This window comes from Paenibacillus sp. EKM206P (genome assembly GCF_011066155.1).
In the GTDB taxonomy this organism is placed as follows: domain Bacteria; phylum Bacillota; class Bacilli; order Paenibacillales; family Paenibacillaceae; genus Paenibacillus; species Paenibacillus polymyxa_D.
The window spans coordinates 57,327-288,012 of the sequence record NZ_JAAMNQ010000006.1; the positions used below are offsets into that span (position 1 = coordinate 57,327).

The following is a 230,686-nucleotide window of genomic DNA, read 5'->3' on the forward strand; positions in this document are numbered from 1 at the left end:
TGGACAAGAATTGAAAGACAAGGTATGTATAAGACCTAAGCTGACAGGACATTGCGTAATCATGTATAATTACAGAGACAATTTTGCAATTCGAATCATGTAGTTGAAAACGGGAGTGTAGCGAAATGGATAAGGGCGTCTGGAGAGAGTTTTTGGAACATAATTGGCAGATTGTTCAAGATAATTGGCTGTATATATTAATTGGGCTTGTCCTATTGTTAGTCATATTGAAGGTTGTAAGAACTCTCATAAAATGGCTGATTGTCATCGTCGTAATTGCAGGCTTGCTTATCTACAGTGGCATTTCCTTTGAACAGGTCGGCAAGGTCGTTACTCAGGCAAAGGATGATGCGATTAACAAGGTTCAGAGCGAGGCCTTGAACATGATGATCAAAGAGGGACGGGATGCCCAATACACATCCAACGCGGATGGTACGTTTTCTGTAACCAGCTCCAACTTGGAAGTGAAAGGTCCATTTGATGGTGACAAGGTCAAGGTATGGTTTCAGGGGATGTCGCTGGGCGAGTGGAGTATGGGCGATACCGTCAAGAAATATATCGAAGGTGCAAAAGGCTCGGCTGTAACACAGTCGCCACAGTCGCCGTAGAGACAGGAGGAACACAATGAAACCATCCTGGCTGGAGCCTATTCTTCATTGGAATGGCGTGACGGTGTTTTTAATTGTCATTGTACTGCTGTCGTTGATTCAGGGCTGGAGACGAGGAGCTTCCAGATCTGTAGGGGCGCTGTTTAGTCTTATTGTGGATGGCATACTGACTGTAGCGGGTATTTTGTGCTCGCTCGGATTAGCCATGTGGCTTTCACCGAAGGTGCAACAATGGCTGGCAGCTTACATGGAGCATTTGCCACAGCGAAAACTAAGTGGGATTGAGCAATTTTATTATACGATTGTGGCGGGGATAGAGGGTTTTCCGCTGCTGCGATTCGCCGTATTGTTCATGCTCAGTTATGCTATTGCCCAGTTTATACTGCGTGCCATTTATGTGTTGATGGTAGGTGGCAAATCAGATTCCTCCCTCCATGAGCATCCAAAAAAATCGGGCTTTTTCAGCAGGGTGGCAGGGGCCGGAATAGGTACTCTTATTGGTGGAGCTCGCGCCATGATGATCATAGCCCTGCTGTTCATAGGCGTTAGTCTGTACCCAAACAGCGGGTTTAGCAGCTACGTACAAGCTTCACCGATTTATAAGCAAGGTGCGCAATCGGTTATTGAACCGTTGTCCGGGACTCTGATTAAGGATAAGCTGCCCGTATTTACGCAGGCTGTTACCAAGGAACTGAATGGCATCATGCAGCGCAAATATGAAATAATCGACCGGGACATTCCAAGCGATATCGTTCAGGCAGCGGCCAAGATTACAGAAGGGGCTAGCGGTGACGAGCAAAAAGCTAGAGCGTTGTATGAATGGGTAGGCACCCGTATTAGCTATGATTACAGTAAGGTGGAAGCCTATGAGCAACGTGGTGACTGGCATGAACAGACTCCTAGAGATACGTTTGATACACGTAAAGGAGTGTGCATTGATTATGCCCGCCTGTACTCAATGATGGCTCGTTCGCAGGGGCTACAGGTCAAGGTGGTGACAGGCCTTGGGTACAACGGACAGGGAGGATACGGGTCCCATGCCTGGAATGAGGTATATTTGAGCGGACAGAATCAGTGGGTACCGCTAGACCCGACCTGGGCGCAAAGTGGGGACTGGTTTAATCCGCCTGGTTTTGCCCAAACACATATCAAGGATAAAGTGATTTAATAAGGAGTGGAAAAGGGCACATGAGAAAGATAGACAACGAGCAGGGAACAGACAATGGGACGTCTGATCGAAAAAGATTCAGCTTTCGGATCAATCTGTTCTTTTTCAGCTCGTTCATTATATTTACAGTCATCATTGTAAGATTGGCGATACTTCAATTCGTGGATGGACCTCAGCTCAAGCAGCAGGAGGCCAGTAATGTTACCAAAAATGTACCACTTACGCCGATTCGCGGAACGATTTATGATTCCACCGGGCAGAACAGACTAGCGTATTCTACACCTGTACAATCGCTGTATATCACGCTCTCCAAGAACTACAGTGATGGTATGGAAGAAAAGCGTGATAATGACAAAAAGCTATTGCCTGAGCTGGAGAAAATGACACAGAAGCTGGCGAATCGCTTTGCTGAATATGGGAATAAAGATGAGCCGAAAATGACGGCAGAGCAAATTATGGACGCTATGGACCGTAACTATCAGCGATTTAGCGGTTTTACGCCGCGTCTGATTAAAACGAATCTTAACAAAGATGAAGTGGCCTATTTTATGCAGCATAAGAGTGAGTTCCCGGGCATAGATGTCGTAGAGGAAACGGTACGTCATTACGATCCAGATACGGTAGCTGTCCAAACGGTTGGCTACATTAAAAGCTATAAAAGTGCGCGTGAAACGTTGGATAAATATAAGAATATTCAAAAATCCATGTCAGCTGAAAATGATCCGGGCCTCATTTATATGGATAACGAATCTGTTGGCTTTGATGGACTGGAATATCAATATCAGGAACAGTTACGAGGGAAAAATGGCTATAAAACGGTTCCGATTGATCCACGCAATATGCCGGAAGGTGTAGATTCTGTTACTCCTCCGCAAAAAGGAAATAATGTATATTCTACGATTAACAAAGAAATTCAGGTTAAAACGGAAGATGCTATTATGGATCAATTGAGATGGCTCCATTCACACGCTGTATCTGGCAAGACTCATCCTTATGCTAAAACAGGCTTTGCTGTGGCTATGGAAGTGGATACAGGAAATGTGGTGGCGATGGCTAGTATGCCGGATTATGATGCTAATTACTGGCAGACCGGAAATATATCTAGCGATAATTATAAGAAAATACAAAATGTATACTTGAATGGTACTATTCGCTCCTTTGGATCGGGCCAATCAGGTCAACATCCAGAGTCGGTTGTCCTACTTGGCTCCACCATTAAGCCGCTTTCTGTGTTAGTAGGACTGGAGGAAAATCTATTCAGTACCTCATCGTATTACCAGGATACAGGAGCGGCTTACTTTGGGCGTAATAATTCGTCACGAGTTCGGAATTCCTCGGGTCATGTGTACGGCGGGTTGGACCCAGCTTCTGCCATTCGGCATTCCTCCAATGCATTTATGGTCGATATGGTGGGCAAAAGATTGTACAACAAATACATTAATAATGCCAAGGAAGATCAAGGTGTGAATGTATGGGACCGCTACATGAAGGAATTTGGACTAGGTGTTTCTACGGGTGTAGATTTACCAAGTGAATGGTCTGGACGCAGAGAGTATGCTCATAATTCGAAAGAGTCTTCATTATCTAAACTTGCATATGCTTCTTTTGGTCAGCAGGGTAAATATACAACGCTTCAGCTTGCACAATATACAGCAGTATTGGCTACCAAGGGCAAACGGATGGAGCCACATTTGGTCAGTCAAATTAAAGATACCAACGGCAATGTAGTTCAAACAATTAAGCCGAAGGTGCTGAATGAAGTGAAATTTCCGGATGCATACTGGAATGAAGTCATACGCGGGATGGCAACAGATGTCAGCGCATTTAAAGGTTTCCCTTATGACTTTGCTCGCAAAACAGGGACATCGCAGCAAAGTGTGGGCAGAGAACTAAAAGATAACGGGGTATTTATTGCCTTTGCTCCACGTCAAAATCCCAAACTTGCAGTAGCGGTTGTTATTCCTGAAGGGGGCTTCGGGGCCTGGAGCGCCGGACCTGTGGCACGTAAAATCTTTGATGCCTACGACGAAGTTTATGGATTGGACGGGGTACCTAAGAAAAAGGATGCCACAGCAACCGATCCTAACGCAACCCAACAGCCATAATCATTTTATATGATATCATTTCATGAAAGCTTCTCTTAGCCTTTGGGCTGAGGGAAGCTTTTTTATGTTTTTTCTACGTTTTCTTACAAAATTGTCATCTCGGAATTCATCGTTTATGGCTTTGGATATGGTAGGATCAGGAATATGCCCTATTGGAAGGAGTAATGACAAGCTAATATGGACAGAGGAAGTTTGGATAAAAAGTTTTCATTCAAAAAGAAAAATGATGAAGAGAATGAAGAGTCACGAAAAAAACAGACGGTTTTACGAACCAACCTACTGTTTTTTGGTGCTTTTGTGCTGTTTGCCCTGATCATTACCAGACTGGCTGTATTGCAGTTTGTACAATCGGAGGAGCTGAAAGGGCAGCAGCAATCTGTAAATACGAAAAATGTCCCGTTAGCCCCGAGTCGCGGCACGATTTATGACTCCACAGGTACGGTTAAGCTGGCGTATTCGACTTCAGTACAGTCCTTGTATGTAACTTTATCTAAGGATTATAGCAAACGTACGGAGAAAGATCGGAAGCCGGGGGAAAAACTGCTCCCTGAGCTCAATGCATTTGCTGCCAAGCTTGCTGCCAAATTAAACGAACTGGGTCGTACCGAAGGAGAGCAGCTTAATGCAGAGGAAATAAAAAAGAGACTGGACCCGGACTATAATCAATATAGGGGATTTACCCCACGTTTGGTCAAATCCGACCTGAGTCGGGAGGAAATCGCTTATTTTCTGGAACATCGGACAGAGTTCCCTGGTGTAGAGGTTGTAGAAGAAAGTGTACGCCATTATGACCCGGATCGGGTGGCGGTACAAACGATTGGATATATGTACAAGTTCAAAGGAGCTCGAACGAACCGGCCCAAATATAAAGAGCTCTATGAAGCGAATTCGGAGGTTTTAAAACCGGCACAGGTTTATTCGGAAAGTGAAACGGTCGGATATGATGGCTTGGAGCTTCAGTACCAGGACGAGCTGAGAGGGAAAAACGGATATAAAACGGTAGAGGTCAATCCTCGCAGCATGCCGGAGGGCATTGAATCCATTACTCCTCCTGAAAAAGGACATCATTTATATTCCACCATCAACAAAGAAATTCAGCAGAAAACCGAACAAGCCATTATGGATCAGCTTGGCTGGCTTCATACTCATGCCGTATCGGGGAAGCTTCATCAAGACGCAACCACTGGCTTCGCTGTAGCGATGGAGGTAGAGACCGGAAATATCGTGGCAATGGCCAGTATGCCGGATTATGACTCTAATGTATGGAAAAGTGGAAGTACCTCACCTTCGGTATATGACGAAATTCAGCATAAAATGGGAAATGGAACCATTAAATCCGTGCCTAGCGGAAAAGCGGGTCCACATCCAGAATCCTCAGTGCTTCTGGGTTCAACCATTAAACCACTGACCGTGCTGATCGGGTTGAAGGAAAACTTTTTTTCTCCCGGACAAACTTATCTGGATACGGGAAGTGCGTACTACGGCAAAAATCGCTCCAGCCGGGTTGGAAATTCTAGCGGGCATGTGTATGGTTCTTTGACACCTAGCAGGGCAATTGAGGTCTCGTCAAATACGTTTATGGTGGATATGATCGGCAAGCCGCTGTATGCCAAATACGGAAGTAATGCAGGGATGCATCAGGGAATTGACGTATGGGACAAATATATGAAGGAATTTGGATTAGGCGTACCGACAGAAGTAGATCTGCCGGGCGAGTGGGCAGGCAGACTTGAGTATACGAGCAAGCATGAAAGTGCACTGACACGTTTGGTACAGGCATCCTTTGGTCAGCAGGGAAAGTATACGGCCATGCAATTGGCCCAGTATACGACTGTGCTGGCAACAAAGGGCAAGCGTATGCAGCCTCATTTGGTCAGCAAAATTGTAGATGATCAGGGGAATCTTGTACGTGAATTTAAGCCGAAGGTACTGAATGAGGTCGCTTTTTCAGATACGTACTGGAATACAGTGATTCGGGGTATGGCTACCGATGTTAAAGCCTTTAACGGATTTCCTTATGACTATGCCCGTAAAACAGGGACTTCTGAGCAGGTGGTGGGACGTACGGTTAAAGATAATGGGGTGTTCATCGCTTTTGCTCCACGTCAAAATCCGAAGCTGGCGGTAGCGGTCATCATTCCTGAAGGGGGCTTTGGTGCGACGAGTGCGGGACCGGTTGCGCGTAAAATATTTGATGCGTATGACGAAGTATATGGGCTAGATGGTACTCCTAAAAAGCCTCTGGCAGCAAAGTGAGGACTTGAATTTTTTTGTGGGCTTCTCTTTTTCATGGTAAAATGTCGTTGGACATAAGGGACATACAGGAGGAAGAGACACTATGGGAGAGAACCAATATAAATACAAACTGCTTGCGCTCGACATGGATGGAACTTTACTGAATGATAATCATGAAATTTCCTTGGAAACGATTAACTGGATTAACAAGGCGATACAGGAAGGGATCCATGTATGCTTGTCCACCGGACGTGCAGCGATGCATGCTCTGCCTTACGGTCAGCAACTCGGCCTGGAGACGCCAATGGTAACCGTAAACGGCAGTGAGGTGTGGAAATCACCCCACGAGTTGTGGCGTCGTTATTTACTTGATAAGGAGCTCGTTCGTAAGATGCACCAGATTGCTGTAGAAACAGGCTCCTGGTTCTGGGCTTACTCAACGGAGGAATTATATAACAGAGATCGTTGGCCGAATACATTGGACACACAGGAATGGCTTAAATTCGGTTATAATACGGAAAATGACGAAATTCGCCACCAAATTTTGCTGAAGCTTCAGGACATGGGTGGACTTGAAATCTCCAATTCTTCAATGACGAATCTGGAAATTAACCCAGCTGGTATATCCAAGGCCAGTGGAATCGCTGAAGTGTGCGACCTGCTTGGCATTACTCTGGAGCAGGTGGTTGCCGTTGGCGACAGTCTGAATGACCTGGCTGTGATTCAAGCGGTTGGACTGGGCGTAGCCATGGGGAATGCTCAGGATACGGTTAAAGAAGCCGCTGATGTGGTCGTGGCTTCGAACAATGACGACGGCATTGTAGAAGTGATCCGTGATTATGTGCTTGTGTAATAAAACGAATGATGCAGCTAGCAGGATGAATGGACGAGAAGGAGGAGGCCCATGGACGTTGTAGGCTGGATTGTTGTTATTGTGCTATTCATTGTGGGCATGGCCGGGGCGGTATATCCCGTATTGCCGGGGGCGCTCGCCATCTATTTTGCATTTTTTGTATACGGCTGGTTTTTCTCGTTTGCTCCATACAATGCACTGTTTTGGATTATACAAACACTAATCGTCGTTGCCCTTTTTGTTGCGGATTATGCTGTGAATGCGTGGGGAGTTAAGCGATTTGGTGGCTCGCGCCTGTCAGCGATACTGAGTACTATCGGGATTATTATTGGCCCCTTTGTTATTCCGGCATTTGGCCTGATTTTGGGACCATTTATTGGCGCTGTGCTAGGTGAGCTGATAAGCAAAGCCCCGCTGGACCGAGCTATTAAAGTGGGCTTTGGCTCTGTGTTAGGCCTTTTTACCAGCACCGTGATGAAAGTGATTTTGCAGCTTGCCATGATTATTGTATTCTTAATTTGGGTGTTATAACCCGAGATTCATTTTCGTTTATTATGATTTGCAGAGACAGAATCGACATGCGGCTCCGCACCGGTGATGGCTCAGGCCATGACAGTTTGTGCGGGGCTTTTGCATGCGTGTGAACAGCAAGAAAGAAGGGAACGCATTTTGTCCAATAAAGAAACATTCCTTAAAGGTACGCTTATTTTAGCCGCTGCCGCCTTGGTGGCCAGAGTGCTTGGTCTGGTACAGCGTGTTCCACTGGAGCATCTGCTCGGTTCCGTCGGGAACGCCTCGTTTACCATTGCGAACAACGCTTACTTGATGCTGCTCACGGTGGCTACGGCCGGCATTCCAAGCACATTGAGCAAAATGGTTTCAGAACGTTATGCACTGGACCGACCTTCGGAAGCGCGACGTGTGTATCGTGCGGCTTTGATATTCGCGGCTGCGGCAGGCATTATCATTACAGCGCTGCTGTATTTTGGAGCGCCTTATTTTGCCGAGCATGTAGCAGGGGTTCCGCAATCCGCTTTGGCCATTCAGGCTTTGGCGCCAGCATTACTGCTGTTCCCTGCCATTGCTATGATGCGTGGATACTTCCAAGGGCGCGGTAATATGACCGCAGGCGGTATTTCACAAATTGTGGAGCAGGTTGCACGGGTAGCGACCGCTATTATACTCGCTTTTATTATTTTGAAGCTGGGTTATGGAGATCGCGAGGTTGCAGCTGGGGCCTCCTTTGGGGGTGTCATGGGAAGTCTTGGCGCTCTGGCGGTCATGTTGTACTACACGGTAAAATTGCGTCGTCAGGATCGACAGGATCGTCAAGATCAATTCCAAGAGGAAAGCTCCGCGCTACCGATGATGCGCATTTACAAAGATATTTTCAAGCTTTCCATTCCAATTGTATTGTCGTCTCTGACGGTTCCGGCGGTCAACTTTATTGATACGTCGATTGTGGTGAGACTGCTATCTGGTCAAGTGGGATTGGATCAGGCGACTACTCAGTTGGGTTATCTAGGCTCTCGGGCACAGAGTGTGGCGGGAATTCCGCCGATTTTGGCCATTGCGCTCAGTCAATCGCTTATTCCGATCATTTCAGCGGCATTTGCCCGTAAGGATGAGCAGCATTTACAAAATCAGATGACGCTGGCTTTGCGTATCTCTATTTTGACTGGAATGCCGATTGTGCTGGCTTTATGTGTGACCGCTTATTCTATTAATGGTTTACTGTTCAGCTCGCTTGGAGGCAGTGGTATCATCGCTGTTCTGACACTCGGAACGATATTCCAGATTACGATGATGACTTCTAATTCAATACTGATCGGTATGGGCAAGCCGCGTATTTCAATGGTTAATGTCATGGTCGGTATCGTCGTTAAGTTTGCAGCGAGCTGGCTGCTGGCTGGTTGGCTTGGGATTTACGGGATCATTGCCGCAACCGGATTATGTTTCCTCGTGATCACGTTGCTGAATTTGCGTGTGCTTAAAGGGATCGTCTCCTTTTCCATCATGGGCCGTCGCTGGGCAGGGTTCTTAACCGCAGTCGTCGTCTCGGGAGCTATCGGATACGGTGTAAATGAAGCCTGTATTCTGCTGGTGCATCTGATGCCTGCGCGTGTAGCCTTCTTCATCGCATGCTGCATTGCCGGAGCGACTGTACTGGTATGCTACTTGGTGTTGCTGGTTGTATTGCGCGTATTGCGCAGGGACGAGCTGGGCAACTACCCACGTATGTTGCAAAAGGTACTACGTCCGTTAATGCGCCTACAGCGTGAGTCCACAGGACAGCGAGGCTAAAAGAGCTCTCCAGTCTTTCAGTGGAAAGGTTGCAAGCTGTTATGGGCAACGTGGGCCATTGCTGTTTTTTGTATGCCATGGCGATGCTCGTGGCGCATGGCAAATAACAGCGGTCGCCTTGGTTCGCTTAGATGCCCAAGTGTGGAGCCGTCCTGAAACCAGTCATACCGGGGGATTGGATCATAAGTTGTATCGGACCAGACGGCGTTCAGCTCCGGGCTGTACAGACGTTGTCCTGGCGGTAGCCATTCATGTGCTAAAAGCGTTGCACTTTCATCTGGAGAGTGCAACGCTTTTTGTTCATTCGGGGTGAATAGTCCAGGCCAATAGTCGCTGCGTGAACCCGTATGCGGCACACTGTTAGCGAATGCTGATGCCTGGTCCAGCACCTGCTGATGGCCGAAGAGCATAGCATAGAGACTTTTGCCAAAGCCGATCCGCTCGTCCAAATGGCCGAAACGCTCCATCACTAGTCCAGCAAGCCCACCGTTTAGCCCAAGTGGAAATATAACCTGATTAAGCTGGAGCCAGTCATGCAAATAAAAGCCCGGCTTGTGTGTCACAAATTTTTGAAAATACGGATCTTTTACCACACGTCCTTCAATATAGTTTTGTTCATTAATGATGAGCGCCACAGTCAACAGAGAGCTATCACGCCATGCCCAGAAACGTTCCCAAAAGGGCTTCATGAATGGCGAAACGTGAAAATAAGGCAACAAATGAAAGCAACTCCGACCTAAATGACGGCTGTGCATGTAAAGTTGCAACTGCGGATAAGCGTCTTGAAAAATAAGGGCGTTACAGCGCTCCAGTAGCCGATACAGCCATTCCTTTTCCTGCTCGCCGAATAGGTTGTCAATCAGTCCCCCTTTCAGATCGGTCATATGATAGCCGCCATTACGAGAAACCAGGTGAGCCAGTAATGCCCAGTGTAACTCCGGGTAGCCACGATAGCATTCAAGGTAAGCAGCAGTGCGGGTAACGTTGCTGCGATTCTCCTGTGCTGTATCGTTCTTGATCCGCTCCAGCAGCTCACAGTCTGTTTCGCATAAGGGCATATTCAGAGAAGAGGGACGCGTAGCGGGTCCGTTCACCAACATTAACGCTTCAGCTTCATTCATAGCGGCCTGTGCCGTATGATAATCCCACGCTAGTTCACGCAAGGGGTAGCGTAATTTGCGGGATTCGGTCCAGGCTGCCCGTTTGCCTTCCCAAGCTTCCTCAGCAACACGGGGAACGGAACCCAGTAACTTTAGCCCTCCCTGAAGCTGTCGAGATGCCGTATGGAGCCATTCGGTAAGAGACATGACTAAATAACCTCCTTTCCAACTGCAAGCATCCCCGTATCCTGCCAAGTAAGTTGGGTATGCTGTTAGGATGTCGTCGTTTATGTGGTGGATTCTTAAGTATATCTTTAGTATGCCTCAATGAGAGGGCTTCCAATCGGCATGTGAGCAGAATGGGGGAGTGTGCAAAAGCTTCACTTGGCGTTACAATAGAAAGTGCAATCTTTTCAGTATAAAAAGAATTTAAGGAGGAATCATCCATGCAAAAAATCGTCTCTCATGAAGACTTTAATAAGGCAATATCCACTCCGGGCGTAACGGTGGCTGTATTTAAGGCGGACTGGTGTGGGGATTGTCATTTCATTGATCCGTTCATGCCTGATGTGGAACAACAATATGCAGATAAGCTTACATTAATTGAGATTGATGTAGAACAGGCCGAAAGCGTCAGTCAAGAGCAGAATGTATTGGGGATTCCTAGCTTTATCGCTTACAGTGAAGGGCGAGAACTGGTACGTCTGGTGAACAGACTGCGCAAATCCCGCGAGGAGATTGAGCAATTTTTGGATCGGGCTGTTGAAGTCCATGCGAGCTTGGCAAAATAATGAATGCTGTACATGCATACATGAAGGTTCCAAATTGAATTTTAAACATCAAGACATTCAGAAAGCCGCTTCCTTTCAAGGGGGCGGCTTTCTCACGAACACGTTCACATTTTGTCAACAAAGCTCGTATGTCAAGGAACGATATATCAGTTATAATTACTATAAGTGATCATTTCACAACATATAAAGTGAATAAATATTATATTTGGAAGGATACGGGTGAATTTGAATAACAAAATTAGAATATTAAAATGGCTGGCACTCGTAACATGTATTGTCATGTTTTTGGCTACCTTCGGTGGAGGTGTTGTGACGCGGACGGATTCGGGTCTGGGCTGTGGCCGGGAATTCCCGCTATGCAATGGTAAGCTGGTTCCGGCACATACGATCGCATCCCTTATTGAGTTCTCTCACCGCTCCGTCAGTGCCATGGCCGGGATTCTTTCTATCGCCTCATTTGTTGGCTTTTTGCTGTTTATGAAGCATCGAAAGGATTTACAGCTATTCTCGCTGCTCACGCTCTTGTTTGTGATCATACAAGGTGCAATGGGGGCGTTGGCTGTCATATTCTCCCAATCAGCTGCGGTCATGGGACTGCATTTTGGCTTTGCGCTTATCGCTTTTGCCAGTGCGACTATGATGACGCTGGGGGCCTGGCAGGAGCATGCGGACTCACGCCACACTCCGCGTCTGATTCCTGGGCCTGTCAGTCGGGGCTTTCGTAATTTTATATGGCTATCGACGATCTATACCTATATTGCTGTCTATTCAGGGGCGTTGCTTAGTCACTCGGTCATCCAGAAGGTTGTAAATATTGGAGGCTTCATATCTCCACTGTTGCTTCATCAGATTTCAGCCGGTCTGCTGTTCGTCATTATCTTGGCTGTGGGTCACTACGCATACCGTTATCACCCGAATCACCGGGACATCCGTATATTGGGTGTTGTATCGGTCTTGTTAATCCTGCTTCAAGTGGTGATTGGAATTATCTTGCTGTACGTCAACAGACCTGAAATCTACATGTTTATCGTGCTGGGGCATATGCTGGTGATTGCATCGTTGTTCTCCATCTTGGCTTATCTGAGCTATCGTGTATGGCAATTGTCACCGGATCGCAAGCTTGTTCCGACCCAAGCACAACGTACCTAAGCATTTCATAGATCATAGTGAAGCGGATTTTTGCCCAAGTGGCGTTTAAACACGTATAATAGCATATAAGAAACAAACCAGGCCCACGAGTTTCTCGAGGGCTTGATTTGCTTAGGAGGAATCGTCCAGTTGATCTACCAGAATTTGCGCCAATTTATTGAAGCACTGCGTAAAGAAAATCATCTTAAAATTATAGAGGCACCTGTCGATCCTTACTTGGAGCTGGCTGAGATTCATCGAAGAGTCATTGAGGAAGAAGGGCCGGCACTGCTGTTCACGAATGTAAAAGGAACTCCGTTTCCTGTAGCCAGTAATCTGTTTGGCACGAATCGCCGTGTGGACATGGCTTTTGGCCCGCGCCCAGAGCAACTGATGGATGCGATTGTAGGAGCAACCAAAACATTGTTTCCACCTACACCCAAAGCATTGTGGAATGAACGTGGCCTGATTAAGGACATGCTAAAAGTAGGCCTAAAAACAGTATCTCATAGCGAGGCTCCTGTATTGGGAGTTCGCCGTACAGAGGCTCCGCTGGCACCACTGCCTAAAGTGACCAGTTGGCATGAGGATGGAGGACCGTTTATTACCCTTCCACTCGTGTATACCGAGAAGCCAGGTCAGCCCAAGGATCATAATCTGGGGATGTACCGCATTCAGATTTATGATGATCAGACGACGGGCATTCACTGGCAAATTCATAAAGGCGGCGGTTTCCATTATCATGAAGCGGAGCTGCGTAATGAGCCGTTGCCTACGACGATTATCATCGGTGGCCCGCCTGCTCTGATTGCGTCTGCCATTGCTCCAGCACCGGAAAACTTGCCTGAGCTGTTGCTGGCTTCGCTTATTATGGGAGGCAAGCTGCCCATGACAGAGGACCCGCTTGGGGGTCATCGGATTCCAGCAGAAGCAGAATTTGCAATCAGCGGTTATGTGCCACCTCATGAACGCCGTCCGGAAGGCCCGTTTGGCGATCATTTTGGATATTATTCATTACAGCATGATTTCCCTGTATTTCATGTCAAACATATGCATCACCGCAAGGATGCCATTTATCCGGCAACCATTGTAGGTAAGCCTCGGCAAGAAGACTACTACCTCGGTGAGTTTTTGCAACGTCTGCTGTCGCCTGCCTATCCGCTTGTGATGCCTTCCGTCAAGTCCCTGTGGGCGTATGCGGAAACGGGCGTACATGCGCTGGCAGCGGCAGTCGTACGTGAAAGCTACTCCCGTGAAGCGCTTGTATCCGGTTTTACCATTTTGGGTCAAGGTCAATTGTCATTGACCAAGTTCCTGATGCTGACAGATCGAGTCATTGATTTATCTGACTTTAACCTGCTGCTGGAAACCATTCTGGAGCGATTTAATCCAGCAAGGGATTTATTTATTTTCAATCACACGTCACACGATACACTCGATTACACAGGCCGCAAGCTGAATCATGGCAGTAAGGCGATCCTGATGGGAATAGGTGAGCCTGTACGTGAATTGCCTCGTGCTTATGAGGGAAGCGATCTGCCGGGGATTCGTGAAATTGAACCCTATTGCGGAGGTTGCCTCGTCGTATCGGGTGCGTCTTTTGAGCAAGATCCTGAGCTGGCGGCACGTGTTTTGGAGCGATTAGCTGCGGGTGAGCAAGAGTGGCCGCTCGTTTTCATTGTGGACGATGCCAAAGAAGTCGTTCGCTCTCAAGCCTCGTTCCTATGGACGGTATTCACTCGCTTTAACCCGGCTACGGATATGTACGCGGACAGCGAAGTGCGTTTGCATCATCTGAACTATAAGCTGCCGATTGTAGTGGATGCGCGTATGAAGCCTGGGTATCCGAATGAGGTGTTACCGCGTGAGGATATTGTTAAGCTTGTAGATCAACGATGGACGAGTTATTTCGCTTGACGCCCTAATTAAACCTACAGCCGGATTTTACATTTATAAGGAGGCGTAAGCATGATACGCAAGCTACTGGGTGAGCCGCCACGTGTGAACAAGGGCATCTTGCTGGATGCCATGAATAGCATGTCAGATATGTTAAACCTGCTGGAGCGGGAAATTCAGGCTGGTGGAGATCCGACCCACGACTTTCGGAAGGCGGATATTTTGACACGTGGTCTAATGTCATCTCTGGATGAACTGGAGCAGAGCCATCATGCTACCGCCTTTTTCCGTATGAAAGTGAAAGCCGGATATGCTGAAGATATGAGTGAGGATGAAAAATCCGATTATGCATTGTATGTTTTCTTTTATAAAGATGGGTTTGTGAGGGTATTTTCCATTTTGGATAAGCTGGGCAACTGGCTGAATGATCTGTATGATTTAAAAACAGGGCAGTATAAGGCTCATTATTCGTATTTTACCGTGTTGCGACAGCTCAAGTATCTCAAAATGCATCCTGTATTGACCGATAATTTAAATGATATCAAGGACACATACAACGATGCCATCAATCGGCTGCGTAAGCGGCGTAATACGGAGATACACTATATGAATACGGAAATGCAGGATGATCTCTGGCAACGGCACCGAGCTTTGTATGGAAAAATCCAACTGGAGGATCTCGATCACCATTTGGAAGATTTGCAGCAGGGCTTGGAAATGGTATGTCGGTCGCTGTCAAAGGCCTTTACTTATACTGCGAAACAATGGGAGAACCGGGCAGTACGCCCAAAAATATGATAGAAAATATCCTTTGACAAAGCAATGTAAACTATCTATACTGAAACCTAGTTTCAGAAAAATGCCTGAATTATATTTTTTATATAAACTTAACGGACAGCTAAAGCTGGAGTTTAACATATTTTTCTTATCCAGAGAGGTGGAGGGACTGGCCCGATGAAGCCCGGCAACCCGTTTTTTCCCGGTGTAATACACTGGGAGGGAACATGATGGTGCTAATTCCTACAAAACCGCTAGAGTTATAGCGATTTTGGCAGATGAGAAAAGGTTCGCAAGGTGGGGCCCTTTTCATTCTGTGAAAGGGGCTCTTTTTTGTATAAATAAATAGCGATTTTATACAATCCTGAGAGATGACAACTGGTTAAAAGGGTAAGGAAGAGTGAAGGGGGTCGCAGCACGTTGATAGAGCTTAAGCAGTTAACCAAGCATTATGGCAAAGGCAACCGACGCGTTAATGCGCTGTCTGGGTTGAATCTTTCTATAAAGCGTGGAGAAATATTCGGAGTGATTGGTCACTCCGGGGCAGGGAAAAGTACATTGATCCGCTGTATTAATTTATTGGAACGCCCTACTTCAGGTGAAGTATGGGTAGACGGGGTAAACCTCACTACTGTGAGTCAATCCCAGTTACAAATGCAGCGCCGAAAAATCGGAATGATTTTTCAGCATTTTAATTTGTTGTCTTCGGCGACGGTATATGACAATATTGCATTTCCGTTGCGGCTGGTAAACACGCCCAAGCAGAAGTTGGACAAGAAGGTTCGTGAACTGTTGGAATTGGTGGGTCTCGAAGAACACAGTGGAAAGTATCCGTCACAGCTCTCAGGTGGACAGAAACAGCGAGTAGGAATTGCGCGGGCGTTGGCTAGTGATCCTCATGTATTGCTGTGTGACGAAGCGACTTCTGCGCTTGATCCACAGACGACGGGGTCTATCCTGAAATTGCTGCTGGATATTAATCAGCGCTTTAATTTGACTATCGTGCTGATTACACATGAAATGCATGTCATTCAAAGCATCTGTGATAAAGTTGGCGTCATTCATCAGGGTGACATCGTGGAGCAAGGTCCGGTGGCGGAAGTATTTTTGAAGCCGCAGCACCAGGTAACCAAGGACTTTATCCAGCGGGAGTCAGAACATCCCGAGGAGTTGCAAGCAGCGATTGCGGCAGCAGGTGGCGGCGAGTCGGCGCAGGTGGTACGTATCTCCTTCTTGGGCAGCAAAACATATGATGCGATTCTGTCGCGTACGGCTCGAAGCACTGGGGTTGATTTTGCGATCTTGCAGGGAACCATATCTACGATTAAAAATGTACCCTATGGTCAGCTAATCGTTCGTTTTGAAGGGAATCATGAGGATATAGAGCATACGCTGCGCGAAGTGTCTGGGCAAGGACTTGATGTGGAGGTGATCGGACAATGAGCGAACTTGATTTTTCACAAGTGAGTTGGGAAGAGCTAGGGAATTCTACGCTGGAAACCCTTCAGATGCTCGGTGCATCCGCATTGTTCACCCTCATTATTGGTTTGCCGCTCGGCATATTATTGTTTCTGGCGAGCCGCTCCTCGTTGACTCTGATGAAGGTGATATACATTGTATTATCATTCATCGTTAACATTTTACGTTCCGTGCCATTTATCATTTTGATCGTTGCACTTATTCCTTTTACACGATCGCTGGTAGGTACCTCGACCGGGGTGTTGGGAACCATCCCACCATTGGTTATCGGGGCTGCCCCATTCTTCGCACGTCTTGTCGAAACGTCTCTGCGTGAAGTGGACAAGGGTGTCATTGAAGCCGCACAAGCAATGGGGGCCTCGACAGGACAAATTATCCGGCGTGTGCTGTTACGTGAGGCACTTCCGGGACTGCTAGCCGCATTAACCATTACCGTCGTTACACTCGTATCCTACACGGCAATGTCCGGGATGATCGGGGGCGGTGGACTGGGTACACTGGCTATCAACTACGGCTATTATCGTTATGAAACGGCTGTAATGATCGTTGCGGTCGTGCTGATGGTCGTATTGGTTCAATTGCTGCAAATGGCGGGAGACCGTCTCGTGCGGCATTATACTCGAAAATAGGGAAAACATATAGATATCCTTATTGATCAGGACGTCTGCTCCTGAATATTACAAATTATTGGAGGGGTAATAACATGAAGAAATGGGTATTGGCTGTATTAAGCTTGACATTAATTGCGGTGCTGGCTGCTTGCGGCACAAAGAGCACAACATCGGATACAAACAATGCGGCCGAAAATACAGGCGGATCACCACGTGAAGTGGAGCTGAAAGTTGGAGCTTCTCCTGTGCCGCATGCGGAAATTTTGGAAGCAATCAAACCTCAGTTGGAAAAAGAAGGGGTTCGTCTCCAAGTCGTTCAGTTTAACGACTATGTACAGCCGAACGTTCAATTGTTTGACAAGCAGTTGGATGCTAACTTCTATCAACATGTACCTTACTTGAATGTTATGAACAAAGAGCGCAAAATGAATTTGGTTTCTGTGGGCGCGGTTCACCTGGAGCCTTTCGGCATCTACTCCCAAAAATATAAAAAGCTTGATGAACTCCCAGATGGCGCAACGGTAGCCATTCCGAACGATGCAACAAACGGAGGCCGTGCATTGTTGTTGTTGGAAAAACAAGGTCTGATCAAGCTGAAAGACGCAAGCAACATTGAAGCTACGGTAAAAGATATTACTGAAAATAAGAAAAACCTGAAATTCAAGGAGCTGGAAGCGGCTATGCTGCCACGTCAGTTGCCTGAAGTGGACATTGCGTTGATCAACACGAACTACGCTCTGGAAGCTAAGCTGAACCCGACGAAGGATGCACTGGCACTGGAAGATAAAGATTCTCCATATGCTAACGTTCTGGTAGCTCGTCCTGATAATAAAGATTCTGAAGCGATTCAGAAGCTGCTTAAAGCTTTGCAATCCCCAGAAACTAAAAAATTCATTGAAGATAAATACCAAGGCGCAATTATCCCGGCATTTTAAGTAGGGAACGAGAACACATTGCACGCAAACCCCAGATTCTCTTGAACAAGAGGACTGGGGTTTCTTTTGGATAGAGTTGTAGGGGAAGCTTAAATATTTTATACTTGGGGGTGACCGTTCTCTGTGAACAGGAGGAAAATTGTTGAGAGATAAAGTCGCATTCATAACGGGTAGTGCCAAAGGTTTAGGTAAAACGACCGCTCTGCGTCTGGCGAATGAAGGCTGTAATATTGCGCTGAATTATGTGCATAGCCAAGCAGAAGCCGAAGCGCTTAAGCGGGTGATTGAGTCTAAGGGAGTACGCTGCCTGTCTTTACAAGGGGATATCACTGTTCAGAAAGATATCACGAGGCTGATTGGTGAAGTCCAGGATCGGCTAGGCGGAGTCGATATTATGGTGAACAATGCTGGACCGTTCATCCGGGAACGCCGCCTGTTTGCGGATTACAGTGTAGCTGAGATTCATACCATGATACAAGGGAATCTGGTCGGTACCATGTTGCTGGATCATTTGGTATTGCCTCACATGCGTAGCCAGCAATGGGGACGTATTATTCATTTTGGCTTTGGTCATGCTGGAGAAGCGAGAGCTTGGCCGCATCGCGCCGTCTACGCAGCCGCCAAGGTGGGGCTGGTGTCTTTTACGAAGTCACTGGCTGTGGAGGAGGCTCCTTATGGCATCACGGTCAATATGATCTGTCCAGGGGATATTCGAGGAGCAAATAAGGAAATGTCAATCGCCGATGTCATCGGCATGCAGGATAAAGAGACACCGCGTGGGCGTCCGGGGAGCGGAGAGGACATTGCGCGAGTGATCGCCTATTTGTGTGAGGAGCATTCGGATTTTATAACAGGCAATATTATGGATGTATCGGGAGGATTGGACCCCATTCGGCCAACCATATAAGCTTGAGTGATCCCTCAGACGCTGTAACACAAAAAAGAGTCTTGAGCTTCGTTACCGAAGTCAAGACTCTCATGATCTTATGCATCAAGCATTAGAATACTTGTACCACTTCTTGGACGCCGTCGACTTCTTCGAGAAGAGCGCGTTCAATCCCTGCTTTCAGCGTGATTGTGGAACTTGGGCAACTGCCGCAAGCGCCTACCAGCTTCAGCTTAACGATGCCGTCTTCAACGTCAACCAGCTCAACGTCGCCGCCATCGCGTTGCAGGAACGGACGGAGCTTATCCAGTACATCTGCTACTTCATCATACATTTGAACGCTTTGTGTTTCGCTCATTAGAATTCAACTCCTTTCCTATACCTTTATTATTATATTACAAAGCGGGCCAAATTAAAATGCCCGTCATCCAAAGCAGGTGAAAAAATGTTAAGACCTATTATTGAGTTTTGCACCAGTAATATGCATTGGGGCACTGATGAAATCATGTCCAAGCTGGAACAGAATCCAGATTATGATGTGATTGAATACGGCTGCCTAAGTAATTGCGGTCAGTGTAACGCGGAACCCTATGCGATGGTCAATGGTGAGATTGTATCCGCAGATTCAGCAGAGCTTCTGTACGAAGTGATTATGAACAAAATTAAGGAAGCTGAAGCATGGGATAACATAGACTTGGATTGAAATATAATGCTCTGTTAGCCCATACACGCAATATACAAAGAAGACCTGCTTTGGGAGCGGGTCTTCTTTGTTTGTTTAGCATGATCAGCCAAAATGGCGTTTGGACTTCCAGAGCACACCGCTTTTAAGCAGGCGTGGTACACGGCCGCGCAATGAAGTGCTGCCCATAAAGCCATAGCCGAACCCGGCCTTCTTGCCAAGTGCGCCTAATGTACCGCGCAGCTTTAAAGGATGCGGGTGAGGCGTTTGACCTTTCCATAGATCACGTACAATATGTGCGATTTGTTCCCCTTGCACCTCTGCCGCCTGAGCGCTTGGAGAGTAGGGAAGGCTGGCACAGTCTCCGACCACATATACCTCTGGATGATCTGGTATTTGGTAGTAATCGTTGAGCACGATGCGACCCTGAGGGTCTTTAGGGACGGCTAAATCCTGCACAATTTTTACCGGCTGAATCCCGGCCGTCCATACCACTGCATCCGTTACAATTTGCTCGTCACGGTTATAAATAGCCCCCGGCTCAATACGAGAAACCGCAACATGGTTCAGGGCATTAACCTGATGTTCCTTGAACCAAGCATGTACATAGGCAGACAAACGTTGCGGGAATGCTGACAGCACCCGCTCGCCCCGATCCATAATGGTAATATTCAAATCCGTACGGCTTTCACGTAACTCCGCTGCAATCTCAACACCGCTAAGACCGCCGCCTACAATATGGACATGTCCATATGGCTTGATTTCGTTCAAGCGCAGATAGGTTTGGCGGGTATGGTTAAACGACTGGATCGTACAGCTGTGTTCTTCAGCCCCCGGTGTATTGTGAAAGCGGTCGGTACAACCCAACGCAATGACAAGCTGATCATAGGGCAAGGGTTCACCGTCTTGAAAATGGACCATTTTATTCTCCAGATCCATCGAGGTGACCTCTCCGTATTTGCGAATAAGACGTTGCTCATCTGGAAAATGCACCCGCAAATCAAAATCAGAAACCGTACCTGCTGCGAGGGCATAGTACTCTGTTTTCAAGCCCTGAAAGGGCATTCGATCCACTAAAATAACTTGAACATCGTCGGGAATGTGTTTATCCAGCAATTCTTTGGCAATGGTAAGGCCGCCATAGCCGCCCCCCAGAATAACGAAATTTTTCATCAAAATCCGCCTTCCTTTCGCTACCGTGTCCCCGGCAAATGGTCTGGTGTCTCGTCGATCTAACACAAGTTTTTGTTGTTATAAAACCCGAGAATCGGGCCTGCCTGTGGCAGACAGACCAGCGTATTCCGGGGCAGCATGATGCTGCATGATGTGAGTAATGGGGATGATATGCTCGCGGGAAATCTGAATCCGATATTACATTTATTCGAAAACTTCGATTTCGTTATAGAAGGTGTCTCGTTCTACAGGTATGCGTCCTGCACCTTTGACCAGCCAGATCAGCTCTTTACGGGTCAATCCGGCAGGGGTCAACGCACCTGCGGCATGGCTGATCTGCTCGCGCACAATCGTGCCATGGACGTCTGATGCGCCAAAGGTGAGAGCGACCTGCGTCAATTGCGGGCCAATATTAATGAAGTAAGCTTTGACATGGTCGATATTGTCCAGCATCAGGCGGCTGATCGCAATGGTTTTGAGATCTTCGTAAGCGGAGTTACGACGCATAATGTTGGCGTTTTTGCTTTTCGGCTGCATGGACAGTGGAATAAATACCATAAATCCGTTCGTTTCGTCCTGCAATTCGCGAATTTGCAGCATATGTTCAATACGATCCTGATACGATTCGACCGAACCGTACAGCATAGTCGTATGAGTTTTCATGCCGAGATTGTGGGCCGTGCGATGTACTTCGAGATAGCGGTCCACGTTGGCTTTCGTAACACGCATCTTCTTGCGATATTCGTCGGACAAGATTTCTGCGCCACCACCAGTCAGGGATTGAAGTCCAGCCTTTTGCAGCTCCTCAAGCACTTCTTTAATACTCAAGCCGCTTATGCGTGTGAAAAAGTCAATTTCCGCTGCTGTGTAGGCTTTCAGTGTAACGTGGGGATATTTTTCATTCAGCGCCTTCAATGAGTCTACATAGTATTGGAAAGGCACATGATTATTATGACCACCGACGATATGAAATTCTCTTACCCCCGGATGGATGTGTTGCTCTACATAATCAATCATTTCCTGCCCGGACAACGTATAAGAGCCGTCCTCCCCCTGATCCTTGCGGAAATTGCAGAACGCGCAGCGCGCTTCGCATACATTGGTGAAGTACAGGCTCATGTTTTCGATAAAATAAACCTTTTTTCCGTTCTTGCGTAAATTAGCTTCGTTAGCCAACTGACCCAGTGTGAGGATATCGTCAGTTTCATACAAATATATACCATCTTCGAGGTTCAAACGAATCCCGTTCTGTACCTTTTCTACAATTTCCGCCATTCTGCGGTCTGTAAAAGGTGTAACTAATGTGGACATGCCTATTCCTCCTTCAAGTTGCTCTGTGCGAGGCTGTCCGCCAAATCAGCGGTACAAGCGCTTGATGCGCACAGGATGTCCCGTTCCGTCGGTAAAATCCGGCAGCGCGGATATACGATATGTGAAAAATGTTACAATGCCAGGCTACAATGATGAATATCTCAAAATATCGCCTTTGAAATGACAAATTTCCGACAGTTTCTTTTACACACTCTTCACCTATTATAAACCTCACACCACCGGTGTTCAATACAAACGAATAGAAAAACAGGTCTTGAAGCCTGTAAGGGAAGGACATTCCATGACTTGAGCACCTGCAAATAGTGGAGTATACTGAAGGAGAACATGAAGTAAAAGAGGAGGATGGAGCTATGATTAACATCACCGATTCCGCTGCTGAGCGTTTGAAGGATATGCTGGAGCAGCAGGAAACGCCGAATATGTTTTTACGTCTGGGTGTTACGCCAGGTGGTTGCACCGGATTCTCGTATGCAATGGGCTTTGACGACAACGAGACGGATCAGGATATATATATGAACGTACAGGATATGAAGATTGTAGTGGAAAAGGAAAGCATCCGCTACCTGGACGGTCTGGAAATCGACTTTGAAGAGTCTGGAATGTCAGGCGGCTTCACGATTCATAACCCGAATGCCGTAGCTACATGCGGCTGCGGTTCAAGCTTCCGTACAGCTACAGATGCCGGGAAACCGAACGAAGAGCCTTGTTAAGGTAGTTTAAAAGGGTACAATGAAATGAATTGTCTGCAAACCTGCATGATGGGGTGTTAACAATTCGAAAATGTAAATCAAGACCTCCAGAACGGTATAGTCACGTACTATATTCGTCCTGGAGGTCTTTTTTAATATGTAGAGATTACTTACTTAGGATCATTATCACTACGTGTGGATTGGACAAATTTACTCAGGGCATTAAAAAAGGCAAATGCAACTGTAAAAAGCAAAAGAGCTACGGGTTTAATTTCAATCTTAGAAAAAACACTATATAAAACTAAAAATGCAAAAAAGAGTACTGAGCTATTTACGTTTTGTTTTGTATAAATAGATTTTATAAAATTCATTGTATCACTCTCCAATTTGATTATAAGAATTCAAAACATATAGTATAAGTACCTCATTAACAAAATAGAAGTTAACTTGGTATATATACCATATTGCGAATGTATTCAATTAACGACTTCTTATACATAAATTACAGTATTGCATACAAACATTCAGGACTTATCAAATAAAAAATTCACATTATTTTAATTAGAGTTTTACTTCACTAGAATTTCAGTATAGGAACTTACAATTTGAATTCTGAGGGAGTGAAAGAATATATGAGCAATCCAGTTAGTTTAAAAATGGCTACCATGACATATGGACTTGATGATGATCCTCATATGTATGAATTATTTGAGGGAGTTCTGTATGATCGTAGTTATTTCTTTTATCTTGAACATGGGATACTGTGTCTGCGACATGTAAGAAAGGTAGAACAACCGGACCATCCACATCTTTATGTGGATGGGGAAAGTGGGGGCCTCCAACTAGCGAAGAATGTACAGCGTGGGATTATGGAAGTCGTTACAGAACTGATCGAGCGTTTGCGTAGTAAGGATGGATTGACGTTTTTACTGGACGAACTGCTATGGCTACATGGTCGAAGTCATATTGAACTTAACCTCGTAAAAAATAAAGGATGATATATTTCTGTTGAGAAACTAGCTGATTTGTAACCTTCCTCCACGGAGTTGGCACTTAAGACTAAGAACACGAGAGAAAAGAGGCTAGGGATGTATGAAGGAGTGGGTTGAAAAGGCACGGCAGGGGGATGAAGAAGCGTTCGGGCAGCTAATGCTGCATTTTCGCGGGATGGCCTATGCGGTGTCCTATGACATGCTGAAGGATGTTCATCTCGCGGAAGATGCCGTGCAGGATGCGCTCATAGAAGCTTATCAGAATCTGGAGAAGCTGCAGAACGCGTCCGCTTTTCCAGGCTGGTTCAAGACCATTGTCGTAAGACAGTGCCAGCGAATGCTGCGGCGCAAGCATCATTCGATGCTTCCTCTGGATGAGGCTATGCAGATATCGGGAGGAGTACCGGGTGTAGCAGAAATTGCGGAGCGTAGGGAGGAGAGCCAAGTTCTGCAACAATCGGTGAAGGCACTGTCTGCCAAGCTGCGCGTGCCTCTGCGGCTGTTTTATTTTTACGGCTATTCTCTTCAGGAAATTTCCGATTATCTGGGCACTCCGGTCCCGACGCTTAAGAAGCGGCTGCACGATGCTCGCCGAAAGCTGAAAGGTACACTCCCGGTAGCTGATCTCGTTTCTGTGTTCAATCATTTGTATGAGGGAGGGCAAAACATGCTACATATTGTTAACGGTGATGTTGTAGGCGAGATGTTGAAGCAGGGTGTTGTACAGGGTGATGTGCTTGTATGGAGAGAGGTATATCCGGCAGGACCGATATTTTTAAATCCAGCGGGGGCGGAAGAACGGGCATTGCGGGCCAGGGTCCTAGAAGAATCGATGGGTATTCCGACCAGCGAATATATTACGGGTTGTGAGGAACAGGAGCAGAAACTTCGTGAGTTTATTAAGTATGATGAAGTCGTATTGTGGTTTGAGCATGACCTGTTTGATCAGAGCATGCTCGCCTATCTGCTCCACTGGTTCAAAAGACAGAAACTGGGCCGCACGAAGCTGAGCCTGCTCTGCATTGGGGAGTTTCCGGGAATCGAACGCTTTCATGGCTTGGGACAGCTCACTCCGGCACAGCTTCAGACATTATCCGGTACCTGGCGGACTATTGGGCGGCAAGAAATGGAACTCGGAAGCGAGCTTTGGCAGGCCTATGCTTCTCCTGATCCTGTACAAATGGCTAATCTGCTGGAAAACAAGAAGACAGAATTGGCAGCATCCGGCCTGACTTTTGCCTATGAAGCCTTCACAGCGCATCTCAAGCGGTTGCCCTCGGAACGGAATGGTCTTGGCGTTGTGGAACAGACCACGCTTCAGGCTGTTCATCATGGAGTGGATACGTCATTGGAATTGTTTCGTCAGGTAACTGACGTTCTGCATGTGCTTGGCATGGGTGATCTTGAATACTGGAAATTTATTCGTGCTTTGGCGCAAGGCGAACATCCTTTGCTGATCATTGACGGGATTGAGGCGGGCTTGGGTTTTAGACAAATTCCGGATTTTCTGAACCGAAAGGTAATTCTGACAGAGTTGGGTAAAGAGGTACTGAATGGATCAGCGGACCGCATTGCAGTTCAAGGGATCGATGAGTGGTTTGGGGGGCTGCATCTCCATGGACATGAGGTTTCTTGGCGCTGGGATGATGTAGCTGGAGGTTTGATCCGACATTGAAGGATAGCTATCATCAGTATATTCTCCTAATGTTAGGAACCGACATGGGCAGATGCGCATATACTTTCTAAAAACTAACATTAGGAGGAATAAACTTGTATCAAGTACCTTCTTACTGGGGAAATTCATACTATATGCGGGCCGATTTTGTACCGATCTGGAACACAGGATTTCCGAAAGCAGTACAAATGATAAAGGAAGCGGTACAAGGGGAGCGTAACGATGAGTTGTTCTACGATGAATTGATCAATTTGGCACCCTCACAAGAGCAGGTGGCTATTATTGAAAGCATCCGTAATGATGAGCGCGGTCACAATAAAATGTTCAGAGAGATGTATCGGGCTTTGACAGGACAGGAAATTGCAGGCATCAGTAGTGAGCAATATGAGAGGGTGCAATCTTATACAGAAGGTCTACAGCGCGCCTTGATGGGAGAGTTGGGTGCGGTGGAACGATATCGCAACATCTGGTTTGGTTTGCCTGCCGGTATCTATAAGGACACGGTGTACGGTATCATTTTGGATGAGCTTAAGCACGCTGCCAAATACAATTATCTGATTACGTTGAATCTCAGGTAACTATTGACCGAAAGTCAATACTACTCCACATCAATTGGATGCTGGATTTTATCCTTATATTCATCCACATAGAGTTGGCCGTTGCTGCCTTTAACGGCATAGAATACGTCCTCTAACTTTTTGTCGCGGGCCTTCAGTTGAGACAGCAGCCATGATTCGGGAATATGATTGGAGTTTAAATTGCCATGCAAAAGCTGTCCGTCGATTACAAGCTCAATTGGGAACTGTGTGGCATTACCTGCATTCAACTGCAGGTCTTTTAATGTCACGGCTTGCAGTTCCTTTTTCTTTTGAACAGATAGTTTTCCGTTAATCTCAAGGAGGGCGTACTGCACTTCTTCTATATTAAAAATTTCTTTCTGGCGAAGTTGTTGGTTTAAAGAATCCAATGTCATATTATTTTTTTTTAGGTTATCTTCGAGAATGAACCCTCCTTCTATGAGAACGGTGGGTGCTCCCTCTGTCCACATCTTAAAGTTTCTGAATTTCAAAAAAAACTTGGATAAAACATAAGAAGTAATTGTAAAAACAGACAGGGCTATTAATAGGTGGACAACTTCTATTTTTTGGTTAAATGCAAAATTAGCAGCCATAGCTCCTAATATAACTGCCGTTACGAATTCGTGAAAGTTCATATTGGAAAGGGTTTGCTTCCCCAATATTCTCCCAATTAGCATGAGGATAACGAATGCAGAAAAACTTCTGATCAAAATAACGAGATGATCCATGCAAAACCCTCCTAGTTTGAAAATTGCAGGTATTCAGCATATAGGTTACCCGCTGGGATGGGATAATATACCAATGTAATTAATGCATTATATGTGATGTATAAGCTTATAGGTTAGAAATTTAGCTATTTGGTCGAATGATTTGATTTCTCTGCATATGAATAGACCTCCTTATGTTCATAATCCAATGCTTCTACTGCTTCATATCCGTAAACAGCTCCTGCGCAGTACGCACAAATAACTGTACAGCCAGAGAAGCATTGTGCAGGGATGGTACAGCGATACCGATTTGACGTGTGATCAGAGGTGAAGTCTCCTTGACGGTCAGATCATGGGGGAACGTGGACAAGGCGAGTGAAGAAACAATGCCCATACCCAGTCCTTGTCGAACCATGCTGACCAAGGTGCTGACATTGTGAGTAATGAATTGTGCCTGCAACTGACTTTGTTCGCGTTCAAAACCTTCCATAATGGCGACCTCATGTCCACCTTTACAAAAGATCATATCCTGCTCATTCAAGTCACGGATGGCAATTTTATTGTGCGATTGTAGAGGGTGACCGTCTGGCAGGAGAATAACCATGTCATCCTGACATAATGGGATGATATCTACCTGAGGGTCTGGTAACAGGATGATACCGACTTCGATTTCTCTGGTATGCACCCACTCCTTGACTTCATTCGTGGAGCCTTCATGTAGATCGAAAACAAGGTTCGGATAATGCTGACGAATATGATGAATAATCGGGGGCAGAAAATAGGCTGAGGCAGAAGGAAAGGCACCGATCGTGATCGTGCCCACGTCTAGACCTTTTTCAGCAGCCACCTGCTGCTGTACCTTTTCCATGCTTTGCAGCATCATACGGAATTGCAGCAGTACCTTGTGCCCGATATTTGTCAGCAGCACTCCTTTTTTTCGGTCGCGCAGCAATAGCTGGACACCCAGCTCGTTTTCGATGCTGGCGATGGCATGGCTGACCGCGGGCTGCGTCATATGCAGCTCATGGGCAGTTTGGGTGAAGTTTAGCGTTTCAGCTACACGAACGAAGATCATAATCTGAGTAATGGTCATAAGTGAAAAGTTATCTCCCTTATTGAAAACATTCATTTTATTTATTAGTGGCCACAGTATACGCTAGTAAAGCAAAACTTTGCAAACGGCTATTCAGATTTTAGTCGGTAGCAATGAGCGATGAAAAATCTAAGGGAGAGAAGACATCTATGAAAAAATTAACACCTAAAGCTACGTTGTGGCTTGTCTTGATATTAGTGATGGTATGGGGGATCAACTGGCCGTTGACCAAGCTGGCTTTGCCAGATACGCCGCCGATATTTTTTTCAGGAATCCGTACCCTGCTGGGTGGTGTGATTCTGCTATTGTTCGCTATACGTCACCGGGAAACCTTGCGTTTTAGACAAAATGCGTGGACTTATCTTGTGCTGTCCATATTTAATATTGCAGGCTACTATGGCTTGCAGACGGTAGGGCTGCGTTATTTGCCTGCTGGGTTATTTTCCACTTTAGTATTCCTTCAGCCGATCCTGTTGGGATTATTCTCCTGGATGTGGTTAGGGGAGCGCATGTTTCCCCTGAAGGTCATTGGACTGGTACTGGGTTTTGGCGGGGTGATCGTGATTAGCTCTGGTGGAATGGCAGGGCATTTATCGGTACTGGGTATTGTGTTGGGGCTAGCTTCAGGATTGTGCTGGGCGCTCGGAACGATTTATATGAAGAAAAAAAGTCAGCAGCTGGACTCCATTTGGGCGGTGACGATGCAGCTCGTATTGGGAGGGATTATACTCAATGGGATTGGATTTACGACCGAGAAATGGAGCGATATTCACTGGACGACCTCCTTTATCGCAATTCTATTGTTTATTTCGATATTCGTGATTGCGATGGGCTGGATAATTTATTTTAAACTGATCGACAATGGAGATGCAGGAACCGTCGGCTCATATACGTTTATGATTCCGGTGTTGTCCACAGTCTTTAGTATGGTAATGCTCAAGGAATCGCTTACTTTGACGTTTGTTGTGGGGCTGGTGCTGATTGCAGGCAGTGTGTATCTGGTAAATACAGCATCTCCTAGAAAACGAAAGAACCGAAACTCCGGGGCTGATGAAACGAATTCCTGTACAAATGCATAGAAATATGGAATTAGGAAAAATATACTAGATTATCAGAGGAGGGAATAGTAAAATATGACTATATAAGTAGAGAGGAAGTTTGGTATGGGAGAATTAAGCAGTCATGCTCAGTCTGTGGAGCCGCAAGCACATTCTGTTCGTAAGCTCGCAGTTGTAGCAACAGTCATTTCAGGAGTAGCTGTACTAGGATGTATAGCCTTGGCGGTGTGGAATTATAATCTGAATACGAAGGTCAATACTTTAACTAGTGCGAACGCTTCACTAAATAAAACAACACAAGCGTTAACGAAGCAACACAACGATACAGAGGCGCTACTGGGACGAGTTAGATTAACAGCTAACCTGTCAGCCATAACGCATATGTTAGAGCAGACATCTGTCGTTACCGATGATTTTGTATTGGAAAAAGTGACTTTTGATGTAACAGAGGATGGCACGTTGAAGGGTGTGCTACTGAATGTGAACAATCAACCTAATCTTGGTTTTGGCGGTGCTTATCAAGGTTATGGTAAATATAATATGTCCTCAGCTGCATTGACGAAGAAGGCGGAGGAAGTCATAAACATAGCTATGAAAGAGTACGGTACATCTGACAAGCTTCCGGTATGGGATAAGAATACGAGGGTGGAAATGACGGTTCAAAATTATCCGCTTGGGAAGCGGGAAGGCGGCACTTTTAAACTCACCGGTCAGCAGTAGGAGGAACCTAATGTATTGATTTTTATGATTTTTTTTACGCAAGGTTTTGTAGAGGGTCTGAGAGAAGGGTATAATGAGCATTATTAGGTCAGGGAGGTAACAGCATTGAGCGTCATTATTTCACAGCAAATCTCGGCAACGGGCGTGAAGGAATATACGAAGGTGATGAAAACATTTGATTCTCCGTTTACACCTTTAGTTGGACAGAAGATCAGGGACACGGCATTTGGCGATATGCAATATTACGATGTCGAGGACGTATTTATTGATCTAGCGGAGAATGAATATTGGGTTATTCTACCTGCCGTTTTGCTGCATACTGATGATATTGAGGATATACGAGACGCTGTGCGTGAGTATCGTTCACATGGTTGGGAATGTACGAAACCTCTGTAAATGCATACCACTTAGGCATCTATACGGAAACGTCTTTCTTTTGCGAGATAGGCGTTTTTTTGTGTATTTGTGTAGGGGATATTCCTAATGATTGGCATGAAAAGAAAGAATTTATGCTGAAAATGCGCAAATTTTATCATTTTTTATCATAAAACGACAAGTTGGGAAATGAAAACGGCCTTAATGTGTTATACTTAGTATATCAAAGGACAAGAGTCTAAAACGACCGGTAAGGCCCTTTCTTTGAAGAGCCTCTGAAAGGTTCAACGTTTATCCAAAATAAATGGTCAAAAGGAAAAGGGGAAATGCTAACGTGAGAGTGAATTTGAAATTTACCAACAAAGGGCAAGTTGCAGTTGAGAAGTTCAACAATGAGGAGCTTATCGAAATCTTTACCCGCTACATTAAAACGTTAAGCAAGAAGTATGATATCTCGGTTACCGTACCGGAGGATCTGAATGAGCAGATCTTGGAGGAGGGTACCGTGAAGGTCGTGTTGGATAAGATTAATTGTGACATGGACGCTTTTTTCAAGGAGCTGAGCCGGGATATCAAGGTGCCGCTGGTCAAAAGATTGGGTACCAAACTGGATAACGTATTTAAGACCGAGGTTGTGGAGCAGGAACAGAACTAAGTATAGGGATCAAGCGAGTCGAATGAAGATTCGCCATATGAAATGATAAAACCTCCCGAATGGGGCGCATGGCTAGGCCATGTGCTCGTTCGGGAGGTTTTATATGTTTAAACTACTCTATTCAGTAGGAAAACATGCAAGGCATGTCTCTCCCTTTTAACGTATTGTTGTGGATGTAGGGCGCAGTTGGGCTAAATCAAACGAAGGTACCAGCCCTTCCTGCGCGGCACGACCGAGCAAAGCTTCGATGGCGGCATATCCACTGTCGCCCAGATTGGCGGTAAAATCGTTAACGTACAGGTCGATATGCGATTGGGCGACATCAGGTGAAAGCTCCTGCGCATGAGACAATACATATTCACGCGAAGCTTCGGGATGCTGCCAAGCGTATTCGACAGAGGCGCGTATCCAGTTTGTGATCGCATCCAGATCCAGCGTACGGCGGGCAATAATAGCTCCGAGCGGGATCGGCAGTCCTGTATCTTCTTCCCACCAGTTCCCCAGATCGACTTGCTTACTAAGCCCGTAGGACGGATACGTGAACCGTGCTTCATGAATAACTAGTCCGGCATCTATCTTCCCGTCACGGACAGCAGGCATAATTTGGTCGAACGGCATCACGACGATCTCGCCGACACCCCCAGGCACATGCTTGGCCGCCCACAGGCGGAACAGCAGATAGGCAGTGGAACGTTCACTCGGAACGGCTACACGCTTGCCGGACAGGGCTTCCGGGCCTTTGACGGTGGAACCTTCCTTGGTCAGCACGAGTGGCCCACAACCCCGGCCCAGTGCGCCCCCACAAGGCAGCAGGGCATATTCATCCAGTACCCAAGGGAGTGCAGCATACGAAATTTTCATGATATCCAGTCCGTCTGGTGTGATCGCCAGATTGTTGGTGATGTCGATATCGGCGAATGTAATGTCCAGCGCGGGTGCGCCCGGAATCAAACCATGCGCCAGGGCATGGAAGACAAAAGTGTCGTTGGGACAAGGTGAAAAAGCAATTTGCATCTATATAACCTCCGTTAATGTAGAAAATGCGGCTTCCAATGCTTGCAAAGCCTCTTTGATTCGCCAGGCTGCACGGTCACGTGGACCGACAGCATTGGAAATCGTGCGGATTTCCATCGTCGGCAGTTCTAGCCTATTTGCCGCCACGGCCACGCCGTAGCCTTCCATCGCTTCGGCAGCAGCTCCAGGAACGCGTTTGGCCAGCCGTTCCGCTGTTGCCGCCGTACCGGTGGCCGTAGAGACGGTCAGGATCGGCCCCGCGACAGCCGTCTGTCCGGCGGCACGCAACGTCTGAACCAATCGCTGCGCGGTGGCAACGTTCACGGCAATTTTGCTTGAGCCGAACCCTAGCTCGTCCACGCTGCTGAAGCCCTCTGCCGTCTCGGCCCCCAGGTCGGCGGCAATGATCGCGTCAGCAACAACGACGCTCTCCAATGCAGCGACCTCCGCGAAGCCGCCACCAATTCCGGCGCTGATGACCAGACGGTAGTCACCAGCCGCCGCCAGTGCTAGCGCGGTTGAAGCCGCCGCGGACGGTGCGCCCACGCCAGCTAGCTCGACCACAAAACGGGTGTCGCCTTTCAGGCCCCGCAGTACAGCTTCCCGTTCGCCTTCAACCGCGGTCATAACCAGGATGCGCTCATCTGATGTTGTATGCTCCATCGGTTGATTCCCCTTTAAATTTAGGTAATATGCTCCCTTATCATACTGCTTTTCGAAACGATGTTCAAAAAAGGTCGACAAAAAAAGCGCTCTGGGGCGCTTTTTGAAAAAACTGCAAGATTCAGCAGATATGAAAATCGGTAGTTGTAAACATAAAGCAATTCTAATCTGGAAGAACAGCGCAGGCATAGCATATAATAATTATATCGGCTGATCCTTTGTGATTAGCTGAAACATGGTAATATTGCGGTCATAATGGCTTGGGGTTCCATCTTGATTGCGCACCCGAATCATCTCGCTACTGAATAACTCGATATATCCACAGCCAATCTCACAGTATACACCTGTAGGGTCCTCTTGCCAGACCGTAACGAGGTGTTGAGACAGCGCTGCGGTGAAAAATTCGATGTTTTTTTGCAGTACGCGTGGCGTTTTCTTGGGTTCCATAACGTAAATCCTCCCTATATCATGCCATTTGAAAATCAGCAATTGAATGTGGCTTCTAAGTGGTTACTACACATCATAACGAACATAAACAACTGAAAAAGAAACGGTTCTTCAATCTACTCTATGAAACAGACGTAAACACTGTACCGCTTAATGCTATTTTTGTAAAGCATCCGAATGACCTTTTCAAATATCCAGTTTGTGTTTACACACATTTTACATTGCGTTTACACTACTGTGATGCTAGTGCGTTTCATCTAATAGTACAATAAAGGGTAACTATACTGCATGAATTGATGGAGGCCATATGTTGATAGAGAGTCAGAATAAGGATAAAGCCGGGTCAGAACGTTACTTTAACCGAGATTTAAGCTGGATTGAATTTAATCGCCGTGTGCTTCAGGAAGCTCAGGATGCAGATACACCGTTGCTGGAGAGAGCCAAATTTTTGGCGATTGTATCTAGCAATTTGGATGAGTTTATGGCTGTTCGTGTTGCAGAGACGCGCGAGAAAATCAAGGCGGGTTTTATGCAAAAGGATTTTACGGGATATACCCCCTCCGGTTTGTACAAACGCCTGATCAAGCGTACTGTCTCGATGGTATCGGAACAATACCGGACCTATCGTGATATTTCTCGCCTCTTGACGAAAAAAGGTCTTTTACTGCTCGAATATGAAGACTTAAATACGACACAGCGCAAGTCGCTGGATGCATATTTTCATGAAATTATATTTCCGGTGCTCACGCCGATGGCGGTCGATCAGAGCCGTCCTTTTCCACTCGTTCACAATAAATACGTATATTTAGCGGTCGTTTTGAGACGTCCGGGGGATACGGAGGAGGATAAACCGCTTTTTGCCATTGTGCAGGTGCCTTCGAATATTCCACGTGTGGTTACAGTGCCGTTACGTTCCAATAGCAAGAAGAAATCATTTATTTTAATTGAGGAACTGATCAAGCATCATATCCAAACGCTGTTCACTGGGTATATCCCAGAGGCCGTTCATGCTTTTCGTGTGACACGTAACTCCGATTTATCCATTAATGAAGAAGAAATCGAAGATTTGCTCGAAGAGATTGAAAAAGAGCTGCGTCGAAGACGACGGGGCGCGCCAGTAAGACTGGAAGTAGAAAAAGGGATTCATCCCTATGCCCTGATGGAGCTTCAACGCGAATTCAAGCTGTTCGACCATGTGTTTGAGGTGGACGGGCCGTTGGATCTGACATTTTTATCGTCTTTTGCCGATCATTTGGAGGGGTATTCACATTTGAAATTTCCGGCAATCAAACCACTGTATCCGGAAGAACTGCCCCCGCAAGAGGATATTTTCAACGTACTTCGCAAACGGGACGTGCTCGTGTACCACCCGTATGAATCATTCGATGCGGTAACTGATTTTATCATTGAGGCATCAGAGGACCCAGATGTGATGGCAATCAAAATGACCCTGTACCGTGTCAACGGGGAATCGAAGCTGATTCCGGCATTGGCACGTGCGGCCGAATCGGGCAAGCAGGTAACAGTGGTGGTGGAGCTGAAAGCCCGTTTTGACGAGGAACGTAATATTGCCTGGGCGCGTACGCTTGAAAAAGCAGGCTGTCACGTAGTGTATGGGTTGGTTGGCTTGAAGACGCACGCCAAAATCATTCTTGTCATACGCCATGAGCGCAACGCACTCAAACGATATGTGCATGTAGGTACAGGCAATTATAATGAAAGCACGGCGCGTGTGTATACGGATATCGGATTGTTTACGTCGGATCCAGTACTTGGTGAGGATGCCTCCGAACTGTTTAATGAAATCACGGGATTCTCTGCGCTCAAGACTTTGCAAGCTTTTACGGTGGCTCCAACGGGAATGAAGAACAAGCTGTTTGAACTCATCCGTAGGGAAGCAGAGCAAGCATTGGCAGGTAAGCCCGCCCGGATTATTGCCAAGATCAACTCCTTATCCAATCAGGAGATGATCGATGAACTATATGCGGCTTCCCAAGCAGGTGTGAAGATTGATCTTATCATCAGAGGGGTCTGCTGTTTGCGTCCCGGTGTGGAAGGATTCAGCGAGAATATACGTGTCATCAGTATTGTAGACCGCTTTCTGGAGCATTCCAGATTGTTTTATTTTGAAAATGGAGGGAAATCCGAGTTATTTCTGTCCAGTGCGGATTGGATGACGCGCAATTTGACCCGCCGAATTGAACTGATGTGCCCGATTTATGATGACGGGATCAAAGAAATGCTGGCAGATATTCTGCATTTATCGTTAAGGGATAATGTGAAGGCGCGCCAGCTTTTGCCTAATGGCAGCTATCAATTTGTGTCCAGAAACGACAAAGAGGCTCCCATCAGGAGCCAATCTGAAGCGATGAAGGTTAGAAATTGGAAGAAGGTAGAATGGACCACGACAATGTGAGGTTCCACGCCTTTTGGAAATCTTTCGCAACGGATTCTAGTTCTCGTTGTTCTAATATGGGTTCACTCTTGCTTTCCAAACGAAGATGCATTGCGTCATCCCCTGTAGTAGGATTGATGCTGGTAATCATTCCGGACTCACTCCGATCCATGCCAATCGCGAGCTGGAGCAGCGAGCCGAGCCGATGTACACGTTCCTCGTCGGAAGGCTCCAAAATATCCGCATGTGTGCGTAGCAAACGGGGGGTCCGGTTCTTGGGATGGTAATCCGCGATCAACGCGGCTAGTACCGTTTCCCTATGGGATAGACCGCCAATGCCTGCATGTAAGATCCAGAACACGGAATTCTGGCGAAAATGATAGTAATTCAAGGCAGCTCCCGTTTTGTAAAGAGTTGCTGCGGTCAGTAACAAACGTTTGTCCATAGCAGCTGAGGTTCCGCTAGCTAATGTGTCATAGAGCCGGACGGCGTACTCGTTAACCCGCTTGACATGCGCTTCGCTAACCGGGACAGCAAACGAAAGGATATTGCGAATGGATGTGATAAGCGGATTAGCTACCACGGGCTGTTCAGCGTTGACCAGCTCATGAAATAGGCCGTCTCGCAGACCCGCTCCACTGACCAGATACGCGGAGCCTTGAGCAGCTTCAAATATCGTTTTCAATATAATAAGACCCGGTACAATGATGTCGGCTCTGTCCTTGGACAGGCCGGCTGTTTTTTTGCGTTTTTCATAGGGAAGATGGGGCAGACTGCCATAGAAGTAATCGACATCTTCTATCGTCATTTCGTAATGGTGCGTCACAGGAAGTGAGTAATCCTGCCGCTTCTGATTGATTTTAGCCAAAGTACGCAGGGTCCCACCTAGCCCGATGAATGGCAGATCCGGATTGGAGAGGATCCAATCATGATTTTGCAGTGAAGAACGGACAAAGCTCTCCATTTCCTCAATCTGCTGAGGAGACCATTCGCCATTCTTGACCTCACGTCCAAAGCGCCAGTTCATATTGACGGCGCCAAAGGGAAATGACACCGTATGCAGTCGCTTTCGATCGCGGAACAGCGTAATTTCGGTACTGCCACCCCCGATGTCAATGATGATTCCATCACTCACATTCATAGTGTTCACTACACCCAGAAAACCGGCATAGCCTTCTTGCTCTCCGCTCAGTATTTCCAGTGTTAAATTTGTCTCCTCCGCAATCCATTGGACGATTTCGTCCGAATTCGTGGCATTGCGGATGGCTGCTGTTGCTGCTGCACGCATACGGACAACCCCGTGCATATGGCATACCGCCATAAATTGGCGCAACAATGGAGCGATGCTTCGAATCGCCTCCCGTTCCATACGGCCGTTGGCCCCAACCTTTTCGCTCAGTCGGGCAGCTTCTTTGCATTCCTGCACAATGCGATAGGCTCCTGTCTCTGTCATTTCATAGATCACCAGACGTATGGAGTTTGAGCCAATGTCCATGATGCCAATTTTGCTATTCATGAGTTGACCTCCTTGTTGAAAAACGATTTGGCGGTAATTTCCGCTGTTCCGTGCAAATGGTAGTAGATTATTGTCATTGTACCAGTGATATTCGGTGCATGCTACCGTTCGCCATGATCTTGTCGAAATAGACACATGCCGCGGACAATCATCCAAGAATAGAACATTCCTGTTGAGTATGTATAAGTATACCTGACGGCGAAAGGAGAGGGTTAGATGAGACAACTTGCAAGCAAATGGCTAAAGACGAAGGCGCTGCTCCACCATCCACATACCGCCGTTTATATACCGGAAACCTGTCTATATAGTGAAGATCAATTGCGCATGATGCTGCGGCGGCATGCTTTTGTGTTTATAAAACCTGTAAAAGGAGGCGGAGGAATCGGAGTCATGCGTGTGGCAAAGGAGCGTAGGGGATACACCTGCACGCGTATGGAGCACACGCACCGGTTCAGTCATTTTAGAGCACTTGTAATCGGAATCCATAAGCTCCGAATCCAACGCCCATATCTCATTCAACAAGGGATCCAACTGGCAAGTATTCAAGGTAGACCTGTCGACTATCGAGTCAAAGTTGTGAAGGAAGGGCAGAGATGGGATTTTCGTGCGGTAGTTGCACGTCATGCTCGTCCCGGACTGGTCATTACGAATCTGTGCAGAGGGGGAACTTTGCTGAAGGGAACAGATGCGCTTCGAATGATATATCCCCGGCGGCTTGCTACGCGAAAGCGGCGAGAGATCATTGAACTTACACAGCGCTGTATTCCTGTGCTGGAAAAAAGGTTTCCTGGGATTGGACAACTAGGATTTGATTACGGGCTTGATCAGAATGGAAGGGTATGGATTTTAGAGGTTAATACAAGACCTCAATAAATTTCTGTTTTCTTCAATAAAATCCCAATTTAATCTATTAACAAGACGCTAAATATAATATATTTGTATAAATAATAAAAATATTTTTTTTGTGTTCAAGCTTCAAAATTCTGTGTATAAATATTGTCCACATTATCCCCTGTCACATATAAGGGTTAACGACACTTACCAACAATTTATACACAGGATTTCCACAATTGGCTGTGGATAACAGAACGCTTGTTCCGTTTTTGGTATTTTGATAGAATAGATTTTGAAATAAAAGGAAAGGTTGTGTCGAGGATGGCTATGCTGACGGATGAGATGCTTTTGGATTCCTATCAGATGGCAATCGAGCTTAAACTTGAATGTGACTTCATTGCACTGTTGCTGGCTGAAATTCACAAAAGAAATCTAGAGATGAATACAGCCGTAGTCCTTCATTAGACCGGACAAGCTCTCGTACTGCGACTGTAAAGTCATTCAGGGTTCGAATGGCTTTACGGACAATCACTGCAACGAATAGGCACACCGTAAAAAAGGGTATTTCACTCCAAACATTCAAATTTGGAGTAAAATACCCTTTTTTGTCATAGTCTAAACTAAACTACATTTTCATGTTACTGCTGTGACCAGGAGACAACTTGGCATCTGGATCTACATAGACCTTGGCGTTGTTGACTGCCGTAGGGGCTTCACCAAAGCCGACCGCAATCAGCTTGAGCTTGCCTGGATAGGTTGTAATATCTCCTGCGGCGAAAATGCCGGGAATATTGGTTTCCTGGCGAGAATCGACCACGATGGAATTACTTTCGATTTCAATTCCCCATTCAGCAATCGGGCCAAGTGTGGATACAAATCCAAAGTTAACGATCACATCGTCCACTTCGATTTCCTGTGTTTCTTTGGTTTTTACATGAGCAAGAGTGACTTTCGTAATCGTGTCTTCTCCATGCAATTCTGTAATTTCCGTTGGTGTAATAACATTTACTTTGGATGCGAGGAGGTTTTCGACACTGTGTTCATGCGCACGGAATTTGTCGCGGCGGTGAATCAATGTAACCTGTTCTGCAATTGGTTCCAGCATGAGTGCCCAGTCTACGGCAGAGTCACCGCCACCACTGATTAGCACTTTTCGGCCTGCAAATTTGCTCAGGTCGCTAACAAAGTAATGCAGGTTCGTTTTTTCAAAATGTTCGGCACCTGGAAGCTCCAGTCTGCGCGGCTCGAAAGCACCAACACCAGCGGTAATAATAACCGCCTTACCATGATACTCGCCACCTTTGTCTGTTTTTACGATGAAGTGGCGTTCTTCTTTTTTCTCTAACGATACGACTTTCTCTTCTAGCTGCACTTCTGGATTAAAGTGGTTCATTTGTTGAACCAAATTGTTGACCAGTTCCTGTGCAGTTACTTTAGGAAAGCCAGCAACGTCATAAATATATTTTTCAGGATAAAGGGCTGCAAGCTGGCCGCCCAGTTGGGGCATACTTTCAATTAAGGTGACGGATGCCTGACGCATTCCTCCGTAAAAAGCGGCGAAAATACCGGCTGGACCGCCTCCAATAATGATCAGATCGCGGATCTCCGCGCCTGTGGATTGAGTTGTCACTCTAAAAACACCTCCGAAAGGGATAGTATGGAATTTGTAATTATTGAATCAGCCGCATAGAGGTTCAGATAGCCGCCGAACGCATGATTCACTGTTTATCATTATAAACTGCCAGGTTCCGCTTGCAAAGTTAAAGCTATTAATATTTGATGAAGACTTTTTTGTGAGTGTAAATTAACCGTTTTGAGAGAACAGCTTTGAATAATTATGTATATCGGAAGGGGTAGAAGCATGAGCAGTATTCCCAAAATTGTCATTGTGGGCGCCGGATATGGCGGTATATTGACGGCTCAGCAATTGCAAAAGGAGCTCAAGCACAATGAGGCGGATGTCACGCTGATCAACCGTCATGATTACCACTATATTACGACACATCTTCATATGCCTGCGGCAGGTACGGATACGATTGAGCATTCAAGGATTCCGATTGCCCAACTGATCGATGAGTTCAAGGTGGATTTAGTCAAAGGAACGGTTAAGGAAATCATACCGAAGGAGAAAAGAATCGTGCTGGAGGATGGCTCGCTCTCCTATGATTATTTGGTCATTGGACTAGGCGGGGAGCCAGAAACATTCGGTATTCCGGGAATGGATAAGTTCGCGCTGACGATTCGCAGTATTAACTCGGTTCGCCTGATTCGTGAGCATATTGAATACCAGCTGGCCCTGTATAAAAACGACGGTAAACCAGGTCGCCTCAATTTCGTCGTAGGGGGCGCTGGTTTTAGCGGTATTGAGTTTGTAGCGGAGTTGGCGGATCGTTTGCCACAGCTGGCTAGAGCGTATGACATCGATTTTAACCGAATTCAAATCATTAACGTCGAGGCGGCTCCTACGGCACTGCCAGGGTTCGATCCTGAGCTGGTGGAGTATGCGATGGATGTCCTTAAGCGAAAAGGGGTCACCTTCCGCATTGGAATTCCGATTAAGGAATGCTTACAGGATGGTGTAATCGTTGGTGAGGGTGAGAAAATCGAAGCCTGCACCGTGGTCTGGACGGGAGGAATCCGTGGGAACGGATTAATCGAGAAAGCTGGATTCGAAGTGATGCGCGGAAGGGTGAAAATCGACGATTTTCTGCGTGCACCGGAACATGATGACATTTTTATTATCGGGGACAGCTCCTTGATGTTTAATCCCGAAGGACGCCCTTATCCACCGACGGCCCAAATTGCGATGCAGCAAGGGGTCCTTTGTGCCAAGAATCTGGCCGCTACTCTTCGCAAAAAGGAGTTGCACAAGTTCGTATTTTCCAACAAAGGGACGGTTGCTTCTCTTGGAAAAGGCGAAGCCGTCGCCGTGGTGGGCAAGCGCAAAATAAAAGGTTGGGTGGCCGCACAATTGAAAAAAATTGTGGATCTTCGCTATCTGTTCATCATTGGCGGCATTCCACTGGTATTGAAAAAAGGACGGTTTTTCTAAGGCCAGAAGGTTTCCATGACTCCTTGAAAAGAGCTTGGAGACCTTTTTTATTTAGGTGGACAAAAAAAGATATTGACCCATAACTATTTGACGTCGTATAGTATGATTACTAATTACAGAGGGGGAGCTTCACATTGAATTCTGATTTTAAAATCAATGCCGATCCCAGTAGAATACATTTATTGACTGAAAAGTTTCCAAATGTGGACTCCCAATCGTTGAATACGTGGGTACTTTTCGTGCAGGCAGCACATGAAGTGTACAATGGAGTGTCTTCCAGACTCTCGGAATATGGGCTATCTGTAGGCAACCTGAAAATTTTAATGCCATTGTTTTTACATGAACGTGCATTGACTCCATCAGAGCTAGCTGAATATTCAGGGGTTACTCGTTCAACAGTAACCAGCGTAATTGATAAGCTGGAACGGGACGGCATCATCCGAAGAAGTACGCTGACGGATCGACGTATGACCGCGATCTCCTTGACTGGTGAAGGAAAACAGTTAATGACGGAAAAAATTCCGATGTTCATCCAGCTTTTTTCGGATTTAATGAATGAATTTACAAAGGAAGATCATATTCTATTTGCTACGTTATTAAATAAGTTTTCTTCAGGACTTGAACGGATAAAACGGGAATAATCAAATTTCCCGGCTTAAATAGTTAGACGTCGTACTATCAGGTTCCTTATTTGTTTTGACTATTATTTTTTAACTATCATTGGCTAAATCATCATGAAGGAGAGTTTATTGCAATGAATAAAAAGATCATTGTGTACGTGCTACTTGTTGTTGCATTAGGTACCGGAGGTACGCTGATGGCAATGAGCGGCAAGGATGCTGTGAGTATGGCAGCCCAACAAAAAAACACACTGCTTACGGCAGATACCGTAAATGTTGCTTTTCAGGGCGTAGGGGGAAGAGTAAACACGATTGAGGTGAAGGAAGAACAACAGGTGAAAAAAGGGGATGTGCTCATGACCCTCGATCCTGTAGACCTTGATTTGCAAATTGAGAAATTAAAAACGGATATCGCACAGGCTGATGTGAAAATAAAACAGGCTAAAGACGGGCTGCAAAATCAGTCGGAGAAAATTTCAACTTCAGAAAAACAGGGACAATTGGACATTCAAGCCGCGCAAGCAGGAGAGTCCTTATTAAATCAAGGAACACGTGCGGAGGATATTCTAAGACAAAAGCTGGCTATTGAAGCAGCACAGCAATCGTTGGACGCAGCTCTGACAGGAGTAGAGACAGCCAAAAGGAATGCGGAAATCGCGCAAAAAACAGTATCATCCAGACAACAGGCTCTGGACTTGGCTAATGTGAATTACAACCGTATCAAAGCGTTATATGATGGTGGAGCTGGAACCAAAGCAGAACTGGATAACGCCAAAAACCAACTGGATAATGCCCAAATCGCGTTAGATACAGCTACAGATCAGGTTGAAATTGCCAAAAACCAGATTATAGCGGCTAGCAAACAATCAGACATTGCTAAAAATGGGATCGCTCAGCAGCAAACCGCTTTGGATAAAATGGAGGCAGGCGCAACTGCTGAGGAACGCCAGCAGGCTCGTATCAAAACAGAAAAAGCAAAGGAAGCCTTGACTCAAACCTCGCAAACACGAAAAGATGTTAAAAATAGCGAATACAATGTGGATCTTCTGGCTCAACAAAAGCAGGCATTAAGTGTTCAACTCAAAACTTTGGAATTGCAGCGCGGACGTATGGTGCTGAAGGCATCCGCAGATGGTAAGGTGTCGCGTATTGTACCTAAAATGGGAGAGATCGTTTCTACGGGGGCAACGGGCGTCGTTATTGAAACCAATCAGCTATACTACGATATTTATGTGGGCGAGGATTCCATGTCACAGTTTAAAGCTGGGGGAAATGTGAATACGCACGTCGTAGCTTTAGATAAAGATGTCCAAGGCAAGGTGAGGTACATTACTTCTGCCCCTCAGTATACCAACATGAGAATGAGTCGGGACAAAGGTCTGTCGGATATAAGCTCCTTCCAAGTGCGGGTGGATGTCCAGCGAACATCTGAATTATTACCTGGAATGACGGTAGAGGTTGTGACGAAATGAAGGCGTTTATAGAAGAATGGAAGCTGATGATCAGTGGTAAGATGGTTTTTATCATGCTGCTCGTTCCTATCGTAGTAGCTGTAGCCTTTGGATTTGTTTTTAAAAATAATCAGCTTAACGATGCCTCTGTAGCTGTAGTCGATTTAGATCATAGCAGTTATAGCCGACAGCTTATTAATAAATTGGATGCATCGCAGTATATTGATGTACGCCATGTGCAAGAGAATGAAGCCGATCCGAATTTACTTTTATATAATGAAAAGTTTTTTGCGGTGATTTACCTTCCAGCTGGGTTGGAGGAAAATAGGATCAAAGGAGTTCAGAGCAACATCGGTTTTTATGTAGATAATACGGTAGGTCAGGCTACTGGAAATCTACGCTCGGCAGTCACAGAGATCATGGCGACGGAAAATGCGATGCTGGCTGGTGGTGGATTAAAGGGTATGGGAATGAGTGACAGCCAGGTTACAGGGCTTACTTCCAATATGCTGCTTCAGCAGCGCCTGTTATATAATCCTACCAATGCTACTTTGATGACCTCAGTTATGGGGTTCATTAATACGGTCATGATTTCACTGATGGGTGCTACTGTACTGACAATTGTCCCGCGATTGCGGGAGCAAGGTAGATTAAAAGAAGAACTCCAACATTCGTATGGTTTGATTCTTAGGGTGTTGCCGTATGCGTTAGTAGGATGTGTTTCCTTTTACCTGTCCATTGGTTTACTTAAGCAAATTGGCGGACTGCGCTTTGAAGCGAATGTATGGCAGCTCAGTATCCCATTTCTCCTGTACACGATTACGTTGAGTTTGTTTGCGATGGCTTTAGGGTGGAATGCGGCGAATCCGGGAAAAGCTTCCCCACGCCTCATGCTAATTATACTGCCTTCGTTTTTACTGAGCGGCGCTCAATTGCCAGTAGCTATGCTGCCCACATCGCTGCAATATATTAGTAATATTCTTCCATTGACCTGGCATTTCAAGTTTTTGAGAGGGATGGGCTTCAAAGGTGGGAGCCTGAAGTATTTTATTCCTGAGCTTGGCGGCTTTTTGATCCTATTAAGTGGTCTGCTGCTTGTTATCTTTATTCAGATCGCTTTGGAGAAAAGAAAGCTGGCGAAAAGTGAGGATTCGTCCGTCGTGGTGGAGCCTGTGATGCAATAAAAAAAGGATTCTGCCGTCCCGAAAGTGGGAGTTCGCGGAATCCTTAATTGTATGCTGCGATATGGTACTGACGGTTGTGCTTTACAGCTTCAACATGTCTTCAAATGATTCCTCATTCAACACGCTGCCGACATAGAAGGAGCCAAATTCACCGTAACGGGCACTGACTTCATCAAAACGCATTTCGTAGATTAGCTTCTTGAACTGAAGTGCGTCATCGGAGAACAGTGTTACGCCCCACTCCCAATCGTCAAAGCCGACAGAACCGGAAATGATTTGCTTTACTTTGCCAGCATAGCTGCGTCCAATTAAACCGTGGCTGCGCATCAAGGTGCGACGCTCGTCCATTGAAAGCATGTACCAGTTGTCATCTAGATCACGTTTTTTGTTCATTGGATAGAAACAAATATAACGGGCCTTGTTTAATACAGGCTTCAAGCGTGCGACAATTTGTGGATTTTGCATAGGATCTTCATCTTTGCTCAAATAATTGCTCAGTTCCACCACACTCACATAAGAGTAGGTTTTAGTTGTATATTTGGCGAAGGTTGTTTTGTTAAAATCATTTTCCAGTTTATTGAGGTCTTCCAGCGTTTCGCGCAGGTGCATCATGACAAAATCAGCCTTTTGTCCGACTACAGTATAGACAGCTGAGCTGCCCAGACCCGCTTCCTCGGTAACGTTCCATTCCTTCATAAACTCTTGAAGCTCGTCCAGTGCTCCGGCGCGCTCTTCATCGTCTGCGGTCTTCCATGCTGTCCAGTTGATGGACCGAAAATCGTGAAGCGCATACCAGCCTTCCAGTGTGGAGGCTACTTCGTTAGGTGTTGCTGGGGTTTGTTGAGGTTGATGTTGACTCACGATCTACACTCCTTTACGATCTGTAAATGGTAATCGGCTTAGCCGAAATATGTGTACTTCCTAATATCATTCCTGTATCCAATACGTGATACTTAACCATTATATTGTAGCTCAAAGTAAAGCTTTTCACCAATGAAAGAAGTGTGAAGAATTTTATTTTTACCATGATGCAGGTCACAAAGTCATAAAATAGTTAGTATTCTCGAAAAAAGTAGAACTCAGACGAATACGGCTGCCAAAAAGGAGAACAATTGCCCTTATTTTGTTGGTCCCACCAGAAGGCAAGTATGATAGAATAGAAAAACATCTTGGAGACCGTTATGTCAGGAAAGGAAGAATGTTGGAATGCGGATGAAAAACCTGCTGCACTATACTGAGAACCACCGCTACTGCGTTTATCGGGAATTTGGCTTGAGCGCACTGGATGAATTGATGCTGGGAAGCGTCTATCAGCCGATGGTAGGCGCATTTGCGGTCAGTCTGTATCGACTGTTGTTCCAGCATGTGCCAGTCGGACAAATCGGTTATTCGCCGTTGGAACAGCAGCGTCGCCTTTTTCTGACACTGGGACTGGAGCCGAGTGAGAAGGGACGCAAGTATTTGATTGAACAGACCTCCAAACTGGAGGCCGTCGGTCTGTTACAGACGTCCAGGCTGTATGCACCCGAAACGGACGACTATATGTATGAATATGAGATGCAGCCGCCGCTCGCACCTGCTGAATTTTTCAGAACACAGCATCTCACCCTTTTGTTGAGAGACAAAATCGGTAAGTTTGCAGTGCTTTCTCTGAGAGAATCATTGTGGAGCAGAGAATCTAGCGAATGGTCGCAATCTTCCTATAATAAAGAGAATATTTCGATTCCATTTTATGAGTTATTTGAACTGAATACCCATGTTATAGATTATGAATTGGAGCAGGCGTTGTCCGAGGTGTCTACTAGCCGTCAGACTGGACCACTTGCGTCAGAATCGGAGGAAGCATTGAATTATGCAGATATTATTCTCCGTTTTCCGCGTGAATCTGCCAATCGTAAGCACGTGGAGCGTCTTCGGTTTGAGCACGAGCAGTTAGGCATGGTCAATTACGTTGTTCGCAAATTTGATCTTTCTGTACAGGATATTAGCCGCTTGCTGGATGAGGACGGTATTTTTACCGAAGCAGGCGACTTGTTGCTCGACGAGCTTCAGCTTCGGGCTAGCCAGCACTCCAGACAGGATCGCAAGCGTCAGGAGGAGCAGCAGGTTCAAGCCGCCAAGGTAGTTGCTTTGCGCCAAAGGGAAGCTTCCACATCTGAAGAGCCGCCTGCAGAGCAAGCTGTGGAAATGGAATTTTATGTGGAGGTTCCCCCACAATTCACAGCCAAGTGTGACATTCACCAATATAATATGATGTTGCGCAACGAGCCTTATCGCCGTTTGCTGCAAACCTTTTTCCCCGGCACGGTTCCCGGTAACCTGCTGGATATATTCGAGAAAATTGATATCAGCTATAAGCTGCCAGGCGAAGTCATCAACGTGCTGATCCATTATTTGATGTCACTGCTCGTATCCGGGAGCGATCAGCGGATTAACCGCAACTTTGTCGAGGCCGTTGCTTCCAATATGCTGCTTAAGCAGGTAAACACTTACGAGAAAGCCGTTCAATATATAAGGGATCAAGCTAAGGTAAAAGGAAAACAGTCCTCTGCTTCTCCTTCCGGCGGTCGATCCCGCGCGTATGCCAAAAATAACGGGCCAGCCAAGCCATCCATTCCAATCGTTCAAGATCAACCTTCCGAGGAGTCTGTATCTGAGGAAGAATTGGATGAACTGCTGCGTCTGGCCGAACGAATGCAATCCGGTAAACAGAAAAAGGTGTAGGTAGATTTTAAGGTATCCATAACTCTGCACTTTTTAAGAAAGGAGGAGCGTTCTTGGAATCACTGGGCGATTTGCTGCAGCAGATGCAGAACCCTTCGTTTCGCCAGCGCACTCGCAATGTAGCCGATCAGGTTCTAAATGATCCGCTCGTGCAGGAGTTTTGTGCTGCGCATCCTGATGTGGACGAAACACAATTGCGACTCAACATGAGCATGCTCTTTCAGTATGCCCGAGATCGTCGAAATTGCGACAATTGTCCGGGACTGGAACGGTGTCCTAACGATTTTCAGGGCCACTTTTGCAAGCTGGGCGTGGAATATCCGAATGGAACTGCTGAAATTGTAGACATTCGGACCCCATGTGCGAAGCAGATTGCTTCCCAACATGAGCAACGGGTGCGTGAGCGAATTAAAAGCTTCTATGTGGATGAACGCGCACTTCTGGAGGGATATAACGCCCTTGAAATTGCGCGTAAAGATTCACAACGCATGCCTGCCGTCACACAGCTATTCCGTTACATTGAAGAAACGAAAAGTCAGGGTCTATCCAAAAAAGGACTGTATCTGGAAGGTACGTTTGGTACGGGTAAAACTTTTTTGATGGGCTATTTATTGCACGAGTTGGCCCTGTCGGGTCTGAACGGTGTGATCGTGTATATGCCTGATTTTGTGGAGGACTTAAAGTCCATGATCCAGGATGGGCAGAAGCTTAAGGAAACGACCGAAATGCTCAAAAATTGTGATCTGCTTGTATTTGACGATATTGGTGCCGAAAATTTAAGCCCGTGGGTACGGGACCACGTGATGGGCTCTATTTTGAATTACCGAATGAACCGCAAACCTACTTTTTATACTTCCAATTATTCTTTGCAGGGACTGGAGAAGCATCTCAGCTTTACGAGCAAGGATGGAGAGGAAATGTATAAAGGACAACGCTTGATGGACCGGATTCGTCCTTTTGTAGATGTCATTACCGTAAAGGGAAAAAATCAGCGGGGGTAAGCGTTTATCCGTCTGCTATTTCGATATCTTACAATTAAAAGACTATTGTGATATAATTAAAAGGTGTCGAAATAGACATTACAGGTTATAATAATCTTGACTTTTCTATAAAGGAGGAACATACAATGGCAATTGTTAACGTGTCCGATCAATCCTTCAACGCAGAAGTCGAAGGCACAGGAACCGTTTTGGTTGATTTTTGGGCGCCATGGTGCGGTCCTTGCAAAATGATCGCTCCTATTCTGGAGGATCTGTCCACAGAAGTTGGCGACAGCGTCAAAATCGCGAAGGTGAACGTGGATGAAAATCCAGAGTCTGCTTCCCGTTTCGGCGTGATGAGTATTCCGACCCTGATCGTTTTCAAAGACGGACAGCCTGTTGATAAAGTGGTAGGTCTGAACTCCAAAGAAGCGCTGAAAAGCATGCTTACTAAGCACCAATAATCATCGCATGTGACCCATGCTCCCGCGGGGGCTTGGTGGAGCGGCCATGAAAGGTCAATGCCTCCGGTTGTAAATACCGGGGGCGTTTTTGTGTATTATTCCTATATATTATAAGTAGTTAGTTGAGTAGTCATTAAGAATGGAAGGAGGAACCGGGCAAATGAAACCTTATGCGGAGGACTTGCAGAATCAGGAAAAGGCGCTGGAGAACATACGGCACAAATTAGCGTTACTGCCGGATGCATCAGGCTGTTATCTGATGAAGAATAGCGAAGGCACCATTATTTATGTCGGCAAGGCCAAAGTGTTGAAAAACCGGGTCCGTTCCTATTTTACAGGTAGCCATAACGGCAAGACGCAGCGACTGGTTTCCGATATTCGTGATTTTGAATATATCGTTACAGGCAGTAATATGGAGGCACTCATTTTGGAGTGCAACCTCATTAAAAAGTACCAGCCACGCTATAACGTGCTATTGAAGGATGATAAAACCTTTCCGTATTTGAAAATTACGAACGAGGCACACCCCAAGCTCGAGGTGACCCGTCGCGTTCTGAAAGATAAAGCAAAATATTTTGGACCGTACCCCAATTCCTACGCGGCACATCAGACGAAGAAGTTGCTGGACCGTATGTATCCGTTACGCAAGTGTGGTGTGATGCCCAAGGAAGTGTGTCTGTATTATCACATGCATCAATGTTTGGGGCCTTGTGTGAAAGAGGTCGAGAAGGAAACGTATGACCAGATTGGTCAGGAAATTGGTTCCTTTTTGAGCGGGGGACATGAGGAAATTAAAAAGGATCTTCAGCGTAAAATGCAGGAGGCCGCAGAGGAATTGTACTTTGAGCGGGCCAAGGAGTTGCGAGATCAGATTATCAGCATCGACGCGATGATGGAAAAGCAGAAAATCACCACATCGGATGCGAAAGATCGGGATGTATTCGGTTTTTCAGTAGATAAGGGCTGGATGTGTGTACAGATCCTATATGTCCGCAAAGGTAAAATGATCGAGCGCCATATGTCGACTTTTCCTTTCTACGGTGAGGCTTACAGTGATTTTATGTCCTATGTGACGCAGTATTATAGTGACAACCCGGCAGTGCCGCAGGAAATATTGCTGCCGGATTCTCCTAAGCTGATGCAGGCGGAACAGGCTAATGTCGATCAACCGGTTGCGGCAGAAACTGCACTCTACAGTGCAGCTACAGCCGATGTTACCGGACAGACAGATGAGAAAGCGATACAAACGGAGACAGAGCGTTCTGCTGACTCACTACTGGTGGCTGAAGAACAGGCAACTTATGCAGCGGCAACGAATCAAGATCAAGCTGGTGACCAAGATGCCGAGATAAAGGAAACAGAAACTCAACTATCCGGTGGACTGGAGGACCCAAGTACGGCGGCTCTCGCTCTGGCTGAATGGTTGGATGTAAAGGTACTTGTACCGCAGCGTGGACTGAAAAAGCAAATGACAGGCATGGCGACGGAAAATGCACGTGTAGCTTTGGATGAGAAGTTTAAGCTGATCGAGCGGGATGAGGAACGAACATCCAAAGCTGCAAGCAATCTCGGACGTGCCATTGGGCTGGATAGCTTGCACCGGGTGGAGGCGTTTGATAACTCCAACATCCAGGGTTCCGATCCAGTCTCAGCCATGATCGTGTTTATTGATGGCAAACCTGCCAAGAAGGAGTATCGAAAATATAAAATCCGTTCTGTGCAGGGACCCGATGATTATGAAACAATGCGTGAGGTTATCCGGCGTCGATATGAACGTGTGCTTAAGGAAAATTTGGAACGTCCCGACTTGATCGTTGTCGATGGTGGACGTGGACAAATTAAGGCGGCGACCGATGTATTGCAAAATGAGCTGGGTTTGTTCATTCCTGTATGTGGTTTGGTGAAGGATGCCAAACATAGAACATCCCAACTATTGGTGGGAGAATCCTCTGAGGCCGTGACACTTGCACGTAATAGCGAAGAATTTTACCTGCTGCAACGGATTCAGGACGAGGTTCACCGTTTCGCCATCACGTTCCACCGCGAGCAACGCGGCAAATCTATGGTAACTTCCCGGCTGGACTCTATTCCAGGCATTGGCGAGAAACGGCGTAAGTTAATGCTTAAGCATTTTGGATCGCTCAAAAAAATAAGAGAGGCCAGTGTCGAAGACTTCCGGCCTCTCTCTATTGGGGATAAGCTTGCGCGTCAGATTATAGCTGCCCTTCGGGAGGAGGAGTCGTAGAATGCGACTCCTCTTTTTGTATAGGTTCAAACATCATTCGATTCGGCTTTTTAGGACTAAACCAATAAATGATGTAACCCACAATGGCTGGAAGTAAGATCCAGAATAGGCCCGCGCTCACGTTCACAGTATCTCCCAGACTCATCACACTAAGTCCCATTAGAATGCTGTCAAAAATAACGTGGCTGAACATGGCGGCAATAAAGCCGTAACGCAGGAACACAAAACTGAACAGCAAACCAAGAAAAGTCAGCTCAATAGGTCTGGAAATCACTGGATAGATCGGATAAAGTGTATGTCCCAGTGCCCAAATCAGCGTGGTGATCAGACAAGCAACAAAAGTATTTTTCACTATTTTTTTGACCATCGGAATACCAAACAGACGGTAGACAGTCTCTTCACCAATACCTGCCATCCAGGCCATAATCGGCAGTAGCCATGGATAAGCCATATTGTAAGGGGATTGCGTGGCATCTGTGGTGGAGAATGTATTAAATGTGCGCTCCAGTATAAAGAATAAAATGGATTGTACCCCGAGCAAAATAAAGGCCCACAAGTAGCCAACATACATACTGCGAAGCACATACAGCCCGTAGCCCGGCTCTTTCGCACGTGGCCATGCATTCAGTCCAACCTGACGCATAAGTCCGTCACCGCCGACCAAGGAGAAGTAGAGCGCTACAGCCATGACGAAGGTAACACCAATCTGGAAAACCATAAGAAATATAAGCATGCCCTTACCGCCTGCTTCTGCTTGCAATAAAGGCAGCATGTTCATGGTCCCAGCTATACTAGCAATAAAGTATATAACGGATAGAACAATGCCGCGTACAAATGAAGTATGTCGTCGGGTGAGTGACGCATACACAATGGCAAGTACACCCAGCACAAAGCTAAATAGGGCATAACCCGCATAGGTCATCCAATTCGCCCAAAATGTTTGCTTTTCGATATAATCGGTATAGGATGACGGGGCCGAAAAGCTTTGAGTGAAGGAGCGAACATCACCGTCTTCAAAAGTAAAAGCCAGTGTAAGTACCGAGGCGCCAATTTTTTTATCGTCTACGGTATACTTTAATCCGCCTTCTTGTTCAGTGGTCGCGAGCTTCAAGTCCGACGGCTTAAAGCCAAAGCGCTTCACCCATACAGCGGCCGCCTGCTCCTTGGCTTCAAGCGTCATGCCGTCCTCAGCCACACGTACAAGCCTGTTACGTGCTTGTTCATCCGTAGAAATATCAGCCTGCGTGTAATTGGTGCTGGAGGTGATCCGTTTAAAACTAACGACCTTCCCAGTGGATAAATCTACATGAATTTGCAGCTTGCTCTTCGCTGAGGATTCAGGCAGATCGACCCGAAAGGTTTCGTAAGGGTAATTTTTCTTCCATGTACGGTCGTACTGTTGAAGCAGTTTTTCTCTAGATAAATAACCGTACAAATCTGTTTCGGCCTGATAGGTCACCAGAGGCTTCTCTGGCTGTGATTCAGTATATCCCAGCTCGGAGCGGGCGAAGTCCAATGCGTGTATGACCGCTTCTTGTTTGCTGATGACCTTTGCATTCATTACTGATTCTGGACTCGGATTGCTAAGCGAGGGAATAAGCAATTGAAAGATAAAAAAGCAAATCAGGCCAATCCCGCCCAGCAAGCCTAATTTTTTGAAGTTGGCCGTGAGCACGACCGGTTTCCCGATAGGATTCATGAGTTTCCTCCTTAATCTGTAAATAAGAACATCCATTAAAGATATCATACTGCACAGGTTCCCGCCAACAGACCAGCGATATTCATGAAAATAGAGTGAAAGCACTTTAAAGTTCCAATAAAATAAGATAAGCTGCGATTAAACGATGCCCATTCGCAAAATAAAGCCAATTTCACGTTTTTTCGACGAAATCGGTTTTGTGATCTGGATATAGAAGGATTATAATCTTGAGGCAATGCCTATAAAATACATAGGTAATGATATACAGTTGAGCCGAATTTCTATGGGAAAACGGGGGAACCATGTTACTGGGGTGAATTTTACAGCCGATCACTGGTGGATCGGAAGTGTAAATAGGGCATACTGTGCTGCCCGAATCCGTCAGCTAACCTCGTAGGCTATGAGCAGGAACCAAGTCAGGCACTCGGTTTTCCGGTGTCTTTTTTTGTGCGTATAAAAGTGTTTGGATTGGTTAGATAGACCGCTGCGGGTGCAGATTATTCTTCCGATTGCTGTTATCCCCGGATTTTTTGATTGTATACCCCCTTTAATGGTTAAAATCCGGAGATAAAGGCAAACGCTTCGCTTCTTCAGAACAATTCTGCCCCCTTCGCTACTGCCCGCCAATAGCACAGGGGACCGAGTAGTGCTTGACATGCATTCTTCCTGTATTCAGGGAATGCTAATTATAGTTAACTAAGGTTTGGAAAAATCAAAAAATTCAGGGGCAACGACGATCGGAAGATCAAATGGAACGCGTAGCGAGCTTACACCGTATTAAATCACTGTTTTTATAGTTTTAAGGATTAGGAGAGAAGTGATGAATAGATGAATCCCAATGCAAGCTGGCTCCGGCTTTCTCCACCGCAGATATTCGTTGCGGGCTTTGCCATTATCATTCTAATAGGTAGTTTATTGTTAATGCTGCCGATCTCCAATACAACAGGAAAGCCACTTGCGTTTGTAGACGCTTTGTTTACTGCCGCTTCCGCGACCTGTGTTACAGGGCTTGTCGTAAAGGATACGGGGACCTTTTTTACAACCTTTGGTCAAGTTGTTATCGTGGCGCTCATTCAGATCGGCGGCCTAGGCTTTATGACCATGGCTACCTTGATTGCACTGGTGTTCAAGCGTCGGATTTCCCTGCGGGAGCGTCTCATTTTGCAGGAAGCGATGAATCAGACTTCTGTAGAGGGAATTGTCGGGTTAATCCGTAAGGTATTACTGTACTCACTGGTTATTGAAGGCGTATGCGCTACGATATTCTCGGTTCGCTGGTCCTTTGATATGCCCGTAGGCAGGGCGATTTATTTTGGAATCTGGCATGCCATCTCCATGTTTAACAATGCTGGTTTTGATTTATTCGGTGAATTTCGCAGCTTGACAGGTTATGTATATGATCCGATTGTTAATTTTACAGCCATGTTTTTGATTATTTCAGGCGGCATTGGTTTTGTAGTGATGTCAGACCTGGCAGAATATCGCAAGCGCAAGAGACTGTCCTTGCATACCAAGGTGGTACTCAGCATGACGGGCGCTATGATTGTAGTCGGCACGCTCGTGATTTTTGTGTTTGAGTTTACGAATCCAAAGACTCTTGGCTCGCTTGATTGGGGTGGTAAACTGCTGGGATCTTTATTCCAGTCTGTTACTCCCCGTACCGCAGGTGCCAATACACTGGACATTGCAGGCTTGCGGCAGGCTACGCAGTTTTTTATCATCATACTCATGTTTATCGGGGCTTCTCCTGGCTCCACTGGAGGCGGGATTAAGACCACAACATTCGCGCTGCTCATTGGAGCAGTGATTTCGATGCTGCGGGGGCGGGAAGATATTGTGCTGTTCAGGTATCGACTTGCGCAGGGACGAATTTACAAGGCTTTGACCATTACACTGCTGGGGCTGCTGTTCGTGATCGGGGTGACGATGATTTTGTCAGCAACCGAAGATCATCATTTTCTGATGATCTTGTTCGAGACGGTGTCTGCGTTTGGTACGGTGGGGCTGTCGATGGGGCTTACACCTGATTTGACAGTCATAGGCAAGCTGGTGATTACCCTGACGATGTTTGCAGGTAGACTGGGGCCACTCACGCTAGCTTATGCACTGGGGCCGAAAAAGGGTAAAGAATTATATCGTCATCCGGAAGGTAAAATGATTATAGGATAAGGGAGTTTTCGAGTAGACATGAAAACGCAGCAGTTTGTAGTTATTGGCTTGGGGCGGTTTGGCTCAAGCCTAGCTTTGCAATTGGTGGATATGGGGTGCGAGGTGCTAGGCATTGACCGGAATGAGGATGTTGTGGACAGTATGAGTGAGATGTTGACACATACTGTCGTGGCGGACGCTACCGATGAAGACTCATTGCGATCACTGGGCATCCGTAATTTCGATTGCGGCATTGTTGCTATTGGTGATGACATCCAGGTAAGCATCCTGACCGCCATTTTGCTGAAGGAGCTGGGTGTGAAAAAGGTCGTAGCCAAAGCCATATCTGTGCTGCACGGGCGTGCGTTAGAAAAGCTCGGTGTGGATCGGATTATTTATCCAGAACGGGACATGGGTATCCGTGTGGCTCACCAGCTAGTCACGCCTAATTTGCTCGATTATTTGGAGTTGTCTAAGGAATACAGTATTGTGGAACTCAATGTACCTGCATGTCTGAACGGCAAAACGCTTGCAGAACTAAATGCTCGCACCCGCTTTGGCTGTAGTGTCGTGGCGCTTCATACGGCGAACGGTATCTTGATCGCACCGACGGCTATGGATCGGCTAAAAGCAGACGATATTATGGTCATCATCGGCTCAAATGACAATATCGGCCGCTTTGAGGATGAGGTTGTTAATGTCAATGAAGAGGGCTAAACTCTCTACACCATACGATAGCCTGCAAACGACGCACGTGTCTCGCTAATCCAGCGTCGTGCTGTCGGACCGAGATCGGTCGTCTCCGAGTAAATGAGGGAGGTCGTTCGGCGTGTCTCCTTCAAATCGGGCAAGTACAATGCAGTGAGTCCATTATCCCTCAGCAGTTCGCTACGCAAATAGGATTTGGGTAGCAAGGCGGAAGCCTTACAGGTTGGAAGCAGGCGTACAATCGCCTCGAAGGAGTCGATTTCCATGCGGATATCCGGCATGATGCCGCTGCGCTGGAACAAGTCATCCGTCAGACTGCGGTACCAGGTTCCTTTGGAGAAAATAATCATCGGCAATCCTTGCAGATCTTTCATCGAGGCCGTTCCTGTCTTAACGGTTAATTCATGTCCAATGGGAACAACGAGCTCCAAATGATCGTCAAATAGCGGAATGCAACGCAGTCCGACTTCATGAATGGCAGACCCGACAATACCGGCGTCTGCTTTTTTGTCACGTACAAAGGCGACGATTTCATGGGTTTTACCGGTGAGCAGCTTCAGCTCGGTTTGAGGATGCTTGCTCATAAAAGCTTCGACAAGGGTAGGCAGCGTTGTCTGGAGTGTCGTGAGACTTGCGCCGAGTGTAAGCATACTCTGGGCTTCATTTTTGTGCTGGGAGAGCTTTTGTAAGAAGCGAAGCTGTCGTTGCCGTTGCTCTAGTGCGAATGTATAAACAAATCGGCCAGTGGACGTAATTTCGAGCCGTTTGCCCCGACGATCAAAGAGATTCACACCCAGCTCGTCCTCCAGCTTGGCAATTTTGCGGGACAGGGCGGGTTGGGACAGATTCAGCAGTTTGGAGGCTTTATTCAGGCTGGACTGCTCGACAATGACGGCAAAAGCGTTCAAATCCTCAAACAAATCATCCACTTCCTCTCTATATGCAAAAAAGACATAATAATTAATACGTATATTGCAATTCCATTATAAGCCGAAAAGGAGTAACATGAAAGCGACACAAGATGTTCACACTTTTGTTTTTCCTTATAAGGGACACCTTGTTGGACATTTCCTGTCGGGAACTGTCAATTTATATGTTATATTACTATTGAAAACGCTATTATTGGGAGAAGGGAGCATGACCTAGATGAGAGGATTTTATTCCAGAAAGCTGCATTCGCTTCTTGGCGTCATTCCGTTGGCTCTATTTTTTGTTGAGCATTTGGTGACGAACTTCACAGCGGTGGAGGGCGGCAAGGAAGGATTTAACCGCAGCGTGGCCTTCCTGAATGGTTTGCCGCTGGTTATTGTACTAGAAACGTTATTCATCTACTTGCCATTACTGTTCCACGGAATTTATGGCTTGTATATCGCTTATCAAGCTGATCCGAATGTCAAAAGGTTCGGCTATTCACGTAACTGGCGCTTTCTGTTCCAGCGTATTTCCGGCGTCATTACGTTTGTATTTATTATCTGGCACGTATACGACACACGCTTTCAGGTGGCTCTGGGTAATGTAACTCATGAGGAGCTAGGCGGGGTCATGCATGGCATCGTGACGAACCCGGTTTATTTCATTTTGTATCTAATCAGTGTCGTTTCGGCATCCTTTCACTTTGCTAACGGACTGTGGGCATTTATGGTCAGTTGGGGGATTACCGTGGGACCACGTGCGCAAAAAGTATCTTCTTATATCTGTATGACCCTGTTCGTGGTGGTGTCTATCGGCTTCATCGCTTCCCTGCTTGCATTCCGCAGCGCGGAATTTCAGGAAATAGCAACTGCCTTGGTGCAATGCAGTACTTTTAAACAACTACTGTAAATGAGTCATATCCATTATACATTGTGTTGAAATTCTATTTTCAAACGTAAAAGGGGATTTGGTTAAAAATCCTGAAAAAAAGGAGTGAGCAGAAATGGCAGCATCCAACATTATTGTCGTGGGCGGCGGTCTGGCAGGTCTAATGGCTACGATCAAGGCGGCAGAGGCGGGAGTTCACGTTCATTTATTTTCTTTGGTTCCGGTCAAAAGGTCCCACTCCGTCTGTGCTCAAGGTGGCATCAATGGTGCGGTAAATACCAAGGGTGAGGGAGACTCCCCCTGGATTCACTTTGATGATTCGGTCTATGGCGGGGATTTTCTGGCCAACCAGCCTCCGGTAAAAGCGATGTGCGAAGCGGCGCCGGGGATCATTCATCTCATGGACCGCATGGGCGTCATGTTTAACCGGACACCGGAAGGACTGCTGGACTTCCGCCGCTTCGGCGGTACCCAGCATCATCGGACCGCCTTTGCTGGTGCGACGACAGGACAGCAGCTTCTGTACGCTCTCGATGAGCAGGTACGGCGCTGGGAATCTGCGGGTTTGGTGACCAAGTATGAAAACTGGGAGTTTTTACAGGCTGTACTGGATGATGAAGGCATCTGTCGAGGGATTTGCGGGCAGGATTTGCGTACGATGGAAGTGAAGACTTTTGCGGCGGATGCAGTTATTTTGGCATCTGGTGGGCCCGGGATTATTTTCGGTAAAACCACGAATTCCGTCATTAATACGGGCACAGCTGCCGGTGCGGTGTATCAGCAAGGCGTACGCTATGCGAACGGTGAGTTTATCCAGATTCATCCGACGGCTATACCAGGTGATGACAAGCTGCGTCTCATGTCCGAGTCGGCACGGGGAGAGGGCGGTCGTATTTGGACGTATAAGGACGGTAAGCCATGGTATTTCCTTGAAGAAAAGTATCCGGCTTACGGGAATCTGGTTCCTCGCGATATTGCGACACGTGAAATATTCAGTGTATGCGTTGATGATGGACTGGGTATTAATGGCGAGAACATGGTCTACCTCGATCTGTCCCACAAGGACCCGAAAGAGCTGGATGTAAAGCTGGGCGGCATTATTGAAATTTATGAAAAATTCGTCGGTGACGATCCGCGCAAAATCCCGATGAAAATATTCCCGGCTGTTCATTATTCAATGGGCGGCATGTGGGTCGATTACAATCAGATGACGAATATACCGGGCCTGTTCGCGGCTGGTGAATGTGAATTCCAGTATCATGGAGCGAACCGTTTGGGCGCGAACTCGTTGCTGTCAGCCATTTACGGTGGGATGGTGGCTGGACCTAAGGCTGTGGAATATATCAAAGGCTTGAAAAAATCTGCACAGGATGTAGCTTCCTCTGTATTCGATGCGGCAGTTCATCAGCAGACGGAGAAGTATGAGCGTATTTTGCATATGGATGGAAAAGAAAATGCTTATGTTCTTCATAAAGAGCTGGGCGAGTGGATGACGAACAACATGACTGTGGTTCGTTATAATGACAAGCTGGAAGCTACGATCCACAAGATCAAGGAGCTGAAGGAGCGTTACTCTAACATTAACATCAATGACGCTTCGCGCTGGAACAATGCGGGTGCGGCGTTTACACGGCAACTGTGGAATATGATGGAGCTGGCTGAAGCGATGACCAAAGGTGCGCTACTGCGCAACGAAAGCCGCGGGGCCCATTACAAACCAGACTTCCCGGATCGCAACGATGAGGATTTCCTGAAAACGACGATTGCGGACTGGACACCGGAAGGACCACAAATCTCGTATGAAGCGGTGGATGTTTCGCTGATCAAGCCGCGTATTCGGGATTATTCCAAGAACAAATAACGGAAGGGAGTGTATTTAGATGTCGGAGCAAGCAGTGAAGTCGAATAAAACAGTGAAGTTCGTTGTGACCCGTCAAGCTGATCCTAAAGCCAGTCCCTATACGGAAGAATTCGAATTGGCTTATCGTCCGGGGATGAATGTGATTAGCGCGCTGATGGAAATTCAGCGTAATCCGGTGGACAGCCACGGTAAAGAGACGGCCCCGGTATGCTGGGAGTCGAATTGCCTGGAGGAAGTATGCGGAGCATGCTCCATGGTGATTAACGGCAAGCCGCGTCAGGCTTGTGCGGCGCTCGTCGATAAGCTGGAGCAGCCGATTACGATTGCACCGATGAGCACGTTCCCGGTAGTACGGGATTTGGTCATTGACCGCAGCCGGATGTTTAATGCGCTCAAGAAGGTCAAAGCGTGGATTCCGATTGACGGTACTTATGATCTGGGCCCTGGTCCTAGGATGGCAGAGAAGAAGCGTCAGTGGGCGTATGAGCTGTCCAAGTGCATGACCTGCGGTGTCTGTCTGGAAGCTTGCCCGAACGTCAACGAGAAGACGACGTTCATCGGACCTGCGGCGATATCTCAGGTTCGCCTGTTTAACAGCCATCCGACAGGGGAAATGAATCAGGAAGAGCGGCTGGAGGCGTTGATGACGGACGATGGGCTGGAAGGATGCGGGAACTCGCAAAACTGTGTACGCTCTTGCCCGAAAGGCATTCCGTTGACCACTTCTATTGCCGAAATGAACAAGGAAACGACCAAGCATATGTTCAAGCGCTGGCTGACTGTATAGCACCAGACAGCAAATAGGTTATGCCCAAACAGGCTTTTTCTCAAACTGGAGAAAGCCTGTTTTTTGCGCTCAGGAATGATGGAGGGTAACATGGAGGAAGGAGCGTGAGATAGCAGTTATGGTATAATTAAGGTATTGTGTATCGTTTTTGGAGAAAAGGAGGCTGGACAGGTGACTGTGCAACCGATAACGAATCGACCTGTCACTAGGTCGGATGTAATGAAGGGATTAAAGGATCTGGGAGTTCGGAGCGGCATGACATTGCTTGTTCACTCGTCGATGCGCAGCTTTGGACGCTTTGTTCCAGGCGGGGCCTCGGCCATTCTTGCCGCACTAACCGAAGCAGTTGGCCCGGAAGGGACGCTGGTGATGCCGACACAGTCTCATGACTTGACTGATCCCTCGACTTGGATGAACCCACCTCTGGATAAGTCATGGTGGGAACTGGTACGCGAGGAAATGCCCGCTTATGATCCAGCCTGGGCGCTGACCGGAGGGATGGGCGTCATTGTAGAAACGTTCCGTGGTCTGCCAGGAACCAAGCGCAGCGGGCATCCGCATGTTTCTCTGGCGGCACGTGGACCTGCTGCTTCAGACTTGCTGGAAACGCATGGGCTTGATTTTGGGCTGGGTGAGCATTCGCCCTTGGCAAAGCTGTATGAGGCAGATGCCTATGTACTGCTGTTGGGCTGCGGACATGACAGCAACACGTCCTTGCATTTGGCGGAATATCGAACAGCCTATAATGGACGAGAAGTGATCACGCATCAAGCTCCTATGATGGTGGATGGAGAAAAAGTGTGGGTAACTTTTCAGGATTTTAATATTACCTCAGATGACTTTGAGAAGCTGGGACTTGATTTTGAACGGGACTGTCCCTCAGCCTTTACGCGAGTGAACATTGGAGAGGCTTCATGTTTTTTCGCGAGGCAACGTGATTTGGTAGACTATGCGGAGCAGTGGTTGTCCATCCATCGCTAAAGCTTCTGAACAGTAAGAATTTCTAAAAAGTGAGATCAAGAAATAGATCGCAAGGGGGAACGCATATGGAGAAGACGCCGCACACCCGCCGCGAGAGTCAGGATGGCCCGCATCAGGGGACCGCTATCCCTCCCGGTTCTTCGCGGCGTTCCATTTCAAATGAACCAGCCAATCCTTCGCGCCGCCATTTTTTGAAAAAAGCGGCTTTAGCCACAGCCGGAACCGCGCTTCTGGCTGGAGGATATGCTTCCTTATGGGAGCCTAATCATTTGGAAATTACACGCTTCAACTTGTCTCTCCCTCGTCTTCCGTCTGCTTTTGACGGAATCAGGGTCGTACATTTCAGTGATGTGCACTTGGGCTTTCACATGGATGAGCAGGATCTGCGTGAGCTTGCGGACCGGATAGCAGGTCTGAAGCCAGATTTGCTCTGTTTTACAGGCGATATTGTAGATGACTATGCCGTATCCATGAAGGCTGCTGTTCCAGTTATGGCTTCGATGTACGCCACACTTGGCAAATTTGCTATTCTGGGCAATCATGATTATAGAGGCTTACCAGCCGGAGTTCAGGAATTATATCCGAAAACCGGATTTACGTTGCTGAGAAACGAGCATGCGATTATAGAGCGCGCGGGGCAGCGTGTAGCCATGGTCGGTTTAGAGGATAACATTATGGGCAAGCCCAATCCGCAGCGTGCCATCCACGGGCTACCTGATGAGATGTGCAAGTTGCTGCTGATGCATGAGCCGGACTATGCAGATGTAGCGGCGCAAATGTCCTTTGATCTTCAACTGTCGGGGCATACGCATGGAGGACAGGTACGCTTGCCGGTCATTGGAGCACCAATGCCGCCTCCGGGTGGACGCAAGTACATCCAGGGATTATTTCATGTGGGAACAGAGAGAATGCCGCTGTATGTCAGCCGAGGCATTGGCATGACACATCTGCCGATTCGCGTACTGTGCAGACCGGAGCTTAGCGTCATTACGCTAAAGTCCGGCCAATAGGCCATGATCTTTTTTTCATCTTTATCATATATGTTGGAACTACATAAAGATGGCTTGAATGTAGTGTAGAGATGTAGCCGTTTCGGACAAAGGAGTGAGGTTCAGATGGATCGTATTGCTGTCATTTCAGATATTCATGGCAATTGGCCTGCCTGTGAGGCGGTGCTGGAGGATATTGCTTCCCGAGGCATTAGCCGTGTGTTTTGTTTGGGGGATCTGATCGGCAAAGGGCCTAGCCCGTGCGAGGTTCTGGATGCTGTCCGTCAACGTTGTGAAGTGGTCGTGCGGGGGAATTGGGATGAGCTGGTTAGTATTACGGATGATCTCAATTTTAGCTGGCAAGCCGAACGCTTGGGGGCAGAACGAGTGCAGTATTTGGCACAGTTACCGTTTTATTATGATTTCAGAATGAGCGGACGCCGTATCCGTCTGGTGCATGCCTCGCCGCAAAGTGTATATCACCGTGTGCAGCCATGGGATGAGCCGGAAAAACGGCTTGCCATGTTCGATCCGTTAGCAGAAGAAAATGGAAAAGTTGCTTTTGCTCCAGATGTTGTGGGATATGGTGATGTGCACAATGCTTTTATCCAGCATTTTCAGGGAAAAACACTTTTTAACGTCGGCAGTGTCGGGAATCCGTTGGATGTTACACAGGCTTCCTACTGCATTTTAGAGGGGGAGATGGGAGAGGAGCAGCCTACGTCCTTCTCCATTCATTTTGTACGTGTACCTTATGATATAGAACTGGCGGTAAAACAAGCGGAGGAAGCTGCTGTTCCTTCTTTGCCGTATTATATTCGAGAGCTGCGTACAGGAATTTACCGCGGGATTCAGGACCTGGATTAAGTATGGAAACATTCATTTCTAAAAGCCAATCCATCCGCAGGAGGGAACATTGTGCTGACCAGAGAAATGCTTCGTCTTGGGCTACCGGAGCTTTACACCCGCCGAGTCCGATTGCGCCAGCTAAGAACGGAGGATTATCCCGCGCTGGAACGGATCCTATCCGATCCATTGGTGATCCAATATGTGAATCGAATTCGCAAACCAGTCTATACACGAATGCGGCGTCTGGTTGCGCAAATTAAAATATCTTCTGATTCACTAGATTCCCTGCATTTTGCGGTGGAATGGCATCCGAGAAATACAGGAGAAAGCAATCTACTTAGTGAATCCAATGAGCTTACTTCTTCACCGTTGCTCGGTATCGTCTCTTTTCAGCAATGGAATGAAAGAACGGGTGAGGCACAACTGGGCTATATTCTGGATCGTCCTTTTTGGGGACAGGGGCTGGCTACAGAAGTGGTAGGAGAAATGCTGAATTTTGGTTTCGGATCTTTGAAGCTCAAGCGGATCGAAAGTCATTGCCAAGAGGATAATCAGGCTTCCATGCGCGTGCTTATTAAAAATAAGATGCGCCTGCTACGTACAATTGGTGCTTATGATCCCTCAGGAGAGGTGCCGAGTGTATTGGTATTTTCGATGACCCAAGGGGATTATGCGTAGAAATGGCAGTGGAATATTTTGTTACAAAGATGAAATATAACTGCAAAGCAACTCTAACACAGGACGGGTACAATACAGACATGACCCCCTTTTGAATAATATATGTTGCTGGGCCCGACGATTCGGGTCCTCTTTTTTTGTTATCCTATAGTAGGGCCTTCTCTATTTCTGCGGAAGCGAGTAGCCTTCTTGCCTTGGCTGTGCTCAGTTATATTTCAATTTGTTACAAAAATGAAATATAACTGCAAAGTTACTTTAACATAGAGTGGGTACAACATAAACATGACCCCCTTTGAATCATATATATATATTGCTGGGACCCGGAGCTTCGGGTCCCCTTTTTTTTATGATTTTTAGGAACGGGTCAGGCTGGTTATCAGCTCTGGAAGCCATTCATTTAGGGAGAGAAATGAGTACCCCTCTGACTGGGCTTTGGACGTATCCATGTACCACGATTGTGTAATACCAAATGGAGACATGTGCTCGTCTGCTGTTTTTTCTTTCATCACAGCTTGTTTTCCAGTTACCTGCTCAATGATCGAAATGATATCCCCAATCCTCACTGTACCGTCGGAGCAAGCATTTACAGGCCCTGTTAAAGGAGTGTGACCAAGCCAAAACAGAAAATCTGCGGCTTCATCGGAACGAATAAATGAGATTTGTGCTGCGGCATTAGGTACTCCGATTTCTGTTCCTTCACGAACATGCTCGATATGAAAATGAAGTCTTTTCGTATAATCGTCTGTCCCCAATACAATTGGAAAACGAACAGCAACTACAGGAAATGTAGCTTGCTGCATAAAAACTGCTTCTGCCTGCCGTTTAGCCTCCTGATATGTAAAATCGTCCTTCCCGCCCTTGCGAACCGGGTAAGCCTGAGGGTCAAAGATGCTCTCTGTCAGCACTTCCGGGCTCGAATCATAGACGGATAGGCTGGAGATCACAATATACCTCTTGGCTATAGCATCAAAAATGCGGCAGGCTTCGCTTGCTTCATCTGGGGAAAAGCAAATATTATCATAAACAACGTCCCACACTTGCTCACCTACGGCCTCAGCGAGCGCTTGCGGGTCGGTACGGTCTGCACAAATCCGCTGAACGCGGTCAACAAACGAATCGCTTGCTTGGCCCCGTGTGAGGATGGTAACGGAGTTCTCGGAACTCTCTAGCAGACGTTCCACCAGTCTCTTGCCAAAAAAGCGCGTTCCACCCAGTACAAGTATCTTTTTCATACTTACATCACTCCTCCTAGAATGGTTTTCATTTATATTAAGATAGACGGACTAATGAATGTAAAAGATACAGGACGCAATGAAAAAAAGGAGGATCATATGCCATACGTAGAGATTCAGGATTTAGAAATGTATTACGAAAAAATGGGTACAGCTGCGAGGCAATGTGGCTTTATATTGTGCGGTGAAGCACCCTCAAATGTTTGCGACCGTTACGACCATAGGCTGTAGTGGAGTCGCATGTCCTGAGGGGGCAGATGAATTTGATTATGCGTCAGAGCGCACAGGATTGGCGCCAATATCCGCAATTGACACGTAGTGAGTTAAGTAGCATTACGTGCCCTGCATTATTTATCGCGGGTGAACATGACGATTTCGCCACAGAAGAGCAACTCCTGGAATTATGCTCAGGGGCCCAAGACTCACGTTATCTAATTGTTCCGGGTTGTAGTCATCGACCGCACATGCTTAGAGAGAAGCCGATCTTAATCAATGATTCTATTCTTTCATTTTTGAACAAACATGCGATTCGTTGAACCAATCATTCGCATAGCGGTGGAGCACCGCCTAATCTTACTCTCCTAGAAGCTTCAAGAAATTGGCCGGCACCGTAATTTGCTGATTATTAATCATAATCTTCCGAAGCTCCTCCATGGAGTCCTCTTCACCTCTAGCGTCTTTAATCTCCTTAATCTCACGATGCAGTCGCTCCATTTGGAGATCTAGCGCATTAGCGGAGTCTGCTGCGTTCTTTAATTCACGTGTCAGACTTTCGGGAACGGACTGGTTGTACTTATAAAATATTTTATGCTCCAGGCTGGCCCAGAAATCCATCGCAATGGTTCGAATTTGCACCTCTACGCAGACTAGCTCCTCACAATCCGACATGAATACAGGAACTTGAACCAGCAAATGCAGGCTCTGGTAACCGTTCGGCTTGGGGTTCTTGATGTAATCCTTAATTTCCAGCACCTTCAAGTCACTTTGTCTCTGAAGCATGTTACTGACATCATAAATATCAGAAATAAAAGAGCAAGTAATACGCAAGCCGGCGATATCCTTGATATGATCTTTGATAGCATCCAGCGATAACTCACTATGTTTACGAATCATTTTATTCATGATGCTCTCAGGAGATTTAAGGCGTGATTTGGTATGCTCAATAGGGCTGTAATCGTGTAATGCCTGAAATTCCTGCTTTAATATTTCAATCTTGGTTTCCATTTCGTCGAGCGCAAATTTATAGATTAGCATAAATCGCGTGATGTCATGCTTTAGCTTTTTAAATTTGTCCATAGGATCTTCCAAGTGCATATGTAATTCTCCTCACACATAGATGTCATAATCTTGCTAAGCATTCGCCTTTGCAATGGAATTATTACCTTATAAATTACAATCCCCAACAATTCCATTGCAGCAGCGTTCGTAAGATCAAATGATTTGCGGAGAGGCAATTCCCACCTTGAATTTTAAAGCGCCACAGAAATTTTACGTTTTTCTTTAAAATAGACCCATTCCCGGAAGCCGATATCCTTCAGCATTGCCTTTACTTCTTCCCAGTCATCGCCTACCCGCGAAGGTTTATGGGCATCCGAACCAAAAGTAACCTCCACACCAAAATGGTGCGCTCTTTCTAAAATAGAAGCAGACGGGTACCATCCGCCACTCAGTTTGGTTTTACCCGAAGTGTTAATTTCAATCGCCACATTGGATTCCGCAATTACCTGCAAGGTTTCATCAATGGCTTCATCAGCAGGAATGTCTGAAAAGGCTGGAAAGTTCCCCTTCATTGCGTCAATATGGCCTAAAATCTGAAACATGCCGCTTCGCGCAGATTCCTGAATGAGCGCATAGTAGGCTTGTTTGACCTCGATTTTACGAGCGTCGCTTAATTTGTTCCAACGGTTACGGTTAAAAATGCTGTCCCCTTCGACATTGTGAATCGACCCAATGAGATAATCAAATGGATAAGGAGCCAGAGTGGAACGATATAATTCAGCAAAATCAGGAAAATAATCCGTTTCCAATCCGAGGAGCACGTCAATACGGCCTTCGTATTCTTTTTTAAGCTGTTGTACCTCTTCTACGTATTCAGCAAGCTGTGATTTGGCCATATAAATTTTAGGAAAAGCCTGATCCTGTTCGCTGCCCAGGAAAGGGGAATGGTCCGAAATACCAATCGCTTGTAAGCCCGACTGAATGCCTGCTTCAATGTAATCTCGAATGTTTCCGTCTGCATGACCGCAGCGGAAATGATGGGTGTGCAGATCAAATTTCATAGCCTGTCTTCCTTTCGTAATCAGGGTTTATATTGCGTATGTTGTTCATAGCGAATTACGTTATTCAGAACTGGTGAAATTCGTCTCCGGCATCCCCTTCAGATCACTTAAAAATTGCTGCATGGCTGAGTTTAGATATCGGCCGGATTTATAAATCACTCCTACCGGATGACTAACTTCCAGCTCAGGAATATGGATCATTTTTAATGTGCCTGCACGCAGTTCAGAAGTGACCGATAGTCTGGAAATAATGGCCGCACCGAGATTAATTTCGACCATCCGTTTGACTTCCTCACTGCTGGACAACTCAATCACGACATGAGGCACGATTTGGTGCTTTTTAAATACATCGTCTACGAATTTTCGTCCCACCGTATCAGGAGAGAGCAGAATCAGCGGAATTTCCCGAAGGGCTTCAATGGTAGCATGTGGTTGTGAAGCCAGCGGATGAGTAGGAGACACGACTAGCTCAAAGGAATCGTAATACAGAACCGAAGTGCTTAAATTAGGATTACGTTCGATCAGATAGCCGATGCCAACATCAATAAGTCCGTTCTCCACCTGCTGATAAATCATGGAGGAAGCCATGGATTGAATGGAGGTTTTGATGAGAGGGAACTGATCCTGAAAGTAGGAAAGCACGCGCGGTAAAATTTGAATAGCGATGGATGTTGTGGTACCCAGCGCAATGTGACCCTGTGGTGTTTCGTTTAGATCGTACAATTTTTGTCTTAATTCCTCAACAACCTCTAATATGCGCTCGGCATGTTCCAAAAAAACAGCTCCCCGGTCGGTCAGGGTGACAGGCTGGTTGCGGTCAATCAGGATGGTTTTGAACTCATCCTCTAGACTTTTAATTTGGGCGGACACCGCCGGCTGCGTCAAATTGAGAAGTTCTCCGGCTTTGCGGAAGCTCATCGTTTTGGAAATCATGATAAGTGTTTCGAGTTGACTGATGTTCATGAAGTTCCTCCTCTCTTTTCTTAATCTTATCGCAGCTGTATAGAATGAATATTTTTAGCCAATCCATAGGTTCATATGTAAAACCGTCGTTATGCTTTATTTCATTAAATTATAGGTTATTCGAGCAGGAAGGGCAATGAATCGAAGCAGAGCACCTTAAAGTGTGGTATATTGGGAAATAAAGACTAAAGTCCTGATATCCTTCAAAAATAATCAATCTAAAACCGGTAAGAAGTAAAGATATAGGACATTATTCACATTTTTTGTGGTTTAGCTATAAAAAATTACCGGGTAGCTGTCGATAAGTGATATAGAGAGCATTTTAATGAGGATCGATTCGTTTTACAGTAATATTTAATTAAAAAATTCTAATTTAAATGGGACTTTTGTTGTGTGTCTAAAAGCCCATCGTAAAGGGGCGCTTTGATCGTGAAGGCAGAAGTGATAAATCCTTTTTTGGAGTCGGCGCGACGGGTCATTGAACAATTGATCCAAGTATCTCCTTCATCCGGAAATCTTGGTGTGAAAAATGTCGAGCTGGTGGACGACCACATCTGGATTATGATCGGGATGACCGGACAGCTTAGCGGAAATATTGTGTTCGGCCTGAATGAACAGGTGGCGCTACGTATGGTATCAGCGATGATGGGCGGATTTGTGTTGACTGAAATTGATGAGATGGGAAAAAGCGCAATTTCAGAATTGGGCAATATGATTAGTGGTAATGCCAGTACGATTTTGTCCAGTCAGGGAATTGTCGTGGATATTACGCCTCCGCAGGTCATGAAATCAGAAAACTTGACCACTTTTGTGCCTCAGCGTGCCCTTTATATTCCGCTCACGGTGGAAGGAATCGGTGAGCTGGATATTCAGGTGATGATCTCTTAATATTAAAGGAGCAAGTTTCTTTAATGTGGAGGGATGAGCGTGAGTATACTACAGGACAAGATAGTTGTGATTACAGGTGCATCTAGTGGGATTGGCGCCCTTTGCGCTCAGTTGTTAAGCGAAAAGGGCGCGATTCCTATTTTAACAGCACGCTCGCAGGAGCGACTGAAGCAAGTATCTGCGGGAATCAGCGGCAGACATGAGCTTATCCAACTGGACGTCACCCGCCAGGAGCAGGTAGAGGCTGTTGCAGCACGAGTATTGGGACAGTACGGACGGGTCGATATATTACTTAACAATGCAGGCTACGGAAAGTTTGAGTATTTTAATGAAACCGACCTGACGGAGTTTGAACAAATGATGGACGTGAACTACATGGGTGTTGTTCGCTGCATCAAGGCGTTTCTGCCACAAATGACAGAGCGGGGCCTTGGACAGATTGTCAATGTAGCATCAATGGCCGGGAAAATCGGGACAGCCAAATCGTCTTCTTACACGGCGACGAAGCATGCTTTGCTCGGTTTCAGCAATGCGCTCCGGCAAGAGCTGCGCGGGAGTGGAGTGACTGTAACGACGATTAATCCGGGGCCGATCGACACACCGTTTTTTGAGTTGGCAGATCCTTCAGGAGGATATGTTCGAAATGTAAGCTGGTTTATGCTACAACCAGATAAGGTAGCACGGCATATCGTAAGAGCGATGGAGCTTCGCAAGGAGGAGGTTAATCTGCCACGGTGGGTATCTCCTTTTCTCAAGCTGTATCAGTTAGCTCCCAGACTGACCGACAGGCTGGGTCATGGGGTGATGAATAAGAAATAAAAGATGTCCCGTAAGCCATTAGCTATGGTGAGGGACATCTTTTATTTTTGTGATTTGGTAACAGGGCTATTTTCGCATATAATGGAGAGTAACGAATTTACGTATAGGGGTTGGACCTTTTCATGACATTGAATTTTGAATCGCTCGGCGTTGAACAAGATCTGTTGGACAAACTGACTGAGCATGAAATTACACAGCCTTCGCCAGTTCAGGCAGAGGCTATACCGGAAATAATGAAGGGAAAGCATGTATTGGCGCGCTCACAAACTGGCACAGGCAAGACACTGGCTTATTTGCTGCCGCTGTTGCAAGCGATTGATCCGCAGAAAAAGGCTACGCAAAAGCTGATACTAGCTCCAAGCCAGGAACTGGCCATGCAAATTGTACGTGAGGGTCAGCGCTACGGTGAGCATCGCGGAATCCGTGTACTCGGTCTGATTGGTGGGGCGGCTATCAAACGTCAAATCGAAAAGCTCAAGGATCATCCACAGCTTGTCGTGGGCACACCAGGACGTGTACGGGAACTCATCGCTTCAAAAAAGTTGAAAATGCACAATATTACAGCCATTGTTATCGATGAGGTGGATCAGATGTTCCAGCTCGGCGGAGCAGGCGATGTAACCAATATATTGGGCACCGCCCAACGCGATCGTCAATTGGTATTCTTGTCCGCAACGCTGAACGACGAGATTCAGTCGCTGGCGAAACGGGAGATGCGTGAATACGTAGAAATTGGGATTGATCCCGACCAGAAGACGGCCAGTGGACTGGAACACTATTACTTTGTATCTGAAGAACGGGATAAGGTGGATATGCTGCGCCGTCTGGTACGTCATTTTAATCCGAGAAAAGCGCTGGTGTTCGTGAATACAACCAATGCCATCGGGGAGATTGAGGCCAAGCTCAAGCATATGGGGCTGACTACGGCATCCTTGTATGGAGATGCGGATAAAGTCACGCGTAGCAATGTGTTGGCCCGATTCCGTGAGGACAAGCTCAAAGTGCTGGTCGCTTCGGATGTGGCAGCCCGTGGTCTGGATATTGAGGGCCTTGAAATGGTTATTCATTTTGATCCGGCTACGGATAGTCAAGCTTATGTTCACCGTGCAGGACGGACAGGACGGATGGGACGCAAAGGATTGGTGGCATCGGTTGTCACTGACCGTGAAACGTTCATCATGCGTAAGTTCTCCCGTGAACTGGGCATTGACATCGCAGAGCGTGCGTTGCATGGAGGTCGAGTAGTTGTGCCGCGTCCGGCGGATGCCAAGCGTGCACCTGTAAGACCCTCCGAGGCTAGATCCTTATCTAACGGAGCATCGGCGGAGGACCGAAAGGCACCTGTTCGTGCCGAAAACGGACGTCCTGGCAGGAATTCCGCGAACGGTTCAGCTCCAGGCAAGAGCAAAGGTGCAGCCTTGTCCAAAGCAGGAAAAGCACAGCGCGAGCGTGATCGCAAAAACAAGGGTGCACCAAGATGGCTGAAGGAAAAAGGATCAAAACCGAACGAGTAAGGGAGAAGAGGGGGAGCCATGGAACAACAGCCTGTGTTGCAAATTAACGGACTGACCGGCGGATATAGCGCCAAGCGCCCGGTGTTGCATCAGATTTCGCTGGATGTGAAACCGGGCGAAATGGTAGGACTGATTGGTCTGAACGGGGCCGGGAAAAGTACGACCATGAAGCATATTTTGGGCCTGATGACACCGCAGGCCGGAGAAATTCGTGTGCAGGGGCATAAGCAGGATGAAAATCCCGAGGAATATCAGGGAGCCATTGCTTTTGTACCTGAATCTCCAGAGCTGTATCCTGAAATGACGGTGATGGAGCATATGGAATTCACGGCCAGAGCGTACGGAGTTAGCGAAGCAGATTTCCGCACACGCAGTGATCAAATGCTGGACTTGTTCCGTATGCGGGATAAAAGTGGAAGTATGTCGATGCACCTGTCTAAAGGGATGCGCCAGAAAGTGATGATTATGTGTGCATTTTTAGCGGGACCGCCGTTGTATGTCATAGATGAACCTTTTTTGGGTTTGGACCCGCTTGGTATTCGTTCCCTGCTTGACTTTATGTTAGAGATGAAGCGTTCGGGTTCGTCCATTCTACTCAGTTCTCATATTTTGTCCACGATTGAAAATTATTGCGATCGTTTCATTGTACTTCATCAGGGTGCCATCATTGCGCAGGGTACGCTGGACGAAGTGACAGCACAGGCGGGTAAGCCGGGCATGCCGCTGGAAGATGCATTTTATGAGCTGGTACAGGGCAGGGAATGAGCATGGATTTGCAACGTCTGCATAAAGAAAGACGTGTAGCGTTCTGGGGACAGGTGTTGCCTTATCTGGGCTATGTCATTCAGAGCGGTCTGGCGGTGGTGTTCGGCTTTGCACTGATTGCCTTTGCCGCATGGTACACGTCGCTACTAATGCATACTCCACCGGATTTGCCCATCCGCTGGATCATGCTTATTGTGGCTATTCCGATTGCTCATGCGAGCTTTCGTACGTATTTAAACGCAGCGGATATTGTTTTTCTCCGTCCACAGGAGCACGCAATGCACTATTATTTTAAGGCCAGCCGGATTCGGGGTGTGGTGTATAAAATATTCGGTTTGCTATTGCTGTCTATTATAGTGTGGCCGCTGTATATTCGCAGTGATTCCGCGCCTAAGCCGTTGCTACTGACCCTGCTACTGTTCGTGCTATTAAAGCTGCTATTCAGCTACGGCGGCTGGCAAGAGCTTCGTATGGTATCGATTGGCGGGAGTATAGGCTATCGTCTGCTTCGGTGGGTGTTGGCTGTGCTGATGGTAGCCGCATGGCTATGGCAGCCTCCACTACACAGCGTACCATTTATCATATTGGTCGGTGTGGTGTACGTGCTTGTTCTGCGTTTTCCGGTCAAGCTGCTAGTGGCTTGGGAAAAGCTGATTCGTACAGAGGGTATGCAGGCTGCTCGGGTGATGCGCACTTTGGGCTGGTTTGTCGATGTGCCCGCCCTTACGCAGAGAGTGACGCCGCGCCGTTGGCTATCCTGGTTGGGAGGTAACATACCTTGGAACAGAAGGGGAGCGTATCGTTATCTGCTGTTTAAGACGTTCCTGCGCACAGAGCCAGCAGGTATTGTCATTCGGCTCGGGATTCTGGGGTTGTTAATTATATATATCACCCATGCTAGTTGGATTGGTATTGCAGTATATTTATTTTTCATATTCCTCATTGGTGTACAGGTCACTTCACTAAGGCAGTATCACAAGGATTCGTTATGGCTTCAGTTGTATCCGATTCCTGCGCATAGTCGTCGTGCGTCTTTTCTCGACTTTGTTGTTCGGTTGACGTTGCCGGCTGCTGTGGTTCTGTGGCTTCCTTTTCTGGCAAAGGGAACGGAAGATCTACTGTCTACACTGCTCACGTTGCTTGGGGGAGTTGCAGTAGTGTTCCTGCTACGAGGCGCTCAAGCCAAAAAATGGCGTTTGGACGGTCAGGATGAAGAAGAAGTGTGATTTGTATCTATGTGAATAAAGTAAAGGCTAATTCGCAGGCAGCACTTGCTGCTTGCGAATTAGCCTTTTTTTGTACTGCTATCATAGCCGTGGGTGCAGATATCCGTCAGCTTATATAAAGATCGTTTTGCTGATGATAACTAATAAAATGAACAGTACCAGAATTGTTCCTGTGCTTGTGAATGCGCCGTAACCACCGTAACCGCCTCTTGTTTCTTCTGCTCCCATGCTCATTCTCCTCTCGGTCATTGTGATAAAGGATACATCGTATCTTATGAAGTGGATTTTCAGATTGCGTGGGCCATTGCTCAGGTATGTTGCTGAATCGCCTTATATTTTTCATCAGATGTAGGGGAGGAGAGAGGAAAAGACACGTATTGTCGAGAATAGAAGAAGTACGTAATCATTATCACTTGGAAAGTGGGAAAGACGAGATGCTGATAGATAAGCTGCTCGTGAACATATTTCTTGTGTTTGTACCGTTATTGGTATATAGCGCTTTGTCAGATCATCGGCATATGAAACATACCCCGTTGCTTATGGGAGGGGTGCTGGGTGTGTCTTCTGTGCTTTGCCTTATGTTTTCGTATATTTGGTATGGACTATTTTGGGATCTTCGATATGTTCCTCTGATCCTTTCTGTTTTATATTTTGGTCCTAAGGCAGGGCTTCTGAATATAACGTTGATGGTGATGGCTCGTATGTATATAGATCCTGAGTCTATAGTGGTGAGTTTTCCCAGCATGATGTTGTGTTATTTGGGGCCTCTCTTGGTGAGAAAAAAGTTTATGCAGCTCAATAGTATATTGCTTCGGGTGGGCATGAATATGCTAATGAGTATATGGACCAGTATTGCCATGTTTATATTTCTGTTAATACATTCCTGGGTCAATGGAAGGCTAGATAAGGATGAGATCGAGCTGATCCGGGCAATACTCTGGTTCGGTATGATTCAATTCCTAAGCATTGGAGCCTCCTCTTTCTGGATGGAGTTTAGTTTGGAACGGGAAGAAATGAGAAGAAAGATTAAATATGCTGAGCATCTGAATACGTTAGGTGAACTGGCTGCCTCTATGGCTCATGAAGTACGGAATCCATTGACCGTTATTAAAGGGTTCTTGCAAATGGTTCAGTCAGGGCTAGAAGGGAAAAATCGCAGATATATTGCTTTGGCACTAGCAGAGGTCGATCGGGCTGAAAGAATTATTAGCGACTATCTGAACTTATCCAGACCGCAGATTGGGAACACAGAGCTGATGGATCTGTCTGGCATGGTTCAACAGATTGTTTTGCTTTTGAAACCGATGGCGACCAAGCAAGGCGTAAGACTGTATACTGAGCTAAGGAATGAAATATACGTACATATGGATCGTAATCAGCTGTTACAGGCGTTAATACATGTGACGAAAAATGCGATCGAAGCTGCGGATGATGGAGGCAGGGTATACATAAAGCTGGCGATTCAGGAAGAGAAGGCATGTCTGCATATTAGGGATACAGGAAAAGGCATGAGTCAGGAGCATCTGGAGCGAGTGGGTACTTTGTTTTTTTCAACCAAAGAGGTAGGAACGGGACTGGGAACGGTCGTCTCCTTTCGAATCATTGAAGCCATGAACGGAAGTATACACTATGAGAGTGAGCCCGGAGTCGGAACGGAGGTAGTCATCCTGCTGCCACTCGCACAAGAATCAATGCTCGCTGCTGAAGGATAGTTTGTTTCGAAGTGTGACTTACAATGGTTCAGCCCATTAAAAAGCGGTATGCCACAACATCCGGCATACCGCTAATGATGCTATATTGAATCTGTTACATATTATGCGTTCAACAAATCTTGTGCGCCACGGTAAACAATGTCATACAGGTCTTCCAGATACTCTTCCTCGATACATGAGAATGCGATTCGGAGATCATATTCACCCAGCGCAATTGTTCCTACCCCATATTGTTCCAGCAAATGTGTGCGCAGTCGTTCAGCGGACAAGCCGTTCAGCTTAAGGCACATAAAATAACCCGAATTGAAAGGATAGTAGCTCCATACATCTCCGTATTTTCCACTATCGAGCAACGCTTTGACTTTATTAGCCCGCCCCTTCATAATTTGGAACTTTTCATTTTTCTGTTGTGCAAAATCGGGTGATTTGAGGGCATCCAGGACGAAGGTTTGAGATGGGTGAGGACCGCTCGAAATCGTTGCCCGAATAATCCCTAATGTTTTTTGTTCCAGTGCGCTCAGTACATCCTGATGTTCCGAAGCAAAGGTAATAAATCCGACACGGAAGCCCCAAACGAATTCTTCTTTGGTAGCTCCGTCAATTTTGACGGGTAGAATTCTCGGATGAAGTCCAGCTAACTGACCGAATAGTGATTCATGCAGGGAGTCCTCGAAGAACAGACCAAAATAAGCGTCATCCGTCACAACTACGACATTGATGCCTGCTTCTGCGGCTTCCTGAATGGCAGCAACAATCGCTTTACCCTCTTCGACTCCCGGTGTGTAGCCCGTCGGGTTATTCGGGAAGTTCAGCACAACGATTGCTTTGCCGTATTCTTTCTGTGCCAGTAGCGCCTCGCGTAATCCTTCACTATTAAAACGTTGATCCTCTGTGAACAACGGGAAATTCACCAAACGTCCATGACGGCGAATACCGAAAGTCAGCTCATAGTTTTCCCAGTTTTTGTCTGGGTAAATGACAGCGTCCCCTTCATCCGTGAACAGGTCGGCAACGATGCTCAAACCATGGGTCAGCGCGTTCGTAACTACGGGAAGGCCATAACCTTTTCCAGCCAATGAAGGGTTTTCCTTCAGCATTTTGTCACGCCATACACTACGAAGTTCAGGTTTGCCCGCAGGGGGTGCGTAAGGGTATAAATCCTTGGGATTGTAAGCGGACAGCTTCTCCTGAATGACCTCCAAATGCATAGGACCGTTACCTTCCGTAGCAATACCAATCGTGGCGTTGTACTTTTTAGCAAGCTTCCCGGCTTCTGCGGATTGACTCAAAATCCCCTCTTTTGGGAAATAAATTTCTTTCCCTAAAAGAGAAAGCATTTGATATACATGCTCGTTGCCTGTCTGAATGTTTTGGTTTAACTGCGCTGCCAGTGGATTCATTCCCGTTTCATCCTTCCAAGTCATTTTGATTACATATTATAGCATCACACACGGTAAGCGTCACGCAAAAGCATCTGGGAGCATAAAAACGCATTTTTTTGCTTAATGAAGGCGCTGAGCTTATATTATAAATTAACGGGATAGAGGACAACCAAAGATTAACAAGAGGAGGTGCAGATTTTGCTGGATACATCTGCGTCATCGTTTATCCTGTTGTCGGCCTTCGCCAAAATTGTGTGCGAGCCGGGCTGGAAATGGCAGGTACGCGAGAAGCCGATGCCAAACTATGATTTATTCTATGTATGGAGCGGAGAAGGAACAGTGGTCTTAAACGGAACATCGTATCCGGTGAGCAAGGGGAGTTGCTTCCTGTTCAAGCCGGGGGATGATACCCGTGCCACACATAACCCGCAAAAGCCGCTCATACTTACCTATATTCATTTTGATCTCATCGAACAACCAGAGCTAGTCCCTGCAAGCTACCGTATGCTGGAGGAAACGTTCGAGGTAGAGCATATGCTTGCCAGGTACGTTCGACTGCGCCTGGAGCGTGCTTACGGAGCTGACGAGGAAGGCAAGCTGATTCTAAAACAACTGATGATTCATCTGCTGCGTGCGGACCGTAAGGAGCCGCAGGAGCAACAGGCCAGTAACCAGCTCACCGAGGTCATTCGGGAAACGGCCAACTACGTGCGTCAGCATCCGGGACTTCCTCATCGCGTCGAGGATTTAGCTGCACGGGCAGGGCTGTCACCGCGTTATTTTTCGATTAAATTCAAGGAGCTGCTAGGTGTTTCCGCGCAATCTCATATTATCAGCATGCGGATTGAGCGTGCACAGCATCTACTGCTGCATGCGGGAATGAATGTGACCGAGGTGGCAGAGGCTTTGGGGTATCGTGACATCTTTTTTTTCAGCCGCCAATTCAAGCAATACACGGGGAAAAGTCCGTCTGAGATCCGGTAATGTTATAGACGGTGGACAAGCTGTTTCGGATTTAGGCATAATGGGAGTAACGCATGACAAATATAAAGGATAAATTCCAAAAAAAGGACCCAAGCCATTACGCCGGGTCCTTTTTTATATGAGCAATTTATATCATTCGATCCCAATGCTCATATGTGTAGCTATAATCCTGTTATGATATATTCACTTATGCTTTGGGATCATGTCGAAAGCAACCCAGACGTTGTCCCATTTTCACCACATCCCCCAGCTTCAATGCGGGGTCTGGCTCAAACGTACCGTTCTCAGTTAGCAAAACGACGGTTGACCCAAATTCGAAATAGGCGAGATCGTCTCCTTTTGTCCATGAGACGGCTTTATCATCCGTATATTTGATGCTACTCACATTCATTGCGCCAACCTTAACGACCGCCACCTCACCGTATTCGTGGGCGATGTACGTAATCTGTCGTTCATTGCGGCTAAGAACTGCTCGCATATGCTGCAAGCCGAAGTCATTCACTGGGTATACCTTGCCGCGCAGATGCTCTTTTTCTACCAGCGTACCGGATACTGGTGCATGAATGCGATGATAATCCGTCGGGCTGAGATAGAGTACAAAAGCATAGCCGTGTGTGTATTTTTCAAGACGCGGAGAGCGGTTAAGAAGCTCTTCCAGCGTATAGTCCTGCCCTTTGACATTCAAAAGAGTGCCGGACGTAATTGGGCCAGTGAAAGTAATCCGTGCATCCACCGGACTGGTCATCACCTCGGCGTTCGTATCAATCGGGCGCATGCCCGCTTTTAATTTGCGTGTAAAATAGGCGTTCAGAGAACGGTATTCCTTCCATTCCTGTTCAGCCTCATGCGTCTGGATCTGGTACGTACGTATAAAGGTGGGGATAAAAAGTCGGCTTGCACCGCTTTGCGCGAAGGAGCCCACAATCCGGCACACCCACTTGCGCGATGATAGCTCCGTCATGAGCCGCAGCCACTGTTTTGCCATTACAGATCCCCCTTGTTCATTTCCGAGCCGTCTTGGCCGGAACCTGTCCGGCCGCTCTGAACTATATTGACACAGAATGTGACGTAAATCAATACAGTGGACGGCCTGGTGAACGTTCGGTATCTGACGAAGGCATCCGTTCGAGAAGCCAACGAGCGTAAGCCATCGGCTGAGTGTATGTTTCTTTCCAGACATTGTGCATGCCAGCCTGGCTGAAGCCATAGCGCTGGTCACGACCGTTGCATTCGATAAAAACAATCTTGCCTTCACGGGTAATTCCCAGATCCAGACCGACATCGGCGAGACGGGGAAGGGTTTGTGCCAGTCGGTGCACGATTTGTAACGAGAGCCGCTCCAGTTCATTCATCAGCCGGACTGCGTTCGAAGTCTGAACCGTCTCTGTTTGTGATAACACCTCCAGTAAGGAACGGGCCGTACCCCCCTGTGCCACATTGGAGACAAAGGTGTGGGAAGGAGCAATTTTAGCGAACATGCCTGTCACACCCCAGATACCGCCATATCCGCGCTGAACCGTCACACGGATATCAAACGGACGATTGTTGTACAAAGCAAGCGGTATGGTTTCCTGTACGATATGAGGCACATGCAGCAGTCGTTTGTGTAGAAATAACGGGAGTTCTCCGACATGCAAACGTAGTGTGGACCAACGCTCAGGTATAGAAGGATGTGCACATTGCAAAGTCCAGCCTCCGCGGGAATGCCGCAGACGCATAATTCCTCTACCCACGCTACCGCTACTGGGTTTAATGACAACATCTCCGGTTTCCTCCATTAAGGTATGGATGGAGGAAAGGTTGCCTTGCAAGGTTTTGGGGAGGTGGATGCGTAGCAGAGGGTCTTCCTGCAGAATTGCATGTATATGGTCTTTGGGGAAACGGTTTTGTTCATTAAAAATATAGTATCCCTTTTGTACAAGCTTGTTGATATCTCTAGCATTTTCATTTTGCCGATAGAGAGTCCGATTGTGGATGACCGGCGGCAACGGAAGAGTCATTTGCCGATACTCGTTGCCGTGTTTAACAAAAGCCCGGCATGTTCCGGTCGCTATATGAATATCCTCCAGACGAAGAAAGCAGGGGATGAGCTCGTAGCTTAACCCGGCGTCCTCGTAATTGGCGATGGATTCATATCGCGTCCTCATGGCGGGAATGCCCCGGTAGGTTGCCGGGTTGAGCATGACGCCGACATGCAACATGAGTATGTCCGCCCTCCTTGTAGCACTCCAACTGATCATACTGTGATTGTAGTCCATCATATGTATCAAAGATCGGCCAGGCATGGACGCTAGCCTTGCGGTAAGCCCAAAGTTAGAAGCGAGGCACCTTTCAGGGAGGCAGACGATATGATACAAGATGAGTGTTGCAGAGTGTTGGAATAAGGTCAGAAAGTAGGTGTGGTGATGCAGAGGCCGAAGGTAGCAGTTGTTACACCGGGCTCCTTTGTTATACCTTCGCCCCGCAGCAGTTCTGTGGAGCGGGTAATTGCCCGCATGGTACCGCTGGCTAGTCATGAGCTTCAGGCGCAGATCTATGGCATAAAGGGAGCAGAGGCATCGGATCATGGCGATGTCGACGGAATTCCCTGTATGCGTTTTACGCGGGGAGCAGGTTATATTTCTGAGGTGATTGCCGATTTAAAGAGATGGTCACCAGCGGTAGTAGATGTACACAACCGCCCGGCAGTTGCGTATGCCATTCGCGAGGCTTTGCCCAATAGCCGAGTTGTGCTGACTTTGCATTCGACCACGTTCATCCGGGAGCCTCACCTTGAACGGAAGGACATGGGTAGGCTACTGGCATCAATGGATCGCATTATTGTGAACAGTGCGTATTTGGGAGCAATCGTAGCTTCTGACTGTTCCGAAGCAGTCAGGAAACGCATCGTCGTAAACAAGCTGGGTATCCATCCTGGCGATTTCCTGCCACGGTGGACTCCAGCAGCAGAAGCGGCCAGGTCGGCGCGATTGGACGATTTCGGCTGGTCAGGCCGCCAAATCGTATTATTTGCGGGCAGACTGATGCCAGGGAAGGGCGTTCACCGGCTGCTCAAGGCCCTGCGGCATGTCGTCCGCGCCTGCCCGGGCGTACTGCTGCTCATTGCAGGTAGTGCCTATTACGGGCATGACCGCCTCACGCCGTATACGGCGTCGTTGCATCGGCAGGTGCGTAAACTAAGGTTGGGGAAGCATGTGCAATTCCTAGACTATGTTCCGCATCCAGCATTGGCCTCGCTATATCAGCTAGCCGATGTGACTGTTGTTCCTTCAGTGAAGGATGAGGCCTTCGGGCTGGTCAATCTGGAAGCTATGGCAGCAGGAGTGCCGGTGGTCGCTTCACGAATCGGCGGTATTCCAGAGGTAGTACAACACGGCGAGACAGGCTGGCTTGTGTATCCGTCTCACGGTGAGCAGGAAATGGCCGATGCCATCATCAGGCTGCTCCAGCAACCTGACTTGCGACGACGGATGGGAGAAGCCGGACTTGGCGAGGTACGGAGACGATTTTTGTGGCAGCACTCAGCACAACGCTGGGCACAAATCATAACGGACTGCGCAACGGAGTGACGCAGGCGCTGTTACGCGCATAGGTTATCTTATAGGCATTAGCCATGATACCCAGCCGGGTGAATGAAGCGGAGCGACCGCTGGTTCACTCCTGTGCCAAAGGAGCGGTCACCATGAACCATCGTACGAACCATAGCCCTAAGGATAAAAGAACAGCGCGACGTAACCCTTCCAATGCGGTTCCCTCCCGCCGTGTTAACAAGGAAAAAGCGGCTTCGACTTCCGGCAGTCCTAGACCGAGCCAGCGCGGGACGGCAACGGTTCCTGCCCCTGTAGAGAAGGATACCTCCGTTCAAGCTGTAGAGGAAGCGGCGTGGAAGAAGCATAAGCTTCCCAAAACGCTAGAGGAAGCGATGCAGATGAATCGAGCATCTGTACTGCTGTTGTCTGTGCCTGAGTCAGATACGGAATGCAGGATGGATAACGATAAACCGTCTATTACGACGGAAGATCAGGCAGAGCAAGATTCATTACTGGATTGTTCCATAACCAGTATTCACATTGCGGAAGGAAGACACCGCCCAAAGCAGCGTGTGATCTTGCCTGAGCAAGATATCGATCTAGCCTTCGATACGGAGAAAGAAGAATTAGACTTGAATGCCATTCACGATGGATCAGCGACCAGTGACGAGGCTTCTGACGACCATATAGCTTCACCACAATATGGGAGCATTTCTTTTCACCTACCCGCACGGGCAGATAGGGGCGAAGTGAGCGTTGTATTTGAGAAGCCATTTATAGATACACAATATGTAATCACTGCCAATGCGAGTATACCGGGAGTGATGGTATCCGTCACACAACGTCAGAGGCATTCGGCAGTACTTACTGTGGAACGCATACACTCGGGTCCGATATGTGAAGGGTTGGTCCTTTGGATTGCGATGGGGCAATAATAAGAAGCCAGGAATATAAGTGTCCATAATCAACTTTATAGTAGAAAAAAGGCGTCCCCTAGTGGGACGCCGTATACATAAAAGGGAAGGGGGTAGACTTGTAATATCGGGGAAGTTTGTATTATTTCACTTATCTCACACCTACAGCGTCAAAAGACTTCATAGCAGAGGTTACGGCTATTGAATTTTCACCATAACTATCTTTGGCCGCTTGGATAACAGCGGCACGCGCGGTGGAGAAGTTAGACGTAGAAGTCAGATAATTGGTGAAGGCATTATAATAAATATATACGGCTGCATCACGTCCGATTCCATCTACCTTGACACCATGGAAGGTGCCTCCTTGTGCCAGTAGATAGTAGGCTTTATTAATAATGCCACTATTAATATGGGCTCCACCATAATCCTCGTTGTTAGGATCAGGATAGAGATTGCTGTAGTGATCGACTTGACCGTATTTGACAGGATCGGAGAGGGAGCGAATGGCGTCGCCCTTAATATTAGGAGTATAAGCGACTTTGCCGAAATCCCAATTGGTACGCTCAATGTCGTTGCCTATAATATCTGAGATGGCTTCACTTAATGCACCAGATTCAGCGAAATACACGAGCCCTGATGAATGCTCGGTTACACCGTGTGTCAGCTCATGGGCAACAATTTCAAGATCGCTGCTAAAAGGGGCAAATAACGTGCCGTCTCCGTCTCCGTAAAGCATGTGAGTGCCACCCCAGTGGGCATTATTGTAGTTTTTTGCGCCGTAATGGACTGCCGAAGCGATGGCCATGCCATGCCCGTCAATGCTGTCGCGTCCAAATCTATCCTTGTAATAATCGTAAGTGCGGATAGCGTAAGCGTGGGCATCCACCGCAGCCGGATCTTCCCATACATTATCGGAATCTGTATACAGGGTGCCGGGGAGCGTCTCGGTGTTGTGGACGTTATAAGTTAGGATTCCTTTACCACGAGTCGTATCTTTTAGTTGATACTTCTTGCCCGAGGCTGTGGTTTCAAATGTTTTGGTATCGCCGAATACACCGCGCCCTGTGCCGATCACTTCGTTAAGAATGTCATACTTGAATACGATTTTTCCGTCATTAGCGTCAATAAAGTAACGTGTGCGCAGCAGAGTGGGCTGTAGAGTATTAACTTCGGTTACATAGACGAGACGTGTGGAGTCTCCATCGGGATAGATGTACAGTTCTGCTGTAGGGTCCACGCTTGGTTCCAGATTGGCAATCTTGGGAATAGAGGATGCAGGCTCTACCACTTCCAATGTACTGTTCTCCAGTTCAGCTGCTTTATCCAAATCCAAGGAGTCCTTATCAACAGAGATTGAAAATTCATTGTTAGATGCTGTTCCGTAAGTGTCTTTACTTACACTACTTGTACCCTCGTAAGGTTCAGGAACGATTGGGGCGGAGGAAGGGAGAGACTGAACCCGTATAGCTGCATCTTTATAAGCGGTATATACAGCCTCAGTAGCACTGATTTTTGGAGTTGTATTTTCTTTGGCATTGGCTTGTTGATTTTCTGAAATGACAGCTCCCAAATAAGAGGTGATTTGACCAGACTTGTTCACATGGATGGTCTGTTCGGCTCCAAATACGGGAATTCCGTCTACATATTGTTTTAACCGATAATGCTTTGTACCAAATTTGTCACTGGTGCGATCCACGATACGAAATTGCTCGCGCACATGGGAACCGATGTGGGTATCGTCCAGACTCAATAATGTTTTTTGTTGTCGATTTAAAAAGCCCCAGACCAGATTGTCGCCTGTTACCGTTGAAGGAGACTTCCAGTTCACCGTTTGGAATGTTGGCGTAAACTGAGTCGGATCGGGAACAGAATTTTCAGCTGCGGAGGCTCCAGGCGCAATGGCTCCTAATAACATAGCTCCTCCTAGAAGTGAAACCCATACTTTTTTCAATTCATACTCACTCTCCTTAATTAATGTTGGGGTAAAAAACACCCTGTTTGCAGAAGCCTAGCGTCATATATGTAAGTCTTGTTGCTCCTTTGAAACGTGAAGAGGCTGGATAAAAATGACCTTATGTAAAATATTAAGGTTTATTTTTTTTGCAATTTCATCGTCTCGGCTCTGATATTAGCACAGAGGTTGTCGAACGAGAAGATTAATTTTACAAAATACCCCAAAATGAATCTTTAGTCCCTGATTTACGGTTTATTTGTCTTATTTAGTCGAAAATGATCGTAGGGACTCTATGAATATGAAAAGGGCGCCCCTTTGAGGGGACGCCATAAATAAGGGGGGAAGGGGCGCAGACTTGTACACTGCACCCCTATTTTTTCGTCCATTGTATGAGTAGGGCCACATGACAGTTGCACAACGGCAACGGTCTATGGACGAGAATATGAGGATTATAGCGTATATGATTTAGTTTACACCTACAGCATCAAAAGATTTGGCAGCTGCAGTTGCTTGTGCCGAGTTCGCACCGTACAGATCTTTTGCCGCTTGGATCACAGCAGCGCGTGCGTTGGAGAAGTCAGAAGAAGAAGTCAGGTAGTTCGTAAAGGCACTATAGTAAATTTGGACCGCTGCATCGCGGCCAATTCCATTTACAGCTACCCCATGGAAAGTACCACCTTGTGCCAATAAATAGTAGGCTTTATTAATAATGCCGCTGTTCGTATGAACGCCACCGTTATCGGAGCTGCCTTTATACAAGTCGGAATAGTGATCTGGTTGATCATACAGCGTAGGATTTGACATAGAGCGAAGGGCATCGCCTGCAATGTTTGGCGTATAAATATCATCGCCTACAAGCCAGTTTTTACGCTGAATGTCATTGCCGATAACGTCCGAGAAAGCTTCATTTAATGCACCAGACTCTCCGTAATATTCCAAATTCGAAGTATACTCTGTGACACCGTGCGTAAGTTCATGTCCCACTACATCGGGGTCCCCGCTGAAGGCGATAAATGTGCTACCATCCCCGTCTCCATAAGTCATTTGGGAGCCATTCCAGAAGGCATTGTTGTAGCGGCTACCGTAATGGACTGTCGAACGGAGTTGCAGCCCGCGTCCGTCAATGCTGTTGCGTCCAAATTTAGACTTATAGTAATCATATGTTTTGGCAGCATATGCATGGGCATCCACGCCGGCTGGATCATTCCATACATTATCGGCATCGGTCAGAAGGGTACCTGGGATGCTTTGGCGGTTGGAGGCCGTGTAAGTCACGATACCATTACCGCGTGTTGTATCTTTTAACTGGTAGCTACTACCGGAAGCCGTCGTGTTGAATGATTTGCTATCACCAAGCACACCTTTACCTGTGCCTGTCGCTTCATTAATGATGTCATACTGGAATACGATGCTGCCATCATTGGCATCAATAATGTAGCGAGTACGCAGTGGGGCAGGTTCTAAAACATTGACTTCTGTTACATAAACCAGCTGCAGGTCATCCCCTTTAGGATAGAAGTACAGATCGGCTTTAGGATCTACTTCTGGCTGCAGATTAGCGATTTTGGCAATGGAACTTTTTTCTGTCTCCACCGCTTCAATTTTGCTATCTTTCAAGGCAGACGCTTTATCAAGACTCAGCTCGTCTTTATCAATGGATAGCGTTTTTTCGTTGTTAGCTGCTTCGGCGTAAGTGTCTTTGCTTACACTGCTTTGTTCCTCAGCATCTTTAGAAATCGTATCGTCGGAGGTAGGGAGGGCTTCAATCCGTGCAGATGCTTCTTTATATGCAGTGTAGACCGCTTCAGAAGCGCTGATTTTTGGAGTTGTACCTTGCGTAGCTTCAGCTTGCTGATCCTCAGTAACCACCGCTCCTAAGTAAGAGGTGACCTCACCAGATTTGCCCACATGAATAGTCTGTTCAGCTCCATATACGGGAATCCCGTTTACATACTGTTTCAGCCGATAATGGCTCACACCGGACTTGTCGCTTGTGCGATCAACGATTCGGAATTGTTCACGTACACTAGAGTCGTCCGCACCCAATAACGATTTCTTTTGCCGATTCAAATAGCTCCATACAATGTCGTCACCCGATACCGAGGAAGGGGCTTTCCATTGCTCGGCGTGAAAGGTCGGTGTAAGCTGAGTCGGCCCCGAAACGGAACTCTCCGCTGATGCACCAGACGCGACAGACCCTAACAACATAGCTCCTCCAAGAAGCGAAACCCATACTTTTTTCATTAAAAATTCACTCTCCTCGATTAATGTCAGGATGAATCATCCTGTCTTGAATAAGGCATTGCGCCATTTATGTAGGTCGTGTTGTCGTCTGGAATAGAAGAAAATGGAACATGAAGAGAAATACCGAAGTGTTTTTCATGAAGCGTACGTGAAAAGAGGGTACTGCAGTATGAAGCATGTGGCCTAAAAAGGTGACAAACTCCTCCTTTCCTGTCGTATATAAAGAAAATAGAATAATGGTGGATAATGGAAAAGAATGACTTATGCAAAAAAAACTAATGTTGATTTTTTGAACTCCCATCATCTGGCTCTGATATTAGCACAGAGAATGACAGACGAGAAGATCTATGTCACAAATTTATCCAAAATGAATCTTTAGACCCTAATAACTCACTTATTTAATAGGATTAATAAGTTATGTAAAATAAAGTCGAAAATTGCTATGTCGAAAAGACTCCACGCTTGCCGTTACACACGGCTTTTGGACCGCATAGGTTATGTTGAACTGTCCTAATCATGCTGTCCATCTATACAGCAGGAAGGGAGGTGAGACGGGAGCATGAAGAAGCAGGGAAGAGCTGGATACAAGATCAAACGGAGGCGGCATTCCGGCGCATACTATCATTCTAAGATGTGGCTGCCGTTACGAATGCCGAACATGCATAAGACCCCTGCCATGAGGGAGGTACTCGACACGGAGAGAGGGGCACAGATCGGCGAAGAGCGACCATCTGGACCGTCATCAGTGGGAAAGTTTTTCGTATCTGTCATTATTCCGGCCATGAATGAGCAAAAAACAATCGGAGCTGTGATTCGCGAGGCGCGCCGTGTCCATCCACATACAGAGGTTATCGTCGTTGAGAACGGATCACACGATAGAACGGCGAAGGTGGCAGCAGCGGCGGGAGCTCGTGTACTTTCTTTCCCGGAACCGCTCGGACATGATGTTGGCCGTCGTGTTGGAGCGGAGGCGGCATCCGGACAGATCCTGCTTTTCCTGGATGGGGATATCGTCATTCCCTGCGTTAGACTCCGACCGTTTATACACGCCATATGTGCAGGAGCGGATGTGGTGCTGAATGATTACCATGGACCTGTGAATCGTACGCCCGTACATCCTGTAGTGGAGGCAAAGCATGTATTGAATATCTTGTCGAATCGTGCTGATTTAGGGGGAGCGTCTATGACTGGCATTCCACACGCCATTAGTCAAAAGGCTCTAAATAAAATAGGTCCAAAGCCCTTGGAGAAACCTCCCTTATTTCAAGCTATGTCCATCGCTTCCGGGTTACGAGTGGTGACTGTATATGGAATAGCTGTCGGTAAAATAAATGCGACACGTAAAAAACAGAACGGCAAGGACCCGCTGGCAGGTGTAATTGTTCAGGATCATCTGGATGCCATTGCCTGGCTTACATCGCATCTGGGAACGCGTGCGGGCTTTACGGATTTGGAGCGCAAACGGATCAGAGACGAGGTGAAACTGTGAGTAGACCGTATCGCAGAGGGAAGCGTGAAGAACCGAGCTGGGGGATCAGACGTGTTCAGCGAAAACGAGGAACGACGACTTCAATGCATAGCCGTAGGGTGAGAAAGCCCACACCTCGGGCAACAGGAATGACCGAAGTGACTCCACCTGTGGAACGCGAAGTTCCGGGAGATATTGTATTACAGGGAACCGCAGCGGCCGTGGTCAGCGCCTGTAATGAAGAGGCTACGATTGAACGGGTGCTGAGCGAGCTGGAAAAACTCCCGCTTACGGATATCATTGTCGTATTGAACGGCTGCACGGACGGCACGCGCTCCACCGTAGCCAAACATCATCCTAATGTGACTCTCGTCAACGTGCCCGATCGACTGGGGCATGATGTTGGCCGTGCAGTAGGCGCGCGTATGACGCAGGCTGATATTGTGCTGTTCGTGGACGGAGATTTGCCGATTCCAGCATCTGATTTGCTGCCTTTTCTCCACGCGGTGGATCAGGGAACGGATGTCGCGCTTAATGATCTGGGCAGACATTTGCCCCCCTATGCCCAGCAAGACAGCGTGACACGGTGCAAAGCATTCCTGAATCGCGTACTGCGCAGACCGGATTTGGGAGCAAGCTCATTGACCGCGGTACCGCATGCATTATCTCGGCGTTTACTGGATCAGCTTGGCTCAGCCGTGCTTGCCGTACCGCCAAAAGCCCACGCCATGGCAATTCTGTATGGCATGATCGTGGCGGCAGTACATGCTGTTGATGTCATTAAAACGAACCGTAAGCGGACCTTCAATGTTGGCAAAGGGAACGCTATGGAACAGTTGATCGTCGGTGACCATGCAGAGGCACTGACGGCGGTGTTTCAGGTAGCCGGGTACTCCCCGCTCGGGCCTGTTCCAACACGGGTAGACGTTGCCAAAGGGAGGAATAAGCTATGAGTCTGACGAGCATCATTATTCCGACTTATAACGGCCTGCATCTGTTAAAGCCGTGCATTGAGGCGATTCGGACACATACGATAGATGTACCGTATGAAATCATTGTTGTGGACAACGCTTCGAATGACGGAACGGATGATTTTTGTGCATCCGAGCGGCTGATCAGTATACGTCTTCCTGAAAACAAAGGCTTTCCAGCAGCATGTAACACGGGGCTCCGGCTGGCTTCAGGTGACCAGTTCGTTATTTTAAACAATGATGTGACGGTTACGCGGCGATGGCTATCGAATATGTTAGCTGCATTGCAGAGCGAAAGCATCGTGGGATTGGTGGGACCGGTGACGAATTGCGTCAGCGGTATTCAGCAGATACACGGCTTGGAAGGAGATTTGGCCAGCTGTCTGAGATATGCGGAGCAGAATAATGTAAGTAATCCCTCCAGGTGGCAGGAGGTTAAGCGGTTGGTCGGATTTTGTTTGTTATTCCGGCGTGATCTGATGGAACGGATCGGATTGCTGGATGAACGGTTCAGTCCCGGACATTATGAGGATGACGATTATTGTCTGCGCGCACGTGTGCATGGCTACAAGCTGCTCATGTGCAACGACTGTTTTGTCTATCACGAGGGGAATGCGAGCTTCTCACGCTCGGAAACTTCCTGGATCGAAGAGCTGATCGAGCGGAACTATCGTTTGTTTATAGAGAAATGGAGCATAGATCCCAGAATGTTCATCGAAACTGGAAACGCTGGGGTTGTATGCACTGAACATGCTGTCGAAGGAGGAAGGAAGATATGAAAGGGGTTATTCTCGCAGGAGGAACCGGATCGCGCCTTCATCCGTTGACTACATTACTCAACAAGCATCTGCTTCCGGTCGGCAAGTATCCCATGATCGTATATGGTATCGAGAGGCTGCGACAGGCCGGGATCACGGATATGCTTATTATTATTGGTAAACAATCGGCCGGACTGTATACCGATTTTTTGGGCAGTGGCAGTGATTATGGTGTCCAACTGACATACCGGATTCAAGAAAAGGCGGGCGGCATTGCGGAAGCACTCGAACTGGCAAGAAGCTATATGCAGGCAGAAGAGAAATTCACTGTTTTGTTAGGTGATAATTTGTTCAAGGAAGACTTGGGACCTGTGATCGAACGATTCAAGCAACAGCCCCCGGGGAGCGCCAGAGTGTTGTTGAAAAAGGTGGCAGATGCCCGTCGTTACGGGGTACCCGTGTTTGATCCTGAGCGCCCGGAGAGCATTACGCGGATTGAAGAAAAGCCGCAGCATCCCCAATCCAAATATTGCGTTACGGGTATCTATATGTACGATACTGCCGTGTTCGATAAAATCCGGCAAATTACACCTTCGGCACGTGGTGAGCTTGAGATCACGGATGTTAACAACTGTTATGCTGCTGAAGGCAAGCTGGAATATGATATTTTACGGCGTTATTGGAGCGACGCAGGAACCTTCGATTCCCTTCAGGAAGCTGGATTGAAAATGAAAGGACTTCTACCTTGATCTCAATGAAACACCATCCTACCGGGCCAGGCATATAGTATAGGCATAATGCCACCCGGAGGAGTGAACGGCATGAAACGCCTGAATATGCAAAGGAAACACAGCAAGCGGCTCGGAAAGAAAGGCTATTGGTCAGGATATAAAAGGGGCCAGGAGCAAGGTAACAGGTTGGGTCAGGCTTCGTTCGGCAAAGTATTTGAAGGCGTCAGTATTATCATTCCGTCCTGCAATCAGCTTCAACAGCTCCGTGCATGCATTCACCGTATTGAGGAGAATACGAGCCATCCTCACGAAATTATTGTAGTGGACTGCGGCTCGACGGACGGGACATCCACCTATTTGCTCCGTAAAAGCATCGCTGTGCGTTATGCGCTGTTAAAAAAGGATGTGCAAATGATAGGTAGCCTGAATCAGGGGCTGATGATGGCAAAAGGCACTACTATTGTGGTACTGGATCAAAACTCCATGGTGACCCCCGGCTGGTTGGATCGGTTGTTAGGGTGTTTACACAGCGATCCGTGTATGGGTGTTGTTGGGCCTGTAACGAATGGTCCATTCAAAGAACAGCAGATTGAGGTTCCTGATATGAACGAAAATGGAGCACGTCAATTTGCCATGACCTTCAATGTTCCCAAACCGGATGCATGGCGAGAGACCGAAAGCTTGGCTGGATTTTGTTTATTGCTGCGCAGAGAGACACTGAAAAAAACGGGCTACTGGGACGAAGGCTGCCACAGTATTGAGGAGGCCCATGCAGATTGGCTACTGCGTGTGCGTTTGTTGGGGATACGTATGGCAATTGCCGGAGATGCTTTTATCCATTATGAAGAAAGAGATCGGGATACGGTGTATGGTTTTCCTCTAACGACCGAAACAAGCGGTTCAATGGAGGAAAGCAGCCGGAACCGATCCTTTTTTGTACAAAAGTGGGGGGATGCGGATAAGCTGTTTCACACCCTGAAATTCAGTACAGCGGAGACGGACGGCCAGATCTCAACAGATAAGGAAACACACGTATCAGCGGCAAGCTTTTACCCCATCGGAGCGGTTGTTCAGGGACCGTCCGGTGTAGTATTTCGGTTAGAGCCGGGAAGAAGGCGGTATCTGCATGGAGTCAGTGCTGCGGGAGGTGAAAACGTGCGCCCTGTCAGATTGTCTCAGCTGGACTTGTTGGCACTTCCCTTGGTAGGGAAGCCGGAGGTCACAGTTTCCGGCAGCACTGATGCACCTGTAGCTGAGTCGCCAGAGGAACCCTTGCCTGTGCTGGCGGCTCCTGAGCTGGGGAACATGTCCATGTTGCCCACACTTCATATCCCCGCTCAACGTAAGCGCTGGATCGAGTTACTGTATGCTGAAGGTGGGCAACTGTACCAAATCGGCAACGGCTGGAAAAGACCATTCCTTACCCTCTACGCTGTGATGAGCTGGCGGGCTGAGGACTATCCAATTCAATTTTTGTCCTCCGAAGAATTGTCGGCATTGACGGAGAAGCAGCCTATTATTGCTCCACCAGTGTTGCGAGGGCATTTGTGATGATCGAATAGGCGCTTTTAGGCGGAACCGACTACTCGCTGCGGCATACGCTGTAGTAGCGGAAAGCCCGTAGGTAATTCGTGCGTTCCGCACGGCGGAGCACATAAAGGAGGGGCTTATGCATAACGAGTTAGATGATTTGCTGATCCACATTTCGCACTCGCAGCAGCAGATGTCGAGGTTGTTGGATGCGGAACGGCAGGTGGTTGTGCGCATGGCGCAGATCATACATGAACTGCCAGATGAGGAGCCGCGTTTTGACGGAATTCCGGGCATTCTCGACAGCTCGGGACAAGTAAACAAAAGCATTGTGGCCTATCTGAACGGCATTGCCGATCTTCAGGAAGCAATGGCTGAAATGCTCGTTCGTGTCGTGAAGGAAACGGCATACCCGGAAGAGGAGTAACGTAACAACCGAGGGCAGGGAGTGAACACATGAGTAGGGAACAAGCAATGATTCACATGCTGGATGCGGCCTCCAAAATGCAGCGGAATGTGTCTATGATCCTGGAGGCCAAGGCGGTCGAAGCAGAAAAAGTGCGTAATTGGGCGCTGAACCATCTGGCGCCCCACGCCTTTGACACCGATGAAGAACAGCTGGGGCGACCTTTGGAGATTCACGAGCAAATGGTGGAAATGCTGGAGGGATTAACGCGGCTTCAGACTGGTCTTTGCAGCAATCTCAAAGCATTGCTGGATCAGGATGAGCAGCAGGGTGGCGGCATGGAAGGGATGATGGGAGGCATGGGCTCGGGGGATATGAACTAATGAGCATGAGGCGTGAACGTGAGATCAAGCTGGATATAATGGAGTCTATTGCTGCCAGCCAGCACGCCGTTGCCCGGATGCTGACCAGTCTTGCGGACTTGACGCCCCATGCGGATATGTCGGCTACCCGTCTGGAAGAAACCATTCGTATACTCAGCAACTACCAGGGCGAAATCACGCAAATGTTGGCGGGTATTCCATTAAGACGACAGGTATATGGAAAACCGACGAAACCGTGGCTCCATGTGCCTGTTCAGAAAAATGAAACCACCACGAGAAAGCAAAGGAGGAATGAAAATGAGCACAAGGTGGGAACGCGCCACTCGGGAAAAAGCCCGCAAAAGACGTAAAGATGCCCGGCGTTCCAGCATTCGCAGATTAAAACGGAGAAGAAGACGTCTGCTTGCTCTAAGACGCCGTAAAAGAGGACATCATTCTGCACGTAGAAGACATCCTCTTTTGCGGCGGCGAAAAAAACCTCAAGCTAACCCGGTGGCAGTCCCTTCTGCGGAGAATCCACAGCCCGGGACTGTTGCATTGGAGCATGATCCGCAGGCATTTCAGCAGGGGTATGATGCAGCTTACAACGAGGGTTTCAATTCAGGCTTTGCCAAAGGTTATGAAGATGGACACCAGGTCGCTTACAAGGCTCAGTAAACTATGCAGAACATCCATGACAGCTAACCCCCCGAAGCTACACAGCTTCGGGGTTATTTGCGGTTCGGCAGTTGGACGGGCAAACGCCAATTTTGTCCGGGCAGTGGCAGTCGTCCATGATGCGTTTGACCCCTCCGCATATAGTTTAGGAGTGACAGAAGTTTATCCTACAACAGGACAGGGTGAAGGATGTGAACGATCAACAAAGCGGAAATGAACGCGAAGCGTACCGATGCGGCTATCGGGAAGGACGCAGAATGGGCGGTTGCACGGCTGCTCTGTCACAGGTCGTGGCCATACAGCCTGCTGTTCGTCATTTGAAAGTGTTGTATATTCCGCAAGGTTTCGCAGCTATAGACACAGGTGTGCAAGAAGCATTAGGCCAAATATGCAGCTCATGCGCCATCGGTTCGCCTGCTACGATGCTAGCTGACGCCGAGGCTCAACGTCCAGACCTCGTGCTGGTCATGAACGGGCTGCATGTTTTTCCGGCGGATCATCTGGAGCAGGTACAGCAAATACGAGCCCTAGGCATTCGGACGGCCATATGGTTTGTAGATGATCCTTACTTTACGGAGGATACGGCGTTGATCTGTCAATCCTACGATGTCGTATTTACGCACGAAATTTCTTGCCTGCCGTTTTATCGCGATCAGGGAGTAACGAGGGTTCACTATTTGCCGCTGGCTGCGTCAGCTCGTATCTTTTATCCTCGGCGGGTAGAGCGGGAGCATCAGCATGATATTTGCTTCATTGGAAATGCCTTCTGGAACCGTGTGAAGCTATTCGACCACCTAGCTCCCTTCTTGGCGGACAAAAGAGTGCTGATCGTAGGTGGGCACTGGGATCGGCTGACCCGGCGGGATGTGCTGGAACGCTTTATCCGTCCGGGTTTTATGGAACCGGAAGAGACCGCTCAATATTATAACGGCTCTAAAATTGTCATCAATATGCACCGCCCGACAGACCCCGGACTGGATAATCGGAATACACACCAGCTTTCAGCGGAGTCCATCAATCCTCGGACATATGAAATTTCTGCTTGCGGCACGCTTCAAATGACGGATGTTCGGAAGGATTTGAGCCGTTATTACCGACCAGGCTATGACATTGAAACTTTCTCTGGAGCAGATGAATTGAAAGTGAAGCTGGACTACTATCTCAAGCATGATTGGGAACGCGAACGCATGGCCTGGCGCGCATTGTACACGACTATGCAAAAGCATATGTACTCCAATCGCATGGAAGAACTGCTGGACAAGGCGATGGCCTAAAGTAAACACCATAAACAGTGAGGAGTGAAAGTGATGACGATATCTACGACAGGACCGTATGACCCGGCTGTTCACCAGACGGCGGCAGCCTCCTGGGAAAAGGGGAGAACTGCGGGATTGCATGACGGATACGACGAAGGATATCTGCGCGGCCGTGCTAACGCAATTGTTGCGCGGATGAAAGCAGTTTTCCCTTTTCGACAGATCCATGTACTGTATGTCGTCTCAGGCAAAGGCCTTCCGTATTCTCCGCTGGATGAGGCGGTCATTACCACATTGCAGAGCATGACGGCTCAGGTTACCGTAACAGACCCACGTCAGCCGGTAGGAGATATTGCCGCTCAGCTCCGTCCGAATCTGATGCTGGCACTGGATGGAATGGATCTTCCGTTGGAGCAGGTTACTGCGGTACGCCAGTTGGGCATCCCCACCGCCATCTGGCTAACGGACGATCCATATTACACCGACACGACGACCAAAATCGTTACGAATTATGATTATGTGTTCACGTTAGAAATGAACTGCATGGAGCTGTACCGTCAGTTGGGTTGCACGTCTGTGCACTATTTGCCCTTTGGAGCATTTCTGACTCACTATTTCCCCCTCAGCTCGCCCGCTTCGGTACGACGTGAGATTGGGTTTACAGGCTCAGCCTACTGGAACCGCATCTATTTCTTTAATCCGATTATGCCGCAGCTCATGGCTCGTAACATTAAAATCAACGGAATCTGGTGGGATCGTCTCCCAGATTATCAGTCGTATGGCGACAAAATTGAGCTGGGTCGCTGGATGTCTCCGGGCGAGACCAATGATTCGTACAACGGCAGCAAAATCGTAATTAATCTTCATCGTTCCCATCAGGATGATTCGGTGAACAACAACTCACTGAAAATTCCGGGGGCTTCGCCCAATCCGCGTACGTTTGAAATTTCTGCCAGTGGCACGTTGCAACTGACAGATACAAGAGATGATCTGGCTCGTTTTTACAAGCCAGGGGAAGAGATAGAGACCTACAGCTCTCAGCAGGAACTGCTGGAGAAGGTTGAGTTTTATTTGACGCATGAAAAGGAGCGTCGTGAGATTGCTCTGCGTGCTCTGGAACGAACCCTGCGGGAGCACACGTATGGTCACCGGATTGACCAACTGTTGTCGGTCATATTTCCATAAGGTGATTCACACGTCCGGTGGTTGCTATTTTAAAGGAGGTGAACTCCGATCAAGCCGAAAATGATGTTATTCAGCCATGTTAGCAACGTCCGCAGTATTACGGGGGCCGAGAAGCTGCTATTGCAATTTTGTCTAGATATGCGTACGTACTTCGATTGTATTCTCGTAACGCCTGGTGAAGGGCGGCTGACCTCAATGGCCCGCAAGCGCGGAATCACCGTTCTGACACAGAATCTGTTCATGCTGCATGGCATGTATACCCCATATGAGGGATTGGCGCAGGATGCGGAGAATTTGCGGACCCATGTGGCGTATGCACCGTTGTTCCAGATGCTTCGGCATGCTCGACCTGATGTGGTGCTGGTCAATACCTGTGTGAACGTCATGCCTGCAATGGCTGCCCATGAGCTTAATATTCCGGTGATCTGGAAAATTACCGAAGTCATTAACCAGAATGCGCATACGCCAGTTTCTGTTTCTATCATTGAGCGCTATAGCCAATGGGTCATCGGCATTTCTCAAGCTGTAATGCGTCCTTTGCATGGTGGGGGACTGACACGTCCGCATACGGTGTTGTCTCCCTGCCGGGATATGGATATGCCGTCTCCCAGAGAGCATGTGCTGGAACGGAAAAGGAAACGTGAAAAACTGGGGCTGCGGGATTTTCATATTTGCATTGGTTATATTTCTTCCTTTATCTACGAAGCCAAAGGGCTGTTACCTTTTGTCCAAATGGCTCTAAAGCTGTGCGAAACCAATTCGCGGTGTCGTTTCTGGATCATCGGCAGCTCGGTGGACTCGGAATATTACGTAAAATGTGTCTCTTTAATCCGCCAATCTCGTTATAGCCGCCGCTTCCAGTTCAATTCATTCGAGGAATCCGTGTCAACGGCCTATAGCGCAATGGATATTGTTGTGATCCCAAGTATGGTGGAAGAAGGCTTTGGTCTGACCGCCCTGGAAGGGCTAGTTTACGGTAAGCCCGTGGTAGCCTTTGCGCAGGGTGGACTTGTGGAATTGATGGAGGCTACCGGAAATACAGATTTTTTGGTAGAGCCGGGCAACAGCGACATGCTGGCGCAAAAAGTGGGCTATCTGCTCGATCATCCCGAGGAAGTGGAACGGATTGGTGTCCGTAACAACAGTGCAGCTACACGTGTATACGGACCTGATTCCTACCGAAGCAGTATGCACCTCATGGTCAGTCAATGGGTATGTCATCATCCGCATTGGTTCCCGTTGATTCAGCAGCCGGGTGGACCTGTATGGACGAGGGAAGGCGAAGGGCTGCGTCAGGTCACCGCTATACCGGAGGGTTATACCAGCACGATTCGAGAATTTCCTGAATCGGTGGTGTGTCAGCTGCCTGTGCTGGGTCTGCCGCCAATCGAATATGCAGCCATTCAGGGCTTGCCACAACCAGCACCCCCTTTACCTGAGTCACCACCCGAATTGCCCCGCGGCAAGCGTAGTATTCGGGCGAGATGGCCAAAGGGCCGCAAGCGTACCAGACTTCGGAATCGCAGGTATAAGAGAAGCGGCGGCAAGAGTCGCCTTAAGAAAATTCACGGGTTCCCGTTGTCGAAGGGACTTTATCCGAAAACCAAGTCCAGACAGAAGCTCAAGCGGAAAATCAAGCACCGGTCACGGCGACACAACGCGCACAAACCGAAGCGAGTCACACTCAAGGCTGGACAGCATACAAAACAACGGTCCGGGTGAACCTACGCCGGACCTTTGAGATGAACGTTAAGCTGGAGCACAGCCAGTCTGCTGGATGGCTATCCTTCATTGAACGCCACAATTCAATGAAACAACGACAGCAAAGGTGGGTTCCAAAACCATGAAAATATTGACCGTGCTCGGCACAAGACCGGAGATTATACGGCTCAGCCTGATCATTCCGAAGCTAGACCGCCATGCAGATGAACATGTGCTTGTGCATACGGGCCAAAATTACACCGAAAGCCTGAGCGGGCAGTTCTTTCGCGAGCTGGGACTGCGTGCCCCGGATTATGTACTTCAGGAGAAAGCGGGGACACTGGGCAAACAGTTGTCCGCCATGTACTCGCAGATGGAGGATATTTTAAACAAGGAACGCCCCGATCATGTGCTATTGCTCGGTGATACGAACAGCGCTTTATGTGCCTTACTTGCGGAACGTATGAGTTATCCGGTCGTGCATATGGAGGCGGGGAACCGCTGTTATGATCTGGATGTGCCGGAGGAGAAGAACCGGCGTGTCATTGATGCGATATCTACCATTAATATGCCTTATACGGAGCAAAGCAAGCAGCACCTACTACGCGAAGGCTTCCCAAGCCAACGAATCATACTGACTGGAAATCCGATCTACGAAGTAATGCAGCACTATGAGAAAGAGGTAACCGGTAGTGGGATTTTGAAAAAGTTGGGACTGTCGCCGGGAGAATATTTCCTGGTCACTGCCCACAGAGCCGAAAATGTCGACCATCCACCGCATTTGCTGGCTATTTTAGATGGTCTTAACCGGGTAGCCCAGCAGTTCGGGCAGCGGGTCATTTGCAGTATTCATCCCCGGACTGCCGCCCGGATCGCAAGCCATCCGCCGATCCAGCTTGATCCGCTAGTGGAATTTCACGAACCGTTCGGTTTTTTTGACTTCGTTCTGCTGGAGCGGCATGCCCGCTGCGCTTTGACAGACAGTGGTACCGTACAGGAAGAATGCTGTGTCATGGGGGTGCCGACGGTTACGATGCGCCGGACGACTGAACGGCCGGAAACGGTAGATTGCGGCAGCAATATCGTGTCCGGCCTTGATGGCGAGGTTATAGCAAACGCGGTAGCCATAATGACCGGGATGACCCATAAGTGGCAATGTCCCGCGGGCTATCTGGTGGAAGATGTGTCGGATAAGGTAGTTAAATTTCTGCTTGGAGGGAAACGGCATGTTTGAAAACCAACGTATCTTGGTTACCGGCGGTACCGGCTCCTGGGGGCATGAGCTGGTTGCCCAGTTACTGCCGCGTAACCCCAAAGAGGTCATTATCTTTTCACGCGGAGAATCCAGTCAGGTTGCCATGAACAGGCAGTTTGAGGATGAACGACTCAGCTTCTGTATTGGAGATATTCGGGATAAGGATGCGCTGACTACCGCTTGTCAAGGAGTGGACTATGTATTTCATTTGGCAGCGCTCAAGCACGTACCCGTCTGTGAGGATCAGCCCTACGAGGCACTCAAAACCAATGTCGTAGGCACTCAAAACGTAATCGAGGCCGCTGTCGTTAATCAGGTCAAGAAAGTCATTTATATATCGACCGACAAGGCCGCGAATCCGTCCAATTTTTACGGCATGACGAAGGCAATAGGAGAAAAACTGATTGTTTACGCCAATCTGCTGAATAGCGATACACGTTTCGTGACAGTGCGCGGCGGTAATGTTTTGGGCACAAACGGAAGTGTGGTGCATCTGTTCCAAAGCCAGATTCGCCAAAAGGGCAAGGTTTCGATCACAGATATGAACATGACCCGCTTCTTCCTAACCTTGCGTGATGCGATCAGTCTCCTGTTCAAAGCCTCGGTGGAAAGTGTCGGCGGGGAAATTTTTATCATGACCATGCCAACCTGCCGTATTTTGGACTTGGCTGAGGTGCTCATTGAGGATTCAGGTGTGGAAAACGTAGAAATTGTAGAAAAAGGTGTGCGTCCCGGTGAGAAAATTCATGAGATTTTGATGAGCGATTTTGAAAGCCTGACGACGGTAGTCTATGACGAGCAATATTTGGTCATTCTCCCAACGCTGAATATTCCTCAATTAAAGGACCGCTATAATCAGTGCCCTCCCGTGTCATTCAGCAGCTTTAGTTCGGAGTTTAATTTGATGTCGAAAGAGGAGATTCGCAGCATTCTCCAAAGCGGGGGGTTCATCAAATGAAGCTGCTTATTTTGGGTGGTAACGGCATGGCGGGCCATGTTCTGGTGAAGTATTTCCAAAACCAGAGCGGGTATAACGTGTTCTACACCACCCGTGATCCCGAAAATAAAGGTGGTCTGCTGCTGGATGTAAAGGACAGCTTTATGGTGGAGCAGCTGGTACGGAGTGTACGGCCAGACGTTATTATTAACGCGGTAGGTGTACTGAATCAGCATGCCGGGGAGGATCAAATTGCAGCATACCAAATTAATGGGTTGCTGCCACATCTTCTCCGGCGGACTGCGGACAGTATCGGTGCCCGATTGGTTCATATCAGCACGGATTGCGTATTCGAGGGAAATCGGGTACCTGGTTTATATAAGGAGACGGATCAACCCGATGGGACAAGTGCCTATGCTTTGACGAAAATACTCGGAGAAGTAAAGGCCGCAGGGCATCTGACTATCCGTACCTCCATTATCGGGCCGGAAATTCGGCCCAGTGGCATTGGTCTGCTGCACTGGTTCTTGCAGCAGAGCGGAGACGTTAACGGGTATCGCCGGGTCTTTTGGAACGGGGTTACGACGCTGGAATTAGCAAAGGCGATACAGGTGCAGATGAATGAGCCGCTGGACGGACTCATTCATCTGGTTCACCCTGAACCGATCAGCAAGCACGATTTGCTGCTGCTGTTCAAAGACATCTGGAATAGGGAGGATATTCGGATCGTGCCGAAAGATGAGCCGGTGCAGGACCGGACGCTTCGTTCTACCCGGGCCGATCTGCTCTACGATGTTCCTCACTACAGCATCATGCTGAAGGAGCTGCTGGAATGGACGGAAGCACAGCGGAACAACGTCGGCCTGTCATAGTCATTACCGGAGCGGCGGGCTATACCGGGATGCATGCCTGCCGCCATTTTGCAAAGCTCGGCTGGGAGGTAGCGGCGCTGACTCGCACTGCCGCTTCCGTCTCAGAACTGATCTTACTGGCTCGCGATGATGAAAATAACAGCCCAGAGGCGGAGACTCGCAACTGTATTACGCCTTATGTGTGTGACTTGCTCGACAAGAAACGTCTGGGCGAAGTAATTAGACAGATTGCTCCGGATTATGTGCTTCACCTGGGTGGTAAAAATTCCGTCCCTGAATCTTGGGAGAGTCCCCTGCTATACATGGAATCCAATGTACTGTCCACCCTGTATCTGCTCGATGTACTGCGACCTTTCCCCAAAGCCAGAATTGTCGTGGCGGGTTCTCGGCTAAAGACGGCTTTGCAGGCTCCGTATCATCCAACACATCCATACAGCCTTAGCAAAAGCCTTCAAGAGGCAGTCGCGCTCTCGTGGGGCGCGCTGTTCGAACAATCCGTCATGCTGGCAGAGCCTTGCAACTTGATCGGTCCGGGTCCATCTACCGGATTTTGTGCATTACTCGCGGGGTATATCGTTCAGACGGAACGTAGGGAGGGGCAGTCCGCAACTGAAACTGTCCCGTTCCGGGTATCTTCCCGACATGCGCAACGTGATTTTCTCGACGTTCGTGATGCCGTTCGCGCATACGGTGTGCTATTGGAACAGGGTGTGCCAGGCCGAGTGTACTCGGTCTGCACAGGCCGCATTGTGGAACTGGGCAATATCGTGGAACGTATGGTTGCGCTGGCCAAAACATCTATTCCCATACAATGGGGGGATGTGGCAGAGTCAGCATCTACCGAGGCATACCGTGCGAAAGAGCTGGAGGACATGGGCTGGAAGCCGACCATACAGCTGAGGCAATCTCTGGAGGATATGATTCAATACCGCCGAGCCGGAAAGGAAGGAACGATATGAGACCGAAAGTAACGATCGTCATTCCCTTTTATAACTGTGCATATGTGGATCAGGCTTTGCAAAGTGCACTAGAGCAAACTTATGGCCCACTCGAGATTATTGTCGTCGATGACGGCTCCACGGAACATGTTGATATGCTTCATGCCTATCTTCCTTATATACATTATTTAGGTAAATCCAATGGTGGAACAGCCAGCGCTCTGAATCATGGTATCCGACATGCCAGTGGCGATTATATTGCGTGGCTCAGTTCCGACGATACCTATCATAGGGATAAAATTAACAATCAGGTTTCTTTTATGGTGGAAAACGGTGCGTACATCTCCCATACCAACTTCAATTTCATCAATCAATATAGCCAAGTCACAAGCTACCAGGCAGCCGCCGTGTTTCCGTCTATGACGGAGTTTTACCGTTTTTTTCAACAAGGAAATCCGGTCAATGGATGCACGGTTATGTTTAAAAAGGAGCTGTTTGCACATATCGGTTTGTTTGATGAATTGCTGCCGTACACACATGATCTGGATATGTGGTACCGCGTGATGCTGGCGGGATATCCATTTCCTTTTCTGAACGAGTCCTTGGTTAACTACCGTTGGCATGATGAAATGGGAACCAAAAAATATTGGCCCGCTGTGGAGCGGGAGTACAACATCACCCAAGCACGTTATCGAGATCGCTTCAGTCAGGTATTGAGTGGTTTATCCTCATGAAGCCGGAAGTCTGTCAGGGGGGATTGATATGGTAGATACGGGGATTGTTATGCCACTGTACAAACAGGATATCGGCTATCTGCAAGCTGCAATCTCATCCGTACTAGCCCAGAGCTACAGGGGATTTCGCTTCATCATTGTTATTGACGGAGCGCCGGAAATGGTGGGGCCAGCGCTCTATGCAGCAATGGGAGACCCGCGCGTTCAGTTGGTTACACTCCCTCAGAACCAAGGAGTATCCCACGCCCTAAACCGGGGATTCGATGAGTTGTTTAAAGATCCTGGGATCAAGTATGTGACCTGGGTCTCCAGCGACAATGTTTATAATGCTTCCTTTATTGAACGATTGCGGCAAGAGCTGAAGCAGGGGCCAGACTCACTCGGTCTTGTGTTTTCTACCTTCCGCCAGGTTGACGCATATGGGAACCCGTTGTATGACGAGCAGCATCAACAGGCGTTGATCCGGTACCAAAGTCAGCCACATCACGAATTGCTGAACGCCAGCATTGTTGGGGTTTCATTTATGTACAAAAGCAAATATGCCCTCCAGATTGGCGGCTATCGGCTGCAACCCGTTGAGGATTATGATTACTGGCTGCGGCTGACCGAGACGTGCAATATGAAATTCATCCCGGAGATCCTGATGGATTACCGGGTGAATTCCACATTTAGTGTATCGGCCGGCCTACACAGCCAAAAGGAGCACCGACGCTGGCGGCGCGCATTCCAAATCGCCAAGTATGAGGCGAGAGCACGCCGGGGCATCCCACTTGAAATGACGATTTTAATGCCTGTCACGGATATGGCTCAAGCTGAATCATTGCTGGATAATCTGCTGGAGCAGCACTACAGCAATTGCGTGGTACGGCTGCTGGATTTAACGCCAGAACAGGAAGCTAGCGCTTTCCTGTCGATGATGCTCGACCCTCGGTTAATCGTAACATCACGGCAGCATTATTCGATCCAGGAAGCACTGGTTCAGGCTATTGGTGAAACCACGACTCGCTTTGTTGTATGCTTCGGTGTCAAACCTTATATTGCCGTGACGGATCTACTGTATCTCACGGATTTGTTGCGCCCATTACAGGATACACATGCCTTTTCCTACTATACAGATGACCATTCCACCATCGGCAGCGGACGAGGGGTTCAGTCCGTACCGCCAGAATGGAATTACGTGTATTACACCCACAGATTGCATCAGGCACTGGAACAGGGTGGCTTTTAAATAACAGGGGACAGTGCAGGGATTGTGGTCAGCTCGGACTGGAGAACACGGTGCTCCTGTACAACATTACCAAACTGATCCAGTCCAAAGTTGGAGAGCACGACATTCGCTGGAGCAGCGGAGGCCACGTTGTATTGTACCTCATAGGCAAGAACCCCTTGTATAAAGAAGGTACGGCGGGCAATGGAGTTTGCAGGCAAGTTAACCGATGTCACATACAGTGGTGTCTTGGTATCCGGTACCAGCGAGAAAAAAATTTGGATGGTCACGGTTGCCGCATTTACTGTGTCCTCATTGACCAAGTTCACAACAACATTGGAGCAGGCAGTACCAAAATCTCTAGTGTTCGTCATATAACCGGTTGTAAAAGCCAATCGAATCATCCTCTCAAAAAACAGAATATTGGATAACCCTTGAAGGGATGCTTTTATACTATGAATCTATTGAAAAGAAAGCTTGTATGGTTGTCTCTAGGCTGTGCTGAAAAAAGTACATTTTGATAGAAATACTTCAGGCGTATCTATTTATATAATGAAGGGAATGCTCGCGATGCCTTTGAATTTTCAGGTGACACCCAGCGGCCTGCCCAAATTTGAGCCTAGTGTTGCTGTTAATTTACTGAATCCGAATATTGTTATAGCTGTAGCTGTTGATTTTAGCAGTGGGCCTCCCTTGATTGGACTGTATCGCTCATTGGATGCCGGAGCGAACTGGACGGATACTTTATTGCCGATTCCGCCGGGTTATACAGGAGCCGAGGCAGGAATGGTAGCCTATCTGTTCCCCAATATTTTTATCGTATCCGCGCATGTATTTCCGGGCAATGAAAACGGGGCTATCGTGATCTATCGCTCTACGGACGATGGAGCCTCTTTTGCTCCTCCCGTGGTCATTAACCCGGGCTATGGAGATTACATTAATAATGACTGGACTAATATTACGACGGATAATGCGGGGGCAAGTCCCTATCTCGGGCACGTCTATGTCACGTATAACCGCCAATATAATGTGGATTTTAATGCTCAATCTGCGGCCTTCTACCAGCGTTCCACCGATGGAGGACTAACTTGGGACCGACCGTTAATGCTCTCCAATATCCAATCCTCAACGGAGCGGCCTGAGCCTGCGGTCGACAAATATGGAAGCGTATATGTCAGTTGGATTCGTACGGGACCGCAAACACCAGCTTTTTTTATCCGACGCTCCTTTGATGGCGGGGCAACCTTCAGCGGGGATATTCTCGTATCCAATATAACGCTTGTGCCCAATCCTTTGCCCGTTCCTGGTTATGACTTTCGGATATTGAATTTCCCCAGCTTGGCCGCGGACTGCTCGGGTGTGCCTTCCACAACAAATACGCTATATGCCGTGTGGCAGGACTTTGGTCAGGGATACAGCAATATTTTGTTGTCCAAATCAAGCGATTTTGGCGGTACCTGGAGTGCTCCGGTCATTGTGACAGACAGCCCGCCCGGCTCGCAAAATTTTTTCCCTGCAATTTCAGTGTCGCCCAAGACGGGACTGGTCGTTGTCGTGTACTATACCAATCGCGTGGACGGCTTTAATCTGGATGTGTTCGCCGCAGAGTCGTCCGATGGAGGTAACACCTTTACGAACAGTCGTCTCACGACGACCTCCTTTAACCCGAATGTCGGTGGAGGCGAATCAGAGCTGATCGGTGATTATATTGATGTCGCCATTGTACCGCCGAACAGCTATATTTCCGTCTGGACAGATACGCGCACAGGCAGTTTGACGATATTTGCGGGTGTACCGGGGGGTGGAGCCTGATGCCGAACGTACAGCTTACGCCTAACGGAAGGCTGGCCCAGGAGCCGAGTGTAGCTTTCAACCTGCTCGACGGTACCATTGTGTCTGCGGCTATCGATTTTACGACAGGGCCGCCGTTGACGGCGGTATACCGTTCAGGTAACGGCGGTGCCTCTTTCACACAGCAGATTTTACCGCTACCAGCCGGCTATGTAGGGGCGGAATCCCATAGCGTCAGCTACGGTTTTCCCAACTTGTTTGTCATAGCCTGTCACGTATTTACCGCCGACGGTTTGAGCGGTACCATCGCCACTTATGTGTCGAGAGACAACGGCAATACATTTGATCCGCCTGTGATTGCCCAGCGAGGGTATGGGACATTTGTCAATAATGTTGAGGTCAGCGTGAAATTCGATACTTCTCAGGTCAGCTCCTATACCGGAAATATCTATTTATGTTATACGCATCAGTACAATCCTGACTTTTTCGGCGGATCAGTCATGTTCTTCCAACGTTCGCAGGATGGAGGGATCACATGGGGGACACCCGTGGTGCTCACCGCTGGCTCCAATCAGATTACGCGGGGGGAAATCACTGTGAGCATTACAGGGGTGATTTATGTCGGGTACATTGTCACAAATCCGGTTAACCAATATCAGGTCATTGTGTCCTTCAATGGAGGGACAGCATTTAGTTCCTCGCTACCTGTATCTTCTGTGGTCCCGGTTCCGAGTCCGTTGCCCGTGGCCGGCTTTGGTTTCAATGTGCTGCCGGCAGCTAACATTGCCGTGGATCGCTCTACGAGCCCGAATCAGGGAACACTTTATGCGGTCTGGCAGGATAATCGGGCAGGGTATGCGGATGTGCTGCTTGCCAGGTCGGTGAATGGTGGATTAAGCTGGACTGCACCGCAATCGGTGACAGGGGCCAGTGCAGGGGCACAGCATTTTTTCCCGGCTATTGATGTTTCGCCTGTGACCGGCGTGATCAAGATCGTATATTATACCAATCAAATAACGACCTCTTTATTAGACGTATTTGTGGCCGAATCAACGGACGGAGGAAGTACATTTACGAACCTCAGAGTAACAGACAGCTCCTTTAATCCTAACGGGATTAGTCCGGTTCCAGTCGTTACAATCGGTAATTTTATTGATGTAACGATCGTGCCGAATAATGGGTTTTTTGCGGTCTGGACAGATGCGTTATCGGGTTTCCAGCAAATTTACGGAAGCAACGGAATGTAGCTCAGCGTACGAGACAGAGGAGGTGAGGCTGTTTTGAAAATTTTGTTGGCTACGTACTGGCCGATTCCTCATTTGGGTGGCGTATGGCCCTTTATGATGCAAATTAAACGGAGACTGGAGCTACTGGGTCACACGGTAGACTTGATGGGAAACGGACCGGATACACCTAAATACCATATTGTTTTTGAAGATAGGGAGCTACTGAAGGATCAACTGCTGCCCCTGCTGGATACGAAGCTGAATGAATCGGCTGTCCCTGTATTACATCTGGATTCATGGGTGCAGACGGTGGAAAAGGATCGATACTGTATGGAGCTGGCAGCGGCGTATTTCGGGGTCGAGCAGTATGATGTGATTCACACGCAAGATGTCATTGCGACGCGTGCGCTAAGTCGGGTCAAACGCAAAGATAGCGCGTTGGTAGCGAATATTCATGGCTCGCTGGCTCGTGAAGTTATGATGGCTTTGGAGCGGGATCATGAGGAGGGTTACCGTGAGACGCTGATGTGGAAGTATTATTGGGCACTAGAGCACTATGGCGCTCTATCCGCGGATATTACCATTACGTCTACAGAATGGATGAAACAGACGCTTGTGCGTGAGTTCGAAGTGCCTGAGCAGCAGATTGCTACTTTCCAATACGGATTGGATACCGAGCACTTCTGGGAAGTCCACGCCCGGGGAACGGACATGATACGACCTGAGGGGAAAAAAGTTATCATTTGTCCTTCACGGCTGGTCTATATCAAAGGACTGCATTATTTAATGAGCGCTCTTGGCTTGCTGAAAGCAAGTCGTACGGATTGGGTTTGCTGGATTGTCGGGGAGGGAGATAAAAGGGAAGAGCTTCAAACACAGGCGAAGGAGCTAGGGCTGGAAGAAGACGTGGTTTTTCTGGGGCATCGTGAAGATGTACCTTCTCTTTTACAACTGGCGGACCTTTTTGTTCATCCAAGCATACAGGACAATCAGCCGTTTTCGGTCATGGAGGCGCAGATTATGGGGCTTCCGGCAGTGGTATCGGATGCAGGCGGACTGCCGGAAATGGTGAAGCATGAATACACCGGACTGGTCTCCCCGGTTGGCGATGTGGAGGCACTGGCAGCTCATTTGCAGCATTTGCTGGCTCAGGATAAAGTGCGGATAGTCATGGGGAATCGTGCCAAAGCATGGGGGACCGCGCATTGGTCTCTGGATGTTATGATTGAACGACTCGTGAATATTTATGGTCAAGCGCTGAATCAAGTACGTTGAATACGTTGATTCAATAGTTAGGAGGGAGAGCATGACTTTTCCTGTCGTTGGAGACTTGTACAACCGTATTTTTGAAATCCAGCAGTCACACCCGGATCTGAAGGTCGATTACGCAATATGGAACCGAATTAACACTTCGTTGCCAGAAGATTATACGCTGCCGGACGCTGACATTTTAGAATGTCTGAAGCAATCCGCGCCATGAGAATACAGACCCTATAAAAAGGCAGGTTGGGCTTAAAACTCCCACCTGCCTTTAGTTATTTCAGCTCATTGTCCATCCGGGTTTTCGTCCATCGAATCTACATACACAGAGCCTCGAACCATGAGTGGTCCTGTAACAACAGCACGGCGGTCGGCTGATTGTACGGTCAGGCAGTATACATAAGGCTCTCCCTGTGTTCCCGTTTCCTCATAGATTAACTCGGCAAATCCCTCCTGATAACAGGAATCCTGCAACCAGTCCAGCATAGGTCCCCGCTCATCGTTGCGACGCAATCGAATATCCAGCTCCCCGATATCCCAGTTGAGCAGCGGATTTTCCCATGCCAAAGAGACTTCAATGACAATACGTCCTTCAGCTTCACTTGCAGGAATGATCAATGTAGAGAGCACGCTCTCCTGATCTGTAACCTGAAAAGGCAGTGCATATGTGCCTGGCTCAGCTTTGTTTTGAACTGAATATTTCAACATACCTTCTTCCTCCTCTGCCCGTTCATTAGGGTGTCACGGTAAAATGACTGGCTGTACGCTTAGCGACAACGTTCCCGTTTTCCAAAAATTCAGCCAGGATAAACAGCGTTTCTGGATTGTAAATATTCGTGATCACTCGCAGATAAAACGGATTTTGGGCGGTCTCCATATCCTTGAGTTCTAGCACGGAGCCAGCTTCGGGAGAAGGGTTCAATCGAAGGAGCTGCCGTCGGAAAACGCCACTGTCATTTCCCATTTCCAGCAACACATCGACGGCCCTCTTTTCACGATTGAAAAAGGTCACATGGCAGCTTTGTATATGGGCGCTGGGGTAAGCGAGATGGTGATCGATGGTTAAAAGAAACACGGACATATGATGATGCCTCCTTGAATTCCGTTAGGTTACCAGCCTTAATATGATATGAAAAATAACCGGGATTGGACTGGATAGTTGTACGCCTCTTTGACAAAAAGCGCATCGGTGTCCAACCCTTTTCGCCGTGCTGTGCATGTAATGTAGAGTGGAACAAACTACGGCCTGAAGTCCCTTTTTCGACTACAGAAGAAGGATAGAGTAGGAACTGAGAGAAGGGTCGTATTAAAAAAGGAGGCACGGCTATGAGACTCGCACAGCTGGCAGGGGAATATGAAGCGGTCTTCAGTCTGGGGCAAAACTGTACACCTGCCATTCAATTGGAAAAGAACCGTTTGCGGCCGTTTGCCGGGGTACTGGATTGGATGATGTCTGACACGCTGTCCGATGTGAACCGCTTGCTTGAAAATCGGTTTGCCGGATTTATGGAATTGCCCAATTTGAGTGTCGTTGGTACGAGCCAACTGAATTATATGGTCAGAGATATCGCTTATAATGTGATCTCGGTACATGATTTTCCGCAGGAGCGCAATACGTCCTCAGATCTGGTGACCTATCCCGAGTTCAAGGAAAAGATAGACCGTCGTATTGAACGTTTTTTTGCAAAAACACAGATGGCGAAGCGCAGCTTGTTCGTCCGTATGCTGGGAACCTATGAAGAAGTAGAGGAACTGGAACGTATTTTGTCAGGCATGGTAGCGAATGAATTTTGTTTGTTGGTAGTGAATTGTTCCGGCGTAACGGAGTTGACGGAGGTGGATTGGCAGCTTCCGCATGTATGCGCGGTGGAAATGCCTTTTGCCGATGTATGGAATTACAAGAGTGATCCGCATTGGCGTACTCTTTTTAAAGGGATGACCTTGTCTTCGGAAAGGGGAGGGCGTCGTGCTTGAACGGTTGCAGGGGGATTATGATGCTGTATTCAGTCTGGGTGGACATTGCTTGCCTTCCATTCAGCTGGATAAAAACGGACTGCGTCCCTATGCGGGTCCGCTGGACTGGATGATTTCCGGTAACTTGTCACAGATCAGTCGCTTGCTGGACGCCCGTTTTGCCGGTTTTATGGATGTTGATAGTCTGCGTGTCACGGGGCACGATTACGGCGAGCATAACTTCATGGTCGAGGATGCAAACTATGAGATTACGGCGGCACACCATTTTCCGGTTAGCGAGAATACATCGGAGCAGCTGACTTCCTATCCTGCATTCAAAACGACGCTTGATCGCCGCATCGCACGTCTACTGGATCAATTCACGCTTGCGTCCCGTCTGCTACTGATTCGTCTCGGGGGCAGTCGGGAGCAAGCGGTGGAACTACATGATGTGTTATTACAGAGGATTACACATGATTTTCGCTTGTTATACGTGGATTATACAGGGACTGATGGTGTGACGGAGCTGGATTGGGGATTGGAGCGGCTGGTTTCAGTGGAGCTGCCGCCTGAGGATATATGGAACGGTCAGGATGGGATGTGGCGTTATATGCTGGAAAATGTGAGACTGTATGTCTGAGGTGCTGAGATTCTAGAGACACACTATAGATTGTCTTCGGACTGTGCGTGTGCCTGCGCCAAGCTATAGGGAGTCGCATAACATGATGCGAAGGGAAGTCATATGCTTCGGTTCAAAAGGAGGGTGAGCTAGTGAAGGCTTTGGTCACCGGGGGAGCTGGATTTATTGGTTCTCAGCTGGTACGTGCGCTTGCTGATTCGGACATCAGAGTACATGTGCTGGATAATCTGACGACCGGAAATATGGCAAATGTGGACCCGCGCGCGGTCATGCATATTGCGGATATTCGCAGCTCTGAAGCTAGGACGTTGCTGATTCGGGAAAGCCCGGATATTGTGTTTCACTTGGCCGCACAGGCTGATGTGCAGCAATCCATCCATCAACCCGATGAGGACGCGGATGTGAACGTGCTGGGGACGATTCATTTGTTGCAGGCTTGTCATGAAGCCGGTGTGTCAAAATTCATATTTGCTTCCACATCTGGCGTATACGGAGAGCTGCAAAAGCAATGTATACAGGAAGACGATCCCGTGGAGCCCATTTCAGGCTACGGACTGTCCAAGCTGACCGCAGAATCGTATATTCGACTTTTTTATCGGCTGTACGGGTTGAACTACACGATTTTGCGTTATGGAAATGTGTACGGTCCCGGTCAGGCCGCGAAGGGAGAGGGTGGTGTTGTCGCTCTTTTTATGGAGCGGCTGAAAAAAGGAAGCCCCTTGCTCATTCACGGTGATGGGACACAAACTCGTGACTTTGTGTACGTCAAGGATGTAGTCCGAGCGAATATGGCGGCTATCCATGCAGCGGACCAACGCACAGTACATGTAAGTACGGGACGAACGACGTCCATCAATCGACTGGCCTACGATTTACTAAAGCTGCATGGTTCGTCTGTCCGCCCTGTGTATTCACCAGCGCGAGCTGGAGACATTCACCATAGCTGTCTTAGTAACGCAGTCGCCAGACATTGGCTTCGTTGGGAACCGCTATATGGCATTTCTGCCGGTTTACAGGAAACGTATGTGAGTAGTATGGGCTCAGGCAAAGAAGATATGTCGTGATAAAGAGCGCGCAACTCAAGAAAGAGACTGAGGGAATTCTCAGCCTCTTTTTCATTTGAATAGCAATTAGATGTTCTCGCCAGCCAGCTTCAAGGCTTGATCTAGGACAGCTGCACCGTTTCCTCTACCATAAGCCAACGTGTCAATGACATCTACAGGAATGCTATAGGGAGCAGCAATTTCGGTGACTGCCTTTTTACGCATCCGTACTTGAGGTCCGAGCAAAATAGCAATCACAGAATCTGTAATACCTTCCAGTTCTTCCTTAATGGTGCTTTCGGGGATGGCTTCGATGTTCAGCTCTATGGATCTTGCTGCTGCTTCTTTTTTCATTTTAGAAACCAAAATAGATGTGGACATACCTGCAGCACATGCCAGAATAATTTTTTTCATCGTTGAGCGCCTCCAGAAATTCATTTTTAACTACTTATACTCTTCATCCAGATCAGCAACAAACGAGCGTTCCTTGATAGCGGCTTGATACCAGTAGCCGGATTTCTTCAAATGCCGACTTCGATCATTGTCTAGGTTAATTTCCACCAGTCCGTAGCGATTTTTAAAAGCATTCATGGGAGAAACGTTGTCTGTAAAGGCCCACAGCATATAACCTGTACAGTTGGAGCCTGCTTCTACAGCTTGTAATGTGTAGTATAAATGCTCAGTTATAAAGTCAATACGATAGTCGTCCTGAATAATGTGTTCCTCATTTTTGAAAGCAACTTCATTCTCAATGCCCATACCATTTTCTGCGACAAACCACTCGATATTGTGATATTCGTTCTTAATGCGCATTCCCATATCGTAAATGATTTTAGGATAAATTTCCCAGCCCCGTGACTTGTTCATTCTTTTACCCGGAAGATCAAAATGCTCATAGTAGTAAGAGGGGTGGAAGGGGGTGTTTTCGTTCCACGCTTTACTCTGCGCTTTGACCCGATGGGGATAATAGAGATTGATTCCGACGTAGTCAACGGTATTTTCCTTAATTACGGTCAGTTCTTCCGTTGTAGCTTCAAATGCAATATCATGCTTGCCCATGAGATCGAACAATTCTTGCGGGTATTCGCCTTTAATAAGCGGGTCCAGAAATACTCGATTGTAAAATAAATCATACACATGTGCCGCATACTGGTCATGAGGGGCGCTTGATCGGGCATAAGTGACTTCAGGATTCAGAATAACGCCTATTTTAGCCCCGTGCTGACTATAGTTTTTTGCTTTGAAAAGCTGTACGCACTTTGCGGTAGCCAGCGTTTTGTTATAGTTCCATTGCATCCACTTCCGCGTATTTTGTTCATAGGGATAGCGAAGGGCATCCAGATAGACGCGAGTCTGTACAACAATGGGCTCATTAAACGTAAACCAGTGCTTGACCCGATCGCCGTACCGTTCAAACACTTTTTCCGCATATTTTACAAATAACTCCACTACATGCTTGGAAGACCAGCCCTCATATTTATCCAGCAGATAGGCAGGGACCTCATAGTGTTCCAGACAAATCATCGGCTCGACTCCACTCGCAATCAGCTCATCAATGACCCGGTCCATATAATCCGCATACGTTTCATCCACCACTACATTCTCATAATCCGTTAAGAAGCGGGACCAATTAATAGAAGTACGATAATGGGTTAAGCCAATCTGCTTCATCAGCGCAATATCTTCGGTATAGCGATTATAAAAGTCGGTTGCAACCGCGGGTCCATATCCATTGTGCCAGACATAGCGGTCATTTTTGTACCATTGGTCCAGGAATGAGTCCTGACCTTCTTTTTTACCGCTCCATCCCTCTGTCTGCCAGGCGGAAGCCGCTGCACCCATGATGAAATTCGATGGAATTTGTATCGTATGTTTAGCCATGACATGTTTCTCCTTTTCATTGTATAAAGAATGCGTTTTCAATTAATTAGTGTATTTCTATAGTAGCGCATTATTCAGTCGTTCGCTTGTTGGCAATTTTGACGAACGGGAAATAAATGATAATCGCTACCACAATGCAAACGATCTGAGTGACGACGGCTCCAATGCTTCCACCTGTAGACAGGTAGGCATTAATAATAGGCGGAGTAGTCCATGGAACCATGACGACGGCTTTACCTGCAAATCCAAGTAATGTCGAGAAGTAACCAATCGTTCCTGTGATGAGCGGAGTAATAATGAAAGGGATAGCCATCAATGGATTCAACATAATCGGAAGTCCGAAAATGACAGGCTCATTAATATTAAACAGACCTGGGCCGAGCGAAAGCTTTGTTATTTCCTTCATATCTTCACGCTTGGAAGCGATCATAATACAAATCAAGAGGGCCAGCGTAATCCCTGAACCACCAATACTCATGTATACGTCCCAGAAAGGCATCGTAATAATGTTCGGAATGGGCAGTCCTTGCTCATAAGCAGTCATGTTGACAGTAATCGCGCCAAGCAGCAGGGGTTCACGAATGGGCTTTACCATTTGGTTTCCGTGAATACCGATCACCCAGAAGATTTGCGCAACCAGCATCAGCACCAGTATACCTGGCAGTCCCTGTACTACGGCCTCCAGAGGTTTTTGCACCACATTATAGACAGCATCGTACAGATAGAGTCCCGTAAACTTATGAAAAAAGAATCCAAACATGGAGAAGACAGTCACCGTAATAATGGTAGGAATGAGTGCGGAGAATGAAACGGCCACATTGCTGGGAACACTTTCAGGCATTTTGATTTTTAGCTTGTCGGACTTACCCAGTTTGCTGTATAGCTCGACGGACAGGATGCTTATGAAAATCCCTAAAAACAAGCTCTTGGTATCCGTAAATTGACGGGCTATGACGTCTGTTACTTTTTGCATGTCACCGTTAACCATCAACTCTATCGTGGTTGGTGTCACAGAGATAAAACAGATTAAAGCAAGCAAACCGGGGAAAAGATTTTTCTCACCATTAATTTTTCCTAGCTCCAGACCAATCATGAAAACAGCCAGAATGGTAAGGATATTCAAGCTGGCATAGTTAATGCCTGAGAAAATCGGTTTGTACTCAGCCAGGAATGAGAATGGCCTAAAATGGGCCAAACCATTGACTGGGTCCATGACCATATTGGAAATCAGTACAGCAAAGGCACCGACAATAATAACGGGCATCAATGTGATAAAAGCTGATTTGATCGCTATAATATATTTAAAATTGTTGATTGCATTTGCTACCGATGTGAGGCCGTCAACCAGTTTGTCTTTGAATGCCATGGGATAGCGTCCCTCCCTCTACGATTTCGGTACGAATTGATCCATGCGTTCATACAGGTCTACAAACTCTGAGGCCATATCGCGAATGGTGAGTGCATTCATCAAATGATCTTGAGCATGTACCATCATGACAGACATCTCTGTTTTTTCACCCGCTGCTTCCTTACGGATGATTCTGGTTTGAATCTTGTGGGAGGACACCAGTTCTTTTTTTGCTGAGGCTAATTCTTCTTTGGCTTCACGAAATTTCCCCGCCTTTGCAAGCTCAATCGCCTCCATGGCGGAGCTGCGTGCATTCCCTGCGTATAATATAATTTGGAATACAATCTCTGTATCATCCATGTCCTCCATGTTCACGTCGTGTTCTGTAGATTCATCATGATTCACGTGATCCTCTCTCCTTTCAATCATCTCGTTCGTATGGCTATTATAATTTGGAATCGCTTTCAACATAACACACATTATTTCCTCTTCTTAACGGAAATCAATCGTTCTTCATACTCCTTATGTTCAACTATTTTTATGCAACACTTCTATGAATTCTGTATACGTTTTGCAGCGAATAAGCTGCTGGACGAGCTGTTCATTATTTAAAATTTCAAGCAAAATATGATACATAGTCTGTAAATCTTCTGATTTGGTGCGCTGTACACAGAGCATACAAATAAACTGTACCGGCTTACCATCCCAATCGATTGCTTTTTGTAATGTACAGATGGCCCAGAACGTAGAATCTGCGAAAGGTTCCATCGGATGCGGGATCGCGACCAAGTTGCCAAATGAAGTGGGGGAAACGGCTTCACGCTCTATCACCGATTGCAGCAGGGGGCCTTTTACAAGATCTGCTTCGTGTATTTTTTCGGCTATAAATTCAAGCACTTGGAGTTTGTTCTCAAACTTCTGCTGAAGGAAGACCAATTTTTTTCGTACATACTGCACAGCAGGAAGTCTGACCTCAGAAATGGCTTGTTCAATTTTAGTAATATCAGAACTGCCCAAAAATGTATTCACATGGATCATAGGGATAGAAAGCGGTTCTGAAATGGGGATCGTGCTAATGACAAAGTCCAGTGTATCCAACGGCATTTGTTTCAGCTTATAAAGTTCAGTGGTTCCCACGATATCCAACCTTGAACCGAAGACCGATTGAAGCTTATAATACAGCAGCTTAGCACTGCCGAGTCCAGAAGCACATACGATCATACATCTTTTGGGTGCATCCTCCATTTTCTTTCTTTCCATCGCGACTCCGATATGAATGGCTAAATATCCAATTTCATTTTCCTCGATGTGTATATGAAGCCGCTGCTTGATGACCTCCGCAGCAATGATACCTGCTTCAAAGGCAAGCGGGTAATTGGCTTTGATTTCATCCAGCATAGGATTACGCAAATTCATTCCGTATTGATAACGGTTGATCACTGGTTTGAGGTGAAGGCAAAATGCAATCAGCAATTCTTGATCGTGTTGAATGTTCATCTTCAACTGCTGATCAATTTGGTCTAGTATTTCGATAGTCAGTTCGTAGATATCTTTATCAATGATCTTTTTAATCTCCACTTCATCCATACGTGCACTAACGACGGTCCTTACACCCAACAGGTGAACAGCAATGTACGCAACTTCAACAAGTGGAAAGGAGGGCTTCATGTTTTGTTCCAAGGCGGATACGATCTCAGTCGCCACCCTAAACTCTTTTTGCGCTTCGATTTTTTTCATCTCTTGCGGATAATACGACACATACCTTTCTTCACGAATTCGCTTACATGCTATAGCAATATGAATGACCAGATTGTTCAGGGCAATGTCCGATAACTGAATATCATGGATCTCAATACGATCCAGAATCACTTCTCTTATGAATTCCATCTCTTCGTTAGAGATCAGAGAAGGGTGGGACATCTGCTGCTCGCCTATTTCATCTGTCCTACTGAATATATAGTCGGAAATGCAATAACGCAGCTTGGCCTCATTCCCTTTGACTCGAATACCATGATAGGGTTTATTCTCCAGAGATAGTCCGTAAGTTGCCAGCAGCGTGCGAAGTTCTTTGAGGTCATTCTGTAAAGTGGATCGACTAACATACAGGATCTCGGCTAAATCATCAAGTTTGACATATGCATTGGTAAGCAATAGCTTTTTCATTAAAAAACGATTTCTAGCTTCAGAAGAACTCGCTAATGGATAGGGCCCATTATTTTCATCATCCTTTAATTGCTTCAGCAGATGATGAAATGCTTGTTCGTCCCGAATCTCTAACTTGTAGCCTGTTCCTTTAAGGGGTTTAACTGCTGCTCCATGCTTTGACAACAGCGCACCCAATTCCTTTAAATCCGTTCGTATCGTTCGAGAAGATACCTTCAATGCATTTGCCAAGTGTGCTCCTTTGACCATCTGTTCAGCAACCAATATACGAAGAATATCAAAAATACGCACAACGAGCCCCCTCTCTTAGCTGTTTCTGATGAACAGTATACAACGGTTAGAGCGTAACCAAAAGAAGGGTTGACAACAGCGTGAATCCTAGATGATCTTGACACACTCGCAGATTCGGCGATATAGTAGATACAATAAGTCTTTGATTGAGGTGTAGTTATGAAATTTACAAAAGCAACGAATTATGCTCTGCACACTATGCTCATGCTCGTTACTGATTCGTCGGTTAAGCCGGTAGGTGTTCAGCAACTGGCTGAATCCCAAAATGTTTCACCAACTTATCTTTCAAAAATTTTGACGAGGCTTGTGAAGGCTGGAATGATCGAATCCGTTTCTGGAGCCAATGGAGGTTATCGCCTATCCCGTCATAAAGATGATATTACTTTTTTGGATATTATCCATGCCATTGAAGGTACGAATTCTTTGTTTGAATGTGATTTCGTCCACGGTTCTGAGTGCCTGATTCAAGCTGTAATGAGGGAAGCAGAGGAGAAAATGGAACGACATCTAAAAAATACGAAATTGGTCGATTTGGCGCAAAAGCAAGCACAAGTGTAAAGTGAGCGATTTTATATAGAAAGAGGGTGGTTGCCAGTTATGTAAAACGGTGTTTTTTTGGTTCTATCGCAGACATAAAGAGTCTTTAATATCTTTTAAAAGGAGTTGGGTGTTATGCTATACGATTGCGCTATTATTGGCGGAGGGCCTGCTGGGTTGAATGCAGCCCTCGTGCTGGGCAGGGCAAGGAGAAGTGTGGCCTTGATTGATAATAATCGGCCCAGAAATGCGGTTACGCATGCGTCGCACGGTTTTATTACAAGAGATGACGTAACGCCATCTGAGTTCCGCCGTGTAGCTTATGAGGAAGTGCTGCGTTATCCGTCTGTTCATCATTTGCAAACCGAGGTTGTTTCGATTATGAAAAACGTATCCGGATTTGAGGGGTTTGATTCGTCAGGCCTTCGCGTTCAAGCGCGAAAATTGATATTAGCGACGGGCGTGAAGGAGATATTCCCCAAGATCGAAGGTTTTTATCCGTTATACGGGAAAAGTTTGTTTAATTGCCCTTATTGCGACGGTTGGGAGCTGCGGGATCAACCGCTTGTCCTTGTCTCTGAATCGGCGGCTATATTTCATACAGCCAAACTACTCCTTAATTGGAGCAAGGATTTGATCGTCTGTACGAACGGTCATGCATCCCTGTCGGACGAGCAAAAAGAACGGCTTCAATCCAAGGGGATAGTAGTAATAGAGCAACCTGTTGCGGCGTTCATCGGCCACAATGGAAAGCTTGAGCACGTGCGCTTTACGGATGGCACTCAAGTCCCGAGGATCGGCGGCTTCGTGACTCCCCAGTTTGTACAAAGTGCACCGTTTGGAGAACATTTGGGCTGTGAAAGAACGGAGTCGGGCGGGATCAAGACGGATGAAGCGGGGAGAACCTCCATACCTGGTGTATATGCTGCTGGGGATTCATCGTACTTCATGCCTTCTCAGTTGATTTTTGCCGCGGCCGACGGCAGTCGAACTGCTGCGAGCGTAAATATGGATTTGACAGAGGAAGATTTCAACGAATGACGAGAAATTGGAAATGTCCAATATGGAATCCGATAATAGAAAAGGCCGCCAATATGGCGGCTTTATTCTAAAATCATAGAGAGAGCAAGCAATAATAAACCAATGATCATAGATCATTTTAAGGCTACACAAGACCTTCTTTCAATAACCTCTGTATTCACAAGAACCTGAGTATGATGCCCCTGATGATGGTTAAGCCTCTCCATAAGCAAGTTTACAGCCGTTCGGGCCAAAATATCCTTTTTCACATGAATGGTTGTGAGTTCCGGGCTAATGACCTTCGCTTCATGTATATTATCAAAGCCCATGATGGAAATTTGTTCAGGCACTCGAATGTTCATTTCCTGAAACGTTTTAATGGCACTGATCGCCATATAATCATTTTCGCAAAATAGGGCCGAAGGTAGCTCGTCCAATTCATGAATAGCTGTTCTAAATGCGTCCTGTGACATCACAAGCATGGGATGCATATCAAATGTAAGCCCATTTTCTATGGAAAGATTGTGCTCCTCTAAAGCCGCCATAAACCCTTCCTTTCGTTTTTTAAAGTTCAGAATTCTGGTACTGGATTGTACGTATCCTATCTTTCTGTGTCCTGACTGAATTAAATATTGGCCTGCCTGATACCCACCGAGATAGTTATTAATAGATACGAAACTGGCATCGACGTGTTCAAAGCAAGTATCCAAAATAACAATATTGGAATGAATGGATTGTATGGAATGAATAATCTCGGAAGTTAAATTGGTGCCAAGTAGAAGTATGCCTGAAGAGGGCTGATCTTTTTCCAAAGCAGATAATTCTTCTTCGAGGCTATGGCTATCAAAAGACGAAAAAATCAAGGTGTTTCCATGTTCTCTCACCTGATTGGTAATATGATGAATTAATTCGTTAAAAAATGGAAGTGAATCATAGTGCTCTGTTACGATGTCTGTATTTTTACAGGCCACAAAACGAATCACATGATGATTTTTAATGGCTTCCTTGTTTGTCTTCATGGTGCGTGGTTTATATCCATGCTCTTGGGCTATTTTTAGAATGTGCTCCTTGGTTTCTTCACTGACTCCGGGTTTGTTATTAAAAGCAAGAGAAACAGCAGATTTAGAAACACCTGCAAGCCTTGCAATATCATCAATTTTCAATGTGGAACCCCCTATTGAACTAAACTACATAAATTATATCATTACTCAGCAAGAAAGTTTAGCTCATAAACTAAACTAAACTAAATAACTAAAAGTAAAAATTCGTTGACCTTTTATAATTTATAATGTTAATATTCAAGTGTAAAGCGCTCTAATTTAGTTTATTTCACGTAAAAAACACATAAGTTTAGTTTCTTATTTAGTTTTGTTTAGAGAATTTTGCGCATACAGCAAGAGAGGAACGGTGATTCATTTGAGTTTAAACATGGCTGAAAATCAAAGAAGTTTTACCAAAGAGGAAAAACCTTTTTTTTATTTGGCAGATACGGTGTGGAGTGTATTTACCAACGCGACGATAGAGGAGTGGAGCGATTATCTTGACTATCGGAAGATGCAAGGTTTCAATGTGTTGCAAATCAACATGCTCCGACAATGGGACGCAAGTGAATCGGATCTGAATCTACAGCCGTTTGCATTAATGGAAAATGGGGATTTCGACTACCATATATTAAACGAAGCTTATTTTGACCGGGCAGAAATCATGTTGAAGATGGCTACAGAGCGTGGATTTGTTCCAGCACTGGTTCTGTTGTGGTGTAACTATGTGCCGGATACATGGGCTGAGATGTTCCAAAAAGGTAATAAAATGCCGTTTGAATGCGTTGAACCCTATGTAACGTACGTGGTAAACCGTTTTTCTCCATTTGATCCTATTTTTCTGATTAGCGGGGATAGTGATTTTCCGACCGAACGTGCCAATTCCTATTATTTAAAAGCACTGGATATTGTACAACAATTAAGCCCTGCAAGCTTAACTACGCTGCATATTCAAGGAAGATTGAGAGAAATTCCTCCAGCCTTTGAGAAACACCAGGGTCTTGGATTCTATATGTATCAATCAGGACATAATTCCGAGTTCCAACATGTAGCCCATGAGATTGCTCAACATTTCTATTATAAGCCGGATATACGGCCTGTCATTAATGGAGAGCCATGTTATGAACAAATTAGTTACAGCCGCAATGTGTATGGCAGATACACAGCACTGGATGCCAGAAAAGCGGCATGGCAAAGCCTCCTTGCAGGCGGGGGTGCGGGCATTACCTACGGAGCGCATGGCATTTGGAGCTGGCACAAGAAAGGAAAGAAATTCGGCATTGTAGAAGGGGAAGGATTCGATAGTCCCTATGATTGGAGAACTGCATTGCAATTTGAGGGCGCATGGGATTATTCCTTTATTAAATATCTGTTTGAAATGTACAACCTGATTGGCGTAAAGCCGTTGGATATTGTTTTAAACAAGACAGAGGAAATCAGAGCTGCGGGGAACGAGAATACCATTGTGTTGTATGTCCCGGTTAACACAAAGGTACGACTAAGTATCAACGTGCAGGAATACAAGTTTACAACGATTGATTTAGCCGGGAAGCGGTTTGCTCAAACCGACGTGTCCGTCCAAAAGGATCAATCGGTGCTAGACATGCACAGCTTTGAAAGTGATGTTGTAATCATCGGAACGAAATAAAAACAGAGAAGAATGTGGATGGAGTGAAGCAACATGTGGAAAATCGGCGTTATTGGAACGGGATATTGGTCGGAGAAACATATCAAAGCATGGCAGTTTATCTCGGATGCAGAAATCAAAGGATTTTGTGATCGAAATAAAGGCTTACTTTTTGAAAAAGCAGATCAATTCCATGTCCCTACTGAATATTGTTATACCAGCCTGGAGGAGATGCTAAGCGAAGCGGATATTGATGTCGTGGACATCATTACACCTCCTGAGACACATCTGGAACTGGTTCGACTGGCGGCCGCAGCCGGAAAACATATTATGTGCCAAAAACCTTTTGCCCGTTCTGTTGAGGAAGCTGAGCAGATAGTAAGTATTGCTGAAGCAGCAGGAGTCAGACTTATGGTGACAGAAAATTGGCGTTGGCTTGAACCTTTTCAAATTATAAAAAAATTGCTGGCAGAGAATATCGTTGGAAATATGAATGTTATACGTTATACGCATACCGATTTTTATTCACCGAGGTTTGCTCCGGAAAAAGAGCTGCCGCAGCCATTTTTCAGAGATATGCCCAAGCTTTTGTTTTATGAAATGGGAGTTCATTGGCTGGATACTTGGCGTTTCTTATTCGGTGAACCTCGGCGTTTGTATGCGGAAACCAAGCGGGTCAGTCCATACACACAAGGAGAAGACACGGGCATTATCATGTTAGGTTATGAACATTATTTCGGTCTTATGGACATGAGCTGGGCGACTCGCAGGGAACTGGATGGGCAGCTGTCGGAACAGGTTCTTCCCGATCATAAAGAACAACTGGTGATTGAAGGCGATGAGGCTACCCTAAAACTGTACAACACAGGTAAATTATGTATCATTAATAATCAGGGAGTCGAAAAAGTATTGGTTGAAAAGACTGAATTAAACTATGAGGAAAGCCATAAAAAGCTACAGGCTCATTTTATAGATTGCCTCAACACGGGAAAAGAATTTCAAACGAGTGGTCACGACAATATCAAGACCCTTCAGCTTGTATTCGACATCTATGACAGCGCAGAAAATCATAAAGTTCATGTGTATTAAGAGGCAACAGGATGTCCATTAACGATATTGTGATGTATGTTATCGCTCTTTTTTTAGTGTTGGGTGCATTGGATCAATGTTTGGGAAATCGCTGGGGTTTGGGACAAGCCTTCAACAATGGGTTTATGACCATGGGCTCTCTTGCTCTGGTCATGATAGGGATTGTTTCCTTGGCCCCTGTACTGGCCGCGTGGTTGATCCCCATTGTTTCACCGTTATATGTGGCAATGGGTGCCGATCCGGCATCCTTTGCTAATACGATATTGGCGGTAGATATGGGGGGATACGCACTTGCGGCAGAAATGGCGCACAGCCAGCAAGCGGGCGTGTTTTCATGGGTTTTTCTAGGGACCATGTTTGGCCCAACGCTCGTATTTACGATTCCGGTTGCCCTCGGCATTTTGGAAAAAGGAGATCATCCATATTTTGCAAAAGGTATCTTGATCGGTATTAGTACCATTCCCGTTGGCTGTTTCATAGGGGGAATGATCGCCGGATTTGACGTGATTATGACTTTAAAAAATCTGATCATTCCCATGCTTCTTTCAATAATCATTATGCTGGGTTTACGTCTATTTACGGAGTATACGATCCGATGGTTCAAGTGGTTTGGTAACGGCATTAGGCTTCTATCCCTTGTCGGTTTGGCAGCGATTGGGGTCGAAACCTTAACTGGATTTGTGATTATTCCCAATATGGCTCCGTTGTCTGTCGGTGTGCAAACGGTTGGAACGATTGCTATTGTATTGGCTGGTGCGTTTCCGTTGGTTGCTTGGATTACAAAAATATTTAAAAATCCGCTTCAACGGGCAGGACGTTTGCTAAACATAGATCCATCGGCTACTGCGGGTCTTGTGGCTAGTCTTGCTCATAATATTCCTACCTTCACTTTAGTTAAAGAGATGGAGCCCAGAGGAAAAGTGATCAGTATTGCCTTTGCTGTCAGTGGATCTTTCGTTCTCGGAGGACATCTTGGCTTTGTAGCTGGAATGGACAAGAATATGGTGATTGCCATGATCGTGGGAAAACTTACAGGCGGGATCAGTGCCGTAATTGTCGCAGTTATTGCACATCCAGCTACTACGAATAGAAAAATAGAAAGCGCATCCAAGAAGGAGTGAACATGATGGATCATAAAAAAACAGCCAAAGAAGTGTTGAGAGCCGTGGGCGGAAATGAAAATGTGAACAGTGTCATTCACTGTGTCACTCGATTGAGATTCAAACTGAAGGATAATCAATTGCCAGATAAAGAAAAGATCAAGCAGATTGACGGTGTCATTACCGTTGTAGAAAGTGGTGGCCAATTTCAGGTGGTCATCGGGAATGAGGTTCCCAAAGTATACGAAGCTCTTTTGGACACCATGGGAGTAAAGCATGGAGATCAGATGGTTGAAGACGATCAAAAAAATGAAAAAGCGAGCCTATTCAGTCGATTTGTCGATGTCATTTCAGGTGTGTTCATGCCCGTTGTGGGTGTGCTCGCTGCTGTGGGGATTCTAAAAGGACTATTGGCCTTATGCACATCCCTGGGCTGGATGACGGATCAGATGGGCACGTATAAAATTTTATATGCGACAGCGGACGCTATGTTTTATTTCTTTCCGGTTATTCTAGGGTTTTCAGCAGGTAAAAAGTTTGGAGGAAACCCGTACCTGTCCGCTGTTTTGGGGGCCGCCTTGGTGTATCCGACCATTACTTCGGCCTTTACGGATAAAACGGCGCTGTCCTTTTTGACCATACCTGTCGTTCTAATTAATTATACTTCTTCTGTTATACCTATCATTATTGGGGCGTTCTTGGCAGCTAAGGTCGAAAAAATGATAAGCAAGTTTGCACCTGCTTCCATTAAAATGTTCATTGTTCCTTTTCTGACCTTGGTCATCATATCACCGATTGTTTTTCTGGTTGTCGGACCGATCGCAACTATTATCAGCGATGGGTTAGCCAAAGGCTCTATGTGGATTTACCAGTTAAGTCCGGCTGTAGCTGGTCTCGTTCTGGCCGGATTCTGGCAGGCTATTATTATCTTTGGTCTCCATTGGGCGTTTATTCCAATTCTCTTGAATAATGTAGTTACGAACGGGTTTGATCCGATTAACGGTATGTTGTTCTGTACTACGTTTGCCCAAACAGGTGCAGCTTTTGCCATTGCTTTGAAATCACGGGACCCTAAATTAAAACCCATCGCCACTTCTGCCACAATTGCGGGTTTGATGGGGGTTACTGAACCAGCTATTTACGGGGTTACGCTCCCCACCAAAAAACCGTTTATTTTAGCCTCGATTGCTGGAGGTATAGGAGGAGCTGCAGCAGGCTTACTCGGCTCAACGGCATATGGATTTGCCTCAGGCGGTATTTTTGGTATACCTCTATTCATTAATCCAAAAGGCATGGATGCAGGCTTCATCGGCTTTATTATATCTTTGGTTGTAGCTTTTGTAGTCGCATTTATTCTGACCTATCTTATCGGTTATAAAAATGCACAATCTGCGTCTGAAATTAAGGTTGCAGATGAAAACAAAGAAGAAAAAACGATATTCAGTCCTCTACATGGTCAATTGATTCCTTTAACCACAGTGAAAGATGAAGCTTTCTCCAGTGGTGCGATGGGTCAGGGAGCCGCAATTATCCCCCGAGAAGGAGTAGCTTACGCACCTTTTAACGGAACTGTTGTTACCGTTTTCAAAACAAAACATGCGATTGGACTGATCTCTGAGGATGGAGTTGAACTGCTCATTCACATTGGAATTAATACGGTCAGCTTGAAGGGAAAACATTTCACTTCCTTTGTGTCTGAAGGAGATACGATTCAAAAAGGGGACAAGCTGGTTGAATTCGATCCTAAAGCTATAGAGGATGACGGATATGATATTACCACATCCGTCATTGTAACCAATACAGCCGTGTACACGGATATTTTAGTTGAAGATTCCAAGGATATTCATGCAGGAGACCGCTTACTAAAGATTAGATAGATTCCAATTCCAATATTCAATAATAAAAAAGGCAAGATAAAGCTGACGATGCCCCGTATATAAAAAGGGTTGTCGTCAGCTTTTTTTTTAATTACCTCACACCTAGCGTGTTCATCATCTGTCTGAAGGAACGCACATATTTATCCGGTGCCAACAGGTTAACGATTCGCGCCAGTCCTTTCTTGCGGATAGATTCGCGTTGAGGTACGTTGTTCATCAGGTCTAGTCCTTGCAGTATCGCCTGCAAGATGTCCCCCTGCTGATAAAATTTACCGGTTTCGTTGTGGTCAATGAATGCTCGTACTCCGTCTGAATCAGAGCTTAATACCGGGCAACGACAGGCCATCGCCTCAGCAACTGCATAGCCGAATCCCTCCACCAATGAGGTCGATAGCAAGTAGCCGCCTGAGTCGCCAATCATGGAGTAATACAGGGGCATATTGGCATGAGGTACGCTTTTAAAACGCTCGATAATGGAGGACATGCCAAGCTGAGTAAGCATTTTTTCGAATTGTATTTTATCCTCCGGCTGTGACAATGTTTCATCATAAAACATCCAGATTCGAAGATCCGCACGGTTTTGCAGCATCCAGTAAGAAATATCGACAAAATGCCTCCAGTTCTTGTTGGGCTCTAGCCGTCCAACCCAGGCAATAACCGGATTAGTTGGAGGAGTGTTAGGTACATAATTAAATACGCTGGTATCCAGCACGTTTGGAAACACATAGCGATTAAGCCATGGACACATGGTGGAGAAAAGATTCACTAAATGAGTCGTATCTGGTAGGAGCACTGCATCGGCGTAATTTTGAAGATACGGAACTGCATCTGCAACAACCCAAGCCGCTTCTTCGTGAGGGCCAAAGCCCTGCGATTCATAGATCAATATCCCCTGATAGCCCAACATTCGCAATCTGGGGAGCATAGGGTAGTCCGAAGAGACGATAATTGCATCGTAGCGATGAGTCTCCACCAGCTTTCGAATTTCTTCTTCAGAGGAAGTCGTGAACACTGGAATATCGCCGTGCAGGTTTTGCATCCCTGTACCCTGCTGATAATAGAGAAGATGACATTCGATCCCGTCCTGAATGAGCGCTTTACAACGCTGGCGGTTCAAGGTTTCTACGCCGCCGCTGGGTATATAAAAAGTAAATAGAACTTTGATCTCAATAACCTCCTTTGCCAACCACAAGCTCTAATACCAAGTTATTCAACCAACAGGACGGGGTGTGGGTTTCTATGGAAGCCTGGATTGAATTAGCGCATAATTATGACTGAGGCGAGAATCTTCCGGGGAGCGTTCTGTTGCTTCTTTCGCAAATTCACATGCTTTGTGTAAAAGGCCTAACTCGTAGCAAGCGAGGGCACCAAGATCATACAGCGTGGCGTCCCAGCAAAAATCCTCTTGCATGTACGTATCCGGTCGTGTAGAAATTTGCAGCGCTTCTTCAACCATATGATAGACGGCGGGCCAGTTCCGCGTATGATAGGCCAGCTGAGCCATTTCCGTGTAAGGTTCACGTAAATACGGTGCTTCCGCAATAGCCCGGTATAACCAACGTGTTGCCTCTTGCCATTGTTCACTTGCTTTATAGGCTCTAGAAATAAAGCGCATCGAAGCACTGCGTTCATCTGCCCAGCGTGCCTGCGGCATGGCAAGATGTTGTTGCAGCGTAGCAATGCACTCGTCCCAACGGCCATGATACATATATTCCCGCCCCAAGTAATGCATGTTGCGGTCATCCTCGGGAAACTCGCGCACAGACTGCTCCAGCAGTGGAAGGTATTGGCTGCGGGACTTGTGCGGATCGGGATCATGATACAAGCGGAGCTGGTCTGATCGGATGTTGCGTTCTTTACCCTCTCCGATATATTCAAGCACCTCGTGAACTGGGCGTACCCAGCGGTACCCGTGACGAGTGTGTATTTTTTCTTTCCAGAACCATGTATAAACGGTATCTTGCCCAGGCTGTCCATGTGTAAAGGCATATAGCATCCGGGTAGTTCCTTCCTTCCAGTTGCGTTCCAGCCGCGACCGCCAACCCTCCTCCCAGACTTCGTCCAGATCCGTACAGACACAAATATCTATATCATCAGGGACCAGCCGTAGGGACTCATTGCGAGCTTTGTCAAAACGCCAAGGAGTTACCTCTATACGATGCACCTCTGCACCCGCTTCGTGTAGCAGGGAAACAGTATCGTCTGTAGAGCCGGTGTCCGCTACAATGACAACATCGGCTTCACGCATGGTGTGCATCCAGCGTTTGGCGAATCGGGCTTCATTTTTGCTAATGGCATAGACAGCTATTTTGTACCGATTCGATTGTTGCATTCCGCTTGCTCCTCCTTTGACTTACTTAAAGATTAAGGGGTGAGTGTGGGGGACATTTTTATTGGGGAGGATTCAGGATTGAGCTGAAGAACTGTCGATTATGCAGGACGTACGGGTCGTTGGGAATGTAAATGGCAGCTTGCTCGTTGTGCCAATTCGCACGTGTGTAATCCTTCATCCGAAAATGGCAAATGCATAGCTGGATATGAGGAAACCACGTTTGGTACGCGTCTTGTACCGGGCCCATCGTGTCGGGAGGATTCAGAGTGGTAGCCATGTCGTACCAGTAAATAGCTTTGGAGATCTCATTTTTATGCAAAAAATAATGACCCATCCGACAGCACAGATCAGCCCTGGGCGTATCGAAGGTCAAACTATGGAGAGCCGCCGTAATGCTTTGCTCCAGCTTGCCAAGCTGTTGTAGACAATCAGCCATTTTGCTACATGCACTAATCGCGTCCTCTGCCCAGCATTGTCCAGTATCCAGAAAATCCTGGTAAACCTGCACAGCCTGCTCATATCTTTTATTGTCTCTTAACTCGTTAGCGTAATAGTAGAGGTCACGAGGAGAGAAGGCATGACCTTGGGCGAGCAATTTCTCATAGATTCGCAGGTTTCGTCCTGGAGAGACCGTGTGTGTTCTAGTGTGAGTTATGGCGATATCGGCATGTTGAATATTCCCGTTTACGGCGAGGTACTCATGCACGGCTCCGTGCCAACGGAACCCGGCTGACCTTCTAACTAAGCGGTTTCGACGAAAATGTAGGGTGACATTGCCATGATCATCAAAGGCATAATGATAATTCATAGACACGGAATCCACGATTGGTGTGGCTGAGGAATCAAGGGTTTGCTTCAGCTCAAGCAGCTTGACGGCGTCCTGTTCCTTCAAAATATCATCGGCATCCAGCCAGAGAATGTATTCCTGCGTAGCTTGTTCAAACGAATAGTTACGTGCAAGGGCAAAATGATCTACCCATTCAAATGGAAAAATTCGATCTGTAAAGTTGCGACATATGTCAATGGTCTGATCCTGTGAACCCGTGTCCACGATGTTGATTTCATCCACAATAGGATGGATCGATTCCAGGCAACTGCCAATAGTATTTTGGTCATTTTTGACGATCATGCACAGGCTGATACTGATCAATTGAGTACCACTCCTTTGGGAACCTTCTAAGGATTCAGGTCGAACATAAAGCTTTATTTATCAAGAGGTCTGATTATAGAAGCCCTGCCGCAATCGCGGCAGGGCAAGGATGACAAAGCCTAAACGGGCTGTGCGGCTTTGTCGATAAGGTATGGTACGTCGCTTAAATATAATGTGGTAGAAAAAAGAACGTTAGAGTCCGGTAGGCCCTGTAGGTCCAGTCGGCCCCGTAGGTCCGGTAGGTCCAATCGGTCCTTGTGGACCAGTGTCTCCTGTTGGTCCAATCGGGCCAGTAAATCCAAGGCCAAACGGTCCGGTAGGTCCAGTCGGCCCTGTTGGTCCAGCGGGTCCCGTAGCGCCTGTGTCGCCAATAGGTCCGACAGGCCCGATAGGTCCAGCAGGTCCGGTAAAGCCAGTGGCACCCGTAGACCCGACAGGTCCGGTAACACCAGTGTCACCCGTGGCGCCTGTAGGTCCGACAGGTCCAGTAGCACCTGTATCACCCGTGGCACCCGTAGGCCCGACAGGTCCAGTAGCACCTGTATCACCCGTGGCGCCTGTAGGTCCGACAGGTCCAGTAGCACCTGTATCACCCGTGGCGCCTGTAGGTCCGACAGGTCCAGTAGCACCTGTATCGCCCGTGGCACCCGTAGGCCCAACAGGTCCGGTAACACCGGTGTCGCCCGTGGCGCCCGTAGGCCCAACAGGTCCGGTAACACCGGTGTCGCCCGTGGCGCCCGTAGGCCCAACAGGTCCGGTAACACCAGTGTCACCCGTGGCACCCGTAGGCCCAACAGGTCCGGTAACACCAGTGTCACCCGTGGCACCCGTAGGTCCGACAGGTCCGCTAACGCCTGTAGCGCCTGTGGCACCCGCAGCCCCTGTAGCACCCGTAGGCCCGGCAGGTCCGGCTGGGCCCACAGCTCCAGCTGCACTTGCTTTAACAAGAGCAATAGAATCAATGGCTACATCAGCAGTGTTAGCCAAGGCATTTTTACTAATAACCAAAAAGGCAAAGGCTGCGTTGGCTGGAACAGGAGCTGTTACTTCATACAGGCTTTGCCATGTTCCGTTCACAGCGTCTGGCAATGTGCCTGCGCTCAAATAGGTAGTCAGCCCCGTGCTAAGGAAGCTAAAGGTTGCGTCATAGTAATACAGAAAAATGTTAACTTGAGGACTGGACAGGCTTCCTATTTTTGCAGCTGAGAGGCTTAATGTATAGCTTTCGCCTGGTGCAGCAAAAACGACCTGGGAAAGAGATGCATCTACTGCGCCTCCTGTCAGGATCGCACTATAAAAGTTTGTCTTTTTTACGGATAAGTTAGTGACGGTCACATTTGCAGCGTTCCAAAAAAGGGTAGATCCAGTCTCGAAGTCGCCGTTATTAACTAGATTGGTAAATAGTACGGTCATCGTTTTTTATACACTCCCTTCACACGTTGTAATGATAGTAGATGCGAATCCACGCCGTGGCGAACCGTACAAGTTTACGAGGGCAGATGCGCATTTCCGTGTTCACATTTTAGACACATTATTTTAAGCTTCTATTTAAGTGACGTTAAGCTGGAGTTATATGTGGGGGGGTATCATTAGAGTTTAAAAGTGTAGCATGAGGCGAGGAGAGACCGTTTCGCGAAGGCTTTGGGCTTCCGATCGCTGGTGCTTCTCCAGCTCCAAACCCTCCGCTCCACTGCTACCCGCTACTCATGCAACATTTTAGGTGGGAGAGTAGTAGGATGAGAGCGCTCGCCCAAAGATTGATTTGGTCGTCCAAATCTATCGCTATGGAGTTTTTTTGATATGTGTGTGTAGTTCGATATGATTTGACAATACGATAAAGGAAAGGGTGGAACATGTGCTCAAAGTACAGCAGGTGAGCAAGTGGTATGAGGGCAACCGGGGTGTACATAAGCTGGATTTTGAAATGCAGCGCGGTGAAATTGTTGGTTTCCTGGGGCCGAATGGTGCGGGTAAAACGACAACCATGCGCATGATTACAGGGTATCTTCAACCCAACGAGGGAGTGATTACGATTGATGGTATCCCGATTCAGGATAAGGGCAGACAAGCTCGTTCCAAAATCGGTTATCTGCCGGAGACGCCCCCTTTGTATGAGGATATGTCCGTAAGATCCTATTTAAAGTTTGTAGCTAGTATTCGTGACGTGCCTGCGAGAGAGCAGAAGCTGCGTATTTCGGAGATGATTTCCAGGCTAGGACTGAATGGGCGGGAAAAACAATTAGTCCGCAGTTTGTCCAAAGGGTATAAACAGCGCTTGGGACTGGCAGGTGCGATTATTCATAACCCGGATTTACTGGTGCTCGATGAACCGACCTCGGGTTTGGACCCCAATCAGATTTTGGAGATTCGTCAGCTCATTCAGGAGATTGGCGAAAATCATACGGTATTGCTTAGCACACATATATTGCCTGAGGTGGATGCGTTATGCAATCGTGTTCTCATCATTCATGAAGGGAAACTGGTCATGGATGGGCGCCCTGACACGCTCGGCGGTTCGATGGAAGATGGATTCAAGGTGAAGGTAGAGGTTAAAGGCAAGCGTGAGCAGGTGATGGATGTCCTTCGTACTTGGGGAAAAGTAGAGGTTGAATCTATGGCGACCACGCTGCCTTCAGCGAACACGGAGCTAAGTGCCGCAGAGTCAGATATGACTGGATTGCTACTCACAGGAGCCTCCGGTGAGGATTTTCGCGAAGAACTATTTTATGTGCTGTCTGATGCGAAGCTTCCGATTTTGGAGATGAAAAAAGAAAGCCTTAGCTTGGAAAATATCTTCCAGCAGTTAACGACACGCGAGACGGAAGAAGGTCAGGTCGACGATCCAGCAGTACAAGACCTACATTCCTCGAAGAATGCAGCCCCTACGGCTATCACGGTGGAGCATGGAGATGCTGCGTCCGGGGACGATAAGGCCGAAGAAGATAAGGATACAGGAGGTAATCGGTCATGAGGCGTTTGTTCGCGGTTTGTCAAAAAGAGCTGCAAGCCTATCTGTGGACACCAACGACCTATTTTGCGCTTGCAGTGTACATGCTGCTGACGGGGTTACTTTTTTATACCAATTTTGTTATGTATCAGCCAAGCATTCTGGACTATCGGCTGGTACTCGGTGACACCTTGTCCATGCTGGTGTTCGTCGTCCCATTGCTCACGATGAGGCTGGTTGCGGAGGAATTCAGGCAAGGTACGGATGAACTGCTGCTTACCTCACCTGTGAGTGTGACGGAAATGATCGTGGGTAAATTTTTAGCGTCGTTGGGCATGTTGCTCATATTAGTGCTGTGCAGTCTAGCGTATCCGGTCGTGATGTCCTTTTATGGGTCGCTGGATTGGACGCTGGTATTAACATCTGTGATCGGTCTGTTTATGCTTGGCGCAGCCATGATGGCGATCGGCTTATTCGCTTCGACGCTTTCACAGCATCAGATGATGTCAGCGGTCGTCAGTTTTATTATTTTACTTGTGTTCTGGATGCTGGATTCGTTTGGTGGACAGACGGGTGCATCTGCGGCGGTACAGCAATGGCTGGAACCTTTTTCACTAACCGCACGGTTTGACAGTTTCACCAAAGGATTGCTGAATGGAGCCGATGTGATGTACTACGTGACGGTGGCGGTACTCTTTTTGCTATTCAGCATCCAAGTGGTTGAACGGAAACGGTGGAGGTAATGAATATGAAAAAATGGCTGGGTCATACCAATAGTGTGGTACTATCGATTGCTGCTGTAGGGATTTTTATTTTATTGACGTTATTTCTGCGTTCGCTGGGTGGCTTTCAACTGGATCTGACGGCAGGGAAGCAGTATACGCTGTCTGACCAAACGTTGACGACCATCCAGGATGTAAAGGAAGACGTACGATTGATTGCCTTTACCGTATCCACCTCGCAAAATCAGAAGCTGAACCGGGATGTTACGGATATGCTGAATGAATACGCCAAGCGTAACAGCAAGCTCAAGGTCGAGCAATACGATCTGAATCAGGAACCGATACTGGCCAAGCAATATGGTGTTACTGCAGCGTCTATTGTGTTGGTGCAGGGGGAGAAGAAACGGGTTATAGATATTGGGAGTCTATTTACGCAAGCTCAGGGGAGTGGTGAAGGGGCATACCAATTTACGGGGGAAGAAAAGCTGACGAGTGGATTGTTGGGATTATCATCTACCCGTCAAGGAAAAGTGGCCTTTCTAACTGGACATGAGGAAATCCCATTGTCCCAAATGACTGAATTAAGTAGCTCACTGTCACAAGATAATGTGAAAACAGAGGAAGTTCAGCTCAATCAGGCGGGTAGTGTACCCAAAGATGCGTCTGTATTGGCTATTGTTGGACCAGAACGTGATATCAGTGCAACAGAACTGAAGAGTATTCGTACGTATCTGAATGGTGGCGGAAAGCTTTTTATGGCACTAGGCTTTCACCCGAACATGGGGTCCGATTGGAAAAACCTTGATGCATTAGCGGCTGATTATGGAGTGAAGGACACTCATGCCATCGTGGTGGATCAAGAACAGACGAATACACTTGGACCGCTATGGACGGTTCCTACCTTCGGCAGTCATGCGATCACCGATAAGTTGGCGGCTTCCAATCTGTACCCTGTTCTTTCATTGTCTATTGCTTTGCAGGCAGGAGAGCAGAAGGATTGGAAGACGACGCTTTTGATGAAATCTTCTGGAGCTAGCTATGGTGAAACGAATATCCAAGGTCTGCTGAACAACGAAACACAGAAGGATGACAAGGACCCGCAGGGGCCGCTGGATCTCGGTTATGCGGTAGAAGGGAAAGACGGCAAGCCCAAAGCCGTTATTCTCGGAACGTCTGCCCTCTTAAGCGACACTGAGATCGGCACAGGAGGCAATCGAGACTTTGTGCTGAACAGTCTGAATTATGTGCAGGAGCATTCTGATGGGCTCACTATTCGTCCTCGTCAGGAGCAGGATTATAAGGTAGCTTACTTGACTCCTGCACAAGCGAAAACGATATTGACCATATCTGTCATCGGATTGCCGTTGCTGTTCGCGGTCATCGGAATCTTATTATGGTGGAGGCGAAGAAGAGCATGAGAAAATGGATACCCACAGTGCTGCTGTTAGTTGTATTGGGAGCGGGTATAATCTATGCAAAGAGCCAAAACTTTTTTCATGAACAAGCGCCGGCTGCTCGTCAGCTGATTCAGCTTACGCAAGAGAATATTACGTCTTTCGCAATCACTGGAAAGGACGGCAAGTCGGTGGAACTTGAACAACATGATGGCCAATGGAGTATGAGCAAGCCACGGACTTACCCGCTAAACCAATATACAATAGACCATTGGCTAGCGGCGATTCAAAATGTAAAGTTGGGTGAAGTGGTGGAATCTTCCCCTACAGACGTAGCCAAATATGGGATCTCCGCTACCCATGATCAGATTGAGATTAAGACCAAGCAGGGTGACGTTCGTACCTTTGCTTTCGGTGAAACGTTGCCTTCCGGAGATGCTGTTTATGTATTATCAGACAAAAAAGAGATAGCTTCTGTACCTATAGATACTCTTTCAGGGTTATTGCTGGGTGCTGAAGATTTTATAGATACAACGCCGTTCGATTGGGACGATACCAAGCTGAGCGGAATAGAGTGGGAAGGCCAAAATGCTTCATGGATGCTCAAATCCTCCGGTAACAGCGGGACCGGAGACAGTGCCTCCACATCTTGGACGCTGAACGGAAAGTCAGTAGCCAGCGACACGGCGACTTCCCTCTCGCAGCAGATCAAAAACCTGGCCAGCAGTCAGGCCTTGCGCAAAGCCTCTGAGCTGAGCAAGCCTGTCCACCGCTTTACGCTAAGTGTATCGCTGGGTAAGGATGATTCCCAGCTGGTCTATCAGGGCTGGACGCTTAAAGATGATCCAGATACCGTATGGGTTGTACCGCCACAAAGTAACTGGGCTTATGGTCTGTCAGTATCTGACGTGAACCGTACTGAACAGAATGCCCACGACCAAGCTCAGGCTGGAAAATAACCATTAGTAATTAAATTAGCTGCACAAAGAGGCTCCAACGGCGGATGATCGTCGTCTGGAGCTTCTTTGTGTTTGTTATTCGTCAGGTTTGCTGCTTTTGGAAGAAGAGTTGTTAGTGTCGTTTAAATCTTGGATTACTTGAATCAGCTCATGAAGTGAGACGTCCAGCTTATCCAGCTTTTCCTCCATCGTGTGCAGGATGTGCCGCAACAAAATAAAACAAAGTCCAGCCGGAAAGCCTACGTTGGTAACCAGAGAAAGAGCATCATCCATTTGCAATGTATTCCCTCCTTTTTAGCCATATATAAAGGAAGGTAAATTAAACGAACCATATACAACCGATTGTAAAAATAGTATAATAAATAAGAACAAATGTTCTGTTTTTGGTTGTAAAATAGGTTTGGAAATTACCCTATAGTATGAGGATTAGAAAAAGTCAAATCCAAAGAGAAAGGGTGATTTACAATGGATCAGTCTCAGCTAACATTGGTAGAACAATATCGAAAGAAGCTGTACCGCATTGCCTGGAGAATCCAGTATCGTGCTCGGGTACAAACCAATCATGAATTTGTAATGGAAAAGAACGAATCCGTCAGTGCCCCATCTTTTACAGAATCTTCAAACTCTCATATGTACACATTACAGCTTATCAACTCTCTATCTTCTGAGATCGGAAAAATGATCATCTTTGACCTTTACATACTAGATAAAACCGAAGCACAGATTGCAAAAGAGTTAAAGCTATCCCAACAGGCGGTGAATAAATGGAAAAAGAAAATGCTGAAAGAGTTATTTCGGATGCTGAGTTCGTCCAATTGCTAAAATTAGTACAAAGTGGAGATCAGGAGGCCATGTATAGGATACTTCAATTGTTCGAGGAAGACATTCAAAAGACCAGTCGATATATTCGTATGTCCCGTGAAGATGCTGTCCAAAGCATTGTGACTGATTTTATAGAAGAACTGCGACAAGAGTTAAAGACAGTGAAAAGTGGACAATGGATATAGCCTTGGCTATCCTTATCCGTAGGTTTACTTATTTAACGGAGGGCTTATAAGTTTATGATTGATAACAGGGCTTCTTTTGAGAAAAGTATGAAGATGTACCCAGTCAACAGTATTCGTTCCAATGTCATCATTCTTGTTTTATTACTGTTAGATCTGTTTCTGGTTATCCCCTTAGTGGGAAATCCATACATTGCAGTTTACGTGTATGTACTGTTGCCACCGATTGTTTTGATAAACATTTGGGCTCTAGTACTGGTCATCATGCCACGCAAATTGCAATTGAATTACATTTTATTCCGTGGTGTATTTGGTTTAATTTGTTCTATGGGCTTCATGATCATGACACAAAAGTTTGCTTATGGCATGTTGGGTCTGGATACTTCATGGTATTTTATAGGTTCTTTTGCCCTTTATGGAGTCGCTTTGTATTACTTTATAAAATATAATTTGGCGAAATTCAAAGATCCTTCAAAACATAAGAAGAAACCAAAAGTTAAGAAAAAAAACAAGAGAGCGCCTGTAGTGACGATCACCACATTTACTGGGGCTGGTTATCTGATAGCGAATGTTTCCCTCGGATTTGCTACACAACAATTAGTTGCCACAGTATTGATCAGTGTATACTCCATGCTGGCATTTGTTCTTTTTCATTTTATTATGGATTTACACCGCTACTATTGGCTTCATAAGCTGAGGAATCAGACAACAGATTGAACACAATGAAAAAAAGCCTGCAAATGCCCCAACTTAATAGGAATTCGCAGGCTTTTTAGGCTGTAGATTTATTTAGTCGGCATACTTGTTGCCGTCTGCATCAATATAAATGGATTGAACAGCTGTACGGCGGTACGGATAACCTGCCTCTGTGGTGCCGCTAATTTCATAGGTTACAGAATAGATGCCGGGCTTGTCCGCTTTGGATAGCTCAATTTGCCCGTTAGGTTTAACCGTTTTTTGCTGTGCCGTCAAACCTTTAGGTGCAGAAGTGACTCCTTGCTGCGGATCACCATAATATTGAACTTGGTAGGTGACTTGTGTCACGCTGTCCGGGGAATCCTGTGTTTTCAGGTTTAGCTTCGGACCCACTGCATTCAGATTGTATTTCAGTTCAGGAACTTGAACAGCCTGGTAACGTGCAATCAGGAGATACGCTCCTTGATCAGGAACTGTGACGTTCAGTTTATAGGTGCCCGGTTTTGGATTTTGAATGACGGCGTTATGATGCCAGGCACCAGCAAAAATATCGTCATCATAGCCTGCTTTCAGATTAATAATTTCACTAGTACCGTCAGGCTTGGTTAGTTCCAGCTGACTCACACGTTTATCGCTGATCCAGTCCAGATCAATGGATTTGACACCATTTTCAACAGTGAGGGTTTCTGAGGCTTGTCCATTATAATCGCCGCCTCGAATAAAGTATGAATTGTCGATCTCGCTATAGGTGGCTTGTACAGCAGAAGCAGTCAGGGAAGATGCTGAAAGTGATTCAGTTTCCTGATTCAATGCTGGAGTGTTTGCTTGGAGGTAGGGTTGGATCAGGGAGAAAACGTAGGAGCCAGTACGAACCTTGGCATGATCCCAAGATCCGACTTTAACTACACGTCCGCCGGGAAGCTTAGCGTTGTCGACTGTGACCACTCCATCATTCTTACCAAAGGATGAGAGGTAAAGTCCGCCCATTATGTAGGAAGCAGTGCCGCCAGACCAGTTATCACCAGCAAACGTGAAGAATGGAATTGTAGTCGCATTACTGAGTGCATCGGTCTTGGATCGGAAATACTTCATATAAGATGTTTGTAAAGTGGAGGTACCGGGATTTTGTGAGCCGACGATATCTGCCAGCCATCCGGCCCAGCTACTGTAGGCGAGATCTGCAAGTTGTGAGCCATGATGAGGACTGCTGAGGGTGATGACACGTTGTACATAGGGAGCGGCTCCGTTATATACGAGAGCGGTTTGAGTATCCACTCCACCTTTGCTGTGGGCGATAACGATAAGTTTTTTTCCAAAGTGATTACTGATGACCTTAATTTTGTCGGCCAGAAGCTTACCATTGTCCCACATATCTTGGGAGGTGCCATTTGTATCGTACAGATTAATGGTGGCTGTCTGGTATCCGGCGTCACGTGCACGCTGAAGCATATCGTTATTATTCTTGGTCCAGACTTCAGCACTACTGTTCAAACCATGTACGAACAAAAGTGCTGGCTTGGTAGGATCAACGCGATTAGGTGGTGGGCCTTCTACCCAGCTTCCAGCGGGATCTTTCGGGGGTTGGGGGGTAGTGGAACCTGCAAAAGCGCCGACGGGGACAAGAGTTATTGATAACAAAAAAATGAGCATTAAAACAGTGATCTTTTTCAAACTGAAAATCCTCCTTTGTAAAATAAAGTATTTTTCAAGCTTATTATACATGCCATCTTGTGGTAAATCATCAATTGTATTTCATATTTACATTAAAATTTTATTTTTTTAGTCATTTTTTAGTCAGGATATCCCCATGATCCATGGCGCATGATAATCTCGTCACACATTTTATATGTATGGAGGATGAGTTCATGCCAGGAACTAAGAAGGTCATTAGTTTGACGATTTCTGCTGCTTTACTTGCAAGCATGGCTACTTTGACAGGATGTGGGACTGCGAATCATAACGTCCGCACGAACGCTACCCGCTATAACGCACAAAGCACGCACCATATGGATGGAGTGAATCGTTATGGCTTGGATGGTGTGAACCGTAATGGTATGGATGGTGTGAATCGTTATGGGGTTAAGTCGAATGGTATGGACGGGATGTCATTGAATGAAAATGGCAACCGAACCGGACATCCAGTCCGTAATCTGCAAGTCGATCGCAATTTGTCCAAACGTATATCCGAGATGCCGGATGTAAAGTCTGCGACAGTGCTGGTCGGTGAACGACATGCCTATGTAGCCGTTTCCTTGAAAGACCAAGCCAACGGAACAGGTGTCGGTGCTCCAAGTATTGACGGTACTCCAAGTGCAAACAGTACTGGACGTAACGGGAATGTACCGAGTGTGAATGGCGTTAATGGCACTAGAGGAAACCGTACTACGGATACTACAACGCCTGGAATGACAGACAATGGAGTTACCGGGAATGGAACACCTGCGCGTCGTGATGACGGTTTATTTGGTACGATGGGTACAGGATCGTACGGTATGTTGCGTGGCTTAACGGACAACAACAATCGCACAGATAACGGAAACACCACAATCGAGGGAGCAAGAACTGCATATGAACCAAGTGATGCAGTCAAGAGCCGTATCGCGAATAAAGTGAAGCAATTTGCACCTTCGATTGAACAGGTACATGTATCCGCTAACCCGGACTTTGTCAAACAAGCCACTGACTTTACACACAGTGTGCAAAATGGTCATCCGATTAGAGGCTTGAGCAATGGTATGATGGATGTAATTGAACGTGTATTCCCGACCTCGGCGGCTGATACAAACCGTCCAATGAATAATACAGCACCCACACGTCCACAAAATCATACCCCTGCCCCGATGAATCATCGCTAATTCAAACCCTATAATTGTGCAATGCCAAAGAAAGAGCTATCCATCTCAGCGAATACGCTGGTGGATAGCTCTTTAGTTTTGGGAGAATGATAACTATAACTGAATTATTTGCGCAATCCTTTAATCCATACGCCTTGCAGCTTTAAGTCTCCATCCAGTAACAGGATATCTGCTTGTTTACCTGCTTCAAGCGAACCTGTACGATCAGCAATGTGCAAGGATCGAGCCGGATTCAGGCTGGCCATTTGTGATGCCGCAGGAATACTCATACCCACGTGTTGAACCAAATAGCGGAAGCCTTCAATCATCGTTAGTGTGCTTCCGGCCAATGTGACGCCATCCTCCAGTCGTGCTACATCGCCCTGCACAATCACTGGCAAATCGCCGAGTGTATATTTCCCGTCTTCGAGACCAGTAGCAGACATGGCATCGGTGATGAGAATGAGATTATGATCCTGTTTTAACCTAGCGAGCAGGGAAATGGCGGCGGGATGCACATGAATGCCGTCCGCGATGATTTCTGCTTCAATGCGCGGATCAGCAAGTACGGCTCCGGCGGCTCCCGGCTTGCGATGATGCAACGGAGTCATCGCATTAAACGCATGCACCGCATGGTTCAGCCCTGCCGTCGCTGCCTGTTCAACCTCTTCATACGTAGCATCCGTATGACCGAGAGCTGCGGTAATGCCATGGCTGCGCAGCCATGCAATCAGTTCCAGCGCTCCTTCCCGTTCGGGCGCAAGCGTGAGCTGGCGAACAAGGCCCGGGTAGCGCTGCTCCCATTCTGCTACCCATGAGAGATTCGGTGGCACGATATGTTCCGGGTTTTGCGCTCCCGGCCACTTCGGACTGATGAACGGTCCTTCCAAATGTACGCCCTCCAGTTGCGCATAGGGCATAGGTAGTGCCATGTATGCGTGAACTTCACTCAATACCCGGTCAATCTGTTCCTTGGGCGCGGTCATCGTGGTAGCCAGCATAGCTGTCGTACCTTGTGAACCGTGAAAGGAGGTGATCGTATCCAGCACCCTCGGATCGGAGTCCATAAAGTCCTCACCGTTCCCGCCGTGAACATGAATATCAATAAAGCCTGGCAGCAGATAGCCTCCTTCCAAACGCACAATTTTGGCGGTTTTCGCTGCGCTTTCTTCCTGATTTGCGAAGACTAACGCTGTCCAATCGGCGGGCAAATTCGTTTCTGAACCAGCGTATACAATGGATTGCCCCTCAATGACGACAACCCCTTTTTCAATGATGTCATTCCCAACGACAACTTGCCCATACAGTAGCTGGGGTACGGTACCACTCATTTCATCTGACTTCAATTGAACCATTCTCCTGCCTCCTGATCTAATAAAATAAGTACGTTGGGATGGCATTGCAGCAGGGAAGCCGGACACGCTGTCGTGACGGGTCCAGTTAAAGCCTGCTTTATAATGTCAGCCTTATCCGCACCAAAAGCCACCAGTATAATTTGCTTCGCCTTAAGAATCGTGCCTACTCCCATCGTAACTGCTTGCCTGGGTACAGCATCTATTTCGCCAAAAAATCGAGCATTCGCCGAGCGCGTACTTTCTTTTAAATCTACAACATGTGTAGCTCCAGCCAAGCTGTGACCAGGTTCGTTAAAGCCGATATGTCCATTATGACCAATGCCAAGCAATTGCAGATCCACGGGGCCATGATCCAGAATAGCCTGCTCGTGCGCTGCACATTCTGCTGCCAGATTCAGTGCATTCCCGTCAGGGACACGTGTGTGGGATATCGGAATATCGATATGTTGGAACAAGTGCTCATTCATAAAGCTTCGATAGCTCTGCGGATGTTCTGGGGGAAGACCAACATACTCATCAAGATTCACGGAATAGGCGCGTGCAAAACTGACCTGTCCCTTGCGGTACATATCTGCAAGATGTCGGTAAATGCCAATCGGCGTACTACCGGTGGCCAGGCCAAGCATGGCCTGTGGTTTGGATTGCAGCAAGCTAGCGATCACAGCGGCGGCAGTAGCGTTCAGGTCTTCACGGCTGTTCAAAATGCGTATGTTCATCTTAGTGACCTCCCGGTTGTTTTTTGAGCTTGCTCACTTGTTGATATGAACCTTCCAATCTCGGAATATATTTGTCAAAATCCGCGCTCACCATACCTGTAAACAGAATATCTATGATATGAAGCTGGGCGATGCGGGAGGCCATATCCCCACGTCGCATTCCTTCCTCCAATGAGGAGGAAAATAGCGCAATATCCGCAAGGCCTGCCAGCGTGTTGTTTCCGAAGGAGGTCAGGGATAGTGTCTTGGCCCCTTGTTCCTTGGCGCAGCGTAGAGCCGCAATGGTCTCCTGGGTTTCTCCTGAATAAGAGACGGCAAAGGCGACATCTCCCACTCCGAGCGAGGAGGCAGAGGTAATCTGCATATGTGAATCTGCAAAGGCAGTGCTGTTCTTGCCAATACGGATGAGCTTCTGGTAAAAATCCTGCGCCACAATCGACGATGTCGCCATCCCATAGAGATCAATGCGGCTCGTGGCTGACAGCCATGCAATAGCCTGCTCCAGCTTGTCGTAATCCAGCAGTCGGGTCGTGTCTGCAATGGATGCGGTGTGGTTCGCCTGAATAGCTTGCACGATTCGGGGAAGTGAATTTCCGGCGACAATATCCTGATAGGATTCTTCACCATTACGGTTGGAATGGGACAACTCGGCGGCCAGCTTCATTTTGAAATCGGGATAGCCTTTAAAATGTAGTGATTTGCAAAACCGCGTAACGGTCGCTGCACTCACACCACAACGCTCTGACAGCTCCCGAATACCCAGATGCAACACATCTTCCGGGGATTGCAGGATGCATTCCGCCAGCTTGCGCTCCTGTACGGGAAGCAGCTCCAGTCTTTGGGCTAATGTATGAAGAATGGGGGACATGAGCTGTGCTCCTTTGGCTGTAGAGTATTTGCGTGAAAATAAATATCGTTTATAAGAATGATATTAAGAAAAACATTTTCACGTGTATTGTAAAATAATTCTGTCGCTCATGCAAGAGATGTGAGAAGAATTTTTATTAAATTTTGCGAAAAAATAGCCAGCGAAAATTGTAGAAGTTATCATACATTAATTTACATATTGCGAGTTTTACTTACAAAACAACCTATTGACTTGTCTCTTCATTGGAGGAGTATAATTGAATAAAGTTCCAGTGAAGGAATTTTTCTAGGAGCTTTCTTTGCAGAGGGCATCGTTGGGTGGAACGAACAGAATCTCATTCACAAGGAGGAGTTTGCTATGCAGAGCCAAGTGATTGAAATGATCAGCGCAGTCAAGGAAGATCCTGAACTGGTCGCAAAGCTGGATGGACATTCGGACATTATTCATGATGCGGGACTGGATTCGTTGCAGTTGGTCCATTTCATGCTGCAAGTGGAGGATGCATTTGATGTGGAGATTGATTTTGATTCCTTTGAGTTGGAGCATTTGAGCTCGGTAGATGCGTTTTGCAGCTACATTCAGGGGATCAGCGATGCGGAACAAGCGCCGCATCTGGAGGGAATGGAGACGGTCTGACGTACAGCTAGGTACATGTGCCTGAAAATCCATTAAACGAGGTGTTAGCATGCAGCCCAAAAGCAATGTGCTGATTGATGAGAAAGCGTTCAAGCTCATCAAGCGTAACCTGAAAAACGCTTCTGTATCTTACCGTAACGCCACACAGGACCCTGCTTTCAAAACGGACATGCCCCAGACGATCGGCATTAAGCTGACTAACCGCTGCAACCTGAGATGTACCCACTGCTTTGAATGGAACGAGGAAGGCTACCATCACCAAATGGATAAAGAAGAACAAAACATGGATCTTGCTCCAGACATGCTCCGGCAAATTTTGAGCGAAACCAAGGAAGCCAAGTCCAGACTGTACATGTGGGGCGGCGAACCAATGTTTCATCGGCGTTTTGATGAAATTTTGGACGTGCTGGCGGAAGATCGGCGCGAAATGACCTTTTGTACAAATGGATTACTTATTGATAAATATTTGGACCGGATTTTGGATTTGTCCGAAAATCTGGAGTTATTAATAGCGATTGAAGGTTTTGAAAGAGAACACGACCTAATTCGCGGTAAAGGCACCTTTCAAAAAACAATGCGGCAGATGGATAAGCTGATTGAACTGCGCGACCAGGGATTGTACAAGGGACGGGTAACTGTCCATGCGGTCATTAACGATAACATGATCGGACGGATGTACGAATTTCTGCAAATGCTGGAGGACAAAAGGCTGGATCTGGTGCTGCTGACGTTCCCCTGGTACATTTCCAAAGAAACCTCCCTCAAAATGGATGAATATTTTACACGTAATTTTTCTTGGCTCCGACAACTCGAAGAAAAAAATATTAGTAGCTGGCATGCTTTCAAATATAAAATCAACCCGGATAACATCGATCCTCTGATGCAGGAACTACAGCGGATCAATGAGCGAGTATGGAACATTCGCGTGCGCTATCAGCCCGGTTTGGATTATGAGGAAATTGATAAATTTATACATGGTGAGGAAATGGTCAGCCGTTGTTCCAATCATTGTTTGGCGCTCACCTCCAGAACAGATATTTTACCAGACGGGAAGGTCATGCCTTGCAAATTTTTCAGTGAGTTCACGATTGGAAGCATGCGTGAGCACAGTCTGAAGGAGATATGGAACTCGGAAGCGTATGAGAAAACCCGTCAAAAGATTAATCATGAAGGATTGACTCCGGTGTGCTCCAAATGCAGCGTATTGTATCTGCACGGGGCAGGCTCTCTGAAATACATTTAGCTTTCTATGAATGTTGTTTGTTACTGGATGGAAGAGAGAGGGATGATGATAAGTCGTGACGACTAAAACAATTAACCTTGTGGAAGCGCTTGCGCATGAACGGGACCATGGAGTCCTGATTTGGCTGTTTAATATCGGTGCAGAGCAAGTATGGCATCCATCCCCCCGCAAGGGGGGCATGGTAGACCGGGATGAACAGCAGGTCGTAAACCGGATGGAGGAAATGAACCTTCTGCTATGTCGAAGTCAGGATGTCATTGTACTTCGGGAATATCCGGATGAGGCGTTTCTGGACATGCTTCAACGGTTGGGCTTTAGCCTGCCGCGTATTGAGGTGCCAGAGCCTTCTGATCCGCTAACGCCGATTTCAGAGCTGGTGCTGGCGGATGAGGCGCTTTTGGCACGACTGCGTACGGTTGCAGATGCAGGCCACAGCAGCAGTGGAGCCAAAGCGTGGCTCGTCCCCTATGCGGTCACACCGCAGGAGGAAGCGATTGCGGAGCTTTGCGGGCTGGAGTTGATCGGCGCTCCATCCGCGGTCAGTGCTCAGGTGAATGATAAAATATTCAGCCGCCTGACCGCGCAAAAGCTTGGTTTTGCTGTCAGCGAAGGCGCTGTATGTACAGACGAATCGGCGATCCGCAGGGAGTGTGCCAGACTGGCTGACTTATCGGATGGACCTGTGAAGCTGATTATCAAGCAGCCGCACGGTGCCTCGGGACAAGGCATGTATATGCTGGACGAGCTGTCCAAGCTGGACACGCTGCTGAGTGTGATGAGGCGCTTTGGCGGCTCGTCGCCATCATCCGGCGGCTGGCTGGTGGAGCGCTGGCACAATAAGCAGATGGATCTGAACTACCAGCTCTGTATTGACGAGGGCGGTGGTGTGACGATGTTTTCGCTAAAAAGGCAAAACGTGGATGGCACCGTGTATATCGGATCTCAAGTGCCGGCTGAGATTGGCGATGCGCTGGAGGAAGAAGTGAGACGCTGCGCCTATCAGCTGGGTACGTATCTCTATTCCATTGGGTATACGGGAATGGCCTCTATTGACGGTTTTGTTGACGAAGAAGGTTTGCTGGTTCCAGTCATTGAGATAAATGGTAGATTTACGTTGTCTACCTATATTTCGTTTTTGTCATCCGTCCTGGGAGAGCAGCACAAAACATTATCCCGTTATTATCGCAACGTTACCGCCACACCTCTCACCTACAGCCGCTTGTGCGGGCTGCTCGCGGAGGAGGGCTTGCTCTATACGCCCGAACGTCCAGAAGGGGTGTTTGTGTATACAGCGGGTACATTGTCTGGTATCCCTGTGAAGCGGGGCTATGTGAACCGGATTTTCACACTTATTTTGGCAGACAGCTGGCAGGAAGCTGATGCGTATGCGCACAAATTGGAAGGTATCATTGCTGGATTAGGATGCTCATAAATGGGAGGGAATCAAAAATGAAAACAGATGTATACCATGTAGTACCCTTGCTGGAAAAGATTTTGAAGCTGGCTCCGGGCGAGCTGGAACAGTTGACTCCGGATCAGGATTTGCGAACCTTGGGGCTGAATTCCTTATCCGCTGTGGAATTAATTGTAGAGTTGGAAAATGAGCTTGATATTACGATGGAGGACGACGATCTAGTGCTGGAGCATCTATCTACACTGCAAGGCATTGAGCGTCTGCTGAGCAAATATGCATAAGGGCGCCGAAAAGACAAGGTTGATGCAGGGATCCGATATGGAGACTCGTCAAAATTCCGTTGTGGACTATGGTACAGAAGAAGTGGCAAACGCTCTTCCAGGGAAGCATTGTGTATATTCTTCCCTGCGTACCTCATTGCGGAGGTACGGGGTGACCATGGCCGAATCCGAGCTATTCATGCTGTGTGGGAGTATGTGCGCAGAGTATGGTGGAGATTTGAAGCGCTTCGGGCCTGAGAAATATCCGGAGCAGCTTCAAGAAATGGCAGCCAGTGGTGGACCTGTTATTCGGGTGGAACCGTGGGTCGCTGGTGTCAGTGATGAAACCGACTTGTTGCGGGTACTTACATCGGGCTACGGTACCATGCTGCATACGTCAAGCACCGCTTTAACCTATCACGATGTATATGTGAAAAATTACCCAAGGGGCCACGTGATTGAGTTGTGCGGGTTGGACTTGCAAGAACGGACAGCACAGGTGAATGATAGCTTCCTGCTCGATTCCTCGGGACATGCCATGACTTATGTGGGCTCAGCCCGGCTCGACGATCTGATGCAGGGCATTATTGAGTATGCATGGCTGGTGGAGCAGCCTGCCCCGCTTTCGCCAAGTGAGATGCATGCTGCGTGTGCTCACCATATACGACAGTATTTGACTGGACACGAAGCCATCTGGAGAGGCGTACCTACGTCTAATGAGTCGGTCAGTCAAACGGGGAAAGCTGTAACAGGCAAGCAGGTCAAGCGGGGAGATGAGGGGTACCGGGCATTTGTTGATGACTTCCGTCTGTTGGCAGACATGGAGGATCAGGATTTTCGGACGTACTGTCATGAAATCTATTACAATCTGCGATTGGGCAGTGCTCTTCATTTGACGGATTATACAGCTGATTATTGCCTGCTGCACCAAGCCACGCTGGGGCCACAAACACAGCATGTAATTGAATTGGCACAGGAGCTGTACGCGGATTGGCACAAGCTTAATCTGCATATTTACAAAACAGGGCTTCAACTGCGCAAGCATCGGATGCCTGAGATTACGGAACGAGCTTTGCATTTAATTGAAAGACAGCGGCATATGCTGGAGGAACTGATGATTTTAGCAGAGCAAGCAGCCGAGTAGTCCAAGCATTCGGTCGTATCAGACCGTTCATCCAGGTGTCCTGCACAGAGGAAAGAGGAGGGGAAATAATTGCCGTCCATTACATTAAACCAATTGTCGAAAACATTTACGTACTACAAAAAGGAGCCGGGCGTGCGCAAATCGTTGCAAAACTTGTTCAGGCGTGAGCAGCTGACCAAAGAGGCTGTGCAAAATGTCAGCTTTAGCATTGAGGAAGGGGAAATTGTCGGATTTCTCGGTCCAAACGGGGCAGGCAAAACAACGACGCTCAAAATGCTGTCTGGCATTCTCCATCCCACGGACGGGGAGGCATCGGTACTCGGCTTTACCCCGTGGAAACGACAAAAAGAGTTTAAACGTCAATTTTCCATTGTAATGGGACAGAAAAACCAGCTCTGGTGGGATTTGCCTGCAAGCGAGTCATTCGAGCTGAACAAGCTTATCTATGAAATCGATGAAAACCGTTATAAAGAGGCACTGGATGAACTGGTCACTTTGCTTGGGGTGGAGGAGCAGCTTCATGTGCAGGTTCGGCGGCTGTCTCTCGGTGAGCGTATGAAAATGGAACTGATCGCTGCGCTGCTGCATCGTCCACGGGTCATTTTGCTGGATGAGCCGACCATCGGACTGGACCTTGTTTCTCAGCGGCGGATTCGAGAGTTTTTCAAAGCCTATAACCGCACGCACCGGACGACCATCCTGCTGACAAGCCACTATATGAAGGATATTGAGGATTTGTGCAGTAGATCCATCATTATCAGCGGGGGCAGATTGGTCTATGACGGAGACTTACACAAGGTGAACGAGGTCATCGGTGCCCGTAAATTGCTCAAGGTTCGACTGGAGACCCTTGTATCCAACCTAACGTTGGCGAGCCTCGGCAAACTTCGCTCCAACTCGGAGCTGGAGGCGGTATTCGAGCTGGATGCAGAAGATACCTTGGCTTGGTCCAAAAAGATTTTGGACGCACTGCCTGTCGTTGATTTTACGATTGAGGACGTCCCGCTGGAAGAGGGGATAGCCAATTTGTACGATGGGGGCAGGCTGGCCGATGCGAAATAACAAATATGTGAAGGTACTCCAGCTCGGCATGCAAAACGAAATGGAGTATCGGGCTAATTATTGGCTCCAAATGGCGGGATTTATGCTGCCCATCATGACGCAAATTTTTCTCTGGCTAGCTGTATTTGGTTCTTCGGGACAAGCAAGAGTGCTGGGTTATTCTCTGCCAGAAATGCTAGTGTATGTGGTCATGGCGGGAGTCACTGGAAAACTGATTGCTACGGGCTTTGAATACGAAATTGCTACAGATATCAAGGAAGGTGGACTGGCAAAATTCATGGTACAGCCTGTGCATTATTTCGCTTACCGTTTTTGCCGGTTTATCGGAGGCAAAGTCATACAGTCCGCGGTCGTGCTGCTGGCGGCTGCTATTTTGCTGTTATGTCTTAGCCTGGAAGGACAAATCAGCTTCGGGCTATCGTACATCTTGCTTTACATATTGGCGTTGCCGGGAGCGCTTGTGCTTAATTTTGTGGTCTATTATGCGTTGAGCGGCATAGCCTTTTGGGTGACGGAATCGGCGGGACTATTTTATACGCTGTCGCTTGTCATTTACGTAGCTAGCGGTACCGTGTTTCCGCTGACGATTTTTGGAGATGTTTTGGCCCGTCTGTTCAGTCTGCTACCGTTCAGCTACACCGTATTTTTTCCGGTGAATGCGTTGACGGGCAAGCTGACTGTACTGGAAGCCGCTAAAGGCATTGGCGTACAATGGCTCTGGATTGTAGCGCTGGCGGCCCTATCACGCTGGGTGTGGCAAGCCGGGGTCAAACGCTTTGTCTCGGTGGGGGGGTAACATGAAAAATGTTTTCCGAAACGTTAGGCGCTACATCAGACTGTACTGGAAGTTTGTCCAGTTTTCCGTCATGTCGCAGATGGAATACCGCATTAATTTTATAACTGCATTTCTGGTTGAAACGGCTTATTTACTCATCAAGCTGCTGTACGCATCGGTACCATACCGCGCCGGGACGGACATTAACGGCTGGTCTCCTGACGCCATATTGTTATATATCGGCGTGTTTACGATGATGAGCGGATTTTATAGTGGATTGTTCTACAGTAATTTTACAAGCCTGCCTGACAAAATTCGTACCGGCTCACTGGATGTGCTCATGACCAAACCCGTATCGCTGCAATTTATGGTGACACTGCGTCAATTTGAACTGGGCTATACCGTGCCAAATGTAATTGGCGGCGGAATTATGACGGGGATCGGCTGGTATCGACTCGGATTGCCGTTTAATTTTGAAACCGCAGGAGGGTTCTCTGTGCTGCTCGGATGCGGAGTGCTTACGGCATACTCCGTATTTTTGCTCCCCCAACTGCTGGCCTTCTGGATTATCCGCACGAACGGCGTTACGGAGCTGTCCAACAGCATTTTCGAGACAAACTATGTGCCGATGGCCGTGTACAGTAATCTGATTCAGCGTATCGGTTTGTTCGTGCTTCCGGTGTTTGTCATTTGTAATTTTCCGCCCATGTTCATTCTCGGCAAAATGGAACCCGGGTTGGTGGTATGGGCATTTCTCGCACCTCTCTGGCTGCTGGCGATCATCCGCCTGATATGGCAGTTTGCTCTACGTGATTATACGAGCGCGAGTCAGTAGCGCTACCGTGTAGTGGGCCAATAATGAAGCAGGAAAGGAAGCGAATCATATGAATGCGATACCGAATCAGCGTCATTTGTATATGGGAACATTCGAAGCGGAGGCTTACTGGCGGGATGCCCAGTTAGCTTCCCTGCCAGCCCTGCCTGACCGGGCTTCTTCAGCGATTGTAGCAGCCATGGATGAACTGCTGTTCAGCTTTTGCCAGCCGGGAGATGCGTTATTGACCCGTTATGCCATTTCGCCCGTACATCGTCAGTATATCGCGCAGTTGGGCTTTCATCCGGCTGTCAACGAACGGGATTTGACCGATGGCATGGAGCGTGCAGGCAATGTATCGACCGCTTCCGTATTTGAACTGCTGGGTAGTCGCAAGGCCGATGCCGGAGAGGGATTTCCTCAACTGGAAGGCTGTGTGCTTAGCCCGTTTGCGGGTTTACCGCATGTGGAGGAGGCTGCACGTGCTTGGGGAATAACACTACATCAGCCACCGCTGGAAACGATTCGCAAGGTAAATGCCAAAACGTATTCCTCTGATCTGAAACGCAGCCTTGGTCTGCGCAACCCGGGTTATATTGTGACTTCGTTTGCAGATGTCGCTGAGGCGGGGCGTAAGCTGCTGCGGGATGGAAGCTTTTTAATCAAGGATGATTTTGGCGTATCGGGCAAAGGAAACCTGCACATTACCTCGACACAAATGCTGGACCGGATCGTGTCGTATTTACGTGGACAGGAGCGCAAAGGCAAACAGGTGCTTTTCCTTTTGGAGCCTTTCCAGGAGAAAGAGCAGGATTTTTCATGCCAATTTACGATTGGTGATAATGGAAGTGTCGATATCATATCTGTACAATGGCTGGCTAACACACAATTCTCCTATCGGGAATCCTTGTCGCCGGACGGGGCTTTTTTGGAGCGGCTGGAGCGCGAGGGCTATTTTAGCTTAATGCAGGACGTGGGGCGGCAATTGTATCAGGATGGTTATTACGGCGATGTTTGCATTGATTCCATGACACTTCGTGGTGGGAAGCTGGAGCCTATTATCGAAATTAATGCCAGAAAGTCGATGAGCTTGATCAAGCATCAGCTTGATACTTTTCTGGCCGGAAAAAATATGCGTGGCACGCTGACGAATTATTCACTGTCCCATGATGGCAGTCTATCCTATGAAGAACTGCTGGAGGGGCTGAAAGGTGAAGGATTGCTGTTCACAGGTGAACGTGAAGAAGGTGTCATGCCTCTGGGTGCCAATACGTTATATGTGAACACAGGTGGACGAGATGGCGAGAACAAGATTGTGGGCCATACAAGCACGCCAAGCAGAAATGCAACCGGGCGCGGAGGCAGATCGCCTGCCAAGCAGGTTCGTGTGAGCGGAATTGGGGCCAGCGGTGGCGGATCGGAAGGGAATGGCACGGCTAAGCCGGACTTGAATGGTGAAAAAGAAACCGCTGGAAGCGAACGGGCACGAGGCAAGGGGCGCCTTTATTTGGAACTGGTTGCCGCGAGCGATGAGGAAAAAATGCGATTGACTACAAAGCTGGAGCGTTTTTTGGCAGAGCATCATTTTACAGTGCTGAATTAAACGGGAGGCGTATGAGCATGCGTAGGAGTACCGATAAGCTTATGAAGGTAACGATTTTATGTTCCGGTTTCGGATTGGGCTTTTATACCCCTGGCTTGTTGTTGCAAGCGGGTCTTCGCAGGCTGGGCATGGATACGGCGATTCATGTATTTGAAAATGTACTGCCGGAATCGGCTCGTCTTAAGGTCGACAAAAGCCGCAAAGCTTACCATGACAATTTTGCGGTGGCCTTAATGTCGCAGAAGGTTCCGCAGGATATGCGTAATTCACTGGATCTCGCTGCGATGGAAGTGCTGTTGAACCAATGGATGGAGGAGGATCGGCGGTATTTTATATGCTTATCCGGTCATTGGATGTATGTGTTGGAGGAGTATCGCAAGCGCAGAGAACCTGAGTCGGTGCATGTGGACATCGTGTACATGGATTCGACGCCTTCCCCATCTTGGAAGAATCTAGCCAAGCATAATCCGCATTTTGCAGATGGCTGTGGAGAAACGACCTTTTTTGAAAATGATAACAATAGAGTCAGCTACTATATTGATATTCCGGCTGTGGAGTATGTTCCGTTTGAAGAACGGCAATCCCGCTTATTCGTACATGGCGGCGGTTGGGGGATGGGCACCTACCGTGACAAGGTTGGACGGTTAGAAGAAGCGGGCTGGGAGCTGGATCTGCTGCTGTATGATCAGGATCAACCGGATGAACAGCGGGACAGTATACGCTATTTTCAGATGGATCCGCAGTGGAGGACATGGCAGCGAAATGAAGCCGGGGAGCATACATTTCCACCTTTCGGAGAGGTGAAAAAGGGCGAGAAGACCGTGTATCAGGTCGGACCGGATTACCATAGCATGCTGGACCAAGCCTGTCATGTCCAGGCCATTGTCAGCAAGCCAGGAGGTGGCAGCCTAACCGATTCGTTCGCTACAGCCACTCCACTCATCATGCTGGAGCCATTTGGTGTGCATGAAAAGCATAATGCAGATCTATGGGAACGGCTGGGACTTGGTATGCGGTACGATACGTGGATACAAACCTATGACGGCAGTGCTCAGATACTGGAGGATATGCATCGCAGGATCGTAGAGCTGCGCAGTCGAACGCCGCGTTATATAGAGTCCTATGTGAATAGCATCCAAATGTTAGCAGGCTCACCGGGAATGGAGCAGGGGTCATGAACGCTGCGGCGGCTGCGCAAGAGCCTGCGATGCGAGATATTCGCTTTGGGATCATTGGCTGTTCTGCCATTGCTCCCCGTGCGTTGCTGGAACCGATCCGACATGTTGCAGGGGCACGCGTGACCGCGCTTGCGAACCGCACGGTTGCCAAGGCAGGAGAAATGGCAGATCGTTTTGGCGTCAGTGTCGTTTATCGGCATGCTGAGGATATGCTAAAGGACCCGGAGATCGACGCTGTATATATTGCACTCAGCAACGACTTGCATGCCGAGTGGATTGGCAAAGCACTACGGGCCCATAAGCATGTGCTGGTAGAAAAGCCGTTATGCCTGAATACGGCTGATCTGGCACCCTTGGCAGCTATAGTCGAGCAGAGTAACGTTCACCTGCTGGAGGGTGTCATGGTGCAGCACCATCCGTGGCAGCGTGAGCTGCGGAGGATCGTAGAATCGGGGCGTTATGGTCGTTTATGCTCCATAGAGACGAGTTTATGTATTCCGGCAAAAGAAGGGCATGCGGACAATTACAGATCCCGTCCGGAGCAGGGTGGGGGATGTTTTTGGGATTTAGGCGTGTACTGGCTCCAATTGCTCCAGGCCGTCGTTGGATTAGATCAGGCGGAATTCCACAGTCAATCGGATTTCAATGGTCCTCATGGCTGTGACTGGACATTTCGTGCGCAAGCCCGTTATCCGAGTGGATTGGAGGCATCTGCCCTCTTTTCATTCGAGCGCCCTTATCGCTGTGCTCATGTACTGACCTTTGATTCGGCAGTAGTCACTTTAAAGGACTGCTTTCGAGCAAATTTAGGCTTTTATAAAATGACACTCAAGACGGAGATCAAAAAGAATATCGCGTCAAATATAGCGGATGCGGACGCACTGCCTGTGTTATCACAGACATCTTCGTATACCAAAACGGTTTTCGAGCCTATGAACTATTATGTCAATCAGTTGAATACCTTTTGCGGTATCATCCGGGGAGAAGCGGAGCCCATACCATTTCGCGAGGCTGCGGAACGCGTCAGACTGCTGGCAGCCATTCATGAAGCAGCACGCTCGGGCGAGACGATCTATGCAGTATGAGCATGATTGTGTTTTCGAGCGGTGGGAAGCGAATGATGCAAAATACGGAGTATCAAGGCAAAGAGAGGAGGGGAATTCAGTAGATGGATAAAAAGGACGAAGCCTTACTGGAACGATTCGGCGAGCATCCGACGCCATTTTACTATTATGACGGGGACGCGCTGCATGCTCATGTCAGCTCGTTGCTGTCCCGATTGCACCCGGCTGTGCGTGTACATTACGCGCTCAAGGCTAATGGTAACGTAGCCTTGGCTGGGTTGCTGCGCTCGTTAGGTTGTGGTGTTGAGATTGCTTCGGCCGGAGAAATGTTCGTCGCTATGGAGGCCGGGTATGCTGCGGAAGACGTGCTGTACGCCGGACCGGGAAAAACAGTAGCCGAGCTGAACGAGGCGATAGCCTATGGAATCGGCTGTATTCATGTCGAATCGGTGAGGGAGCTGCGTCTGCTGGAGGACATTGCGGCCCAAGCGGGCCAGCTTGTCAGGGCAGCGGTTCGCATCAATCCTGATAACGATCTGTCTGGAGCAACGATTAAGATGGGCGGCGTTCCGCGCCCCTTTGGAGTAGATGAAGGACAGCTGGATCACTTTTTTAAGGTGCTGGAAGATTGCCCACACGTCCATTTTCAAGGTATTCAGGTATATACAGGTACGCAAATGTTGAAATCGGATCAGATTTTAGCTTCATTTGCGAATACGCTGCAGTTGGCAGAACGGGTACAGGCTCAGTATGGTGTGGCAATGCATACGGTCAATTTGGGCGGCGGGTTTGGCGTACCTTATTTTGCTCATGAGGAGCCGCTCGATATGGATCACGTCATTGACGGACTGAACGCACTCGCGGAGCAGACCCGAACCCGCATGCCCGGGGTTAAGCTAATCATCGAAAGCGGCAGGTATCTGGTTGCTCAATCGGGCATGTATGTCTGCCGAGCATTGTATACAAAGGAATCCAAGGGAGAGAAGTTTGTCGTGGCTGATGGTGGCATGAATCACTACGCCGCAGCTACTTTTCGAGGACGCCGCATTAGGGACAACTACCCGGTACGAATTATGCGCAGGCAAGTGGGAGAATCGAAAGAACCCAAAGAACGAGAGTTGGAAGCAACCCTACGGATGGGGCAGAGAGACGTTTCTGCTCAAACGGCTGTTGCTGTCGAACAATCATTAGAAGAGATTGCAAGCCGAACAGGAGGGCCTTTGGAAGAAGCATCCATGGAGCTGGAGACGGTAAGCATTGTCGGTCCACTTTGTACACCCGAGGATTGTATTGTGAAAAAAGCGCAGCTTCCTCCGATTCACGAGGGCGATTATATTGCTTTTCCGAATGCAGGAGCCTATGGATTAAGCTATAGTCCACTACAATTTCTGGGACATGCTACCCCGGCGGAGCTGCTCGATTTTCGTGGGGAGGTACATGTCATTCGTGAACACGGTGACCGCACGGACCTGCTGCGTCATCAGCGCATGATTCCGTTGCCTGAGGATGTGATATAAGTGGGCATTTTGCATAAATCCCAAGAGCGTTTTTAAATCAGCAATATATAGATCGAAACGCTTTAGTTCGTCTATATATTGTACTTACGAGCGTTGGGAATCGAATGATGCAAAATGCTGAAGTATATAAAAAAAACGCCAAACTCATGGGAACCGATACAAATCGGACCTGTGATTTGGCGTTTTTTTACATGATGAGTAGGGTAGTATCGACTTAATGTTGCTTGGAGCTGCGCATTTCCTGACGCACAAGCTGCCATACCATAAAGATCAGTACAGCGATTTGTGGGACAAATGTTTCCCAAGTTGGATACATTCCCAGCCAGCTAATGGACGGAAGCGAGGAGGCAGTGTGCCCCGAAAGCTTGCCAGCCACCTGAAGCGAATGAATACTTTCGCCCAGAAATCGGAATACGAGATAGTAAATCAGTACAGTGGCAATCAGGAAAAAGGCGCGAATCGGCAACCGTACACTAAATTTAATGATCGCAAACGCCAGAATGACCAGAATAAACGTCGCCGAGCTAATGCCGATCAGCAATTGCGAGGTTTCGATGGCTGGAGCCATACCGACATAAAAGATAGCTGTCTCGGCTCCTTCACGCAGAATTGCGAGCGCAGAAACCGCAAATAGCGACCACAGGCTTCCCCGTGCTAACGCGTTGCCCACGCTGTTTTCCACAAAGCGGTTCCACGCGGCAGCATTGGATTTGCTATGCAGCCAGCTACCAACGGTCAGCATCAGCACGACCGCCACCAGCCCGGTGACACCTTCCAGCAGCTCACGCATGCTGCCCGATGCGGCAGCTGCCACCAGCGTGGTGAACAGCACCGCCAGAATTCCGCTCAGCACCAGCCCCGTTCCAGCTCCTGCCCATATCCATCGTCCAGCCACGGCTTCGCCGCTTTTTTTGGCATACGCCAGCAGAGCTGCGAGCACGAGGATGGCCTCCAGACCCTCACGCAGCAAAATCAGTGCGGCATCCCACGCAGTGTAAGAACGTTCTTCCGTCAACGGACGGAGCCTGTCCAGCATCTGATCAAGAGTCTGTATGGCTTTGTCTGTATTCGGTGGAGAAGACAGCAGATATCCGGAAGCCTCGGTCATTTCATTTTCAATCGCAGTGTAAGACGTCGGATCGGCAATTTGTACATGTCCTTCGACAGAAGGCCACAGAGCGATAAACTGCACTACCTTGTCAGCCGCTTGCTCTGATTGATTAGCTACAGCATCTTGGCGTGCGGATTTGAGCAAGGTGACTGCATCGCCCAAGGAAGCTGTCGAACCATTCGTCGTTCCGGTAGCCGTATTGCCTGTATTCGTTCCTTGACCTGTGTTCACAGATTTGCCCTGACTATAATCAGACAACAGAGTCGTTAATTCCTGCATTTCCCTGAGAGCCTGTTCTTGGCGAATGGGCTCAGCTTGCATGGAGATGCGAATGAGACTGATTTTAGTTTCGAGCGAACTGTATACCGGAAAATTGTCCAAACGAATCGGTGTTTCTACCTGATACCAGGCTTTGACGATTCGGTCGTAATCCACCCGGGCGGCAGCCCAATCGCCTTTTTGCATGGCCGCCAGACTGCCCTTCGCCATGGGAAGCAGTTTTTCCGCTGCTTTGGCTCCAGCCGGGGCTGGTTTGTCCCCTTCGGCAGCAGTGACGTACTCATTGACCGAGCGCGCTAGCACGGATAAGGCAGCTTTCGCTGATTCCCCGCCGCCACTGGCGAGTGTCTGCTCCGCATCGGTGAGTGCTTGATCTACAGTCGCGATGTGAGCTGAATCTCCACCATTTGTCTTGGCGGCCTCCCACAGCGTGCGGAATTCTTTCAGATCCTTGGAGGCTTCCGTCCATTGGGCTTGTCCCGCCTCCACCAGCGCTCCGCCTACTACAGGCATTAGCTGATCATTGGTGACAGCTTTGGCATCTGTTTGTGCAAAAGCGACCGACCCGAAGCTGGATAGGAACGGAGCTACGGTCAGCAGCAGAGCTGCCACCAGTACAAACACCCATCCCAAGCTTTTATTGCGCCGATTCATATAAATCCCCTTCCTTGCCTGCTGCTAAAATAACGTATCCCCGATGTAGCCGCCTTGCGATACACCCGGGAAGCAGGCGAACACCGCACTGCCTTTGTGTACAATGTATTCGTTCAGTTTGTCATTGCGTGCAAGCTTCTCCTGAATATGAACGAACTGCTTGAACAGATCACGCTGGTAGCTGATGAACAGCAGCCCGGCATCCAGCTGTCCAGTTTGCTTGTCCAATCCGCTTGAATACGAATAAGACCTCCGCAAAATGTTAATGCTTCCGTTCCCATGAGCCAAAGCCACATGAGAGGTAGGAGGCGTAACTGGCTTGCCTTCTGGATTTTTGGCCGCCAGATCAAGCTTGTCGAACTCCTTGACCTTACCGAGTGGGGCCCCGCTGCTGCGATGACGTCCAAAAGTATCCTCCTGGTCGCCCAATGTTGAGCGATCCCACACCTCTACCCGCATGCGTACGCGGCGTACAGCCATATAGCTGCCGTCGCCCATCCATGCTGGTCCGTCACTGGTCTGTGTCCACACCAGCCGATTCATCTCGTCTGCCTTGGAGGTGTCCGGGTTCCCCGTACCGTCCTTGAAGCCCAGCAAATTGCGTGGTGTGCTTCCCGCAGGATCAGCTTGTGCAGTCCGCTGAAAGCCTTCCTGCGTCCAGCGAAGCACCGCCGTTCCTCTGGCGATACGCGCCAAATTACGCAGGGCATGGAAAGCGACCTGCAAGTCATTGGCACATACCTGCACTCCGATATCGCCACCGCACCATTGCTCCTCTAGGGCATCCCCTTGAAAACGGGGCAGCTCACGGAACCCGGCAGGTTTAAGCCCTGCCAGGCCATATCGTCCATCAAAAAAGGATGGGCCCACACCAAAGGTGATCGTCGTGCGGGACGGCGACAATCCTGCCGCCTCGCCCGTATCGGACGGAGGGAGGTTGAGGTTTTCATTATCGTTGCCAAGGAGCACGCCAGAAGTCATTGTAGTGCTTGCTTCCGTCCAGGCTTTGAAGAGGCTACGCACCTGTTCCTTGTCGCTGGTTGTTAGATCGAAAGCGGCGAAGTAGATGAAATCCTGTGCCGGAGTCACAATACCTGCCTGATGCTTCCCGTAAAAAGAGATTACATCTTTGGTATCCGCATCCGTCATCATGCTTTCGAGACGTTGACCGGCTGACAGCACGGCTCCCACGCCCCCGCCGCCAAGCAGGAGACCTAGTCCACCTACCCCGGCCAGCTTCAATAGGTCTCGGCGTGATACGGATTTGCTTTTTCCTGACGGATCATCTTTCACTAGCGTCGCATCCTTTTTTACCAGATCGCCCTGTTCATTATGGGATTCCGCATACTGCGGCTTTTCTTGCCCTTTTTGCCGCTTAAAGCCTTTCATATCATTACACTCCTAACAATTTCCCCATTTGGGACAACGGTTCTGCCAAGGCATCGAGGTTTTGGCTCAGCTTTTTAACTTCTTCCGGTTTCAGTTTTGTATACGATACATAGCCTTCTCCGTCCTTGAAAGGAGCCAACTCCTGCTGTAAGGCCGTAAAGCGCTCACCGATTTGTTTTTCCAACGCGGCATCTTTTTGGTTCAGATCTGTTTTCAAAATGTCATATATCTTTTGTGCGCCCTCTACATTGGCTGCAAAGTCGTACAAATCCGTATGGGAATATCGTTCCTCTTCACCCGTCACCTTCGAGGTAGAGACTTCATTCAACAACTCGACTGCACCCGTTACCATCAGGCTGGCGTCAATATTAACTGTTTCTACTTTGGCGCGCAGCAGCTTGGCATCACTCAGTAGTCGGTCGGAGAACTCGTCCATTCCTTTGGTTGTGTTTTCTTCCCATAATGTTTTTTCAATCCGGTGAAAGCCGCGCCAATCCGCTGCATCCACATCACCGTCACGTGCATCAATATTTGGGTCAAGATCACCCAGCGCTTCTGCAATTGGTTCAATCCGTTCATAGTACATGCGTGCAGGAGCATACAGCGCCTTGGCTTTATCCAGCTCGCCAGCTTTGACCGCGTTCGTGAATTCTTCTGTCTTCTTCACAAACGTATCGCATTGCTCGATGGCATAGGTGCGGTAAGCTGCTACCGCTTGATCAAAATTGGGAGCAGAAGCGGCAGGAGTCGTTGTCTGTGTTGTGGCTCCTGCATCTTTGGTCGTTGCAGCAGGCTGCTGAGTAGCAGTTCCGGTTTGTCCGCAACCTGCGAACAGAATAGAAGAGACCAGCACTCCGGCCGGTACGGCATAACGTAGTTTCATAATCAATGAACACCCTTTCTGGCCAAACTGGCCTTGAACCATAGTCTGTTGCGATATCTATATCAAATTATCATTTTGATAATGATTATCAGTCGCGGTTTTTCTTATCATAAGGCTGGCCCATATGCCTGTCAATACATAAATTAGACGCAGAGTCCAACCGTCCATCGAAGGGAGTTAGTAGGGTGCCTATGCCCATTTTTATCCGCATATTGAACCATACCTAAGCGCATGACATAAAATGTGTTGACTGTATCCCTTAACCTTGTTACACCACACAAAACCCGAGCAAGGAGGGGTGAAATTGACGAAGGGTAACGACCATAAAAACAAGTTTTTGTTAACTCACCGTGAACGTGAAGTATTTGAACTGCTCGTGCAGGACAAAACAACACGTGACATCGCCGGACAGCTATTTATTAGCGAAAAAACGGTCCGAAACCATATTTCCAATGTAATGCAGAAACTGAACGTAAAAGGTCGTTCACAGGCGGTCGTGGAATTAATCAGGCTTGGCGAATTAAAAATCTGACCTCTCGTTCCTTGCGGGGTACAAAGTCTTCTCGATGATCCTTCGACAATGAAGGGTGGTCGGGAAGGCTTTTGTTTTGTGGTATATAAAAAAGTAAAACGATTAAACCGCTGAAATAGGTGGGAAATTGCGTGTAAATGATGTACTATATATAGAAGGAAGAAACTACCATTGGAGATCGTGGTAAACTAGCAGAAGTGATCAAATCAGAAGAATTACCACAAAGTTATACAAGGCTAGAAATGCATTCGGTGATAGTCTAAGAATATAAATCCCTACAAAAACAGTATTCAGCATGACGACAGGATGGAAGATGGATTGAAGAAGAATCACAAGGCAGAAAAAGCTCGTTGCTTCAGGTAGCAGGAAGTAGCTTTTGCCTAGAGCTACCTGTGGTATATTCTTGATCGGAGGTGAATGTTAAGACATATGACACCCAACCAACACTTGATGACTTATACGCTGAACAGCGGTATAAAGGGAACTGTCGACCTAACCAGTAAGCAGGTGCAGGAATGGATCAAAGCATATCGAATTGGCAGCAAGTTTGTAACGGTTGTGGGAAAACAGTATTTTGGTTTAAACCCTGAGTTGGTAGCAGATTTCAAGGTACATAATGAATACTCGGAGCAGAGAGAACACATATTCATAATACAGCCTGTAATGGAACACAAAGCTGTAGAGCTGGACCCACTGGTAGAGGCGTACAGCCAGTATAAAACATTAATTCAGGTAGAATGTAAATGTGGTGCTTCCTATATAGAAGAGTCACCGCATAAAAGAACCAAGTGGTCATGCAAGGAGTGTAATAACATTGTGTTCCTGGATCGTAAAAAGGGCATGGTGGATACGGATAAAGGCAAGGCGTGGTACATGACCAACAAATACTATGTGGAAAGACAAAGCAACTGACAGATTGTCAGTTGCTTTCTAACCATATACTCACAATTGTTGTGTGCCTACCCAAATGATATAAGTCTTTTGGCAAATAATAAAATTGATGTTTTTTGCGCTTTGTAGTACATTATCAAGTGTATTATAAGGAGGCTTCTCATGTACGGACATAGACAAGATGATACTTTATACATCATGACTTACACATTAAATAGTGGTATCAAGGGCACAGTGCCTTTGTCTAATCAACAGATACAGGAATGGCTTGAGTGTTACAGAATCGGTAAGAAATTTGTAACCGAGATTGGCAAAGAGTACTTTGGACTGCATGCGGAACTGGTGGCTGATTTTAAAGTGCATAATCAGTATTCAAGCTATCAGGAGGTTATTATCCCCATTCAACAACCGGATACTGGCCTAAAAGAGTTGTCCCAGGCTTACAAATCAACAGAAACTTTAATTAAAGTAGATTGCAAATGTGGTACATCGTATGTTACAGAATCTCCCTTTAAGCGGACCAAGTGGTACTGCACCAAATGCCGGGAGATTGTTTTTCTCGACAACAAAAAGGGAATGGTGGATACTTCCAGAGGTAAGGCCCATTATATGACCAATAAGTATTTTGTGGAACGGGAAACAACTGGCGTATAAGCCGGTTGTTTTTTTTGTTCGCAAGGTTTGTGTACGTCCTGACTTTTCAAAGCCATTGCGCTATAGTGAAAAAGGGGGCTTATGGAAATGTGGAGTATTTTGCTGAATCACGTTTTGTTGATAGGATTCCTGGCTGTTTTGATTCAACGGATCTATAAGCATCGCTTTCATCAGCAAAATGGTAGCAATTTTCTGCTATGCTTGTGGGGGATCTTGCTTAATCGGTACAATAGCTTGTTTGAACTGACCACGTTATATACGGTGTATACCGTTTTTTTTGCTGTAGGTGCATTGTGGTTTGGAGGTTGCTGGCTTGTGCAGCTATTGGAAAAGGGGAAAGATAAAGCTTGATATAAATGATAGTCAGGTGGTGAACGTCATCCGGGAAGATCATACGAATGGTGCAAGAAACCGCATGAGCACGAACAATGTGTACATACACGAAACGCTTCATTTGGAACAAATCATAAGTGACCTGCGGGTGATGGGCTATGTGGCTTTTCATCATCATCCGCAAATCACAGGTGACCTTGAAGAGCTGGAGGCGTTAAAAAAGCAACTATTGTCGTTTTTCCAACAGCATCATGTATTGTGGATTGAGCTTGACCCGCTAACACAATATGTGGTGGTGAATAACATGGGGAAGGCCACGGTGCTGAAACTCATGGGTCGGAAAATGAACCCGCTACGGGATCTGAGAGCAAACGCTGCTTTGGCTGGACAGCCGCTGCATGAGTTCGATCGGGAGATAGAACGGCTCAATCGGCTGGCTCATCTGTTGCGCTATACCCGTTTTTCTTAAGCGACAGAACTAACGAAAAAAAAGCATTCACGAAGCAAGGATGGTGCCATGCTGTGAATGCTTTTTAGTTTACTTACACCGATTTCAAAAACTCCACAATCGTCAGCAGACCCTTGTCAAAATTGTCCAAGTTGAAATGCTCGTTGGGCGCGTGCAGGTTCTCATCTGGCAAGCCGAAACCCATCAGCACGACTGGGGCAGTCAGCACACGGGAGAAAGTCTCCACGATTGGGATGGAGCCTCCATCCTTGGTAAAGAGGGCACGCACACCGTATACCTTCTCAAAAGCATCGGCCGCCGCTTGCAGAAACGCGTGTGACGGGTCGATGTTAAAGGCGTTCGCTTTTTCGCCCTGTTGAATATCCAGGGTAGCTCCTGCCTGAACATGGGCGCGCAAATGGCGCTCGATTTTGTCCAGAATATCTTGCGGATTCTGGTTAGCCACCAAGCGGCATGTGATTTTAGCGTGAGCTTCTTTCGGAATGACCGTTTTCGTACCTTCCCCTTGGAAGCCGCCGTATACGCCGTTCAGTTCCAGTGTCGGACGAGCCCCCACACGCTCAACGAAGCTGAATCCTTCTTCACCAAAGAGGGAATCAAGTGCAAGATCTTGTTGCAGCTTGCTCTCATTGAAGCCTTGCTTCATGAATTCTTCTCTCATCTCTGCCGATAATGGAGTAACATCGTCGTAGAATCCTTCGACGCTTACACTGCCTTTGTCATTATGCAGGGTTGCCAGCAAGGACACCAGAGCATGCAGGGCATTCGGCACGCCGCCACCGAAAGAACCGGAATGTAGATCTGTGTTCGCCGTGTGAATGGCGACTTCCAGTGAACATAGTCCACGCAAACCTGTGCAAATGGCAGGCTTCCCTTTTTCGATCAAGGAAGTGTCGGACACCAGTACAGCATCGGCAGCCAGGCGTTCAGCTCCAGTTTGCAAAAACTCAAGCAAGTTCGGACTGGACACTTCTTCCTCGCCTTCAATGCAGAATTTAATGTTCAGCGGCAATTTGCCTTCCTGCTTCAAAATGGCCTCAACTGCTTTAATGTGCAGGAAAACCTGTCCTTTATCATCTGTCGCTCCGCGTGCATACAATTTTCCATCACGGATGGATGGCTCAAACGGTGGCGTTTCCCACAGATGAAGCGGGTCTACGGGTTGTACATCGTAGTGTCCATACACGAGAATCGTTGGTTTACCAGGTGCGTGCAAATGATCCGCATATACCAGCGGGTGCCCTTTGGTTGGAATGATTTCCACGTTTTCCAGACCGGCAGCAGTCAGTTTGGCAGCCAGCCAATCAGCTGCTTGGTTAATGTCCTTTTTGTGCTCCGATAATGCTGAGATACTCGGAATGGACAACCACTCCTGTAACTCGCCTAGTTGTTGCTCTCTGGCTTTTTCAAAATATTCAGAATAACTCATAAACTATGTATCCTCCTTTTTCAATGTAAATCGTGTGAATGTTGCGCTATCCTCCGAACCGAGGTTGTGGACGATATGTCTAGTTTACTACGTTTTGTGCTGAACGAAAAATAGGGAGATAAAAAAACGATTCTACCCGGGTCTGTCCAGACCTGAGCAGAATCGCCCCTAACCAAGCATATGGATGTACTTATGCGCGAATGTCCAGTTGACCCCCGAGATGAGGCTGTACGCTTTTTTCCATCATCTGCACTAAAGCCTGTCCTTGTTCACTGGCCTGATCCGTAGCCATACTTAATACCTTCACACTTGCGGCTTGAGCCAAGCTGGCCTGACTCATACCTGTTGATAATGCTGCGATATCCATGTTCCAACCCTCCTTCATTGTGAAGACTCTTTCTCTATATTTATCGGTTGGAACGGTTATTTTGTTTCATCCAATTGGAATTGTGTCAGTAAATCTTGAAGCTGTTCTGCCAGACGGGTCAAATCTGCGGCAGACGAACCGATCTCTTCCATGGAGGCGAGCTGCTCCTCAGCGGCTGCGGACACGGTCTCCGTATGGGATGCCGCTTCTTCAGCGATGCGTGTAATTTCCTCCATGCTGCTGACGACTGTACTTGTTCCATCTGCGACTCCAGCGGTAGAAGCTGCGACGTTATCCAGCTGCTTCGCTGATTTGGCTACCGCTCTACGGATGCGTGAGAAGGAGCGACCGGATAGGTCAATGGAATTGATACCTTCGCTTACGCGTTCCTTGGCGGATTCCATAGCGGTCAGGGCTTCAGATACACCGCTCTGTATCCCTTGAATCTGTTCACGAATTTGTTGTGCGGAATGAGCTGAGTTTTCAGCCAGCTTGCGGACCTCTGTGGCCACGACAGCAAAACCTTTACCATGCTCCCCTGCGCGTGCCGCTTCAATAGAAGCGTTCAATGCGAGCAGATTAGTCTGGCTGGCGATTTCCGTAATGACAGTAACAATCGTTCCAATTCGTCCAGATCGATCATTCAAAGCACCGATAATGGTGTCCAGTTCTTCCACGGTAGTGCGAATGCCATCAATGGAAACGACGCTGTTGCCGATATGCTCACTGCCTGCATCCGACGCCTGAATGGCCTGTGCGGAGTAAGTAGTCATTTCAGCCATAGTTTCGGTCATAGCGGTGATGTCTGTTGCCATGCCGCTAACCCGTGTCTGATTAGCTTTAGCACTGCCCACTTGGCGTTCGCTGCCAGCAGCCACATCTTGAATGGCTATGGTCACATGCTCGATAGCCCGGGTCGTTTGTTCTGCACCTGCTGCAAGCTCTTGCGAGGATGCCGACAAATTGCCAGTCATCGCTTGAATTTCTCTAATCATGTTACGCAGGTTATCTACCATTTGTTGAAAATATCTTGATAATTCACCAATTTCATCTGTACTGGTCGTAGCCACGTTAATCGAAAGATTACCTTGGCTGATGGCATCCATAGAATTACGCAATCTTTGGATAGGCTTAAGTATACTGCTGATTAGCCACATTGCGAGCACGCCAATGATGATGGCTGCAATCACCAACACTACGATCGTCGTGATAAGAATCGGTTGGGCGGAGGCACTGGTTTCTGCTTTGTCCATTGTGCCGGCAATTTTCCAGCCTGTCAGCGCATTGGTTTTGAAAATCAGGTGTTTATCTACGCCATTAAGATCGTAGTTAAAGCTGCCTTCCTTAGAGTCAAACAGTTTGGGTATTGTTTCTCCCATTTTGGTACTTCCGCTGACTTCTGTCGGGTGGGTAACGATACGTTTGGTACCATCTAATATCATAATATAGCCATTTTGTCCGATTTTTAAATTTGTGATTTCTTTCAAATTTTTCAGGTTCAGGGAAAGGCCGAGAACACCGCTGTTGTCGGGAAGTGTACGTGAAATATACACAACGGGGATCTTAGCCGTATTGAGTCCAACAGGGCTGATTACGGTTTGACCGGGTTTCTCCAGGGCCTGTTTGTACCACGGGCGCTCACGAGGATCGTTTGTGGAGCCTACGGCTTTGCCAATAATGAGCTTACCTTCGGGGGTTCCTACAAACATATCAACAGCTTCCGCGTGCATTTTCAAATAAACTTGTAATCTTTTTAGAATGGCATCATCTGCTTCAGCACTGTTATCACTAGCCGTCATCGTTGTAGAGTAATATTCGAGATCCGCGATTTTGGCTTGAATCGTTTGAGTAACTGCACGATCGGATGCAGTAACGCTAGTTGTCGCACTATCAAGTAATTGGCGGTCCGTCTGGTTATATGCTGCTTGATAAGAAAAAGAACTTACAATAATACTAGGAACAAGCATGACCAGAAGGAATGCTGCGGTCAATTTCTTGCGTAGTGTTAATGTTTTCAGTCGTTTCATCTAACCCCTGCTTTCTATCTATATATTCATTTCTAAAGCTTATATCATATGTATTTACTATCGGTTATTTTGAGCTGAATTGATAGATTTATTACTAATTTGTCCAATACGCCAAAGAATTTCTTGCATAACATGGAGTATCTTGCAATTTGGAGGGATAAGGTATGGGTTTTTTTCTGGATATGAGAAGCTCCACCAATTCATCAAAGACAGGTGAAGGTCCCGATATTCAACTGGGTCCTATACCGGAGCGATTCGGTTTGATTACTCTGCGAACCTTTCTTGTGCCAGGTCCGATTGTGACTTTTAGTGGTTCCATTGGTCTAATCGGTGAGCTTGGCGATACGTATGCAGTTGAAATCGTGCGTGGAGCCGACTATGATCCGAGCGAGGTAGTCTACCGCGCCGAGGGGGTACTGGGCGTGACCGGATCTAATGAAACGCAAGCTTTTAATGCACAGGATCTATCCGCTCCATTGGCAATACAAACAGTATATTCTTCTTATATTTCTGGTGTTTCGACCACTGTTCGTAATGGTCCAGAGGTATTCACGGGCATCGCTTCGACTCCGTTTCTGTAAATATATCAGGTGAATATTTCTTTAGTAAATACTCGCTGCCTGTTCGTGGTTCTCCTAGGATAGGCCGCTGCGCAGAAGCTCAACTAGCCACGAGCATAGACAGACAGCTGCTACAGACTCGTGGCTATAATTCTCAACAACACTGAGAGCACAAATGACCTAGTTGTTGTAATTTCCTTTATGAGCGTGTTCTACAAAGTTGATCGTGCTTCTCGGATTCTATTTCTTAAGAATCTCTCGCAAATACACTGTCAACTCATCTGCCGCTTTGGTATGGGCGGGGAGCCCGGGATGGCTGCGAGACCCTATCGTTTCTTCCGTCGTGTTAGGCAGTTGGAATACAGACACATTCCCATCCCTCGTTCTTTTCTTGTATGCATCTACTGATCGGTAGATTGAGGGCATCATAGGAGTATCCAGCATCCCATAGGCCCATACAATATGAGCCGCAGGATTGCAATTCCGAAGCTTGACAAGAAAACATTCGATAGCGCTTTCAAAAGCTTGTAAATCTTCTTCATTGAATGTGCCGTCCTCGTTCAAGCGTTGCTTGTACACTTTACCGCTTGCTGGGTCCGTCCATGCAGGAGAATAAAAGGCTCCCCCGTCATTAGTCCCCAAATTCACTACGACCACGTCCGGCTGCCATGAGGTAAAATCATGATCTGAAAATGCCCCTAATGCTTCATTTCTCTCACCGGTCAGCACACCACATATCTGTTCATAATATGCCGGTATGTTCGTATCGGGATTATTATCCCAGCCCGTTAGGACACCCCAGCCGCTTTGTGAAAACACTCGGTAGTCCGCATTTAGTGCTTCGGCTGTTATGGCTGTATAATTGCGTAGTGCTGTGAACAGCATGGGAACCCAGTCTGTCTCGTCCTTCGCTCCAATCGTTCCTTCTCCCGAGGTAATGCTGTCACCGATAAATTCCACCTTGAGGGGCTTATCAGTGACCGGTAGCAATTCTCCGTCAACCTTCAGGGCATGAATTTGCAACAAGCAGTGCGGGTCCGAACTCATAGGCTGGACATCCTTGACCACACGGACATTTTTGACTGTATCAGGGTTTAACCCTCTCAAAAGACAGATCCAATGCCGTCCTGCAGTCACCATCAGGCGACTCATCGGGACACCATTGATGACAATACTGATCCAGGGCTCATACACCTGGTAATCGGCCTCAATTTCAATCCACAGCTCTGAGCCTTTGATATTCAATTCAATGCCACTGCCTGTCCAAAATAGAGTAAGCGGTGTACGTGTTTGCGTAGTTCGACCATGAACCTTTATATGCTTTGCTTTTGTAAGTGTGTATGTCTTCAATCTCTTGTTATGTGACATTTTAACACCCTCCTCATGGTTTTTAATGAATGCTAGTTTCTGTAATATTGTAAAAGAAGTGACAGGAAATCTCAAATTCTATTTCTAAACAAGCAAGGGCTCAAAGCTTTATATGGATTATCCTTTTTGATCACGCTTTAGAACCACATATGATATCAAAAAGGCACCAGCAAAATTGAAATTTGCTAGTGCCTTTTCGATATACGGAGCAAAGATTACTTGCTAAGTGGATTTTTTCACAAATATTATTTTATCTATTAATTAGCTTTGCCGAACATGACGATATTAGTCGCCTTGCCGAAGTCTATACCTACTTTGCCAGTGATTTCTGCTGTTTTTTGTGCTAACACGACTGCATTGACACCACAAGAGAACAGGGCAATGTCAAAGTCATCTTTGTGTGCTGCGATCCATTGGAGTGTTTCAGGCATTTGTTCATATTGATGAAATGCCAGCGTGTGCGCGATATGCAGCTTGTACGGATCAGCCTCAAGAACAGGCTTTACTTCAGCGGCCGTCCGGGTGACCAGCAGAATGCGTCGATTTTTCAGCATGTCCCAGAAAGCGGGTGTCCCAGCCAAATACCGATTCAGGCAGGCGTGGCAGGTCAGCGGGGGGGAAAGAGCATAGTGAGCAAAGACCTGATCGGTCAGCTCCCGCTTCATATAGGATGGTGCTTTAATAGATTCGTCATCATATGGCAAAATGCCAGTAATGCTGGCTTTGCTCACTGCCTCAGCCACCGCGTCCCGTAGCTCCGTATTTGGTAGAAACAGTCCCTTTTGACCGAGATTAGCTTTGACCGCCCAACGTTCCTGTAACACCTTTTCCATCGGCCAGACGGTATCCTGCGCCAACACCAAATTTTCACCATCTCCAATACGAATGAGCGAAAAGGACTGGTGCTGATCGAGTGCTAGCTTCAAACGCTTCAGTACCTCGTCCATCTCCAGATACTTTGGATTCGTCATATCATGTTTCCTCCCTGTCGTTCCTGCTTGTTCAACTTTTCAGATGGAGTAAAAAACTTTGTATTCTATCATATGTCGAAAGCGAAAAGGTTTTTGTATGAACGGCTATTCTTTTTGGATTCTACCTATTTTTACAAGATTCGTTGTATCTGTACGTGCCGTTTCAGGAGCGTCTTCATAACTTGAGAGAAGACGGTTGAAAGGGAGGAAGATCAATGAATCGCAAGGTTGTAATTGAAATTAATTTTAATAACTATGGGATGAATCCCAACCGCCTGACACGTGAGTGGATCAGCGAGCGACTGGATATATTCAGAACCTTTACGCTGCGTAGTTTACTCAGTCAGACAAATGCGGATTTCCTATCTGTCGTCAAGCTGGCGGGCGGATGCAGTGACATCGTGGAAGAGGAGCTGGCCCGACATGAGCCCATTCCCGACCACATCCGTTTTGGTACGAGCATCGAAAGTAAACGTCGTATCCATGCGTACATCGAAGGTGCGGACGAACTGCTCATTGCTCGAATAGATTCCGACGATTTGTATCACCAGTCCTTTGTACAACAGTTGCATGATTACAAGTTTCAATCGGAGACGGTTGCGCTGGTGAACCAGATGGGTTACCTGTGGGATGCGGTTGAGGGGCAGATGGCACCGGTGTTTCACCGTTCGCCTTCTTTTTATGTGTTTCGCTATCAAGTGGAAGATTTTCTGAATGATTACCGTGTGGTCATTCCTGGAAAGGGTACGCACGGATATGTAACGGAGCTGCCGCATGAGATCATTCCACTTCGCAACTATGTGAACGTCATTCATGCTGCCAATACTTCGGTGAAAAAAGTGCCGGCGAAGGATCGGCTGTCAGAGAATGAAATGAATGCTGTGCTGGCAGAATTTCTGGGAACAGGCATTGCCAATTCGTAACGGTCAGGAGGAGATTATATTGTTCAAAGGAAAAAAACTGCTGGTGACCGGAGGAACGGGATCTTGGGGGCAACGCCTAACCGCTGAATTGCTGAAGGAGGACCCGGCGGAGATTCGTATTTTCTCACGCGGTGAATTTGCACAGATTGCCATGCAGCGGCAATTTCTATCGGATCCTCGCCTGAATTTCATGATTGGAGATATTCGAGATCTTCAGGCATTGCAGGAGGCATGTCGCGGAGTGGACTATGTATTCCATTTGGCGGCATTAAAGCATGTCCCTGTGTGTGAGAGACAGCCGGAAGAGGCTTTCAAGACGAACGTACACGGTACGGAAAACGTGATCCGGGCCAGCATTGAGCAGGGAGTCGCCAAGGTAATTGATGTCTCTACAGACAAGGCGGTAGATCCGGTGAATGTATATGGCATGACGAAGGCGATAGGTGAAAGACTGATGATCCGCGCCAACACTTTAAGTGAGCGTACTCGCTTTGTGTGTATACGCGGCGGCAACGTGTTGGGGACGAGTGGAAGTGTCGTGCCCCTGTTCAAGCGCCAGATCGCGGATGGGCAGGATTTAACGCTGACGAGCCCAGATATGACACGCTTTTTCCTCACGCTCGGAGAGGCGATTGGCTTGCTGCTGAAGGCTTCTGTCACGGCGGTTGGGGGAGAGACGCTAGTGATGAAAATGAAGGGCTGCAATATTGCAGATCTAGCAGAAGTGATGAAAGAACAGGCGGGGCAGCCTGCGTTGAAAGTAAAGGAGATTGGTATACGTGGTGGGGAAAAGCTGCATGAGGTGCTGATTTCGCCCTATGAGGTGCCGCATACGTATCGCTATGAAGATCGCTATTTTGTTATTCTTCCCCAGCAAGCAGACAAGCGCTTACTGAGCCAATACGGTGGATTGGAACGAGTGAGCTTCAATCAATATCGCTCGGACGATGAGTTAATGGATCGCGCTGGAATTGCTGAGCTACTGCGAGGCATGGAGTAATGATGAAAGAGGTGGGTATTTTGCAGCTTATGGAAAAAATAACTAAAGGAACTGTAAAGGTTGCGGTAATCGGCCTCGGTTATGTAGGGCTGCCCATGGCAGTGGAAATGGCAAAGGCTGGTTATAATGTATATGGTGTGGATTCCGATCCCGTCAAAGTAGCCAAGCTGCTTCAAGGAAAGTCGTACATCATAGACATTGGTGATGATGCATTGGAAGGTCTGATCGGGCAGCAATTGCATCCGGTTACGGATATCAAGGTACTGGAGCATGCGGATATCGTCGTGATCTGCGTGCCTACGCCACTGACGGACGGACACCAACCGGATACGTCCTATATTGAAACGGCTATTGATCAGGCTATACCTCATTTGCGTAGACAAACACTGTTGATTCTGGAAAGCACCACCTATCCGGGAACGACCGAGGAACTGATTCGACCGGTGATAGAGCAGCGCAGGGGCTGGACGGTAGGTAAGGATTTCTATGTGTGCTTCTCGCCGGAACGTGTGGATCCGGGTAGCGTTCATTTTAACATTCGCAACACACCCAAGGTGATCGGCGGTTGCACGCCGGATTGTCTGGCAGTGGGAGCAGGGTTTTATGGGTCCTTTTTGGACCAGATTGTTCCGGTAAGCTCGACGACCGTGGCGGAAGCCGCCAAGCTATTCGAGAATACGTTCCGCAGCGTCAACATTGGAATGGTCAATGAGTTGACAGCCGCCTGTGAGAAAATTGGCATCAATATATGGGAGGTACTGGATGCAGCGGCCACCAAGCCATTCGGCTATATGCCTTTTTATCCGGGACCTGGCATCGGGGGGCACTGTATCCCGGTTGATCCGCTATACTTGTCATGGAAATCCGAGCAGCATGGTTTTCCATTGGAATTCGTGGACTTGGCAGATCGCATGAATCGGCGTATGCCGCTGTATATTGCGGAGCGAATTGAAGCTATGCTTGCTCAGAAAGATAAAGCCATAAACAAAGCCAACATCATTCTGGCAGGTGTGGCCTACAAAAAGGACATTGATGATGTTCGCGAATCCCCGGCTCTTGTCCTGTTCGAGCATTTAACTAAAATGGGTGCTTCGGTTAGCTTCACCGACCCGTATGTATCAAGTTTTAAGCTGAACGGTGAAGAAATCCCATCTCGGACGGCAAATGCCCAGCTATGGGAAAGTGCAGATATCGTAGTCATTACGACAGACCATTCTGTGGTGAATTACCAACAGCTGGTCGACCATGCCCCGCTGGTCTTCGATACACGTAATGCGACTGCACATTGCACAGGTGGACATGTCGTGATCTTGGGGCATCCCGGAGGGGGCGCCGCTGTTGGCTAACCGTGATCAGGTAAACGAACGTTATTACGGGCAGATTAATTCGGAGGAATCTCATGAAGCCACCCGCAATAGAATTCACTGGATTTGTCGCCATGTACAGGGTCATACGGTGTTGGATGTTGGGTGCAGTCAGGGCATAACGGCTATTTTGCTCGGGCGGGAAGGCTTTGAGGTAACGGCTATTGATTTGGAAGAGGGCAGCATTTCTTATGCAAAAAAAGAACTTCGTCAGGAATCCGCACCCATCCGGGGACGAGTCCACTTTCAGTTAAAGGACATTTCACAATTTGAGCGTCCTCCCGGTGGATTTGACACCATTATTTTAGGGGAGATTTTGGAACATTTTGCGCATCCCGACAACCTGCTGGCTCATGCTTACCGCTTGTTGAATAAAAAGGGTACGCTCGTCTTGTCTGTACCTTATGGTTACCATCCGTTTCATGATCACAAGCGGACTTACTATGCCGGGAGCCTCTCCCGTGTGTTGTATCCTTATTTTGATGAACAAGCGTTGGAGGTGCATCACAAATATTTGTGCTTTGCAGGCCGCAAGAAGTCGAAAGAACTGCGTGAGGTCAAACCAGAGGCAGCGCATCTGAATGAGTGGATGAAACTGGACGAGGAGCAATTTCGACTGGTGGAGCAGCAGCATGTTCGCAAAATGAATCAGCGAAAGGCCGCACTCGACAAGGCGGTACAGCGAATCCGGTATATGGAGGAACAACTTTTGCCGATGGAAAGGTATGCACGTGTCGAACAGTTAGACAAGACGCAGGCTGAAAGGAGAGTTGCATATACTGCTGGCGAGTCTACCGGAAAAACGAGGGGAGAATCAGCCAAAGGTAAAGGGGATGACGTGAAGTCATGACTGAGCATCCAATGACCATCAGCTTGTGCATGATCGTAAAGAACGAGGAGCACACACTTACCCGCTGTCTGGATTCGGTCTCAGACCTGATGGATGAAATCATTATTGTGGACACGGGGTCGACGGATCAGACGAAGACGATAGCGGCGCGCTATACGGATCGGCTATATACATTTGAATGGAAGGATGATTTTGCAGCCGCCCGTAATGAATCATTTGACAAGGCGACGTGTTCCTACGTCATGTGGCTGGATGCGGACGATGTGCTGCTGGAGCCGGATCGTGAGCGCCTGCGTGCCTTGAAGCAGCGTTTGTCTAAGGATATCGACGCAGTGGTGATGCCACTTCATTTGGCAGAGGGGGAGCAGGGTGAACTGTTGTTCACCTCACGCCGTATCCGTCTCGTGAAGCGCGAGCGACAATACCGCTGGGAAGGGCGTCTGCATGAGGATCTGGTGATACCTCAGGGGCAAATCGTTCATTCAGATGTGGCAGTAACACACCGCCGAATGCAAGACCACATGCTCCGTAACCAACGTATTCTCGCCCGGTGGATCAGCGAAAGCGGCAAGCTGGAGGGGCGTCTGCTGTATTTGCACGCCAATGAATGTTTTGACCGTAAAGAATATGCCGAGGCGGTAGAGGCGTTCAATCTTCTGTTGGAGGAGCCGAGCGGCTACCGTGAGGATCGGATTACCGCTTGTGCGCGGTCGGCGGAATGCTATCTTCACCTCGGGAAGCCGGAGCAACAGCTGGATCGTCTGTTACGTTCCTTTCGATACGGTGTACCGCAATCAGACTTGTGCTGCATGATCGGTGACTGGTTTTTCACAAGAAACGAATGGAGCACTGCCGCGTACTGGTACGAAAAGGCATTGGAGCAACAGCATCACCTTCCGGGTATGCGACCTGTTCCACTACCATGCTACTCCTGGTTACCTCATGTGCGGCTCAGCCATTGCTATGCCCATGTAGGTCAGCTGGACGCTTCGTATGAGCATAACCAGACCGCTTTACGCTATTTACCTGACGACCCGCATTTACTGGATAATGCACGCAAGCTCAAGGAGGCTATTTCCAACTCCCCACCCTCAGCCCGTTCCTCAAAATAGTTCAAGCTGTTCCGGCCCGTTATTCTCTTCGTGTGGCTTGCGAGGGGGAAAAGGTTTAGGGTCCATGCCAAGCATGGTCATGAGTTGCTTGGCATTAGCAGCGGCGTCTCCACCGGAGTTGTTGTTGAAAATAACACACACCTCGCGGCTTTGCTGCTCCAGCTCCAGCAACCTGTCTCTCCATTCGGTCAACTCTTGTTCATTGTACCGATACAGATAACGAACCTCCCGCCAATTCGGTGCAGAGCTTTGATTCCAGCCCGATATGTTCCGCCCGTGGAGACGTACGATTGTCAGATTACCGTCTGTAGCCAACGGCACAATGGGAACCGACCCTGGTCCTGCCTGCGGCTCGTCGCATACGCTGTGTATCCAGCCTTCTTCACGCATGAATGCCAGCGTTTGTTTCCGAAAATCGGGTGTGAACCAGCTTTGATGTCTGAATTCAAGTACGGATGGGACCTCTCCCATCCTATTTTTTGTGTCTCGCAGTACAGCGACATTCTCACGTGTACAGTCGAACCAGGGTGGGTACTGAAACAGCACGGCTTTGAGCTTGCCCGCTTCGTGAAGAGGCTTTATCGATGCATGCAGTGCTTCGTACATGGCATCTATTGTTTTGAAGTAAGGTTGCTTGCCGCGGGTATGTCCAGTCATGCCTTGGTAGGCTTTGACGAGAAATGAAAAAGAGTCAGGGGTTTCCGCCGCCCAGCGTGCCATACGATCTGTGGGCTGCACCGCATAGAAAGAGCTATCCATTTCTACTACCGGAAAATGGCTTCCATAGATACTTAGTTTTTGGTTAGCTTTGGTACCCGTTGGATACAAGTCATCGTGATCGCCCCAACCCGTAAGTCCAATTTGAATCATAATTTCCCCGCTCCTTTCCTTCATGAAAACTTCTAAAGGCGTTCCCATGAATCATTTTAATGATAAAATGGGGTGAATCACATGAAGTTGGTATGAAGTTCCTATGAATATTTAAGCTCAAATACGGTTATTGTAACATGTTTCCTTATTCAGGATTTTGCAAAACCCTTATTCGTAATGCTTTTGAGTTTCCAGTTTGAAAAAGCTAATATAGTATGTAATAGAGCGAAATGAGTTCATGGAGGAGAAACGATATGGCAGAATGGTACGAGCAAAGCTTTGGGGAAGATTATTTATTGGTATACAAGCATCGCGACTTTCAGGGAGCCTATCAGGAAGTGCAAAAAATGATCTCCTGGCTTAAATTACCGCAAGGCTCCAGCGTATTGGATTTATGTTGTGGGATGGGACGTCATTCGCTTGCGCTCGCAGATGCAGGTTATCAGGTGACAGGTGTGGACCTTTCCAATGTGCTGCTGAGAGAAGCTCGTGCAGCTGATTCCGAAGGACGGGTAAGTTGGCATCAAGGGGATATGAGAGAGGTGCCGCTGGATGAAAGCTATGACGCGGTGATGAATTTGTTCACCTCCTTTGGTTATTTTGAACAGGATGAGGAGCAGCTTAAAGTGCTAAAGGAAATATATCGGCTGTTGAAGCCGGGAGGACGCTTTATCATAGATTATTTGAACCCTGCTTACGTAGCCGCTCATTTGGTACCGCATTCGTCGCGGGAGGATGAAGGGAATTGGATTGAGGAGCATCGGGTCATTGAAGATGGATTTGTGAAAAAGAAAATTGCGATTCGGTCAGCTGCATCCGTTACGGGCACTGAGGCAGCCTCTGCTCTGGGCACGACTCCTACTGAGGGAGAACCTGCGCGCGTGTATCATGAACGAGTGAAGCTATATCCATATGAGAAGTTTCGTGGATTGCTAGAGCAAGCCGGACTATCTGTAGAGCAGGTACACGGAAGCTATAATGAAGATCAATATATTGAAGATGCTTCGCCTCGAATGATTTTTGTCGGCGTGCGGGCTTGAAACAGAAAGGCGGGTGGAAGCCATGAAAATGCCAGAGCTTACACCGTGTGAGCGAATAGACGGAGGCTTTCAGGTCAAAATATCCATGTCCTTTCCGCTGCGCTGGGTGAATAGCTATGTGCTCAAGGGAGAGCACGGTTTTACAATTGTAGACCCGGGGCCGCGCAATATGGACACCGAGGCAGAATGGGCGCATGTCTTCCACCAGCTGGGAATGTCCTTTGGGGATATTTCGGACATTGTGGTCACTCATCATCACCCCGATCATTACGGATTGGCGGGCTGGATGCAGCAGCAAAGTCAGGCTCGTGTACATATGTCAGCCCGAAGCCATAAGGAAGCGATGATGATGTGGGACGCTCCAGAATCGACGGTCGCTATGGAGAACAGGCTTCCCAGCTTTTTTGTCCAGCATGGTTTTCCTTTGGAGCAAGTGCCGGCCTTGGAATTACATATGCGGCAGGCTTATTTGCAAGTGAATCCACAGCCTGAGATTACCGTTATTCCTACCGGCATAGACGCTCGTCTGGAATGGGGTGGACGCAGTTGGCTGCCCGTCGAGACGGGAGGGCATGCGCCCGGACATATGTCCTTATATGACCCGAATAGCGGTGTTATCCTCTGCGGTGACGCAGTTTTGCCGCAGATTTCTCCTAATATCAGTCTGCTGCCGGGCAGTGATGCCCAGCCGTTGAAGTCTTATGTAGACGGCTTGCAGCGTCTAGGTAAGCTGGAGGTAGCGTGGGCATATCCGGGGCACCGCAATCCGTTTGGTTATTTTCGGGAGCGGACGCAAGCGTTGCTGGCACATCATGAAGAACGACTGGAGAAATTTCAGCAGCTGATCCAACCGGAGGGAAGCACAGCCTATGAGCTGTGCATTGCCATGTTCGGTGGCAAGCTGGGTATTCACCAGCTAAGGTTTGCCATGTCCGAGACGCTGGCTCATCTGGTGGAGCTGGTGCGCCGTGAACGGGCCTCTATGAGCGAGACGAACCCAATCACGCGCTTCTATCCCTTTTGCCGTCAATAGTCACGGAAAGTTGACCAACAAGTGACATAACGAAACAACATGACAAGCGGCATGCATGCCGGAAAAGAGGACTTTATGAATTTGCTGCTGCTGGGAGCTACCGGACGCGTAGGACGGTATATATTAGATTATGCGTTAGCGGACGGTCATACCGTTACGGTCCTTGTTCGTTCACCGGACAAGTTGGAGGATTACATACCTGGATATGGGAATCAGCTGCAAATCGTACAAGGCGATGCCACTAATGGAGAGGACGTAGCACAGGCGCTGAAGGGTGGGGCGACGACTGTGATCAGTGCGCTGAATACGGATGGAACGACTACCTTATCCGTTAATATAGCCCTGCTGATCCGGCTCATGCAGGAACAGTCCATTTCTCGGCTCATTACGGTAGGAACGGCAGGAATTTTGCAAAGCCGGACCGAACCGGACCTGTATCGTTACGAGTCCTACGATACCCGACGACGCAGCACTCGTGCGGCCCAGGAACATCGGCGAGTGTACGAATTGCTGCGTGAATCGGCACTAGACTGGACAATCGTATGTCCAACCTATCTACCGGACGGAGCGCGGACAGGTATTTATCGCGTGGAAAAAGATTTTTTGCCTGAAGGTGGCTCACAAATTACCACCGCGGATACGGCTGATTTTACTTATTGGCAATGCAAGAGTTACGAATTTATCCGTACACGGGTAGGTATTGCCTACTGATCGTGAAACACCCAACATAGCTTCATTTTTAAGCAATCAACCAGAGCACGGTAAGTGTATCTACTTATTGTGTTTCTTTTTTTATTTGACAAATACTCAGGCTTAGAATACTATGATTCTTAACGGAAACACCGTTTCCCGAAAGTCTTGTGTAGTTCTTTAATTTATTATAGTAGCAACAAGCAACAGTTTTTAATAAGCCAGGATTTTGCAAAATCCTCAAGCAAAAGGAAGTGCATTCAATCATGTCCGAGCCATCGCCTCCCTATAAAACCTATTCGGAAGTGAAGCAACAGCAGCAGCAATTGCTACGTAAAAATGTCATCGATGCCGCATGCATCCTTCTTGTGGAAGAAGGGCCTGAGGCTGTGACCGTACGGCGAGTTGCGCAGAAATTAAGCTGTTCCACCAAGATCATTTACAATATTTTTGGCAGTAAGGATGGTCTTGCCAATGAGATGTACCTGGATGGATGTCGGCTATTGGCTGAAACCTTCCAGCAAGTACCTGTTACCGAAAGCGTACTCGCTGATCTGGAAGCTCTATGCTGGGCGTACTGGGAATTTGCACAGCTCCATTCAGCCTATTATAAAATGATGTTTGGCGGGGCATTGTCTGATTTCAAGCCGGATGAACAGAGCTTGGAGGGGACCACAACGGCACTGTCACGAATTCTGCAAACCGTCATACACGCTATGGAGCAGGGAGCATTGAAAGAGCATGATCCGTTGCTGGTTGTCCGGATGTTTTGGTCTGCTTTACATGGGGTCATACATCTTCAGTTTGCAGGTCATTTTTCAGATGTAGATATGGCTCAAGGGGTGTATGCATTTACACTGAAGAATACGCTCGTAGCATTTAAAACATCCTCATCCCCATCGTAAAAATGAAGTGTACTGAGGTCGTCATAGTAGATGACTTCAGTTCATTATAGAGTAGTGGTAACAATGTTTCTAGAATAAAACAACGATACTGTGGAGGTTATCATCATGTTTATGTACGCAAACAAAACAGCTCTGATCACAGGGGCATCATCCGGTATTGGCGAGGCATTTGCCTATTCGCTCGCAGCTAAGAAATGTGACCTCATTTTGGTAGCTCGGAATGAAACCAAATTAGAAGCGCTGGCCAAGGAGCTCATAGCTAAATATAACGTAAAAGCAACAGTGATTGCGCTGGATCTTTCCACACCCGGAGCATCCCAGACATTGCATCAGGAGGTTCAAAAACAACAGCTAAAGGTAGATCTCCTGATTAACAACGCGGGTTTTGCCACCTATGGATACTTTGAGCAGGTTTCAGGAGAACGACAGCATGAGGAAGTGATGCTCAATGTGGCTGCTTTAGTCGACATCACACATGCATTTATGCCTGATTTATTGCGTAAGCGGGATGGGGGGCTCATCAATGTTTCTTCCACAGCCGCATTTCAGCCCGATCCTTATATGGCCGTATATGGAGCAACCAAAGCATTTGTGCTTTCTTTTACTGAAGCGCTATGGGCCGAAAATCGGAAACGGGGGCTTAAAGTTTTGGCCCTTTGTCCAGGCTCAACAGAAACGCCGTTTTTTGATATTGTTGGCGCAAGTGAAGCGTCAATTGGAATTAGGGAAACTCCCCAAACCGTTGTGAAGAACGCGTTGAGAGCATTTGAAAAGGGACGTAGTCACATCATTTCCGGTCGCCAAAACTATTGGGTAGCTCAGGTGTCCCGGTTCTTCTCTCGTCAATCCACGCTGGGAATTGTAGAACGTGCACTGCGTCCACAAAATGGATTGTAATTTATGAATGAAGGTAATCTGAGCTTGAAATGTTAGAATGGCAATGAATAAGCTGTGAGTATTATGCACCGGGTCTGATCGTTTATAGCTCGACTTGAATCAGACCCGGTGTTCCTATTTGTATAGATCAAGCGCTTAGATCCTATTCTAGTCCTCGGGAATATAGTAAAATTCCATCCCGTTTCTCCCAGCCATTAGCTGACCAGAAGCGTTGACCCCCTGCGTTATGCTCCATCACAAACAGATGACATTTATCAATGCCTTCTCTCAGCAAAGCAGATAACGCTTTATCCACCAATCTGGGCGCGATCCCTTGACCACGATGTGCTGCAGCTACACCCAGATGATACAGAAACCCCCTGCGACTATCGTGGCCCGCTAAAATCGTGCCTATGATGTTTCCGTTGTACTCACAGACAAAGCTAAGTCCTTCGTTCCGTTGTAAAAAGCGTGCAATTCGCTCCGGTGAGTCGGCCTCGCTTAATCCCAATCCGTCTAAGCCATTCCACAGCTCAATGGCTTGATCATAATCATTAGCCTGCATCGTACGGAATGCATACCCTTCAGTAATGTTTGCCATGTCTAGTTCTCCTCTAACCCTTATATATCTGTTATATTCCCACGCGTTGTTTGTTATTTAGCATGTTGTTTAACGTGTTGTATTCGGTGCGCTTTCTTCCCCAAGCTCCTGCTCACGCTCTGCCTGTTTGCGATGGGCGATACGGCTGCTGGCCGAAGCTGCGATAGCGCCCACAATGTCGTCCAGGAACGTATGGATCGGCCCGAGGCTTTTATCATTCAGGCGTTCCAGCACACCTGGTTTGAGTTTATCGACATAACCGTAATTGGTGAATCCAATGCTGCCGTACACATTTACAATGGAAAAGGCCAGAATTTCATCCACCCCGTATAATCCCTCATCATTTTCAATCATATCCTGCAATGGGGGAAGAAGAGCGCCCTGTTCTGCAAGGATATCCAGTTGGATGCCCGTGAGCACGGCATTTTGAACCTCGCGCTTCATCAGTACCTTGTCCACATTCTCCATACATTCTTCCATCGTTAGGGTTGGGTAATATTTTTTCTGTAAAAGCATGACCAGTTCTGCGATTTCAGTCATGTTAACGCCACGCTTGTGCAGCCACTCGCGGGTGGCATCAGCTACCTTTTTACTGTTCAGGCTGTAAGGTACTTTTTTCTTGTCCATAAAATTGAAGTTACCCTCCTCGTATAGATCCTGATTTCTACTGCAATTATGACCAGTGTGTCCAGTCTGCTGAAAAAGTAGTTATTTTTTACGCGAGGCTTGTATACATATTAGTACAATCTGTACAAAATTGTTAGGGAGGAACTTCACTTATGAATATAAAACACCCATGGCGTATGACCTCTGTAGCTGGACTGCTATCCCTACCCCTGTTGTTGTCAGGCTGCAGCCTTTTCGGCAACGAATCGGCATCCATTGACCCCCCGCCGTCCACGACAGAGCAGTCCATGATTAAGGCTGTAACCGGAAAAGCACCTGCCAGTACAGGGCAACTGAGGGCTGTTTTTTTGCAAGATCATAACGGTTTGCTGGCCCCGGTATCTTTACCGATGGCTACAGGGGATGTACAGGCAGATGCCAAGTCGGCGCTGGAAGCCCTGGTTGAGGGGGGGCCGTATGCCGGATTATTGCCAGAGGGATTTAAAGGTGTAATTCCCCAAGGCACGGAAGTGAAAAGTGTGACAGTGGACAAGAACAACAAGCTGGCTGTTGTCGAATTCAACAAATCTTTCGCCAACTATAAGCCACAGGATGAACGAAAATTAATGGAGAGCTTGACCTGGACCCTGACCGACCGTCCTGATATTGAGAGCGTACAGATCTGGGTGGAGGGCAAAAAGCTGAACGAAATGCCTGTTGGCGGCACACCGCTGGATCATCCGTTGACACGTGCAGTAGGTATTAACTTGGAGATTGGTCATGGCGTAACACCACTGGATTCTAGTCCAGTCACTGTGTATTTCTCTTCATCTTCTCCTGCTGGAGTTCAATACTATGTACCTGTAACACGGTTGGTCAGCCCTGAAAAAGATCGTGTCCAGTCAGCACTGCATCAATTGATTCAAGGGCCGCAGACCAAAGATGGGTTACAAGAAGTGATGACAGGAGAGACGGCACTGAAATCGGTAGAACGCTCCAAAGACAACGTCATTACGGTATCGCTCTCGGATGATATGTTCGCTAAGGGAGAAGCAGTGCCTGCTGAATTTTTGGAATCGGTTGTGCTGACAGCGGCAGACAATTCAGATGATGCAGTCAAAACAAAAATTCGGATTGAACTGAATGGTGAAAAAAGCGTGATTGGACAAAATAATCAAAATTATGGAGAGCCTGTAGCCAAGCCGCAGCATATTAACGAAATCCCTCTTTAAGGGCGTGTTCAAAAGTCGGCTTTTCAGGACCGAGAAGATTGGATGAAGCTAGGGACTGAGTAGCGGAGCGTAGACAGATCTACGTGAGCAACGGAAGGCCCGGCTGAATTCAAGATTCGACGTTGAATCCGCTTCTTGATTAGCTTCGTCATGGAAAGACGACTTTTTGAACAACCTCTTTAAGGGCGGGAATCGTCCTTGGGGTGCTTTTGCCTGCACACTTTGGTAAAATAAACATATAAGAACAGGTTGCATACGACGTAGGAGGAAAAAGCATGAGTAGATCTAACGGACGAAACGGTGATGAGCTGCGCCCGATGAAATTGACAGCAGGAGTAAATAAATACGCGGAGGGCTCTGTTTTTATAGAGGTTGGCGAGACGAAAGTCATTTGCACGGCTACTGTAGAAGAACGCGTCCCCCCCTTTATGAAGGGACAAGGAAAAGGCTGGGTAACCGCAGAGTATTCCATGCTTCCGCGTGCGACTCATAGCCGTAATCAGCGTGAAGCTGCGCGTGGCAAGCTGACAGGCCGTACCATGGAAATTCAGCGTCTGATTGGAAGAGCATTGCGTTCGGTGGTCAATTTGCAGGCGCTTGGTGAACGGACGATTACGTTGGATTGTGATGTCATTCAGGCGGACGGCGGAACACGTACAACCTCAATTACCGGTTCTTTCGTAGCGTTGGCGATTGCGGTCAATAAAATTGCTACCCAGCACAAGCTGCCTGTTTTTCCGATTACCGATTTTCTGGCTTCCGTCAGCGTAGGGGTTGTAGGTGAAAAAGCGTTGCTGGATCTGAACTATGAAGAGGATTCCAAGGCCAAAGTGGACATGAATCTTGTCATGACTGGCAGTGGAAAATATGTCGAGCTGCAAGGTACAGGTGAAGAAAGCCCATTTGACCGTAACGAGTTGGATCAACTGCTTAGCTTGGGCGAACAAGGGATTCTGCAAATGATTGAGCGCCAAAAAGAAGTACTTGGACCGATTGCTGATAAGATCGGTGCTGGACGTACAGGAGCTGGCGCCTAATGCAGCTGGATGGCCCGGTCGTCATTGTCGCTACGAAAAACAAAGGAAAAGTGCGGGAATTTGCGCATGCTTTTGCGCCGTTTGGCAAGGAAGTCAGAAGCATGTACGATTATCCCGACATTCCTGATGTCGTTGAAGATGGCAAAACCTTTGCCGAAAATGCACTGAAAAAAGCAAAAGCGGTTGGAGATGTGCTCGGATTGCCCGTGCTGGCCGATGATTCAGGCCTCTGCGTGGACTTGCTGGACGGTGCACCGGGGGTATACTCTGCCCGTTATGCTGGAGAAGGTGCCAGCGATCACGAAAACAATATCAAGCTGCTCGACGTTCTGGAATCGAAGCAGCTGGGTGATGATACGGGACAGCCTTTGCTAAGCCCGGCTCAATTCGTCTGTACCTTGATTCTGTATAATCCGCAGACTGGCGAGACGCTGGAATCGACAGGTTCCGTGGAAGGCTGGATTACTACTGAAACCGCCGGCAGCGGTGGGTTTGGGTATGATCCGCTGTTTTATTTGCCAGAGTTTGAGAAGACAATGGCCGAGCTGACGTTGGAACAAAAGCAGGCTATCAGTCACCGAGGGATAGCTCTGCGTAATTTGGCAACAAAGCTGGGTAATCCACAGGCATAGCTTGGTAGCAGGGGCGAAATCATCCCCCATTCACATAACGAAAAAAGGCTATCCGTCAGTCATGAGCTGCGGATAGCCTTTTTGGTATTTTTAGCTTATCGAATAGCTACCTTGTAAGTGCGCAACCAGTTATCCACTTGGGCCAAATAGGCAAACAACTGCGGACCCGACATCAGTTGACCAAACCAAGGCAGATTGGTGGATGCCTCCGGTGAGGCGGCAATATCGCGTACCTTTTGCGCATCAATCAGCTTGAGCAGTGGGGAAGAGGAGTCATCCAGCAGCTGCAGCGCCTGCTTTTTCACAGCCTCAAGGTAGGAAGGGTTATGCGTTTTTGGATATGGGCTTTTTTTGCGATACAGCACATCATCCGGCAGTACACCCTCAAGCGCCTTGCGCAAAATACCTTTTTCACGTCCGCCTGTCATCTTAATGCTCCACGGAATGTTCCATACATATTGCACCAATCGATGATCGCAATACGGTACCCGCACTTCGAGTCCGGCTCCCATACTCATCCGATCCTTGCGGTCCAGTAGAGTAGGCATAAAGCGGGTGATGTTCAAATAGGACATAACGCGCATTTGCGCAGCTTTTCCTGTTTCTCCTGGTAGCTTCGGCACTTCTCCTACCGCTTCGGAGTAGCGGTCGTTCAAATACTCCAGCGGCTTGATCCAGTCCCGCACTTCGGGAGACAACAGACTGGCTCTCATGTCAGGAGCAACTGCCCACGGGAATGTACCCGAATTCAGCATATCCTCCCGGTGGAACCATGGATATCCGCCAAAAACTTCATCCGCAGCCTCGCCGGAAATAGCGACCGTAGCCCCTTTTTTAATCTCCCGGCAAAAGAGATACAGCGACGAATCCACGTCCGCCATTCCGGGTAAATCCCGCGTTAGCGTGGAGTTGTTCAGAGCTGCTACGACTTCTGGCGTATCGAATTCAATCCAGTGATGATTTGTCCCTAATTCATCCACCATCCGCTGAATCCAGGGGGCATCGGCTCCGGGTTGAAACGCATGGGCTTTAAAATGCTTGTCGTTATCCACATAATCGACCGAATACGTATGAACTTGTCCCTGCCTGGTACGTTTGTAATAATCGACAGCTAATGCGGATAGAGCGCTTGAATCCAGCCCGCCAGACAATAAGGTGCACACCGGAACATCCGAAATGAGCTGCCGCTCCACCGTATCCAGCAACAGTTCTCGTACCTTAAGCGCCGTTTCTTCGGTGTTATCCTCATGCGCAATGCTTTCCAGTGTCCAGTAGGCTTGAATGCGCACGCCGTCGCGGCTGTAAGTCAGCGTATGCCCGGGGCGTAGCTCCTTCATAGACGAATAGACGCCGTGTCCGGGGGTACGTGCAGGACCGATGATAAAGATTTCGGCCAATCCCTCAGCGTCCACTGCTGCTTCTACCGCTGGATGCTGAAGCAGTGCTTTGGGTTCTGAGCCAAATACGAATACTTCTTCGGTCTGGCTATAAAATAGCGGCTTCACTCCCAGCCGATCCCGTGCCAGAAACACCTGCTCCCGCTCACTATCCCAGACCGCAAACGCAAAAATGCCGTTTAACCGATTCACACATTCGGGGCCCCATTCGATATAGGATTCGAGCAGCACCTCCGTGTCGCATTGTGTACGGAAAAAATGCCCGCGCTGTTGCAGCTCTTTTTTCAACTCAGGCGCGTTATATATTTCCCCGTTATATACAATCGTATAAGTGATATCCTCCAGCTGCCGGATCATGGGTTGAGCGCCATTTTCCGGGTCCATAACGCTCAGTCTTCGGTGTCCGAAGGCACACGGATTGGATATCCAGGTACCCGCAGCATCTGGTCCGCGATCGGAGAGCGTTTGTGTCATATTCAGCAGCAGCTCAGATTGATGCATTAAGTCTCCGTTCCACTGTATGAAACCTGTAATTCCGCACATGTCTGTTCATCCTCTCTTTATCGTGTTCATCCAGTGTTGGAATGAATCAAAAACTAAATCCCCAGTTCAACAGTATATATGCCGAAAAGAAGCATAAAATGTCTGTCCGTTCCGAAAACTACTGATGGGGCAACCCGTCTACTCGCAAGGAAGGAGGAAGACCATGTACTACATCAAGGATGCCAAAATACGCCGCTTCACTGAACTTGACGGAGTGCGTTGCGCTGAGGTAGAGGTGCGGCCTGGTGCCGCGGATGACCCGGAACTGCTGGTCTATATCACGGCCAAGGATCAGACGGATGGTCAGCATGACTATGACATGGTACGGATCATCCGCAATGACGCCGATCTGGAGCTGGATTGGTACGACAATAACCTGCATTCGGCATTTGAGGAAGTGACAGACAAGGCTTTTACCGATTCTACACACATTACTGCTGGTGAGGAGCGAGAGAAGTTCAAAAAAGAATTGCTCTCCTATGGGCAACTCAGTACAGAGTTCGCCAAGGAGTTCGGGGCATGAGGATATGGTGTGCTATGCCTCGGCTTCTGTTGATTTGGGCTCCGGCGCCATCGCCGGATCAGCGTGAAAGGAGGGGGAAATCATAGACGGCAAAGCGAATTATAAGAAAAATAAAGGCAGCAGTTATATTCATAACAATGAGTTTGCAGAAGAAGTGCTGGAGAAAAACGTAAGACATGAAGTACGGAGAAGTCCTAAACGCTTTGGGAATAAATAAGCAGCCATTGAACCAAATAGCAACAGCAACTCATTAAAAATGACCCTAAAGAAGCCTCCGTATCCCGCCAAATTTGCGGTATGTAGGAGGCTTCTTTTTGAACTAAGCCGCTTCACGCAGCGTCATAATTCCTTTGTAGATGTTATACACAAAAACCCCGAGATAGACCACTACGAATAGCAGTACAAACCCGATCACTGAACCTGCATGATTCGCCGTTATAATAAAATACACTAGCGGAATCGCCGCAATAATGGGGAAAATATGCGATAAAATAGCTTTTTTTGCATGTCCCTGAACATATTCGTCCCGTACTGCAATCCACACAATGACAGGCACTAGAAAAGGTGCGAAGAAAATGCTGAAATAACAAAGTGACGACAAGAGACCTCTCACGGATTAACCCCTCCTTTATGCATGGTTCTTTGTACATAATACCCCGTTAGCGTCCAAATGATTCCTTTTGCAGCTCACTTCCCTACATCATGAAAAAATGCTTTTGACAGTTGCCCGAAATGTGATATAATAATCAATGCGCTGAATACATAAGGTTTTATTGATCACCATCTTGTCCCAGTAGCTCAGCTGGATAGAGCAACGGCCTTCTAAGCCGTCGGTCGGGGGTTCGAATCCCTCCTGGGACGTCGAAGCGTTCAGATATGTAAAGTTTGAACGAAATTTAAAATGCTTCAAATCCTTGATATATAAGGGTTTGGGGCGTTTTTTCTTTTATTGGGGTTACGATAGAAAACGTTAGAATAAGGTGTGATTAATACACCTGTTTACTCAAATTATACACACGATTTTTACACGCTGTGCACCTCTTGTTTTATGAATTGAGTTACTCAACAGGCGTGGCAGAATCTAAAAGTATCTATAATCATAAAAGATTTATTCCACTTTTAGATAAGGATTGAGAAGACCATTTCAGCTAACTGCAGCTTTAGTTTAATAACAATCTTCCATAAAAGAGCGCGATTCTATAATAAGGATCAGTTCGTTTTCATTAAAGGGCCATATTATATCTTTTAATTTAAGTGAAACTGCCTAAAAAGTATGTTAATATCAGATTTAACAGACAGACAAACTGGTATTTATAGAGGCGAAATTATGAAAAAATATAGAATATATCAAGTAGACTCATTTACAAAAAATAGATTTCATGGTAACCCTGCTGGGGTTGTTCCAAATGCAAATGGACTTACAGATGAGCAGATGCAGAGAATTGCAAGAGAATTAAATAATTCGGAAACTGCATTTATTTTTGAAACAGATTCTTCAAATTATGATGTTGAAGTAAGATTTTTTACTCCAACAACAGAGGTTCCAATTTGTGGTCATGCAACAGTAGCAGCGCATTATATTTATGCAATTGAGAGAAAAGCTGAAACTGGAAGAATTATTCAAAAAACAAAAGCAGGTATATTGCCTGTTGATGTTATAAAGTATGAAGATGACTATTCTATTGTAATGACACAGGGAGAACCTTCTGTATCAGAGCCTTTAAATGATGAAATAAGAAGTCAGATTGCAAATGCGTTAGGTATTTCTTGTAAAGATATTTGCATGGAATATCCAGTTGCAATATCTTCAACAGGTCATTCTAAGGTAATGGTTCCGATTTACTCCAATGAAATACTACATAGTTTAAAACCTGATTTGCAGAAGCTTACAGAAATCAGCAAGCATATTGGATGTAATGGATATTATGTTTTTACATTAAATCCACAAGAGGATATATTGGTTCACGGAAGAATGTTTGCTCCTGCAATTGGAATAGCTGAAGACCCGGTGACAGGAAATGCAAACGGACCGCTTGGAGCCTATTTGGTACACTATAACATTTTGCAAAATGAGAATGAGCAGTCTTTTGATTTTGATATTTTACAAGGTGAGGCAATCAAAAGAGAGGGAACAATGCATGTTCATGTGAAAAAGGAACAGGGAAAACCCGTATTAGTTCAAATTACGGGGAAAGCGGTTATTGCTTTTTCAACGGAGATCATACTTTAAAAAAGTTATCAATAATCTTAATGACGGATTGTCAAGCCAAGTACAAACCAATAACACCAATGTCCCAGCAAGTACTCCTGGGACGTATAGCAAAAAGCTTCCTACATGTAGGAAGCTTTTTTGTGTTCCAGCAGGATGATTGCTGCTAGCTTTATACCGTCGCCTTCTCCTTATGAGCAAAGAATTGAGGTAGATGCTCTTTGTGTGCTTCTAGTAATTCATCCAGTACGGTTTGAGCAATGTCACCACTTGGTACGAGCGGATTCAGGGTGAAGGCTTGCAGTGCTGTTGCATAGTCACCGGTGACCGCCGCTTCAATCGTCAGCTCTTCCATTGCCTTCATCACTTGCAGCAAGCCCCGCTGGGCAGGTGGGAATTTGCCAAAGTTGACAGGTTCGGCACCATGAGCGCGAATGACACTGGTCACTTCGATGGCGCTATCATAAGGAACATCATCAATCGCCCCATTGTTACGTGTACTAACTACCATCAATGTGCCTTTGTTGTTATAAATGGAATTAATGATCTCACAGGCTGCATCGCTGTAATGCGCACCGCCGCGTTTGGATAGTTCCTCTGGTTTGTAATCCAGATTCGGATCTTTATACAATTCAAACAGACTTTCTTCCAGACGTTTGACCACTTGGCCCCGAGTTCCTTCGTTTTTGGCTTCCTCTAATTCTTCCTTGAGCATGTTATCCGTCATATAGTAATACCGATGGTAAGGACAAGGCAGCATTTTCAATTGACGAACTTGATCATACAGAAAGCGCATGTTCTTAATATTTTCTACGACTTTCTCTGGCTTTGCGCCCGGAGCGTACAGTCCTTCAATAACTTGCTCTGTTAATTCGACCCCTGTTTTGTCATAAACTTTGTGCCAATGAAGGTGGTTAATGCCTGCAAATTTAAAGAATAGCTCTTCTTCCGGTTTGTCCAGCACAGCCGATGCACTCTTGATCGCGCCGATTGGAACATTACATAATCCGATGACTTTATCCCACTGACCATAACGAAGCACGGCTTCGGTGACCATACCCGCAGGGTTGGTAAAATTAATTAACCATGCATTCGGACACAGTTCTTTCATATCTTCGACGATACTGAGGATAACAGGGATGGTACGAAAAGCTTTGAACATCCCACCGGCCCCATTAGTTTCCTGACCGATCATGCCATGTTTTAACGGAATACTTTCATCCTTAATCCGGGCTTCCAGCAAGCCTACCCGAAATTGGGTCGTTACAAAATCAGCGTCCTTCAACGCTTCCCGGCGATCCAGGGTCAAATGTATCTCACAATCAATGCCTGCGGCTTTTACCATCCGTTTGGCCATGGCGCCTACGATCTCCAGTTTTTCACGACCTGCCTCAATATCTACCAGCCACAATTCCCGAATGGGAAGCTCTGCATAACGTTTGATGAAGCCTTCTACTAATTCCGGTGTATAGCTGGAGCCTCCGCCAATGGTTGCAATCTTTATGCCTTTTTTCATAGTTAGTGCCTCCTAAGTATGTTTTGTAAACCGCTTTCTTAAGCACAAATTCACTGTAATCCCTGTAATGCATTACAGGTCAAGCGCTTTTGAAAAACTTATTTTGGGAAGGTGACAATTATAGGGCGGACACCACGAACATGCTAAAATAGAAAGAACGAGGTGAGAAAAATGGCGAATATTCATGAAATTGCAAAGCTGGCGGGGGTATCCTCGGCTACGGTGTCCCGTGTCATTAACAACCATCCGTACGTAAGTGAACCGACAAGACAGCGTGTGCAGGAGGTCATAGATCGACTGGATTATGTTCCTAATCTTAATGCGGTATCTTTAAAAAAAGGCATGACCAAGCTCATAGGGATTATTTCACTTTCTTTTAATGATTCATTGGGTTTATTTGTGCGCGGATTTACAATGTATGCCCAGGAGCATGGCTTTAATATAGCGCTGTTTATTACCAATGGGGAGAAGGAACAGGAGCTTGAAGCGCTGGAAATGTTGCGGAGAAAGCAACTGGACGCCTTGGTCTGTATGATTCGCGTTAATGAGTGGAGTGTGATTGAGCATTATACAAAATATGGCCCGATTGTGACCTGGCAGCGTGTAAACATTGAGGCAATCCCGTCTGTATTTATGGATCAGTATCAGGGCTATACGCTGGCATTGGAACATTTGTACACCCGAGGATATCGGAAAATTGTGAATGTGTACGGCAGCATGCGGGGGTTGAATACAAAAGAACGCATTCGAGCTTATCATGACTTTTGCGAAAAATATGATTTGGACGCTGAGGCCTTCCCGCATTTTTATGATTTAAATTCAATAGAAGCTGGTGAACAAATAGCTCATTGGTGGGCAGAACGAGCACCAACAGACAGGCCGGACGCCTTCGCCTGTTCTACCGATTATTTGGCAGCAGGTCTTTTGACTGAAGCGCGTAGGCTAGGTGTTTCTGTACCGAGTGATTTTGCAGTAGTAGGCTTTGATAACACCGAAATCTCGCATTTGCTTGATTTAACTACGATTCATTACCCGATAGACAAGCAAGCTGAGAATGCGTTCATTATGATTCGAAATGCCCTCGAAGGGCTGGATGAAACGATACATCATCTGGAATTCAAATTAGTAGAGCGAGCGACCACCTGAATTCTGAAAGGGTTGTGTTTCAAAGCTTCTCAATGAAAATGATGGAGGTGTTCACCCATCCATTGTTACAAATATTTAAATGCTAATGAATATATGAATTAATGTGGTATTTTCACCTTTTTAAGGGGTACTAATAATGTGGATATTAACTAAAGCTCATTGACGTATGTTAAAATTTGGACAATAATTTGAGATGAGATTATAAAAATTTGGTGTTTTTATGTGAAGGGTGGTTATGACTTGGGACATACACCTACGATCTTAGATAAGTTTGAGAATTTTTTAAAACAAAACAATTTGACTTTGGCGCAATTTTCCGAACATTCAGGTGTTCATCAAAGAACACTTAATAATTGGATTGCCAAGCATCGTCCTGTTGCTATACATCAGCTAGATCGAATCACTTGGGCTATGGGACTACCAGAAGGTTTTTTTTACGAACTATACATAGATAACTACATCATTGAGCGTTCCCCAGATTGGCGGCGAATTGAGCCGTTGTTATTTCGCTGTGCGGAACTGGACAAGTTACATGCGATCCAGCTTGTAGTGGCCCATATCATGGACAACCTCCTTTATTCCCCGAAGCTATTCGATGCGGCAGAAATGTTATTCGCACAAGGTCAGCGTAATGCTGCTTTGTTACTCTATGAGGGGATTGCGGAAGGCGAGAAGTACCAGCACTCTGAACGCTTGGCTATCTGTCAGTATCGTCTGTTTACGATTCAGGTGGGGAACGATCAGATCCGAAATCTCAAGGCGGCTACTCGATTTGAACCCTTTGTCGAACGTCTGGATGAAATAGATCAACTTGATGCGTTGAAGGATCTAGCGAATGTGTATCGTTCATTACACGAGTGGGATATGCTTTATGAAACAGCTCAAAAAATGAGACATAAAGCGGAAATTTATTATTCTATGAAACAACGGCAGAAGAAGCAAAAGAGTGAGGAGTCTTATATGAGGTTAAGTCGTCCCATATTTGTTTACATTACCTATGCTGATTTACTGTGTGCTAGTGTATGTGAAGCCCAAGGCAATTATCAGCAAGCTTTACAGTTTACATATGCCTACGCAAATTTAGATTGGGTGATTGAGACAGACGAGGAAACTCGACACTGGATCAACTTGTACGAGCATTGGGCAGTAGGTAATATCTTTGTAAATAAACTTCTGTCTGGGGATACCAGTGTGCTTCCAGATTATGTTGAATATATTGTAGCTACATTAATTACTAACGAAGATGAAAAGCTCTCAATGCTGTTGAACATTATAATAGCGGCTAACCGATATGCAATAGATGTTGATGATGTACTCTCACGTTTTGAAGTGGAGTTTAATTCTTTTGATCCAGCATCTACTGATATGTACACACATCAAGTTGTACCAGAACACATAACGCTTTTTAAATATGAACTTGCTAAGTATTACTTGAATAGAGGTAGCTACACGCATGGCTTTAAATACTTGCTAGACGTTTTATCTAAATCATTAACCATTAATAAAGAAGCTTTTTTTATTAGGTGCATAAGACTATTTGAGAAGTTTAAAGCGTTTGCAGATGTTAAGGCCCATATGAGGTACGAAAGTTTAGTGAGCGAAGGGCAAAGAGAAAGAACGTTTTATTATTGGTAGTAGTATCCTTTTATTCATGTAGGATTAAGATCCTGTATGTAAATATTATTAATAGAAACTAGAGCCTCTGCTCCACTTTATTAGTGGAAACGGAGGTTTTTTGCATAGATTTAGGGACGCCCTTATTTATGAAAACTTTTGTGATATTCTCTTTTTGTTAGGCGCATCATCCGAAAAACCAAAAAACGTCTTTTTATTCTAAAATGTGACATAGAGGAGGGGATCATACTGATGAACCAAGGTGTGACTTTACTTCGTGTCGAGAGAGCTAGGAGGAAACTGTACCAAGTCCAGAAAAAGTATGGATTTTTAACACACCCCAAAGTAATTGAGCAATCTAAAAGGTTGGATTACCTGTTGAATCATTACCAAACATGCAGATCGAATCATTAAGCTCTGGTGTATTACATGTTGCGTAATACATGATTCCAAAAACTAAAACTTGGAGGTAGTGATGTTGAATCATCGAAATTCTGTAACCCCTTTTGGATGGGAGATCAAGCAAAAACTGCTCGAGAAAAGAATGGATCAGAAAACTTTTTGTAGTACATATCATATTCCAGCTTCCAGATTGTCAAATCTCATTCATGGGACACGCAAGGCTACAAGATACAGAAAACAAGTATCCGAATTGCTCGGAATTGAAGAATAATGTATTATTTCTATTTTTGAAACGACTCTGTCTGAACATAAGTATTAATTAAAAGCGACTTATGCCATCGTGTTTCTTTTGAGATAAATAAAAATAGGATAATTCCGAATAAGATCATAAACATAATCAGTTCTACGATCGTATCGGTTATAATACTGGTCTTATATAAAGTCTCGACAACCTAAGAAGACGATCTGATTAATCAGATCGTCTTCTGCTGGGTATGAAACGAGAAATTATTTAGTCAATCGAAACAATTTGCTATGATCCATCTTTATCTTTTATTAAATGATTTTTGGGACATCTCTCGATTTTTGATGCCTAGCACTACCTTTTTCTTTAATTCCTTGACCGCGCCTCTAACCTGCTCTGTCTGTGTCACGGCTGAAATCACCGCCACACCATCTGCACCTGCACGTGCGACTTCCTCAACACGGTCGACTGTAATACCTCCGATTCCAACAATCGGCACATCAATTCCCGTTTTACGCATCTCATATAAAATTGCTGGCCCATGTACAGCATGGGCATCATCCTTCGAGAGGGTAGGATAGATTGGCCCGACGCCGAGATAATCAGCACCTTGCAGAATGGCTCGACGTGCTTCCTCAATGGTATGGGCAGAGACGCCTAGAATTCGATTTCCGATTCGCTCGCGGACGGTTTCGGCAGATTCATCGTCCTGACCGATGTGAACACCGTCAGCGTCGATTTCAAGAGCCAGCTCCACATCGTCATTGATGATGAAGGGGACACCAGCGTGGCGGCACAGTTCCTGTAGCTGGCGCGCAAGTTCGAACATAGGGATACCCGTTAATGCGCCATGGCCTTTTTCCCGGAACTGGACCATGGTTGCCCCGCCAGCCAGAGCCTCCTGCACGACCCAGCCTGGTTCCGCTAGGCAATTCACGCTTCCAAGCACCAGGTACATCTGTAGCTGGCGGCGCACCACCTCTGACAACATTCTGCCGCTCATAGAAGCATCTCCTGACGACGACGGAAGGCCCAATGATTGGTGGGCCCATGTCCCTGTCCAAGCTGCAAAGATTCCTCAATCGCCGCCTGGATGAAGGCTTTGCCATTCGAGATAGCCTCCGGTACAGACATCCCTTTCCCTAATTCTGCGGTAATCGCTGCCGAGAAGGTGCACCCAGTTCCGTGTGTATGGACAGTCCGTACTCGCTTGCCGCTCAGCTCTGTAAAGGCGGTTCCGTCAAAGAGCAGGTCAACAATCTGTTCGCTGCTCTCGCTCTCGTCAGCGTGGCCACCCTTGATCACAACGAATTCTGATCCCATACTGCTAATATGTCTTGCAGCCTCGCGGCGATCCTCCATCGTACGGATGCTGATCCCTGTCAGGGCTTCCGCCTCCGGGATATTCGGTGTAACGACCAGGGCCAAGGGGAGCAGTTCGTCCTTCAAAGCCTGCACCGCTTCCAATTGCAGCAGTTCAGCGCCCCCCTTCGCAATCATCACGGGATCGACGACGACCTTTTTCCAGCCGAACTTTCGGATCTGCTCACTCACAAGACGGATGATACCCGCATTAAACAGCATGCCAGTCTTCAGGGCATCCACTCCAAGGTCTAATCCTACAGCTTCGATCTGTTCCGCTGTTGCTTCCTGTGGCAGCGGATATACGCCGTGGACCCCTAAGGTGTTCTGTACAGTAATGGCCGTAATAGCTGACATGCCGTATACGCCAAGCTCTTGAAAGGTTTTGAGATCGGCTTGAATTCCGGCCCCGCCGCCACTGTCCGAGCCGGCAATCGTCAGTGCTCTGGGTACACGAGTGTCTGTCATCGCGCACCACCTGCTGTAGTTGTTCCAGCTTCACGGATCGTGACATGCCCCTCTAGCGAACCAGTATGTAGTTTGGCGAGCTCGTCGAGAAAGGCAATCTGGAAGCTGCCTGGCCCTAGCTCTGCGGTACGTGTTGCGGCTCGGGAAGCTGCTGCACTGTAAAATGCCAAGCCTGCTGTACCTGCGAGCAGCAGGTTGGGTTCAACAGCTGCAAAGGCACCTAACACAGAGGTCAGCAGGCAGCCTGCTCCGGTTACCTTCGTGAGCAGCGCGTCTCCGCCGCTTATCATTCGTGCTTCGGTCCCATCGGTGATGACGTCTTCTTTTCCAGTGATGACAACCATTGTATTGAGCGCTCGAGCAGCCCGAATTGCCAGATCGACATGGCCGCTGTCAGCACTGTCACCAGCATCTACGCCTTTAATCTCACGCGCTTCTCCGACAAGATGGGCAACTTCGGCTGCGTTGCCCCGTACCAATGAGATTTTGACTTTACTCAGGATTCGCAGTGCCGATTCAGTTCTAAAGCTCGTTGCTCCCGCACCGACCGGGTCTAGCAGGACCGGAACACCGTGTGCATTCGCCGATTGTCCAGCAATGATCATGGCATCCACCAGTTCGCGGTTCAGCGTACCGATGTTTAACACGACGGCGCCTGCTATTTTGGCCATATCTGCTACTTCCTCGGGTGCATAGGCCATCACCGGGGAGGCTCCCAATGCATACAGGCCGTTGGCGGTAAAGTTGGTGACTACCACATTGGTGATATTGTGAACGAGGGGTTTGCTATTTTGTACCTTCGTTAGGAGATCCGAATAACTTTTTTCCCATGTACTCATCATGATTATCCTCTCTATAGTTGGTGGTTCAACAGGACATTAACCGTACTTCACGCATCGAATTGACAGGCTGACTATTCCAAGACCGCTGCCTGCATCTGGACCGGCCATTCTTCCTGCTTATAAGCCATGTCCCAGAACTTATATTCCAGCTGGCAGCTCAGTATAAAATGCTCAATCATCCGCTCCCGCTCAGCAGCCGTTGCCCCTTCCGCCCAAGCATCTACACGTTCTCGGAACTTGAGTGTTGTATCATCAAGCTGGTCTCCATAAAAGCCAATCCATTCATAGAACGGATGGGACTTATCCGGCTTTACTTCATCTAGCAGCCTGCGGCCAATCTCGGCATACGTCCACATACATGGCAGCAGCACAGCCAAGATCTCGCCCAGGTTGCCCTCATGCGCAACCGTCAGCATGTGCCGGATATAGTGATGAGCCGACGGAGCGAGCGGATATCCCTGCAATTCTTCATAGGTCACCCCTGCGACAGCACAGAAATTTTGATGCGGGTGAACCTCGCTGTGGAGAATAAAAGAGATTTGTTCATTAAATACAGCCATGTCCTCCCGATTCGTGCATTTGGAGATTGCGATGCCGTATATCCGCATGTAGGCGTTCAAATATTCAAAGTCCTGTTTTACATAGTGAATCAGCTGTCCCCTTGTCAAACTTCCTTCAGCAATACCTCTCACAAAGGGATGCTCAAAAATCGCTTGAAAAATGCCGTCCGCCTGCCGACGGAGTTCTTGTGTAAAACTCAATTTCGCCACCTCCATAAAATTGAAGAGCAAGAAGTCCTGTAAGAATATAATTCCGGAACAACGCTAAAAAGCCGCCCCGGAAAACTGGAGCGGCTTCAACAATAGGCACAATGCGCAAAAAAACGCTTGAAACCTTATATAAAGGCTCCACTTTCCTACGCTAGTACGAACTAGATCAGGTTCAAAGGGTCCAAGATACGTTCTTGTCTCAGCTATAGCGGCTCCCCTAGTGGACTTCTATTCTTTTGACTATTACTGTACATACGTTCATACGCTATGTCAAACATGTCTATCTGGTCAAGGGCCAAACGACAGAGCTGAAGTTCGCTTCCGAGAGGGAAAAAGGCGCTGGAGAAGGTCAGTTCCGTCTACACGAAGGAGTTCGCGGCAGGCTTCACTGTCTAATTAATCAGATTTTATACCAAAAGAGAAATCAGAACTGGGAGTGTGACGAGCGATATGACAGCACTGATGACAAAGGAGGAGGCTGTTTCTGATTCCAGGCTTTCAAAACGGGTGGCGATCATAGCAGCGACTGCTGAACCCGGGAAGGAAACGAGCAGAACTGCCTTCACAGTATCTGCAGACGACAGACCGCACAGGTAGGCGATCAGCAGCATTAATAAAGGCTGTACAATTGTTTTTAACAATGCGATGGCAAAGGCACTTACACTAAAACTAATGTTGCGTACGCCAATGGTCACTCCGACAGCGAATAAAGCGGCCCCGGACGTAATGTCTCCGATTTGATTCAACGATTTGTTCAACAAATCCGGTGAATGGAAGCCGAACAAGGTCAAAATTACACCAATCAGTGGAACCAGCGCCAGCGGTTCTTTTAAGCCGTGAAGAATGGAGTCCCAGATTAACCTTCCGAGGTGACCGTTCCGTTCTTTGCCTGAATTCCGGCTGGCTACGGTAGCTATAATAGTAGCCGCCGGGTCAAGGAAGGCATTGACTACAATTCCCGTAAGCGCAATCGGAATGGCGACAGCAGAGGAACCGTAGATGGCTCCAAGCACCGGAATACCCATAAAAGCAAAGGTAGGCTGTGCCGAGTTCAAAGCAAACATGGCGGCATCCTTCACTGACTGCTTCCCCGCAAAGCGGGACAGTAGAAGGAGAACGGCAAAAAAGCCGACAATGCCAATGAACAGTGCCAGCAGGAATGGCCATTGCTCGATGAGTGCTTTCCTGTCCGTTGTCGTGATACCGATGAATAGATGCGCAGGCAGTGCAAATTTGGTAACGAGCGCATTTAAGGCCTTGGAGGAAGAGGCATCAAAGCTTTTGTAATGCCCCGCTAACCACCCTAAAATAATAACGAAAAAAATCGGCACCAAAATGTACAAGATATGTCCGACACTCATAGATTGATTCTCCTTGCTTGAACTGACGTATTCTGCCTGTCTGAACAAGGCAATCCCTTTCCTAAATGGAGCATTAGTGAGGGTGATGTATTACGCTTTCCACTGCTTTGACCTTGACATATTCCGGTTTCCACATTGCATCCCGTATAGCTTGTTCAACATTTGAAATGTGTGCCTGAGCTACCTGATCCTGAATCGCTGCTTTCGCTACCGCAACCGCAACAACGTACGAAACATCACGTAATTTTTGGATATGAGGGAGCAACGCACCGCCAGGCTTATTCGAATCTACGCCATTGGCAACGGCATCTGCTGCGGCTGTAAACATCGCAGGGGTAATCCTTTTGGCTTTAACCACAATCGCACCCAGACCCAGTCCCGGGAACACAAAGGCATTGTTCGCCTGTCCAATTTCAAATTTCGTACCGTTATAAGTGACGGGGTCAAAAGGGCTTCCGGTAGCAATTAATGCCTTGCCATCGGTCCACCGTATTAGATCCTCAGGTATAGCTTCTGCAAGATTTGTAGGATTGGACATGGGCATAATGATCGGGCGTTCTACATGCTTCGCCATCTCTTTGATGATCTCTTCAGAAAAGGCACCTGCTACTCCAGAAGTTCCGATTAATAGGGTAGGCTTCACCTGACGGATGACCTCCAGCAGCGGTATTTTGCCGTCATCCGACCGCGTCCATGAGCTGACTTCCTCTTTTTTACGTACATACGGTTTCTGATATTCCAGTACATCTTCCATATCGTCCGTTAACAGCCCACGGTAATCAAAGGCCCAAAAGGACTTGAATGAATCTTCCGCGGAAAGGCCGTCCTCGATCATAGCGCCCCGAATTTGGTCAGCGTTACCGATCCCTGCTGCTCCTGGGCCGAAGACAAGTACCTTTTGCTCACGCAGCGGAGTCTTGGTGACACCCACCGCCGAAAGAATTGCAGCCAAGGTCACCGCTCCTGTACCTTGTATATCATCGTTGAAGGTGAGTATACTTTGACCGTATTTTCCTATAATATGGCGTGCATTTACGCTACCAACATCTTCCCAATGTAAAAGCGCCTTCGGGAATTGCGCTAACGTTTTGCTGATAAAAGTATCAATAAACTGGTTATAGGCTTCTCCGCGAACCCGTTTATGGCGGTTTCCGATGTACAGTGGATCATTCAGCAACTTTTCATTATTCGTACCTACATCCAGTACAATGGGCAGCACCCGCCCGGGATGAATGCCTGCCGCAGCCGTATACACTGCAAGTTTGCCAATAGCAATGTTAATCCCCCCGACACCCCAGTCCCCAATCCCCAAAATACTTTCGGAATCCGTTACGACGATCAGATCCACATCTTCACCACTCAAACCGGAATTATAAAACGCTTGTCCAATACCGTTCGGGTTATCTATCGACAAATATACGCCCCCAGGGCGGTTGTACTCGTGACTATATTCTTGAATCGCGGTTCCGACGGTCGGTGTATAGACTACGGGTAGCATTTCACTTAAATGATCGGTTAGTAGCCGATAGTAGAGGACGACATTTCGGTTGTGGAGGTCGTTGAGAGAAGCATTTTTACGTAGCATGGTAGGTTGTGCGAGAAATTGCTGATATGCTCGTACGCTCTGTTTCTCCAATGAAAGGACGGTGGGAGGAAGGATTCCATCCAAACCCAGTTCTTTGCGTTCTTCTTCTGTAAAAGCAACGCCTTTGTTCAAAAGGGGATTTGCCAACACATCCTTCCCCCGTAAAGGAGTAGATAATGACCCATCGCGATTGACATAAAATGCTTCCATAGAAAGACCTTCCTTCTGTTCATTTACATAACTATTCATAACGAAAGATGACATGTTATCCATAGTATGGACGTGCCAATTTGTTTTATTCGTTTATTTATATATGACAAAATAACCATATTCATTTCTTTCTATTGATCTAAAAGGACCAACTTTCGATATGGATTCGCTAACTAATACTAAGGATTTTGGTTCTAATGAATCAGGTCTAAATACTCTGTTTTTATCAAATATGAAAATCAGTTTTTCTTCTCTTATTCTCTTATATATCATGGAGTGTCAGCTATTTTGTTAAGAAAATATGAAGTATTTGGACATTAATTTAATCCCTATAAACAAACATTCTTAATTCTTTTTCAACAAAATAGAACTATTCGGAGGAAAAGGAGAGGTTTGTGTGCAGGGACCTATAGCCATTTTTAGCGATAATGACAGGGCTATTGATTATCCCAATGTAATTTGTTTTTACCAATATATACAGTGCAAGGACACGGAGGCAGCTTCAGTCTACGAGAACGCATGTTGCTGCTTGATTGATTATAGGGAGCCGGGGGAGGCGGTGCGGAAAGCCAATCAGATCCGCAGCCAATTTCCGCAAATGCCATTGTTACTGGTGACGGATGTAACATTTCCGTTCAGTGATCAGCATATGGTGCAAATCACCGGAGTAGGCCGTTTGCGGCTGCTATTTTGGCAAGCCAATGACACCGAAGAAATGCTTTCGGAAATACAAAGCTTGCTCTATCCCGAGTATTCGACCAAAAGCCAACATATTGCATTTATCTTGTCTGTATATAACGAAGAGCAACGTTTTGTTCATGTCAAAACCTTTGCTGAACGACTGCAAGCCTTTATCCGCAGCCATATTATTGAAGGTTCGATTTATCTCATTGATGATGGCAGCCACGATGGTACTAATGCCTTGATTAAAACACTGGAGGCAGCAACGGACTTGTCCGTAAACCGGATTAATCAGAATCTTAGTCCGCTGCTTCAAACAAGGGAATTGGGACGAAATACACGTAAGGCAGGGACGTATCTGGAAGGGATGCGGACCATTGGTGCGGATTACTACGTATTTGTGGACGCGGACGACTCCTTTTTTATTGAGGATATTGCCAGAATGATTAATGTTGTTCAGCAGGGCTATTATGATGTTGTGATCGGAACCAAGGATATGACCGCCGAGAATCGCTCTTTATTACGATCTGTTGTCAGCTTTGGTAAACGGGTCATTTCCCGTCCTTTTTTACCCACAGGTGTGGTGGATTCCCAGACTGGGCTTAAAGTGATGAGTTCGGTTGCAGTGAAGCGGATGTTTCCACATTTAAAGGAACAGCTCGGACTGGCGTTGGATCTGGAAATGATGTTTATTGCCAAGCGGCTCCAACTCCGTGTACTGCAATTACCCGTCAAATGTATTGACCGGGATGGCTCGCACATCCATGTCTGGAAGGATTCTATTCGTTTTTTGCGCTCCATCATTGATATTTGGCGACTGGATCGGAGGGTGAGATAACAACGTGAACAACCGATTGCGATCGTTGATGTTTCCTCTCTTTAATGTGCTGCTTAACGGATTTAATTTTTTCTTCCACATTGCAGCGAGCTGGTATCTTACCGGACAAGCTTATGGTCAAGCGAATGCGCTGCTGGCCCTCTTTGCACTGTTGTCCGTTTTGGGCTTATCCATCCAGCTATTGACCGCCAAGCTGGTATCCAAGGGTGGCAAGATGCTTGCGCTACGTAGCTTACCGCTCGGTTCTCTATTACTAAAAGCACCTTTGGTGCTAACTGTGCTTGCCATGATCATTTTACTCATGTTTCATCCGTTATTGCGCTCGCTTTTAGGCGTCGATTCTGCCCCGCTATTCATGCTGTATGGCTTGATCGGCCTACATATTTTGGTGAGTTCGTGTCGCGGAGATTTACAAGGCAGGGAACGCATGCTGGCGCTCAATGTGAACTATTACATTGAGGTATTAGGGAAGCTGAGCCTGTTTTTTGTTCTGGCTGCACTGGGGTTAAAGCTGGAAGCCCTACTGTTAGCGAGCTGTGGAGGAATGTTGCTGTCGCTGCTTCACGGCTGGACCGTCTCGGCTCGAGGCTTGTCCTTATTCACAACCAGTGGAGAACATATCCCTTCTGGGCTATGGAAGTCATTGGGTCAGGATTTCACCGATAGCCTTATGACCAATTTATTTATTTTGTTTTGTATCTCTATCGACATGTTGTATGTACAGCATTACTTTCCCGAGCAGGCCAGCAGCTATGCCATTGCGCTGAAGTACAGCCAGTTGGTCTATTACGTTTCGTATAGCCTGATTGCTGCCTTTATTCCAAAGCTCGGTGCGCAGGGGCATGACCGCCAAGCTTTGGGCAAGTTGATTGCCGTCTATGCCGGATTAATGGCTGTAGCTGCGATCTGTGTATATGTGGGCACGACCTTTGTGTTCCCATCCTCTATACCCATATTATTCGGAGCCTCTTACCAATCGGCCGAGGCCTATATTCCATGGGGGGGATGGGTGTACTGGTTATTTTCCATCGTGCTGTTTTTTGTGCATGTGCACGTATTGGTGGGCAGACGCAAATTTATGTTCAGTCTGATGGCAGGAGCCGCGGCTTTATTAGTAGCCTTTCATATTGCCCACACAGAGCCGGTAGATTTCTTGCTATCTGAGTTCATGGTTTACGGAGCTATGGCTCTCTACTTTGTGATAGACGCCTATGTGCATTTGTTCAAAATAAAGATAAAGGGGGATGTACCCCATGAATACCATACATGAACAGGACGGTAAAACCGTAGTTCTATTGCTGTCCTGGCGTGACATACGTTCACCTAAAAGCGGAGGAGCAGAAATTTTCACCCACGAAATGCTTAAACGCTCACAACAAGGCCGCTTCCAGTTCATTCATTTTTCACCCCAATTTGAGGGGATGCCTGAGCATGAAATTATCGACGGTATTACGTATATTCGAAAAGGAAACATATACAGTGTTATTTATTATGCGATGCGCTATTACCGTCGTCATCGAAGGAAGATCGACTATGTGATTAACCAGGCGAATACGCATCAATTCTTTACCCGATTTTGGGTGGAGGCATCCAAGCGGATTTTTTTCATACATCAGCTAACAAGGGAAATATGGTTTGAGAACGCCAAATTCCCGCTAAATGTTATTGGGTTTCATATGGAACCCTTGATGCTTAAGCTGGCTCGTAAGGATCGAACGCTTACGGTATCTCCGTCTACTCGGTATGATCTACTTAAGCTGGGCTTTCACCCGGATCGTGTTCATCTTTTACCGGAAGGCATTGAGTTTGATCATTGGCCGCGCGAACAATTTTTAACGAAGGAACCTAATCCGACCTTCATGTACGCTGGGCGCTTCGTCAAATATAAAGGCATTGATCTGGTCGTTGAGGCCTTTGGGCAGCTCAAGGAAAAGTTCCCTCAGGCTATGTTATGGATTGCCGGAAAAACCGATAAAACCTATGTGGCAGAACAATTGTTGCCGATTATGAAACGGTATGGATTAACATACGGAGAACCGGATGAACAGGGGCAATCGCAAGCTGATATTACCTTTTACGGATTTGTTTCAGCAGAGCATAAGCTGGAGCTGATGAGTCGTGCCCACGCGCTGGTGTTTCCTTCCTTGCGTGAAGGTTGGGGGTTGACAATTACCGAAGCGGCAGCGGTTGGAACGCCCAGCATTGTCAGCAATTCACCGGGTCTGGTGGATGCAACGGATTTTGGGAAGAGCGGATATCTATGCTTTCACGGCGACATCCGGGGATTATCTGAACAAATGGAAAGAGCAGCGAAGGGCGGCGAAGATTACATGGCCATCCGTGAGCGGGCGTATCAATATGCGTTAAGATTCCATTTTGATCATACGGCTGCTGCGTTTGAGCAGTTGATGGAAGATTGGATAGAGGAGGCGGAACAGAGTGGACAAAGTGGTCATTCTCTTCTCCACGTACAACAATGAACGGACGATAGAGCCTTGTTTGCGAAGCTGTATGGGGCAAAATTACAAGGATCTGCATATTGTAATTGCTGATGATGGCTCCAGTGACCGGACCGTCGAGACGATTCGTATGCTGTCGGCAGGGAGCGCAGTACCCGTAACGGTATTGGAGCTTCCCCATGGGGAGCGGGGAGTCGCTAGGGTTAGAGCGGTTGAGGAAGCGAAACGCTTGGGTGCCGAATACATATTTGTATTGGATTCCGATATGATTTTAGCCGAACATCTGATTCAGCAGAGCATCGACTTTTTTGATGATCATCAGGATATTGGCGCTTTGGTCGTTCCGGAGGAGGCGTATTCGGAAGCGGACAATTTTTTTTCCAAAGTGAAAGTTTTTGAGCGAAATGTGATTAATAACGCGGGTGAGACCTTGGGAAAACGCTCCATTGAAGCGGCACGCTTCTGGCGAATGAGCGCTTATGAATCGACGGGCGGGTTTAATGCGGAGCAGATTGCTTTTGAAGAAATACAGCCGACCTTACGTTATATAGAGTCTGGTGGAGTCATTCGCCGGGCGGTATTTACACGGGTATATCATGATGAAAAACAGGTCTATCTGCACGATGTATTACGTAAAAAAGCCTACTACTTTTCAGTGATGGATCGTACGATGTCATCTGAAGAGGGCGGATTACGAAAGGCACTGGAACGTTGGTATTTCTTCCGTCCGGTGCTGTATACGTGGGGGAATTTGAAAAACTATATCCGTCACCCGTTGCTGACGATGGGGATGTTGTGGATGTATGTATGCCTAACTGTGATTGGGGTAGCCGCCGTGTTAAAGGGCGGCACCCGTCACTCAGGCGATCTCGCTAAGGCGGATAAGGCGTAACGATGAATGTCCGAGGGTCAGCGTATCCAGCGTGTACAGGTCGGGATCGGAAGATTCCGACTCCTCATACGGTATGTATAATGAATGCGTGGTTAACTGAATACCTTCCCCGTCAGGATGACGTAGTGAGCGCCCAACAGGATACAGCTCAGCAAGTGCAATGTGTACAGCGGTTACGATATCTTGTTCATTCAGCAGCACATAGGGTCGGTACGGAGCATTCAAAATGCTGTCTATAAATACTGACAGGTCGGAAGCTACGTTCTGGTCTGCTGCATGCAGGCTGTTTCGATTGAGTTTGGCTTGATCAAGCGCCTCATACAGTATTTTTTTTAGCGTATCATCATCCAGCTCCAGCGGTTTCGTCAAAAAACGGAACACACCGACTTGATTAATCGCCGATAAAATGGACTGCGTATGCAGGTGACCAGACAAAATGATTCGTACGATATGTGGATAATCTTTCTTAATCATGCGAAGGAAGGTAATCCCATCCAGACCAGGCATGAGCAGATCGGAAACGACCACATCAATCGGGTGCTGTTCCAGCACTTGTAGGGCTTCTTTGGGCGTGTGAGCGGTATGTAAGGTGAATGCTTCTTGCGTCAAGGTCCGTTCAAGCAGGGACAGAACCATAGGGCTGTCGTCAACAAATAGAATGTTTTGGGGTGTCATAAGAACTGCGCAACTCCAATCAGGAAGTAAGAAATGAGGAACTACATGTATAATATCAGCGTTTTGGCATTTTTGAAAGATGTCAATACAGAACGGGCGTTGCGTCTTTTTTGTGAACGATTTGATTCGGCTGAGCATGCCCTCTGGGAAAAAGGTATGCGTCTCCTTCATCAGTATCATGCTGCACGGCATACAGGGGTGACCCTGGTTGTCTCCAGCGCACTTCAGCATATGGACGATCGTCATGATATTTACGTTGTTGATCTGCGAGAATACGGCGAGGAAGAGTTGGATCGCTTATATATCGCAAAAACATGCGAGTTGATCCTACTGACGGACGGGGCAACGGAAACCGCTGCGAGGTTTGCTGCCCTCCAGCGCCGCACTCCCCGGTTGCTGTGCGCACGGCTACCGTTGGTCAGCTACGAGCTGGAATGCCTGATGCAGGCTATTTTGAGCCGTCGTGAACAAAATGGAGGGGACAGGGAAGCATGAAACAATGGGCTTTGTTGAAACCAGGTTGGCAAAAGCTGATCCTGTACCTGATCGTACTGGGCGTGACCGTGTTTTTGGCCGCTGTGCTTCAATGGTTTGTCGTGCGACAATTCAGTGTTCACTTGGCGGAGATTCAGAACGAACAGCTCCAGTATGAGGTACAGGAACTTTCTAGCAGCATAACCGAGCGTTATGCCGCATGGCAGGCTGAATTGAAGGAGCTGTCGTCCAGTCTGGGCAGAGATATGCTGAATCAGGGAACACGCCAGTATCCTGAGGGGTTTAAGCGTGAAAGCGGGGCCTTTTATGTGCTGGATGAACAGTATCATGTGATGGTCGGACGAGATAATCGTGAGATGAAAAGTGCGGTCCAGCAGATTAAGTGGCTGCAAAATGGTTGTGCAGTAAGCTCTTTTGTGACAGAGGATCATCAGCCTGCCCAGTATATCGCATGCAGGATTCAAGGAGCGCAGATGGGCGGTTTTATAGTGCGCAAGGTTGACGCTGATATGCTCAGCGGAATTATTAAAAGTAAACCGGTTAACCAGTATGAGACTTTATTTTATAACGGTCAATTTAAGGTCGTAGCTTCCCGAAGTAATCCGGATATTAACCGAACGGACATCACGGGCGTCACCCGTAGGCTGCTGGAGGGCAATACAGGTGTCATTGAAGATGACGGTGAAAAATACGGGATAGGATTTAGCCGCATTGGGGAAGAAGCCCTTTACATATCGGTTAAGGATGTCAGCGAGGATACAGCACAGCGAATCAGCTCCTTCCGCAAACAGTTGTGGATGGTCATGGTTCTAATATTGTTCATTCTGTGGGCCATGCTCGTACAGTTCCGCAAAAGGATTGTGAAGGATGCCATCGTGAACAACCAGGTGCGTGATCAACGGCGAGATGAAGATATGCGACAGCAGCAGGACATGTATTATTTGCCGTTAATGCAGACGATTGAGCAGCAGCTACAAGAGCTGCAAGAGCAGACTAGCCGTCTCACAGGTGGTGATGATTTGAAGTTGCTGGGATTCTATCATGATCTAGCAAACCGCTTTGAAGCGGCTTCCAGTCAGGGAAAAGGAGCCTCTCATGAGGAACTGGAGTATTTTCGCGAGTTGAATGAAAATTTTATCCAGGGTCGCCTCAGACAGGAATCCTCACTGGGAGAGTTACTGACGGGAGTTCGTAGCTTGCGCGATGAGCTGGAAGAGAAGATGCATGATAATAGTGGAATTAGCTTTACAGATATGAATGAAATATTGTCTGAGTCGCTGAAATGGGCGAACCGTTCATTGAACATGAAGAACATTCAAGTGATCTTGCGGCAAGAGCCTGTTCCATCGATTGCAGCACAAGCACCCATGCTGTACAAAACGATTCAGGGACTGCTGGAAAATGCAGTTCAGGCCATGGGCCAAGGCGGAGAATTGCCTGAGGATCAGGAACAGGGCCGAACAGGTCTGCGGTCCAAGCGACAATCTCAAGTGCTTAAGGTTAGTTCACGGCTGGAAGAAGGAGAAATTGTTATTATCATTGAGGACACAGGCGGCGGGATTGATGATAAAATGCGTTGGAGCTATTTCCAGCCAGACTATTCCCAAAACTCGCAGGAGCATGCGTTCAGCCTGTACCATATGGATGCATACCTGAAGACCATAGGCGGCCGTTTAAAGCTACGTAATACCGATCAGGGCTTGCAGGCAATCGTTCGTTTGAGAAGATAGGCCCAAGATAACCGACAGATATACGAGAAGTTCAAGAGAGGGGGACAAGCATGAAAAAATGGATATTTCGCTATCGTTACGATATGGCGGCAATGATGTTGATGCTGATTGCGATTGTTGCATATCTTGCACCCATCTATGGACCAGGGCAAATTGTGTTTAGCGACATTGCTTTTGGAGCCACCTCTCATCGGTATCTGGAGGAAATAACCGGGGTATGGAACGAGCGATGGTCTACCTCGACCTTGTTCAATGCTCCACGTATCCTGTACATCTTGCCCTTCTATGGACTGTCACTCTTATTTGACGAAAGCGGACCGGTCTTGCTCAAGTCGTTTATTACAGGCTTGTTATTTGTTTCGGCATTTTCGATGTATGCCTTTGCCAAGCGATTGGTTAGCGTGTATTATTCACCAAGCTTTACGAAGACCCGTATTTTTGCCATCATGGTCGGCTCGTTGTTTTATGCGCTGAATCCGTGGGTTATTTTCCGCATTCAGCATATTTATTTGCTCTGTGGATATAGTTTATTTCCGTTAATGCTGCGATTCTTTTTCAGTGCGGTGGACCCCAAGTTTCAAATTCAACAAATTAAAAACTGTCATCCCCACAAGTTGTATCAGCGGAACTGGATCGACCTGTTTCTGTTGGCTGCGGTATTCACCGTTAGTGCTGCGGCAATTCACTATTTTTTCTTCGGCATGATTTATTTGGGCTTGTTCACCATGTTGCTATTGATCAAGCTGACCTGGACCCACCGTAAGGCTGGTCGCACCTATTTGCAGCCGTTATACGGCAATTTTTTGCGTAAAGGGATCATTTTTGGCATGTTTTTCGGTCTGCTCAGTTTTTATTGGTTGTTTCTATATGTCGGTAGCATGTTGATGGACGCTCAAGCGTCTCAGCATAATATCAATGTCGTGGATACGTTGTCTCTGTTCAGCCGCAACAGCAGTTTAAATAATGTGGGTTATTTACTGAGCTATTGGTGGCCCATGTTTTCCTTGTCCTCACTGCCTGTCATGTTTTATGTAGGAGGGGGATTTTTGTTGCTATTGATCGGGTATGCGATGGTGACACGTTCACATAAAAATCCGATCATTCTGATCTTCTCGCTACTTACGCTGCTGTTTCTGGTTGCAGCTACCGGGACGACGTTCCCATCGATTGCCAAGTGGTTTGTCATTCTGGTTACGAAAACCCCTGTGATTGGTTCGGTTTTCCGTGATCCTAACAAATTTATTGGACTGATTGCCCTTAATTTCGGGGTGTTGCTGACCTTTGGTGTCATTCAATTTATGGAATGGTTCGGATCATCGCCGCTACAGCGTGTATATAAAAAGCTGGCGGTCGTTATCGTCGTCCTGTGTCTGGGGGTATATTTTGCTCCCTTGCGCACTCAGTTCATTGAGGGGTACTACAAGCCAGTACAAGTGCCGGAGGCTTATGGTCAAATGGCTGAAAAGCTGACTGATCCGGATCGTTTCGATAGCAAGGCATTATACTTTCCGATTGCTGACAATATGATTCAGAGCTATAACGGAGTAGCCACGCCCAAATGGAATAAAGGGAAGACCGCAAACGAAAAGGCAACCGGAGATTTTCAGGTATACTCTTCTCCTAAAAATACGGTCTTTCATCATGAGGGCAATGATCCCGGTATTACATATTATATGAATTTTCTACAGTATGTCATGGACAACGGATTAAGCTCCCGATTAGGTTGGCTGTTCTCTACCTTTGGTGTTAACCAGTTGGTCTACCATGATGAATATGTGGGACAGGAGAAGCGTCAGGATTTCCACCTCTCTCAGCTGGAAGGTCAGACCGGGCTGAAACGTACGTACCAGAACGGGCTATTTTCCATATTCAATCTCGACCAGACACCACCCTATATGAACATCCTTGCGAGTAAAATTGTAACACCTTACGGTTTTAGCCGGCTGGAGAGCTACAGCCATCTGCCCGGTTTTGATTTTAGCCGCTTTGGAGTGCTGTTCAGTGCGTTAAAGCCTGAGCTAAAAACCGTCCAGACGATTAACAAAGGGGATTATGTGGAAGCGGTGTCCTTTAATGACTTGCTATTGTCACAGCTTCCAGCAGAGGATTACTTACGGCCTTTTGATGCCATTGAGGATGGTAATGCCTTTTTAAAATGGTCCAAAACCTTTGCCTCGACCAACGATTGGTTGTGGTATTTATCCTCCCAAAATATACGGAACTTTCCGTTCGATATGGAAATGGATGCAGGGATTGCGGTCACCTTTGCCAGTAAGAAGCTGGATGTGGCCCCGTATCAGATGAGCAGCATCGAAGGGAAGACGGTTGTGGACTTTGATTCCATGTTGCGGACCGAAACCTTCTTCAAGCCGGATAACCCGCAGTTGTTCAGTGTGCAGGCTAATCCCCGTGAGGAATTGAATGATGTGCCAACTCTGCATGGCGAAATTATGAAGGGTGACCCGAGTAATATATGGCAGGTCGCTCGATCGGGTTTGCTGGAAGCCAAGGAAAATAATCCGTATCAGTTCCAAATTACTGTTTCCGGTCGCGGAACGAACAAAATGCATGTGAAAATGAGATTTTACGATAAGCAAATGCGTGAACTGGGGGTTAGCTATGTCGTGGCGCCTTCGGAGGGATATAATTTTGACAGTGTGAAATTTTACGGGGAATACGTGTCGCCGCCCGGCAGCTATTGGATGCGAATGGATTTGTTAACCCTGCAGCGTCCACAGCAAAAAAATTACTGGTGGATTCATGATATCCAGCTACGTGATTTGGGGCAATACAGTAAGCCTAACACGTTTACGATGCACAAAAAACTGGATCAACCTCAAACCTCGCATGTATATGCCAGAGTGTTTATGAATAAGGCAGGCGGGAAATTACAAGTCACGTTACCGGACAAAGTGGTTAGTATCAAGACCCAGGATGATGGTTTAAACCAATTTCAATGGGTCGATCTGGGAGAACATGTTTTTCCAAAAGGAGATACTCCAGTCACGGTTAATAACCTGCAAGGTTTTAATGCGGTCAATCAATTTGCGATTGTGCCTGTGGATCAGCTAGATCGGTTATCTTTTCCAGTGGAGCAGGCATTGAAGCGGGGCAAGCTCTTTTTCACCTTGGAGGCAGAGAACGATTTTAACGCCCAAGGGAATGTGCAGACGGAGCGTGCTTTGCCAAGACTTAGTATGGGGCGAGGGATCAGCTATCAGAAGGGGACGTTAAGCAGGGATGTGGAAGTCGCCAAAACGGGAACCTATGCCACAGCTATTTTGGCTAATCTACCTGCAGGATACCATGGGTCATTAACGATGAAGTGGGTGAATGAAGAGACGGGAGAGGTGCTGACCAGAACGATTCGTACGGAAGAGTCGTATAAGCGGTTACCCGCTACCTCTTTATCTGAAAAGCAGGTTATTGAAACGGTGCCCGATCAGGATGGTTTTGCCAAGAAAATCATACAAATTCCCGGTCTGCTGAACGACTATGGCCGAATAGAATTCAAAAATCTGTTCCTAACCAAGGGAAAGTATCACTTAACCCTTGTGCTGGACAGCCAAGTACCGTCATTGAGCCGTTTTGGAGATATTCATCGAATGGGCGGGCAGGAAGTGACGGTAATGCCTGGGGAGAACACGAAGGAGTCATTAGACACGGATGTCGGATGTGTAGCGGATATACGACCTGGCCAGACGAACCTGTCATTTATGGACGAAGGACTCTCTATCCGTTACGCACCTAGCTATTCCTGTGACTGGAATATATATGCGTCCAAGAAAATGAAGGCCGAGCCGCTGCAAGAGTATGCCGTGCAGTTGGATGCGCGATCAGCACAAGTTGGAAGTCGGCACATGAAGGTCATATTTTTGAATAAAGCGTCCCAGGTTCTCCAAACCTCCTATATTGATGAGGTGGAGGAGAGAGATAAGGAACAATGGAATCATTATGATCAAATTGTGAAGGCACCGGCAGGAACCGCCATGATGCAGTTTCAAATTTTAGCGCATGCGCACAAGAAGCAGTCAGGCTTATTTCAAATGAAGGAATATTCCATTATCCCTTATCAAGCCATGATTACAGTGGATCAATTTACGTTGTTTGAGGGAACGGATATGGATACCTTTTTTATGGCACCACATGCTTCGGAAAGCATTCAGGCTACTCGTGAGAATTCCATGGAACGTAGTTTTACGCTATATAATCCGACGCATCAGCAGGTGCTGATCCGGGAGACCGAATCACCCAATCCACTATGGGAGTTCAGGCTGGGTGGCGAAAATCAGCGAGCCCGTCTGTCTGTGAATGGAGTAACTACCGGATTTATTACCAATGGTAACGGGAACGGGAAAGTCGTCGTTATTCTGGCTTCCGCCTACCGTTTCGGATGGGGACTGTTCCTCATAGGGATACTGGGTGGAGCAGCTTGTTTTCTTCCTTATCGGCGATGGAAGAAGCGAAACCTTCCATAAAAAGCAAGCTGCTCAGTGGGGAAATGGGTAGCCATGATACGGCTACATCTCATATTTGTAGCCTCTGCCCCAGACGGTACGGATGTGCTGAGGATTTTTAGGGTCACGTTCTATTTTTTTGCGGAGGCTGGAAATATGTACGTCGATAGTGCGATCCAGATAAGCGCCATCTCCGCCTTTGATCCGATCCATCAGCTCGCTGCGGGTAAAGACTTTACCTGGATTGCAGGACATTTCTTTTATAATAGAAAATTCGATTTGAGTGACTTCTATTTCTTGGTCATCGACTAACAGACAATGACGGTAATCATTCACCCATACCCTTACCTTTTTATTCTTTTGAGTTACCGTTTGCGATTCAGTGAGCATGTTGCGGCCGCAGCGGCGCAGCAGGGCTTTGATGCGGGCATTTAACTCTATCAGACTGAACGGCTTGCATAAGAAGTCATCTGCTCCGTCATCCAGAGCTTTTATTCTTATATTCAGCACGGTGTTATTAGAGATGACCAGCATAGGGACTGTGGTAAATTGACGGATTTGGCTGATCAGCGCACATTCGACTTTACCGGAAAACATTAGAGCAGTCACAATAATATCCGGCTTAAAACGCATGAGTGTAGGAATTGCAAGTTTAGAGTCATAAATAAGCTCGGTATGATAGCCTTCCTCCTGAAGGTGAAGAGCAATCATATCTGCCAAACCTTTTTGATCTTCAATGATGAGTATTTTTATGGGCATGACTGACATCTCCTGTACAGACAAAGATACAATAGCATTGCATAATCATGTATTTGCCACGATAATACATACTTATGTATTCGGCAGAAATGCGAAAAATGAACAGTCTTATAATGTAAGAAAAATATTAATTTACAGGAAGAAGGTTGCATCTTTGCGAATGATTTTATTATCTGGAGGTTCGGGTAAACGTCTGTGGCCCTTATCCAATGTGAACCGTCCCAAGCAGTTTCTTTCCATACTACGTCACGACGAACGGCCCGAAAGTATGCTGCAACGAATATGGAGGCAATTAGATGAGGCGAATTTGGCAGATGAGGCCTATTTTTCAACGAGTGGAACTCAGGCCGAGCTGATTCGAGGACAAATTGGCGGAGATGCTGTAGTCATTGAGGAGCCGACTCAGCGGGATACCTTCCCGGCCATTTCCCTGGCTACGGCCTACTTGCATGACGTTGCAGGCGCATCACGCGACGAGATCGTAGGGGTCATGCCTGTGGACGGGTATGCGGGGGATGAATTTTTTGAGCATCTGCGCAGGCTTCCTTCCATATTAGAGCAATCAGGAAGCCATATCGCATTAATGGGGGCTGCTCCGACGGAACCCTCTGATAAATACGGATATATTGTGCCTTCAGCCTCTCCTTCACTTGACCAGCCATATTATAGGGTTAGTTCATTTGTAGAAAAGCCGGATCTGATTCGTTCAGAAGCGTTGATCCGTGAAGGGGCCTTATGGAATTGCGGGGTGTTTGCTTTTAGACTGGGCTTTTTATTGGATATTCTGAAGCAAATGGGTATACCATCCGACTATGAATCTCTTTCGACAAATTATGCAGACTTGCCTAAAACTAGCTTCGATATTGCGGTAGTAGAGCATACTCATAAGCTCTCTGTGCTTCCATATCATGGAGAGTGGAGAGACTTGGGCACATGGGATTCGTTGGTGAGAGAAGTAAGTTCGAAGCTGAGTGGTCCAGGATATATTTCAGAAGCTTCACATGACTCGCATATCATCAATGAACTGGAGATTCCGGTCAGTATCTGGAATGTCCCGGACATTATCGTCGTTGCCGGGCCGGATGGCGTGCTGGTTACGGATCGGCAGTCATCCACAGGAATTAAGGATATGGTGGCGGAAATTGAAATCGGACCACGTTTTGAGGAGCGCTTCTGGGGAAAGCAAACGGTGTTATCCCATCAAGCGGCAGCAAGTGGATTGCAGACAGTGACCAAACGCGTGGTCATTTCAAACGGGAGATTTATCAGCTATCATGAGCATCAGTTTCGTAAAGAAGTTTGGACTATAGTTTCTGGAACCGGGAGTGTCTCTATCAATGGCGTGATACAGACAGTCAGCCCCGGTGAGGTCATCGTCATTGAACCCGGTACAAAGCATTTTATAGGGGCAGTAGAAGGAGATTTAGAATTCATTGAGTCACAAATCGGACATATCGTATCCGAAACGGATATTATCCGTTATGAATTTCCTGATTCGATTGACGACCATACTCATGAAGTGTCTACAATATAGGGACTGATAGATACGAACGAGGTTTATCAGAAGGCAGTGAAGAGTAGTAGGAACTATTTTTTATTAGAGCTTAGATGCCTGTTCATTCCTAAAAAGGTATTCATGCGTTATACGAATGAATACCTTTTTTTTGCATAAACAGTTCTCTGTGTTTGTAATGAATTGAATAGAAAAGAGACTTATAAAATAATAATTTTCTTGGAAGTCAGCCACTCTTTTACAGCGTCCGTACTGAGGTCTCTTTTGGGCGTCCATTCTATTTTATCAACCAGCTTGCCGTTTCTGAATTCTGCAATAGTGGGGGTGTATTTAACGTTGTAATCCTCTTTGAATTTATTCCATTGAGGCTTGTCCTTATGGATTTTGTGAACGTTCAAAAAAGTAATTTTAGAGCCTAGATTATACTGTTCGATCATCTTGTTAAAGTTAGGCTCAAACCGATTGCAATCGCCACAACTCGGTCTGCCGACATAGACAAACACACTTTGATCCTGCTGAATCAAACGCTTAAAACCATCTAGTGTAACCGCATTCAAGTGGTCATATATTTCGGGATAATTGCTTTTGCTTGCTTGGATCTCTTTATCTTTCTGCTGAACAACCTGCTCCAGATCTTGAAATTTAACTACAGCTGAAATAGCGATACCAATGAGAAGCAATACAATGACACTTAACCCGGCGATATATCCTTTTTTCACAGAAACCCTCCTTTTTTTACAATCTCAAACTTACAATAAATGATTTTTTCGTTTTTCACTGTAACACTTGTCTCATTATGTATAAAAAAGAAGCTTTCCCGTAGGGAAAGCTTCTTTAGTCAGCATTTTGCATAATTCGATTCCCAACGCTTGTAAGTACAGTATATAGACGAATTAAAGCATTTCGATCTATATACTGCTGATTTGAAAACGCTCCTGGGATTTATGCAAAATGCCCTAGTCTGATAATTAAATGTTAGACCACAACAGTCAACAAGTAATCCTCACGCTTCACTTCAGTTTCCATTGTGTTCAATACGTCCAGGTATTGAGCGGAATTTGTTACGATAATCGGCGTAGTCGTTGTATAGCCTGCCGCCTTAATTTGTTCGATATCAAATTCGAGCAACAATTGCCCTTGCTTCACTACATCACCCTCTTTGACGCGCTTGTCAAGGAATTGTCCTTTCAGCTTCACTGTATTCACACCAACGTGAATCAGAATTTCTGCTCCGTCATTGGAAGTAATACCGATGGCATGTCCGGTTGGGAATACGGTCGTAATCGTTCCATTGACAGGAGATGTCAGCACACCCTCTGTAGGATCAATAAGGATTCCTTTCCCCATAGCACCTGAAGCAAAAGCAACATCAGAAGATTGTTCCAAAGGCAATACTTTACCTTGCAGTGGGCTTACGAGAATTTCTTTCTCGATTGTCACTTCTTTCTTTATAGGCGCAGCTTCTGTTTTTGCAGTTTCTTCTTTTGGATCATCAAAGCCCAAAATCATAACCAACACAACTGCGAGTACAAAGGCAACGAGCAAACCGATGACTACCCACAAGAATCCAGTTCCAAAATAAGTTGGCAGCGCCAGTAAACTAGGTAGGGAGAAGGATTTTGCAGTCGCTCCGCCAGAAGCGATAATAGCGCCACCAATACCACCGGATATGCAAGCATAAATAAAAGGCTTTTTCAATTTCAAAGTTACACCATAAATCGTTGGTTCTGTAATCCCGAATACAGCCGCCAGTGTAGAGGAACCCGCCAAAGCCTTCATTTGAGTATTTCTAGATTTCAGGAATACCCCCAGTGTTGCACCGGCTTGAGAAAGTACGGCTGCTGTAAGCATCGGAAGCATCGTGTCATAACCCAATGTAGCAATATTGGACAGCATAATAGGAACGAAGCCCCAATGTACACCGAAAATAACAAACACTTGCCAGAATGCACCAGCCACAGCTCCGGCGATCAATGGGCTTAAATTGTATACCCATGTAAAACCGTTCGCCAAGCCTTGACTGATCAGGTTACCGACTGGACCAAAGGCCAAAAACGTCAACGGAACAACAACTAGCAGTGATAGCATAGGGACGATAATGTTTTTAACCGATTGATGAACAAAGGAATTAAACCAACGTTCCACATAGGACTGTACCCATACCGCGAGAATAATTGGGATTACGCTGGAACTGTATTTTATCAGAATGATTGGAATCCCGAGAAAAGCCAGTTTTGCCGGATGGTCCACCGCTGCAATAACATCCGGGTACACGAGTGCTCCAGCAACTGCGACCGATACAAAGGCATTTGTCTTAAATTTACGGGACGAAGTAATAGCCAGGAATATAGGCAAGAAATAAAATACGCTGTCCGAAGCGGCGTTCAAAATGAGATACGTACCGCTTGTAGTATCAATCCAATGAAGCGACGCAATTAAGGCCATAATCCCTTTGAGCAAACCTGCTCCGGCAAGAGCACCCAAGAGAGGTGAGAAAATGCTGGAAATGATATCGACCGCTTTGCCGAGAACATTTGTTTTTTCGGAAGATTCTTCCTTTTTGGCATTAGGATTGTCTGCATCCTGCAAATTCGTTTCTGCCATCATATGCTCAAATACTTGACCTACATTGTTGCCGATGACCACTTGGAACTGGCCGCTGCTTTCCACCACTGTAATGACACCAGGTGTTGCTTCCAGTGCAGCTTTGTCTGCTTTTGTGCGATCTTTTAATTTAAATCTCAAGCGTGTAGCGCAATGGAATACGGAATTGACATTCTCTTCGCCGCCAACGAGAGTCACTATTTTTTTAGATAGTTCTTTATCACTCATATTTAGAACTCCTTATGGGTTATTCTTGCTACTGATAGGGTTTACCGTTTACATTTGTTGCTAAGATGCGCCGGCATGCATCTTTTTAACCTTGTAAACAAGAAAAACCTAAACTCGTGGTGAAAACTGCGCACTCTTCCTATAAGGGAACGTCGATTTCACCATCAGTTTAGGTTTTGCCTGCCTTACCAGTCACAATCCATGAACGATGAGGGGTATGAAGTTGTTAGTCTTATATGTTATTACGCTCAGTTACCCGATGAATATGGATAGTTAGATATACGTATTCATCCTTGCTTAAATATTGATCGTATGTTTTTTCCAGATACTCATTGATCTTTTGGGCGCAAGCAAAAGCTTCGGTATACGTCTGCTTCACCTGGTTGTACAAGAATTCTTCACCACTGTGAATGACTTCTTTACGAATCACTCGCATCGCAAAATATTGCAAATGTGTCAAAAATCTCGAATAGCTAAAAGAAGACTCATCCAGCACAATCCCGTAATGGTACGTAATAATGTTCAATATATGTTGGACAATCTCGGTCATTTTCAGTGTAGATTTCATTTCGTTACCGTCAATCCGTGCATTCACCATATGCAATGCAATAAATCCCGCTTCATCTTCGCCCAATTTTACTCCGAGCGTATTTTCAATTTTTTGGAGAGCATCCAGTCCAACTGCAAATTCTTTTTTGTAAAAGCGTTTAATTTCATACAGCATCGCGTTTTGGAGTGCCAGTCCTTTTTCTTGCCGTTGTATGGCAAAATGAATATGGTCGGTCAACGTTAAATAAATATTATCGCTTAACTCCGTATCCAACACTTCTGTTGCATGGGTTACGATTTCATTCACGACCTCCAGATGAGATACAGGAATATCGTTCAGCAGCTCGGTTAGTTTGGCCGTGAACTCGTTTTCATTTAACATGAAAATCTTATCTATTTTATCATCATCGACTTGATCGCCAGCCACCTTTTTGAAGGAAATACCTCTTCCCATCACGATGACCTCTTTGCCTTTATCGTTTTTAGTCAATAGGACGTTGTTATTGAGCACCTTCTCAATAATCATTGAAGTTCCCCCTCCCATCCTTTACCAATAAAAAATGCCTAAGCACAATTCAATACTATTGTTAGCAATAGTACTCAATTGAACTCAGGCATTGCCCGCATCACCGGTCACAATCCTTCGATATAGTGCTATTGTAGCACAAAAAAAAGCGATTTCAACATTTTTTATTCTGTTTCGACAAAAAACATTTTATATCAAGACCCTTTTGCCTAATTTGCAAGTAAAGCGTTACCTTATGTGGTCGTACGTTCAATGAGGCTGTACTCTAGCGAATGAAGCTCCATTTGGCGTCCAATCAGCTGGGGGGAAAGCATGAAAAAAGCATTTTGTGCTTGAGCCATGATAGGATTTTGAATCGTTGTAATCCCCAACGTATGCGACAGCTCCGTGTTATCAAACCCAACAATCGCCAGATCTCCCGGTACGTTCAGCCGTTGTCTGCGTGCTTCGCAGAGAATGCCCACAGCTACATAATCGTTAGCACATAAAATAGCCTCTGGGAATTCCCCCCGATGCTGTAACAAATCCCGTACGACCTGTTCGCCATCACGGATATTATAAATTGAAGAGTGATTCCAGTGTTGCAACACTGGCAGATTGTGCTCACTCATGATCTGTTCATAGGCTCGTTGTCTGCTATGGGTATTGATGCTGCTTGGACGACCAAAAGCATTGGCTATACGGGTATAGCCTTTTTGTATCAAATGCTTTAGTGCTAGCATGTAACCTTCATATTGATCCATTGCCACGGAGCGAATATCGGTATGCTCCATTCGTTGCCAGGCCACGATCGGGCCATATTTACAATAGGTACTCAAAAAATCAGTGTCATTCACGCAGGAAATGATGACCAGCGCGTCGACTCTTTTTCTTTTTAAATCTTCAAAAGCTTGAAGCTCTTTCTTTTTGTCTTCTCCCGAAGTATAAATAATGGTTTGAAATTCATACTGGCCTGCTACTTCCACAAAACTGTCCAGAAAAGCGAGAACAATTTCATTGATCGTTGAAGTGATGATGCCAATCTGAAGCGTTTGACCCTTGGATAGAGAAATGGCATTCCGATTAGGAACGTAATCCAACTCCTGCATGATTTTCAATATTTTAGATCTGGTTTCTTGGCTTACATGGGGGGACTGATTTAATACTCTGGATACCGTAGCCTTGGAAAAGCCCGCCAGTTTTGCAATTTGATCAAGATTCGACATGGTGCTTCTCCTCACATAAGAAAAAATACTTGACATGAAACGCGTTACAACGATTAGGATGCTTATGAGGGCATTACGTCTATTTTAAAGCATCTGTCAATGCATTTCAAAGGAGAACGGTTACCGTTAGGTATGGTAGGTATGGATTCACATTTGCAGCATTTGATGGGATTACTTAGGCCAAAGTGAAAATCTTATATACGGAAAGAGGTCTTTATACCATGACGAAGATGCTAAAAGGATTTCCGAAAAACTTCTTGTGGGGCGGGGCAACTGCAGCCAACCAATTGGAAGGTGCTTTTGACGTAGATGGAAAAGGCTTGTCCAGCGCAGACATGATTGCTTATGTACCCAAAGCGGAACGTAAGAACGATCACGCTATAGAGATTTCGTCCGAGCGACTCGAAGACATTTTGGCAGGCAAAGTCAATGCCCGTTTCCCAAAACGTGAAGGTGTGGACTTTTACCACCACTACAAAGAAGATATTGCATTGTTCGCTGAAATGGGCTTTAAAGTATTTCGTATGTCCATCCACTGGTCGCGGATTTTCCCGAATGGCTATGATCACGAGCCGAATGAAGCAGGATTGCAATTCTACGACAATGTATTTGATGAGCTGCGCAAATATAATATTGAGCCCTTGGTAACATTGTCACATTATGAAACACCGCTAGGTCTGACTCAGAAGTATAATGGCTGGCTGGGTCGTGAAGTCATACAGCATTACGTCAATTATGCCGAAACGGTGTTTACACGCTATAAGGATAAAGTAAAATACTGGCTGACCTTTAATGAAATCAATGTAATGACCATGAGTCCGTTCACCGGTGGCGGTGTGGTTATTGACCGTGTAGAAAACAAACAGCAAGCGATATATCAAGCATTGCATCATCAATTTGTAGCTAGTGCACTGGCAACCAAACGGGGACATGAGATCATCCCGGGTGCTCAGATCGGCTGTATGTTGGCACGTATAGAAAGCTATCCACATACGTGTAACCCAGCGGATATACTGAAAGCCCAGCATGAAAATCAGATGAACCTATTCTTTACGGATGTGCATGCCCGTGGGGAATATTCCAACTATATGAATCGTTATTTTGAAGAAAATAATATTGTGATCCAGACAGAACCCGGCGATGACGAAATTTTGAAAAATAATACAGTTGATTTTATCTCATTTAGCTACTACATGACCTTGACCGTATCGGCAGGTCCAGAAGGCGAGAAAGCAGCAGGAAACCTGATTGGCGGCGTGAAAAATCCGTATCTGCAGTCCTCCGACTGGGGATGGCAGATCGATCCGATCGGCCTGCGTGTTACACTGAATACGTTTTATGATCGCTATCAAAAGCCTCTGTTCATCGTGGAAAATGGCTTGGGTGCATATGATAAGGTGGAGGAAGATGGCTCTGTGCATGACACATATCGCATTGATTACTTGCGTCAGCATATTGCCCAAATGAAGGAAGCGATTGCCGACGGTGTTGATCTGATTGGTTACACCAGCTGGGGCCCTATCGACCTTGTGAGCATGTCTACTTCCGAAATGTCCAAGCGCTACGGATTTATTTACGTTGATCTGGATGATGACGGTAACGGAACGCTCAAACGCTCCAAAAAAGACTCTTTTAATTGGTATAAAAATGTGATAGCAACCAATGGTGAAGAATTGTAATTCCATATCATCTCGGGCGGGTATAGCAGAGGACATCCTAAGGATGCGATCTGCTGTACCCGCTTTTTTGATAGACTCAATAATAATATTTCAGAGGGCTTCACAAACTTTTCACTTGTAATAAGCTGAAAGTTTTCTGTATAATGAATAAAAATTTCATATGTCTGGTTGATGTTTGCGGGAGATGGAACGAAGGTTCCGACCGAAGGGGCAAAACTCTCAGGTGCTTAGGCTGGTTACAGCCACAAGCGGGGACCGTAAACGGACAGAACTCTGGAGAGACCCTTAATTGGGCGCCGAAGGTGCACCGCAGAGAACATCTGCTTAAACTCTCAGGCAAAAGGACAGAGACGCGAATAACCTGTGACAGGGAATACCCTAGGCTTTTTTATGAGCTATTAGAGGTAGAAACCTGCACAAGATGGTTGTATTTTTTCGTGCCTTTAACCTCTCCAGGAGTCGAATCAGCTGATTTGACTCTTTTTTGTTTTCTAATATGTTGGAGGAGCGGGTTGAAAATGAATTTGGTACATGTGTTAGAAACGATTGACAGCTGGATATGGGGAGCGCCGCTTCTTATTCTCGTGATGGGCACGGGGTTGTGGCTAACGATCCGCTTGAAGCTGCTTCAGGTTATTCGATTGCCTTTGGCGCTCAAGCTAATTGGTAAAGCGCCGGACGAAGGTAGCGGAGATGTAAGCAGCTTCGGTGCATTGAGTACGGCACTGGCAGCTACTGTAGGTACAGGAAGTATTGTTGGCGTGGCGACAGCGATCAAGCTGGGTGGGCCCGGTTCATTATTCTGGATGCTGGTTGCAGCTTTTTTCGGGATGGCAACCAAATATGCGGAAGGATTATTATCCGTTAAATACCGTGTTAAAGACCGGAACGGACAATTTTCGGGTGGTCCGATGTATTATATTGAAAACGGACTTGGCCGCCGTTTCAAGCCGCTGGCGATGTTGTTTGCCTTTTCTGGTGTTCTTGTAGCCCTATTTGGAATCGGTACTTTTCCGCAAGTAAAGGCTATCGTTTCTTCGACGGAAAGTAGCTTTGGAGTGCCAACGGTAGTTACAGCGATCATTATTTCCGTGTTAACTGCTGTTGTTACGATTGGAGGACTCAAAAGTATTGCCAAGGTATCCACAAAGATTGTTCCATTCATGTCGGGGCTCTATATCGTAGTTTGCTTAATTGTACTCATTAAGTTTGCAGGAGAGCTTCCTCATGCGATTGCTTTAGTATTACAAGGGGCCTTCTCGACCACATCTGCAACGGGTGGATTTGCCGGAGCGACGATTATGTTGGCGATGCGAAGTGGAGTTGCCAGAGGTATTTTTGCTAATGAAGCCGGTTTGGGAAGTGCGCCAATTGCAGCAGCTGCTGCTAAGACGAAATGGCCTGCAGAACAAGGGTTGATATCCATGACAGGCGTATTTATCGATACGATGATTATTTGTAATCTGACGGGATTTACGTTGCTGGTTACGGGAATATGGAGTGGAAATGACGATGGAGGTCTGATGACCCAGCATGCGTTTTCCAGTGCCTTTCCGGCTGGTGCAGAACTCGTGACGATTAGCCTTATTTTATTTGCATTCACAACGATACTGGGCTGGAATTACTACGGGGAACGTTGTGTTGAATATTTACTGGGTGTCAAATGGATTAAACCATACCGTTATTTGTTCATCGCACTTGTGGCAGGAGGTGCGTTCATCAAGTTGGAAGCCATTTGGCTGCTGGCAGATATCTTTAACGCAATGATGGCTTTCCCGAATCTGATTGCACTGCTTGGCTTATCGGGAATCGTAGTTGCAGAAACCCGAACCTATATGGATTCTCTGTATCCTAATAAGAAAAAGGGCATTCTTGCAGGTGCCAGTGTAGGGGCAGCTATTCAAGTAGAAGAAAAGGGACAAACGGTTAATTCATAAATTCCAAAAGGGAGTGCCCTCAGCCATCACAGGCTTGAGGACACTCCCTTTTTAAATGTTATAACGATGCGCGCAAAATAGCTAAAATATCTCCTTGATTAAGCTTTTTATAGTTACCGAAGCCTCCGTATTCCATTTCACGGGCTGCAATGTTTGCGATTTTTTCCAATTGCTCATCATTAATATTGTAATCGGCCAGGGTGGAAGGGGCACCGAGACTTGTCCAGAATGCACTAAGACGGTCAATACCTTCCAAGGCGATTTCTCTATCTGTTTTACCTACGGTGTCTAAGTCAAACATACTGAGCATCAGCCGTTTCATGCGTGCAGCATCCTGATCCACCGTATGTCTCATCCAGTTGGGGAATAGGATCGCCAGACCGCCAGCATGAGGAATATCATATACAGCAGATAATGCATGTTCAATCGTATGCGAAGCCCAGTCCCCGAAGTAGCCCATTTGCAGTGTTCCGTTAAGAGCAATCGTTCCGGCATATAAAATCGTTTCGCGATGCTCGTAGTTGTGCAAATCCTCCAACAGCTTAGGTGCAGTTTCGATTACGGTTTGCAGCACGGAAAAGCACATACGATCTTGCAACGGTGTGTTTTTAACATTGTGAAAATACTGTTCAAATACATGGCTCATCATATCCACCATGCCATATACCGTCTGATCACGTGGCACAGAGAAGGTGTTTTTTGGGTCCAGAATCGAGAATTTCGGATGCGTCACCGCGCTGCCCCATACGTATTTTTCGTTTGTTTCCCAGTTGGTGATAACAGAATCTGGATTCATTTCTGAACCGGTAGCGGCGAGTGTGAGGATGGTACCGAATGGCAGAGCCTGGGTAGGCATGTGCTTTTTATTGATAATATCCCACACATCGCCGTCATATTCAGCCCCTGCTGCGATGGCTTTGGTGCAATCAATAACGCTTCCGCCGCCTACTGCAAGTAAGAAGTCGATGTTTTCATTTCGGCAAATGTCGATGCCCTTCTTAACGGTGGACAAGCGCGGATTCGGCTCTACGCCGGACAATTCATGAATGTTAAGATGTAGCGGCTCTAACGCGTTTAATACCTGGTCATACAGACCATTTCGCTTGACACTTCCGCCTCCGTATATCAGTAAAATATTTTTGCCGTAATTCAGCAGCTCCTGCTGCAGTTCTTCAATTTGATTGTCTCCAAATATTAATTTGGTGGGGTTATAATATGTGAATTTGTTCATCTGGAAAGTTCCCCTCAGTTCATAGTTCATGTTCAAATCGTAAATCGCTTAACCTGATTGCCTGTTGAATACCTAACTTTACCATGTAAGCTATTTGAAATGACGATTAACTATTATACATGAAATGAATAAGGGAATTCAAATAAATCTAATCTTTGACCGCTCCGGCGGCAAGATCGGAAATAAACTGGCGGCTAATGAAAAGAAATAAAATTATAAGTGGCAGTACAGCAAGCAGGGTGCCCGCAATGACCATCGCATAATCCGTATTGTATATCCCGTTTAATTGTGACAGTGCAATCTGGAGTGTGAATTTACGCTCATCCGTTAAGACGATTAACGGCCATAAATAATCATTCCAGGCTCCTATAAAGGTAAACGCGCCGAGAAAAGCGAACGCAGGACGTAGAATAGGCAGTGCTACATTCAAGTACAGCCGAAAAAAGCTGCATCCGTCCATCCGCCCCGCATCCAGCAGCTCCTTTGGAATGGATTCTTCCGCATATTGACGAATCCAGAAAATGCCGAAGGCATTTACCATCCCCGGGATAATAAGCGCTTTGAACGTACCTACCCATCCAAAGGTGGCCATCATGACAAAGGAGGGGACAAGCGAAAGTTGTGAAGGGACCATCATTGTAGCTAGCAGAACGATAAATAGCACTTTTTTGCCCGGAAAATCAAACTTGGCGAATGCGAAACCTGCCAGCGAATCGAAAAACAGAACCAATAAGGTAACAGAACCGGCTACAAAAAGGGTATTAAAAAAGGCTCCGGCAAAATTAATCTGCTGCAATACTCTCGTTATGTTATCCAAGAAGTGGCCGCCAAACCACAATTGCGGTGGAAAACGATAGATGTCTGAAGTTGTACGGGTTGCCATGACGATCAGCCAGTAAAATGGAAACATCGACAGGATGATTCCCACCAACAATCCGGCATATAAAACAAAGGATTTTGCACGTGTCTGCATCATGTTGTGAAGCTCCTTCCCATCGTTATTTTTTACCTTGAACGAGTTTCCAGTTGATGATGGAGAATAGAGCAATGATGAGGAACATGCCCCATCCGACGGCTGCACCATATCCAAAATAGTTGTTAATGAACGACTCGCGGTACAGGTATAAAACGATGGTCATGCCACTTGCCCCGGAACCGCCGTCATTACCGACCAGGACCTGTGGCTCGGTGAAGAGTTGCATACCGCCGATGGTGGACGTAATGACCGTAAACAGAATGACTGGGCGCAGCATGGGGATAGTGATGCGGAAAAAAGCTTGCGCTCCGGTTGCTCCGTCTATTTTGGCGGCCTCATACAGCACATGCGGAATACTCTGAAGTCCGGCCAGATAGATGATTGCGTTATAGCCCATCCATCTCCATACGACCATAGAAGAAATGGCAATTTGGATACCCCATGGCACATTCAGCCATTGAACCATGGGCAGTCCCAAGAGTTGCAGAAGGTAGTTGAGAAATCCGAAATTGTTGGCAAATAAGGCACCAAATATGATGGCGACAGCCACAATAGACGTCACATTGGGCAGGAAGAATCCAACTCGCCATAAGGTGCGCATTTTCACAAATGGGGCATAAAGCAGAAAGGCAATAATCAGTGCGAAGAATAGCATTGGAATTGTTGCATACACCCAGATCACAAAGGTGTTGCCTACAGCCTGCCAAAATTCATGATCTGTTACAAGGTAGCGAAAGTTGCCCCAGCCGTTGTAGGTCATGTCTCCGATTCCGTCCCATTTGTGAAACGCCAGGTATAATGAAAAACCAATCGGAAACAGTCCAAAGATGCCAAACAGCAGATAAAACGGCGAGATCGCAGCATAAACGGCACGGTGCTTCCAGATTTCTCTCAGCATATTGTCCACACGCCTTTTTTGAATTTTGTTTTTTTATCGCTGTAATTCCCGTTCGATTCGTTCCATGGTTTCCGTCCATAATGCATCAGGATTAGCATCCTGCTTGGCAACATTAGCAAGGCGACGGGTCACAATGCCGTGGATGACAGGGTAGCGCTCGCCGAAATAGCTGCTTTTCACATGACGTGCGGAGGCGGCGAAGATGAGTCCGGTGGCCTGACCCCCAAAGAAAGGCTCGGGTGTCCCCATGATAGGATCGTTATAGACGCCGGGAGTGGACGGGAACAGACCGATTTTGTGGTAGGCTTCCAACTGGTGTTCCGGGTTTTGCAGCCAGGTCAGGACTTCAAAGGCTTCTTTGGGATGTTTGCTGGATTTGAGGATAGAAATGAACGAACCACCCAGGTTGCCGTCTCCTCCAGGAGCACGGGCGACTCTCCATTTGCCAGCTGTATCCGGCGCGGCCTCTGTGAGAACTTGCTTCATCCAAACAGCCCCTACAAAAGAGGCAATTTTGCCGTTATTGACCGAAGCGTTCCATTCGGGAGTCCAGCCATCCGCATTGGCGAGCAGATGCTTCTTGTGGAAATCGACAGCGGTTTTCCAGCCCAGACGGATGTCAGGAGATTGATTGCCAATATAGCTGCCATCCGGCTTGAAGTAGAGGTTTGTATGCTGAGCGAGCACTTGATTGTAAACGTTTACAATATTATCAGCCAAAAACGAACGGCTTCCGAATTTCTGCTGAAGTTGTTCTCCGGCTGCCATGTAATCATCCCATGTGCGGATCGAGGCACTAACCTTTTCAGGATCACTAGGCAAGCCTGCTTGCTTAAATAGATCGCTTCGATAGAAGAGGGCAGTAGGCCCAGTATCCATGGGAAATGCAATCATTTTACCATCAGGAGTGATCCCCTGATTCCATTTCCATTCCAAATATTGATCTTTTAGGCGGTCTGCTCCGAGCTCCCTTAAATCATAAAAACGATCCGCACTTGGAAATAGCTCCACCATCCAGTCGTTCAGAGCTACGATGTCTGGTTCACCAGAACGAGCTGCGAGCGTTGTCTTCAGTTTAGCTTTGAAGTCACCACCTATTTTTTGAGTTTTTAATTCAATGTTGGGAAAGTGTTTTTCCGCTTGGGCGAGTAGTTCATCATCAATGGAACGGTTCCAATACCATAATGTAAGCGTTATCTTTTTTCCATTTGACAAATTAGTTTCAGATGATTGACTTTCAGAGAACGAGGGTCCACTACAAGCACTGAACATAGTGAGAAAAGCAAGACATAATACCAACCATTGTACTGTCTTCACATCATTTCCCTCCTTGCTGTCTGAGATAATCTGCCTGCTAAACAAGTTGTAAATGGTTTAGCTCCATCATATGAAGCTGTTACCCATTTATGTGCATTGCCTTAACCAAAAACAAAAAATTTGAAACGTTTATCCATAAAAAAAAAGCACGTGCGTCTGTTATATGAAGAACGCACGTACTTAAGTTAGGGATTCAGCTCATGACATCAACCGCAGTATTTCATCTTTCAGAATTTCGGACCGAGTCCCGAAAATAACCTGCAGGGTACCGTTACCAAGCCTGATGATTCCCGACGCTCCGAGCTGCCTGAGAGCTTGATCGTTAACTGCTTTGTCGTCTTTGACGACAAGACGCAGCCGTGTGATGCAGGCATCAATGCTTAGGATATTGTCCGAACCGCCGAGATAGGTTAGTACCCTGCCTGCCTGACTGGACGGAGTGTCGGATGTAGCGTTTGCTTTTTTATTGGGTACAGATTCGTTAGCCTCAGACAGGAGACTGTCTTCTCCATCATCTTCACGCCCAGGAGTTTTTAGGTTGAATTTGAGAATGATAAATCGGAACAGAAAGTAATAGATGAGGGCGAAGACAAGCCCGACCGGGATCATTCGCAATGGGTGAGTGGAGAGTTTCATATTGACCAAATAGTCAATGAGTCCTGCTGAAAAGGAAAAGCCCAGTTTGACATCCAATAGGTATACGACCAGGCCGCTCAGGCCTGTCAGCAGAGCATGAACGCCGTAAAGCAATGGTGCAATGAACATAAACGAAAATTCGAGGGGCTCGGTAATTCCGGTCAGGAACGATGCCAGCGCAGAACCGATGAAAATGGAAGCGACGGCTTTACGTTTTTCCGGTTTAGCCGTATGGATGAATGCGAGAGCGGCTGCCGGGAGAGCAAACATCATAATAGGGAAGAAACCGGACATGAATAGACCAGCTGATTTATCGCCTGCAAAGAAACGGGTCAGGTCACCATGAACAACTTCGCCAGCTGCATTCGTATAGTTACCAATCTGAAACCACGCGATTGAGTTTAGTACATGATGCAAACCGAGCGGGATCAGCAGCCGATTGGCAATCATGAATACCATTGATCCGATTCCGCCAAACCCGACAATCCAGTTGCCGAAGGCTGCAATCCCATCTTGTACCGGACTCCAGATCATTCCGAGCAGAATGGCCAGAATCATGGTCGTGAAGGCGGTAATCATGGGGACAAAACGTTTGCCTGAGAAGAAGCCAAGCCAATCCGGGAGCTGAATATTATGATATTTTTTAAACAGAAAAGCAGACCATCCACCGATAAAAATACCACCCAATACGCCCATGTCCAGCTTGACGTCGTCTGGAATATATGCAAATATACCCGGCACTGCCGCCAAAATACGGGTCAACACCATATAGGCAATGACTGCCGATAATGCGGCTACTGCGTCGCCTGCCAGACCAATGGCAACACCAATGGAGAAAATGAGCGCAAGGTTACCGAAGATAGCCCCCGCCCCCTCGTTCAGAAAAGGAGTGACATAATGATTCAGAAATCCGCCAACTACGGGACCAAACGGTATATCCGTTTCATAATTAATCAGAGCTAATCCTTGCAAAATCCCTGCGGCGGGTAGAGTAGCTACTGGAAGCATTAACGACTTGCCGATTTTTTGCAGAAATTTCAGCATAACAATCTTCCCTTCTTCATCGAGTTTGGGAGTGTCGTATTCATCCTGAAATCCTTACTTGTGCCCATTTTTTTACATCATAAATCGGGGGATCTAACATGGTCAACGATTATTTTAAGCTATGAAATGACGTAAATCCGCAGTTGACATCGCTTACATGCTTATATAGTATCAAATTTAAGTTAATAATCGTGACGGAGACAAGAGAGCCACGCAGACATCCCATGGTACAGCACAGGGTTGATTTGTGATGGCTTTTCTTTTTTTTGTGCGATGAAAGCGATCAAAATCGGGTGATCTATTGAGGAGGTAGGTTGTATGTCGCCATACGCAGCCGAATTCATAGGGACAATGATTCTTATTGCCCTAGGTGGCGGAGTGTGCGCAGGGGTGTCCCTGAAAAAGTCATTTGCCCACGCTTCCGGCTGGATTGTGGTCGGAATGGGTTGGGGGCTTGCGGTAGCTATTGCGGTGTATGCAGTGGGTCAAATCAGCGGAGCGCATTTGAATCCGGCAGTTACACTCGCGTTGGCATTTCAGGGTAGTTTTCCATGGCAAGATGTATCCGGCTATATTGTGGCTCAGCTTCTTGGGGCCATGGCGGGTGCGATCATCGTCGTTTTGCATTATTGGCCCCACTGGAAAGAGACGGAGGACACAGCAGCCAAACTCAGTGTATTCGCGACAGGACCAGCTATTGATCATCCGTTTGCCAACGTGCTTAGTGAAATGATAGGTACTTTCATCTTTGTTCTTGCTTTACTGTCGTTTGGTGCCAATTCATTTACAGACGGCCTGAAACCGCTGATTGTTGGTTTTTTAGTTGTCAGTATCGGTTTATCCCTTGGAGGCACAACGGGCTATGCCATCAATCCAGCGAGGGATTTTGGGCCGCGTCTGATGCATTATTTACTACCGATTCCCGGTAAGGGGGCGTCCAACTGGAAATATGCATGGGTGCCCATTATAGGACCGCTATTGGGGGGATCTTTCGCAGGGCCATTTTATCAGGCTGTTTTTAAGGGGAGTGTGACTCCAGCTTTCTGGATTTTACTAGGGATCATCGTGATTGTACTCTTGATTACCTTCCGTATGAGTCGTACTTATAAAAATCATAAAAAGGATCACAAACTTATAGCGTAAAAACGATGGATTTACACGGGGAGAGATGAACAATGGGAAAATATATTTTGTCACTAGATCAGGGAACGACAAGCTCAAGAGCGATTTTGTTCAATAGCGAGGGAGATGTAGTGTACTCGGCTCAGCGAGAATTTCCGCAATATTTTCCTCATCCCGGCTGGGTAGAGCAGAATGCGAATGAAATCTGGAGTTCTATTCTCGGAGTCATTGCCTCCTGTCTTTCCGAATCCGGTGTAAAAGCAAATCAAGTGGCTGCCATCGGCATTACCAATCAGCGAGAATCGGTGGCTGTGTGGGACAAAAATACAGGAGTGCCCGTATATAATGTACTCGTATGGCAATCACGCCAAACCTCGGACATCTGTGATGAATTGAAGCGACAAGGGCACGAGGAACTGTTTCACAGCAAAACAGGGCTGCTGATCGACCCGTATTTTTCAGGCACTAAAGTAAAGTGGATACTGGACCATGTAGAGGGCGCGCGGGAAAAGGCGGAACGAGGTGACCTGTTATTCGGTACGATTGACTCGTGGCTGATCTGGAAACTATCCGGCGGAAAGGCACATGTGACGGACTACTCGAATGCAGCCAGGACGCTCATGTACAACATTTATGAGCTAAAGTGGGATGAAGAGCTGCTGGACATTCTGGGTGTTCCGAAAATCATGCTGCCTGAGGTAAGACCTTCTTCTGAGGTATATGCGCACACCGTGGATTATCATTTCTTCGGTCAGAATGTACCGATCGCCGGTGCAGCAGGTGACCAGCAAGCAGCCTTGTTCGGTCAGGCATGTTACGAAAAAGGGATGATCAAAAATACTTACGGCACAGGCTGCTTTATGCTAATGAATACGGGGGATCAGCCTGTTGAATCTAAACACGGCCTGATTACGACCATCGCTTGGGGACTGGAGGAAGGCAAAGTGCAATATGCACTCGAGGGGAGTGTGTTTGTAGCGGGGTCGGCGATCCAGTGGCTGCGAGACGGGCTGCGTATGTTCCGTGAAGCGAAAGACAGTGAGCCTTATGCCGCTCGTGTTTCGTCTACGGAAGGAGTGTATCTTGTCCCCGCTTTTGTCGGACTGGGGAGCCCCTACTGGGATAGCGAGGTGCGCGGAGCAATGTTCGGCCTGACACGAGGGACCACGAAGGAGCATTTTATCCGCGCCACATTGGAGTCACTCGCTTATCAGACCAAGGATGTGCTTACAGCCATGGAGATCGATTCAGGTATTGCGGTGAAGACGCTGCGGGTGGATGGAGGAGCTGTATTGAACAATTTTCTGATGCAATTCCAGAGCGATATTTTAGATGCAACGGTGGAGCGGCCAGTGATCCATGAGACGACGGCACTGGGGGCTGCATGTCTGGCAGGTTTGGCTATTGGATATTGGAAGAGTACGGATGAACTTCGTAAGCGGGTGAGGGTGGAAACCTCTTTTGCCCCGAATATGGATGAATCAACACGTGCAGGCTTGTATGAAGGCTGGAAAAAGGCTGTGAATGCGACGATGGCCTACAAGTAATGATTAAGCGCTGGGTCTCTGAATATTAAACTGCAAAAAGATGACTTCTGAATCTTATCAGGAGTCATCTTTTTTAAGGCATGAGCTAACCTTTGACCTTCGTATGGTTCCAATGTTGGCCGGCTCCGCAGGAACTACGAATGACC

216 protein-coding genes, 1 tRNA gene, 1 pseudogene and 5 riboswitches (1 of these 223 running past the window's edge) are annotated in these 230,686 nt (G+C 47.1%); of the genes and pseudogenes, 143 read left to right on the plus strand and 75 right to left on the minus strand.

Annotation, left to right across the window (positions count from 1 at the left end):
• The first annotated feature begins 125 nt into the window (after positions 1–125).
• The 7 genes from G9G53_RS14345 to G9G53_RS14375 all read left to right on the plus strand — a co-directional run bounded on the left by G9G53_RS14345 (position 126) and on the right by G9G53_RS14375 (position 9,273).
• A complete protein-coding gene (locus G9G53_RS14345; protein WP_029518209.1) occupies positions 126–608 on the plus strand; it encodes a hypothetical protein in 483 nt (160 codons plus the stop codon).
• A gap of 16 nt (positions 609–624) precedes the next feature.
• The gene (locus G9G53_RS14350; protein ID WP_165148486.1) at positions 625–1,776 is read left to right on the plus strand and encodes a transglutaminase domain-containing protein; all 1,152 of its coding nucleotides are present in this window, start codon (positions 625–627) and stop codon (positions 1,774–1,776) included.
• A gap of 20 nt (positions 1,777–1,796) precedes the next feature.
• Entirely contained in the window at positions 1,797–3,881 is a 2,085-nt protein-coding gene (locus tag G9G53_RS14355; protein WP_165148489.1) for a peptidoglycan D,D-transpeptidase FtsI family protein, read from the plus strand.
• Positions 3,882–4,058: 177 nt separating this feature from the next.
• A complete protein-coding gene (locus tag G9G53_RS14360; RefSeq protein WP_165148492.1) occupies positions 4,059–6,137 on the plus strand; it encodes a peptidoglycan D,D-transpeptidase FtsI family protein in 2,079 nt (692 codons plus the stop codon).
• An 82-nt stretch (positions 6,138–6,219) separates the two neighbouring features.
• Positions 6,220–6,969, plus strand: a complete 750-nt coding sequence (locus G9G53_RS14365; protein ID WP_029518213.1) for a Cof-type HAD-IIB family hydrolase — start codon at positions 6,220–6,222, stop codon at positions 6,967–6,969.
• 51 nt (positions 6,970–7,020) lie between these two features.
• Positions 7,021–7,500: a DUF456 domain-containing protein gene (locus tag G9G53_RS14370; protein ID WP_023990190.1), complete on the plus strand. Its 480-nt coding sequence runs from the start codon at positions 7,021–7,023 to the stop codon at positions 7,498–7,500.
• 138 nt (positions 7,501–7,638) lie between these two features.
• A complete protein-coding gene (locus G9G53_RS14375) occupies positions 7,639–9,273 on the plus strand; it encodes a putative polysaccharide biosynthesis protein (RefSeq protein ID WP_029518214.1) in 1,635 nt (544 codons plus the stop codon).
• 17 nt (positions 9,274–9,290) lie between these two features.
• Here the strand turns inward: G9G53_RS14375 and G9G53_RS14380 are convergent, their stop codons facing one another.
• Positions 9,291–10,580: a DUF2515 family protein gene (locus tag G9G53_RS14380; RefSeq protein ID WP_029518215.1), complete on the minus strand. Its 1,290-nt coding sequence runs from the start codon at positions 10,578–10,580 to the stop codon at positions 9,291–9,293.
• Positions 10,581–10,819: 239 nt separating this feature from the next.
• On the opposite strand from G9G53_RS14380, the gene G9G53_RS14385 reads away from it, so the two are divergent.
• The 8 genes from G9G53_RS14385 to G9G53_RS14420 all read left to right on the plus strand — a co-directional run bounded on the left by G9G53_RS14385 (position 10,820) and on the right by G9G53_RS14420 (position 18,897).
• On the plus strand, positions 10,820–11,164 hold the full coding sequence (locus tag G9G53_RS14385) for a thioredoxin family protein (protein ID WP_025723593.1): 345 nt from the start codon (positions 10,820–10,822) through the stop codon (positions 11,162–11,164).
• A 219-nt stretch (positions 11,165–11,383) separates the two neighbouring features.
• Positions 11,384–12,313, plus strand: coding sequence for a COX15/CtaA family protein (locus G9G53_RS14390; protein ID WP_029518217.1), 930 nt, complete (start codon positions 11,384–11,386; stop codon positions 12,311–12,313).
• 129 nt (positions 12,314–12,442) lie between these two features.
• Positions 12,443–14,209, plus strand: coding sequence for a UbiD family decarboxylase (locus G9G53_RS14395; RefSeq protein ID WP_165148495.1), 1,767 nt, complete (start codon positions 12,443–12,445; stop codon positions 14,207–14,209).
• Between the two features lie 51 nt (positions 14,210–14,260).
• Positions 14,261–14,986 carry a Cthe_2314 family HEPN domain-containing protein gene (locus tag G9G53_RS14400; RefSeq protein WP_165148498.1) on the plus strand — a complete coding sequence of 242 codons (726 nt, stop codon included), beginning with the start codon at positions 14,261–14,263 and terminating at the stop codon, positions 14,984–14,986.
• Between the two features lie 124 nt (positions 14,987–15,110).
• Positions 15,111–15,250, plus strand: a riboswitch (SAM riboswitch).
• Between the two features lie 135 nt (positions 15,251–15,385).
• A complete protein-coding gene (locus G9G53_RS14405) occupies positions 15,386–16,408 on the plus strand; it encodes a methionine ABC transporter ATP-binding protein (protein ID WP_165148501.1) in 1,023 nt (340 codons plus the stop codon).
• Entirely contained in the window at positions 16,405–17,073 is a 669-nt protein-coding gene (locus G9G53_RS14410; RefSeq protein WP_025723588.1) for a methionine ABC transporter permease, read from the plus strand. The genes G9G53_RS14405 and G9G53_RS14410 overlap by 4 nt, the downstream gene beginning before the upstream one ends.
• A gap of 74 nt (positions 17,074–17,147) precedes the next feature.
• Complete coding sequence (locus G9G53_RS14415) at positions 17,148–17,990, plus strand: MetQ/NlpA family ABC transporter substrate-binding protein (protein ID WP_029518221.1); 843 nt, start codon at positions 17,148–17,150, stop codon at positions 17,988–17,990.
• A 142-nt stretch (positions 17,991–18,132) separates the two neighbouring features.
• The gene (locus tag G9G53_RS14420; RefSeq protein WP_029518222.1) at positions 18,133–18,897 is read left to right on the plus strand and encodes an SDR family oxidoreductase; all 765 of its coding nucleotides are present in this window, start codon (positions 18,133–18,135) and stop codon (positions 18,895–18,897) included.
• Between the two features lie 91 nt (positions 18,898–18,988).
• Here the strand turns inward: G9G53_RS14420 and G9G53_RS14425 are convergent, their stop codons facing one another.
• Complete coding sequence (locus G9G53_RS14425; protein WP_013311836.1) at positions 18,989–19,234, minus strand: NifU family protein; 246 nt, start codon at positions 19,232–19,234, stop codon at positions 18,989–18,991.
• 87 nt (positions 19,235–19,321) lie between these two features.
• Here G9G53_RS14425 and G9G53_RS14430 point away from each other — a divergent pair, with 87 nt between their 5' ends.
• Positions 19,322–19,579: a YuzB family protein gene (locus tag G9G53_RS14430; RefSeq protein WP_029518223.1), complete on the plus strand. Its 258-nt coding sequence runs from the start codon at positions 19,322–19,324 to the stop codon at positions 19,577–19,579.
• 84 nt (positions 19,580–19,663) lie between these two features.
• Here G9G53_RS14430 and G9G53_RS14435 read toward each other — a convergent pair whose 3' ends face one another.
• Positions 19,664–20,731, minus strand: a complete 1,068-nt coding sequence (locus G9G53_RS14435) for an NAD(P)/FAD-dependent oxidoreductase (protein ID WP_029518224.1) — start codon at positions 20,729–20,731, stop codon at positions 19,664–19,666.
• Between the two features lie 204 nt (positions 20,732–20,935).
• A complete protein-coding gene (gene mqnE, locus G9G53_RS14440; RefSeq protein ID WP_029518225.1) occupies positions 20,936–22,042 on the minus strand; it encodes an aminofutalosine synthase MqnE in 1,107 nt (368 codons plus the stop codon).
• A gap of 371 nt (positions 22,043–22,413) precedes the next feature.
• On the opposite strand from mqnE, the gene G9G53_RS14445 reads away from it, so the two are divergent.
• Complete coding sequence (locus G9G53_RS14445; RefSeq protein ID WP_013311832.1) at positions 22,414–22,773, plus strand: HesB/IscA family protein; 360 nt, start codon at positions 22,414–22,416, stop codon at positions 22,771–22,773.
• Between the two features lie 149 nt (positions 22,774–22,922).
• Here the strand turns inward: G9G53_RS14445 and G9G53_RS14450 are convergent, their stop codons facing one another.
• The gene (locus G9G53_RS14450) at positions 22,923–23,123 is read right to left on the minus strand and encodes a hypothetical protein (RefSeq protein ID WP_029518226.1); all 201 of its coding nucleotides are present in this window, start codon (positions 23,121–23,123) and stop codon (positions 22,923–22,925) included.
• A gap of 261 nt (positions 23,124–23,384) precedes the next feature.
• On the opposite strand from G9G53_RS14450, the gene G9G53_RS14455 reads away from it, so the two are divergent.
• The 3 genes from G9G53_RS14455 to G9G53_RS14465 all read left to right on the plus strand — a co-directional run bounded on the left by G9G53_RS14455 (position 23,385) and on the right by G9G53_RS14465 (position 25,997).
• Positions 23,385–23,750, plus strand: a complete 366-nt coding sequence (locus G9G53_RS14455) for a hypothetical protein (RefSeq protein ID WP_165148504.1) — start codon at positions 23,385–23,387, stop codon at positions 23,748–23,750.
• Between the two features lie 94 nt (positions 23,751–23,844).
• Positions 23,845–25,419, plus strand: a complete 1,575-nt coding sequence (locus tag G9G53_RS14460; protein WP_165148507.1) for a sigma-70 family RNA polymerase sigma factor — start codon at positions 23,845–23,847, stop codon at positions 25,417–25,419.
• A 134-nt stretch (positions 25,420–25,553) separates the two neighbouring features.
• The gene (locus G9G53_RS14465) at positions 25,554–25,997 is read left to right on the plus strand and encodes a ferritin-like domain-containing protein (protein WP_069012664.1); all 444 of its coding nucleotides are present in this window, start codon (positions 25,554–25,556) and stop codon (positions 25,995–25,997) included.
• Between the two features lie 20 nt (positions 25,998–26,017).
• Here G9G53_RS14465 and G9G53_RS14470 read toward each other — a convergent pair whose 3' ends face one another.
• Together G9G53_RS14470 and G9G53_RS14475 are read right to left on the minus strand one after the other, a co-directional pair.
• Entirely contained in the window at positions 26,018–26,725 is a 708-nt protein-coding gene (locus G9G53_RS14470) for a DUF421 domain-containing protein (RefSeq protein ID WP_069012613.1), read from the minus strand.
• Between the two features lie 193 nt (positions 26,726–26,918).
• Positions 26,919–27,797 (minus strand): LysR family transcriptional regulator, encoded by an 879-nt coding sequence (locus tag G9G53_RS14475; RefSeq protein WP_029518230.1) that lies wholly within the window; start codon positions 27,795–27,797, stop codon positions 26,919–26,921.
• A gap of 149 nt (positions 27,798–27,946) precedes the next feature.
• Between G9G53_RS14475 and G9G53_RS14480 the strand changes: the two genes are divergently transcribed.
• The 4 genes from G9G53_RS14480 to G9G53_RS14495 all read left to right on the plus strand — a co-directional run bounded on the left by G9G53_RS14480 (position 27,947) and on the right by G9G53_RS14495 (position 30,605).
• Positions 27,947–28,876: a DMT family transporter gene (locus G9G53_RS14480; protein WP_165148510.1), complete on the plus strand. Its 930-nt coding sequence runs from the start codon at positions 27,947–27,949 to the stop codon at positions 28,874–28,876.
• 84 nt (positions 28,877–28,960) lie between these two features.
• A complete protein-coding gene (locus tag G9G53_RS14485; protein ID WP_069012615.1) occupies positions 28,961–29,575 on the plus strand; it encodes a hypothetical protein in 615 nt (204 codons plus the stop codon).
• Positions 29,576–29,680: 105 nt separating this feature from the next.
• A complete protein-coding gene (locus G9G53_RS14490) occupies positions 29,681–29,971 on the plus strand; it encodes a hypothetical protein (RefSeq protein WP_069012616.1) in 291 nt (96 codons plus the stop codon).
• A gap of 313 nt (positions 29,972–30,284) precedes the next feature.
• Entirely contained in the window at positions 30,285–30,605 is a 321-nt protein-coding gene (locus G9G53_RS14495) for a hypothetical protein (RefSeq protein WP_023990165.1), read from the plus strand.
• Between the two features lie 156 nt (positions 30,606–30,761).
• Here the strand turns inward: G9G53_RS14495 and G9G53_RS14500 are convergent, their stop codons facing one another.
• From G9G53_RS14500 to G9G53_RS14510, 3 genes are all read right to left on the minus strand, one after another.
• Entirely contained in the window at positions 30,762–31,619 is an 858-nt protein-coding gene (locus tag G9G53_RS14500; RefSeq protein ID WP_029518234.1) for a 1,4-dihydroxy-6-naphthoate synthase, read from the minus strand.
• Positions 31,620–32,282 carry a futalosine hydrolase gene (locus G9G53_RS14505; RefSeq protein ID WP_165148513.1) on the minus strand — a complete coding sequence of 221 codons (663 nt, stop codon included), beginning with the start codon at positions 32,280–32,282 and terminating at the stop codon, positions 31,620–31,622.
• A gap of 201 nt (positions 32,283–32,483) precedes the next feature.
• A complete protein-coding gene (locus G9G53_RS14510) occupies positions 32,484–32,729 on the minus strand; it encodes a hypothetical protein (protein ID WP_029518236.1) in 246 nt (81 codons plus the stop codon).
• A 307-nt stretch (positions 32,730–33,036) separates the two neighbouring features.
• Between G9G53_RS14510 and ppk1 the strand changes: the two genes are divergently transcribed.
• The gene (gene ppk1 / locus G9G53_RS14515; protein ID WP_029518237.1) at positions 33,037–35,145 is read left to right on the plus strand and encodes a polyphosphate kinase 1; all 2,109 of its coding nucleotides are present in this window, start codon (positions 33,037–33,039) and stop codon (positions 35,143–35,145) included.
• On the opposite strand, the gene G9G53_RS14520 is transcribed toward ppk1, so the two are convergent.
• Complete coding sequence (locus G9G53_RS14520; RefSeq protein WP_165148516.1) at positions 35,105–36,640, minus strand: Ppx/GppA phosphatase family protein; 1,536 nt, start codon at positions 36,638–36,640, stop codon at positions 35,105–35,107. The genes ppk1 and G9G53_RS14520 overlap by 41 nt on opposite strands.
• 216 nt (positions 36,641–36,856) lie before the next feature.
• Between G9G53_RS14520 and G9G53_RS14525 the strand changes: the two genes are divergently transcribed.
• Together G9G53_RS14525 and sda are read left to right on the plus strand one after the other, a co-directional pair.
• Positions 36,857–37,513 (plus strand): YheC/YheD family protein, encoded by a 657-nt coding sequence (locus tag G9G53_RS14525; protein WP_165148519.1) that lies wholly within the window; start codon positions 36,857–36,859, stop codon positions 37,511–37,513.
• Positions 37,514–37,795: 282 nt separating this feature from the next.
• Complete coding sequence (gene sda / locus G9G53_RS14530) at positions 37,796–37,939, plus strand: sporulation histidine kinase inhibitor Sda (protein ID WP_007431918.1); 144 nt, start codon at positions 37,796–37,798, stop codon at positions 37,937–37,939.
• Positions 37,940–38,099: 160 nt separating this feature from the next.
• Here sda and G9G53_RS14535 read toward each other — a convergent pair whose 3' ends face one another.
• Complete coding sequence (locus tag G9G53_RS14535) at positions 38,100–39,104, minus strand: NAD(P)/FAD-dependent oxidoreductase (protein ID WP_165148522.1); 1,005 nt, start codon at positions 39,102–39,104, stop codon at positions 38,100–38,102.
• Positions 39,105–39,335: 231 nt separating this feature from the next.
• On the opposite strand from G9G53_RS14535, the gene G9G53_RS14540 reads away from it, so the two are divergent.
• From G9G53_RS14540 to G9G53_RS14555, 4 genes are all read left to right on the plus strand, one after another.
• A complete protein-coding gene (locus G9G53_RS14540; RefSeq protein ID WP_165148525.1) occupies positions 39,336–40,526 on the plus strand; it encodes an NAD(P)/FAD-dependent oxidoreductase in 1,191 nt (396 codons plus the stop codon).
• Between the two features lie 134 nt (positions 40,527–40,660).
• Positions 40,661–41,167, plus strand: coding sequence for a MarR family winged helix-turn-helix transcriptional regulator (locus tag G9G53_RS14545; protein WP_165148528.1), 507 nt, complete (start codon positions 40,661–40,663; stop codon positions 41,165–41,167).
• Positions 41,168–41,280: 113 nt separating this feature from the next.
• The gene (locus G9G53_RS14550) at positions 41,281–42,618 is read left to right on the plus strand and encodes an HlyD family secretion protein (protein WP_165148531.1); all 1,338 of its coding nucleotides are present in this window, start codon (positions 41,281–41,283) and stop codon (positions 42,616–42,618) included.
• The gene (locus tag G9G53_RS14555; RefSeq protein WP_165148534.1) at positions 42,615–43,781 is read left to right on the plus strand and encodes an ABC transporter permease; all 1,167 of its coding nucleotides are present in this window, start codon (positions 42,615–42,617) and stop codon (positions 43,779–43,781) included. The genes G9G53_RS14550 and G9G53_RS14555 overlap by 4 nt, the downstream gene beginning before the upstream one ends.
• Positions 43,782–43,862: 81 nt before the next feature.
• Here the strand turns inward: G9G53_RS14555 and hemQ are convergent, their stop codons facing one another.
• Positions 43,863–44,642 carry a hydrogen peroxide-dependent heme synthase gene (hemQ, locus tag G9G53_RS14560; RefSeq protein WP_051718004.1) on the minus strand — a complete coding sequence of 260 codons (780 nt, stop codon included), beginning with the start codon at positions 44,640–44,642 and terminating at the stop codon, positions 43,863–43,865.
• A 345-nt stretch (positions 44,643–44,987) separates the two neighbouring features.
• Between hemQ and G9G53_RS14565 the strand changes: the two genes are divergently transcribed.
• The 4 genes from G9G53_RS14565 to uvrC all read left to right on the plus strand — a co-directional run bounded on the left by G9G53_RS14565 (position 44,988) and on the right by uvrC (position 50,194).
• Positions 44,988–46,505 carry a DnaD domain protein gene (locus G9G53_RS14565; RefSeq protein WP_069012623.1) on the plus strand — a complete coding sequence of 506 codons (1,518 nt, stop codon included), beginning with the start codon at positions 44,988–44,990 and terminating at the stop codon, positions 46,503–46,505.
• A gap of 53 nt (positions 46,506–46,558) precedes the next feature.
• The gene (gene dnaI / locus G9G53_RS14570) at positions 46,559–47,506 is read left to right on the plus strand and encodes a primosomal protein DnaI (protein ID WP_029518246.1); all 948 of its coding nucleotides are present in this window, start codon (positions 46,559–46,561) and stop codon (positions 47,504–47,506) included.
• A gap of 125 nt (positions 47,507–47,631) precedes the next feature.
• Positions 47,632–47,949, plus strand: a complete 318-nt coding sequence (trxA, locus tag G9G53_RS14575; protein ID WP_010347861.1) for a thioredoxin — start codon at positions 47,632–47,634, stop codon at positions 47,947–47,949.
• Between the two features lie 160 nt (positions 47,950–48,109).
• Positions 48,110–50,194, plus strand: coding sequence for an excinuclease ABC subunit UvrC (gene uvrC / locus G9G53_RS14580; RefSeq protein WP_165148537.1), 2,085 nt, complete (start codon positions 48,110–48,112; stop codon positions 50,192–50,194).
• On the opposite strand, the gene G9G53_RS14585 is transcribed toward uvrC, so the two are convergent.
• Positions 50,163–51,893, minus strand: coding sequence for a CPBP family intramembrane glutamic endopeptidase (locus G9G53_RS14585; RefSeq protein ID WP_165148540.1), 1,731 nt, complete (start codon positions 51,891–51,893; stop codon positions 50,163–50,165). The two genes, uvrC and G9G53_RS14585, sit on opposite strands and share 32 nt — an antisense overlap.
• Before the next feature lie 261 nt (positions 51,894–52,154).
• Positions 52,155–52,308, plus strand: a riboswitch (cyclic di-AMP (ydaO/yuaA leader).
• A 413-nt stretch (positions 52,309–52,721) separates the two neighbouring features.
• Between G9G53_RS14585 and G9G53_RS14590 the strand changes: the two genes are divergently transcribed.
• Both G9G53_RS14590 and G9G53_RS14595 read left to right on the plus strand, forming a co-directional pair.
• Positions 52,722–54,062, plus strand: coding sequence for a TrkH family potassium uptake protein (locus G9G53_RS14590; protein WP_165148543.1), 1,341 nt, complete (start codon positions 52,722–52,724; stop codon positions 54,060–54,062).
• 18 nt (positions 54,063–54,080) lie between these two features.
• Complete coding sequence (locus tag G9G53_RS14595; RefSeq protein WP_023990146.1) at positions 54,081–54,758, plus strand: potassium channel family protein; 678 nt, start codon at positions 54,081–54,083, stop codon at positions 54,756–54,758.
• Between the two features lie 5 nt (positions 54,759–54,763).
• On the opposite strand, the gene G9G53_RS14600 is transcribed toward G9G53_RS14595, so the two are convergent.
• Positions 54,764–55,669, minus strand: a complete 906-nt coding sequence (locus G9G53_RS14600; RefSeq protein WP_165148546.1) for a LysR family transcriptional regulator — start codon at positions 55,667–55,669, stop codon at positions 54,764–54,766.
• Between the two features lie 226 nt (positions 55,670–55,895).
• On the opposite strand from G9G53_RS14600, the gene G9G53_RS14605 reads away from it, so the two are divergent.
• The 7 genes from G9G53_RS14605 to G9G53_RS14635 all read left to right on the plus strand — a co-directional run bounded on the left by G9G53_RS14605 (position 55,896) and on the right by G9G53_RS14635 (position 62,694).
• The gene (locus G9G53_RS14605) at positions 55,896–56,570 is read left to right on the plus strand and encodes a succinate dehydrogenase cytochrome b558 subunit (protein WP_025724031.1); all 675 of its coding nucleotides are present in this window, start codon (positions 55,896–55,898) and stop codon (positions 56,568–56,570) included.
• Between the two features lie 94 nt (positions 56,571–56,664).
• Positions 56,665–58,410 carry a succinate dehydrogenase flavoprotein subunit gene (gene sdhA, locus G9G53_RS14610; RefSeq protein WP_165148549.1) on the plus strand — a complete coding sequence of 582 codons (1,746 nt, stop codon included), beginning with the start codon at positions 56,665–56,667 and terminating at the stop codon, positions 58,408–58,410.
• Between the two features lie 19 nt (positions 58,411–58,429).
• Positions 58,430–59,197, plus strand: a complete 768-nt coding sequence (gene sdhB, locus G9G53_RS14615; protein ID WP_013311795.1) for a succinate dehydrogenase iron-sulfur subunit — start codon at positions 58,430–58,432, stop codon at positions 59,195–59,197.
• A 171-nt stretch (positions 59,198–59,368) separates the two neighbouring features.
• The gene (locus G9G53_RS14620) at positions 59,369–60,178 is read left to right on the plus strand and encodes an aminoglycoside N(3)-acetyltransferase (RefSeq protein ID WP_165148552.1); all 810 of its coding nucleotides are present in this window, start codon (positions 59,369–59,371) and stop codon (positions 60,176–60,178) included.
• 65 nt (positions 60,179–60,243) lie between these two features.
• A complete protein-coding gene (locus G9G53_RS14625) occupies positions 60,244–61,188 on the plus strand; it encodes a metallophosphoesterase (RefSeq protein WP_165148555.1) in 945 nt (314 codons plus the stop codon).
• Between the two features lie 105 nt (positions 61,189–61,293).
• Positions 61,294–62,034, plus strand: a complete 741-nt coding sequence (locus tag G9G53_RS14630; RefSeq protein WP_165148558.1) for a metallophosphoesterase family protein — start codon at positions 61,294–61,296, stop codon at positions 62,032–62,034.
• A 51-nt stretch (positions 62,035–62,085) separates the two neighbouring features.
• The gene (locus tag G9G53_RS14635) at positions 62,086–62,694 is read left to right on the plus strand and encodes a GNAT family N-acetyltransferase (RefSeq protein ID WP_165148561.1); all 609 of its coding nucleotides are present in this window, start codon (positions 62,086–62,088) and stop codon (positions 62,692–62,694) included.
• A gap of 353 nt (positions 62,695–63,047) precedes the next feature.
• Here G9G53_RS14635 and G9G53_RS14640 read toward each other — a convergent pair whose 3' ends face one another.
• On the minus strand, positions 63,048–63,926 hold the full coding sequence (locus G9G53_RS14640; protein ID WP_165148564.1) for an NAD(P)H-binding protein: 879 nt from the start codon (positions 63,924–63,926) through the stop codon (positions 63,048–63,050).
• Positions 63,927–64,189: 263 nt separating this feature from the next.
• On the opposite strand from G9G53_RS14640, the gene G9G53_RS14645 reads away from it, so the two are divergent.
• Entirely contained in the window at positions 64,190–64,462 is a 273-nt protein-coding gene (locus G9G53_RS14645) for an alpha/beta fold hydrolase (RefSeq protein WP_238437842.1), read from the plus strand.
• A 37-nt stretch (positions 64,463–64,499) separates the two neighbouring features.
• On the opposite strand, the gene G9G53_RS14650 is transcribed toward G9G53_RS14645, so the two are convergent.
• From G9G53_RS14650 to G9G53_RS14660, 3 genes are all read right to left on the minus strand, one after another.
• Complete coding sequence (locus G9G53_RS14650) at positions 64,500–65,240, minus strand: GTP pyrophosphokinase (protein WP_165148567.1); 741 nt, start codon at positions 65,238–65,240, stop codon at positions 64,500–64,502.
• Positions 65,241–65,395: 155 nt separating this feature from the next.
• Positions 65,396–66,205, minus strand: a complete 810-nt coding sequence (locus G9G53_RS14655; protein ID WP_029518259.1) for a histidinol-phosphatase — start codon at positions 66,203–66,205, stop codon at positions 65,396–65,398.
• 60 nt (positions 66,206–66,265) lie between these two features.
• Entirely contained in the window at positions 66,266–67,168 is a 903-nt protein-coding gene (locus G9G53_RS14660) for a LysR family transcriptional regulator (protein ID WP_023990132.1), read from the minus strand.
• Positions 67,169–67,597: 429 nt separating this feature from the next.
• Between G9G53_RS14660 and G9G53_RS14665 the strand changes: the two genes are divergently transcribed.
• From G9G53_RS14665 to G9G53_RS14685, 5 genes are all read left to right on the plus strand, one after another.
• Positions 67,598–68,056: a chemotaxis protein CheX gene (locus G9G53_RS14665; RefSeq protein ID WP_029518260.1), complete on the plus strand. Its 459-nt coding sequence runs from the start codon at positions 67,598–67,600 to the stop codon at positions 68,054–68,056.
• Positions 68,057–68,095: 39 nt separating this feature from the next.
• Complete coding sequence (locus tag G9G53_RS14670; RefSeq protein ID WP_029518261.1) at positions 68,096–68,875, plus strand: SDR family NAD(P)-dependent oxidoreductase; 780 nt, start codon at positions 68,096–68,098, stop codon at positions 68,873–68,875.
• Between the two features lie 122 nt (positions 68,876–68,997).
• Complete coding sequence (locus G9G53_RS14675; RefSeq protein WP_029518262.1) at positions 68,998–70,389, plus strand: DEAD/DEAH box helicase; 1,392 nt, start codon at positions 68,998–69,000, stop codon at positions 70,387–70,389.
• An 18-nt stretch (positions 70,390–70,407) separates the two neighbouring features.
• Positions 70,408–71,154: an ABC transporter ATP-binding protein gene (locus G9G53_RS14680; protein WP_013311782.1), complete on the plus strand. Its 747-nt coding sequence runs from the start codon at positions 70,408–70,410 to the stop codon at positions 71,152–71,154.
• Between the two features lie 2 nt (positions 71,155–71,156).
• On the plus strand, positions 71,157–72,380 hold the full coding sequence (locus G9G53_RS14685) for an ABC transporter permease (protein WP_039272674.1): 1,224 nt from the start codon (positions 71,157–71,159) through the stop codon (positions 72,378–72,380).
• Positions 72,381–72,491: 111 nt separating this feature from the next.
• Here G9G53_RS14685 and G9G53_RS26495 read toward each other — a convergent pair whose 3' ends face one another.
• Positions 72,492–72,608 carry a hypothetical protein gene (locus G9G53_RS26495; RefSeq protein ID WP_023990126.1) on the minus strand — a complete coding sequence of 39 codons (117 nt, stop codon included), beginning with the start codon at positions 72,606–72,608 and terminating at the stop codon, positions 72,492–72,494.
• A 206-nt stretch (positions 72,609–72,814) separates the two neighbouring features.
• Between G9G53_RS26495 and G9G53_RS14690 the strand changes: the two genes are divergently transcribed.
• Positions 72,815–74,092, plus strand: a complete 1,278-nt coding sequence (locus G9G53_RS14690; protein WP_029518264.1) for a sensor histidine kinase — start codon at positions 72,815–72,817, stop codon at positions 74,090–74,092.
• A 101-nt stretch (positions 74,093–74,193) separates the two neighbouring features.
• On the opposite strand, the gene G9G53_RS14695 is transcribed toward G9G53_RS14690, so the two are convergent.
• Positions 74,194–75,492, minus strand: coding sequence for an aminotransferase class I/II-fold pyridoxal phosphate-dependent enzyme (locus G9G53_RS14695; protein WP_069012636.1), 1,299 nt, complete (start codon positions 75,490–75,492; stop codon positions 74,194–74,196).
• 180 nt (positions 75,493–75,672) lie between these two features.
• Between G9G53_RS14695 and G9G53_RS14700 the strand changes: the two genes are divergently transcribed.
• The gene (locus tag G9G53_RS14700; RefSeq protein ID WP_069012637.1) at positions 75,673–76,458 is read left to right on the plus strand and encodes a helix-turn-helix domain-containing protein; all 786 of its coding nucleotides are present in this window, start codon (positions 75,673–75,675) and stop codon (positions 76,456–76,458) included.
• Between the two features lie 187 nt (positions 76,459–76,645).
• Here the strand turns inward: G9G53_RS14700 and asd are convergent, their stop codons facing one another.
• Both asd and G9G53_RS14710 read right to left on the minus strand, forming a co-directional pair.
• Entirely contained in the window at positions 76,646–77,443 is a 798-nt protein-coding gene (gene asd, locus G9G53_RS14705) for an archaetidylserine decarboxylase (RefSeq protein ID WP_029518267.1), read from the minus strand.
• A gap of 88 nt (positions 77,444–77,531) precedes the next feature.
• Positions 77,532–78,659 carry a YheC/YheD family endospore coat-associated protein gene (locus G9G53_RS14710; RefSeq protein ID WP_029518268.1) on the minus strand — a complete coding sequence of 376 codons (1,128 nt, stop codon included), beginning with the start codon at positions 78,657–78,659 and terminating at the stop codon, positions 77,532–77,534.
• A 204-nt stretch (positions 78,660–78,863) separates the two neighbouring features.
• Between G9G53_RS14710 and G9G53_RS14715 the strand changes: the two genes are divergently transcribed.
• Positions 78,864–80,027, plus strand: a complete 1,164-nt coding sequence (locus G9G53_RS14715; RefSeq protein ID WP_029518269.1) for a glycosyltransferase family 4 protein — start codon at positions 78,864–78,866, stop codon at positions 80,025–80,027.
• 113 nt (positions 80,028–80,140) lie between these two features.
• Positions 80,141–80,923 carry a WIAG-tail domain gene (locus tag G9G53_RS14720; RefSeq protein WP_165148570.1) on the plus strand — a complete coding sequence of 261 codons (783 nt, stop codon included), beginning with the start codon at positions 80,141–80,143 and terminating at the stop codon, positions 80,921–80,923.
• A gap of 130 nt (positions 80,924–81,053) precedes the next feature.
• Here the strand turns inward: G9G53_RS14720 and G9G53_RS14725 are convergent, their stop codons facing one another.
• Both G9G53_RS14725 and G9G53_RS14730 read right to left on the minus strand, forming a co-directional pair.
• The gene (locus G9G53_RS14725) at positions 81,054–82,853 is read right to left on the minus strand and encodes a M4 family metallopeptidase (RefSeq protein WP_165148573.1); all 1,800 of its coding nucleotides are present in this window, start codon (positions 82,851–82,853) and stop codon (positions 81,054–81,056) included.
• Positions 82,854–83,321: 468 nt separating this feature from the next.
• Positions 83,322–85,100 carry a M4 family metallopeptidase gene (locus G9G53_RS14730; RefSeq protein WP_069012639.1) on the minus strand — a complete coding sequence of 593 codons (1,779 nt, stop codon included), beginning with the start codon at positions 85,098–85,100 and terminating at the stop codon, positions 83,322–83,324.
• Between the two features lie 559 nt (positions 85,101–85,659).
• Here G9G53_RS14730 and G9G53_RS14735 point away from each other — a divergent pair.
• From G9G53_RS14735 to G9G53_RS14820, 18 genes are all read left to right on the plus strand, one after another.
• Positions 85,660–86,589 (plus strand): glycosyltransferase family 2 protein, encoded by a 930-nt coding sequence (locus G9G53_RS14735; RefSeq protein WP_029518272.1) that lies wholly within the window; start codon positions 85,660–85,662, stop codon positions 86,587–86,589.
• Entirely contained in the window at positions 86,586–87,521 is a 936-nt protein-coding gene (locus tag G9G53_RS14740) for a glycosyltransferase family 2 protein (protein WP_029518273.1), read from the plus strand. Before G9G53_RS14735 ends, G9G53_RS14740 begins: the two co-directional genes overlap by 4 nt.
• Positions 87,518–88,318 carry a glycosyltransferase family 2 protein gene (locus G9G53_RS14745; protein WP_029518274.1) on the plus strand — a complete coding sequence of 267 codons (801 nt, stop codon included), beginning with the start codon at positions 87,518–87,520 and terminating at the stop codon, positions 88,316–88,318. The genes G9G53_RS14740 and G9G53_RS14745 overlap by 4 nt, the downstream gene beginning before the upstream one ends.
• Positions 88,315–89,046 (plus strand): sugar phosphate nucleotidyltransferase, encoded by a 732-nt coding sequence (locus G9G53_RS14750; protein WP_029518275.1) that lies wholly within the window; start codon positions 88,315–88,317, stop codon positions 89,044–89,046. The genes G9G53_RS14745 and G9G53_RS14750 overlap by 4 nt, the downstream gene beginning before the upstream one ends.
• A 72-nt stretch (positions 89,047–89,118) precedes the next feature.
• On the plus strand, positions 89,119–90,579 hold the full coding sequence (locus G9G53_RS14755; protein WP_165148576.1) for a glycosyltransferase family 2 protein: 1,461 nt from the start codon (positions 89,119–89,121) through the stop codon (positions 90,577–90,579).
• Between the two features lie 118 nt (positions 90,580–90,697).
• Positions 90,698–90,985 carry a hypothetical protein gene (locus G9G53_RS14760; protein ID WP_013311765.1) on the plus strand — a complete coding sequence of 96 codons (288 nt, stop codon included), beginning with the start codon at positions 90,698–90,700 and terminating at the stop codon, positions 90,983–90,985.
• A 29-nt stretch (positions 90,986–91,014) separates the two neighbouring features.
• Positions 91,015–91,347, plus strand: a complete 333-nt coding sequence (locus G9G53_RS14765; RefSeq protein WP_029518277.1) for a hypothetical protein — start codon at positions 91,015–91,017, stop codon at positions 91,345–91,347.
• Positions 91,347–91,697 carry a hypothetical protein gene (locus tag G9G53_RS14770; protein WP_039272663.1) on the plus strand — a complete coding sequence of 117 codons (351 nt, stop codon included), beginning with the start codon at positions 91,347–91,349 and terminating at the stop codon, positions 91,695–91,697. Before G9G53_RS14765 ends, G9G53_RS14770 begins: the two co-directional genes overlap by 1 nt.
• Entirely contained in the window at positions 91,645–92,004 is a 360-nt protein-coding gene (locus G9G53_RS14775) for a hypothetical protein (RefSeq protein WP_039272662.1), read from the plus strand. The genes G9G53_RS14770 and G9G53_RS14775 overlap by 53 nt, the downstream gene beginning before the upstream one ends.
• Before the next feature lie 182 nt (positions 92,005–92,186).
• The gene (locus G9G53_RS14780) at positions 92,187–93,278 is read left to right on the plus strand and encodes a CgeB family protein (protein WP_165148579.1); all 1,092 of its coding nucleotides are present in this window, start codon (positions 92,187–92,189) and stop codon (positions 93,276–93,278) included.
• A gap of 33 nt (positions 93,279–93,311) precedes the next feature.
• Positions 93,312–94,445 carry a CgeB family protein gene (locus G9G53_RS14785; protein WP_029518281.1) on the plus strand — a complete coding sequence of 378 codons (1,134 nt, stop codon included), beginning with the start codon at positions 93,312–93,314 and terminating at the stop codon, positions 94,443–94,445.
• Positions 94,446–94,505: 60 nt separating this feature from the next.
• Complete coding sequence (locus G9G53_RS14790; RefSeq protein ID WP_029518282.1) at positions 94,506–96,167, plus strand: glycosyltransferase; 1,662 nt, start codon at positions 94,506–94,508, stop codon at positions 96,165–96,167.
• A gap of 121 nt (positions 96,168–96,288) precedes the next feature.
• Complete coding sequence (wecB, locus tag G9G53_RS14795; protein WP_165148582.1) at positions 96,289–97,380, plus strand: non-hydrolyzing UDP-N-acetylglucosamine 2-epimerase; 1,092 nt, start codon at positions 96,289–96,291, stop codon at positions 97,378–97,380.
• Complete coding sequence (locus tag G9G53_RS14800) at positions 97,373–98,359, plus strand: polysaccharide biosynthesis protein (protein ID WP_029518284.1); 987 nt, start codon at positions 97,373–97,375, stop codon at positions 98,357–98,359. Before wecB ends, G9G53_RS14800 begins: the two co-directional genes overlap by 8 nt.
• Positions 98,356–99,210: a dTDP-4-dehydrorhamnose reductase family protein gene (locus G9G53_RS14805; RefSeq protein ID WP_069012647.1), complete on the plus strand. Its 855-nt coding sequence runs from the start codon at positions 98,356–98,358 to the stop codon at positions 99,208–99,210. Before G9G53_RS14800 ends, G9G53_RS14805 begins: the two co-directional genes overlap by 4 nt.
• Positions 99,171–100,169, plus strand: a complete 999-nt coding sequence (locus tag G9G53_RS14810) for an NAD-dependent epimerase/dehydratase family protein (RefSeq protein ID WP_029518286.1) — start codon at positions 99,171–99,173, stop codon at positions 100,167–100,169. The genes G9G53_RS14805 and G9G53_RS14810 overlap by 40 nt, the downstream gene beginning before the upstream one ends.
• Positions 100,166–100,882 (plus strand): glycosyltransferase, encoded by a 717-nt coding sequence (locus G9G53_RS14815; protein ID WP_165148585.1) that lies wholly within the window; start codon positions 100,166–100,168, stop codon positions 100,880–100,882. Before G9G53_RS14810 ends, G9G53_RS14815 begins: the two co-directional genes overlap by 4 nt.
• Before the next feature lie 28 nt (positions 100,883–100,910).
• Positions 100,911–102,110, plus strand: coding sequence for a glycosyltransferase (locus G9G53_RS14820; RefSeq protein ID WP_069012648.1), 1,200 nt, complete (start codon positions 100,911–100,913; stop codon positions 102,108–102,110).
• Here G9G53_RS14820 and G9G53_RS14825 read toward each other — a convergent pair.
• A complete protein-coding gene (locus G9G53_RS14825; protein ID WP_029518289.1) occupies positions 102,107–102,484 on the minus strand; it encodes a hypothetical protein in 378 nt (125 codons plus the stop codon). The two genes, G9G53_RS14820 and G9G53_RS14825, sit on opposite strands and share 4 nt — an antisense overlap.
• 175 nt (positions 102,485–102,659) lie before the next feature.
• Between G9G53_RS14825 and G9G53_RS14830 the strand changes: the two genes are divergently transcribed.
• Genes G9G53_RS14830 through G9G53_RS14845 form a run of 4 tightly spaced genes read left to right on the plus strand, consistent with a single transcriptional unit; the run spans position 102,660 to position 106,586 of the window.
• Positions 102,660–103,901 carry a sialidase family protein gene (locus G9G53_RS14830; protein ID WP_029518290.1) on the plus strand — a complete coding sequence of 414 codons (1,242 nt, stop codon included), beginning with the start codon at positions 102,660–102,662 and terminating at the stop codon, positions 103,899–103,901.
• Complete coding sequence (locus G9G53_RS14835; protein ID WP_165148588.1) at positions 103,901–105,127, plus strand: sialidase family protein; 1,227 nt, start codon at positions 103,901–103,903, stop codon at positions 105,125–105,127. Before G9G53_RS14830 ends, G9G53_RS14835 begins: the two co-directional genes overlap by 1 nt.
• 33 nt (positions 105,128–105,160) lie before the next feature.
• A complete protein-coding gene (locus G9G53_RS14840; RefSeq protein WP_165148591.1) occupies positions 105,161–106,381 on the plus strand; it encodes a glycosyltransferase family 4 protein in 1,221 nt (406 codons plus the stop codon).
• 31 nt (positions 106,382–106,412) lie between these two features.
• Positions 106,413–106,586: a hypothetical protein gene (locus G9G53_RS14845; RefSeq protein WP_165148594.1), complete on the plus strand. Its 174-nt coding sequence runs from the start codon at positions 106,413–106,415 to the stop codon at positions 106,584–106,586.
• Between the two features lie 65 nt (positions 106,587–106,651).
• Here G9G53_RS14845 and G9G53_RS14850 read toward each other — a convergent pair whose 3' ends face one another.
• Positions 106,652–107,074 (minus strand): hypothetical protein, encoded by a 423-nt coding sequence (locus G9G53_RS14850; RefSeq protein WP_029518293.1) that lies wholly within the window; start codon positions 107,072–107,074, stop codon positions 106,652–106,654.
• Positions 107,075–107,099: 25 nt separating this feature from the next.
• Positions 107,100–107,447 (minus strand): hypothetical protein, encoded by a 348-nt coding sequence (locus G9G53_RS14855; protein WP_165148597.1) that lies wholly within the window; start codon positions 107,445–107,447, stop codon positions 107,100–107,102.
• 245 nt (positions 107,448–107,692) lie between these two features.
• On the opposite strand from G9G53_RS14855, the gene G9G53_RS14860 reads away from it, so the two are divergent.
• From G9G53_RS14860 to G9G53_RS14870, 3 genes are all read left to right on the plus strand, one after another.
• On the plus strand, positions 107,693–108,340 hold the full coding sequence (locus G9G53_RS14860; protein ID WP_029518295.1) for a DUF1796 family putative cysteine peptidase: 648 nt from the start codon (positions 107,693–107,695) through the stop codon (positions 108,338–108,340).
• Positions 108,333–108,959 carry a DUF1796 family putative cysteine peptidase gene (locus tag G9G53_RS14865; protein ID WP_165148600.1) on the plus strand — a complete coding sequence of 209 codons (627 nt, stop codon included), beginning with the start codon at positions 108,333–108,335 and terminating at the stop codon, positions 108,957–108,959. Before G9G53_RS14860 ends, G9G53_RS14865 begins: the two co-directional genes overlap by 8 nt.
• Positions 108,960–109,090: 131 nt before the next feature.
• Positions 109,091–110,023: an NAD-dependent epimerase/dehydratase family protein gene (locus tag G9G53_RS14870; protein ID WP_165148603.1), complete on the plus strand. Its 933-nt coding sequence runs from the start codon at positions 109,091–109,093 to the stop codon at positions 110,021–110,023.
• A 66-nt stretch (positions 110,024–110,089) separates the two neighbouring features.
• Here the strand turns inward: G9G53_RS14870 and G9G53_RS14875 are convergent, their stop codons facing one another.
• The 5 genes from G9G53_RS14875 to G9G53_RS14895 all read right to left on the minus strand — a co-directional run bounded on the left by G9G53_RS14875 (position 110,090) and on the right by G9G53_RS14895 (position 115,685).
• Complete coding sequence (locus G9G53_RS14875; RefSeq protein WP_061830059.1) at positions 110,090–110,416, minus strand: PTS sugar transporter subunit IIB; 327 nt, start codon at positions 110,414–110,416, stop codon at positions 110,090–110,092.
• 30 nt (positions 110,417–110,446) lie between these two features.
• Positions 110,447–111,883, minus strand: a complete 1,437-nt coding sequence (locus G9G53_RS14880) for a glycoside hydrolase family 1 protein (protein ID WP_165148606.1) — start codon at positions 111,881–111,883, stop codon at positions 110,447–110,449.
• Between the two features lie 70 nt (positions 111,884–111,953).
• Positions 111,954–113,249: a PTS sugar transporter subunit IIC gene (locus tag G9G53_RS14885; protein ID WP_029518300.1), complete on the minus strand. Its 1,296-nt coding sequence runs from the start codon at positions 113,247–113,249 to the stop codon at positions 111,954–111,956.
• An 18-nt stretch (positions 113,250–113,267) separates the two neighbouring features.
• Positions 113,268–113,636: a PTS lactose/cellobiose transporter subunit IIA gene (locus G9G53_RS14890; RefSeq protein WP_029518301.1), complete on the minus strand. Its 369-nt coding sequence runs from the start codon at positions 113,634–113,636 to the stop codon at positions 113,268–113,270.
• A 123-nt stretch (positions 113,637–113,759) separates the two neighbouring features.
• Positions 113,760–115,685 (minus strand): BglG family transcription antiterminator, encoded by a 1,926-nt coding sequence (locus G9G53_RS14895; RefSeq protein WP_165148609.1) that lies wholly within the window; start codon positions 115,683–115,685, stop codon positions 113,760–113,762.
• A gap of 159 nt (positions 115,686–115,844) precedes the next feature.
• Here G9G53_RS14895 and G9G53_RS14900 point away from each other — a divergent pair, with 159 nt between their 5' ends.
• Positions 115,845–116,243 carry an Rrf2 family transcriptional regulator gene (locus G9G53_RS14900; RefSeq protein WP_029518303.1) on the plus strand — a complete coding sequence of 133 codons (399 nt, stop codon included), beginning with the start codon at positions 115,845–115,847 and terminating at the stop codon, positions 116,241–116,243.
• Between the two features lie 114 nt (positions 116,244–116,357).
• Positions 116,358–117,263 carry an NAD(P)/FAD-dependent oxidoreductase gene (locus G9G53_RS14905; protein ID WP_165148612.1) on the plus strand — a complete coding sequence of 302 codons (906 nt, stop codon included), beginning with the start codon at positions 116,358–116,360 and terminating at the stop codon, positions 117,261–117,263.
• Positions 117,264–117,376: 113 nt separating this feature from the next.
• Here the strand turns inward: G9G53_RS14905 and G9G53_RS14910 are convergent, their stop codons facing one another.
• The gene (locus tag G9G53_RS14910; protein WP_165148615.1) at positions 117,377–118,405 is read right to left on the minus strand and encodes a LacI family DNA-binding transcriptional regulator; all 1,029 of its coding nucleotides are present in this window, start codon (positions 118,403–118,405) and stop codon (positions 117,377–117,379) included.
• 244 nt (positions 118,406–118,649) lie between these two features.
• Here G9G53_RS14910 and G9G53_RS14915 point away from each other — a divergent pair, with 244 nt between their 5' ends.
• Genes G9G53_RS14915 through G9G53_RS14930 form a run of 4 tightly spaced genes read left to right on the plus strand, consistent with a single transcriptional unit; the run spans position 118,650 to position 123,975 of the window.
• Positions 118,650–119,930 carry an apiosidase-like domain-containing protein gene (locus tag G9G53_RS14915; RefSeq protein WP_165148618.1) on the plus strand — a complete coding sequence of 427 codons (1,281 nt, stop codon included), beginning with the start codon at positions 118,650–118,652 and terminating at the stop codon, positions 119,928–119,930.
• A gap of 33 nt (positions 119,931–119,963) precedes the next feature.
• Entirely contained in the window at positions 119,964–120,998 is a 1,035-nt protein-coding gene (locus tag G9G53_RS14920) for a Gfo/Idh/MocA family protein (RefSeq protein WP_165148621.1), read from the plus strand.
• A gap of 11 nt (positions 120,999–121,009) precedes the next feature.
• On the plus strand, positions 121,010–122,119 hold the full coding sequence (eutH, locus tag G9G53_RS14925) for an ethanolamine utilization protein EutH (RefSeq protein WP_165148624.1): 1,110 nt from the start codon (positions 121,010–121,012) through the stop codon (positions 122,117–122,119).
• Between the two features lie 5 nt (positions 122,120–122,124).
• Positions 122,125–123,975, plus strand: coding sequence for a beta-glucoside-specific PTS transporter subunit IIABC (locus G9G53_RS14930; RefSeq protein WP_165148845.1), 1,851 nt, complete (start codon positions 122,125–122,127; stop codon positions 123,973–123,975).
• A 91-nt stretch (positions 123,976–124,066) separates the two neighbouring features.
• Here the strand turns inward: G9G53_RS14930 and G9G53_RS14935 are convergent, their stop codons facing one another.
• From G9G53_RS14935 to G9G53_RS26725, 4 genes and pseudogenes are all read right to left on the minus strand, one after another.
• A complete protein-coding gene (locus G9G53_RS14935; RefSeq protein ID WP_029518310.1) occupies positions 124,067–125,161 on the minus strand; it encodes a glycosyltransferase family 4 protein in 1,095 nt (364 codons plus the stop codon).
• A 51-nt stretch (positions 125,162–125,212) separates the two neighbouring features.
• A complete protein-coding gene (locus G9G53_RS14940; RefSeq protein ID WP_069012658.1) occupies positions 125,213–126,307 on the minus strand; it encodes a tetratricopeptide repeat-containing glycosyltransferase in 1,095 nt (364 codons plus the stop codon).
• A 58-nt stretch (positions 126,308–126,365) separates the two neighbouring features.
• Entirely contained in the window at positions 126,366–127,457 is a 1,092-nt protein-coding gene (locus G9G53_RS14945; protein ID WP_165148627.1) for a glycosyltransferase, read from the minus strand.
• 198 nt (positions 127,458–127,655) lie between these two features.
• Positions 127,656–128,870 (minus strand): annotated as a pseudogene (locus tag G9G53_RS26725) (NTTRR-F1 domain); the annotation flags it as partial.
• 442 nt (positions 128,871–129,312) lie between these two features.
• Between G9G53_RS26725 and G9G53_RS14955 the strand changes: the two are divergent.
• From G9G53_RS14955 to G9G53_RS14970, 4 genes are read left to right on the plus strand one after another with little or no spacing between them, the layout of a single operon-like run.
• On the plus strand, positions 129,313–130,428 hold the full coding sequence (locus G9G53_RS14955; protein WP_029518314.1) for an ABC transporter ATP-binding protein: 1,116 nt from the start codon (positions 129,313–129,315) through the stop codon (positions 130,426–130,428).
• Entirely contained in the window at positions 130,425–131,147 is a 723-nt protein-coding gene (locus G9G53_RS14960) for an ABC transporter permease (RefSeq protein WP_029518315.1), read from the plus strand. The genes G9G53_RS14955 and G9G53_RS14960 overlap by 4 nt, the downstream gene beginning before the upstream one ends.
• A 5-nt stretch (positions 131,148–131,152) precedes the next feature.
• Positions 131,153–132,544: a GldG family protein gene (locus G9G53_RS14965; protein WP_029518316.1), complete on the plus strand. Its 1,392-nt coding sequence runs from the start codon at positions 131,153–131,155 to the stop codon at positions 132,542–132,544.
• Positions 132,541–133,479, plus strand: a complete 939-nt coding sequence (locus tag G9G53_RS14970) for a DUF4340 domain-containing protein (protein ID WP_165148670.1) — start codon at positions 132,541–132,543, stop codon at positions 133,477–133,479. Before G9G53_RS14965 ends, G9G53_RS14970 begins: the two co-directional genes overlap by 4 nt.
• A 75-nt stretch (positions 133,480–133,554) precedes the next feature.
• On the opposite strand, the gene G9G53_RS14975 is transcribed toward G9G53_RS14970, so the two are convergent.
• On the minus strand, positions 133,555–133,752 hold the full coding sequence (locus tag G9G53_RS14975; protein ID WP_230585117.1) for a YvrJ family protein: 198 nt from the start codon (positions 133,750–133,752) through the stop codon (positions 133,555–133,557).
• 192 nt (positions 133,753–133,944) lie between these two features.
• On the opposite strand from G9G53_RS14975, the gene G9G53_RS26835 reads away from it, so the two are divergent.
• The 3 genes from G9G53_RS26835 to G9G53_RS14990 are packed head-to-tail and all read left to right on the plus strand — an operon-like array spanning position 133,945 to position 135,200.
• A complete protein-coding gene (locus tag G9G53_RS26835; RefSeq protein ID WP_029518319.1) occupies positions 133,945–134,301 on the plus strand; it encodes a hypothetical protein in 357 nt (118 codons plus the stop codon).
• Positions 134,244–134,486 (plus strand): helix-turn-helix domain-containing protein, encoded by a 243-nt coding sequence (locus G9G53_RS14985; RefSeq protein ID WP_080658658.1) that lies wholly within the window; start codon positions 134,244–134,246, stop codon positions 134,484–134,486. The genes G9G53_RS26835 and G9G53_RS14985 overlap by 58 nt, the downstream gene beginning before the upstream one ends.
• Positions 134,487–134,540: 54 nt before the next feature.
• Positions 134,541–135,200 (plus strand): hypothetical protein, encoded by a 660-nt coding sequence (locus G9G53_RS14990; RefSeq protein ID WP_039272637.1) that lies wholly within the window; start codon positions 134,541–134,543, stop codon positions 135,198–135,200.
• Between the two features lie 72 nt (positions 135,201–135,272).
• Here the strand turns inward: G9G53_RS14990 and G9G53_RS14995 are convergent, their stop codons facing one another.
• Entirely contained in the window at positions 135,273–136,850 is a 1,578-nt protein-coding gene (locus G9G53_RS14995) for an esterase/lipase family protein (protein ID WP_165148673.1), read from the minus strand.
• A gap of 194 nt (positions 136,851–137,044) precedes the next feature.
• Here G9G53_RS14995 and G9G53_RS15000 point away from each other — a divergent pair, with 194 nt between their 5' ends.
• Positions 137,045–138,034: a YhcN/YlaJ family sporulation lipoprotein gene (locus tag G9G53_RS15000; protein WP_029518322.1), complete on the plus strand. Its 990-nt coding sequence runs from the start codon at positions 137,045–137,047 to the stop codon at positions 138,032–138,034.
• 104 nt (positions 138,035–138,138) lie between these two features.
• On the opposite strand, the gene nagA is transcribed toward G9G53_RS15000, so the two are convergent.
• The 3 genes from nagA to G9G53_RS15015 are packed head-to-tail and all read right to left on the minus strand — an operon-like array spanning position 138,139 to position 140,952.
• Positions 138,139–139,359 (minus strand): N-acetylglucosamine-6-phosphate deacetylase, encoded by a 1,221-nt coding sequence (gene nagA, locus G9G53_RS15005; protein ID WP_165148851.1) that lies wholly within the window; start codon positions 139,357–139,359, stop codon positions 138,139–138,141.
• Positions 139,356–140,084 carry a glucosamine-6-phosphate deaminase gene (gene nagB / locus G9G53_RS15010; RefSeq protein WP_165148676.1) on the minus strand — a complete coding sequence of 243 codons (729 nt, stop codon included), beginning with the start codon at positions 140,082–140,084 and terminating at the stop codon, positions 139,356–139,358. The genes nagA and nagB overlap by 4 nt, the downstream gene beginning before the upstream one ends.
• A gap of 1 nt (position 140,085) precedes the next feature.
• Complete coding sequence (locus G9G53_RS15015) at positions 140,086–140,952, minus strand: MurR/RpiR family transcriptional regulator (RefSeq protein WP_165148679.1); 867 nt, start codon at positions 140,950–140,952, stop codon at positions 140,086–140,088.
• A 357-nt stretch (positions 140,953–141,309) separates the two neighbouring features.
• Between G9G53_RS15015 and G9G53_RS15020 the strand changes: the two genes are divergently transcribed.
• From G9G53_RS15020 to G9G53_RS15075, 12 genes are all read left to right on the plus strand, one after another.
• A complete protein-coding gene (locus G9G53_RS15020) occupies positions 141,310–141,588 on the plus strand; it encodes an acyl carrier protein (RefSeq protein WP_013311713.1) in 279 nt (92 codons plus the stop codon).
• Between the two features lie 49 nt (positions 141,589–141,637).
• Positions 141,638–142,831 carry a radical SAM/SPASM domain-containing protein gene (locus G9G53_RS15025; RefSeq protein ID WP_069011016.1) on the plus strand — a complete coding sequence of 398 codons (1,194 nt, stop codon included), beginning with the start codon at positions 141,638–141,640 and terminating at the stop codon, positions 142,829–142,831.
• Positions 142,832–142,886: 55 nt separating this feature from the next.
• Positions 142,887–144,263, plus strand: coding sequence for a peptide ligase PGM1-related protein (locus G9G53_RS15030; RefSeq protein WP_029518327.1), 1,377 nt, complete (start codon positions 142,887–142,889; stop codon positions 144,261–144,263).
• 17 nt (positions 144,264–144,280) lie between these two features.
• Positions 144,281–144,526: an acyl carrier protein gene (locus G9G53_RS15035; protein WP_029518328.1), complete on the plus strand. Its 246-nt coding sequence runs from the start codon at positions 144,281–144,283 to the stop codon at positions 144,524–144,526.
• Positions 144,519–145,649 carry a hypothetical protein gene (locus G9G53_RS15040; RefSeq protein WP_165148682.1) on the plus strand — a complete coding sequence of 377 codons (1,131 nt, stop codon included), beginning with the start codon at positions 144,519–144,521 and terminating at the stop codon, positions 145,647–145,649. The genes G9G53_RS15035 and G9G53_RS15040 overlap by 8 nt, the downstream gene beginning before the upstream one ends.
• 69 nt (positions 145,650–145,718) lie before the next feature.
• Complete coding sequence (locus tag G9G53_RS15045) at positions 145,719–146,711, plus strand: ABC transporter ATP-binding protein (RefSeq protein ID WP_165148685.1); 993 nt, start codon at positions 145,719–145,721, stop codon at positions 146,709–146,711.
• Positions 146,701–147,507 (plus strand): ABC transporter permease, encoded by an 807-nt coding sequence (locus tag G9G53_RS15050; protein ID WP_029518331.1) that lies wholly within the window; start codon positions 146,701–146,703, stop codon positions 147,505–147,507. Before G9G53_RS15045 ends, G9G53_RS15050 begins: the two co-directional genes overlap by 11 nt.
• Before the next feature lies 1 nt (position 147,508).
• Positions 147,509–148,321, plus strand: a complete 813-nt coding sequence (locus tag G9G53_RS15055) for an ABC transporter permease (RefSeq protein WP_029518332.1) — start codon at positions 147,509–147,511, stop codon at positions 148,319–148,321.
• 49 nt (positions 148,322–148,370) lie between these two features.
• The gene (locus tag G9G53_RS15060; RefSeq protein ID WP_029518333.1) at positions 148,371–149,903 is read left to right on the plus strand and encodes a hypothetical protein; all 1,533 of its coding nucleotides are present in this window, start codon (positions 148,371–148,373) and stop codon (positions 149,901–149,903) included.
• A 17-nt stretch (positions 149,904–149,920) separates the two neighbouring features.
• Positions 149,921–151,081: a hypothetical protein gene (locus tag G9G53_RS15065; protein WP_029518334.1), complete on the plus strand. Its 1,161-nt coding sequence runs from the start codon at positions 149,921–149,923 to the stop codon at positions 151,079–151,081.
• A complete protein-coding gene (locus G9G53_RS15070; protein ID WP_029518335.1) occupies positions 151,078–152,166 on the plus strand; it encodes a Gfo/Idh/MocA family protein in 1,089 nt (362 codons plus the stop codon). The genes G9G53_RS15065 and G9G53_RS15070 overlap by 4 nt, the downstream gene beginning before the upstream one ends.
• 83 nt (positions 152,167–152,249) lie before the next feature.
• On the plus strand, positions 152,250–153,662 hold the full coding sequence (locus G9G53_RS15075; RefSeq protein ID WP_165148688.1) for an alanine racemase: 1,413 nt from the start codon (positions 152,250–152,252) through the stop codon (positions 153,660–153,662).
• A 214-nt stretch (positions 153,663–153,876) separates the two neighbouring features.
• Here the strand turns inward: G9G53_RS15075 and G9G53_RS15080 are convergent, their stop codons facing one another.
• The 3 genes from G9G53_RS15080 to efeO are packed head-to-tail and all read right to left on the minus strand — an operon-like array spanning position 153,877 to position 157,978.
• Positions 153,877–155,706, minus strand: a complete 1,830-nt coding sequence (locus G9G53_RS15080; RefSeq protein WP_165148691.1) for an FTR1 family iron permease — start codon at positions 155,704–155,706, stop codon at positions 153,877–153,879.
• 24 nt (positions 155,707–155,730) lie between these two features.
• On the minus strand, positions 155,731–157,095 hold the full coding sequence (efeB, locus tag G9G53_RS15085) for an iron uptake transporter deferrochelatase/peroxidase subunit (RefSeq protein ID WP_029518338.1): 1,365 nt from the start codon (positions 157,093–157,095) through the stop codon (positions 155,731–155,733).
• Between the two features lie 4 nt (positions 157,096–157,099).
• Complete coding sequence (efeO, locus tag G9G53_RS15090) at positions 157,100–157,978, minus strand: iron uptake system protein EfeO (RefSeq protein WP_025721876.1); 879 nt, start codon at positions 157,976–157,978, stop codon at positions 157,100–157,102.
• A gap of 304 nt (positions 157,979–158,282) precedes the next feature.
• Here efeO and G9G53_RS15095 point away from each other — a divergent pair, with 304 nt between their 5' ends.
• From G9G53_RS15095 to G9G53_RS15115, 5 genes are all read left to right on the plus strand, one after another.
• Positions 158,283–158,510, plus strand: a complete 228-nt coding sequence (locus tag G9G53_RS15095; protein WP_007431813.1) for a helix-turn-helix domain-containing protein — start codon at positions 158,283–158,285, stop codon at positions 158,508–158,510.
• A 429-nt stretch (positions 158,511–158,939) separates the two neighbouring features.
• A complete protein-coding gene (locus tag G9G53_RS15100) occupies positions 158,940–159,422 on the plus strand; it encodes a hypothetical protein (RefSeq protein ID WP_069011022.1) in 483 nt (160 codons plus the stop codon).
• Positions 159,423–159,563: 141 nt separating this feature from the next.
• The gene (locus tag G9G53_RS15105; protein ID WP_013311697.1) at positions 159,564–160,055 is read left to right on the plus strand and encodes a hypothetical protein; all 492 of its coding nucleotides are present in this window, start codon (positions 159,564–159,566) and stop codon (positions 160,053–160,055) included.
• A gap of 87 nt (positions 160,056–160,142) precedes the next feature.
• A complete protein-coding gene (locus G9G53_RS15110; protein ID WP_029518340.1) occupies positions 160,143–160,406 on the plus strand; it encodes a hypothetical protein in 264 nt (87 codons plus the stop codon).
• A gap of 64 nt (positions 160,407–160,470) precedes the next feature.
• Complete coding sequence (locus G9G53_RS15115; RefSeq protein ID WP_176715708.1) at positions 160,471–160,857, plus strand: hypothetical protein; 387 nt, start codon at positions 160,471–160,473, stop codon at positions 160,855–160,857.
• A 73-nt stretch (positions 160,858–160,930) separates the two neighbouring features.
• On the opposite strand, the gene G9G53_RS15120 is transcribed toward G9G53_RS15115, so the two are convergent.
• The 3 genes from G9G53_RS15120 to G9G53_RS15130 all read right to left on the minus strand — a co-directional run bounded on the left by G9G53_RS15120 (position 160,931) and on the right by G9G53_RS15130 (position 164,680).
• The gene (locus tag G9G53_RS15120; RefSeq protein ID WP_165148694.1) at positions 160,931–162,286 is read right to left on the minus strand and encodes a dipeptidase; all 1,356 of its coding nucleotides are present in this window, start codon (positions 162,284–162,286) and stop codon (positions 160,931–160,933) included.
• A gap of 190 nt (positions 162,287–162,476) precedes the next feature.
• On the minus strand, positions 162,477–162,653 hold the full coding sequence (locus G9G53_RS15125; protein ID WP_165148697.1) for a YjfB family protein: 177 nt from the start codon (positions 162,651–162,653) through the stop codon (positions 162,477–162,479).
• 56 nt (positions 162,654–162,709) lie between these two features.
• Positions 162,710–164,680 carry a methyl-accepting chemotaxis protein gene (locus G9G53_RS15130; protein WP_069011024.1) on the minus strand — a complete coding sequence of 657 codons (1,971 nt, stop codon included), beginning with the start codon at positions 164,678–164,680 and terminating at the stop codon, positions 162,710–162,712.
• 164 nt (positions 164,681–164,844) lie between these two features.
• Here G9G53_RS15130 and G9G53_RS15135 point away from each other — a divergent pair, with 164 nt between their 5' ends.
• Positions 164,845–165,261, plus strand: coding sequence for a hypothetical protein (locus G9G53_RS15135; RefSeq protein ID WP_069011025.1), 417 nt, complete (start codon positions 164,845–164,847; stop codon positions 165,259–165,261).
• A gap of 219 nt (positions 165,262–165,480) precedes the next feature.
• On the opposite strand, the gene G9G53_RS15140 is transcribed toward G9G53_RS15135, so the two are convergent.
• Both G9G53_RS15140 and G9G53_RS15145 read right to left on the minus strand, forming a co-directional pair.
• Positions 165,481–166,608: an SGNH/GDSL hydrolase family protein gene (locus tag G9G53_RS15140; protein ID WP_165148700.1), complete on the minus strand. Its 1,128-nt coding sequence runs from the start codon at positions 166,606–166,608 to the stop codon at positions 165,481–165,483.
• A 257-nt stretch (positions 166,609–166,865) separates the two neighbouring features.
• A complete protein-coding gene (locus tag G9G53_RS15145) occupies positions 166,866–167,579 on the minus strand; it encodes a GT-D fold domain-containing glycosyltransferase (protein ID WP_165148703.1) in 714 nt (237 codons plus the stop codon).
• A 215-nt stretch (positions 167,580–167,794) separates the two neighbouring features.
• Between G9G53_RS15145 and G9G53_RS15150 the strand changes: the two genes are divergently transcribed.
• The 5 genes from G9G53_RS15150 to G9G53_RS15170 are packed head-to-tail and all read left to right on the plus strand — an operon-like array spanning position 167,795 to position 172,828.
• Entirely contained in the window at positions 167,795–168,502 is a 708-nt protein-coding gene (locus G9G53_RS15150; protein WP_029518347.1) for a glycosyltransferase family A protein, read from the plus strand.
• A gap of 19 nt (positions 168,503–168,521) precedes the next feature.
• A complete protein-coding gene (locus G9G53_RS15155) occupies positions 168,522–169,502 on the plus strand; it encodes a polysaccharide biosynthesis protein (RefSeq protein WP_165148706.1) in 981 nt (326 codons plus the stop codon).
• A gap of 2 nt (positions 169,503–169,504) precedes the next feature.
• Entirely contained in the window at positions 169,505–170,848 is a 1,344-nt protein-coding gene (locus tag G9G53_RS15160; protein WP_165148875.1) for a nucleotide sugar dehydrogenase, read from the plus strand.
• Positions 170,841–171,716, plus strand: coding sequence for a class I SAM-dependent methyltransferase (locus G9G53_RS15165; RefSeq protein WP_165148709.1), 876 nt, complete (start codon positions 170,841–170,843; stop codon positions 171,714–171,716). Before G9G53_RS15160 ends, G9G53_RS15165 begins: the two co-directional genes overlap by 8 nt.
• On the plus strand, positions 171,713–172,828 hold the full coding sequence (locus G9G53_RS15170; protein ID WP_029518351.1) for a tetratricopeptide repeat-containing glycosyltransferase family 2 protein: 1,116 nt from the start codon (positions 171,713–171,715) through the stop codon (positions 172,826–172,828). The genes G9G53_RS15165 and G9G53_RS15170 overlap by 4 nt, the downstream gene beginning before the upstream one ends.
• Here the strand turns inward: G9G53_RS15170 and G9G53_RS15175 are convergent.
• Positions 172,820–173,698 (minus strand): DUF72 domain-containing protein, encoded by an 879-nt coding sequence (locus G9G53_RS15175; RefSeq protein WP_165148712.1) that lies wholly within the window; start codon positions 173,696–173,698, stop codon positions 172,820–172,822. The genes G9G53_RS15170 and G9G53_RS15175 overlap by 9 nt on opposite strands.
• A gap of 254 nt (positions 173,699–173,952) precedes the next feature.
• Here G9G53_RS15175 and G9G53_RS15180 point away from each other — a divergent pair, with 254 nt between their 5' ends.
• The 5 genes from G9G53_RS15180 to G9G53_RS15200 all read left to right on the plus strand — a co-directional run bounded on the left by G9G53_RS15180 (position 173,953) and on the right by G9G53_RS15200 (position 178,263).
• Complete coding sequence (locus G9G53_RS15180; RefSeq protein WP_165148715.1) at positions 173,953–174,738, plus strand: class I SAM-dependent methyltransferase; 786 nt, start codon at positions 173,953–173,955, stop codon at positions 174,736–174,738.
• 22 nt (positions 174,739–174,760) lie between these two features.
• A complete protein-coding gene (locus tag G9G53_RS15185; protein WP_029518354.1) occupies positions 174,761–175,771 on the plus strand; it encodes an MBL fold metallo-hydrolase in 1,011 nt (336 codons plus the stop codon).
• A gap of 75 nt (positions 175,772–175,846) precedes the next feature.
• A complete protein-coding gene (locus G9G53_RS15190; protein ID WP_029518355.1) occupies positions 175,847–176,482 on the plus strand; it encodes an NAD(P)-dependent oxidoreductase in 636 nt (211 codons plus the stop codon).
• 245 nt (positions 176,483–176,727) lie between these two features.
• Positions 176,728–177,366: a TetR/AcrR family transcriptional regulator gene (locus G9G53_RS15195; protein ID WP_029518356.1), complete on the plus strand. Its 639-nt coding sequence runs from the start codon at positions 176,728–176,730 to the stop codon at positions 177,364–177,366.
• Between the two features lie 105 nt (positions 177,367–177,471).
• Positions 177,472–178,263, plus strand: a complete 792-nt coding sequence (locus G9G53_RS15200; RefSeq protein ID WP_165148718.1) for an SDR family NAD(P)-dependent oxidoreductase — start codon at positions 177,472–177,474, stop codon at positions 178,261–178,263.
• A gap of 142 nt (positions 178,264–178,405) precedes the next feature.
• Here the strand turns inward: G9G53_RS15200 and G9G53_RS15205 are convergent, their stop codons facing one another.
• Positions 178,406–178,843 (minus strand): GNAT family N-acetyltransferase, encoded by a 438-nt coding sequence (locus tag G9G53_RS15205; protein ID WP_069011036.1) that lies wholly within the window; start codon positions 178,841–178,843, stop codon positions 178,406–178,408.
• A 69-nt stretch (positions 178,844–178,912) separates the two neighbouring features.
• The gene (locus G9G53_RS15210; protein ID WP_069011037.1) at positions 178,913–179,470 is read right to left on the minus strand and encodes a phosphatidylglycerophosphatase A family protein; all 558 of its coding nucleotides are present in this window, start codon (positions 179,468–179,470) and stop codon (positions 178,913–178,915) included.
• Positions 179,471–179,622: 152 nt separating this feature from the next.
• Between G9G53_RS15210 and G9G53_RS15215 the strand changes: the two genes are divergently transcribed.
• The 3 genes from G9G53_RS15215 (at position 179,623) to G9G53_RS15225 (ending at position 182,350) form a co-directional block, all read left to right on the plus strand.
• Complete coding sequence (locus G9G53_RS15215; RefSeq protein WP_069011038.1) at positions 179,623–180,681, plus strand: GerMN domain-containing protein; 1,059 nt, start codon at positions 179,623–179,625, stop codon at positions 180,679–180,681.
• Between the two features lie 275 nt (positions 180,682–180,956).
• Entirely contained in the window at positions 180,957–181,718 is a 762-nt protein-coding gene (gene rph / locus G9G53_RS15220; protein ID WP_013311675.1) for a ribonuclease PH, read from the plus strand.
• Entirely contained in the window at positions 181,718–182,350 is a 633-nt protein-coding gene (locus G9G53_RS15225; protein ID WP_165148721.1) for an XTP/dITP diphosphatase, read from the plus strand. Before rph ends, G9G53_RS15225 begins: the two co-directional genes overlap by 1 nt.
• A 95-nt stretch (positions 182,351–182,445) precedes the next feature.
• On the opposite strand, the gene asnB is transcribed toward G9G53_RS15225, so the two are convergent.
• Entirely contained in the window at positions 182,446–184,290 is a 1,845-nt protein-coding gene (gene asnB, locus G9G53_RS15230; RefSeq protein WP_165148724.1) for an asparagine synthase (glutamine-hydrolyzing), read from the minus strand.
• Between the two features lie 163 nt (positions 184,291–184,453).
• Here asnB and G9G53_RS15235 point away from each other — a divergent pair, with 163 nt between their 5' ends.
• Positions 184,454–184,813: a hypothetical protein gene (locus G9G53_RS15235; RefSeq protein WP_013311672.1), complete on the plus strand. Its 360-nt coding sequence runs from the start codon at positions 184,454–184,456 to the stop codon at positions 184,811–184,813.
• 319 nt (positions 184,814–185,132) lie between these two features.
• Here G9G53_RS15235 and G9G53_RS15240 read toward each other — a convergent pair whose 3' ends face one another.
• A complete protein-coding gene (locus tag G9G53_RS15240; protein WP_016324668.1) occupies positions 185,133–185,426 on the minus strand; it encodes a DUF4870 domain-containing protein in 294 nt (97 codons plus the stop codon).
• Between the two features lie 174 nt (positions 185,427–185,600).
• Between G9G53_RS15240 and G9G53_RS15245 the strand changes: the two genes are divergently transcribed.
• Positions 185,601–185,674 (plus strand) — tRNA-Arg (locus G9G53_RS15245).
• Between the two features lie 466 nt (positions 185,675–186,140).
• Positions 186,141–187,043: a PhzF family isomerase gene (locus G9G53_RS15250; protein WP_069290241.1), complete on the plus strand. Its 903-nt coding sequence runs from the start codon at positions 186,141–186,143 to the stop codon at positions 187,041–187,043.
• A 151-nt stretch (positions 187,044–187,194) separates the two neighbouring features.
• On the opposite strand, the gene G9G53_RS15255 is transcribed toward G9G53_RS15250, so the two are convergent.
• Positions 187,195–188,538 carry a 6-phospho-beta-glucosidase gene (locus G9G53_RS15255; RefSeq protein ID WP_165148727.1) on the minus strand — a complete coding sequence of 448 codons (1,344 nt, stop codon included), beginning with the start codon at positions 188,536–188,538 and terminating at the stop codon, positions 187,195–187,197.
• A 171-nt stretch (positions 188,539–188,709) separates the two neighbouring features.
• Between G9G53_RS15255 and G9G53_RS15260 the strand changes: the two genes are divergently transcribed.
• The 4 genes from G9G53_RS15260 (at position 188,710) to G9G53_RS26510 (ending at position 191,971) form a co-directional block, all read left to right on the plus strand.
• Positions 188,710–189,684, plus strand: a complete 975-nt coding sequence (locus G9G53_RS15260; protein WP_165148729.1) for a LacI family DNA-binding transcriptional regulator — start codon at positions 188,710–188,712, stop codon at positions 189,682–189,684.
• A gap of 240 nt (positions 189,685–189,924) precedes the next feature.
• Positions 189,925–191,319 carry a helix-turn-helix domain-containing protein gene (locus G9G53_RS15265; RefSeq protein WP_165148732.1) on the plus strand — a complete coding sequence of 465 codons (1,395 nt, stop codon included), beginning with the start codon at positions 189,925–189,927 and terminating at the stop codon, positions 191,317–191,319.
• A gap of 231 nt (positions 191,320–191,550) precedes the next feature.
• Positions 191,551–191,712 (plus strand): aspartyl-phosphate phosphatase Spo0E family protein, encoded by a 162-nt coding sequence (locus G9G53_RS15270; RefSeq protein WP_176715706.1) that lies wholly within the window; start codon positions 191,551–191,553, stop codon positions 191,710–191,712.
• A gap of 61 nt (positions 191,713–191,773) precedes the next feature.
• Positions 191,774–191,971, plus strand: coding sequence for an XRE family transcriptional regulator (locus G9G53_RS26510; RefSeq protein WP_370682681.1), 198 nt, complete (start codon positions 191,774–191,776; stop codon positions 191,969–191,971).
• A gap of 274 nt (positions 191,972–192,245) precedes the next feature.
• Here G9G53_RS26510 and thiE read toward each other — a convergent pair whose 3' ends face one another.
• The 6 genes from thiE to G9G53_RS15305 form a co-directional block, all read right to left on the minus strand.
• Positions 192,246–192,947 (minus strand): thiamine phosphate synthase, encoded by a 702-nt coding sequence (thiE, locus tag G9G53_RS15280; protein WP_165148735.1) that lies wholly within the window; start codon positions 192,945–192,947, stop codon positions 192,246–192,248.
• Positions 192,944–193,774 carry a bifunctional hydroxymethylpyrimidine kinase/phosphomethylpyrimidine kinase gene (gene thiD / locus G9G53_RS15285; protein ID WP_069011045.1) on the minus strand — a complete coding sequence of 277 codons (831 nt, stop codon included), beginning with the start codon at positions 193,772–193,774 and terminating at the stop codon, positions 192,944–192,946. Before thiD ends, thiE begins: the two co-directional genes overlap by 4 nt.
• Positions 193,771–194,613, minus strand: coding sequence for a hydroxyethylthiazole kinase (gene thiM / locus G9G53_RS15290; protein ID WP_185156364.1), 843 nt, complete (start codon positions 194,611–194,613; stop codon positions 193,771–193,773). Before thiM ends, thiD begins: the two co-directional genes overlap by 4 nt.
• 74 nt (positions 194,614–194,687) lie before the next feature.
• Positions 194,688–195,377 carry a thiaminase II gene (tenA, locus tag G9G53_RS15295; protein WP_165148741.1) on the minus strand — a complete coding sequence of 230 codons (690 nt, stop codon included), beginning with the start codon at positions 195,375–195,377 and terminating at the stop codon, positions 194,688–194,690.
• Positions 195,378–195,512: 135 nt separating this feature from the next.
• Positions 195,513–195,615, minus strand: a riboswitch (TPP riboswitch).
• Between the two features lie 178 nt (positions 195,616–195,793).
• A complete protein-coding gene (locus G9G53_RS15300; protein WP_165148744.1) occupies positions 195,794–196,747 on the minus strand; it encodes an AEC family transporter in 954 nt (317 codons plus the stop codon).
• A gap of 73 nt (positions 196,748–196,820) precedes the next feature.
• Positions 196,821–198,542, minus strand: coding sequence for an NAD-dependent malic enzyme (locus G9G53_RS15305; RefSeq protein ID WP_165148747.1), 1,722 nt, complete (start codon positions 198,540–198,542; stop codon positions 196,821–196,823).
• 397 nt (positions 198,543–198,939) lie between these two features.
• Between G9G53_RS15305 and G9G53_RS15310 the strand changes: the two genes are divergently transcribed.
• Genes G9G53_RS15310 through G9G53_RS15325 form a run of 4 tightly spaced genes read left to right on the plus strand, consistent with a single transcriptional unit; the run spans position 198,940 to position 203,412 of the window.
• Positions 198,940–200,061, plus strand: a complete 1,122-nt coding sequence (locus G9G53_RS15310; RefSeq protein ID WP_165148750.1) for a glycosyltransferase — start codon at positions 198,940–198,942, stop codon at positions 200,059–200,061.
• 4 nt (positions 200,062–200,065) lie between these two features.
• Complete coding sequence (locus G9G53_RS15315; protein ID WP_165148753.1) at positions 200,066–201,331, plus strand: transporter; 1,266 nt, start codon at positions 200,066–200,068, stop codon at positions 201,329–201,331.
• The gene (locus tag G9G53_RS15320; RefSeq protein ID WP_029518375.1) at positions 201,315–202,541 is read left to right on the plus strand and encodes a glycosyltransferase family 4 protein; all 1,227 of its coding nucleotides are present in this window, start codon (positions 201,315–201,317) and stop codon (positions 202,539–202,541) included. Before G9G53_RS15315 ends, G9G53_RS15320 begins: the two co-directional genes overlap by 17 nt.
• On the plus strand, positions 202,501–203,412 hold the full coding sequence (locus G9G53_RS15325; protein WP_029518376.1) for a glycosyltransferase family 2 protein: 912 nt from the start codon (positions 202,501–202,503) through the stop codon (positions 203,410–203,412). Before G9G53_RS15320 ends, G9G53_RS15325 begins: the two co-directional genes overlap by 41 nt.
• On the opposite strand, the gene G9G53_RS15330 is transcribed toward G9G53_RS15325, so the two are convergent.
• The gene (locus G9G53_RS15330) at positions 203,380–204,087 is read right to left on the minus strand and encodes a response regulator (protein ID WP_069011050.1); all 708 of its coding nucleotides are present in this window, start codon (positions 204,085–204,087) and stop codon (positions 203,380–203,382) included. The two genes, G9G53_RS15325 and G9G53_RS15330, sit on opposite strands and share 33 nt — an antisense overlap.
• Positions 204,088–204,132: 45 nt before the next feature.
• Between G9G53_RS15330 and G9G53_RS15335 the strand changes: the two genes are divergently transcribed.
• Genes G9G53_RS15335 through G9G53_RS15345 form a run of 3 tightly spaced genes read left to right on the plus strand, consistent with a single transcriptional unit; the run spans position 204,133 to position 210,790 of the window.
• Positions 204,133–204,582 carry a hypothetical protein gene (locus G9G53_RS15335; RefSeq protein ID WP_029518378.1) on the plus strand — a complete coding sequence of 150 codons (450 nt, stop codon included), beginning with the start codon at positions 204,133–204,135 and terminating at the stop codon, positions 204,580–204,582.
• Complete coding sequence (locus tag G9G53_RS15340; RefSeq protein ID WP_165148756.1) at positions 204,579–206,312, plus strand: ATP-binding protein; 1,734 nt, start codon at positions 204,579–204,581, stop codon at positions 206,310–206,312. Before G9G53_RS15335 ends, G9G53_RS15340 begins: the two co-directional genes overlap by 4 nt.
• 50 nt (positions 206,313–206,362) lie before the next feature.
• Positions 206,363–210,790 (plus strand): hypothetical protein, encoded by a 4,428-nt coding sequence (locus tag G9G53_RS15345; RefSeq protein WP_165148759.1) that lies wholly within the window; start codon positions 206,363–206,365, stop codon positions 210,788–210,790.
• A 42-nt stretch (positions 210,791–210,832) separates the two neighbouring features.
• Here G9G53_RS15345 and G9G53_RS15350 read toward each other — a convergent pair whose 3' ends face one another.
• Positions 210,833–211,528 (minus strand): response regulator transcription factor, encoded by a 696-nt coding sequence (locus G9G53_RS15350; protein WP_165148762.1) that lies wholly within the window; start codon positions 211,526–211,528, stop codon positions 210,833–210,835.
• Positions 211,529–211,688: 160 nt separating this feature from the next.
• On the opposite strand from G9G53_RS15350, the gene G9G53_RS15355 reads away from it, so the two are divergent.
• Positions 211,689–213,062 carry a sugar phosphate nucleotidyltransferase gene (locus G9G53_RS15355; protein ID WP_165148878.1) on the plus strand — a complete coding sequence of 458 codons (1,374 nt, stop codon included), beginning with the start codon at positions 211,689–211,691 and terminating at the stop codon, positions 213,060–213,062.
• A 179-nt stretch (positions 213,063–213,241) separates the two neighbouring features.
• Here G9G53_RS15355 and G9G53_RS15360 read toward each other — a convergent pair whose 3' ends face one another.
• The 4 genes from G9G53_RS15360 to G9G53_RS15375 all read right to left on the minus strand — a co-directional run bounded on the left by G9G53_RS15360 (position 213,242) and on the right by G9G53_RS15375 (position 218,153).
• Positions 213,242–213,760, minus strand: a complete 519-nt coding sequence (locus tag G9G53_RS15360) for a thioredoxin family protein (RefSeq protein WP_029518385.1) — start codon at positions 213,758–213,760, stop codon at positions 213,242–213,244.
• A gap of 256 nt (positions 213,761–214,016) precedes the next feature.
• Positions 214,017–215,873, minus strand: coding sequence for a beta-glucoside-specific PTS transporter subunit IIABC (locus G9G53_RS15365; RefSeq protein WP_165148765.1), 1,857 nt, complete (start codon positions 215,871–215,873; stop codon positions 214,017–214,019).
• A gap of 232 nt (positions 215,874–216,105) precedes the next feature.
• The gene (gene licT, locus G9G53_RS15370) at positions 216,106–216,948 is read right to left on the minus strand and encodes a BglG family transcription antiterminator LicT (RefSeq protein ID WP_023990001.1); all 843 of its coding nucleotides are present in this window, start codon (positions 216,946–216,948) and stop codon (positions 216,106–216,108) included.
• A 233-nt stretch (positions 216,949–217,181) separates the two neighbouring features.
• On the minus strand, positions 217,182–218,153 hold the full coding sequence (locus tag G9G53_RS15375) for a LacI family DNA-binding transcriptional regulator (RefSeq protein WP_165148768.1): 972 nt from the start codon (positions 218,151–218,153) through the stop codon (positions 217,182–217,184).
• Between the two features lie 221 nt (positions 218,154–218,374).
• Here G9G53_RS15375 and G9G53_RS15380 point away from each other — a divergent pair, with 221 nt between their 5' ends.
• Together G9G53_RS15380 and G9G53_RS15385 are read left to right on the plus strand one after the other, a co-directional pair.
• Positions 218,375–219,832 (plus strand): glycoside hydrolase family 1 protein, encoded by a 1,458-nt coding sequence (locus G9G53_RS15380; protein WP_165148771.1) that lies wholly within the window; start codon positions 218,375–218,377, stop codon positions 219,830–219,832.
• Between the two features lie 168 nt (positions 219,833–220,000).
• Positions 220,001–220,087: riboswitch (glycine riboswitch) on the plus strand.
• Positions 220,088–220,095: 8 nt separating this feature from the next.
• A riboswitch (glycine riboswitch) is annotated at positions 220,096–220,190 on the plus strand.
• Between the two features lie 160 nt (positions 220,191–220,350).
• Complete coding sequence (locus G9G53_RS15385; RefSeq protein ID WP_165148773.1) at positions 220,351–221,769, plus strand: alanine/glycine:cation symporter family protein; 1,419 nt, start codon at positions 220,351–220,353, stop codon at positions 221,767–221,769.
• Between the two features lie 58 nt (positions 221,770–221,827).
• Here the strand turns inward: G9G53_RS15385 and G9G53_RS15390 are convergent, their stop codons facing one another.
• From G9G53_RS15390 to G9G53_RS15410, 5 genes are all read right to left on the minus strand, one after another.
• The gene (locus G9G53_RS15390; RefSeq protein WP_165148775.1) at positions 221,828–223,000 is read right to left on the minus strand and encodes an iron-containing alcohol dehydrogenase; all 1,173 of its coding nucleotides are present in this window, start codon (positions 222,998–223,000) and stop codon (positions 221,828–221,830) included.
• Positions 223,001–223,148: 148 nt separating this feature from the next.
• Positions 223,149–223,976: a carbohydrate ABC transporter permease gene (locus G9G53_RS15395; RefSeq protein WP_029518391.1), complete on the minus strand. Its 828-nt coding sequence runs from the start codon at positions 223,974–223,976 to the stop codon at positions 223,149–223,151.
• 22 nt (positions 223,977–223,998) lie between these two features.
• The gene (locus tag G9G53_RS15400) at positions 223,999–224,874 is read right to left on the minus strand and encodes a carbohydrate ABC transporter permease (protein WP_029518392.1); all 876 of its coding nucleotides are present in this window, start codon (positions 224,872–224,874) and stop codon (positions 223,999–224,001) included.
• Between the two features lie 33 nt (positions 224,875–224,907).
• Positions 224,908–226,191, minus strand: a complete 1,284-nt coding sequence (locus G9G53_RS15405) for an ABC transporter substrate-binding protein (RefSeq protein WP_029518393.1) — start codon at positions 226,189–226,191, stop codon at positions 224,908–224,910.
• A gap of 198 nt (positions 226,192–226,389) precedes the next feature.
• Positions 226,390–227,871 carry a PTS transporter subunit EIIC gene (locus G9G53_RS15410; protein WP_029518394.1) on the minus strand — a complete coding sequence of 494 codons (1,482 nt, stop codon included), beginning with the start codon at positions 227,869–227,871 and terminating at the stop codon, positions 226,390–226,392.
• Between the two features lie 318 nt (positions 227,872–228,189).
• Between G9G53_RS15410 and G9G53_RS15415 the strand changes: the two genes are divergently transcribed.
• Together G9G53_RS15415 and glpK are read left to right on the plus strand one after the other, a co-directional pair.
• Positions 228,190–229,014: an MIP/aquaporin family protein gene (locus tag G9G53_RS15415; protein WP_165148777.1), complete on the plus strand. Its 825-nt coding sequence runs from the start codon at positions 228,190–228,192 to the stop codon at positions 229,012–229,014.
• A gap of 32 nt (positions 229,015–229,046) precedes the next feature.
• Positions 229,047–230,540 carry a glycerol kinase GlpK gene (gene glpK / locus G9G53_RS15420; RefSeq protein ID WP_165148779.1) on the plus strand — a complete coding sequence of 498 codons (1,494 nt, stop codon included), beginning with the start codon at positions 229,047–229,049 and terminating at the stop codon, positions 230,538–230,540.
• Between the two features lie 85 nt (positions 230,541–230,625).
• Here the strand turns inward: glpK and G9G53_RS15425 are convergent, their stop codons facing one another.
• Positions 230,626–230,686, minus strand: the final stretch of a protein-coding gene (locus G9G53_RS15425; RefSeq protein ID WP_029518397.1) for a LacI family DNA-binding transcriptional regulator. It continues 980 nt past the right edge of the window; only the last 61 of its 1,041 coding nucleotides appear in the window; its start codon lies beyond the right edge, outside the window; the stop codon is at positions 230,626–230,628.

Coding starts and splice junctions, on each gene's coding strand:
- G9G53_RS14345 (WP_029518209.1), top strand. CDS start 126: ATGGATAAGGGCGTCTGGAGAGAGTTTTTGGAACATAATTGGCAGATT.
- G9G53_RS14350 (WP_165148486.1), top strand. CDS start 625: ATGAAACCATCCTGGCTGGAGCCTATTCTTCATTGGAATGGCGTGACG.
- G9G53_RS14355 (WP_165148489.1), top strand. CDS start 1,797: ATGAGAAAGATAGACAACGAGCAGGGAACAGACAATGGGACGTCTGAT.
- G9G53_RS14360 (WP_165148492.1), top strand. CDS start 4,059: ATGGACAGAGGAAGTTTGGATAAAAAGTTTTCATTCAAAAAGAAAAAT.
- G9G53_RS14365 (WP_029518213.1), top strand. CDS start 6,220: ATGGGAGAGAACCAATATAAATACAAACTGCTTGCGCTCGACATGGAT.
- G9G53_RS14370 (WP_023990190.1), top strand. CDS start 7,021: ATGGACGTTGTAGGCTGGATTGTTGTTATTGTGCTATTCATTGTGGGC.
- G9G53_RS14380 (WP_029518215.1), bottom strand. CDS start 10,580: ATGTCTCTTACCGAATGGCTCCATACGGCATCTCGACAGCTTCAGGGA.
- G9G53_RS14385 (WP_025723593.1), top strand. CDS start 10,820: ATGCAAAAAATCGTCTCTCATGAAGACTTTAATAAGGCAATATCCACT.
- G9G53_RS14400 (WP_165148498.1), top strand. CDS start 14,261: ATGATACGCAAGCTACTGGGTGAGCCGCCACGTGTGAACAAGGGCATC.
- G9G53_RS14410 (WP_025723588.1), top strand. CDS start 16,405: ATGAGCGAACTTGATTTTTCACAAGTGAGTTGGGAAGAGCTAGGGAAT.
- G9G53_RS14415 (WP_029518221.1), top strand. CDS start 17,148: ATGAAGAAATGGGTATTGGCTGTATTAAGCTTGACATTAATTGCGGTG.
- G9G53_RS14425 (WP_013311836.1), bottom strand. CDS start 19,234: ATGAGCGAAACACAAAGCGTTCAAATGTATGATGAAGTAGCAGATGTA.
- G9G53_RS14430 (WP_029518223.1), top strand. CDS start 19,322: ATGTTAAGACCTATTATTGAGTTTTGCACCAGTAATATGCATTGGGGC.
- G9G53_RS14435 (WP_029518224.1), bottom strand. CDS start 20,731: ATGAAAAATTTCGTTATTCTGGGGGGCGGCTATGGCGGCCTTACCATT.
- mqnE (WP_029518225.1), bottom strand. CDS start 22,042: ATGTCCACATTAGTTACACCTTTTACAGACCGCAGAATGGCGGAAATT.
- G9G53_RS14445 (WP_013311832.1), top strand. CDS start 22,414: ATGATTAACATCACCGATTCCGCTGCTGAGCGTTTGAAGGATATGCTG.
- G9G53_RS14450 (WP_029518226.1), bottom strand. CDS start 23,123: ATGAATTTTATAAAATCTATTTATACAAAACAAAACGTAAATAGCTCA.
- G9G53_RS14455 (WP_165148504.1), top strand. CDS start 23,385: ATGAGCAATCCAGTTAGTTTAAAAATGGCTACCATGACATATGGACTT.
- G9G53_RS14460 (WP_165148507.1), top strand. CDS start 23,845: ATGAAGGAGTGGGTTGAAAAGGCACGGCAGGGGGATGAAGAAGCGTTC.
- G9G53_RS14465 (WP_069012664.1), top strand. CDS start 25,554: ATGCGGGCCGATTTTGTACCGATCTGGAACACAGGATTTCCGAAAGCA.
- G9G53_RS14470 (WP_069012613.1), bottom strand. CDS start 26,725: ATGGATCATCTCGTTATTTTGATCAGAAGTTTTTCTGCATTCGTTATC.
- G9G53_RS14475 (WP_029518230.1), bottom strand. CDS start 27,797: ATGACCATTACTCAGATTATGATCTTCGTTCGTGTAGCTGAAACGCTA.
- G9G53_RS14480 (WP_165148510.1), top strand. CDS start 27,947: ATGAAAAAATTAACACCTAAAGCTACGTTGTGGCTTGTCTTGATATTA.
- G9G53_RS14485 (WP_069012615.1), top strand. CDS start 28,961: ATGGGAGAATTAAGCAGTCATGCTCAGTCTGTGGAGCCGCAAGCACAT.
- G9G53_RS14500 (WP_029518234.1), bottom strand. CDS start 31,619: ATGCAAATTGCTTTTTCACCTTGTCCCAACGACACTTTTGTCTTCCAT.
- G9G53_RS14505 (WP_165148513.1), bottom strand. CDS start 32,282: ATGGAGCATACAACATCAGATGAGCGCATCCTGGTTATGACCGCGGTT.
- G9G53_RS14510 (WP_029518236.1), bottom strand. CDS start 32,729: ATGGAACCCAAGAAAACGCCACGCGTACTGCAAAAAAACATCGAATTT.
- ppk1 (WP_029518237.1), top strand. CDS start 33,037: ATGTTGATAGAGAGTCAGAATAAGGATAAAGCCGGGTCAGAACGTTAC.
- G9G53_RS14520 (WP_165148516.1), bottom strand. CDS start 36,640: ATGAATAGCAAAATTGGCATCATGGACATTGGCTCAAACTCCATACGT.
- G9G53_RS14525 (WP_165148519.1), top strand. CDS start 36,857: ATGAGACAACTTGCAAGCAAATGGCTAAAGACGAAGGCGCTGCTCCAC.
- sda (WP_007431918.1), top strand. CDS start 37,796: ATGGCTATGCTGACGGATGAGATGCTTTTGGATTCCTATCAGATGGCA.
- G9G53_RS14540 (WP_165148525.1), top strand. CDS start 39,336: ATGAGCAGTATTCCCAAAATTGTCATTGTGGGCGCCGGATATGGCGGT.
- G9G53_RS14550 (WP_165148531.1), top strand. CDS start 41,281: ATGAATAAAAAGATCATTGTGTACGTGCTACTTGTTGTTGCATTAGGT.
- G9G53_RS14555 (WP_165148534.1), top strand. CDS start 42,615: ATGAAGGCGTTTATAGAAGAATGGAAGCTGATGATCAGTGGTAAGATG.
- G9G53_RS14565 (WP_069012623.1), top strand. CDS start 44,988: ATGCGGATGAAAAACCTGCTGCACTATACTGAGAACCACCGCTACTGC.
- trxA (WP_010347861.1), top strand. CDS start 47,632: ATGGCAATTGTTAACGTGTCCGATCAATCCTTCAACGCAGAAGTCGAA.
- uvrC (WP_165148537.1), top strand. CDS start 48,110: ATGAAACCTTATGCGGAGGACTTGCAGAATCAGGAAAAGGCGCTGGAG.
- G9G53_RS14585 (WP_165148540.1), bottom strand. CDS start 51,893: ATGAATCCTATCGGGAAACCGGTCGTGCTCACGGCCAACTTCAAAAAA.
- G9G53_RS14590 (WP_165148543.1), top strand. CDS start 52,722: ATGAATCCCAATGCAAGCTGGCTCCGGCTTTCTCCACCGCAGATATTC.
- G9G53_RS14595 (WP_023990146.1), top strand. CDS start 54,081: ATGAAAACGCAGCAGTTTGTAGTTATTGGCTTGGGGCGGTTTGGCTCA.
- G9G53_RS14605 (WP_025724031.1), top strand. CDS start 55,896: ATGAGAGGATTTTATTCCAGAAAGCTGCATTCGCTTCTTGGCGTCATT.
- sdhA (WP_165148549.1), top strand. CDS start 56,665: ATGGCAGCATCCAACATTATTGTCGTGGGCGGCGGTCTGGCAGGTCTA.
- sdhB (WP_013311795.1), top strand. CDS start 58,430: ATGTCGGAGCAAGCAGTGAAGTCGAATAAAACAGTGAAGTTCGTTGTG.
- G9G53_RS14625 (WP_165148555.1), top strand. CDS start 60,244: ATGGAGAAGACGCCGCACACCCGCCGCGAGAGTCAGGATGGCCCGCAT.
- G9G53_RS14630 (WP_165148558.1), top strand. CDS start 61,294: ATGGATCGTATTGCTGTCATTTCAGATATTCATGGCAATTGGCCTGCC.
- G9G53_RS14640 (WP_165148564.1), bottom strand. CDS start 63,926: ATGAAAAAGATACTTGTACTGGGTGGAACGCGCTTTTTTGGCAAGAGA.
- G9G53_RS14650 (WP_165148567.1), bottom strand. CDS start 65,240: ATGCACTTGGAAGATCCTATGGACAAATTTAAAAAGCTAAAGCATGAC.
- G9G53_RS14655 (WP_029518259.1), bottom strand. CDS start 66,205: ATGAAATTTGATCTGCACACCCATCATTTCCGCTGCGGTCATGCAGAC.
- G9G53_RS14660 (WP_023990132.1), bottom strand. CDS start 67,168: ATGAACATCAGTCAACTCGAAACACTTATCATGATTTCCAAAACGATG.
- G9G53_RS14675 (WP_029518262.1), top strand. CDS start 68,998: ATGACATTGAATTTTGAATCGCTCGGCGTTGAACAAGATCTGTTGGAC.
- G9G53_RS14680 (WP_013311782.1), top strand. CDS start 70,408: ATGGAACAACAGCCTGTGTTGCAAATTAACGGACTGACCGGCGGATAT.
- G9G53_RS14685 (WP_039272674.1), top strand. CDS start 71,157: ATGGATTTGCAACGTCTGCATAAAGAAAGACGTGTAGCGTTCTGGGGA.
- G9G53_RS26495 (WP_023990126.1), bottom strand. CDS start 72,608: ATGGGAGCAGAAGAAACAAGAGGCGGTTACGGTGGTTACGGCGCATTC.
- G9G53_RS14690 (WP_029518264.1), top strand. CDS start 72,815: ATGCTGATAGATAAGCTGCTCGTGAACATATTTCTTGTGTTTGTACCG.
- G9G53_RS14695 (WP_069012636.1), bottom strand. CDS start 75,492: ATGAATCCACTGGCAGCGCAGTTAAACCAAAACATTCAGACAGGCAAC.
- asd (WP_029518267.1), bottom strand. CDS start 77,443: ATGGCAAAACAGTGGCTGCGGCTCATGACGGAGCTATCATCGCGCAAG.
- G9G53_RS14710 (WP_029518268.1), bottom strand. CDS start 78,659: ATGTTGCATGTCGGCGTCATGCTCAACCCGGCAACCTACCGGGGCATT.
- G9G53_RS14715 (WP_029518269.1), top strand. CDS start 78,864: ATGCAGAGGCCGAAGGTAGCAGTTGTTACACCGGGCTCCTTTGTTATA.
- G9G53_RS14720 (WP_165148570.1), top strand. CDS start 80,141: ATGAACCATCGTACGAACCATAGCCCTAAGGATAAAAGAACAGCGCGA.
- G9G53_RS14730 (WP_069012639.1), bottom strand. CDS start 85,100: ATGAAAAAAGTATGGGTTTCGCTTCTTGGAGGAGCTATGTTGTTAGGG.
- G9G53_RS14735 (WP_029518272.1), top strand. CDS start 85,660: ATGAAGAAGCAGGGAAGAGCTGGATACAAGATCAAACGGAGGCGGCAT.
- G9G53_RS14745 (WP_029518274.1), top strand. CDS start 87,518: ATGAGTCTGACGAGCATCATTATTCCGACTTATAACGGCCTGCATCTG.
- G9G53_RS14750 (WP_029518275.1), top strand. CDS start 88,315: ATGAAAGGGGTTATTCTCGCAGGAGGAACCGGATCGCGCCTTCATCCG.
- G9G53_RS14755 (WP_165148576.1), top strand. CDS start 89,119: ATGAAACGCCTGAATATGCAAAGGAAACACAGCAAGCGGCTCGGAAAG.
- G9G53_RS14760 (WP_013311765.1), top strand. CDS start 90,698: ATGCATAACGAGTTAGATGATTTGCTGATCCACATTTCGCACTCGCAG.
- G9G53_RS14765 (WP_029518277.1), top strand. CDS start 91,015: ATGAGTAGGGAACAAGCAATGATTCACATGCTGGATGCGGCCTCCAAA.
- G9G53_RS14770 (WP_039272663.1), top strand. CDS start 91,347: ATGAGCATGAGGCGTGAACGTGAGATCAAGCTGGATATAATGGAGTCT.
- G9G53_RS14775 (WP_039272662.1), top strand. CDS start 91,645: ATGAGCACAAGGTGGGAACGCGCCACTCGGGAAAAAGCCCGCAAAAGA.
- G9G53_RS14785 (WP_029518281.1), top strand. CDS start 93,312: ATGACGATATCTACGACAGGACCGTATGACCCGGCTGTTCACCAGACG.
- G9G53_RS14790 (WP_029518282.1), top strand. CDS start 94,506: ATGATGTTATTCAGCCATGTTAGCAACGTCCGCAGTATTACGGGGGCC.
- wecB (WP_165148582.1), top strand. CDS start 96,289: ATGAAAATATTGACCGTGCTCGGCACAAGACCGGAGATTATACGGCTC.
- G9G53_RS14800 (WP_029518284.1), top strand. CDS start 97,373: ATGTTTGAAAACCAACGTATCTTGGTTACCGGCGGTACCGGCTCCTGG.
- G9G53_RS14805 (WP_069012647.1), top strand. CDS start 98,356: ATGAAGCTGCTTATTTTGGGTGGTAACGGCATGGCGGGCCATGTTCTG.
- G9G53_RS14810 (WP_029518286.1), top strand. CDS start 99,171: ATGGACGGAAGCACAGCGGAACAACGTCGGCCTGTCATAGTCATTACC.
- G9G53_RS14815 (WP_165148585.1), top strand. CDS start 100,166: ATGAGACCGAAAGTAACGATCGTCATTCCCTTTTATAACTGTGCATAT.
- G9G53_RS14820 (WP_069012648.1), top strand. CDS start 100,911: ATGGTAGATACGGGGATTGTTATGCCACTGTACAAACAGGATATCGGC.
- G9G53_RS14830 (WP_029518290.1), top strand. CDS start 102,660: ATGCCTTTGAATTTTCAGGTGACACCCAGCGGCCTGCCCAAATTTGAG.
- G9G53_RS14835 (WP_165148588.1), top strand. CDS start 103,901: ATGCCGAACGTACAGCTTACGCCTAACGGAAGGCTGGCCCAGGAGCCG.
- G9G53_RS14845 (WP_165148594.1), top strand. CDS start 106,413: ATGACTTTTCCTGTCGTTGGAGACTTGTACAACCGTATTTTTGAAATC.
- G9G53_RS14850 (WP_029518293.1), bottom strand. CDS start 107,074: ATGTTGAAATATTCAGTTCAAAACAAAGCTGAGCCAGGCACATATGCA.
- G9G53_RS14855 (WP_165148597.1), bottom strand. CDS start 107,447: ATGTCCGTGTTTCTTTTAACCATCGATCACCATCTCGCTTACCCCAGC.
- G9G53_RS14860 (WP_029518295.1), top strand. CDS start 107,693: ATGAGACTCGCACAGCTGGCAGGGGAATATGAAGCGGTCTTCAGTCTG.
- G9G53_RS14875 (WP_061830059.1), bottom strand. CDS start 110,416: ATGAAAAAAATTATTCTGGCATGTGCTGCAGGTATGTCCACATCTATT.
- G9G53_RS14880 (WP_165148606.1), bottom strand. CDS start 111,883: ATGGCTAAACATACGATACAAATTCCATCGAATTTCATCATGGGTGCA.
- G9G53_RS14885 (WP_029518300.1), bottom strand. CDS start 113,249: ATGGCATTCAAAGACAAACTGGTTGACGGCCTCACATCGGTAGCAAAT.
- G9G53_RS14900 (WP_029518303.1), top strand. CDS start 115,845: ATGAAATTTACAAAAGCAACGAATTATGCTCTGCACACTATGCTCATG.
- G9G53_RS14905 (WP_165148612.1), top strand. CDS start 116,358: ATGCTATACGATTGCGCTATTATTGGCGGAGGGCCTGCTGGGTTGAAT.
- G9G53_RS14920 (WP_165148621.1), top strand. CDS start 119,964: ATGTGGAAAATCGGCGTTATTGGAACGGGATATTGGTCGGAGAAACAT.
- eutH (WP_165148624.1), top strand. CDS start 121,010: ATGTCCATTAACGATATTGTGATGTATGTTATCGCTCTTTTTTTAGTG.
- G9G53_RS14930 (WP_165148845.1), top strand. CDS start 122,125: ATGGATCATAAAAAAACAGCCAAAGAAGTGTTGAGAGCCGTGGGCGGA.
- G9G53_RS14940 (WP_069012658.1), bottom strand. CDS start 126,307: ATGCAACAATCGAATCGGTACAAAATAGCTGTCTATGCCATTAGCAAA.
- G9G53_RS14960 (WP_029518315.1), top strand. CDS start 130,425: ATGAGGCGTTTGTTCGCGGTTTGTCAAAAAGAGCTGCAAGCCTATCTG.
- G9G53_RS14965 (WP_029518316.1), top strand. CDS start 131,153: ATGAAAAAATGGCTGGGTCATACCAATAGTGTGGTACTATCGATTGCT.
- G9G53_RS14970 (WP_165148670.1), top strand. CDS start 132,541: ATGAGAAAATGGATACCCACAGTGCTGCTGTTAGTTGTATTGGGAGCG.
- G9G53_RS14975 (WP_230585117.1), bottom strand. CDS start 133,752: ATGGATGATGCTCTTTCTCTGGTTACCAACGTAGGCTTTCCGGCTGGA.
- G9G53_RS26835 (WP_029518319.1), top strand. CDS start 133,945: ATGGATCAGTCTCAGCTAACATTGGTAGAACAATATCGAAAGAAGCTG.
- G9G53_RS14985 (WP_080658658.1), top strand. CDS start 134,244: ATGGAAAAAGAAAATGCTGAAAGAGTTATTTCGGATGCTGAGTTCGTC.
- G9G53_RS14990 (WP_039272637.1), top strand. CDS start 134,541: ATGATTGATAACAGGGCTTCTTTTGAGAAAAGTATGAAGATGTACCCA.
- G9G53_RS15000 (WP_029518322.1), top strand. CDS start 137,045: ATGCCAGGAACTAAGAAGGTCATTAGTTTGACGATTTCTGCTGCTTTA.
- nagB (WP_165148676.1), bottom strand. CDS start 140,084: ATGAACATACGCATTTTGAACAGCCGTGAAGACCTGAACGCTACTGCC.
- G9G53_RS15015 (WP_165148679.1), bottom strand. CDS start 140,952: ATGTCCCCCATTCTTCATACATTAGCCCAAAGACTGGAGCTGCTTCCC.
- G9G53_RS15020 (WP_013311713.1), top strand. CDS start 141,310: ATGCAGAGCCAAGTGATTGAAATGATCAGCGCAGTCAAGGAAGATCCT.
- G9G53_RS15025 (WP_069011016.1), top strand. CDS start 141,638: ATGCAGCCCAAAAGCAATGTGCTGATTGATGAGAAAGCGTTCAAGCTC.
- G9G53_RS15035 (WP_029518328.1), top strand. CDS start 144,281: ATGAAAACAGATGTATACCATGTAGTACCCTTGCTGGAAAAGATTTTG.
- G9G53_RS15040 (WP_165148682.1), top strand. CDS start 144,519: ATGCATAAGGGCGCCGAAAAGACAAGGTTGATGCAGGGATCCGATATG.
- G9G53_RS15050 (WP_029518331.1), top strand. CDS start 146,701: ATGCGAAATAACAAATATGTGAAGGTACTCCAGCTCGGCATGCAAAAC.
- G9G53_RS15055 (WP_029518332.1), top strand. CDS start 147,509: ATGAAAAATGTTTTCCGAAACGTTAGGCGCTACATCAGACTGTACTGG.
- G9G53_RS15060 (WP_029518333.1), top strand. CDS start 148,371: ATGAATGCGATACCGAATCAGCGTCATTTGTATATGGGAACATTCGAA.
- G9G53_RS15065 (WP_029518334.1), top strand. CDS start 149,921: ATGCGTAGGAGTACCGATAAGCTTATGAAGGTAACGATTTTATGTTCC.
- G9G53_RS15070 (WP_029518335.1), top strand. CDS start 151,078: ATGAACGCTGCGGCGGCTGCGCAAGAGCCTGCGATGCGAGATATTCGC.
- G9G53_RS15075 (WP_165148688.1), top strand. CDS start 152,250: ATGGATAAAAAGGACGAAGCCTTACTGGAACGATTCGGCGAGCATCCG.
- G9G53_RS15080 (WP_165148691.1), bottom strand. CDS start 155,706: ATGAATCGGCGCAATAAAAGCTTGGGATGGGTGTTTGTACTGGTGGCA.
- efeB (WP_029518338.1), bottom strand. CDS start 157,095: ATGAAAGGCTTTAAGCGGCAAAAAGGGCAAGAAAAGCCGCAGTATGCG.
- efeO (WP_025721876.1), bottom strand. CDS start 157,978: ATGAAACTACGTTATGCCGTACCGGCCGGAGTGCTGGTCTCTTCTATT.
- G9G53_RS15100 (WP_069011022.1), top strand. CDS start 158,940: ATGACACCCAACCAACACTTGATGACTTATACGCTGAACAGCGGTATA.
- G9G53_RS15105 (WP_013311697.1), top strand. CDS start 159,564: ATGTACGGACATAGACAAGATGATACTTTATACATCATGACTTACACA.
- G9G53_RS15110 (WP_029518340.1), top strand. CDS start 160,143: ATGTGGAGTATTTTGCTGAATCACGTTTTGTTGATAGGATTCCTGGCT.
- G9G53_RS15115 (WP_176715708.1), top strand. CDS start 160,471: ATGAGCACGAACAATGTGTACATACACGAAACGCTTCATTTGGAACAA.
- G9G53_RS15120 (WP_165148694.1), bottom strand. CDS start 162,286: ATGAGTTATTCTGAATATTTTGAAAAAGCCAGAGAGCAACAACTAGGC.
- G9G53_RS15125 (WP_165148697.1), bottom strand. CDS start 162,653: ATGGATATCGCAGCATTATCAACAGGTATGAGTCAGGCCAGCTTGGCT.
- G9G53_RS15130 (WP_069011024.1), bottom strand. CDS start 164,680: ATGAAACGACTGAAAACATTAACACTACGCAAGAAATTGACCGCAGCA.
- G9G53_RS15135 (WP_069011025.1), top strand. CDS start 164,845: ATGGGTTTTTTTCTGGATATGAGAAGCTCCACCAATTCATCAAAGACA.
- G9G53_RS15140 (WP_165148700.1), bottom strand. CDS start 166,608: ATGTCACATAACAAGAGATTGAAGACATACACACTTACAAAAGCAAAG.
- G9G53_RS15145 (WP_165148703.1), bottom strand. CDS start 167,579: ATGACGAATCCAAAGTATCTGGAGATGGACGAGGTACTGAAGCGTTTG.
- G9G53_RS15150 (WP_029518347.1), top strand. CDS start 167,795: ATGAATCGCAAGGTTGTAATTGAAATTAATTTTAATAACTATGGGATG.
- G9G53_RS15160 (WP_165148875.1), top strand. CDS start 169,505: ATGAAAGAGGTGGGTATTTTGCAGCTTATGGAAAAAATAACTAAAGGA.
- G9G53_RS15170 (WP_029518351.1), top strand. CDS start 171,713: ATGACTGAGCATCCAATGACCATCAGCTTGTGCATGATCGTAAAGAAC.
- G9G53_RS15175 (WP_165148712.1), bottom strand. CDS start 173,698: ATGATTCAAATTGGACTTACGGGTTGGGGCGATCACGATGACTTGTAT.
- G9G53_RS15180 (WP_165148715.1), top strand. CDS start 173,953: ATGGCAGAATGGTACGAGCAAAGCTTTGGGGAAGATTATTTATTGGTA.
- G9G53_RS15185 (WP_029518354.1), top strand. CDS start 174,761: ATGAAAATGCCAGAGCTTACACCGTGTGAGCGAATAGACGGAGGCTTT.
- G9G53_RS15190 (WP_029518355.1), top strand. CDS start 175,847: ATGAATTTGCTGCTGCTGGGAGCTACCGGACGCGTAGGACGGTATATA.
- G9G53_RS15195 (WP_029518356.1), top strand. CDS start 176,728: ATGTCCGAGCCATCGCCTCCCTATAAAACCTATTCGGAAGTGAAGCAA.
- G9G53_RS15200 (WP_165148718.1), top strand. CDS start 177,472: ATGTTTATGTACGCAAACAAAACAGCTCTGATCACAGGGGCATCATCC.
- G9G53_RS15205 (WP_069011036.1), bottom strand. CDS start 178,843: ATGGCAAACATTACTGAAGGGTATGCATTCCGTACGATGCAGGCTAAT.
- G9G53_RS15210 (WP_069011037.1), bottom strand. CDS start 179,470: ATGGACAAGAAAAAAGTACCTTACAGCCTGAACAGTAAAAAGGTAGCT.
- G9G53_RS15215 (WP_069011038.1), top strand. CDS start 179,623: ATGAATATAAAACACCCATGGCGTATGACCTCTGTAGCTGGACTGCTA.
- rph (WP_013311675.1), top strand. CDS start 180,957: ATGAGTAGATCTAACGGACGAAACGGTGATGAGCTGCGCCCGATGAAA.
- G9G53_RS15225 (WP_165148721.1), top strand. CDS start 181,718: ATGCAGCTGGATGGCCCGGTCGTCATTGTCGCTACGAAAAACAAAGGA.
- asnB (WP_165148724.1), bottom strand. CDS start 184,290: ATGTGCGGAATTACAGGTTTCATACAGTGGAACGGAGACTTAATGCAT.
- G9G53_RS15235 (WP_013311672.1), top strand. CDS start 184,454: ATGTACTACATCAAGGATGCCAAAATACGCCGCTTCACTGAACTTGAC.
- G9G53_RS15250 (WP_069290241.1), top strand. CDS start 186,141: ATGAAAAAATATAGAATATATCAAGTAGACTCATTTACAAAAAATAGA.
- G9G53_RS15255 (WP_165148727.1), bottom strand. CDS start 188,538: ATGAAAAAAGGCATAAAGATTGCAACCATTGGCGGAGGCTCCAGCTAT.
- G9G53_RS15260 (WP_165148729.1), top strand. CDS start 188,710: ATGGCGAATATTCATGAAATTGCAAAGCTGGCGGGGGTATCCTCGGCT.
- G9G53_RS15270 (WP_176715706.1), top strand. CDS start 191,551: ATGAACCAAGGTGTGACTTTACTTCGTGTCGAGAGAGCTAGGAGGAAA.
- G9G53_RS26510 (WP_370682681.1), top strand. CDS start 191,774: ATGTTGAATCATCGAAATTCTGTAACCCCTTTTGGATGGGAGATCAAG.
- thiE (WP_165148735.1), bottom strand. CDS start 192,947: ATGAGCGGCAGAATGTTGTCAGAGGTGGTGCGCCGCCAGCTACAGATG.
- thiD (WP_069011045.1), bottom strand. CDS start 193,774: ATGACAGACACTCGTGTACCCAGAGCACTGACGATTGCCGGCTCGGAC.
- thiM (WP_185156364.1), bottom strand. CDS start 194,613: ATGAGTACATGGGAAAAAAGTTATTCGGATCTCCTAACGAAGGTACAA.
- G9G53_RS15300 (WP_165148744.1), bottom strand. CDS start 196,747: ATGAGTGTCGGACATATCTTGTACATTTTGGTGCCGATTTTTTTCGTT.
- G9G53_RS15305 (WP_165148747.1), bottom strand. CDS start 198,542: ATGGAAGCATTTTATGTCAATCGCGATGGGTCATTATCTACTCCTTTA.
- G9G53_RS15320 (WP_029518375.1), top strand. CDS start 201,315: ATGAATACCATACATGAACAGGACGGTAAAACCGTAGTTCTATTGCTG.
- G9G53_RS15330 (WP_069011050.1), bottom strand. CDS start 204,087: ATGACACCCCAAAACATTCTATTTGTTGACGACAGCCCTATGGTTCTG.
- G9G53_RS15335 (WP_029518378.1), top strand. CDS start 204,133: ATGTATAATATCAGCGTTTTGGCATTTTTGAAAGATGTCAATACAGAA.
- G9G53_RS15340 (WP_165148756.1), top strand. CDS start 204,579: ATGAAACAATGGGCTTTGTTGAAACCAGGTTGGCAAAAGCTGATCCTG.
- G9G53_RS15345 (WP_165148759.1), top strand. CDS start 206,363: ATGAAAAAATGGATATTTCGCTATCGTTACGATATGGCGGCAATGATG.
- G9G53_RS15350 (WP_165148762.1), bottom strand. CDS start 211,528: ATGCCCATAAAAATACTCATCATTGAAGATCAAAAAGGTTTGGCAGAT.
- G9G53_RS15355 (WP_165148878.1), top strand. CDS start 211,689: ATGATTTTATTATCTGGAGGTTCGGGTAAACGTCTGTGGCCCTTATCC.
- G9G53_RS15365 (WP_165148765.1), bottom strand. CDS start 215,873: ATGAGTGATAAAGAACTATCTAAAAAAATAGTGACTCTCGTTGGCGGC.
- licT (WP_023990001.1), bottom strand. CDS start 216,948: ATGATTATTGAGAAGGTGCTCAATAACAACGTCCTATTGACTAAAAAC.
- G9G53_RS15375 (WP_165148768.1), bottom strand. CDS start 218,153: ATGTCGAATCTTGATCAAATTGCAAAACTGGCGGGCTTTTCCAAGGCT.
- G9G53_RS15380 (WP_165148771.1), top strand. CDS start 218,375: ATGACGAAGATGCTAAAAGGATTTCCGAAAAACTTCTTGTGGGGCGGG.
- G9G53_RS15385 (WP_165148773.1), top strand. CDS start 220,351: ATGAATTTGGTACATGTGTTAGAAACGATTGACAGCTGGATATGGGGA.
- G9G53_RS15390 (WP_165148775.1), bottom strand. CDS start 223,000: ATGAACAAATTCACATATTATAACCCCACCAAATTAATATTTGGAGAC.
- G9G53_RS15395 (WP_029518391.1), bottom strand. CDS start 223,976: ATGATGCAGACACGTGCAAAATCCTTTGTTTTATATGCCGGATTGTTG.
- G9G53_RS15400 (WP_029518392.1), bottom strand. CDS start 224,874: ATGCTGAGAGAAATCTGGAAGCACCGTGCCGTTTATGCTGCGATCTCG.
- G9G53_RS15410 (WP_029518394.1), bottom strand. CDS start 227,871: ATGCTGAAATTTCTGCAAAAAATCGGCAAGTCGTTAATGCTTCCAGTA.
- G9G53_RS15415 (WP_165148777.1), top strand. CDS start 228,190: ATGTCGCCATACGCAGCCGAATTCATAGGGACAATGATTCTTATTGCC.
- glpK (WP_165148779.1), top strand. CDS start 229,047: ATGGGAAAATATATTTTGTCACTAGATCAGGGAACGACAAGCTCAAGA.